Genomic DNA, 227373 nt, shown 5'->3' with positions numbered 1-227373 from the left:
CCCAAAGTGGACAGCCCGTACTGGCCGATGATGAAGGCCATCGCGCCGAACGCGCCCAGCGGCGCGACCCGCATGATCCAGCCCATCACCTTGAAGATGACCTTCTGCACCTGGTCGACGAAGTCCAGCACCAGCGGTGCCCGCTCCCGCCCGATCGCGGCCAGCGCCACGCCGAAGAACACCGCGAACACGAGCACCTGCAGCAGCTGGTTCTGCGCGAACGCGTTCACGACGCTGTCCGGGATGGTGTGCAGCAGGAAGTCGCCGGCCGACGGCAGCTGCCCGCCCTTCGTCTGGCCCGCCACGGCCTTCGGGTCGAGGGTCGCCGGGTTGATGTCCAGCCCGGCGCCGGGGCGGAAGACGTTCGCCACGACCAGGCCGAACAGCAACGCGAACGTCGTGACGACCTCGAAGTAGATGATCGCCTTGAGCCCGATTCGTCCGACCGCTTTGATGTCGCCGACGGCCGCGATCCCGGTCACCACGACACAGAAGATCAGCGGCGCGATGATCATCTTGATCAGCCGGATGAACCCGTCGCCGACCGGTTTGAGCTGCGCACCCAAGGACGGCCAGAAGTGCCCGACGAGCACCCCGGCCACGACCGCCACCAGCAGCTGCACGAACAGGGACGTCCACCAGCGCTTCTTGTTCTCCGCCATGGCGGGACCCTAGGCATCGGATGTTCCAGCGGTGTTAACGCTCGCAGTGACGTACCCGACGCCGGGAAAGGTCACTGCGGCAGACTGGTGCCGTGGGCAAGCGCAAGCAGGTTCGCGTCGGCCCGCCGCCGACGACGGTCGAAGGATTCGGCGACGCGCTGCTCGCCGCCACCCCGGGCGACGCCGACCGGCTGGCGCCCGGTTTCACGCTGCCGGCCGAACTCGCCGAAGCCGCGGACCGGACCGGCCGGCAGCTGATCGGCCGGGCGTGCCGGGGTGGCTGGCTGCCCGAAGATCTCCATCAAGCCGCGCGACGCCGCCTCGACGAGTTCGCCGGCTCCTACCTGCTCGACACGCTCGCCGCCTACGCCGGGCAGTTCACCGCCGTGCACCCGGACTGGCAAGAGCAGCTCGAAGCTGCGGGCGCCGTCCGCTGGTGGACGGAGACCGAGCCGCACCTGCCGCAGTGGGCGGCGAAGCACATCCTGACGCCGTCCGAAGCCGTCGCGGCGGTCATCGAAGCCTTCGGCCTGCTGAAGACACTGCCGCCGGTGACCGTCGTTCTGCCCGCTCCGGGGACCCCGCTGGAGCGTCCGGTGCGGCACCACGTCGACGAAAAGAAGCTGAGCCGGGTCCGTGCGCTGCTCGCCAAGGCCGAGTCGAGCTCGTTCCCGGAGGAGGCCGAGGCCCTTTCGGCGAAGGCGCAGGAGCTGATGACCCGCCACGCACTCGACCGCGTGCTGGTCGAGGCCGGCGAGGCCGCGCCCGACCGGCCCGCGGCCCGCCGGATCTGGCTCGACACGCCGTACACCGACGCCAAGTCGCTGCTGGTCCACGTGGTCGCGACGGCCAACCGCTGCCGCGCGGTCTTCGACCCGCGCTGGGAATTCGTCACCGTCATCGGCGACGAGGACGACCTGGACTCGGTCGCGCTGCTGACGACGTCGCTGCTCGTCCAGGCGACGCGGGCGATGATCACCGACCCGGCCGGCCGATCCCGGGATTTCCGGAAGTCCTTCCTCGTCTCCTACGCCGCCCGGATCGGCGAGCGGCTCGAGAAGGCGGCGGAAGCGACGATCGCCCAAGAGCCGGAATTGCTGCCGGTGCTGGCTTCGCACGAGAAGCAGGTGGCAGCGACGTTCACCGAGCTGTTCCCCGAAGTGGTGAGCAAATCGGTGACCGTGCGCAGCCACGAAGGCTGGGGCGCGGGCCGCGAGGCCGCCGACCGCGCCCGCCTCGGTGAGTGACCCTCACGCGAGCCGGAGCGCGTACTTCTCCAGCTCCGGACGGCCGAACGCCAGCTCACTCTCGTCCAGCGCCCCGCAGTCGAGACCACGCAGCAGGTACACCGCCAGCGCCTGCGCCGTCGCCGGTTCGTCCAGCACGCCTCCGGACGTCTTCTCCGCGTACGCGCGCAACCGGTCCACCGCTTCCGGGAACCCTGAGCGGTAGAACGTGTAGGTCGCCGCGAAGCGGGTCGGCAGCTGGTGCGGGTGGAGGTCCCAGCCCTGGTAGAAGCCGCGCTCCAGGGAGCGGCGCACCAGGCGCAGGTGTTCCGCCCACGCCGAGGGCAGCGCGTCGCCGATCGGGAGGCGGTTGGTCGAGCCGTCCGAGAGCCGGACGCCCGTGCCCGCCGCCGCGACCTGCATCAGTCCCTTGGCCAGGTCGGCTGCCGGGTGCTCCATGCTCTGGTACGCCGCCGCGATGCCGAGGCCCGCGCTGTAGTCGTAGGTTCCGTAGTGCAGTCCCGAACACCGGCCCGCGGCGGCCTGCACGATCCGCGCCACCGAGAGCGTCCCATCGACGTCCACAATGGACTGAGCCGTCTCGATCTGGACCTCGAAGCGCAGCGTGTTTCCGGGCAGGCCATACGCGGATTCCAAGCGCGCCAGGACTTCCGCGGCCACCGAGACCTGCTCGACCGCCGTCACCTTGGGCAGCGTGACGACGAACCCGGGCGGCAGCGGCCCGTTCTCCAGCAACCCGGTGAGGAACAGGTCCAGCGTGCGGATCCCCCGCCGGCGCGTCGCCGCTTCGAAGCTCTTGAAGCGGATGCCGCAGAACGGCGTCCCGCCGGTCGTCGCCAGGGTCTGCCCGGCGGCCAGGGCGGCGGCGTCCTCGACGTCGTCCGGCACCCGGCCGTAGCCGTCCTCGAAGTCGATCCGCAGGTCCTCGATCGGCTCGGTGAGCAGCTTGGCCCGCACGCGTTCGTAGACGTCCGCGTCGGCGCCGAGCAGATCGCCGTGCTCGATGAAGACCCGCATCGCCTGCTTGCCCCAGTCGGCGACCAGGCGCGTCTTGTACCGCGACGCCGGGACGTACACCGTGTGCACCGGCTGCCGTCCCGGGCGTTCCCCGGGGTACGACGCCGCGACGCGCGCGTCGGCCTCGGCCAGGCGCGCGTCGGCGGCGTCGTAGACGTCCTCGGGAAGCCGCACTACTTGATCCGCTCGTACGCGGGCAGCGTCAGGAAGTCGGGGAACTCGTCAGCCAGTGCGACCTGCTCGAACAGCTCCACGGCCGGCTCCAGCAGCTCCGGCTTGAGCTCGCCCGCCAGCTCGCCGCGGACGTCCGCCAGCACGCCGCGCACCAGCTCCGCCGTGACCGTGTCGCCACTGTCCAAAGTGGTCCCGTTCTTGACCCACTGCCAGATCTGCGAGCGCGAGATCTCGGCGGTGGCCGCGTCCTCCATCAGGTTGTGGATGGCCGCCGCGCCGTTGCCGCCCAGCCAGGACGCGATGTAGCGGACGCCGACGTCGACGGCGGCGCGCAGACCCGCCGCCGTCGCCCCACCCGGCGTCGAAGCGACGTCGAGCAGCTGGTCGGCGGTGACGCTGACCTCGTCGCGGGTGCGGTCGAGCTGGTTCGGCTTCTCGCCGAGGACCTGGTCGAACTCCTCCTTGCACAGCTCGACCATGCCCGGGTGCGCGACCCACGAGCCGTCGAAGCCGTCGCCGGCCTCGCGCGACTTGTCCGCGTGGACCTTCTCGAAAGCGCCCTTGTTGGTCTCGGGGTCCTTGCTCGGGATGAACGCGGCCATGCCGCCGATCGCGAACGCGCCGCGCTTGTGGCAGGTGCGCACCAGCAGCTCGGTGTAGGCGCGCATGAACGGCGCGGTCATGGTGACGGAGTTGCGGTCCGGCAGCACGAACTTCTCGCCCGCGTCACGGAAGTACTTGATGACGCTGAACAGGTAGTCCCAGCGGCCTGCGTTGAGGCCGGACGCGTGCTCGCGCAGCTCGTAGAGGATTTCCTCCATCTCGAACGCGGCCGGGATGGTCTCGATCAGCACGGTGGCGCGGACGGTGCCGTGCTCGATGCCGAGGGTCTTCTCGGCGTGGGTGAAGACGTCGTTCCAGAGCCGCGCTTCGAGGTGGCTCTCCATCTTCGGCAGGTAGTAGTACGGGCCCTTGCCGCGCTCGATCAGCTCGGCGGCGTTGTGGAAGAAGTGCAGGCCGAAGTCGACGAGCGCGCCGACGCCCTCGCGGCCGCCGAAGGTGAGGTGGCTCTCGGGCAGGTGCCAGCCGCGCGGGCGGACCACGATGGTGGCGTGCTCGACGCCGTCCTTGAGCGCGTAGCTCTTGCCGCCGCTTTCGAGGGTGATCGTCTCGCGCACGGCGTCGTACAGGTTGACCTGGCCGGACACGACGTTCGCCCAGTGCGGCGTGTTGGCGTCTTCGAGGTCGGCGAGCCAGACCTTCGCGCCGGAGTTGAGCGCGTTGATGGTCATCTTGCGGTCGGTCGGCCCGGTGATCTCGACGCGGCGGTCTCGCAAAGCTTCCGGAGCGCCGGCGACCTTCCAGTCGCCTTCGCGGATCTCCTTGGTCTCGGGCAGGAAGTCGAGCCTGCCGGTGGTCCGGGCCTCTTCGCGGCGCTTGCCGCGCGCCTGGAGCAGCTCGTCGCGGCGGCCGGCGAAGGCGTCGTGCAGGCCGGCGAGGAACTCGAGCGCCGCCGGCGTGAGGATCTCGTCGCCGCGCTCGACCGGGTCGCCCAGCACCTGGACTTCAGAAGACATGGGGAAACACCTCGAGGGTTCGGATCTTTGGATAACGGCCCTACGGTTTTCTACCAGCCGGACTATAGTTTCTGCATAGCGGAAGCTCAACGCCGACGTAAGGAGGGCCACCGTGCCGGCGGAGAAGAACGGTCGCGACGGCGGCGTCCAATCCCTGCAGCGTGCCTTCGAGCTGCTGGAACACCTCGCGGACACCGGCGGCGAAGCCAGCCTGTCCGAGCTGGCGACGCTGTCCGGGCTGCCGATGCCGACCATCCACCGGCTCATCCGCACCCTGGTCGACCTCGGGTACGTCCGCCAGAACACCAACCGCCGCTACGCGCTGGGAGCGCGCCTGATCAGGCTGGGCGAGAACGCCAGCATGCAGTTCGGCGCGTGGGCGCGGCCGTTGCTGGCGGAGCTGGTCGAGGAGGTCGGCGAGACGGCCAACCTGGCGGTCTTGGAGCGCGACGAAGTCGTGTACGTGGCCCAGGTGCCTTCGAAGCACTCGATGCGCATGTTCACCGAGGTCGGACGGCGCCTGCTGCCGCACGGCACCGGGGTGGGCAAGGCGATGCTGGCGCACCTGCCCGCCGCCGAGGTGCGCGAGCTGCTCGGCCGCACGGGGATGCCCGCGTACACCGAGCACACGTTCACCGACCCGGACGCGCTGGCCGTGGAACTCTCGCGAATCGCTTCGCAGGGGTATGCCCTGGATGAAGCGGAGCAGGAGCTGGGGGTCCGGTGCGTCGCGGTGGCGGTGCCGGGGGCGCCGGTGCCGGCCGCGGTGTCGGTGTCCGGGCCGTCGGGGCGGCTGACCGCCGAGGCGGTGGCGCACATCGCCCCGGCGGTGCGGCGGGTGGCGGACGCTCTGGGGACGAGCCTCTCCCGGGCGGCGTTATCAGTGTGACTCGGAGTGATATCCCACTACTTAAGGTGACCCACTGGTGCTGTCGGCTTGGCGGTCGCCGGTAGAGTACGCGGCATGGCAAGCCTCGAAGATCTCGAAGCCCGCGTGACCGCGTTGGAGGAACAGGTGCGTCAGTCCCGGCAGGACGCCACCGCGGCTCGCGTACTCGCCGGCGCGGCGGACCGGGACGTCTCCGAGTTCAAGCAGCTCTTGAACGCCCTGATCAGGACGACGGGCGCCCTGCGCGAGACCCAGGTCGAAGACCACCGGGACATCGCGACCCTCAAGACCGATGTCGCCGGCCTCAAGACCGAGGTCGGCAGCCTCAGGGCAGAGATGCAAAGCGGGTTCACCAAGGTGAACATCGGCATGGAGCAGATCAGCCGGTTGCTTCAGCAGGTCGTCGAAAAGGACTGACCTCACTTCAACTCCCCGGCCAGCAGGTCCATCAGCAGCCCGTCGTGCCAGGTGCCGTCCGCTCCTCGCTCGTAGTCGCGAAGCACGCCGACCGGCCGGAATCCCACCTTCGTGTACACCCGGATCGCGGTCTCGTTGGCCGCCGCCGGGTCGATCGTCAGGCGGTGATGGCCCTGCTCGAACAGGTGCCGGGCCAGCGCCCGGATCGCGTCCGTGCCGACGCCGCGGCCGTGGAAATCCGGGTGCACCGCGATGTCGATCCCCGCGTGGCGGTACTGCGGGTCCAGCTCCTCGCAACTCTGGATCAGCCCCACGACCACGCCGTCGTGTTCGATGACGTAGCAGCAGAAGCCGTCCTCGACGGCATACACGCCTTCGGTTTCCGTGTCCGGCGAACCCCACCAGCGGGCGACCCCCGGGGTGGCCAGGATTTCGTGCGCACGGACGCGATCCGCTGCGCCGATCGGACGCAGTCGCACCCGATCGCCGTGAATGACGGTCATTTTCGTTCCTCTCTCGTAGCGAATGACGGCTTCGGGGCGTCTGATACGAGGAGGGGCACGAGCGGACGTGCGTCAACCGGGCATGCCCGGATTCTGCGCCGGCCCGCGTCCGCTCGTCATCCGATTTTCGCCGGAGGGAAGGCCGATGGACTCCTACACCGGCGGTGCGCTGGCCTGGCTCGCCCAGGGCGCCGCCTCGAACCTCTTGGAACGGCTCGTCGACCGGGCACTCGACGGCCCGCCGCAGCTGCCCGCCTGGCCGCGGCCGGGCCGGACGCCCGCGGGGACGGCCGAGATCTCCGTGCGCCAGCACCTGACCACCAAGGTGCGCACGCCGGTGATCCTCACGCTCCAAGAGGCCGGCGGCCGCACCGGCACGGTGTTCTCCGTCATGCTGGGCCACACCACCCGCGTCGCCCTGCCGGGCGGCGACTACTTCGGTGCGGCGATGGTCGTCGACCCGCTGCGGCGCCGGGGCCCGACCTTGCAGGGCATCGGCTGGGCCCGGCTGACGGTCGCGGCACACCGGACGTCGCCGGTCGTCATCCCGGCCCAGCGGCCCACGGCACCGGTCCTGCTGGGCCTCGGCCTGCGCAAACCCGACGGGACACCGCTCTTCCGGCTCTAGCGGGAATTTCAGGCGAGACCGGCTGCGACTGGTCCACGAAGCGGCCGATCACTTAGCCGAGGAGGGCGTCCACGAAGGCACCCGGCTCGAACGGCGCCAGGTCGTCCGGGCCTTCGCCCAGCCCGACCAGCTTCACCGGCACCCCCAGCTCCTTCTGGACCTGGAACACGATGCCGCCCTTGGCGGTGCCGTCCAGCTTCGTCAGGACGATGCCCGTGACGTCGATGACCTCGGCGAACACGCGGGCCTGCATCAGCCCGTTCTGGCCCGTGGTCGCGTCGAGGACCAGCAGCACCTCGTCGACCTTCGCCTGCTTCTCGACGACGCGCTTGACCTTGCCCAGCTCGTCCATCAGGCCCGTCTTCGTGTGCAGCCGGCCCGCGGTGTCGATCAGGACCGCGTCGACGCCGGTGTCCACGCCGCGCTTGACCGCGTCGAACGCGACCGCCGCCGGGTCCGCGCCCTCCTTGCCGCGCACGACTTCGGCGCCGACGCGCTCGCCCCATGTCTGCAGCTGGTCGGCCGCCGCCGCGCGGAACGTGTCCGCCGCGCCCAGCACCACCGACTTGTCCTGGGCGACCAGGACCCGGGCGAGCTTGCCCGTGGTCGTCGTCTTGCCCGTGCCGTTGACACCCGCGATCAGCACCACCGCGGGCTGCTTCTTGCCGTCGACGATGTGCGGCAGCGCCCGCACCGCGCGCTCGCTATCGGTGGACAGCTGCGCCGTGAGCACCTCGTGCAGCACTACGCGCGCCTCGGCCGACGACCGCACCGCGCGCCGGGAAAGCTCGTCACGCAGCCGCTCGACGAGCTGGGTCGTGGTGGCCGCGCCCAGGTCGGCCATCAGCAGCGTGTCTTCGACGTCCTGCCAGGAGTCCTCGTCGAGGTCACCGGCGCCGAGGAGGCCGAGCAGGCTCGTCCCGAACACCGACCGCGACTTCGACAGCCGGCCGCGCAGCCGCTCGAGGCGGCCGGCCGCGGGGTCGATCTCCTCGGTGACGGGGGCGGCCGCGGGCTCTTCCGGCAGTTTGACGTCGCGCACCGTGCGCTGCGGTGAGTCGCGCGGCACGGCCGCGTCGTCGCCCACCGCGGGCTGGCCGTCGGTCTCCGGCCGGTCCTCGACGGGGTGCTCGGGAGCCTCGGTCGTGCCACCGGGCGCGAGCGCGATGCCCCCGCTGGCCGCGTACGAGCCGCCCTTCGGTTTCTCCTCGACCTCGCGCTGGGCGTCCAGGCTGATCCGCCGCCTGCGCGCGACCAGCAGGCCGGTCACCAGCAGGGCGACCAGGACGACGACGGCGACGACTACGAACAGGAACCAGGTGCTCGACACCGGCCCATCCTTTCATCCGCGTCCCCGCCCGCCGGACACCCCGTCCACCCAGGCAATTCGTCACGACGTAGGTCCCGATTGGGGCAAGACTTCACCACGTGGGTTGCGTCACACCGGGTGCTGCACTAAACCCCTCCGGATGGGGATACGCGCCGACCACGGCTACCGGGTGATCGGGCTGATCTCGGGCACGTCGGTCGACGGCATCGACGTGGCCGCGGCCGACCTGCACGCGGAGGACGGCACGGTCGTGCTGACGCCGCTCGGCGAGCTCGACGTCCCCTACCCCGAACCGCTGCGCGAAGCCCTGCTCGCCGCACTGCCGCCGAACCCGTGCACCGCGGGCGAGCTGACGCGGCTCGACACCGGCGTCGGCCAGGCGTTCGCCGACGCGGCCGTGCGGGGCGCCGGAGAACTGGCCGGCGGACGCGGGGACCTGGTCGCGTCGCTGGGGCAGACGGTCTTCCACTGGGTGGAGGACGGCCACGTCCGCGGCACCCTGCAGCTCGGCCAGCCCGCCTGGATCGCCGAGCGCACCGGGCTGCCGGTGTGCGCCGACCTGCGGGCCCGCGACGTCGCCGCGGGCGGCCACGGCGCTCCCCTGGCGAGCACACTCGACCAGCTGTGGCTGCGCGGCCTGGCCGAGGACACCGGCCACCCGGTCGCCGCGCTCAACCTCGGCGGCATCGCGAACATCACCGTCGTCACCGCGGGCGAGCCGGCGATCGCCTACGACACCGGGCCCGCCAACGCGCTGCTCGACCTCGCGGCCCACCGCGTCACCGGGCGGCGCACCGACGTCGACGGTCAGCTCGCCCTCGGCGGGTCGGTGCGCCCGGACCTGCTGGGCAGGCTGCTCGCCGACCCGTACTTCGCCGCCGCGCCCCCGAAGTCCACCGGCAAGGAGCACTTCAACGCGCCCTACCTCGACGCCGCCCTCGCCGGCGTCGGCCCGGTCGATCCCGCCGACCTGCTGGCGACGCTGACCGAGCTGACCGCGGTGACCGTCGCCGGCCAGTGCGTGCGCCACGGCGTCACCACGGTCATCGCTTCCGGCGGCGGCGTCGCGAACCCGGCGCTGATGTCGGCTCTGACCCGTGCCCTGCCCACAGTGCCCAATACGGTGCTCAAGACCAGCGACGACCTCGGCCTGCCCGGTGCCGGCAAGGAGGCGTACCTCACCGCGCTGCTCGGCTGGCTCACCTGGTGCGGCGTGCCCGGTACGGTGCCGTCGGCGACGGGCGCCCGCGGGCCGCGCCTGCTCGGCGCGCTGGTCCCGGGCGCCGGGCCCCTGATCCTTCCCGCCCCGCTGGGGGGCACCGTGACACGGTTGCGAGTCGCGGAGAAGGCCGGATAGGACGGTAGGAGAGATCCATGCGCGGTGTTGACCTCGCCATCATCGTGATCTACCTGGCGGCGATGCCGCTGATAGGCGTGCTCGTCGGCCGGAAGCAACGGTCGGCGGCCGACTACTTCGTCGGCGAGCGCAGCCTCCCGTGGGGCGCGGTGATGCTGTCGGTGGTGGCCACGGAGACCTCGACGCTGACCGTGATCAGCACGCCCGGGCTGGTCTTCGGCAACGCGTTCCTGTTCCTGCAGCTGGCCTTCGGCTACATCATCGGCCGGACCATCGCCGCGTTCGTGCTGCTGCCGCGCTACTTCCGGGGCAACCTCGTCAGCGCGTACGCCTTCCTCGGGAAGCGGTTCGGCTCCGGGCTGCAGGGCACCGCGTCGGTGACGTTCGTGATCACGCGGCTGCTCGCCGAGGGCGTGCGCCTCTTCGCCGGCGCGATCCCGATCAAGGTGATCCTGGGGCACTACAACATCCACCTGGACTACTGGGTGATCGTGGTGATCCTGACCGCGCTGACGCTGATCTACGCCTACATCGGCGGGATCAAGGCGGTCGTCTGGGTCGACGTCATCCAGCTGTCGCTGTACCTCGGCGGCGCCGCGGTGGCCGCGATCGTGCTGCTCAACAAGCTGCCCGCCGGCTGGGCGTCGCAGGCGTCCGCGGACGGCAAGTTCATGCTCGTCGACTTCACGAAGAACCTGCTGACCAGCCCGTACGCCTTCGTGACGGCGGTGCTCGGCGGCGCGGCGCTGTCGATGGCCTCGCACGGCGCCGACCAGCTGATCGCGCAGCGGCTGATGGCCACGCGCAGCCTGCGCGACGGCCAGAAGGCGCTCATCGGCAGCGGCATCATCGTCACCATCCAGTTCGCGCTGTTCCTGCTGGTCGGGGCGATGCTGTGGGTGTTCAACGGCCGCAAGACGGTCGCGCAGCTCGGCCTGCAGAGCCCGGACGACGTGTTCTCGCGGTTCATCATCGACGACCTGCCGGCCGGCGTCTCGGGCCTGCTCATCGCCGGTGTCCTCGCCTCGACCATGGGCGCTTTGGCCTCGGCGCTCAACGCGCTTTCGACGTCCACCGTGGCCGACCTCTACCAGCGGTTCACCAAACGTTCACCGGAAGACTCGAAGCTGCTGCGACACGGTCGCATGTGGACACTGATCTGGGCGGTCGTGTTCGCGGTGTTCGCGTCGCTGTTCTCCACCACGAAGAACTCGGTGATCGAGCTCGGCCTGGCCATCACCGGCTACACCTACGGCGCGCTGCTGGGCTCGTTCCTGCTGGGCCTGCTGATCAAGAAGGCGCGGCAGGCGGACGCGATCGTCGCGTTCGTCGTCACGGTCGTGGTGATGGCGTTCGTCATCCTCGGCGTGAAGTTCAGCGCGAAGACCGGTGGCCTGATCGGCGTCGACTTCAGCAAGGCGGGCGGGGATCGCGTGGCACTCGCCTACCCGTGGTACACGCTGCTCGGCGTGGTGATCACGCTGGTCGTCGGGGGTCTGCTGGCCCTGCGGCACCGGACGCCGGACCCGAAGGCCGCCGAGGCCGAAGCCGCGGGCGAAACGGAAGAGGTCGCCGCCGCCTGATCCTTCTGAACCGTTTCCGGCGGCCTCCCGTGTTGGATTGCGGGAGCCCGCCGGAAAGCGGCGGGAGGAAATCGAAGGTGGGAACATGAAACGGATGACGGTGGCGCTCGCGATCGGCGCCCTGCTGGTCGGCGGCGCGGCGACGGCTTCGGCCACCCCGGCGGCAGCGAAGGTCCCGGACACGATCAAGGTCCCCGACGGCAACCGCCCGCTGGCCACCTACTACGGCGAGGGCGTGCAGATCTACGGCTGCACGAACGGCGCGTGGACGCTGATCCAGCCCGCCGCGGTGCTGTCGAAACACGGCCACCCGGTGGCCATCCACAGCAAGGGCCCGGTGTGGACGTCCACTGTGGACGGCAGCACGGTCGGTGCGGCGGCCGTCGCCAACGCACCGAAGGACGGCGCGGTCCCGCAGCTGCTGCTCAAGGCGAACCTCAACACCGGAGACGGGGTCTTCGGCAAGGTGACGTACATCCAGCGCCTCAACACCCGCGGCGGCGTGGCCCCGGCGGGGGCGTGCACGGCCGGGGCGCAGACGGCGGTGAAGTATTCCGCGGACTACGCCTTCTGGGTCGCCGGATAAGCGGATGTGACACCCCTCCCGCTCCCGTAGCCTGGGTGCGGGAGGGATCACATGGGGTTTTTCATCGGCATCGGTGTGGTGCTCGCCGTGGTGCTCGTCATCGCGCTGATCTTGGACCGGTCCGACCGCAAACGCGGCGTCAAACGCGGCATGATCACCCCGCGCGGGCGCCGGGCACGGATCGACGACGCTCAGTGGATGGGCAGCGACCTCAGGACCTACGAGCCGCGGGCCCGGCCGGACGACCGGGCGCCGCGCGAAGACGAGATGTGAGCTCTCAGCCGACCGCGACCGGTTCGTCCTCGGCCGTGCGCAAGCGCTGCGAGATCACCTTCGTGATGCCGTCGCCCTGCATGCTCACGCCGTAGAGCGCGTCGGCGATCTCCATGGTCGGCTTCTGGTGGGTGATGATGATCAGCTGCGACGAGTCGCGCAGCTGCTCCAGCAGCCCGATCAGCCGGCGCATGTTGGTGTCGTCCAGCGCGGCCTCGACCTCGTCCATGACGTAGAAGGGGGACGGCCGGGCCCGGAAGATCGCGACCAGCATGCCCACCGCGACCAGCGACTTCTCGCCACCGGAGAGCAGGGACAGCCGCTTCACCTTCTTGCCCGGCGGCCGCGCTTCGACGTCGACGCCGGTGCTCAGCATGTCGTCCGGTTCGGTGAGGACCATCCGGCCCTCGCCGCCCGGGAAGAGCACGCTGAACACCGTTTCGAACTCGCGGGCCACGTCCTCGTACGCCGAGGCGAAGACCTCGAGGATCTTCTCGTCGACCTGCTTGATGACCGCTTCGAGGTCCTTGCGGGTGTCCTTGAGGTCTTCCAGCTGCGTGGAGAGGAACTTGTACCGCTCCTCCAGCGCCGCGAACTCCTCCAGCGCCAGCGGGTTCACCTTGCCCAGCAACGACAGGTCCTTCTCGGCGCGCTTGGCGCGGCGGGCCTGGGTGTCGCGGTCGTAGGGCATGGGCGGCGGCGGCGTGACGTCTTCGCCGCGGTCCTTGGCCGCCTCGTACTCGGCCATCTCGCCCGCGCTCGGCGGGACCGGGACGTCCGGGCCGTACTCGCGGACGAGGTCCGCCAGCCCCATGCCGAAGTCCTCGGCGATCTTGGCTTCCAGGGTCTCCAGCCGCAGCCGCTGTTCGGCGCGCAGCACCTCGTCGCGGTGGACGGCGTCGGTCAGCTTCTCCAGCTCGCCGGTGAGCTCGCGGACCTTGGCGCGGACGCCGGTCAATGCCTGCTCGCGGCTCTGCCGGCGAGCCTGGACCTGGTCGCGTTCGGTGGCCGCGCGCTGGACCGACTGCTCGATGCGCTCCAGCGCGATCTCGCCGCCGTCGACGACGGCGTTGGCGATCTCGGCACCGCGCTTGCGGGCCGTGGCGGCGCGTTCGGCGCGTTCGCGGGCCTGCTGCTCGGCGTGGGCGGCGCGGCGGAGGCCTTCGGCCTTGCCCGCGATGCTGCGTGCCCGCTCCTCGGCGGTGCGCTGCGCGAGCCGCGCTTCCATCTCTTCCTGCCGGACGACGGCCAGCTCTTCGACGGCCTGGTCGCGCTCGGCGGTGTCCGGGTCGTCCTCGACCGGCTGCTCGGCGACGGCGGCGAGCCGTTCCTCCAGCTCGGCGAGCTGGGCGAGGGCCTGGACGCGGCTCTGCTCGACCTTCGCGCGCTGCCCGCTGAACCGTTCGACCTCGGCCTGCGCCTGGCGGGCGGCCTGCTGCATCCGGTTGAGCCGCTCCGACGAGCGGGCCTTGCGGACCTTCGCCTCGCCCAGAGCGTCCTTGGCTTGCGACACCTCTTCGCGGCGCGCCTGCTGCTCGGCGCGGGCGCCTTCCAGCTCGGCCGCGTACCGCTCCAGCGACCGCTCGGCCAGGCGGAGCCGCTCCCCCGCCTCGTCGACGGCGGCCTGGACCTCGATCACGCTCTCGCGCTTGCCGGAGCCACCGATCGCCCAGCGGGCACCGAAGACGTCACCCTCGGCGGTGACCGCCCGGACTTCGGGGTGGACCGCGACGAGGTGGCGGGCGGCGTCCAGGTCGCGGACCAACGCCAGCTTGTCGAGGGCTTGCTCGACGGCGGGACGCAGCTGCGCGGGGGCCGTGACGACCTCACGCGCCCAGCGCGCGCCTTCCGGCAGCGACGGCCACGAATAGATGTCCACAGTGGACTCCGGACCGCCGAGCAGGATGCCCGCGCGACCGGAATCGGTGTCCTTCAAGTACTTCAGCGCACGAAGAGCGTCTTCGCCGCCGGTGACGGCGACCGCATCGGCCACCGGGCCGAGGGCAGCGGCCAGCGCGACCTCGTACCCCGGCTCGACGGTGAGGAGCGCGGCGACCGAGCCGAGCAGGCCCGGCAGCTCGTGGGACGCGCCGAGCAGCGCGCCCGCGCCGTCCTTGCGCTTGAGGCCCATGGACAGCGCCTCGACGCGCGCCTTCTCCGACGCGATCTCGCGCTCGGCGGCGCGTTCGGCCTTGACCAGCTCTTCGACGCGCGCCTTCGCGGCGTTGTTGGCCTCGACCGCGCGGTCGTGGTGGTCCATCAGGCCGGCGTCGTCGGACTCTTCGACCCCGCCCTCGGCCTTGGCCATCTCCAGTTCTTCGACGGCGATCTCGGCGCGCTCGGCGGCTTCTTCGAGCGAGACGCTGAGGCGGTCGATCTCGTCGGAGGTGGCGCCGTTCTTGCTGCGCAGGGCCTCGACCTGGCCGGTCAGCTTGGCCATGCCCTCGCGGCGGTCGGCGATGGCGCGGACGGCGGCCCAGTGCGCACGTTCGGCGGCCTGGACGCGTTGTTCGAGGTCTTCGCGCCGCAGCACGGTCTGGGCGAGCAGCTCCCGGGCCTCCATGACGGCCTCGTTGAGCTCTTCCTCCTGCTCGGCGACGCGCTCGGCCTCTTCGAGGAGCTCTTCGGGGTCGCGGCCGCCGGTGGTCGTCGAGACGTCGGCGGAGAGGTGCCGCTGGCGCTCGATCGCGAGGCGGACGGTGCCGCGCAGGCGCTCGGCCAGCGCGGACAGCTTGTACCAGGTCTCCTGGGCGGTCTGCAGCAGCGGCGCGTCCTCGGCGAGCGAGGCTTCCAGCTCGGCTTCTTCGGCGGAGACGATCTCGAGGTGCTGCTCGACCTCGGCGCGGCGCTGGCGGGCCGTCTTCTCGTCGGCCTCCTCACGCGCGAGCGCGTCGCGCTGGGTGACCAGGTCGTCGGCCAGCAGCCGCAGGCGGGAGTCGCGCAGCTCGGACTGGACCGACTGGGCCTTGCGGGCGATCTCGGCCTGCTTGCCCAGCGGCTTGAGCTGACGGCGCAGCTCGGTGGTGAGGTCGCCGAGACGGTCGAGGTTGCCCTGCATGTTGGCCAGCTTGCGCAGGGTCTGTTCCTTGCGCTTGCGGTGCTTGAGGACGCCGGCGGCCTCTTCGATGAAGGCGCGGCGCTCTTCGGGCTTGGACTCGAGGATCGCCGCCAGCTGGCCCTGCCCGACGATGACGTGCATCTCGCGGCCGATGCCGGAGTCGGACAGCAGTTCCTGGACGTCCATCAGGCGGCAGCGGTCGCCGTTGATCTCGTACTCGCTCGCGCCGTCGCGGAACATCCGGCGGGTGATCGACACCTCGGAGTACTCGATGGGGAGCGCGCCGTCGGCGTTGTCGATGGTGAGGGTGACCTCGGCGCGGCCGAGCGGGGCGCGGCCCGCGGTGCCGGCGAAGATGACGTCCTCCATCTTGCCGCCGCGCAGGTCCTTGGCGCCCTGGGTGCCCATGACCCAGCGCAGCGCGTCCAGCACGTTCGACTTGCCGGAGCCGTTCGGCCCGACCACGCAGGTGATCCCGGGCTCGAAGCGCAGCGTGGTGGCCGAAGCGAAGGACTTGAAGCCCTTGAGCGTCAGGCTTTTCAGGTGCACTTGGTGCTGACCCCTCTGGCCGCGATTACTGGCGAATCAATCGTCCCAGGCTACCTGGGGGTACCCGCCCCCCGCCGGACGCGCCCCCTCCTCGGCGCGCCTAGCACACCGGGACGCGCCTCAGCAACACCATGAACCCCACGGGCCCCGGACGGCCTACCGCTCGACGAAGCCGGAAAGTCCCCCTTTCGGGTCGGACCAGCGCTCGGCCACGTGCTCCACACTTCCGGGTGATTCTCCCGACCGTAACGCGGCCAACAGCCGCTGACAGTGGTCTCGACTACCCTCCGCTATCACTTCGACACGCCCGTCGGCCAGGTTGCTCGCGCTCCCGACCAGGCCGAGCTCCAGCGCGCGGCTGCGTGTCCACCAGCGGAAACCGACGCCCTGGACCCGGCCGCGCACCCACGCCGTCAGCCGGGTGTGGGTTTCTTCCTCACTCACGTCGTTCCTCCCTTCCGGGTCAACCGAGCGCGCACAGTAACGGATCAAGCCCACTACCTGGGCGAATACCCGCACGCCGGTGATAACCTCCCGCCGAGGTCGGTCCCCCGCCGTGGCTTTGCCCGATTCACGACCTCGCCCGCGCCTCCCCGTACTCCCCAAGGAGCCCTGTATGCCCCGCCCCGACGGAGCAGATTCGAGCTCGCGCGTCACCAGGATCGACACCGCGCCGCCCAAGAGCAGCAAACCGAACCGCGCCGGGTACGTCGTGCTCGGGGTGGCCGGGCTGGTCGTCGCGACCGCGTTCGCCGCCGTGGCCGAACTCGCCGGGCCCGCCCCCGCCACCACCGCGGGCGGCACCGGAGGCCCCGGTGGCCAGGGCACGGCCCCGGCCGGGGTGCAGACGCTGCCGGCGAGCCCGTCGTCCAGCGGCCCGTCGACCTCCAGCGGGGCGCCGACCACGTCGAGCCCCACGTCGTCGAGCGCCCCGACGACCGTCGTGTCGGTGAGCCCGGACGGCAAGACGACCACCACGGTCGTCACGCAGGCTTCGCCGCCGCCCCCGCCACCACGCAACGACACCGGCGACAACCCGCCGCCCGTGCACTCGTCGGTGACTCCTCCGCCCAGCAAGACGCCGACACCCACGCCCACGCCGACCCCGACCCCCACGTCGAGCGAGCCCACGCCGACGACCACGGCCGGCGGCGGCTCCAGCTCGGCGGGCGCCCCCTCGTCGAGCGCTACCGGGACCAGCACCACGGCGTAGGCCCAAACAGCGCCGATCAGGCCGGCTCGGCCGCCTTCTGGTGCTAGGGGCGGCGCCGCAGCCGGTGGGCGAACAACGCCCACAGGTAGACCGTCAGCAGGGCACCGGCGCCGGCCGCCGCCACGCGCAGCCACTTCGCCCACCCGGCGTCGCCCTCGAAAGCGGTCAAGAGCCAGCCGAACGCACCGAAGGTCGCACCCACCGCCAGCGTCAGCACGATCACCTGCGGGATGCGCTCACCGCCGAGCAGCCATGTTTTCGACCCGTCCATGTCCCTGAAGTACCCAGCCAGGGCACCGGCTAGACCTCGAAGCGGTACCCCATCCCCGGCTCGGTCAGCAGGTGCCGGGGCCGCGAGGGCTCCGGCTCCAGCTTGCGCCGCAGCTGGGCCAGGTACACCCGCAGGTAGTGCGACTCCGTCTCGTACGACGGGCCCCACACCTCGTGCAGGAGCTGCTTCTGCGCCACCAGCCGGCCGCGGTTGCGGACCAGCAGCTCCAGCACGCCCCACTCCGTCTTCGTCAGGTGGACTTCCTCGCCGTCGTGGCGGCGGACCCTCTTCGCCGCCAGATCCACGCTGAACGACGACGTGTCCACCACCGCGTCCGCGTCATCGGCGCCGGTCACCGCGGACCGGCGGACCGCCGCCCGGAGCCGGGCCAGCAGCTCGTCCATGCCGAACGGCTTCGTCACGTAGTCGTCGGCGCCCGCGTCGAGGGCCTCGACCTTGTCCGAGGAGTCGACGCGGGCCGACAGCACGATGATCGGGACCGTCGTCCAGCCGCGCAGGCCGGCGATCACCTCGGTGCCGTCGAGGTCGGGCAGGCCGAGGTCGAGCACGACGACGTCGGGCCTGGTCTCGGCGACCGCCTTGAGCGCGGCCGTGCCGTCGTGCGCGGTGATCACCTTGTAGCCGCGGGCGGTCAGGTTGATCCGCAGTGCCCGCACGATCTGCGGCTCGTCGTCCACCACCAGCACGGTGGCGCCCGGGTCGCTCATCGCACCCCCTCCTCGACTTCTTCGTGGCTGACACTGTGCTCGGGCAGGGAAACCACGATCGTGAGCCCTCCGCCCGGCGTGTCCTCGGCGCGGATCGTGCCGCCCATCGCCTCGGCGAACCCCTTCGCGACGGACAGCCCGAGCCCGACGCCGGGGGTCGTGTCCCGGTCGCCGCCGAGGCGCTGGAACGGTGCGAACGCCGAGTCCGCGGCCCCCTTGCGCAGCCCCTTGCCGTGGTCGACGATCCGCAGTTCGACCCGGCCGGAGTGCGCGCTGGCCCGCGCGGAAACCGGTGCCCCGCCGTGGCGCAGGGCGTTGTCCAGCACGTTCGCCACCACACGTTCCAGCAGGCCGGGGTCGGCGAGCACCGACGGCAGCTGGTCGTCGATCGCGACCTGCACCGCGTCCGAACCATCCACATTGGACAACGCGTGGGCGACGACCTCGTCGTACCCGACCGGGCGCAGGTGCGGCTTCACCGCGCCGGTGGCCAGCCGCGAGGAGTCCAGGAGGTTGTCGATGAGCCCGGCGAGCCGGTCGGCCGACAGCTCGATCGCCTCCATCAGCTCCGCCGTGTCGTCTTCGGACAGTTCGAGGTCGGCGGCGCGCAGGCTGCCGATCGACGCCTTGATCGACGTCAGCGGCGTGCGCAGGTCGTGCCCGACCGCGGAAAGCAGTGTCGTGCGCAGCTCGGTGGCTTCGGCCTTGCGCTCGGCGCGGGCCGCGGCGGCCGCCGCGCGCTGTTGCCGCAGGGCCAGCAGGGCCTGCCCGGCCACGGCTTCCAGCACCCGCCGGTCCGCGGCCGGGAGCGCCCGCCCGCGCAGGGTCAGGTGCACGTCGGCGGTGACGGCGATGTCGACGTCGGCCTCGTCCGGGTCGGCGCACGGGTGCTCCCCCGCGGTCGCCACGCACTGCCACTCCCCGTCCTGCTTTTCCAGCAGCGTCACCGACGTCAGCACGAAGTTCTCACGGACCTTCTGCAGCAGCCGCTCGATCGGGTTCGAGTGGGTCAGCACCGTCCGCGCGTAGGACGCCAGCAGCGCCGCCTCGGTCCGCGCCACCGCTGCCTGCGCGGCCCGGCGCGCGGCCTGGTCGACGACCAGCGCGACGAGCACCGCGACCACGACCATCGCGATCAGCGTCACGAGGTTCTGCGGGGTGTGCACGTTGAGCGTGTACAGCGGCGGGGTGAAGAAGAAGTTGAGCAGCCCGGCGCCGAGCACGGCCGCGACCAGCGCCGGGCCGAGGCCGCCGACCAGGGCGACGATCACCGTGGCCAGCACGTAGGAGATCACGTCGGTGGCGAAGTCGAGCCCGCTCGGTACGAAGACGCCGATCAGGGTGACCAGCACCGGCAGCGCGATGCCCAGCACCCAGCCCACGACCAGCCGTGAGAGGCCCAGCGGGCTCGCGGCCAACCCGGCCCGCAGGCGGCCGCCCGCTTGCGCGTGGGTGACCATGTGCACGTCGATCGGCCCCGATCGCCGGACCACCGAAGCGCCGATGCCCTCGTCGAACAGCCGGGCCACGCGGGAGCGGCGCGAGGTCCCGATCACCAGCTGGGTCGCGTTGACCCCGCGGGCGAAGTCCAGCAGGGCGGCCGGCACGTCGTCGCCGACGACCGTGTGGAACGTCGCCCCCACCTCCTCGGCGAGCTTGCGGCAGCGAGCCAGCCCGGATGGCCCGATCCCGGCCAGGCCGTCCCCGCGCAGGATGTGCACCACCTGCAGCTCGGCGCCGGCGCGGGTGGCGATCCGGCTGGCTCGGCGGATGAGCGTCTCGCTCTCCGGGCCGCCGGTGATCGAGACGACGACGCGTTCGCGGGCTTCCCACGTGTCGGTGATCCGCTGCTCGGCGCGGTAGCGCTGCAGGGCGACGTCGACCTGGTCGGCCACCCAGAGCAGCGCCAGTTCGCGCAGCGCGGTGAGGTTGCCGGGGCGGAAGTAGTTGCCGAGCGCGGCGTCGATCCGCTCGGCCGGGTAGACGTTGCCGTGGGCGAGCCGCCGCCGCAGGGCCTCCGGGGTGATGTCGACCAGCTCCAGCTGCTCGGCGCGGCGGACGACCTCGTCCGGCACGGTCTCGTGCTGGGTGACGCCGGTGATCCGCTCGACGACGTCGTTGAGGCTCTGCAGGTGCTGCACGTTGACCGTGGAGAGCACGTCGATGCCGGCCTCGAGCAGAGTGTCCACGTCCTGCCAGCGCTTGGCGTTGCGCGAACCCGGCACGTTGGTGTGCGCGAGCTCGTCGACGACCGCGACTTCGGGCGCGCGGGCCAGGACGGCGTCGAGGTCCATCTCCTCGAACTCGCGGCCGCGGTGCCCGGCGCGCCGCCGCGGGACGACCTCCAGGCCGTCGAGCAGCTCGGCGGTCCGGGTCCGGCCGTGCGTCTCCACCAGGCCGACGACGACGTCGGTGCCGCGGTCGAGGCGCCGCCGGGCTTCGCCGAGCATGGCGAAGGTCTTGCCGACGCCCGGAGCCGCGCCGAGGTAGATCCTCAGCTCCCCTCGGCGCGGCTTGGGCACGTTCTCGGTGGTCACGCTGTCAGTGTGCCCCTCCGGCCGCGGCGCGCACGGCCAAGTCGAGCGGGAGCAAGCCGGCCACAGGCACCTCTCAGGACAGGTCACCGGATCGGTGACCGGGACCCGTTCACTGTGCCGTCCTGGGAGCCGTCGCGGGGGCCGGCTGACGACGCCTTGATGCGTTCCTGACACCCGTTTACGCCGTCTTGACGGCCCGGTGGCAGCGGTCACGCAAGCGTTTGCCGGTTTCTCACCGCAGGTAGTTGGTCAGTGACTCATGCCACAACGAGTGACCGAACAAGTGCGGAACGTGCAATTCGGGCAGACAAGGTCTTCGGGTCGTGTTACACCTGGGTTACCAATAGTTGTATCGGCTAAGCAAATCTTTGGGAGAGGGGTTCCCCTATGTGCGGTATCGCCGGCTGGGTTTCCTACGACGCCGACCTCACCCGCCGCCAGGACGTCGTCGACGCCATGACGGGGACGATGGCCTGCCGGGGGCCGGACGACTCGGGGACCTGGGTGCGCCGCCACGTCGCGCTCGGTCACCGGCGGCTGGCCATCATCGACCTGCCCGGCGGCCGCCAGCCGATGGCGGTCCACACGCCGCGCGGCGACATCGCGATGGTCTACAGCGGTGAGACCTACAACTTCACCGAACTGAAGGCCGAACTGACGAAGCTGGGCCACACCTGGGAAACCGACAGCGACACCGAAGTGGTGCTGCACGGCTACCTGCAGTGGGGCGACGAGGTCGTCGACCACCTCAACGGCATGTACGCCTTCGCGATCTGGGACGAGCGCGACGACCGGCTCGTCATGATCCGCGACCGGATGGGCATCAAGCCGTTCTACTACTACCCCACGGCCGACGGCGTCCTGTTCGGCTCCGAGCCGAAGGCGATCCTCGCCAACCCGCTGGCGCGGAAGGTCGTCGACACCGACGGGCTGCGCGAGCTGATGGCGTTCACCAAGCAGCCCGGCTGGTCGCTGTGGAAGGGCATGGAAGAGGTCAGGCCGGGCACGATCGTCACCGTGTCCCGCGAAGGCGTCCGGACCCGCACGTACTGGAAGCTGGACGCGAAGCAGCACACCGACGACCAGGAGACGACGGTCGCCCGCGTGCGCGAGCTGATGACCGACATCGTGCACCGGCAGCTCGTCGCCGACGTCCCCCGCTGCGTGCTGCTCTCGGGTGGTTTGGACTCCAGCGCCGTCACGGGCCTGGCCGCGGCCCGGCTCGCTTCTCAGGGTGAGCAGCTGCGGACGTTCTCCGTCGACTTCTTCGGCCAGGAGGAGAACTTCAAGCCGGACGAGATGCGCGACACCGCGGACTCGCCGTTCGTGCGCGATGTCGCCTCACTGGTGGGATCCGCCCACCAGGACGTAGTGCTGAACCCGGCCGAGCTGACCGACCCCGAGGTGCGGCGCGCGGTGCTGCGGGCGCGGGACATCCCGGCCGGCCTCGGCGACATGGACACGTCGCTGTACCTGCTGTTCAAGGCGATCCGCGGCGAGTCGACGGTGGCGCTGTCGGGCGAGTCGGCCGACGAGGTGTTCGGCGGCTACCGCTGGTTCTTCGACGAGGCCGCGGTCAACGCGGACATGTTCCCCTGGATCGCCTTCCGCACCGCGATGATGACCGACCGGACGTCGATCTACACGCCCGAGCTGATGGCGAAGATGGACCTGGAGGCCTACCTGCGGGACGAGTACCGCTCCGCGGTCGCCTCCGTTGAACACCTGGACGGCGAGTCCGCGGTCGAGGCCCGGATGCGGACGATCTGCCACCTGCACCTGACCCGGTTCGTGCGGATGCTCCTGGACCGCAAGGACCGCGCGTCGATGGCGGTGGGCCTGGAGGTCCGCGTCCCGTTCTGCGACCACCGGCTGGTCGAGTACGTGTACAACACGCCGTGGTCGCTGAAGACGTTCGACGGCCGCGAGAAGAGCCTGCTGCGGCACGCCACTTCGCACGTCCTGCCGGAGTCGGTGGCCCAGCGGGTCAAGAGCCCGTACCCGTCGACGCAGGACCCGGGCTACGCGGCGGCGTTGCAGCAGCAGGCCAAGGAGGTCCTGGCCGAGCCCGGCCACGCGGTGTTCGACCTGGTCGACCGGTCGTGGGCGCACCGGGTGTCCGAAGCGGACCCGACGACCATGGACCCGGCGGCCCGGGTCGGCCTGGACCGCCTGCTGGACCTGTACCACTGGCTCGAGATGTACACCCCGGAGCTGCAGCTCGCCTGACGCGCCGGACTTGACCTCGAGCGCCCTCGAGGTTCCATGCTGAGCGGCATGAAGGTGCTGTTGTTCGGCCGCAACCCGGCCACGGTCTCGAGGGTGACGGCGGCGCTGGCCCGCCTGGGTGCGTACGAGGCCCTGGTACTGGGCGCGGGGGTGGTGGGTTCCCTCCGGGAACGGCTCACGGCCGCGACTGTGCGGCACGGGGTGGTTTGGGTGCAGGGGCCGCACATCCTCCCCGAGCGGGACGCGCTGGAGTACGTGCGAACCGAGATCCTGCCCAGACTGGGCCGACTCGCGTGACGGGAACCGGAACTCGCGTGATCAGGCCCGTAACTCGCGTGATCAGAGCCGTAACTCGCGAGTTCCGGCCTCAATCACGCGAGTTCCGGGCCGAATCACGCGAGTTCCGGCTAGCGGCGGACCTCTGCCAGCTGGACCGGACGGCGTTCCCGGCGTGACACTTCGCAAGCTTCGGCGATGTAGAACGCTTCGAGCGCGTTGGCCGCGACGCACGGCGAAGGTGCCCGGCCCGCGACGACGTCGAGGAACGCTCGCAGCTCCGTCGTGTACGCCGGGCGGAAGCGCTCCATGAACCCCGGGTACGCCGGGCCCGGCAGCGGCGCCACGCCCGGCTCCACCGACCGCAGCGGCGCCCGGTCGTCCAGGCCCACGACGACCCCCGAGACCGAGCCCAGCACGTCGAGACGCACGTCGTAGCCCGCGCCGTTGTAGCGGGTCAGCGACACCGTCGCCAGGGTGCCGTCGTCCAGGGTCAGCGTCGCCGCCGCCGTGTCGACGTCGCCCGCGTCGACGAAGAACCGCTCGCCGCGGTTGGCGCCGACCGCGTACACCTCGGTGACCTCGCGGCCGCTGACCCAGCGGACGATGTCGAAGTCGTGCACGCCGCAGTCGCGGAACAGCCCGCCCGAGTGCGCCACGTACTCCGCCGGCGGGGGCGCCGGGTCGAACGTCGTCGCGCGCAGCGTGTGCAGCCAGCCCAGCTCGCCCGACGCGACGGCCGCCCGCGCCGCCGCGTAGCCCGCGTCGAACCGGCGCTGGAAGCCGATCTGGACCGGGACGTCCGACGCGTCGATCCGGTCGATGACGGCCAGGGTGCCGGGGATGTCCGCGGCCACCGGCTTCTCGCAGAACACCGGGATGCCCGCGTCGACCGCGGCGATGATCAGGCCGGGGTGCGCGTCCGTGGCCGCCGTGACGACCAGGCCGTCCAGTCCCGCGGCGAACAGCTCGTCGAGGGACATCGATTCGACGCCGAGCTTCGCGGCCGCAGCCGCGGCTCGCGCGGTGTCGACGTCGGCCACGACGACCGACTCGACCTCCTCGAAGCCCTTCAGCGTCTCCGCGTGCGCGGTGCCGATCCGGCCGGTGCCCGCCAATCCCAACCTCATCGTGCAGCTCCTCCTGTCTGAGAAAACCCGGCAGTGGTCGCCCGGACCACCAGAGACGGGTGCAGCAGGTGCCGGACCGGCTCCGTGCGTTCCCCGCGGACGCGCTCGATCAGCGCTTCGAAGGCCAGCCGCGCCATGTCCTTGCGCGGCTGGTCGATCGTGGTCAGGGAAAGGTGCCGCAGCGCGGCGAGCGAGGTGTTGTCGTAGCCGACGACCGAAACGTCCTCGGGCACGCGCAGCCCGGCCTCCTCCAGCGCCGAGATCGCCCCCACGGCGTTGAAGTCGTTGCCGGAAACCAAGCCCGTCGGCAGCTCCGCACGCGAGTACGCGGCCAGCAGCTCCCGCACGGCCTTCTCGCCCCCGATGTCGGTGTGCTCGCTGCGCACGACGATCGGCTCGAGACCGTGCCGCCGCATCGCCGACTCGAAGCCGCGCCGCCGCTGCGCCGCTCCGGCCGCGCCGCCGCCGTCGAGGTGGGCGATGCGCCGGTGCCCGAGGCCGACCAGGTGGTCGACGGCCAGTGCGGACCCCGCCTCGCCGTCGTCGTTCACCGTGTCCACTGTGGACGCACGGGCCGTCCGGGAGACCAGGACGACCGGGCACTGCCGGGCCGCGACCTGGATCGCCGAGGCCGGGACGACCGGGGAGAGCAGGATGATCCCGGCCGGGCGGAAGGAAAGCAGGTTGTGCAGGGCGTTCCACTCACGCGTGGGACTGCGGCCACCGGTGTTGAGGATCAGGTCGAACCCCGCCGCCTGCGCGGCGGTGTCCAGCTCTTCGACGATGTCGGCGAAGAAGGCGTTGCGCAGGTCGTTGACCATCACGCCGAGCACCGTCGACGTGCGGCTGGCCAGCGACCGCGCCATCACGTGCGGCTGGTAGCCGAGTTCCTCGGCCGCGCGCAACACGGCCGCGCGGCGGGCGTCGGAGACCTTCGGTGAATTGTTCATCACCAGGGAGACCAGCGCGCGGGAAACTCCCGCCCGTTCGGCGACGTCCTCCATCGTCGGACGCACCATGCACACCTCCCCTGATCACCGGAAACTCGGCCTTGACTTTGCTGTGACGGACGCTACAAGATTAGAGCGCTCTAATCAATAGAGCGCTCCAACGGACCAACGGAGGCCCCTTGTGACAGCGACGATCCGCGTGGCCGCCGCCCCGATCTCCTGGGGCGTCTGCGAAGTCCCGGGCTGGGGCCGGGTGCTGGACGCGGCGACCGTGCTCGGCGAGATGGCGGCGCTCGGCGTCCAGGCCACCGAGCTGGGGCCACCCGGGTACCTCCCCCGCGACCCCGCCGAGCTGCGGGAGCTGCTGACCGGATACGACCTGACACTCGTCGGCGGCTTCCTCGCCGTCGTCCTCCACGAAAACCAGGAGAACGCGCTCAAGGAAGCGGAAGAATCCGCCGCGCTCTTCGCCGCCTGCGGGGGTGACGTCCTCGTGCTGGCCGCCGCGACCGGGCTCGACGGCTACGACGACCGCCCGAAGCTCGGCGATGCCGAATGGGCGACGCTCGTCGGCACCGCGGGCATGATCCGCGACATCGCCGCCGCCCACGGCCTGCGCACCGTGCTGCACCCGCACGTCGGGACGCACGTGGAGCAGCAGGCCGAGGTCGAGCGCTTCCTCGCCGATTCCGATCTCGGCTTGTGCCTCGACACCGGGCACCTGATGATCGGCGGGACGGATCCGGTCGAGCTGGCGAAGCGGTATCCCGAACGGGTAGGGCACGTGCATCTGAAGGACGTCCGAGAAGACCTGGCGGCCGAGGTCCGCGCGGGCAGGCTCGGCTACACCGACGCGGTCGGGCGGGGCATCTACACCCCGCTCGGCGAGGGGGATGTGGACGTGGCGTCGATGGTGCGCTCCGTCCAGGCGGCCGGCTACGACGGCTGGTACGTCCTCGAACAGGACACCGCCCTCGGCGAGGAGAGCCCCGACGACCTACCCCGGCGGGACACCGAACGCAGCCTGGCCCACCTCGCGAAGATCATCGACTCCCTCTGAACCCTGGTCCCAAAGGAGTGACTGTGTTCTCTTTCCGGAAACTGGCCGTGGCGGCCGCGATCACCGCCACCGGGCTGGTGCTCGCCGCCTGCAGCGGCCCCACCGCCGACAACTCGAAGAGCAGCAGCTCCGGTTCCCCGTCCGCGGCGGCCCCGAGTTCGGGCGGCCCGTTGAAGGTCGCCGTCGTCACGCACGGCAGCGCCGGTGACGCCTTCTGGAACGTCGTGAAGAACGGCGCCGAGCAGGCGGGCAAGGACCTGAACGTCGGCGTCGACTACTTCTCCGACGGCGACCCGAGCAACCAGGCCCGGCTGATCGACAACGCCGTCGCGCAGAAGGTCGGCGGCCTGGTCGTGTCGATGGCGAACCCGCAGGCCCTGCAGACGTCGATCCAGAACGCCGTCAAGGCCGGCATCCCGGTCATCACGATCAACTCCGGTGAGGACTTCAGCGCCCAGTTCGGCGCCATCGCCCACGTCGGCCAGAGCGAGGGCCTCGCCGGCCAGGGCGCCGGCCAGCGGCTCAAGGCGGCCGGCAAGACGAAGCTGCTGTGCGTCATCCACGAGGCCGGCAACATCGGCCAGAACCAGCGTTGCGACGGCGCGAAGCAGGCCTTCGGCAACGTCACCACGCTGCAGGTCGACATCTCCAACCCGACCGACGCGCAGTCGCGGATCCGCGGCGCGCTGCAGTCCGACCCGTCGATCGACGCGGTGCTGGCGCTGAACTCGCAGGTCGCGGCCCGCGCGGTGAGCGCGGCGAAGGAAGCGAGCTCGAAGGCCCAGGTCGCCACGTTCGACCTCAACGCCGACGTCGTCGCGGCCATCAAGGACGGCACCATCCTCTTCGCCGTCGACCAGCAGCAGTACGAGCAGGGCTACCTGCCGATCGTGTTCCTCAAGCTGTACAAGGAAAACGGCAACACCATCGGCGGCGGCCACCCGGTGCAGACCGGCCCCGGCTTCGTCGATAAGACCAACATCGACACGGTGGCCCCCTACGCGCAGCGCGGCACGCGATGACCGCAGCGTCTTCTGGGGCCGAGCCCCAGACCCCAGCCGGGGGGCAAGCCCCCCTGGACCCCCCAAAAGCGGGTGTAATCCAGGCACACCCCGACGAGCGCGTCGCCAAGAAAGGGCTGACCGACCGGCTGGTCGTCCGCCCCGAAATCGGCGCGCTCCTCGGCGCGGTGCTGGTCTTCGTCTTCTTCTCCGTGGTCACCGGCCAGTTCCTCAGCCCGCTGGGCGTGGCGACCTGGCTCGACGACTCGTCGACCCTGGGCATCATGGCCGTCGTGGTCGCGCTGCTCATGGTCGGCGGCGAGTTCGACCTGTCGGCCGGCGTGATGACGGCGTCGACGTCGCTGGTCACGGCGATCCTGGCGACGCAGGCGGGCTGGAACGTCTGGCTCGCGCTGTTCGCGTCGCTGGTCTTCGCGCTCGGCGTCGGCGCGTTCAACGGCTGGCTGGTGATGAAGACCGGGCTGCCCAGCTTCATCGTCACGCTGGGGTCGTTCCTGGCCCTGCAGGGACTCAACCTCGGCGTGACGCGGCTGGTCACCAACACCGTCCAGGTGTCGGGCATGCGCTCGACCAGCGGGTACGAGTCGGCCGGCGGGCTGTTCGCGTCCACGTTCGACATCGGCGGCACGGAGTTCCAGTCGTCGATCGTGTGGTGGATCGTCGTCACGGCGATCGCCGCGTGGCTGCTGGTGCGGACCCGGTTCGGCAACTGGATCTTCGCGGTCGGCGGGTCGCAGGTGTCGGCCCGCTCGGTCGGCGTGCCGGTGGTGCGCACGAAGATCCTGCTGTTCATGGGCACCGCGCTCGGCGCGTGGCTGGTCGGCTCGATCAACATCCTGCGGTTCGCCAGCGTGCAGGCGAACCAGGGCATCGGGCTGGAGTTCCAGTACATCATCGCGGCGGTGATCGGCGGCTGCCTGCTGACCGGCGGTTTCGGTTCGGCGGTGGGCGCGGCGATCGGCGCGCTGATCTTCGGCATGGCGCGCCAGGGCATCGTGTTCGCGCAGTGGAACAGCGACTGGTTCATGCTGTTCCTCGGCGTCATGCTGCTGGCCGCGGTCCTGGTCAACAATGCCTTCCGGCGCCGCGCGGAGAGGGTACGCCGATGAGGCTGTATCAATCTAAAGAGCTTCTCTCAGTCCGCTCCATCGGGAAGACGTACGGCAGCGTGATCGCGCTGCGCGATGTGTCCACTGTGGTCAACGCGGGCGAGGTGACCTGCGTGCTCGGCGACAACGGCGCCGGGAAGTCCACGCTGATCAAGATCCTGGCCGGCGTGCACCAGCACGACCGGGGCGAGTTCCTCGTGGAGGGCGAGCCGGTGCGGTTCGCCTCGCCCCGCGAGGCCCTGGACCGCGGCATCGCGACCGTGTACCAGGACCTCGCCGTGGTGCCGCTGATGAGTGTCTGGCGGAACTTCTTCCTCGGCTCGGAGCCGACGACCGGGTTCGGCCCGTTCAAGATGCTCGACCGGAAGAAGGGCCGCGAGACGACCAAGAAGGCGCTGTCCGACATGGGCATCGACCTGCGGGACGTCGAGCAGCCGGTCGGGACGCTCTCGGGCGGTGAACGCCAGTGCGTCGCGATCGCGCGGGCGGTGTACTTCGGCGCGAAGGTGCTGATCCTCGACGAGCCGACGGCTGCGTTGGGCGTCAAGCAGGCCGGGGTCGTGCTGAAGTACGTCGCTCAGGCGCGTGACCGCGGCCTCGGCGTCGTGCTCATCACGCACAACCCGCACCACGCCTACCCGGTCGCCGACCGGTTCCTGCTGCTCAAGCGGGGTGCCGCGCTCGGGCACTACGAGAAGTCCGACATCGACATCAACGAACTGACCCGGCAGATGGCGGGCGGTGCGGAACTGGAAGCCCTGGAACACGAGCTGCGGCAGGTGGAGAAGGCGTGACGCTCGAAGCACTGACGATCGGCCGGGTCGGGGTGGACCTCTACCCGGAGCAGAGCGGCGTCCCCTTGGCCGGCGTCAGCACGTTCGCGAAGTCGCTCGGCGGGACCGCGACCAACGTCGCGGTCGCCGCCGCGCGGCTCGGCCGGTCGACAGCGGTGCTGACCAAGGTCGGCCCGGACGGCTTCGGCGACTACGTCCGGCAGGCTCTCGACGGCTTCGGCGTCTCACCGGACTTCGTGGGCACCTCGCCGGACCTGCAGACACCGGTCGTGTTCTGCGAGCTGAACCCGCCCGCGGACCCGCCGCTGCTGTTCTACCGCTCCCCGATCGCCCCCGACCTCACGCTCACCGACGACGACGTGCCCTGGGACGTCGTCGGGTCGGTGCCGCTGCTGTGGGTCACCGGCACCGGCGTCTCCGCCGAACCCGCGCGGACGACCCAGCGCAAGATCCTCGAGGCCCGCGGGCGGCGGGAACACACCGTCCTGGACCTGGACTACCGGCCGATGTTCTGGCCTTCGGTCGACGAGGCCCGCGAAGAGATCGGCGGCATGCTCGACCACGTCACGGTCGCGGTCGGCAACCGGGCCGAGGTGGAGGTCGCCGTCGGCACCGCCGACCCGGACACGGCCGCGGACCGGATGCTCGAACGCGGGCTGCGCCTGGCGGTGATCAAGAAGGGCGCGGAAGGTGTCCTCGTGGCGACTCCGGACGGCCGCTGGACGGTGTCGCCGCAACGCGTCGAGGTCGTCTGCGGGCTCGGCGCCGGCGACGGTTTCGGCGGCGCCCTGATCCACGGGCTGCTGTCGGGCTGGGACCCGGTGCGCATCGCGGAGTACGCGAACGCGGCGGGCGCGCTCGTCGCGTCCCGGCTGGCCTGCGCCGACGCCATGCCGACGCCCGGGGAGATCGAGGAGCTGCTGTGATCCTCACCGACGAGCGCTGGCGGGAACTGCTCGAAACGCGCGCCACGAACCCGGGCGCGATCCGGCAGGCGTACGCGACCCGCAAACGCCGTTCGAAGCTGCTGTCCGACAACGGGACGCTGTTCCTGGTCGCGGCCGACCACCCGGCCCGGGGCGCCCTGTCCGTCGGCGAGGACCCCCTCGCCATGGCCGACCGGCGGACGCTGCTCGAACGGCTGCTCGTCGCGCTGGCCAACCCGGCCGTCGACGGCATCCTCGGCACGCCCGACGTCGTCGAGGAACTGCTGCTGCTCGGCGCGCTGCACGACAAGGTCGTCTTCGGCTCGATGAACCGCGGCGGTCTGGCCGGCGCGGACTGGGAGATCGACGACCGGTTCACCGGCTACGACGCCCGGACGCTGGTCGACTGCGGGCTCGACGGCGGCAAGATGCTGCTGCGGCTCGTCGGCTCCGACCCGGGCACGATCCCGACCTTGCAGGCCTGCGCGGACGCCGTCACCGAGCTGGCCGCCTACGGGCTGGTGGCGATGGTCGAGCCGCTGCCCTACCTCCGGGACAACGGGAAGCTCGTGCTGCAGAAGGACCCCGTGTCGCTGGCGCGGGCCGTCACGGTCGCGTCCGGCCTCGGGACGACGTCAGCGCACACCTGGCTGAAGCTGCCGTCCACCGACTCGCCCGAAGTCCTGGGCGCGACGACGCTGCCGGTGGTCGTGCTCGGCGGCATGCCGTCCGGCGACACCGCCGCCGACCTCGCGTCGTGGGGCCGGACGCTGCGCCACGACGTCGTACGCGGCCTGGTCGTCGGCCGCACCCTGCTCTACCCGCCCGGCGGCGACGTCGGCGCCGCCGTGGAAGCCGCCGCGAAGGTCTTGGAGGCCGCGAAGTGAGCACGAGGTACTCTTTCCCGCCGAGTGCGCGTGGACACAGCAAGCTGCACCGTCCACTCGGGACACTCTCCGACGACACGGACCCGGTCCGGCTGACTCCGGACAGCGCGGGCTGGACGTACACCGGGCTGCGCGTTCTCTCGCTGGCCCCGGGCGAGGTGCGGATCCTGCACACCGGCGAGTTCGAGGCGTTCGTACTGCCGCTCTCCGGCTCGGCGACCGTCCGGGTCGACGGGCAGGTCTTCGAGCTGGCCGGACGCTCGTCCGTCTTCGCCCGCGTGACGGACTTCGCGTACGTGCCCCGGGATGCCGAAGTCGAGTTGTCGACAGTGGACGGTCTTGAGGTCGCGTTGCCGATGGCCCGCTGCACGCGTCGTCTCGAGGCGCGGTACGGGCCGGCCGAAGGCGTCCCGGTCGAGGTGCGCGGTGCCGGGCAGGCGACGCGGCAGGTGACCAACTTCGGCGTGCCCGGGGTGTGGGACCACGCCGACAAGCTCAACGCGTGCGAGCTGATCACGCCGGGTGGCAACTGGTCGTCGTACCCGCCGCACAAGCACGACGAGGCGACCGAGTGCGAGGTCGTCAACGAGGAGATCTACTACTTCCGCATCGCCGGCCGGGACGGCGTGACGCCGTCCCGCGAAGGCTTCGGCCTGCACCGGACCTACACCGCGGACGGCGACCTGGACGAGGACGTCGCGGTGCGCGACCACGACGTCTTCCTGATCCCGCGCGGCTACCACGGCCCGTGCGTCGCCGCGCCGGGTTACCCGATGTACTACCTGAACGTCCTGGCCGGCCCGGCCGGCGAGCGGTCCATGGCGTTCTGCGACGACCCGGCACACGGCTGGGTCCGCGACACGTGGGCGACGCAGGACCTCGACCCGCGATGCCCGGTCACGAGTCACGAAGGGCGTGTTCTATGACCACCTTCAGGGGTCCGGGGGCAGAGCCCCCGGCCGGGGTGCGGGGGCTCGGCCCCCGCAAGACACAGCAGCTGACGACGGCTCAAGCGCTGGTCCGCTGGCTGCTGGCCCAGCGGTCGGAAACCCTCGACGGACGCGAAGTCCCGCTGTTTCCCGGGGTGTTCGCGATCTTCGGGCACGGCAACGTCCTCGGCCTCGGCACCGCGCTGGAGGAACACCGCGGGGACATCCCGGTCTGGCGCGGGCACACCGAGCAGGGCATGGCCCTGGCGGCGGTCGGCTACGCGAAGGCCACGCACCGGCGGCAGGTCGGCGTCGTGACGTCGTCGATCGGGCCGGGCGCGCTGAACATGGTCACCGCGGCCGGGGTCGCGCACGCGAACCGGCTGCCGGTGCTGCTGCTGCCCGGAGACACGTTCACCAGCCGGGCGCCGGACCCGGTGCTGCAGCAGGTGGAGAACTTCGGGGACGCGACCGCGACGGTGAACGACGCGTTCCGCGCGGTCTCGCGCTACTTCGACCGGATCACCCGGCCCGAGCAGCTGCTCTCGACGTTGCCGCAGGTCGCGCGGGTGCTCACCGATCCGGCCGACGCCGGCCCGGTGACCCTGGCCCTGCCGCAGGACGTCCAGGCGGAGACGTACGACTTCCCGGAGGCGTTGTTCGAGCCGGTGACGCACCGGCCGCCGCGCCCGCGGCCGGACCGGCGTTCGGTCACCGAAGCGGCCGGGATCCTGCGTGCCGCGAAACGGCCGCTGATGGTGCTCGGCGGCGGTGTCCGGTACTCGGGCGCCGGGCAGCGCGCGCTCGACTTCGCGGAGCGCCACGGGATTCCTCTGGTGGAGACGACCGCGGGCCGCACGCTGGTGCCGCACACGCATCCGCTGCACGCGGGGCCGCTGGGCGTCACCGGCTCGACGTCGGCGAACGCCGTCGCGGCCGCGGCGGACGTCGTGCTCGCGGTCGGGACGCGGCTGCAGGACTTCACGACGGCGTCGTGGACGGTGTTCTCCCCCGGCGTCCGCCTGGTGGCGCTCAACGCGGCCCGGTTCGACGCGGTCAAGCACGGTGCGCTGTCGGTCGCCGGAGACGCCGACGCGGGCCTGACGGACCTCGCCGCCCAGCTGGAAAGCTGGCGGGTCGACCCGGCGTGGACCGCGCGGCCGGCGGCCGAGCGTGCTTCCTGGGACGCGCACATCGACTCGCTGCGGTCGGCTGCCTCCGAGCTGCCGGCGTATGCGCAGGTCGTCGGGGTGGTGAACGACCTTTCCGCGCCGGACGACTACGTCATGACGGCGTCCGGCGGGCTGCCCGGCGAGCTGATCGGCGGCTGGCGCGGGTCCGGCTCGGTCTCGATGGACGTCGAGTACGGCTTTTCGTGCATGGGTTACGAGCTGGCGGGCGCGTGGGGCGCGGCGATCGCCCATCCGGGTCTCGTCACGACACTGCTGGGCGACGGCTCGTACCTGATGCTGAACTCGGAGCTGTTCTCGGCCGCGTTCGCGGGTCACCCGTTCGTCGCCGTCGTGTGCGACAACGACGGGTACGCGGTGATCGCGCGGCTCCAGGAGGGCCAGGGCGGCAAGCCGTTCAACAACTTCTACGCCGACTGCACGACGTCGCACGCTTCGCCACCGCGAGTGGATTTCGCCCGCCACGCGGAGTCGCTGGGCTGCCTGGTGTTCTCGGCGTCCACAGTGGACTCTCTCCGGGAGGCGTACGCCGAAGCCCGCAAGGCGGCGGTGGCCGAGCGTCGTCCGGCGGTGGTCGTGGTGAAGACGCAGCCGTCGACGTGGACCGAAGCCGGGGCCTGGTGGGAAGTCGGGGTGCCGGAGCACCTCGCGGGCCGGGACGGGTACGAGCGGGCCAAGTCAGGCCAGGTGCGCTACCTCGGGTCCTGACCCGCGGGGGCGCCCCCCGTTTTCCACGCTACCGCAGGGCACCGACATTTCCGGCCGGTGTCCGCACCCGCGGCCACAGCGTGAACCCGCTCGGCTTGAGCGTCAGCGATTCGACGATCTTCAGCTCGTACTGCGGATCGACGTCGAAGTCGTAGCGCTGCAGGACGGTCCCGAGGGCCAGTACCGCTTCGTGCAGCGCGAACTGGCGGCCGATGCAGGCGCGCTCGCCCGTCCCGAACGGCTTGTACGCCTGCGCCGGCCGCTTCTTCACCGCGGCGGGCTCGAACCGGTCCGGGTCGAACACCTCGGGATCGGCCCAGACCGCGGGATCGCGGTGGAGCAGCGGGAGCGGCACGACCACCCAGTCGCCCTTGCGCATCCGGTACTTCCCGCCCAGGACGACGTCTTCGCGCGCCTGGCGTGAATAACCCGGCGCCGTCGGCCAGAGCCGCATCGCCTCGTCGAGCACGCGGCGCACGTAACGCAGCTTCGCGACGTCGGAGAACGCCGGCTCGCGGCCGCCCCACACCGCGTCGACCTCGGCGCGGGCCTTCGCCAGCAGCTCGGGGTGGCGGGTCAGGTAGTACAGGGCGAACGACAGCGCGCCGGACGTCGTCTCGTGGCCGGCGACGACGAACGTGATCGCCTGGTTGCGGATGTTCACCGGGTCCAGCCGCTCGCCCGTCACCGGGTGGCCTTCGGTGAGCATCAGGCCGAGCAGGTCACGGCTCTCCTCGCCGCCGCGGCGGCGCCCGGCGATGACCTCGTCGACCAGGTTCGTCATGGTCGCGATGTCGGCCCGGTTCTGCGCGGCCGACCCGGCGAACGCGCGCCGGACGAACGGCAGCTTGGCGTTCTGCAGCTGCGCGTACCGCAGCGCGCGGATCATAGCCGTGACGAACGGGTGCGGCTCGGCGCGTTCGAAGGAGCCGAACCGGTAGCCGAACCCGGCCCGGCCGATCGTCTCCAGGGTCAGCCGGGTCATGTCGGCGGAGACGTCGACCGGCCCGCTCGCCGCGTCCCAGGCCGCCACGAGCTCGCGGGCGGCCTCCAGCATCACCGGGTGGTAGCGGCGCATCGCCTCCGCGGAGAAGGCCGGCTGCAGGACGTCGTGCGCGAGCCGCCAGTTCGGCTCGTGCGTGTGCGCGGTGAACAGGCCGTCGCCGCCGAGCGCGCGCAGGTTCTCGACGCCCATGCCGACGTGCTTGCCGAACTTCGTCTCGTCGTTCAGCTCGGTGACCAGGCCGACGCCGGAGACGAGGACGACCTCGATGTCGAAGAACTTGCGGCTGAAGATCGGCCCGAGCCGCTTGCCGAGGCGCACGGTGTCCTGCAGTGGCGTGCGGGGGTTCGCCCCGAGCAGGTCGCCGGCCACCGGCAGGCGGCCCGGGCGGTGCGGAATCCCGGTGGTGTCCACGGCAGCTCCCTATTGAACCCGAATCCAATAGGGTTACGATCCCGCGCTACTGAACCCGTGTCAAGTAAGCTCAGGAGATGCGGACGAGGCTGAGCACCGAGCGGCGGCGCGAGCAGCTCCTGGCCATCGGCGCCGGCTTGTTCGCGCAGCGGCCGTACGACGAGGTGTGGATCGACGAGGTCGCCGAGATCGCGCAGGTCTCTCGCGGCCTGCTGTACCACTACTTCCCGACCAAGAAGGACTTCTTCGCGGAGATCGTCCGCGGCCAGCGCGACCAGCTCCTGGAGATGAGCGCGCCCGACCCGGCGCTGCCCGTGGCCGAGCAGCTGCGGGCCGGGCTCGACGTCTACCTGGAGTTCGCGCGCACCCACCCCGACGGCTACCGGATCGTGCACCGTGCCGCCGGCGGCGCCGACGGGGAGATCCGGGAGATCCGCGAGGCGGGGATGACCGCTAACGCCGGCCGCATCCTGGCCGCGCTCGGCGAGCTGACCACCGTCACCGAGACGACGCGGGTGGCCGTCCGCGGCTGGCTGATGTTCGTCGCCACGGTGATCCTCGACTGGCTCGACCAGCCGAAGATCACCCAGGACGAGCTGCGAGACCTCTGTGTCCGGACGTTGTTCGCGGCGGTGGACGTCACCCCGTGACGGCCGGCGACACGGCGTCCCCGCGAAGTTTCCGCGGCGCGCCGGACCCGTCCGCCGGAACCGCCCAGACGGCGTTCTCCAGTCCGTAGAGGACGGTGTGGTCGTCCTGCCAGAGCGCCTGGTCGTCGACGCTGCGGGTCTCGGCCAGCGTGGTCTCCCGCAGGCTCGCCAGGTCCAGTACCGAGAGCCGCCAGACGCCTTCGCCGGCCTTCTTCTTGAAGGCGACGCGCTTGCCGTCCGGGGACAGCGACGGGCATTCGACGTTCTCCCTGACCGTCTTACCGCGATAACGCGCGTAGTCGGCTTCGACGAGGTACGTCCTGCCCTTGCTGCCCAGGGTGACGTAGAAGCGCTTGCCGTCGGAGGCGAAGGTGATGCCCCAGTAGTTGACGTCGGAGGCGAAGTAGCGGTCGCCGCCGACGAACACCGGCAGCTCCTCGATCGTCTTGACGAGCCGTCCGGATTCGAGGTCGTAGAGCCCCGCGCGGGTCGAGAAGCCGGTTTGCGCGTACGAATCACCGGTGACGAAGAGCGTCCAGTAGACGCGCTTGCCGTCCGGCGACACCCGCGCGCGGCTCGGCGTGCCCGGGAGCGTCTCGGTGTGGCGGACGCCGAGGTGCTCGTCGAGGACGAGGACGTCGGTCACCGCCGGGAGCGTGCCCGGCTTCACGGCCACGCACACCGCGGTCTGCTTCGCGACCGCGAACCGGTCGCACTTCAGGCCACTGAGCTGCGGTTTCGCCTGGGTGTCGGCCAGGGGGACGGCGCCGATGCGGCCGGTGGCGGTGTCGTGGAACAGCAACTGGCCGGGCGCGAGAGTCAGCTGCGCGGCGGGCTCGGCGTCCGCGGTGCCGTGGCGGGCGCTGACCGTGTACGTGACGGCGGCGATCAGGAGCGCCGTGCCGGTGAAGGCGAGGACGAGTTTCTTCACGGGCGCACCGGTTTCGCGAACGCGGCGGCCAGCGCGACGGCGGCCAGGCAGACCGCCGCGACGAGCACCGCGGGCCGCAGGTCCCACAGCGTCCACGCCAGTCCGAAGAGGACGGACGAGAACATCCGGGCCACGGCCTGCCCGGTCTGGACGACGGCCATCCCGGTGGCCCGGAGATCACGCGGGATGAGCGGACCGGCGGCGCCCATCAGGACGCCGTCGGTGGCCGCGTAGAACACGCCGTGCAGGCCGAGCGCGACGACGGCGAGCCAGAGCCCCGCCCGCGGACCGCAGAGCAGCACCAGCGCCACGACGAGCGCGGCGTGCCCGCCGAGGAACACCGGCCAGCGGCCGGCCCGGTCGGCGAGCCTGCCGAGCGGCACGGCCAGCAGCAGGTAGACCCCGGCGGTGCCCAGCGGCAGCAACGGGAAGAACGTCGCCGCGATCTCCCACCGGCGCTGGAGGACGAGGTAGACGAACGAGTCGCCGACGGTCACCAGGCCGAGCAGGGCCGCCCACAGCGTCACGCGCCGGAAGTCCTGGTGTTTCAGGAGACCGAACACAGCTCGCGCGGAGACGGCTGCGCGGTCGACCGCGCCGGGACGGTCGCGGACGAACAGGACCAGGAGGAGCACGGCGATCGCCGCGACGCAGAAGCTGGTGAAGAACACGCTCGGATAGCTGCCGAGGCTCAGGGCGAGGACCGCCATCGCCACCAGCGGGCCGAGGAACGCCCCGACCGTGTCGAGCGCGCGGTGCACGCCGAACGACCGGCCGAGCGCGTCCGGTTCGCTGCTGAGGGAGATCAGCGCGTCGCGCGGGGCGGTGCGCATCCCCTTCCCGGTGCGGTCGGCGGCGAGGACGACGCCGATCGCGGTGACCGACGAGCCGGCCGCGACCAGGCCGAGCTTGCACACCGCGGACAAGCCGTACCCGAACCCGGCGACCGCCTTGAGCCGCCGCCACCGGTCGGCGAGGTGCCCGCCGAGCACCCGCACGACCGCCGTGGCGCCCGCGTAGAGGCCGTCGAGCAGGCCGAACTGCAGCGGGTTCAGGCCGAGGCCGAGCACCAGGTAGAGCGGGAGGACGGCGGTGACCATCTCCGACGAGACGTCGGTGACCAGGCTGACCACGCCGAGGGCCACGACGTTGGCGGACACCCGTTTCAGCGCGGGTTTCCGGTCGGTCCCGGCCGCCAGGTCCGAGGTACGGCTTGCCGCGATGTACATGCCCGGGCCTACTGGTGGCAGGTGTAGGTCGGGCTGCTGTCGAGGACCTTGCCGTCGACCCCGATGAACTGCGTCTGGAACGACGTGTCCGTCATCGACAGCTTCAGGACGCCGAAGGTCTTCAGCAGCTTGGCGGTCGTCGGGTGGGCCGACTTCAGGTCGTACAGGCCGGCGCCGCCGGAACCGCCGACGATCTCGACGGGACCACTCGCGTCGGCCTTGCCGTCGGCGTTCTGCGGCACGAACCGCTCGTAGTCGTGGTCGTGACCGTTGAGGACGAGGTCGGCCTTGTTCGCCGTCAGGAGGTTCCACAGCTCGGTGCTGTCGGTGTTGTCACCGTGGTCGCCGGAGCTCCACCGCGGGTGGTGGTAGTACGCGGCGACGCAGCCCTTGGTGTTGTCGGCCAGGTCCTGCTTCAGCCAGGTGACCTGGGGCGGCTCGGCGAACTCGTCGTGGGTGACGAAGTCGTTGGAGTCGAGGGCGATGAAGTGCCAGTTGCCCATCTCCCAGCTGTAGTACCGCTGGCCATGGGGCTTGGCGATGGCGCCGAAGTACTGGTCGTAGCCCGTGAACCCGGAGTAGGACTCGTGGTTGCCCGGGATCGGGTGGGTGATGCTCTTGAACTTGCCCCAGGTCTTGTCGTAGTAGTTCTTGAAGTCGGCCAGGGTGGGCTCGTCGTACTGGTTGTCGCCCATGGTGATCACGCCCGCGGGGGCCATGTTTTCGACGAGCTTCGCGGTCTTGGGGTGGACGCAGCCGGAGCTGCTCGCGGTGCACTGTTCGGCGATGTCTCCGGCGGCGGCGAGGACGAAGCTCGTCCCGCTGCCCGCCTTGGTCTTCACGGTGATCGGCGTGCTTGCCGGCGACGTGTTGCCCGCGGCGTCGCGCGCGCGGACGGCGTAGGTGTAGGCGGTGTCCGGCGCGAGCCCGGTGTCGGTGTAGGACGGTGCCGTGCTGGTCGTGACGGCCGTGCCGTTGCGGAGGATGTCGTACCCGGCGACGCCGACGTTGTCGGTCGCGGCGTTCCAGGTCAGCGCGACACTCGTGGCAGTCGTCGTGCCCGCGGCGAAGCCGGTCGGCGTGGTCGGGGCCTGGGTGTCGCCCGAGGAGTCCGTGGTGCCGAAGACCTGCATCTCCCAGAAGGAGTAGCCGTAGCCGGTGCCGCGGGTGACGCCCACGAAACGGACGTACCGGCCGTGGGCGTTGAGGCCGCCGAGGTCGTCGAGCTTGCCGTCGCCGGTGTCGACGGTGGCGGCCGTGGTGAACGACGTGCCGTCGTCGGAGACCTCGATCCGGTACTTCTTGGCGTAAGCGGCTTCCCAGTTGAGGAGCACGCGGTGGATCGTGGCGGCCTGGCCGAGGTCGATCCGCAGCCACTGCGGGTCGGCGCCTTCGGCACTGGCCCAGCGGGTGGTGGTGCTGCCGTCGACGGCCTTGGCGCCGGCGTACGAGGAGCTCTCGACGGTCGACGTGGCAACGGGTTTTCCCTGCGACAGCAGGACATCGGCGGCCTGCGGGGTGGCGGCCGCGGCGATCGCCGAGGGCAGCAGCACCACGGCGGCGATCACCGGGGTGAGTCGGGCAAGAGGTCGTAGTCGTGTCGAAGGCACGTCGCGCTCCTTACGGGCCTGGCGGTGGCTGGTGGGCTGCGGCGTCGGGTCAACGTTCGACAAACAGTTAAGAAAGTTTCCTAACTATTCGGACTGTAACGACGTGCCGTTCCGGATGACAAGACTTGTCTTGCCCTTGAATCGGTCAAGAGGGTGAGTTTTTCACGATTTCCGCTGCTCAGCGCGTGTGCCGTTGAGCGGGCTACTGCCCCGCGGCGCGGGACTCAGCTCGAGCGGGGCGGCGCCTGCAGACCGGAGAAGATCGTGGCGATCAGGCGTCGCCCTTGCGCGGCGCCGTCGTCGTTGTTCGCGACGCGCCAGAGGAAGCTCATGAGCATGATGATGTCGGCGGGGTCGTGCCCGGCCGCGATGCTGCCTTCGGCCACGCACGCGTCGACGAGCTTCTTGACGGCCGCGGTGGTGGGCGCCCACGAGGCACTGATGAGCTCCTGGGCCGCGGCGCCGTGCAGCGCGTCGCCGAGCCCGTGCTTGATGCGGATGTAGGCCGACAGGATCTCGAACCACTCGACGAAGGCGGCCTTCGCGGACGAATGGCGGGCCAGCACGTCGTCGGCGGTGGTCGTCAGGCGTTCGATGTCGTGCTGGTAGGCCGCGAGGATCAGGTCTTCGCGCGTCGGGAAGTGGCGGTAGAGGGTGCCGGCTCCGACACCGGCGCGTTTGGCGACCTCGCTCAGCGGTACCAGGGGGTTCCGCGCGAACAGCTCGTGAGCGGCCTCGATGATCGCGACCCGGTTGCGCGCGGCGGCCTTGCGCTGGGTGCCGTACGTCCCGTCTGTCATGCCCCGATCATGCCTCATCTTTGACATGCGGAGAATCCTCCGCTAGTTTCGGTGTTACATCCGGAGCATCCTCCGCGAGTTACGGTCAGGAGACCCTGTCATGCGTTACGTGAAGCTCGGCACCACCGGCCTGGACGTCTCGCCCATCGCGATCGGCGCGATGACCTACGGCGAACCCGACCGCGGCCACCCCGTCTGGTCCCTCGGCGAAGAGCAGGCCCGCCCCCTGATCAAGCACGCCCTGGACGTGGGCATCAATTTCTTCGACACCGCGAACATGTACTCGAATGGGTCCAGCGAGGAGATCCTGGGCCGCGCGCTCAGGGACTTCGCCGACCGCGACGACGTCGTGATCGCCACGAAGCTGCGCCATCCGATGCGCCCCGGCCCCAACGGGAAAGGCTTGTCCCGCAAGGCGATCATGACCGAAGTCGACCATTCGCTGCGGCGGCTCGGCACGGACTACATCGACCTCTACCAGATCCACCGCAACGACCACGCGACGCCGCTGGAAGAGACCCTCGAGGCACTCAGCGACCTGGTCAAGGCCGGCAAGGTGCGCTACCTGGGCGCGTCGTCGATGTTCGCTTGGGAGTTCGCCAAGGCCCTGCACCTGCAGAAGCAGCACGGCTGGGCCCGGTTCGCGTCCATGCAGGACCACTACAACCTGCTCGCCCGCGAGGAAGAACGCGAGATGATCCCGCTGTGCCTGGACGAAGGCGTCGGCACGATCATCTGGAGTCCGCTGGCCCGCGGCCGCCTCGCTCGCGCCTGGGACGACGCGAAGTCGACCGCCCGCTCCGGCACCGACGGGGCTTACGCGGACATGCTGTACTCGCCCGCGGAAGAGGCGTCGAACCGCGCGATCGTCGACGCGGTCGGCAAGGTCGCGGCCGCGCACGGCGTGAGCCGCGCGTCCATCGCCCTGGCGTGGCTGCACCGCCAGCCGGTCGTCACCGCCCCGCTGGTCGGCGCCGGTTCGACCCGGCAGATCGACGACGCGGTCGCGTCGCTGGACGTCGAACTCACCGACTCGGACGTGCACGCGCTTAGCGCCCCCTACACGCCACGGTACGACTGGCAGGGCGTCTCGGACGAAGCGACCATGACGGCGATCCGTGCCCGCGTACCGGGAATGGCCCTGACGTGACGGTTTTTCCGGTGCGACACAAGGGAAACGGTCTCCCCCGGAAGATCACCCGATTCAGCGATGGTGTTCGCACAGATGTTCGGTAGCTTTGGTCGTATGCCTCTTGCCACTCTCGTCTTCGCCTTCCGGCGAAGACCCTCAGCGCTCCGAACGCAGCAGCTTCCGGATCTCCGTCACCGCGGCGCGGCCGGCCCGGTTGGCTCCGACCGTGCTCGCCGACGGCCCGTACCCGACCAGGTGCAGGCGCGGCTCGAGCACCACGAGCGTGCCGTCCATGCGGATCCCGCCACCGGGTCCGCGGACGTGCAGCGGCGCGAGGTGGTCGATCGCCGCGCGGAAGCCGGTGGCCCAGAGGATCACGTCGGCGTCGAACCGCTCACCGTCAGGCCAGACGACACCTTCGGGCGTGATGCGTTCGAACATCGGCCGCCGGTCGAGGATCCCGGCGGCGCGGGCGGCCCGCACTTCCGGCGTCACGGCCAGATCGGTCACGCTGACAACGCTTTCGGGCGGCAGCCCGGCCCGCACCCGCTCGTCGACCTTGGCGACGACATTGCGTCCCCAGTTCTCGCTGAAGGGCTCGTCACGCCACACGGGCGGCCGGCGCGTGACCCAGGCCGTCGCGCGGGCGAGCTGCGCGAACTCCATGAGCAGCTGAACGGCGGAGGCCCCACCTCCGACCACGACCACGCGCCTGCCGCGGAAGTCTTCGGGTCCGGTGTAGTCGGCGGTGTGCAGCTGACGCCCGGCGAAGGTCTCCTGGCCGGGGTAGCGCGGCCAGAAAGGACGGTCCCAGGTCCCGGTGGCGCTGATGACGGCACGCGCGGCCCAGGACTCGGCCGGGCTGGAGACGACCAGCCGCTCCCCCGCCCGCGTCACCGACTGGACGTCGACGGGCCGGAGCACCGGGAGGTCGTAAACGCTTTCGAAGCGCGCGAAGTATTCGGAAACGACTTCGGAGGCGGGACGCGTCGCATCCGGAGTGCCGAAAGCCATGCCGGGCAGGTCATGGATGCCATGAACCTTCCCGAGAACCAGCGACGGCCACCGGTACTGCCAGGCACCCCCGGCCCGCTTCCCGTGATCGAGCACGACGAACCCGCTCCGGTTGGCGAACCCGGCCCGCCGAAGGTGATAGGCGGCGGACAGCCCGGCCTGCCCGGCCCCGATCACCACCACATCCGTCTCGTGATCCGCGCCGCTCATACGAAGTGCAACGACCGGCGCGGCGGCGTATTTCGCGCCCTGCATCACAGCGGCACAGCTGCGGACGGTTGCCCCTCACCCCACACACCAGATCGACCTTCGATCGATCAGACCCGCGCTCCAACGCCTCACCCGCACAGCTACCGCGGCCCGATACAGCACCGCCCCGAACCGCCTCTCACACCGCAACCCGGTTGCGACCGGCTTCCTTGGCGCGATACAGCGCCGCGTCGGCCGCACGGAGGACGTCGTCGAGGGCCAGGCCCGCGTCCGGATGCCGCGCGACCCCGATCGACACCGAAAGGCCACTCACCCGGACCGTCCCGGTACCCGTCGAGATCACCACGTTCAGCTCGCCCACCGCCACCCGCACCCGCTCGGCGATGGCGAGCACGTCGGCGCGGCCGATGCCCGGCAGCAGCACCACGAACTCCTCACCGCCGAACCGGCCCACCGTGTCGCCCTGGCGCACCGAACCGGAGATCGCCACCGCGACGGCCGCCAGCACGTCGTCGCCGGTCAGGTGACCGTAGGTGTCGTTGATCCGCTTGAAGTGGTCCAGGTCGATCATCAGCACCGCGAAGCCCCCGTCGGTGCCGCGGCGCTGCGCGCGGGCGTGCTCGCGCACCGCGGATTCGTGCCAGCCCGCGGTGTTGAGCAACCCGGTCTTCTCGTCGGTGACGGCCGCCACCTGCAGCTGCTGCTTCAGCAGCAGGTAGCGGTGCAGAAGCAGCAAGGGCGCCACGACGAACAGCACGAGCACCGGCTGCTCGACCAGCGCGAGGGCGGCGAGCCCGCCGAGACAGAGGGTCGCCAGCTCGAACGCGTTGTCTTCCCACGTCCCGACGAGGTCGGCCACCGAACGCTGGCTGGTGTACAGGTAGATGCCGGCTGCCACGAGGCCGACGTTCACCAGCTCGAACACCGCGGCCGCCAGGCAGAGCGCGAACAACCCGCGCGGCGTCTGCAACGGCGTCCCGTGCAGACCCAAGACCGCGAGAACGGAGGAAGCAGCGAAGCAGGAGAGCATCGCCCAAGCGGTACTCGCGACGAAACGGTGAGCGGGCCGCGTACGGACCTGTCGCCACACTCGCACCCACAGGTGCGTGTAGAGCACGACGGCCAGCAGCGCCACCCAAGCCGGCGGCAGCAGGACGACCCCGGCGAGGTACCAGACGGAGGTGACGTTGATGTGCGTCTGCCCGCTCATCCACCGGCGCAACCGTTCGATGCGGCGCGACATCTCGGCCTGGGCCACCCCGAGGGCGACCAGCACGGCGAACCACACCGGACGCACCGATCCGCCGAACCCGGTGGCCAAGGCAGTCCCGGTCGCGACGACGGCGAGCAGTTCGCAGCCGAGGGCGTAAGGGATCCAGCGGGTCTTGGCACCGGCCCACATCGCCCACCGCACAGGCCAGCCCGGCCAGGCGGAAATCGCTTCCCGGCGCACGGCGGCCTGCGCTCTCAAGAGCCGAGGCCACAGACGTGACGAACCGGCATCGTGACGTACCCCTTGCGCGAAGTTCGGCCGACCAAGTGGCCCAGCGTAGCCGTTCCGGCGAGCTGCGTCGCCGGTCCGGGGGAATTGCCGGCAGCACACCTGCTCGAAGACCCGCACAGAGTAGATCAGCCCAGCTCAGCGGCCCACTGATAGCTCACCGAAGGAGGCACGCCAGATCGACCACCGGCGCGGATCAGCTCACTTGCGCAACGCGCGCGGATCAATTCACTTGCGCAACGCGCGAACGATCGCCACCAACCCGACCAACGCGGCGATCCCGATCAGCACCGGAGCCACCCGCTTGAGCACCGACTGGCCCGCGTAGTCGAGCAAGTCGATCGCTTCGGTCTCCGGGGGTGCCGGGACACTGTGCAGCGCCGGCCGGTCCGCGGCGGGCTTGGCCTTCGGCTCCGTGTTGATCTCCGCCGTGGTCGGGGCCTTCACCGCCGGCTCGGGCTTGGCGACCGGCTCGGCCGTGGCCGTCGGTTCGGTCGTCGGCGCGGCCGGATCCGGCACCGGCTTCGCGGCCACTCGCTTCTCCGAGACCGGCTTCTCCGAGACCTGCTGCTCCGAAACCTGCTGCTCCGGGGCCAGCTTGCCCGACAGGCACCCCGCGAACGTGTCCAGGATCTTGCCGCCCACCTCGCTGATCAGGCCGCGGCCGAACTGGGCCGGCTTGCCCGTGATCGCCAGGTCCGTCGCCACCGATCCGTGGGTTCCGCCGTCGGCCTCCGTCAACGTCAACGTCACCGTCGCAGCCGCCGTGCCCGATCCGCGGGAGTCCTTGCCCGAGGCCTTGATCGTGACCTTGTGCGCGGCTTCGTCCTTCTCCAGGAATTCGCCGTTTCCCTTGTACAGCAAGGAAATCGGCCCGAGCTTGACCTTCACCGTCCCGCTGAACTTGTCCCCTTCGACCTTGGTCAGCGTGGCGCCCGGCATGCACGGCGCGACACGCTCGGGGTCGACGACCGCCTGCCAGACCTCGCCGATCGGAGCCGGGACGGTGAATTCGTGGTCGAGCCGCACGGGCCGACCTCCTCTCTGCCAGTCCTGAGGTGTCCGGTGCCCACCCTAGCCGCCGCCGGGACGGCGGCCAGGGGGACGAACCGGCTCCTCAGGCCCCGGCTGCCGCGGCGATCGCGCGGCCGGTCAGCACACGGGCCAGGTGACGGCGGTATTCGACGTCGGCGTTGCTGTCGACCGGCGGATTCGTGCCCTCCGCCGCGTGCGAAGCCGCCGCCGCGATCGAGTCCGCCGAGGCCTGGACGCCGACCAGCGCCGCTTCGACGCCCGAGGCGCGGACCGGTGTCGAGCCCATGTTCGTCAGCGCGACCCGGGCCTCCTCGATGACACCCGCCTCGGTGCGGACGGTGACCGCTACCGCGACCATCGACCACGCCTGGGCGACCCGGTTGAACTTCTCGTAGTGCGCCCGCCACCCGGTGTGCTTGGGTACGCGGACCTCGACCAGCAGCTCGTCCGGGGCCAGCGCGGTGGTGAACAGGTCGCGGAAGAAGTCCGCGGCCGGCACCGTGCGGCGCCCCGACGGCCCGGCCACCACCAGCGAAGCGTCCAGCGCGAGCACCGGCGCCAGCAGGTCGCCTGCCGGGTCGGCGTGCGCGATCGCGCCGCCGAGGGTGCCGCGGTGGCGGATCTGCGGGTCGGCCACCGTGTCCGTCGCTTCTTTGAGCAACGCCGCGTGCGAAGCCACCAAGGCGTCCCGCTGGACGTCGTAGTGCGTCGTCATCGCGCCGATCACCAGCGTGTCGCCCTCCTCGCGGACGCCGCGCAGTTCGGCGACGCGCCCGAGGTCGACCAGCGTGGTCGGTGCGGCGAGCCGCATCCGGAGCACCGGCAGCAGGCTCTGCCCGCCGGCCAGGACCTTGGCGTCCTCGCCCGCCGACGCCAGCGCCTGTACCGCCTCGTCCACTGTGGACGGACGGACGTAGTCGAAGGAAGCCGGGATCACTGCGCACCTCCGGTCGCGTCGATCGAACCGAGGCCGCCACCGGCTTCGCCGCGGCCGGGGCCGCCCGCGTCGGTGGTGCCGTGCTGGATGGCGTGCCACACCCGCATCGGCGTCAACGGCATCTCGATGTCGTTGACGCCGAACTGCCGCACCGCGTCGACCACCGCGTTGACCACCGCCGGGGTGGACGCGATCGTGCCCGCTTCGCCGACGCCCTTGGCGCCGAGCGGGTTCGTCGTCGACGGCGTTTCCGTGCGGTCGGTGGTGAACGACGGCAGGTCGGCCGCCGAGGGCAGCAGGTAGTCGGCGAACGTGCCGGTAGTGAGCGTGCCGCTCTCGTCGTGCTCGGTGCCCTCGAACAGCGCTTGCGCGATGCCCTGCGCGAGTCCGCCGTGCACCTGGCCCTCGACGATCAGCGGGTTCACCGCGACGCCGACGTCGTCGACGCAGACGTACGAACGCAGCTTGATCCGGCCGGTCTCGGTGTCCACCTCGGCCGCGCACAGGTGCGTGCCGTGCGGGAACGAGAAGTTCTCCGGGTCGAACGTCGCGTCCGAGTCGAGCGACGGCTCGACCCCGTCGGGCAGGTTGTGCGCGAAGAACGTCGCGAGTGCGACGTCGCCCATGGTCGTCGACGTGTCGGTGCCCTTCACGGTGAACTTGCCGCCGGCGAACTCGAGGTCGTCCTCGGCGCACTCGAGCAGGTGCGCCGCGATCGGCTTGGCCTTCGCGACGACTTTCTCCGCGGCCTTGATGACGGCGATCCCGCCGACCACCAGCGACCGCGAACCGTAGGTGTCCAGGCCTTTGTGCGACGACTGGGTGTCGCCGTGCAGGATCTCGACGTCCTCGAAAGCGACACCCAGCTGGTCGGCGACGATCTGGCTCCACGCCGTCTCGTGGCCCTGGCCGTGCGCCGACGCGCCGGTCGTGACCTCGACCTTGCCGGTGGGCAGCATCCGGATCGACGCGTATTCCCAGCCGCCGGCGCCGTAGGCGAGCGAGCCGAGCACCCGAGACGGCGCGAGGCCGCACATCTCGGTGAACGTCGAAATGCCGATGCCGAGCTGGACCTTGTCCTTCGACGCGCGACGCTCCCGCTGCTCGGCGCGCAGGCCGTCGTAGTCGAAGAGCTGCTTGGCCTTCTCGGTGGCGGCCTCGTAGTTGCCGGAGTCGTAGGTCAGCCCGCACACCGTGGTGAACGGGAACTCCTCGTGCTTGATCCAGTTCTTCTCGCGCAGTTCCATCGGGTCGACGCCGAGCTCGGCGGCCAGCTCGTCCATGATCCGCTCGATCGCGAACGTCGCTTCCGGGCGCCCGGCGCCGCGGTAGGCGTCGGTCAGCGTCGTCGTCGTGTACACGTTGGTGCACGCGAAGTGGTACGCCGGGATCTTGTAGATCGCGTTGAACATGAACGCGCCGAGGATCGGCACGCCCGGGCCGACGAGGCCGTTGTACGCGCCGAGGTTGGCGAGCAGCTCGACCTTGAGGCCGGTGACCTGGCCGTCGCGGGTCGCCGAAATGGTGATGTCCTGGATCTGGTCGCGGCCGTGGTGCGCGGCGAGCATCGTCTCCGACCGCGTCTCGTTCCACTTGACCGGCTTGCCGAGCTTCCGCGCGATGAGCAGTGCCATCATCTCTTCGGGCAGGACGCCGATCTTGCCGCCGAAGCCGCCGCCGACATCCGGGGCGATCACGCGCAGCTTGTGCTCGGGGATGCCGAGCGTCAGCGCCGACATCACGCGCAGGATGTGCGGGATCTGCGTGGCCGACCACACGGTGATCTGGGCGCTGGTCGGGTCGACGACGCAGGCCCGCGGCTCCATGAAGGCCGGGACCAGCCGCTGCTGGCGGAAGCGCCGCTTGAGCACGACCTCCGACGAGCTGATCGCGTCCTCGACGTTCCCGCCGGTGCCCGCTTCGGCGGAGTCGAACTTCCAGACCGCGTTCGTGTTGGTGCCGAGGTCCTCGTGGACCAGCGCGGCGCCGTCGGCGATGGCGGCTTCCATGTCGAGGATGACCGGCAGCTCGTCGTATTCGACGTCGATTTCCTCGAGCGCGTCGTGCGCCTCGGCCGACGACCGCGCGACGACGACCGCGACGCCCTCACCGGCGAAGTTGACCGTGCCGGCGGCGAGCACCGGGCGGCGCGGCGCCTTCATGTCCGGCGTGATCGGCCACGCGCAGGGCATGCCGACCGAGCCGTCCGGGTCGAGGTCCTCGGCGGTGTAGACGGCGATGACGCCGGGCGCGCCCTTCGCCGCCGACGTGTCGATCGAGACGATCTTGGCGTGCGCGAACGGGCTGCGCAGCACCGCCAGGTGCAGCAGGCCAGGCAGCGTGATGTTGTCGGTCCAGCGGGTGCGGCCGGTGATCAGCCGCTCGTCCTCCTTGCGGCGGCGGGACTTCCCGACCTCCGGTTCGATCGTGGCGGTCATCAGTCACCACCCACGCCGACGTGCTTGTTCTCGGCGATCCGCTCGGCTTCGGGGCCGGCGCCGGGGCTCATCTGCTTCGCGGCGTCCCGGACCGCGCGGACGATGTTCTGGTAGCCGGTGCAGCGGCAGAGGTTGCCTTCGAGGCCCTCGCGGACGGCGTGCTCGTCCGGGTCGGGGTTGTCGGCCAGCAGGTCGATCGACTGCATGATCATCCCCGGCGTGCAGAACCCGCACTGCAGCGCGTGGTTGTCGTGGAAGGCCTGCTGCACCGGGTGCAGCTTGCCGTCGCGGGCGAGACCTTCGATGGTGGTGACCTCGCAGCCGTCGGCCTGCACGGCCAGCACGGAGCAGGACTTCACGCTGTGCCCGTCCAGGTGGACGGTGCACGCGCCACAGTTGCTGGTGTCGCAGCCGACGACGGTGCCGACCTTGCCGAGCCGCTCCCGCAGGTAGTGCACGAGCAGGGTGCGGGGTTCGACTTCGTCGGTGTACTTCGTCCCGTCGACGGTGACGGTGATGCGCATCAGGCCTCCAAAAGCCGGTTCGGGAACGGCCTGCCCGACAGTGATCGGGCTCACAATCCCCGAGCGTGCTACGCGACCTTCACGCCGACAAGCCCTGATGTCACACGTTCAACTATCGATTCCGCAGATACGCGGCAATCACCGCATCGACGCCGAATGTGCGGAGATCCAGATGGGTGAACTTTTGTGGCCCGTCGGGATGCTCAGCCGTGAATCCTCCCCGACAGCTCCGCGAGCCGTTGGCCGCCGCCTCCCCAGCGGAGCGCGATGATCTCCGCGGCGATCGACACCGCCGTCTCCTCCGGCGTGCGCGCGCCCAGGTCGAGGCCGATGGGCGAAGCCAGCTTTTCCAGCTCCGCCTCGGTGATCCCCGCCTCGCGCAGGCGCGCGAAGCGGTCGTCGTGGGTCTTGCGGGAGCCCATCGCGCCGACGTAGCCGACGTCCAGGCGCAGCGCGACCTCCAGCAGCGGCACGTCGAACTTGGGGTCGTGGGTGAGCACCGCGATCGCCGTGCGCCGGTCGATGCGGCCGGCGTCGGCCTCCGCCCGCAAGTAGCGGTGCGGCCAGTCGACGACGACGTCGTGCGCGTCCGGGAACCGGCTGGTGGTGGCGAACACCGGCCGCGCGTCGCAGACCGTGACCTGGTAACCGAGGTAGGCGCCCATGCGCGCCATCGCGGCGGCGAAGTCGATCGCGCCGAAGACCAGGAGCCGGGGCGGCGGCTCGAAGGAGTTGACGAACACCGCCATCCCCTCGCCGCGGCGCTGCCCGTCCGGGCCGTAGTGCAGCGTGCCGGTGCGGCCGCTGGCCAGCAGGCCGCGCGCGTCGTCGGCCACGGCGTCGTCCATCCGCGACGACCCCAGCGAGCCCGCCGTCCGGTCCGGCCACACGATCATGTGCTCGCCGACCAGGCCTTCGCGCTCGTGCTCGATGACCGTGACGACCGCGACCGGCTCGCCGCCGCGCACCGACGCGACAACGTCGCCGAGCTCCGGCATCGACTGGCGGTCGACCGCCTCGACGTAGATGTCGATGATCCCGCCGCAGGTCAAACCCACCGCGAAGGCGTCGTCGTCGGTGACGCCGTAGCGCTGCAGCACCGGTCTCCGTTCGGCGACGACCTCCTGCGCCAGCTCGTAGACCGCGCCTTCGACACAGCCGCCGGACACGCTGCCCGCGACGGTGCCGTCCCCGGCGACGACCATCGCGGCGCCGGGCGCGCGCGGCGCCGAGGAAAAGGTGGCGACCACGGTGCCGAGCCCGACGGTCTCCCCCGCCGACCAGCGCCGGAACACGTCGTCCAGTACGTCACGCATCGGAAATCTCCCCGAGCAGTCGTTCCAAAGTGGCCAGGGTGTGCCCGGCCAGCAGCCGGTCGATGTGGGGCAGCGCGGCCACGATGCCCGATTGGACCGGCGCGTACCCCGCGCGGCCGGCGTGCGGATTCACCCAGAATACGGCGTGTGCGAGCCGGCGCAGCCGGGCCAGCTGTTCGCCGAGCAGAGCGGTGTCGCCGCGTTCCCAGCCGTCGGAGAACACGGTGACCACAGCGCGGCGCGCCACGCCGCGCTGTCCCCAGCGGTCGAGGAAGGCCCGCAGCGTCTCGCCGAGCCGGGTGCCGCCGGCGAAGTCCGGCACCGCCGAGCCCGCGGCGAGCATCGCGCGTTCCGGGTCGCGCTGGCGCAGCTGGCGCGACACCCGGGTCAGCCGCGTGCCGAGCGTGAACACCTCGACGGCCTGCGGCGCGGACCGCGTGAGGACGTGCGCGAACCGCAGCAAAGCGTCGGCGTACGGGCTCATCGACCCCGAGACGTCGATGAGCAGCACGACCCGCCGGGGCCGCGAGCCGCGCCGGACGTGGGCGAGCCGGACCGGTTCGCCGCCGCCGGCCAGCATCGCGCGCAGCGTCCGCGACGGGTCGAGCTTGCCGCGCCGCGCCGGCGTCCGCCGGACCGCGGGACGGCTGGGAGGCGCCGGCCGGAGGGTGGCGAGCAGCTCGCGGAGGTGTTCGCGTTCGGCGGTGGTCAGCGCGGCGAGGTCGCGGTGGCGCAGCACCTCTTGGGCACTCGCGGCGACCTTCAGCTGCTCGTGACCGTCACCGCCCTCGGCGTCGCCGCCTTCCGCGGCGACCAGGGGCGCGATCCGGGCCTGCTTCGGAACTGCGGCCTTCGCGCGCCGCGGGGCCGGCGGCTCGAGGGAAAACCACTGGCTGAAGGCCTCTTCGTAGTACGGCAGGTCGTCCGGGCTCGAACACAACGTCAGCCGGCCGGCCCAGTACAGCTGCGTGGGCTCGGCGACGTCGATCTCGGCGACGGCCGCCAGGTACGCCTGCACGCGGCGTGCGTCGCAGGCGACACCGGCTTCGCGCAGCGCGGCGGCGAACCCGGCGTAGCCGGCGACGGGGTCGGCGGCGGTGGTCATGCCTCCATTGTGCGCGCATTCGTGCCGCGCTGTCGGTGTCACTGTCACTGTCGGTGTCCCGGCGAGGAGTCGAACCTCGGACCTCGGCGTTCGTGTCATCTGGGGTCAAACCCCAGACCCCAGCCGGGGGCAAGCCCCCTGGACCCCCGAAAGCGGGGGTAACGCCGCGCTCTGTCCTGCTGAGCTACCGGGACGGGGCGGTCCGCGCACACACCCCTCCCCGGGCGGGCGCGCAGACCGCGCTCTTCGCCGCAGCCGACCCAAGGTAGCGGCGGGTGGGCGCGAAGAGCCTTCGGAAAAGAAACGGAGTTTCAGCGAACGGCGCAGGAGATCGTGCCGCGGCGGTTCCGGTATCGGGTCACGATCTCCTCCTCTCGGTGGTCTCGTCGGCTGTGCTGGGAAAAGAATGCCCCAGCCCGTGAGGCGGGGCAACGCAATTAAAAGCGCCCGCCTCGGAAGTCCTTTGTGGACCTCCGTGGCGGGCGCTTTCGCGGCTCGGCCTCAGGCAGCGACCTTCATGCCCGGCTGGATGTTCGCGCAGCCACGCAGCCCGGCCGTCTTGTTCAGCTCCAGGATCGGCGGCAGCGTCTTCTGCGCGTACGCCTGGAGTTCCGCGAGCTTCGCGTCGTCGACCAGGTCGCGGCGGACGTGGTAGCTGACCCAGTTGCGGGAGTCCACGGTCATGTCGCCGATCCGCGGGTTCAGGAAGATCGTCGCGTAGTCGCGCTCGAACCGCGGGTCCTGGTTGAACTGCAGCGTGGTGATCCACGAGCCGATGAACGTGATCAGCTCGGGCTTGGCCTGGGTGAAGACGTAGTCGCGCAGGCCCTGCATGTCGGCGCGGTGCAGGTAGTCGGCGATCGGCTTGTCACCGAGGCCGGCCAGGTCGAGCACCCGGATCCGGCTGCCCAGCGACGTCCCGCCGAGGTCGATGAGGCCGACCTGGGCGGTATCGGGCAGCTTCAGGAGGTCCGCGAAGCCGTTGATGGCCTGGGCGTCGCGCTCGGCGACGATACAAAACGCCGTCTTGACGTTGGCGCGGTAGCTCTTGCCCTGGTCGTAGAGCCCGCTGACCGAGCTGACCAGCGCCACCACGAGCAGGCAGGCGAGCACGATCCGGCCACGCAACCGGGCCGCGGCCAGCGCCTCGACGACCACGATCGCGCCGCCGAACGCGCCGAGCGTCCAGACCGGGGTGGCGAACCGCAGCTGCCCCATCCAGTCGAACTCGAGCACGATGTAGGCGACCACGGTGAGCCCGAACGGCGCCAGCAACGCGATCAGGCCGGTGCGCAGCCGCGACGGCCGGACCAGCAGCATCACCAGGCACGCGACGGCGACCGCGACGACCAGCCAGCCCACGTAGGACACGATCTCGCCGGGCCGGGCGAGGTCGTCGAGGGTCGGCGGCTCCTGCCCCTTCGCGACGGCGGTGTTGGGCACCAGCCGGCCGAACTCGAACCACCGGAAGATCACGTACGCGCCGTATGGCACGGCGAACCCGGCGACGGAGACGACGACGGCGCGGATGCTGCGGCCGAGCAGCTCCCGCTTGAGGAACAACGTGACGACGATCGGGTAGGCGCCGGCGTAGATGATCCCGTCGGGCCTGGTCAGCGCGGCCAGCATGGCGATCAGCCCGGCGCCGACGGCGACCTGGTTGTCGAGGAGCCTGCCGCTCTGGACCGCCCGCAGGATCAGCACCGCGAGCGCGGCGACCGTGAGCGCGTAGAAGGAGTTCTCGAGGCCGGAAAAGCACCAGATGACGAACGACGGGATCGCGGCGAGCGAGGCACCGGCGACGAAGGTGATCAGGGCCGGGCGACGGCTGAGGGTCTTCGCGCCGAAGTAGAAGAGGACGAGGATGCCGGCGCAGCAGGCCAGCGCGAGCGCCTTCGGGAAGAGGATCTGGTCGTTGACGCCGAAGAGCGTGCCGTGGTCGAACAGGCCGACGAGCTTCCCGAGGGCGAGCAGGATCATCCAGGTCGGGTTGGAGTACCCCTCGACCGGCGCGGCGCCGGGCTGGAGCACCGGCCCGAAGCCGTCGGCGACGTTGCGCGAGTAGGCGAACGTGATGGCCGCGTCGTCGATCAGCCAGCGGCCGTAGAGCGACGCGTGCGCGGCGATCAGCGCGGTGCCGCCGAGCACCGCGGCCACGGCGGCTAGCTTGCCCCGCCACCCGCGCCGGGCGGTCGTCGTCCCGGCCGGTCCCGGCCGATCCGGCTCCGCCTCGGACGGCGGTCTCGTCTCCGTCGTCTCCGCCACGCTCATCCGCAGGTTCCTCCCCCGCTTCGCAACACCCGGCACCCCGACCGGGTGGTCAGGCGAACAGGGCATCGAGTTTGGCCCTGACCCGGTCGAGGTCTTCGCTGTATTTAAGGACGGCCCCGAGCGTCCGCGCCGCCGTTGCCGCGTCCAGCTCGTCACGCCGCAGAGTCAAGAGAGCCCTCGCCCAATCGAGTGACTCCGCTACTCCCGGTGGTTTCAGCAGGTCCATTTCGCGGAGCCGATGCACCGCTTCAGCGATCTGCCGAGCCAGAACTTCACCTATTTGCGGAATCCTACGGCGCAGGATCGTGATCTCCCGCACCAGGTCCGGGTGTTCGAGCCAATGGTAGAGGCACCGCCGTTTGAGGGCGTCATGCACCTCCCGGGTCCGGTTCGAGGTCAGTACCACCAACGGGGGGTGCTCGGCGCGGACCTCGCCGTATTCGGGGATGGTCACGGCGTGTTCGTCGAGCAGTTGCAGGAGGAAGGCTTCGAACTCGTCGTCGGCGCGGTCGATCTCGTCGACCAGCAGCACGCACGGCGCGGTGATCAGGGCCTGCAGCAGCGGCCGGGCCAGCAGGAAGCGCTCGGTGTAGAGCGAGCGCTCGGCGGTCTCGACGTCGACGTGCCCGTCACCGGCGGCCTCCAGCGCGCGCAGGTGCAGGAGCTGCCGCGGGAAGTCCCACTCGTAGAGGGCCTGGGCGGCGTCGATGCCCTCGTGGCACTGGAGGCGGATGAGCGGCCAGCCCAGCGCGGTGGCCAGCGCGAGGGCGAGTGACGTCTTGCCGGTGCCCGGTTCGCCCTCGCAGAACAGCGGCCGGCCCATCCGCAGGGCGAGGAACCCGGCGGTCGCGAGCCCGTCGTCGGCGAGGTAGCCGGTCACGTCGAGCGCGGCGGCGAGTTCTTCGGGCGAGTCCATCACGGTGTCGATCGTAGGCGGCGCGGAAGCCGGGGTGCGGGTCACCGGCCGGGCAGGTCGGCCCGCCGATCGACGTCCCGGCCGCTGCCGAGGTCACCGCACTCGACGAGCCGGAGGTCGGTGCGGGTGGCGAGCCAGTCGCGGGCGCCCCGGTCGCCGTGGGCGGTGTCGGCGATTTCGGCCCACCAGCGCCGGCCGAGCAGGACGGGGTGGCCGGGGACGCCGTCGTAGGCCGCGCGAGCGACGGTCTCGGTGGACGCGCCGGCGGCAACGCGGGCGAGGATGCCGGGGCCGACCCAGGGCAAGTCGACGAGGTGAACGAGCGCGGCGACAGGGCCTTCGGTGGTCTCGAGCGCGGCCAGGCCGGCTTTCAGGGAAGCGCCCATGCCGGTCTCCCAGTCCTCGGCTCGGACAGCTTGGGCGGGGTCGGGCAGGAGCGCGGCCACCTCGCCGGCGGCAGCACCGACGACGACGCGGATCGGGGCGCAGCCCGCCTCGGCGAGGGTGCGCAGGGCGCGGAGAACGAGAGGTTCCCCGTCGAGTTCGGCGAGGGCCTTCGGGCCCCCGAACCGGCGGCCCGCTCCGGCGGCGAGCAGGAGCCCGGCGACCGCCGGGGCGCCGGGGGTTGGCGGGGCGGTCATGGGCACGGGCCGACGGGTGTGGGGCTGAGGTCACCGGCCGCGGGTGGTTCCGGCCGGTCAGCCATGGGCGCGGCTCGGAGCGCCGACCGCCAGGTCCGCTTCGATCGCGCGGGCCGTCTCCAGCAGCGGGGGGACCAGGTTCTTCTCCACCGACTCCGCTGTCGTGCGGCTTGCGTGCGTCGAGAGGTTGACCGCCGCCACCACGCGGCCCTTGCGGTTGTGGATCGGGGCCGCCACCGAGCGGAGGCCTTCCTCCAGCTCCTGGTCGACCATCGCCCAGCCCTGGGTGGTGACCTTGGCCAGCTCCGCGCGCAGACGGCCCGGTGCGGTGACCGTGCGTTCGGTCAGGCGGTCGAGGCTCGCCACCACGAAGTACGCCTCCAGCTCCGCGTCGCTGAGCCCCGCCAGCAGCACGTGCCCCATCGATGTCGCGTACGCCGGGAAGCGGGTGCCCACGTTGATGCTGACCGTCATGATGCGGGACACCGCCACCCGCGCCACGTAGACGATGTCGGTGCCCTCCAGCACCGAGACCGAGCTCGACTCGTGCACGTCCGCGGACAGGCGCTCCAGGTGCGGCTGCGCCACCTCCGGCAGCGTCATGCTCGACAGGTACGAATACCCCAGCTCCAGCACCCGGGCCGTGAGCGAGAAGTACTTGCCGTCGGTGCGGACGTAGCCGAGGTCGGTCAGGGTCAGCAGGAACCGCCGCGCCGCCGCGCGGGTGAGGCCCGTCGCGCGGGCGACGTCGCTCAGGGTCAGCTCCGCCGCGCCCGCGTGGAACGCCTTGATCACGGCCAGCCCGCGCTCCAGCGACTGCACGTGGTGGGCACCGCGGTGCGCCGGCTCGCTGTCCAGCTCGGCTTCGATGGGCCTCCCCGAGTCCATGCCCGGCACCTTATCCGGCGTCGGCGGGCAGGGCGCTCGGCTCGCCGAGCTCGGCGAGGGTGCGCTGCGCGATGGCGAACGCCGCGTTCGCCGCCGGTGCCCCGGCGTAGACCGCCGTGTGCAGGAGGACCTCGCCGATCTCCGCCGCCGTCAGGCCGTTGCGGACCGCGGCCCGCACGTGCATCGCCAGCTCGTTGTGCGCGTGCAGCGCGGTGAGCGCCGCCAGCGTCACGCAGCTGCGCGTCCGGCGGTCGAGGCCGTCACGGGCCCACACCGAACCCCAGGCGCCCTCGGTGATGTAGTCCTGGAACGGGCGGCTGAACTCCGTGGTGCCCGCCACCGCGCCGTCGACGTGCTCGTCGCCGAGCACCTCGCGCCGCACCTTCATGCCGTCCTCGTGCCGGTTCGTCAAGTTCGCTCCAAGTGTTCGAGGATCAGCCGGGTGAACTCCGCGGGCTGCTCGTAGCTGCCCAGGTGCGAGGCGTTCGCCACCACTTCCAGCCGCGCGCCGGGGATGGCCTCGGCGATCGGGCGGGAGTGCTCCTCCGGCGACGTGGCCAGGTCGTCGGCGCCGGCGATGACCAGCGTCGGCGCGGTGATCTTCGGCAACGCGTCCAGCTGGTCCATCCGCCCGATGAGCTCGCAGCACGCCGCGTACCCCTCGGCCGGGACCGCGGCGATCATCGCCCGCAGGAACTCCGCGACGTCCGGGTGGCTCTTCGCGTACGGCTCCGTCAGCCACCGGCCGACCCCGGCTTCCGCGACCGACGCCGTGCCTTCCGCGCGAACCTTGCGGGCGCGCTCCACCCACATCGACTGCGGGCCCAGCTTCGCCGACGTGCAGCACAGCACCAGGCTCGCGATCCGGTCCGGAACGTGCACGCCGAGCCACATGACGGTCATCCCGCCGAGCGACAGCCCGGCCAGGTGGGCGCGCTCGACCTCCAGGTCGTCGAGCAGGGCCACGACGTCGGCGCCGAGGTCCTCCAGCCGGTACGGCGGGGGCGGCACCGGTGATCCGCCGTGGCCACGGGTGTCATAGCGCACCACCCGGTAGCCGCGTTCGACCAGCGGCGCGACCTGCGGCTCCCACATGCGCAGGTCGCTGCCCAGCGAGCCGGCCAAGACCACGACCGGGCCGTCCTCCGGGCCCTCGACCACGCGGTGCACGCGCACGGCGCCCACGCGTCCACCTCCGTTCACAGCGCGAAGAACACCGTCTCGCCGTCGCCCTGGAGGCGCACGTCGAAGCGGTAGCCGTCGTCGGTCTTCGTGGCGATCAGCGTGCCGCGCCGCTCCCCGGGAACCGTCGCCAGCACCGGGTCCCCGGAGTTGTCCTGGTCGTCGAAGTAGATCCGCGTGACGACCCGGTTCAGCAGGCCGCGCGCGAACACCGACACGTCGATGTGCCGCGCCTGCGGGGCACCACCCTCGCCGGGCACCACACCCGGCAGCAGGGTGAGGATCCCGTAGGTCCCGTCGGGATTCGTCGGGCAGCGGCCGAAGCCGCGGAACTCGCCGGCCGCCTCGCCGCGCGGGTCGTCGGGGTGGCGGAACCCGCCCTGGGGGTCGGCCTGCCAGGTCTCGATCATGGCGTCCGGGACCGGGTCGCCGTTGCCGTCGCGGACCGTGCCGCGGATCCAGAACGCGCCGGGGGTGCCTTCGGGCACGACGTGCGGGCCGTCGGGCCAGGGCAGCCCGATCGACAGGTACGGGCCGACGGTCTGCGAAGGGGTGGGCAGCAGCCTGGGCATCAGTCTTCGTCCTCTTCCTCTTCGAACACCGACGCGTCGCGCCCGCGCAGCACGATGTCGAACTGGTACCCGAGCGCCCACTCGGCCTGGGTGGTCTCGTGGTCGTAGCGCGAGACCATCCGCTGCCGGGCCTGCTCGTCCGGGATGGAGTTGAAGATCGGGTCCTGGGAGAACAGCGGGTCGTCCGGGAAGTACATCTGGGTGACCAGCCGCTGGGTGAACGCCGAGCCGAACACCGAGAAGTGGATGTGCGCGGGGCGCCAGGCGTTGTCGTGGTTCTTCCACGGGTACGCCCCGGGCTTGATGGTGGTGAAGGTGTAGCGGCCGTCGCTGTCGGTCAGGGTGCGCCCGACGCCGTCGAAGTTCAGGTCGAGCGGCGACGGCCAGCGGTCGCCGGTGTGCCGGTAGCGGCCGCCCGCGTTGGCCTGCCAGATCTCGACGAGCGAGTCGCGCACCGGCCGGCCGTCGCCGTCGAGCAGCCGTCCGGTGACGATGATCCGCTGTCCCTGCGGTTCACCCGCGTGCTGCCGGGTGAGGTCGTTGTCGTGTTCGCCGAGCCGGCCGGGCCCGAGCAGCGGGCCGGTGACCTCGGTGAGCATCTGCGGGAGCAGCACCAGTTCCTGCTTCGGGTGCCGAAGCGCCGTGGAGCCGTAGCCGCTGAAGTCGAGGGGCGGGTGCGTGCCTTCGGGGTCTTCCCCGTAGCGCGGCAGCTTGAATTCGGTCGGAGTGGCCACGGTTCTCTCCCTTATCGGCCTTCGAGGACGACGGCCAGCCCCTGGCCGACGCCGATGCAGATGGCGGCGAGTCCCCAGCCCCCGCCGCGGCGGTGCAGGTCGTGCGCCAGAGTGCCGAGGATCCGGCCGCCGGACGCGCCGAGCGGGTGCCCGATGGCGATCGCGCCGCCGTGGGTGTTCACGATCTCCGGGTCGAGCTTCTTCCAGTCGCGCAGGCAGGCCAGCGACTGCGCGGCGAAGGCTTCGTTGAGCTCCACCGCGGCCAGGTCGTCCCAGCCGATGCCGGCCCGCTCCAGCGCGATCTCCGCGGCGCGCACCGGGCCGATGCCGAAGACGTCCGGGTCGACGCCGGCCGCGCCGCGGCCGGCGATCCGGGCGAGCGGGGCCTTGCCCAGCCGGCTCGCGGCGGCTTCGTCACCGAGCAGGAGCGCCGAGGCGCCGTCGTTCAGCGGGGACGCGTTGCCGGCGGTGACGGTGCCGTTTTCCTTGCGGAAGACGGGCTTCAGCTTGGCCAGCTTCCCGGGGCTGGAATCGGGCCGGATGCCTTCGTCGCGGGCCAGGTCCACGCCGTCGACCGGCACCACCAGGTCGTCGTAGAAGCCCTCGTCCCACGCCTTCGCCGCGTTCACGTGGCTGCGCGCCGCGAAGGCGTCCTGCTCGTCGCGGCCGATGCCGTAACGCTCCGCGAGCTGCTCGGTGGACTCGCCCAGCGAGATCGTCCACTGCGACGGCATCGCCGGGTTCACCATGCGCCAGCCGAGCGCGGTGTTGTACAGGGTCTGGTTGCCGGTGGGAAACGCCTTCTCCGGCTTCGGCATGACCAGCGGCGAGCGGGTCATCGACTCGACGCCCCCGGCGACGACCAGCGACGCGTCGCCGACCTGGATCGCCCGGCTGGCCTGCATCACCGCGTCGAGACCGGAGCCGCAGAGGCGGTTCACGGTGCTGCCGGGGACGCTCGTGGGCCAGCCGGCCAGCAGGGCGGCCATGCGGGCCACGTTGCGGTTGTCCTCGCCCGCGCCGTTCGCGTCCCCGAGGGTGACCTCGTCCACTGTGGACGGATCGAGGTCGTTGCGGGACTGCAGGGCCTTGAGGACCCCGGCCGCGAGGTCGTCCGGACGGACGCCGGCCAGCGCGCCACCGTAGCGGCCGAACGGGGTGCGGATCGCGTCGAGGACGTAGACGTCGGTCATGCGCTCGCCTTCTCGAGGTCTCGCAGGAGCGTCAGTTCCTGCTCCGTGGGGGCCGGGGTGGCCTTCAGGTCGTCCGACACCTTCAGTTTCCACCCCGTCGCCTTGATCGCCCGCTCCAGCTCGACGCCCGGGTGCAGCTCGGTGAGCGTCAGCTCGGCCGTCTCCGGGTCGGGGCGCAGCAGGCCCAGGTCGGTCACCACCAGCGTCGGGCCCCGGCCCGGGAGGCCGAGGCGCTCGCGGTCGCCCTTGCCGGTGCCGTGACCGAACGACGTCACGAAGTCCACCTTCTCGACGAACGCCCGGGAACTCTGGCGCAGCACGACGAACACCTCACCACAGGAAGCCGCGATCTCCGGGGCACCGCCCGCGCCGGGCAGCCGGACCTTCGGGTCACGGTAGTCCGAACCGATCACCGTGGTGTTGATGTTGCCGAACTTGTCCAGCTGGGCGGCGCCGAGGAAGCCGACGTCGATGCGGCCGGGCTGGAGCCAGTAGTTGAACACCTCCGGCACGCTGATCACGGTGTCCGCGGTGTCGGCCAGTTCGCCGTCCCCGATCGACAGCGGCAGCCGCGACGGTTTCGCGCCCAGGCAGCCGGATTCGTAGATCAGCGTGAGGTTCGGGGCGTGCGCGCGGCGCGCGAGGTTGGCCGCCTTGCTCGGCAGCCCGATGCCGACGAAGCAGGACATGCCGTCACCGAGCGCGCGGGCCGCCGCGACGCTCATCATCTCGTCCGCGGTGTACTCCGCGCTCATGCCTTCACCCCGGTCAGGTCGTTCAGCCACTTCGTGAACTCGTCGCGGTCGCGGCCCACCTCGTCCCACGCCTGGTAGGCCGCGTTGTCACGCTCGTAGTAACCGGCCGCGTACGACGGCTTCGCGCCGCCCGGGACCTCGGCCACCGCCGTGACCACCCAGGCCGGGAGCACGACCGCGCCCGGGCGGGGTTCCAGCTCGTCGACGACTTCTTCGACCGTCACCAAAGACCGCTTCGCGGCCAGCACCGCTTCCTTCTGGACGCCGGTGATGCCCCACATCTGGACGTTGCCGCCGCGGTCCGCGCGCTGCGCGTGGACGATCGTGACGTCCGGGTTCAGCGCCGGCACCGCGGTGAGCCGTTCGCCGGTGAACGGGCAGGTGATCGGTTTGATCGTGTCGGTCTGCGCCGGGAGATCGGTGCCCGTGTAGCCGCGCAGCACCGCGAAGGGCAGGCCGGACGCGCCGGCGACGTACCGGTTGGCCATGCCCGCGTGGCTGTGTTCCTCGATCTCCAGCGGCACCGGCCAGTCGTGCTGGACCGCGTCGCGGAACCGGTGCAACGACCCGACACCGGGGTTGCCGCCCCACGAGAAGATCAGCTTGCGGGCGCAGCCCGCGCCGATCAGCTGGTCGTAGACGATGTCCGGGGTCATCCGCACGAGCGTGAGATCCCGGCGGCGTTGCCGGATGATCTCCTGCCCGGCCGCGACCGGGATGAGGTGCGTGAAGCCCTCGAGCGCGACGGTGTCCCCATCGCGCACCAGCCGGGCCACGGCCTCCTCCAGCGACAGCAGCTCCGCCATCACGCCCTCCGATTGTTCGCATCACGCACACTCGTTCTGAAACCGAACATAGCATGGTCGCCGGGGCGCCGACCAGACGTCTTCCACCCAATGGATGACGAGCGCAGGAAGAAGGGGACTTTTCCCGCCGTTCGCACGGAAAAGTCCCCTTCGAGGAAGGCTCAGCAGGCTGTCTCGGCGGCTCTTCGGAGGTGATCGTTGCGGAGCCGGATGAGCCGGGGCAGGTACCAGCCGAGCACGGTCCGCTCGGCGATCGTCCCGAGCGGACCGAACGGAGCGGCGAAGTCGATGACGTCACGCATGACCGTGCCGCCGTTGCCGTCCGGCTCGAAGTGGTGGGCGTGGTGCCAGCGTGCGAACGGCCCCGTGACCTGCTCGTCGACGAAGTAACCAGGCGGCTCGCAGGCGCTGATGCGGGAGGTCATCCGCCAGCGCACCCCGAAGTGCGTGGCCTCCCAGGTGACGGTGTCGCCGAGCCGCATCCGCCCGGAGGTGACACCGCCGATGACGCGCTCACCGGATCCGGCCATCGAAGCGGTGTGCACTTCGACCTCCAGGGAGAGGTCGAAGACTCGCCGCGGAAGCGCCGCCATGCCGGTGATGACCTCGAAGCGCGTCATGCGGCGACCTTACGGCGCGACCGGACCGAGACAGGACGATCAGCCGCTGCCGGACACGAACAGGCTCTGGACGGCGACCGCGGCGGCACCCCGCGCCCACTCCTCGAACGGCAGCGGCCGGATGACCAGGCCGCACCGGGCGGCGCTCCCGAACGCCTGGGCCGCGAAGGTCCGGCGGATCCGCTCCTCGAACAGGTCGTAGGTGGCGACACCTTCGCCGGAGACCACCACGCGCTCCGGGCCGAACAGGTTGACCAGCGCGGCCAGCCCCAGGCCGATCGCGTGGCCCGCGGCGGCGAAGACCTCCCGCAGCGGCTCGTCACCACCACGAGCGCGGGTGACGGCATCGTCCATGGACAGTGAGGCTTCGCCGGTGACGAGCCGGGCACGCGTCAGGATCGCTTCGGTGGACGCGATCGCCTCGACGCAGCCTCGCCCGCCGCAGTGGCACGACGGCCCGCCGTCAAGAACCGGGACGTGCCCGATCTCGCCCGCGACGCCGTGGGCGCCGCGGACCAGCGCGCCGTTCACCACGAGCGCGCTGCCGATGCCCGTCCCCACCGTGACCAGCGCGAACGACGACGCGCCGACGCCTTCGCCGAACCACTGCTCGGCGACGGCGAGGGCCTTGACGTCGTTCTCCAACGTCGTCGTCAGGCCGGTGGCGTCGTCGAGCAGTTCGGCCAGCGGAACGTCTCGCCAGCCGAGGAACGGCGAGTACCGGACCACCCCCGAAGCGCGGTCGACGTCGCCGGACACCGCGACGCCGAGGCAGTGAGCACGCTCGCGGAGGTTGCCGGCGTCCAGGAGCTCACCGACCAGATCGGCCAGCGCCCGCACGACGTGATCGACGTCATGGCCGGTCAGCGCGTGGCGGGCACTGGCGCGGACGTCGGCGCGCAGGTCGGTGACCACGCCGATCAGGTCGTCGCCGGTGATCTTGACGCCGGCGAAGTACTCGCGGTCCGGGCGGATGGCCAGGGGATTCGCGGGACGGCCGGCGCCGGGGGCGGTCCGGCCGCCGGAAGCGAGTTCTTCGAGGTAGCCGGCTTCGATGAACGGCCGGGCGGCCTTGGTGACCGCGGCCGAGGAAAGCCCGGTGCGGCGGGCGACGTCGACGCGGGAGACCGGGCCTTCGGTCAGGACCGTGGTGAACACGGTCGCTGCCGCCGGGCTGGTGATCGGTGCCCTTGCCGGTGCACTGCGACGCATGGCCCGAAGGGTAGGGGTCATTAATTAACTTCGTCAAGAATTTATTTTTCGCGCGCCGGTCTCTACGCTCACGGGCATGTCGCTCGTGGATCACGACCCCGAACACCGGCTCTGGCTGCTGCGCACCCCCGAGAGCTCGTACGCCTTCCGGCTGGACGCCGACGACCGCCCGCGGCACGTGCACTGGGGCCCGCCGCTGACCCTGGCCCAGGCCACGCAGGTCGCCGCGCGCCGCAACCCGGCCGACAGCAGCTTCGACGAACCCGGCGACGAGCGGCAGGAACTGCCGGCCGAGGGCGGCGCGTTCTTCGGCGCCGCGGCATTGGCCGTGCGGTACGAGGACGGGACGTCGGCGCTGGAGTGGCATTACGAGGACTTCACGGTCGAAGACGACGCGCTCGTCGTCCGGCTCACGGACCGGCACTACCCCCTCGAACTCTCGCTGCACTACCGCGTCCGCGGCGACGTCGTCGAACGCCGGACGACCCTGCGCAACACCGGCGAAGTCCCGGTTTCCCTGCTCCGCACGGATTCGGCGGCGTGGACGCTCCCCCGGCGCGACAGCGCGCGGCTGAGCCGGACGTCCGGCGCGTGGAGTGCCGAGTACGGCGTGCTGCGCGAACCGCTCCCGGTCGGCGAGACCACGCTCACCAGCCGCCGCGGCACCTCCAGTCACCAAGTCAACCCCTGGGTGATGCTCGACGCGGGCGACGCGACGGAAACCGCGGGCGAGGTGTGGTCCACCGCGCTGGCCTGGAGCGGCAGCTGGCGGATCACCGTCGAGCACACCCACACCGGCCGCGTCACGTGGACCGGCGGGTTCGGGCACGAGCACGTCGGCTGGCGGCTGCGGCCCGGTGAGACGTGGGAGACGCCGGTGTTCGCCGGGCTCTACGCGGCCGACGGCTTCGGCGGCACCAGCCGGCGCTGGCACGCCTACGTCCGGGAGTTCGTCCAGCCGCATCCCGGCGAGCTGCGGCCGATCGTCTACAACTCCTGGGAAGCGACCGGCTGGGACGTCGACGAGCGGACCGAGACCGAACTCGCGGCGGCGGCCGCGGAACTGGGCGCCGAGCTGTTCGTCATGGACGACGGCTGGTTCGGCGCCCGCACCGGCGACGCCGCCGGGCTCGGCGACTGGACCCCCAACGAACAGCGCTTCCCGGCCGGGCTGCGGCCGCTGGCCGACGCCGTCCACGCGCACGGCATGCGGTTCGGGCTGTGGGTCGAACCCGAAATGGTCAACCCCGACAGCGACCTCTACCGCGCGCACCCCGACTGGGTGCTGCACATGGCGAACCGCGAGCGGACGACGCTGCGGAACCAGCTCGTGCTGAACTTCGCGCGGCCCGACGTCGCGGACTGGGCGCACAAGTGGCTCGACCGGCTGATCGGCGACCACGGCGTCGACTACCTCAAGTGGGACATGAACCGCGCGTTCACCGAGGCGGGCTGGCCCGCGGCGGGTTCCGAGGCGTCGCGGTTGTGGGTCGACCACGTGCACGCGGTGTACCGGATCCTCGACCGGCTGCGGGCGGACCATCCGAACCTGCGGATCCAGGGCTGTGCGGGCGGCGGCGGGCGCACCGACCTCGGCATCCTCGCGCGCACCGACGAGATCTGGGCGTCCGACAACACCGACGCCGCCGACCGGATCTCCATCCAGCACGGCTACGGCCAGTTCTACCCGGCGGGCACGATGTCGGCCTGGGTGACCGACAGCCCGAACCCCGCCACGCGCCGGGAGACGCCGCTGGGCTTCCGCTTCCACGTGGCGATGGCCGGGGTGCTCGGCCTGGGCGGCGACCTGCCGCGCTGGAGCGCCGGGGAACTCGCCGAGGCGGCGGCGCTGGTGGCGCTGTACAAGGAGATCCGGCCCGTGGTGCAGCACGGCGCGTTGTACCGGCTGGCGGATCCGGCGGTTTCGGCGCTGACCGCGGTGCAGTACGTGCTGGACGGCGAAGCCGTCGTCTTCTTCTGGCGGCGGCCCACGGAGTTCGCGCGCCCGTTCACGCCGCCGCGCCTGCAGGGCCTCGAGCCGGCGGGCCGGTACCGCGACCAGGACGGCGTCGTGCACGACGGCGCGGTGCTGATGAGCCACGGCCTCACCGTGGACTTCCCGGGCAGCGGGTACGCGAGCGCGGTGGTGCGGCTGACGCGAGTGGGCTGAATTGTCGGTGCCGTGACCTAGGCTGTCGGAGTGGCCAAGATCGTGGTGACCCGCTGGATTCCCGACGACGCGGTGAAGCTGCTCGCGGAGGTGGGCGATGTCGAAGTGTCGCCCGCCGACCGCCCGTTGACGCGCGCGGAACTGCACGAGTTCGTGGCCGGTGCGGACGCCGTGGTCGGCATGCTGCACGACCGGCTCGACGGCGCGCTGGCCGACGCCGCCGGCCCGGGGCTCAAGGTCGTCGCGAACGTCGCGGTCGGGTACGACAACGTCGACGTCCCGGCCCTCGCCGGACGCGGGATCGTCGTCACGAACACGCCGGGCGTCCTCACCGACGCCACCGCCGACCTGGCCTTCGGCCTGCTGCTCGCCGTCACGCGGCGCCTCGGCGAAGGGGAACGGCTGCTGCGCTCGCGCACGCCGTGGTCGTTCCACCTGGGCTTCCTGCTCGGTGCCGGGCTGCAGGGCAAGACGCTCGGCATCGTCGGGTTCGGGCAGATCGGGCGGGCGATGGCGAAACGGGCCGAAGCGTTCGGCATGTCGATCGTCTACACAGGACGGTCGAAACAGGACACCGGCGCGGAGTTCGTGTCGTTCGAGGAGCTGCTGGCCCGGGCGGACGTCGTTTCGCTGCACTGCCCGCTGACGCCCGAGACGCGGCACCTCGTCGACGCCGCCGCGTTGCGGGCCATGAAACCCGGCGCCTACCTGGTGAACACGACACGCGGCCCGGTCGTCGACGAAGCCGCGCTGGCCGACGCGCTCGAAGCCGGGGAGATCGCCGGTGCCGCACTCGACGTGTTCGAAAAGGAACCCGAGGTCGAACCGCGCCTGCTCGCCCGCGACGACGTCGTGCTCAGCCCGCACCTCGGGTCCGCGACGGTCGAGACCCGCACCGCGATGGCCGTGCTGGCCGCCCGCAACGTCGTGGCGGTGCTCGCCGGGCGTCCCCCGCTGACGGAGGTGAAGCCGTGACCCGTGTCGTCATCGCGCCCGACAAGTTCAAGGGCAGTCTCACCGCGGTCGAGGCCGCGGAGGCGATCGCGCTCGGCGTGCGGGATGCCTTGCCGGACGCGGAAATCGTCACCTGCCCGGTCGCCGACGGCGGCGAAGGCACGTTGGACGTGCTGGAAGCCGCGGGCGCCCGGATCGTCCGGCTGACGGTCCGCGGCCCGCTCGAGGAAGCGGTCACCGCGCGGTACGCCGTGCTGGACGGCACCGCGTACATCGAATCAGCGCGCGCGTGCGGCATCGAATTCGTCGAGCCGAGCCCCGCGACGGCACTGGCCGCGCACACCTGGGGTGTCGGCGAACTGCTCTCGGACGCGCTGATCCACGGCGCGAACCGTCTTGTCCTGACGGTCGGCGGCACCGCCAGCACCGATGGCGGCGCCGGGATGCTGGGCGCGCTCGGCGGGGGTGTCCTGGACGCGTTCGGCGCGCCGGTAGGGCTCGGCGGCGGCACGCTCACGCGGGTCGCTTCGGCCGAGCTGACGCCGGTGCGGGACCGGCTGGACGGCGTGCCCGTCGCCGTCGCGACCGACGTCACGAACCCGCTGCTGGGCCCTTCGGGGGCGGCGGCGGTGTTCGGGCCGCAGAAGGGCGCGGGGCCTTCCGAGGTGGCGTTGCTCGACGAAGCACTGGGCCGGTGGGCGCACGCGTTGCAGGTGGGCGGAGCACCGGACGTCAGCCGGGTGCCGGGCGCCGGAGCCGGCGGCGGGGTCGCGGCCGCCGCGATCGCCCTCGGCGCGACGGTCGAATCCGGGTTCGACCTCATCGCCGGGCTGACCGGGGTCGACGCGGCCTTGGCGGGCGCCGACCTCGTCATCACCGGCGAGGGATCGCTGGACGAGCAGAGCCTGAACGGCAAGGCCCCGGCCGGGATCGCGGACCGGGCGCGGCTCCGCGGGATCCCGCTGCTGGCTTTGGCGGGCCGGATCCAGCTCGGCGAAGCCGGGTTGGCCCGGCTCGGCGTGGTGGGGAGCAGCGCGTTGATCGACCACGCGCCCTCACTCGACCACGCGCGGGCCCACGCGGCGGAACTGCTGCGGGCGCGGGCCGCGGAACTCGTCCGGGAATGGCGGTCCCGCCAGCGGCCTCGAAGGTCGTGAACGACTCGTTCCTGTCGTCGGACGAGGTGAACGAGTCTTTCACGACGCGCGGCCGCCCGGTCCCGCGAGCGAACGGACCTTCCACCCCCCGAGGAGCGAAAGGCCCGTCCGCCGCGGTCAGCTCGTGTGCTGCGGCAGCACGGCGAAGGCGACTCCGCCGGCTTCGTCCTCTTGGACGTCGAGCACCTTGTCGTCGAGCAGCGCCGCCGCCTGGGGTTCGAGGAACACCTTCGGCCCTTCCTCGGCACCCAGCACGCTGTCACCCTCCGCCGGTTCGGGGGCGACCGACAGCGCCAGCTGGGCGCTTTCGCCGTCGGCGTTCTGGACGGCCAGGCGGAGCCCGGCGTCCCCTTCCCCCTGGCTGGTCAGTGCGGTGATCGCCTCGGCGGCGGCTTCGGTCACGGTCAGCATCTACGGCCTTCCCTTCGTCGCGGTCCGATGCACGCCCCACGCTAGGGGCGCCCGAACGGACGCGCAGTGTGAGCGGATCAGCCGCGCCGGGCCGCGCGAATGGCGTCGGCCACCGATCCGCCGGCGTAGTCCGCCCGCTCGCCCGGATCCGGGTCCGCGTGCCGGTGCGGCACGTCGTCGTCCGGGACTACCTGCTCGAAATCCGGCGGCGCGTCCTCGATCGTCTCGTCGAGCTCGGCCGCCGGCGTCGCCGCGAGCGGGCGTTCCGGCACCGGCTCCGGCTCGGTGTCGGGCTCCTCTTCGGCCAGGCGCTGCCGGAGCGGCTCGCCTTCGCGGACCTCGCTGGGTGTGGTGCCGAACCGGTTCGCGGCACTCCAGTGCTCGGGCGGCTCGATGCCCTCTTCCAGCGGATCCACGCGCAGGTCGTCCTCGTCCAGCGCCTCGCTGGGGCTCAGGCTTTGCGATTCGGCCGAGTCTCGGTCACTCACGGGCTGTCTCCTGGCGCGTCGGAAGTGTCATCCCCGGTGAGCTACCCGCGGGGTCGGGGCACCGAAACCCCACGGTGTCGCGGGAATCACATTTCTTCAACCGATTTAACACATTCACAAGTTTGTGAACGCAAGGTAGGTTGGGATCATGGCCACCACCAGGTGCGCACCGGACCACCCGCTGCTCGCCACCGACCCGGACCGGCACCACGAGCTCGGCACGCACGCCGCGTGGTACGTCGTCGCCGGCGTGGTGACGACCGGCGTCCAGGCCGTCCTGTTCCTCCTCCTGCGCGACGACCTCGGCTCCCAGGTGGCGAACCTGGTCGCGATCGCGGTCACCACGGCCGGCAACACCGAGTTCCACCGCCGCGTCACCTTCGCCGGACGGCCCAGCAACGCCGGGAAGCGCCACCTCCAGGACGTGCTCACCTTTGCCTTCTACGCCGGGTACGGCTCGGCCGTGCTGGCCCTCCTCGACGCCGTCGTCGACCGGCCGACGTCGTGGGAGGAGACCGGCACGCTGCTGCTGGCCAGCCTGGTCGGCGGGTTCGTGCGGTTCGCCGTGCTGCGGTGGTGGGTGTTCGCGCACCGCGCCGAACCGGCCACGGCCGCCCACACCGGCTAGCGTCTGCGGGCGTGGCCTCGCACGACTCCGAACCGGACGACTCCCCACCGCACGACATCAAGCCCCACGCGGGCGGCAGCGAACCGGACTACCGCTTCACGCTGGCGAACGAACGCACCTTCCTCGCCTGGCTGCGGACCGCGCTGGGTCTGCTCGCGGGCGGCGTGGCGGTGCACCAGCTGGTGCCGTCGCCGGCCGTGGCGAGCGCCGTGCTCGCCGCGTTGTGCGTCGTGCTGGCCGCGGTCCTGGCCGCGACCGCGTACCCCCGGTGGCGGCGGGTGCAGATCGCGATGCGGGCCGGCGAGCCCCTGCCGCGCAGCCTGATGATCCTGGTGCTGACCGGCGGGCTGCTGGTCCTGATCGTCGCCGCGGCCGTGCTGCTGGTGGTCTCGTGAGCGAGCCGGGCGGGCGATCCTCGCCCGGATGGCTACGGACCGCACACACCGTGGCACCGGCCGGGCACGCCTCCCCGGGCCGCCCACAGCCCGGCCCAGGCCATCGCGCCCGGCCCGCTCGTCGTCGACGAATACCGCGCGTTCGCGATTATCGCGACGTCAGAAGTACCGTCATCGACTCTCGGATCCGGCTGTGACCGCGCCCGCGGGGGCCCAGGCCGAGCGCACCGGGCTCGCCTGGCGGCGGACCGCCCTCGCCTCCGCCGCCTGCACCGTACTTCTTCTGCACTCCGCCGCCCAGCGCCATTGGGGTGCTGCTTTCGTCCCCGTCCTGCTGTCCGCGAGCACATCGGCCCTGCTCGCGGCGGTTGCGGTGCGCCGCGAACGAGCCTTGCGGACCGGCCGCCCGGTGGCCATGAGCCCGACACTGCCCGCAATCACGTCGCTGGCAGTGACCGTGACCGCCGCTTCCGTGGCCATCTTCCACTGACGAGTGAAGTCGGCACATCCTGAAAGCGATTAATCGCAATGTGCACGGCAGGGTCGCGGTAGCATCACGGTCGCTCCTGCTAACGGGGTATTGGTCGTTGAAATCTGGACTGACCCACCCAGAGGTGCTTACGATTACCCAGCGTCGCACGGACCGCAGATCAGCCCGGGACTCCCGGAGTATCTGCGATGGAACAGTTACGGAGTGTTGAACCCCCGGCAGCGACGGTCGAGGGTCGGCCGGGGAGACGACTCATGACAGCACCGCCGAGGACCACCGAAGAATCCACTTCCGTCGATCGCGATTATCGCACTCCGGAGTCATTGCCCCGGCCCAGCGGGCGGCTCACCAAGGAGGACCTGGACCCCCTCGTCAAGGATGCGGGCGAGGGCAACCCGGCCGCCATCCACTCCCTGCTCCAGATGATCGAGCCGGTGGTGGTCCGCTACTGCCGGGCCCGGATGGGCGGCCGTGACCTGTCGTACCTGTCGGCCGACGACGTCGCCCAGGAAGTCTGCCTCGCCGTGCTCAAGGCCCTCCCCGACTACCAGGACCGCGGCGGCTCCTTCCTCTACCTCGTCCACGCGATCGCCGCGAACAAGGTCGCCGACGCCTACCGCGCCGTCGCCCGCGACCGCTCCGAGCCCGTCCCCGAGCTCCCGGAGCGCCCGCTGGTCGCCGGCAACGAGCCGGAGACCCACGCGCTGCACCTCGACCTCGGCGCCCGCCTCGGCAAGCTGCTCGCGTCGCTGCCGCGCGTGCAGCAGGAGATCCTCACCCTGCGCATCGCGGTCGGCTTTTCGGCCACCGAGACCGCCGAGGCGCTCGGGATCTCCCCGGGCAACGTGCGCGTGACGCAGCACCGGGCGCTGACCCGGCTGCGCGGCATGATCCACGACGACGAGTTCTGAGAGGCCACCCCAGCGGCGGGCGGGGACCCCTCTTTTACCCCCTGGGAGAGGGGTTCCCGCCCGCATCCAAGCCGTAGGTCCGGGCGGCGTTGTGCTCGAAGACGGCCAGCCGTTCGGCGTCCGACAGCGAGCCGGTCAGCGCCACCGCCGCGTCGAGCACCACCTCGTAGGACGCGGCCAGCTCGCACACCGGCCAGTCCGAGCCGAACAGCAGGCGATCCGGGCCGAACACCTCCAGCACGTGGTCGGTGTACCGGCGCAGGTGCCCGACCTCCCACGCCGTCCAGTCCGCCTCCGTGACCAGCCCGGACAGCTTGCACACGACGTTCTCGCGCGCGGCCAGCGCGGCCACCCCGGACGCCCACGGCTCCCAGCCGCCCGCCGCGATCGGGGGCTTCGCCGCGTGGTCCAGGACCAGCCGCAGCTCCGGCAGCCGCAGCGCCACTTCGGTCGCCGCGGGCAGCTGTGCCGGGCGAACCAGCAGGTCGTACGCCAGCCCCGCCGACGCCACCGTGCTCAGCCCGGCCATGATCTCCGGACGCAGCAGCCAGTCGTCGTCCGGCTCGTTCTCCACCTGGTGCCGGATCCCGGCCAGCGGGCCCCGCGAAGCCAGCTCGGCCAGGCGGCCGGCGACGTCGGGGGCCGCCAGGTCCACCCAGCCGACCACGCCCGCGATCACCGGCTCCGCCACCGCCGTCGCGAGGAACTCCGCCGTCTCCTCCTCCGACGACACCGTCTGCACCAGGACGGTCGCGTGCACGCCGGCCGCCGTCGTCACCGCGCGCAGGTCGTCCACCGTGTACGGGCGGCGCACCGGGTCGAGGGCCTTCCCCGCCATCCACGGGTACTCCCGCCGCGACGGGTCCCACAGGTGGTGGTGCGCGTCGATCACGACGTTCCTCCGGCGATGACGACGTCGGCACGCAGCAACCCCGCGTCGATCAGTTCCTTCCAGAGCTGGAGCGGCACCACGGCCCGCGCCCGCCGCGCGTTGACGCTCACCTGGTCCGGATCGTGCGCGCCGACGACCACCGACGCCACCGCGGGGTGCGCGATCGGCAGGGCCAGCGCCGCTTCCGGCAGCTCGACGCCGTGCCGCGCGCAGATCGCCGCGATCCGCCCGGCCCGCTCGACCAGCTCCGACGGCGCTTCGGCGTAGTCGTAGACGCGGCCCGGCTCGGCCGTGGCGAGGATGCCGCCGTTGAACGCGCCGCCGGCCACCACCGTCACGCCGCGCTCGGCACACAGGGGGAACAGCTCGTCCAGCGCCGGCTGGTCGAGCAGCGTGTACCGGCCGGCCACCAGCAGGACGTCCAGGTCGGTACGACGGACGAACTCGGCGAGCATCGGCGTCTGGTTCATCCCGGCCCCGAAGGCGCCGATCACGCCCTCCTCCCGCAGCCGGTGCAGAGCCGGGAAGGCGCCGCTCAGCGCCTCTTCGAAGTGTTCGTCGGGATCGTGGACGTACACGACGTCGACGCGGTCGAGTCCCAGCCTCGTCAGGCTGTCGTCCAGGGACCGCAGGACGCCGTCGCGGGTGAAGTCCCAGCGGCGCTTGTACGCGGCGGGGACCGCGAACCCCTGGTCGTCCCGCTCGCCGGCGCCGCCCGGGTTCGGCTCCAGCACGCGCCCGACCTTCGTCGAGAGCACGAACTCGTCCCGCGGGTACGAGCGCAGCGCAGCGCCGAGCCGGGTCTCCGACAGGCCGAGGCCGTAGTGCGGCGCGGTGTCGAAGTAGCGGACGCCCTCGTCCCACGCGCGCCGCACGGTCGCCGCGGCGGTCTCGTCGCTGATCGCGTGGTAGAGGTTGCCCAGCTGCGCACAGCCGAGCCCCAGGGGGGACAGGGAGAGTTCCAACGCCGTCACTCCTTCACCGGAAGTTCCCAGACCAGTCCGATGCCGGTGTCGTCGCCGGAGTAGTCGTCCTCGACAGCCAGCAGCTCAGCCATTCTGGCCTGCCACGGCACGTTGGCGGAATGGTCCCGCAGTGCCGCGCGCATCGCCGCGTAGTCGTCGACTTCGAGGACGTGGAAGAGGTCGAGACCGTTACGCCAGATCCGCCAGGTGTGGACGCCGGCTTCGCGCAGCGCGGCGTCCAGCTCGGGCGGGATGACCGCGTGGACGGCCTCGTACTCGGCCTCCTTGCCGGGCTTCAGTTTGGTGTGCAGAGCCACCACTCTTTTGGAGACACTGTGTGGTGTGCGCGGGTGGGTCATGGCCCCTCCTTTGCCGGGACATGGCACGCTGGGGACTAACACCGAAACATCCGAGGTCTGCTGCAGGGAGGGCGCACTCGATGCCCGTCACCGATGTCGCGATCGACAAGATCAAGGACATGATCATCTCCGGCGAGCTGGCACCGGGCGACCGGCTGCCGAAGGAGGCCGAGCTGGCCCAGCGGCTCGGGCTCTCGCGCAGTTCCCTGCGGGAGGCCGTGAAGGCGTTGTGCCTGATCCGCGTGCTGGACGTCCGCCAGGGCGACGGCACGTACGTCACCAGCCTCGAGCCGAACCTGCTGCTCGACGCGATGACGTTCGTGGTCGACTTCCACCGCGACGACACCGTGCTGGACTTCCTGGCCGTGCGGCGGATCCTCGAGCCCGCGGCGACCGCGCTGGCCGCGTTGCACATGAGCGACGACGACATCGCCGAGCTGGGCACGCTGCTCGGTGAGCTGGAGGATTCGCCGACCGTCGAGGCGCTGGTGGCCAACGACCTGCAGTTCCACCGCAAGATCGCCGACGGCTCCGGCAACCCCGTGCTCTGCTCGCTGCTGGACAGCCTGTCCGGGCCGACCGCCCGCGCCCGGATCTGGCGCGGCCTCACACAGGAGGGCGCGGTCGCGAAGACCCGCGAACAGCACACGGCGATCTACGAGGCCATCGCCGCGCGCGAGCCGGAGCTGGCGCGCTCGTGGGCGACCGTGCACGTCGCGGGCGTGGAGCAGTGGCTGCGCAACGCCCTCGGCACCGCGGACGACCCCACGGCCCCCGACGAACCCGCTGCCGAAGCCTCCTGACACCACACCTCCCTCGCGTAGTCCGTGAATGGCACATTGAGGGACTCTAAGTCCCTCAATGTGCCATTCACGGACCTTCGAACGTCGGATGATCACGGGGTGGGCGGGGATCAGGTTTGGGGTTTGCCGCCCGCGTAGCGGGCGATGATCAGCGCGACCAGGATGATGGCGCCGTAGATCGCCCCCTGCCACTCCGCCGTGACGTGCGCGTAGTTGAGCAGGCTCGACACCGACGACAGCAGCAGGACGCCGGTGAGGGCGCCGACCAGCGTGCCCTTGCCGCCGTCGAGCGAGACGCCACCGATCACCGCTGCCGCGAACACCTGAAGGATCATGCCGGATCCCTGGTTCGCGCCCAAGGCCCCGACGTAACCGGTGTACGCGAGCCCGCCGATAGCGGCGAGGATCCCCGCGACGACGAACACCGCCCACGCGATCCGGTCGACACGCACACCCGCCGCCCGGGCGGCTTCGCGGTTGCCGCCGATCGCGTACAGCGCGCGGCCGACGCGGTGGTAGCGCAGCACCCAGCCGGCGACCGCGAACAGCGCCGCGGCCAGCCACACCGACATCGGCAGCCCGAGGAACGTCGTCGTCGCCAGGTCGGTGAAGGAGTCCGGCAGGTTGAACAGCGTCTTGCCCTTGGTCGAACCCACCTGGACACCGCGGAGCACGGTGAGCATGGCGAGGGTGACGATGAAGGCGTTCAGCTTCAGCTTCACGATCAGGAAGCCGTTGACGAACCCGACGAGCGCGCCGCACAGCGGGATGACCAGCAGGCCGATCGCCGCCGGCAGTTCGACGCCGAAGCCCGCCGACGCCACCGGGATGACGACCATCGCGCCGAGTGCCGGCGCCAGGCCCATCGTCGATTCCAGCGACAGGTCGAACTTCCCGGTGATCAGCACCAGCGATTCGCCCAGCACGACCAGCGAGAGCGCGGCCGACGCGGTCAGGATGCTGACGATGTTGCTCCAGCCGACGAAGGTGTCGTCGACCAGACCGCCGATGAGGAACACCACGACCAGCGCGGGCAGCAGCGCCAGTTCACGCAGCCAGACGGCTTTGCGGCGCCGGGGTGGGGCGGGCAGCTCCGTCTGCGGAGAGGTCATCACGTCGGTCACGAAAGCTCGACTCCTTCGATGTCGGCCACGAGGTCGCCGTCGGACCACCCGGCCTGGTGCTCGGCGACCACGGCCCCGGCGCGCAGCACCAGGACCCGGTCGCTCAGGCGCAGGTCGTCCAGCTCGTCGCTGACGATCAGCACCGCCTTGCCTTCCGCGCGCACCCGGTCCACGACCGCGAGCAGCGCCTCCTTCGACTTCACGTCCACGCCGGCGGTCGGGTTGATCAGCACGACCACCCGCGGGTCGCCGATCAGCGCCCGGGCCAGCACGACCTTCTGCTGGTTGCCGCCGGACAGGTCCGACACCGGCTGCTCGGCGCCGGCGGCCACGATGTCGTAGTCCTTCAGCGCCTGCGACGCACGCGCGTGCCGCTTCCCCGGCGAAGCGATCCCGCCGCGGCCCAGCTTGTCCAAAATGGACATCGTGGTGTTGTCCGCGATCGAGTGCGCCAGTATCAGGCCTTCGTGGTGCCGGTCGCGCGGCACGCAGCCGATCCCGGCCCGCAACGCCGCCGGGATGTCGCCCGGCGGCAGCGGCGAGCCGTCGACGCGGATCGTGCCCGCGGACGGCGTCCGCAGGCCGTAGACCGTCTCGGCGACCTGGTGCTTCCCGCTGGCGTTGCTGCCCGCGAGCCCGACGACCTCCCCGCGGCGCAGGCGGAAGGAGACGTCACGGAAGCTGTCGCCGGACAGCCCGTCGACCGCGAGGATCTCCGCGGCATCGTCGTCGAGGGCCTCGCGGGAAGCGGCGTCACGGACCGACAGACCACCCGGCTCGCCGGTCATCGCGTCGACCAGCTGGGCTCGGCCGACCTCGGACACCGGCGCGGTGAGGATGTGCTTCGCGTCGCGAAGGACCGTGACGGCCTGGCACACCTCGTACACCTCGTGCAGGTGGTGCGAGATGAACAGGAACGTCACCCCGCCCGCCTGCATCTGGCGCATCCGCTCGAAGAGCCGCTCGATGGCCTGGCTGTCCAGCTGCGCGGTCGGCTCGTCGAGGACGATGAACCGGGCGCCGTAGGACAGCGCGCGGGCGATCTCGACGAACTGCCGGTCCTCGACCGAGAGGTCCCCGGCCGCGGTGTCGACGTCGACGTGGACGTCCCACGAGTCGAGCAGCTCGCGGGCCTTGCGCCGCAGCGTCTTCCAGCCGATCGCGAACCCGCCGCCCGCCTGCCGGTTGAGGAACAGGTTCTCGGCGACGGTGAGCTGCGGGACGACCATCGCGTGCTGGTACACGCAGGCGACGCGCGCCTTCCAGTCGTCCTGCTTGGACAAGGGCGGGGCCGGCTCGCCGCCGAACTCGACGTGCCCGGTGTCCGTGGTGGACAGGCCGGTGAGGATGGAGACGAGCGTCGACTTGCCGGCCCCGTTGCGCCCGACGAGCGCGTGTGACTCGCCGGGGTGCACGGTGAGGCTGACGTCGTGCAGCGCCACGGTCGGGCCGTAGCGCTTTCCGACACCTACGGCGCTGACCACCGGGACGGCGGATTCGCCGGCGGGCAGCGCGGTCACAGGTTGTTCCCCCACAGGGCCTTGTCGTCCACGTTGGCCTTGGTGATGACGGGCGCGGGCAGCTGGTCCTCGAGGATGCCGGGGCTGATCTCGACGATGGTGCTGTCGTGGTCGGTCGGGCCCGGCTTGAACGTCTCGCCCGCCATGGCCTTCTTCAGCCAGTACAGGCCGTACTTCGCGTACGCGTCGGCCGGCTGGGACACCGTGGCGTCCAGTTCGCCGGCGCGGATCGCGGCCAGCTCCTGCGGGATGCCGTCGTTGGACACGAGCACGATGTGCTTCGGGTCCCCGACCGGGAAGAACAGGTTCTTGCGCTTGAGCGCCTGCTCGGTCGGGGCCAGGTAGACGCCGCCGGCCTGCATGTAGACGCCCTTGATGTCCGGGTTCGCGGTCAGCATGCTGTCCAGGCCGGAGGACGCCTTGTCGGCCTTCCACTCGGCCGGGATCTCCAGCACCTGGATGCCGGGGTACTTGGACTTCATGCAGTCGCGGAAGGCTTCCGAGCGATCGCGGCCGTTGACCGACGCGAGGTCACCCATGATCTGCACGACCTTGCCGGACTTGACCTTCTCGCCGATCGCTTCGCACGCCTTGGTGCCGTAGGCCTTGTTGTCGGCCCGCACGACCATGGCGACCTTGCCGCTCTCGGGGGCGACGTCGACCGCGACCACCGGCACGCCCTTGTTCTCCGCCTGCTTGAGCCCGGCGACGATGGCGGCCGAGTCCAGCGGCGTCACGACCAGGCCCTTGACGCCCTGGTTGAGGAACGTCCCGATGTCGGTGATCAGCTTCGCGGGGTCGCTGTCGGCGTTGACCGTCGGGAGGACGTCGACGCCCTCTTCCGTGGCCATCTTCGGCACGTAGTTGTTGTAGGCCTGCCAGAACGGCGAGGTCAGCAGCGGCAGCGTCGCGCCGACCTTGCCGCCCGCGTTGCCACCGCCCGCGGCGGGCGCCGACGCGTTGTCCTTTGTGGACCCACAGGCGGCCAGTACCAGGCCGCAGACGGTGGCCGTGACGGCCACCTGGATCACCCTGTTTTCGAATAACGCAGCGCGCACAGCATCCTCCTTGATGACGGCGGGGAATCAAGTCTTCTAGTCGTGGTGAACCGGGCCGCGAGGACGCAGGCCGTACATGCCGCCGTCGACCGCGAGCGCGGTGCCGGTGGTCGAGGCGGAGAGGGGACTGGCGAGGTAGACGATGGCGTTCGCGACCTCGTCGGCGGTGACCAGCCGGCCCATCGGCTGGCGCGCCGCGAGGGCCGCGCGTTCGGCCGCCGGGTCATCGGCGGCGTCGAGCAGCCGGCCCACCCAGGGGGTGTCCGCCGTTCCGGGGCACACGCAGTTGACGCGGATCCGGTCGGGCAGGTGGTCGGTCGCCATGGCCAGGGTCAGCGAGAGCACCGCACCCTTGGTGGCCGAGTAGAGCGCGCGGTTGGGCAGGCCGGCCCAGGCCGCGATGGAGCACGTGTTGACGATCGCCGCGGACGGCGAGTTCCTGAGGTGCGGCACCGCGGCGCGGGCGAGCCGGACCATGCCGACGACGTTGACGTCGAACACGCGGTGCCATTCGTCGTCGCCGTTGGCCGTGACATCGCCCTGCGCGCCGATCCCGGCGTTGTTGACCAGGATGTCGAGGCGCCCGAAGCGTTCCACGACGGCGTCGATTGCTTCTCGGACTTCGTCATCGGAAGAGACGTCGCAGCGGAAGCCGTCATCGCCCGGCTTCAGGTCGAGGACTGCCACCTGTGCGCCGCGTTCGGCCAGCAATGTCGCAGCCGCCTTGCCGATCCCCGAGGCGCCTCCGGTGACGGCGGCCACCAGGCCCTCGAATTCACTCACTTGCGGTCTCCGTCCACTCGGGACCGTCCGGGAACCGGAAGCGGCGCAGCGTCGCGTCGTGCATGCGCGCGGAGAACCCGGGGGCGGTCGGGGCGAGGTACCGGCCGTGCTCGACGACGGCCGGGTCGGTGAAGTGCTCGTGCAGGTGGTCGACCCACTCGATGGACCGGTCCGCGTCGGTGCCGGACACCGCCACGAAGTCGAACATCGACAGGTGACGCACGAGCTCGCAGAGGCCGACGCCGCCGGCGTGCGGGCACACCGGCACGCCGAACTTCGCCGCCAGCAGCAGGATCGCCAGGTTCTCGTTGAACCCGCCGACGCGGGCCGCGTCCAGCTGCAGCACCGAAATCGCGTTCGCCTGCAGCAGCTGCTTGAAGACCACGCGGTTCTGGACGTGCTCGCCGGTGGCGATCTTGATCGGCGCGAGGGCCTTCGCGATCGCCGCGTGCCCGAGGATGTCGTCCGGCGAGGTCGGCTCTTCGATCCAGTACGGGTCGAACGGCGCCAGCGCGGTCATCCAGGTGACCGCGGCCGAGACGTCCCAGCGCTGGTTGGCGTCGACGGCGATCCGGACGTCCGGGCCGACGGTCTCGCGGGCGAGCTTCATCCGCCGGACGTCGTCCTCGAGGTTGCCGCCGACCTTGAGCTTGATCATCTCGAAGCCGTCGGCGACGGCTTGTTCGGCCAGCCGGACGAGCTTCGCGTCCGCGTACCCGAGCCAGCCGGGTGACGTGCTGTAGGCGCGGTAGCCGTTCGCTTCGAGCTGCTTTGTGCGTTCGGCGCGGCCGGGTTCCGCCCGGCGGAGGATCTCCAGGGCTTCAGTCTCGGTGAGGGCGTCCGAGAGGTAGCGGAAGTCGACCAGGCTGACGAGTTCTTCGGGGGTCATGCGGGCCGCGAACTGCCAGACCGGAAGGCCGGCGCAGCGCGCGGCGAGGTCCCAGGCGGCGTTGACGACCGCGCCGACCGCCATGTGCGCCACGCCCTTTTCCGGGCCCAGCCAGCGGAACTGCGAGTCGCCGACGAGGGTGCGCGAAAGGTCGCCAAGCGCGGCCGCGTCCTCCGGGATCTCCCGGCCGACGACGTGCGGCGCGAGCGCGCGGATGGCGGCGGCCTGGACGTCGTTGCCGCGGCCGATGGTGAACGCGAGCCCGTAGCCGTCCGGGCCGCCGTCGGCGTGCAGCACGACGTAGGCGGCGGAGTAGTCCGGGTCCGGGTTCATGGCGTCCGAGCCGTCCAGCTCCCGGGAGGTGGGGAACCGGACGTCCAGCACCTCCATGCCGATGATCTTCGCCATGGTCAGGCCTGCCTCGCGGTCTGGCGCTGCCGTCCGAGGCCGTCGATCTCCAGCTCGATGACGTCGCCGTCGCGCAGGTAGGGCTTGGGGTCGGGCTGCCCGAGGGCGACGCCTTCGGGAGTGCCGGTGTTGATGAGGTCGCCGGGCCGCAGCACCATCACCTGGCTCAGGTGGTGGATGATCTCGGCGACGGTGAAGATCATGTCCTTGGTGGTCGAGTCCTGCTTCTTCTCGCCGTTGATCCACAGCCGCAGGCCGAGGTCCTGCGGGTCGGGCACCTCGCTCGCCGGGACCAGGGCCGGGCCGAGCGGGTTGAAGTTCTCGCAGGACTTGCCCTTGTCCCACTGGGCGGTGCGGAACTGCAGCTCACGCTCGGAGACGTCGTTCGAGACGACGTACCCGGCGACGTACCCGAGAGCTTCGTCGACGCTGTCGAGGTAGCGGGCGGTCTTGCCGATGACGACGCCGAGCTCGACCTCCCAGTCGGTGCTGACCGACCCGCGCGGGATGAGGACGTCGTCGCCGGGGCCGACCACGACGTCCGGCGCCTTCATGAAGACGACGGGTTCGGTGGGCGGCGTCGCGCCGGTCTCCTCGGCGTGGCGGCGGTAGTTCATGCCGATGCAGACGACCTTGCCGGGCTGGGTGATGGGCGCGCCGACGCGCAGGCCGGTTTCCGACGACTTCGGCAGCTCCCCGGCAGCGAGCGCGGCGGCCGCGCGCGCGACCCCGTCCGCGGCGAGGAAGCCACCGTCGATGTCGGCGGTCAGCCCGCCCAGCTCGTAGGTCGTGCCGTCGTCGGCACGCGCGAACGGACGCTCACTTCCCGGCTCCCCGAGGCGCACTAGCTGCACTGATATTCCCTTCGCCCACACCGACCAGACATCCGATGTATATCGCAGTCGTGACCGCCAATCCAGAGTCTTCGCCGAATCGGGCGTAAATTGATCGGATCAGTACCGGTTCACCGCGCGGGTGACCACGGGGTGTCACCGATCACAGCCGGAATAGCCCCGGCTACTCCGTCGCTGGTCCGGATCAGGGACAGGAGGACGCGGGTGACCACCACGGCGGAACGTACCGCGCCGGGCAGGCGGGCGCGGCTGAAGTTCGTCCTGGTCCTGGGTGGGCTCACGGCCTTCGGGCCGCTGTCGATCGACATGTACCTGCCCGCGCTGCCGCGGATGGCGCAGGACCTGCACGCCGCGGACGCCACGGTCCAGCTGACACTCAGCGCGTTCATCGTGGGACTGGCGCTGGGCCAGCTCGTGCTGGGTCCGCTGTCGGACTCGCTGGGACGCCGCCGGCCGTTGCTGGCGGGGCTCGCGTTGTACGTCGTGGGTTCGGTGCTGTGCGCGGTCAGCCCCGACGCCTGGTTGCTGGTCGCCGCACGGCTCGTGCAGTCCCTGGGCGCGGCCGCGGGCATCGTGATCGCCCGGGCGACGGTGCGCGACCTGTTCTCCGGCACGGCGATGACGAAGTTCTTCTCGACGTTGATGCTGGTCAGCGGCCTGGCCCCGATCCTGGCCCCGCTGCTCGGCGGCCAGCTGCTGAACTGGACGTCCTGGCGCGGGGTGTTCGTCGTGCTGACGGCGTTCGGGGCGTTGCTGCTGGCCGTGGTGGCCTTCTTCCTGCCGGAGCCTTCTCCGGTTCGCTCACCCCTGCGGCTCGGCCAGGTGATGCGCACGTACGCGCGCCTGGCGCTGGACCGGTCGTTCGCGGGCTACGCGCTGGCGTCGGGACTGCTGTTCGCGTCGATGTTCGCCTACATCTCGGGGTCGTCGTTCGCGCTGCAGGGCGTGTACGGGCTCAGCCCGCAGGCGTACAGCGTGGTGTTCGGGGTCAACGGCGTCGGCATCGTGCTGGCGGGCCAGCTCAACGGCCGTCTGGCCGGCCGGGTGCCCGAGCGCGTTCTGCTGCTTTCCGGCCTGCTGCTGGGTGTGTTCGGCGGGGCTTCGGTCTTGGTTTCGGTGTTGTTCCGGGCTCCGTTGGTCGTGCTGCTGGTGTCGTTGTTCCTGCTGGTGTCGAGCATCGGCCTGGTGATGCCGAACGCGAGCTCCCTGGCGCTGGCGTCGCACGCGCGGTCCGCCGGGGCGGCATCGGCGTTGCTGGGAGTGCTGCAGTTCGTGGTGGGCGCGGTGGCAACGCCGTTGGTCGGCCTCGGCGGCCCGGGAACGGCGCTGCCGATGGCGGCGACCATGGCGGGGTTCGCGGTGTTGGCGTTGGCGGCTTTCCTGGTCCTGGCGCGGGAAGTCACGCCAGCGACGCCAGATCCGCCGTCTTGAGCTGTTCCGCGGTCACCGTCGCGCGACCGTCCACCAAGGCCCCGAGGGCATCCCCGTCGTCCCACATGTTCACGTTCATCGCCGCCGCCACCCGGCCTTCGCGCAGCCAGAACGCCGTGAACTCCCGGGACGCCAGGTCGCCGCGGACGACCAGCTCGTCCGATGCCGGGTCCGCCAGGCCGCGGTATTCGCAGCCCAGCTCGTACTGGTCGGTGAAGAAGTACGGCGAGGCGAGGAACGGTTCGTTCTCCCCCAGCAGGTTCCGCGCCACGTGCGCGCCCTGGTCCTTCGCGTTCGCCCAGTGCTCCACGCGGATACGCCGTCCGTAGCGCGGGTGGAAGTGGGCCGCGATGTCGCCGACCGCGTATACGTCCGGGGCCGCCGTGCGCAGGCTCGCGTCCACCGCCACCCCGCCGTCGTCCGACAGCTCCAGGCCCGCCGCGTGGGCCAGCTCCACCCGGGGTGCCGCGCCGACCGCGACCAGGACCACGTCCGCCGTCAGCTCCTCTCCCCCGGCGAGACGGACTCCGCGGACGCCGTCCGGGCCGCCCGTGATCTCCGCGACCTGCTCGCCCAGGCGCCAGTGGACGCCCTTTTCCGCGTGCAGGTCCCGGAACACCCCGCCGACCGTCTCGCCGACGACGTTGGCCAGCGGCACCCGCACCGGGTCGACGACCGTCACGTCCGCGTCGTGCGTCCGTGCCGCCGCGGCCGCTTCGGAGCCGATCCAGCCCGCGCCGACGATCACCACCCGCTCCGCCGCGGTGAACGCCGACCGCAGCTTGAGCGCGTCGTCGAGAGTGCGCAGCGTGTAGAGCCCGGGGAGGTCGCCGCCGGGGACCGGCAACGTCCGCGGCCGGGAACCGGTCGCCAGCACCAGCCGGTCGAACCGGTGCTCGCCGCCCGCGTCGTCGAGCACCAGCCGCGCGCCCAGTTCGATCCGGGTGGCCGTGACGCCCGGGGTGAACCGGATGTTGTGCTCGCCGTAGTACTTCTCCTCGTGGACCCAGTCGGGCTCGTCGGTGTTGCCCAGCAGCACGCCCTTCGACAGCGGTGGCAGCTCGTACGGGCGGCGCGGATCGGAGCCCATCAGCAGGACTTCGCCGGGGTAGCCGCGTTCGCGCAGAGCGGCGGCGGCGGACGCCCCGCCCAGGCCCGCACCGACGACGACGATCTTCCGCGGCTCCGCCATCCCAGACGACATCCCAAACCTCCCACGACGACGAGTCGGTGCGGACGGTACTCCCGAACCGGCCGCGCCACGACCGGGAGATACGCCGGAAATCCGCGAAGCGCAAGAGAAAACCCGCGAGTAGGCAGATCGGGTGAACGCGCGTCATAGCGCCGCCGGGCGCCGCTCCCACCCTCGCACGAAGCACGACCACGACAAGGGAATCGGAGGGCGGCGACCATGAGTCGGGGCGAGTGGTCGATCGGCTGCCGGGATCTGGCCGGCAGGCGCAGGGACGTGACGGTGTTCGTCAGCAACGACAAGGTGGTGCTGGTCGCGCCGCCGGGCGAAGCGGCCGTGCTGGGCCCGCTCGACGTCGGACGGCTGCGGGCCGCCCTGCGGGACGCCGTCGTCGCGACGGCCGATGAAGAAGAAAGCTGACAACTACCGTTCCTACTTTTCAGTAGGTTGGAGTCGGGCCCGACGGAAGGGACCGGCCATGACGACCTACTTCGTGACGGGCGCGACGGGATTCGTCGGGAAACGCCTGGTCGCCCGCCTGTTGCGGCGGCCGGAGACGTCCGCGGTGTCACCACCCAGGGCCTGCAGACCGACACCCCGCGCTTCTCCGCGTATCTGGCTTCGAAGGCGGCGCTGGAGGAGTTCGGGCTGACGGCCGGACGCGAGACGCTCTCGGACGGCGTCACGTTCACCTCGGTGCGGATGCCGCGGCTCGCCCGCTTCGCCGCGCACCTCGCCTACCGGGCGGTGCAGGAGTCCGCCCCGGAGACCCGCGGCCTGCCCCGCCCGCCCGCGCCGGCGCCGGTCGCGGCGGCGGTGACCCGCCTGTTCTGGCGCCGTCGTGCTTGATCGCCGCGAATTCCGCCGAAACACTGGCACTGGGCCAACGGTACTTCTACCCTCGCGCGAGTCCCGTACACCGCGTACGGGCGTGAACTGGGGAGTTCGGAATGCCGGAAACCACCACTGGGGAACAACGCGCCGTGGCCGAGGAAACGGCCGAGATCGGCACCGCCCGGCACACCTCCGGGTGACGACAAGTCCGTGAAGGCCACCTTCCGGAACTCTATGTTCCTCAAGGTGGCCTTCACGAACTTCGGGCGGGGCCGGTGGTGCGGTTCGCGCCGGTGACCGGTCCGGCCGCTACCATCGCTTCCCGGGTGTGATCGAGAGCGGAAAGGCGGACGGGGCGTGGACGTGGCGAGTCCTGCGCAGACCGCCACCGCGCCGGACCCGGCTCCCGCGAAACCGGTGAGGCCGCTGCTGCGCTGGAGCATGCACGCCTGCTGGGTGCTGCTGCTCGCGCTGGCCACCGAACTGCGCGTCGGCCGCTTCGGCTTCCACCCCTCCGACCAGGGGTTCATCCTCGCTCAGGCGTGGCGCGTGCTGCACGGCGAAGTCCCGCACGCCGACATCATCTCCGCCCGCCCGCTCGGGTCCGCCGTCCTGCACATCGCCGACTACGCGCTGCCGATGCCGCTGTTCTTCGGGTCGAGCTTCCTGGCCATGATCGAGATCATCGTGGCGACGATCGCGTTCGCCACGCTCGTCACGCGCCGCCGGGTGCTGGACTGGGGCCCGGGCATGACGGCGATGGTCGCGGCGGCGTCGCTCATCAACCTCAACGCCTTCCCGCTGATGGCCTGGCACACCATCGACGGCATCGCGCTGACCGCGTGCGGTGCCTGGGCGCTGGACGCCGGTTTGAGCGGCAGGTGCAGCGGCCACGCGCTCGCCCGCCGCGGCGGGCTGGTGCTGCTCGGCTGCGCGGTGCTCGTCAAGCAGAGCTTCGCGCCGGCCGCGGTGATCGGCGTCGTCTGGCTGCTGCTCCACCCGGCGACACGGGCGGGCACGCGACGCGCGCTGCGGCTGGTCCTCGACCTCCTCGCGCTGGCCGCGCCCGGGCTGGCGTACGTGACGTGGGTGAGCCTGGGCGGCGGCTTCGCCGAGATGGTCGAGCAGCTCACCGGCGGGTTGCCCGCCTACGGCGAACGGCTGCTCGGGCTGTGGCTCGACGATCCGGAGGCGCTGACCAGGCCGCCGGTGCGCGGACTGGGCTTCTTCGCCGCGATCGCCGTGGTGCTGCTGGCCGTCCGGCTGCCCGGTGACCGGCTCGGCGCGGCCGGGCGGGCGGCGTCGTGGGTGCTGGTGCTCGCCGGCGCGGCCGCGATCGTCTGGACCGTCGTCGACGGTGGGTTCACCGGCTCCACGCGCTGGGCGGACGTGCTGTGGTGGATCGTCGTGGTGAGCGTGCCGGTGAACGCGGCCGTGCGGCGGAAAGTGCCGTGGGCCGGGCTGCTGGTGCTCGCCACCGGCTTCATGATCAGCCTGTCGTGGGGCAACGACACGCCGACGCTGCTCACCGGCACGCTCGCGCTGACGTCGTTGCTGCTGCTCGGCCAGGTGGTGCCGCCGCGGCCCCGGCCGCCGCGGCGCTGGGTGACCGCGACGGCCGGACTGACCTTGGTGGCAGTCTGCGGCTGGGCCGTCGTGGCCCGCCACGACCAGGCGGCCTACCTCGACGTCGGCCACGACCGGCTGACCGAGGATCTCGGCGCGGTCACCCCGGCGATGTCCGGCATCCGCACGAACCCGTCGACGTTCACCTTCGTCCGGCAGATCCGCGACTGCCTGGACCGCTTCCCGGCCGCACGGACGGCGATCCTGCCGGACAGCCCGTTCGCCTACCCCGCGTTCGGCCTGCGCAACCCGTTCCCCCTCGAATGGCCGCTGCCGCTGGAGATCGTCGGCGACGCGCCCGAGCGCATGCTCGCGACGGCGGACGAGCTGAACCGCGAAGGCGGCTACCTGGTCCTGTTCCAGACGGACTCGTACCGGATGCTCGCGACGGGCGGCCCGGTCCCGGAGTCGATCCCGGCCGACACACCGGTGTTCGACTTCTTGGGCCTGGAGAAGGCGATCCAGGCCCGGCTGACGGGCCGCGTCGTCACCTGCGGCAGCTTCGTCGGCAAGTACGCCCCCTGACTCAGGAAGCGCGTCCTGCCTCGGTGAGCGCGGCGAACGCCTCGATCAGGACCCGCGGGACGTCCTCGTCGGCCACGCCGGCGAGGAGCTCGCCGAACTCGGCGCCCTCGGCCCCCACCTCGGCGCTGCGGGGGAACATGGCCTCCTCGTACCCTGCGAGCGCGGCTTCGACGTCGCCGCGGTGCGCGGCGAGGGCCAGGCCGAGTTCGGCGCCGTCGAGCATGGCCAGGTTGGCGCCTTCGCCGTTGGCCGGCATGACATGGGCCGCGTCGCCGATCAGCGTCACCCCCGGCACCCGCTCCCACCGGTGCCCGATCGGCAAGGTGTAGAGCGGTCGCAGGACGGGCGCGGTGTCGCCCTCGGTGATGAGCGCGGTGAGTTCCGGGGCCCAGCCGTCGAACTCCGCCGCGACCCGGGCGGTGGCCGCGGCGGGATCGGTGAAGTCGATGGCGGCGAACCAGTCGAGCGACCGGGTGAGCGACACGTAGACGTGCAGCATGTCCCCGCTCTCCCGGTGGGCGTGGATTTCCTTGCCCGAGGCCGGCGCCATGAGCGAGCCGCCCCCGACCGTCTTGCCGGCCACGGGGTGGCGGGTGCCGGCGTCGAACAGGTAGATCTCGACGAAGGCTTCGCCGACGTATTCGGGTTTCGCCGCCGTCAGCAGGGGCCGGACCCGCGACCACGCGCCGTCCGCACCGACCAGCAGGCCGGTGACGACGGTGCCGCCGTCGGCGAAGGTCACCTCGTGCCGGCCGTCGCCGAGGGTCCGGGCACCGGTCACCTTGTGTCCCCAGTGGACAGTGCCGTCCGGGAGCGCGTCGAGCAGCATCCGCCGCAGGTCGCCGCGCTGCACCTCCGGGCGCCCGCCCGTGCCGTCGTCGGCTTTCTCGGCCAGCACGGTCCCGTCCCGGCCGAGGACCCGCATCGCCTGCCTGCCCTCCAGGACCAGGCCGCGGAACTCGTCCAACAGGCCGGCCGCCTCGACGGCGAGCTGGCCGTTGTAGTCGTGGATGTCGAGCATCCCGCCCTGCGTCCGCGCCTTCGGGGACGGCTCGGCTTCGTAGACCGTGGCCGGAATCCCGTGGACGTGCAGGACGCGGGCGAGGGTGAGGCCGCCGAGACCGGCGCCGATGATCGTGACTGGGGTGTGCATCCGTTGCTCCTTCGATCGCGTGACAACCGAAGGGTGGCGGCGGCTCCTGCCGCGAGCCGCACACGGCGCTGGTAGAGCGCCGGCGGCGGCTGTCAGTCGGCCACCAGGTCGTCCGGGCTTCCGCTCGCCAGCCCGGCCAGGACGTCGAGCGCCGCGGAGAGCGTTTCCACCGGCGGGGCCGACACCGCGATCCGCACGGCGTTCGGCGCGTGCCCCGGCAGCACCGCGAACGCCGCCGCCGGGGACAGGGCGATCCCGCGGCGCGCCGCGGCCGCGACGAACGTCTCCGCCCGCCACCGCTCCGGCAGCTCCCACCAGCGGTGGTACGACGCCGCGTCGCCGCGCAGTCCCGGCAGCTTCTCCGCGACCACCGACGCCCGCGCGGCCGCGTCACGGCGTTTGGCGGCTTCGACCTCCGCGAGGGTGCCGGTCACGATCCACTGCGTCGCCGCTTCGACGGCGAAACGCGACGCGGCCCAGCCGCCCGAACGCACCGACGACGCGAGCCGCGCGGTCCAAGCCGGTGGCGGCACGAGGAACCCCGCCGTCAGCCCGGGGGCGACCCGCTTGGACAGGCTGTCGACGAAGACTGTCCGCTCCGGCGCGTACGCGGCGAAGGGGCGGACGTCGTCCCGCAGGAACGTGTAGATGCCGTCCTCGATCACCGGCAGGTCCAGGCGGGCGACGACCTCGGCGAGCGCGGCGCGGCGTGCCGGGGGCATCGTCGTGCCGAGCGGGTTGTGCAGGGTCGGCTGGACGTACAGCGCGCGCACCGGCCCGGCCGCGGCCAGCGCCTCGGGCACCAGGCCGGACTCGTCCGTCTCGATCGGCACGAGTTCCACGGCGAGCCGCGCGGCCAGGGCCTTCACCACCGGGTACGTCAGCGACTCCACCGCGAGCCGCTCCCCCACCGGCACGAACGCGGCGATCGCGGCCGCGATGGCCTGCCTGCCGTTGCCGGTGAACAGGATCGCCGCCGGGTCCGGCCGCCAGCCGCCGCGGGCGAGCAGCGCGGCCACCGCCGTCCGGGCCACCGGGGTGCCCGCGGCGCCGATCGGGTGCAGGGCCGCGGTGAGGACGTCCTCGCGCAGCAACGGTTCCAGCGCGCGGGCCAGCCGCGCGGATTCCCCCGGCAGGACGGCGAAGTTGAGTTCGAGGTCGACGCGCGCGTCGCCGGGCTCGGCGAGAGCCGGTTCGGGCGGCCGCTTCGCGGCGCGGACGAACGTGCCGCGGCCGACTTCCCCGACGGCCAGACCGCGCCGGACGAGTTCGCCGTAGACGCGGGCGGCGGTGGAGTTCGCGACGCCGCGCTCCCGCGCGAACCGGCGCTGCGGCGGCAGCCGGTCGCCGGGCCGGAGACGGCCGGCCTCGATGTCGGCGGCAAGGGCGTCCGCGACGACGCGGTAGTCGTCCATGTCCACCTTCCGCCTTCGGTTCCGGTGAGCATGATCGCACCTCAGCGGGGTCGGCCTCATGCGCCCCGATGTGGCATTGGGTGCGTTTGGGCCGAGCCTCAAGCCGGGCGGGAAAGCCGGGCCGGGTCCAGGGCCGCCGCCAGCTCCGGGTCCGGCGCGCCTGTCACGAAGTCCGTCACCAGGCGCCCGGTCGCCGGGCCCGGCTAGATTGGGTTCGGAGGTGCCATGACCGACAAGACCTGGGCCGAAATCGACGACTACCTCAACAGCGCGTTGCTCGCCCCCGATCCGGTGCTCGACGACGCGCTCGCCGACTCGGCCGCCGCCGGGCTGCCGTCGATCGCCGTCGCGCCCAACCAGGGCAAGCTGCTGCACCTGCTGGCCCGCATGGCGGGCGCGCGGACGATCCTCGAGATCGGCACGCTCGGCGGGTACAGCACGATCTGGCTTGCTCGCGCGCTCCCGCCCGGCGGCAAGCTGGTGACCTGCGAATACGATCCGAAGCACGCCGAAGTCGCGAAGGCGAACCTGGCGCGGGCGGGGTTCGGCGATGACGTCGCCGACATCCGCGTCGGCGCCGCACTGGACACGCTCCCGGCGCTGTCCGGGCCGTTCGACTTCGTGTTCATCGACGCCGACAAGGTCAACCTCGCGAACTACGTGCGCGCCGCGCTGGAGCTGGCGCGGCCGGGCACGACGATCGTGGTCGACAACGTCGTCCGCCAAGGCCACGTGACGGACGCCGGCAGCACCGACCCGAACGTCCGGGGCGCGCGGGAGATGTTCGACCTGCTCGCCGCCGAGCCGCGGCTGGACGCGACGGCCGTGCAGACCGTGGGCGCCAAGGGGCACGACGGGTTCGTGCTGGCCCTGGTGCGCTGACCGCTCACCGCCGCCCCACCGGTGGGCGGCCGGCGGCCAGTGGCCGGACCGGCAGCCCCCGGTGGGCGGCGACCATGAACCCGCGCCAGATGTCGGCCGGGACGACGTCGCCGGTCAGCTTCGCGCCGCCTGCGTCCTTCAGCAGCCGGTCGTCGTCGGAGCCGGCCCAGACCGCCGTGACCAGCTGCGGGGTGTAGCCGACGGCCCAGGCGTCCTGGTTGTCCGGGCCGATGCCGTGCTCGGCCTCGCCGGTGCGCAGCGCCGCCGGGCGGCCGTCCGGGAGGACGCTGTCCAGCGTGCCGGTGACGTCGGCGGCGACGCGGCGGCTCAGGTCGCCGTCTTCGCCGAACGCCGGCTGCGCGGTGTCCGGGTGTTCCCAGACGACCTCGCCGCTCTGGTTCCGCACCTTCGCCACCAGATGCGGGGTGGCGCGGCGGCCGTCCGCGGCGAAGGTCCCGTACGCGCCCATCACGTCCAGCGGCCGCAGCGCGTACCGGCCGGCCGCGATGCCCGCACCGATCAGGAAGCCGTCCTTCTCCCGCAGGGTCGGCACGCCGTCCACGGTTTCCGGGATGCCGGCCTGCCGCGCGGTTTCGCTCAGCGCGTCCGGGCCGACCTTTTTCGCCATCGCGATGAACGGGGTGATCGCGTGCGACACCATCGCCTTGCGCGGGGTGCACTTCGGGCCGCAGACGTCCGGGTACTGGAAGTTCTCGCCGAGGAACTCCACCTTCGCCGGGGACGGGATCGGCTGGTCCGGGCCGTAGCCCTGGCGCAGGGCCGCGGCGAGGGTGAACGGGGAGAACGCCGAGCCGAGCGCGTGCGGCGTGCCCGCGTAGTCGCGGACGCCCTGGTCACCGCCGTAGTAGGCGCGGACGGCGCCGGTCTTCGGGTCGGCCGCGACGAGAGCGCCGCGGAACTCCTTCGGCTCGCGCTTCAGCCTGTCCAGCAACGCCTTCCTCGCGACGTCCTGCATCCCGCGGTCCAGGGTCGTCTCGACCGTCATGGTGCCCTGCTGGAGCCGGGCGAGCGGGAAGCCGTCCTGGTCGAGCTCGGCCAGGACCTGCTGCTTGACGTGGAATTCGTCGTAGGTGACGCGGCCCGCGCGGGTCTCCGACGGCGGCTGGATCTCGGTGCCGGGGTAGGCCATCGGTTCGCCGCCCTTCACGTATCCGCGGACGGCGAGCTTGTCGCGGACGTACTGCCAGCGCCGCGAAGCGTGGATGTCGCCGGAGGCGGCCGGGTCGTGCACCGACGGCGACTGGATCATCCCGGCGAGGAAGGCGGCTTCGCTCCAGGTGATCGAATCGTCGAGCTTCTTGCCGAAATACGCGTTCATCGCCGCGGGCCCGAACGTGCCGCGGCCGAAGGAGATGATGTTGACGTAGCTTTCGAAGATCTGTTCCTTGCTTTGTTCCTGGGTGATCTTCGTGGCCAGCACCAGCTCGGCGAATTTGCGCCCGAGCGTCGCGTCGGCGTCTCCGGTGGACTTCTTGATGTACTGCTGGGTGATCCCCGAGCCGCCGCCGACCCCGGTGAGGAACGCGCGGCCGATGCCGGTGGGGTCGAAGCCCTGGTTGTCCCAGAACGTGGGGTCCTCGGTGGCGATGATCGCGTCCCGCAGCTTCGCGGGCACCTTCGAGTAGGGCACGAACAGCCGGTCGCCGTCCGCGGGAAGCACCTTGAGCAGCTCGGATCCGTCCGAGTACTGCAGGATGACGGTCTTGTCGAGCCCGGCCAGGACGTCCTGCGGGCTGCGGACGTCGAGCACGAGGTAGGCGACCCAGAAAGCGATCAGCGGAACGCCGACGAGCGTGCCGGCCGTCCAGCCCGCGACGCGGCGAAAGCGCCGCCGACGGCGGCGGCGCGAGGTGTCCGGCTTTCGGTCTTCTTCCTCCGGCGCAATGGTCACGAATGAGTGACGGCCGGACGGGTGAAAAGGTTCTGTGGAGAATTGACGAGGTTGTTCGAATCCTGTGAAGAGGCCGGCGCGCCGTCGTCAGGCCAGGAACGCGCGCAGCAGCGAGGCCGTGCCTTCGATGTGCTCCGCCATCGCCTGCCGGGCGGCGGGCGCGTCGCCGGCGAGGATCGCGTCGACGATCGCCTCGTGCTGGGTGTTCGAATGGCCGAGGTTGGGCGGGAGCAGCGGGATCCGGTCGAGCAGCTGGTTGACGCGCGAGCGGGCGTCGGCCATCGCCGTGGTCAGCGAGCCGGACGCGGTCACCTCGGCGATGGCCAGGTGCAGCCGGGAGTCCTTGCGGCGGTAGTCGTCGAGGTCGGCGCTCGCGGCCTCGGCGAGCGTGCCGGTGAGGTGCTGCCGGTCGGCCGGGCTGAGCGATCGCGCGGCGGCCATCTCCGCGGCGCCCGTCTCGAGGACGTAGCGCAGGCTCAGCGCGTCCTCCAGCGCGACGGAGTCGACCTTGCCGCCGGGTGACCGCTCGGGCCCGGGCAGGCTTTCGTTCACGAACGTGCCGCCGTACCGACCCCGCCGTGACTCCACGTAACCGGCATCGGAGAGCGCGCGAATGGCTTCGCGCAACGTGACCCGGCTGACGCCGAGCCGCTCGGCGAGCTCGCGCTCCGAGGGCAGCCGCTCCCCCGCGCCGACCACGCCGAGCCGGATCGCCTGCAGCAGCCGCTCGACGGTTTCCTCGAAGGCGTTGCCCGTCCGGACCGGCCGGAACAGCGCTTCACCGGCATTCACCACCGAGGTCGACTCCATCCCGCGAGTCTAGGCCGAGTTCCGGGGGTGCCGGTCACCCTGTGTTCGCCGCACGGAAAACCAGTGGCAGACAACGACCACACTCGGCGACGATGGGACCACGACACCGAACATCGACGCAGGGGGCGATCCGGTGCACTTCTTGATGGCCGAGGACCTGGTCCACGAGCGCGAGACCGAACTCCACCACGGCGTGCGCAACCGGCCGCCGGGCCGGGCGAATCCTCGCCGCCGCACGGGCAGCAGACGGCAACAGCTGGGCTGGACCCTGGTGGAGGTCGGCCTGAGGCTGGCGACCGAACCGGAGGAGCCCGGCGTCAGCACTCGATGACGTTCACCGCCAGGCCGCCGCGGGCGGTCTCCTTGTACTTCACGCTCATGTCCGCGCCCGTCTCGCGCATCGTCTTGATCGCCTTGTCCAGGGTCACCACGTGGCTCCCGTCGCCGCGCATGGCCATCCTTGCCGCGTGGATGGCCTTCGACGCGCCGACCGCGTTGCGCTCGATGCACGGGATCTGGACCAGGCCGCCGACCGGGTCGCACGTCAGGCCGAGGTGGTGTTCCACGCCGATCTCCGCCGCGTTCTCCACCTGGGCCGGGGTGCCGCCGAGGACTTCGGTCAGGGCCGCCGCCGCCATCGCCGAGGCCGAGCCGACCTCGCCCTGGCAGCCGACCTCGGCGCCGGAGATCGAGCCCGTCTGCTTGAGGATCGAGCCGATCGCGCCCGCGGTGAGCAGGAACGTCACGATGCCGTCGTCCGACGAGTGCCGGATGAACCGCTGGTAGTAGTGCAGCACGGCGGGGATGATGCCGGCGGCGCCGTTGGTCGGGGCCGTCACCACTCGGCCGCCCGCGGCGTTCTCCTCGTTGACCGCCAGCGCGTACAGGCTGACCCAGTCCATCGCGTACAGCGGGTCGTCCGCGCCGTCCTCGGCCAGGAGCTTCTCGTGCAGCGCCTTCGCGCGTCGCGGCACCTTCAGGCCGCCCGGCAGGACTCCTTCGTGCGAGCAGCCGTTGCGGACACACTCGGCCATGACCGCCCAGATCGCCAGGAGCCCGTCGCGGACCTCCTCACGCGAACGCCACGACAGCTCGTTCGCCATCATGATCTCGCTGATCGGCAGCCCCGTCGACGCGCAGTGCCCGAGCAGGTCGGCGCCCGTGCGGAACGGGTACGGCACCGGCGTCGCGTCCTCGACGAACACCGCGTCCGTCTCGTACGACTCGTCGCGGACGAAACCGCCGCCGACCGAGTAGTACGTCCGCTCCCGCAGCAGTCCACCGGCCGCGTCGAACGCGCGGAAGATCATGCCGTTCGGGTGTGCCGGCAACGACTTGCGCCGGTGCATCGTGAGGTCGGTGTCCTCGGTGAACGCGATCTCGTTTGTGCCGGCCAGAAGCAGTCGCCCGGACTCACGGATCTGGGCGATGCGCACCGGCACGGTGTCGGTGTCGATCTCTTCGGGACGCGAACCCGAAAGTCCGAGCAGGACGGCTTTGTCGCTGCCGTGGCCGAAGCCGGTCGCGCCGAGTGAACCGAACAGTTCGGCCTGGACCCGGGCGGTCGCGGCGAGATCGTCGCCGAGTCCGTCCACAAAGGTCCGTGCCGCCCGCATCGGCCCGACGGTGTGGGAGCTCGACGGGCCGATGCCGATGGAAAACAGGTCGAAGACGCTGATCGCCATTGATCCGCCCCTTCCTATCGCGCCAGCAGGGAGCTGGCTTCTTGCGCGGCCGGGCCCTGGTCGGCGAGGTGCTGCAGGTTCTCCGGCAGCTCCTCCCCACGGTAGCCCTTGGTCTGCGCGTAGAGCCGTCCCGCGCGGTACGACGACCGCACCAGCGGCCCCGCCATCACGCCCGCGAAGCCCATCGCCTCAGCAGCCTGAGAATGCACGACGAACTCCTCCGGCTTCACCCAGCGGTCCACCGGGTGGTGCCGCGGTGACGGTCGCAGGTACTGCGTGATCGTCAAGATCTCGCACCCCGCATCCACCAGATCCTGCATCGCCGGCGCCACCTCGTCGGGCGTCTCACCCATACCCAGAATGAGGTTCGACTTCGTGACCAGGCCGAACTCACGCGCCTTGGTGATGACCTCGAGCGACCGCGCGTAGCGGAAGCCGGGACGGATCCGCTTGAAGATCCGCGGCACCGTTTCCACGTTGTGGGCAAGGACTTCCGGCCGCGACCCGAAGACCTCGGCCAGCTGCGCCGGGTCCGCGTTGAAGTCCGGAATCAGCAGTTCCACGCCGGTACCGGGGTTCAAGTCGTGGATCTGCCGGACGGTCTCGGCGTACAGCCACGCGCCACCATCAGCCAAGTCATCCCGAGCCACGCCCGTGACCGTCGAATACCGCAGCCCCATGGCCTGAACGGACTCCGCGACCTTCCGCGGCTCCGAAGTGTCCAACGCAGCGGGCTTACCCGTATCGATCTGGCAGAAATCGCACCGGCGGGTGCACTGGTCACCGCCGATCAGGAACGTGGCCTCACGGTCTTCCCAGCATTCGTAAATGTTGGGACAACCGGCTTCTTCGCACACCGTGTGGAGTCCTTCGCGGCGCACGAGACCCTTGAGCTCGGTGAACTCCGGCCCCATCCGCACCCGCGTCTTGATCCACGACGGCTTCTTCTCGATCGGCGTCTCACTGTTGCGAACCTCGAGACGCAACAGCTTCCGGCCCTCGGGCTGCGCGCTCATCGCGACAGGCCCGCGTACAACGGGTGCTTCGCCGCGAGGGTCTCGACGCGGTCGCGGAGCTTGGAACGCACCGCGTCGTCGAAGCCCGGCTTCAGGGCTTCCGCGATGATGTCGGCGACCTCGGCGAAGTCGTCCGCGCCGAAGCCGCGGGTCGCCAGCGCCGGGGTGCCGATCCGCAGGCCGGAGGTGACCATCGGCGGGCGCGGGTCGAACGGGACGGCGTTGCGGTTGACCGTGATGCCGACCTCGTGCAGCCGGTCCTCGGCCTGCTGACCGTCCAGAGTGGACTGAACGAGGTCGACCAGGACGAGGTGGACGTCGGTGCCGCCGGTCAGCACGCGCACCCCCGCCGCGGCACAGTCCGCCTGCGACAGCCGCGCGGCGATGATCCGCGAGCCCTCCAGGGTGCGCTGCTGGCGCTCGCGGAACTCGTCGCTCGCGGCGATCTTCAGCGCGACGGCCTTGGCCGCGATGACGTGCTCCAGCGGCCCGCCCTGCTGGCCGGGGAACACCGCCGAGTTGATCTTCTTCGCGAGTTCCTCGCGGCAGAGAATGAGTCCGCCGCGCGGGCCGCCGAGGGTCTTGTGCGTGGTCGTGGTGACGATGTCGGCGTGCGGCACCGGCGACGGGTGCAGCCCGGCCGCGACCAGCCCGGCGAAGTGCGCCATGTCCACCATCAGGCGGGCGTCGACGAGGTCCGCGATGCGGCGGAACTCGGCGAAGTCCAGCTGACGCGGGTACGCCGACCAGCCGGCGATGATCAGCTTCGGCCGGTGCTCGACCGCCAGCCGCTCGATCTCGGCCAGGTCGACGATCCCGGTCTCTTTGTCGACGTGGTAGGCGACGACGTTGTACAGCTTGCCCGAGAAATTGATCTTCATCCCGTGCGTCAGGTGGCCGCCGTGCGCCAGGTCGAGGCCGAGGATCGTGTCGCCCGGCTTGAGCACCGCGAACATCGCGGCCGCGTTGGCCTGCGCGCCCGAGTGCGGCTGGACGTTGGCGTGCTCGGCGCCGAACAGGGCCTTCGCGCGGTCGATGGCGAGCTGCTCGACGACGTCGACGTGCTCGCAGCCGCCGTAGTAGCGGCGGCCCGGGTAGCCCTCGGCGTACTTGTTGGTCAGCACCGAGCCCTGCGCCTCGAGCACGCCCACCGGGGCGAAGTTCTCGGACGCGATCATCTCCAGGGTGGACTGCTGGCGGGTCAGCTCGTCGGCGACGGCCGCGGCGACCTCGGGGTCGACTTCGGACAGAGGCGAGTCGAAGGTCGTCATCAGTTCTCCTGGGTGAGCGCGGCGTACGCGGCGGCGTGGAGCAGTTCGGGCACGTCGCCGGTCAGACGCACCTTCAGGAGCCATCCTTCGGTGTACGGGTCGGAGTTGATGACCTCGGGGGTGTCCGATGTGGTGCCGTTCACCTCGACGACCTCGCCGGAGACCGGCGCGTACAGCTCGCTGACCGACTTGGTCGACTCGACCTCGCCGAACACCTCGCCCGCGGTGATGGTCGAGCCGGCCTCGGGCAGCTGGACGAACACGATGTCACCGAGCGACTCCGCGGCGAACGCCGTGATGCCGACGGTGGCGATGCCGTCCTCGACCTTCAGCCACTCGTGTTCCTTCGTGTACTGCAGGTTCTCGGGGATGCTCACAGGGGAAGTCCTTTACGCGCGGGAGTAGAAGGGCAGGGCGACGACCTCGACGGGCTCGATCCGGCCGCGGATGTCGACGGACAGCTCGGTACCGGGCTCGGCGTACGCCCGATCGACGTACGCCATGGCGATCGGGTAACCCAGCGTGGGCGACAGCGCGCCGCTGGTGACCTCGCCGATCTCCTTGCCGTCCGCCAGGACGGTGTAGCCGTGCCGGGGAGCGCGACGGCCCGCGCCCCGCAAGCCGACCCGCACCCGCTGGACGTCTTCCTTGGACCGCTCTTCCAGCGCCGCACGGCCGACGAAGTCGCCCGGCTTCTCGAACTTGACGACCCGCCCGAGCCCCGCCTCGAACGGGCTCTGGTCAAGCGTGAGTTCGTTGCCGTACAACGGCATCCCGGCTTCCAGCCGCAGCGTGTCGCGGCAGGCGAGACCCGCCGCGACAAAGCCGTGCGGCTCGCCCGCTTCCATGAGCAGACGCCACAACGCCGGCGCCGCGTCGGCGTCGACGAACAGCTCGAAGCCGTCCTCGCCGGTGTAGCCGGTGCGGGCGAGCAGGACGTCGTGGCCCTTCACGGACGCCGGGACGCTGGCGTAGTACTTCAGGGCCGCCAGATCGGCGTCGGTGACGGCAGCGAGGATCGCCGCGGCGTTCGGGCCCTGGACGGCGATCAGCGCGGTGGTCTCGGACCGGTCGTCCACGACGGCGTCGAAGCCCGCGACGCGCTCGGCGAGGGCGTCCGCGACGACCTTCGCGTTGCCCGCGTTCGCCACCACCAGGTAGTGCTCGTCGGCCAGGCGGTAGACGACCAGGTCGTCCAGGACACCGCCGTCGGCGTCGCAGATCATCGTGTAGCGCGCCCGGCCCGGCTTGACCCCGGTGAGGTTGCCGACCAGCGCGAAGTCCAGGACGTCGGCCGCCTGCTTGCCGGTGACGTGGATCTCGGCCATGTGCGAGAGGTCGAACAGCCCGGCCGCCTCGCGGACGGCCTTGTGCTCGGCCAGCTCGCTGGCGTAGCGGACCGGCATCGACCAGCCGGCGAAGTCGGTGAACAGCGCACCGAGTCCCTTGTGGACTCCGTGCAGGGAGGTTTCCTTGGACATCTCAGCCTTCGTACGCGTTCAGGGGCGGGCAGGAGCACACGAGGTTACGGTCGCCGCGGGCGCCGTCGATGCGACGCACCGGGGGCCAGTATTTGTTCTTCCGCGAAACACCCGCCGGGTACACGGCCAGCTCGCGGTCGTAGCGCTTGTCCCACTCCCCGACCAGCGTCTCCGCGGTGTGCGGGGCGCCCCGCAACGGCGACTCCTCCGCGCTCCAATGGTTCGCTGCAACATGGTCGATCTCGGCGCGAATCGCGATCATCGCGGCGATGAACCGGTCGATCTCGCCCAGGTCTTCCGACTCGGTCGGCTCGACCATCAGCGTGCCCGCGACCGGGAACGACATCGTCGGCGCGTGGAAGCCGTAGTCGATGAGCCGCTTGGCGACGTCGTCGACCGTCACGCCGGTCTCCTTGGTGATCTGCCGCAGGTCGAGGATGCACTCGTGCGCCACCAGGCCGTCCTGGCCCGTGTAGAGCACCGGGTAGTGCGGGGCCAGCCGCGAGGCGACGTAGTTCGCGGCCAGCACGGCGACCTTCGTGGCCGCGGTCAGGCCGGGCGCGCCCATCATCCGGACGTAGGCCCAGGAGATCGGCAGGATCGACGCCGAGCCGTAGGGCGCGCCGCTGATCGGGCCGACGCCGGTCTCGGGCCCGGCCGCGGCCAGCAGCGGGTGGTTCGGCAGGTAGGGCGCGAGGTGCGCGCGCACCGCGACCGGGCCGACACCGGGACCGCCGCCGCCGTGCGGGATGCAGAACGTCTTGTGCAGGTTCAGGTGCGAGACGTCGCCGCCGAACTCGCCCGGCTTGGCCAGGCCGAGCAGGGCGTTGAGGTTCGCGCCGTCGACGTACACCTGGCCGCCGCCGTCGTGGACGATCTTGGCCAGCTCGTCGATGTCGTGCTCGTACACGCCGTGCGTGGACGGGTACGTCACCATGATCGCCGCCAGCGTGTCGCGGTGGTCGTCCACTTTGGACTTCAGGTCGTCGAGGTCGACGTTGCCTTCGCCGGTGCACTTGACCACGACGACGCGCATCCCGGCGAGCACCGCGGACGCGGCGTTCGTGCCGTGCGCGGACGACGGGATCAGGCAGACGTCCCGGCCCTCGTCGCCGTTGGCGCGGTGATACGCGCGGATGGCCAGGAGCCCGGCGAGTTCGCCCTGGCTGCCCGCGTTGGGCTGCAGCGACACCTTGTCGTAACCGGTGACCTCGGCCAGCCACTCCGCGAGCTGCCCCACGAGCGTGTGGTAGCCCGAAGCGTCTTCGGCCGGCGCGAACGGGTGGATGCCGGCGAACTCGCGCCAGCTGATCGGCTCCATCTCGGTGGTGGCGTTGAGCTTCATCGTGCAGGAGCCGAGCGGGATCATGCCGCGGTCGAGCGCGTAGTCCTGGTCGGACAGACGGCGCAGGTAGCGCAGCATCGCCGTCTCGGAGCGGTGGGTACCGAAGACCTCGTGGCCCATGAAGCCGCTCTCGCGGGCCAGGCCGTTCGGCAGCGCGACGCCGTCGGTGACCTCGTCCTCGACACCGAACGCGCGCAGGACCTTCGCGGTGATCGCCGGGGTGCTGACCTCGTCGAAGGCGACGCGCACGTGGTCGGCGTCGACGTGACCGAGGTTGATCCCGGCTTCGCGGGCGGCCGCGTGGACCTCGGCGGCCTGGCCGGGCACGTGCGCGACGACGGTGTCGAAGAAGGACTCGTGGACGACCTCGACGCCGGTCTTGCGCAGCGCGTCGGCGAAGCCCGCGGCGAGGCCGTGGACGCGCTGGGCGATCTTCTTCAGGCCGTCGGGACCGTGGTAGACCGCGTACATCGCGGCGAGCACGGCCGGGAGGACCTGCGCGGTGCAGATGTTGGACGTCGCCTTCTCGCGGCGGATGTGCTGCTCACGCGTCTGCAGCGCCAGCCGATAGGCCGGGTTGCCGTCGGCGTCGACCGAAACGCCGACCAGGCGCCCGGGCAGCGACCGCTCGAGCCCGGCCCGGACGGCCATGTACCCGGCGTGCGGACCGCCGTAGCCGAGCGGGACGCCGAAGCGCTGGGTGGACCCCGCGGCGACGTCGGCGCCGAACTCGCCGGGCGAGGTGATCAGCGTCAGCGCGAGGAGGTCGGCGGCGACGGTGTACAACGCGCCCGCGGCCTTCGCCGACTCCGAAATCGCCTGGTAGAAACCGCGGCCACGCAGCACACCGGACGCGCCGGGGTACTGGACGACGACGCCGAAGAACTCGTCCGGCAGGCCGGTCAGCAGGTCGCGGACCTCGACCTCGATGCCCAGGGCTTCGACGCGCGTCCGCACCACGGCGATGGTCTGCGGCAGGCACTCGGCGTCGAGCACGACCTTGTTCGACTTCGACTTGGACGCGCGGCGCATCAGCGTGACGGCCTCGGCGACGGCGGTCGACTCGTCGAGCAGGGACGCGTTCGCGGTGGCCAGGCCGGTCAGGTCGGCGACCATGGTCTGGAAGTTGAGGAGCGCTTCGAGCCGTCCCTGGGAGATTTCCGGCTGGTAGGGCGTGTACGCCGTGTACCAGGCCGGGTTCTCGAGGACGTTGCGGCGGATGACGCCGGGCGTCACGGTGTCGGAGTAGCCGAGGCCGATCATCTGCGTCATCGGGCGGTTGCGCGCGGCGAGGGCACGCAGCTCCGCGGTGGCCTCCTCTTCGGACGCGGCGGGCGGGAGCCGCAGGTCACGGGTGGCGCGGATGGCGCTCGGCACGGCGGCGCCGACGAGGGCGTCCAGGCTGCCGTAACCGCACTCGGCCAGCATCTTCGCGCGTTCGGCCTCGGACGGGCCGATGTGGCGGGCGTCGAACTGCGTAGAAGTGATCGGGAGCTCCTCGGGCCGGGCACCGGGCACAACGGTGCGCTGGGAACTCCCCCTCTGTCATGGCACCTGAGAGTTTCACCGCGCTGCTGGGAGAAGACACAGTGCGGCTTTCACCTTGGGTGAGACGCGGGTGCGCCTGCTTTCCAGAGTGGCCTCGCGCGAAGCGGTAGCGGGTACCTGAGAGATTCCGGGGAGTTTGCTCCTTCGGTGCCCCACCACGTTCGTGAGGGCTCTCCCGCCTCGGCTCGACGGCCCGATCTGCAGTTGTGCGGGCTACGGTACCCGCCGCTTCCGAGGTCCGTCCACCTCACCCGGCCAACACCACACCCCCCTCGACCGGCTCTCGACCCTGCTCCGGACGTCATGAACGACTCGTTCATGACGCCGGACGACAGGAAAGGGTCGTTCATGACGTTCCGGCGACCCGGCGGACGACCTGGCCGGCCAGCGGCGGTGGGCGGCGGACCCGGCCGGAGGGCAGGACCAGGCGTTTCAACGGGCCGCCCAGAGGCACCGGCGGGTGCCCCGCGCCCAGCAGGACCTGCTCGACGATCTGCTCCGCGTGCCACGCCACCGAGTCGTTGAGCCGGTCCAGCGAAGGACGGTCGCCGTCGAAGACGTCCTCGTCGGCGAGCGTCACTTCGTAGTACGCGCAGCCTGGCGGGAGCCCGGCCGAGACCGCCTCCTCGATCGCGCGTGCGCCGGCCAAGGCGTCGGCGAACCCCGCTTCGAGCAGCGCCTCGCGGTAGATCCGCGCCGCGCGGGCGCGCATGCGGGGCCCGTAGCGGACCACGACCGGGAGCCGCCCGGTCAGGTCGGGCACGGCCAGGCCGTGCAGCAGCATGATCGGCGGGACCGAGTGCACCAGCCGCGGCGCGGGCTCGGCCAGCTCCCGCGCGGTGATCCGGACCCGGTCGGCCATCGCGTCGGGGAGGCCGAAGTAGCGGAAGTCGACGTTGCCGAACCCGAGGCCGTCGGCGACCAGCGACGCCAGCAGCTCGCCGTATCCCCAGATCGGCGACAGCACCACCACCGGCGGTGCGGCAACGATCGGCGAAGGCGACGGCGGCCGCGTCGCCTCCTGCTCGGGCACCTGGATCACCAGCCGGGGCGGCTCGTGCCAGTCGTGCACCTCGGCGACCCGCCAGTACAGCCCCAGCGGCCGCCACAGCTCGCCGAGGACATCGTGCTCGATGATGCGGCGCACCTCGGCGTCGTCGTAGGGCAGGTCCCGCGGCGCCACGATCCCGACGTAGTGGTGGTAGGTGATGCGGATCTCGTCGCCGCGGGTGGCCGACCGGATCCGGATCTCCCAGTCGATCGGCGACGCGGCGATGGCGTTCGCCACCTGCGTGCCGGGCGAGGAGTAGACCAGCACGGTGGCCTGGCGGAGGAACTGCCCGGCCTGGTCGATGCCCTCCCGCAGCGCCTTCGCCGCCTGCGCGACGTGCACCGGTGACGCCAGCGAGCCGGGCAGCACCCCGGCGACGCGCAGCAGCTCGGCCTCGCCGAGGCCGGTCACCTCGGCGAGCTGGGCCCAGTGGTCGAAGACGGTCACCTTCGGCGCGTGCCGGTGCTCGATCCAGCTGCGCAGCGTCGACGTCGGCACGCCGATGCGGCGCGCGGCCTCGTCGAGGGACAGCCCCCGCGCCCGGATGCCGGCCCGGACCGCTTCCGCCCACTCGTCGGCGCGCCAGTGCGTCACCTCACAAAGCTAACGAAACCGGCTAGCTTTGCGCAGGGACGAATCGCCCACGAGCGCCCGACGCTGTGACCATGACCACCACCATCGTCGCCCTGACCCTGATCGTCGGCGTGCTGACCTTCGCCGCCGGCGCCTTCCTGGCCTCCGAAGTCGCCACCCGGGTGCTCCGCCGCCGTGAAGCGCTCCTCTCGGAAGAACGCAAGCGGCTCAACGCCGCCTGGAAGTTCCTGAGGGAGGTCTACGGCGTCAAGACGCGCCGTTAGAGCGGGGTGACGTACGCGCCGGAGATACCGCCGTCGACGAGGAACTGCGACGCCGTGATGAAGCTGGCGTCGTCGCTGGCCAGGAAGGCGACCGCGGCCGCGATCTCCGCCGGCTCGGCGAACCGGCCGACCGGCACGTGCACCAGCCGCCGCGCGGCGCGTTCCGGGTCCTTGGCGAACAGCTCCTTGAGCAGCGGGGTGTTCACCGGTCCCGGGCACAGCGCGTTGACGCGGATGTTCTCCCGCGCGAACTGCACGCCGAGCTCGCGGCTCATCGCGAGCACGCCGCCTTTGGACGCGGTGTAGGAGATCTGCGACGTCGCCGCGCCCATCACCGCGACGAACGACGCCGTGTTGATGATCGAGCCCCGGCCCTGGCGCTGCATGTGCGGCAGGACGGCCTTGCAGCACAGGTAGACCGAGGTCAGGTTGACCCGCTGGACCTTCTCCCAGGCCTCGATGCCGGTGGTGAGGATGGAGTCGTCTTCGGGCGGGGAGATTCCGGCGTTGTTGAACGCGACGTCGACCGAGCCGAACTGCTCGACCGTGGTGTGGAACAGGTTCTCCACCTGCTCGGCGTCGGTGACGTCGGTCTGGACGAACGCGCCGCCGATCTCGTCGGCGACCGCCTTGCCCTCGACCGGCGACAGGTCGGCGATGACGACCTTCGCGCCTTCGCTCGCCAGGCGGCGGGCCGAGGCGAGCCCGATGCCGCTCGCGCCGCCGGTGATGACCGCGACGCGGCCTTCGAAACGCTGGACCATTACTCCTCCGTGCTCAGAAAGACGTTCTTGGTTTCGGTGAACGCCGCCGCGGCGTCGGGGCCCAGCTCGCGGCCGAGGCCGGACTGCTTGAAGCCGCCGAACGGCGTCCAGTAGCGCACCGAAGAGTGCGAGTTCACCGAGAGGTTGCCGGCTTCGACGCCACGCGCGACCCGGAACGCGCGGCCGGCGTCGCGAGTCCAGATCGACCCGGACAGGCCGTACTCGGTCGCGTTGGCCATCCGGATCGCGTCGGCCTCGTCCGTGAACGGCACGACGGCGACGACCGGGCCGAAGACCTCCTCCGCCGCGGCGGGGTGCCGCAGGTCGGGCGGGGTGAGGACGGTCGGCGGGAACCAGTAGCCCGGCCCGGCGGGTGCGCTGCCGCGGAACGCGACCGGCGCGTCGTCCGGCACGTAGCTCGCGACCTTCTCGCGGTGCGCGGCCGAGATCAGCGGGCCCATCTCGGTCTTCTCGTCGGCGGGGTCGCCGACGACCACGCCGTGCACCGCGGGCTCCAGGAGCTCCATGAACCGCTCGTACGCGCTCGCCTGCACCAGGATCAGCGACCGCGCGCAGCAGTCCTGGCCGGCGTTGTCGAAGACGCCGTAGGGTGCGGTCGCCGCGGCTTTCTCCAGGTCGGAGTCGGCGAAGACGATGTTCGCGTTCTTGCCGCCGAGCTCCAGCGTCACGCGCTTCACCCGCGCCGCGCAGCCCGCCATGATCTGCTTGCCGACCTCGGTGGAGCCGGTGAAGACGACCTTCCGCACGGCCGGGTGGCCGACGAACCGCTGCCCGACCACGGATCCCTTGCCGGGCAGCACCTGGAAGACGTCTTCCGGGATGCCGGCTTCGCGCGCCAGTTCGGCCAGCCTGATGGCGGTCAACGGCGTCAGCTCGGCGGGCTTGAGGACGACGGTGTTCCCGGCGGCGAGCGCGGGCGCGAAGCCCCAGCCGGCGATCGGCATCGGGAAGTTCCACGGCACGATCACGCCGACTACCCCCAGGGGCTCCTGGAAGGTGACGTTGATCCCGCCCGGCACCGGGATCTGCTTGCCGATCAGGCGTTCCGGCGCCGCGGAGTAGTAGTTGAGCACGTCGCGGACGTTGCCCGCTTCCCAGCGAGCGTTGCCGATGGTGTGCCCGGAGTTCTCGACCTCGAGCCGCGCGAGGTGCTCGATGTCGGCCTCGACGGCGTCGGCGAAGCGCCGCAGCAGGCGCGCGCGGTCGCCGGGGGTGACGTCGCGCCACGCCGGGAACGCCGCCTGGGCGCGGGCGATGGCCGCGTCGGTCTCCTCGGCGCTCGTCAGCGGAACCGTCCGCACCACCTCCTCGGTGGCGGGGTTCCGGACGTCGAACGTGGTCATCACTTCTCCTTGCTCGCTTCGACGAGAGCCTGGAACAGCCGGACGTCGTCGCTGTCCTGCTCGGGGTGCCACTGGACGCCCAGCGTGAACTCGCCGGGCACTTCCGCGGCTTCGACGGTGCCGTCGGCGGCCCAGCCGACTGCTTCCAGGCCGGCGCCGAGCCGATCGATCGCCTGGTGGTGGTAGCACAGGGTCTTGGTTTCGGGGCCGAGGATCGACGCCGCCCGGCTGCCGTCGGCGAGCGTGACCGTGCCCCGGCCGAACGTCGCGGGGGCGGGCTGGTGCTCGGTGGTGCCCGCGGACTCGGGCAGGTGCTGGGCGAGCGTGCCGCCGAGGGCGACGCTCATCACCTGCAGGCCGCGGCACACGCCGAGGACCGGCTTGCCCGCCTTGCGCGCGGCTTCGAACAGGCCGAACTCGAAGGCGTCGCGCTCCGGCCGGGTGTAGGTGGCCGGGTGGGGTTCCTCGCCGTAGCGCGCGGGCTCGACGTCGGCGCCGCCCGTGAGCACCAGCGCGTCCACAGTGGACATCAGCCGGCCGTACCCGTCGGACACCGGCGGGAGCAGCACCGGGATGCCGCCCGCCGCGACGACGCAGTCGACGTAGACCCGGTGCAGCAGCACGGCTTCGGTGTCCCAGACGCCGAACCTGGCGGGCTCCAGGTAGCTCGTGAGGCCGATGACGGGCCGGTCGTCAGAGTCGTTCGAAGCCACGGATCAGCTCCCAGTCGGTGACGGCGGCGTTGTACGCGTCCACCTCGATCTTCGCCGCGTTCAGGTAGTGCTCGACGACGTCTTCGCCGAACGCCGAACGCGCCAGCTCGCTGCCGACCAGGGCCGCGGCGGCCTCGGGCAGGGTGGTCGGCACGGTGCCGCGGTCGGAGTTGTAGGCGTTGCCCGTGAAGGGTTCCTCCAGCTCCAGCTCGTTCTCGATGCCGTGGAGGCCGGCCGCGATCAGCGCGGCGACGGCGAGGTACGGGTTGACGTCGCCCCCGGGCACGCGGTTTTCGACGCGCAGCGACTCGCCGTGGCCGACGACGCGCAGCGCGCAGGTGCGGTTGTCGGTGCCCCAGGCGATCGCGGTCGGCGCGAAGCTGCCGGGCACGAACCGCTTGTAGGAGTTGATGTTCGGGGCGAAGAAGTACGTCAGCTCGTGCAGCCCGGCGAGCTGGCCGGCGAGGAAGTGCTCCATCAGCTTCGAGAAGCCGTGCTCGCTGTCCCCCGCCAGGACGGCGCGGCCCTCGGCCGAGCGCAGGCTGATGTGGATGTGGCAGGAGTTGCCCTCGCGCTCGTTGTACTTCGCCATGAAGGTGAGGCTCTTGCCCTCCTGCGCGGCGATCTCCTTGGCACCGTTCTTGTAGACGCCGTGGTTGTCGCACGTGCTCAGCGCGTCCGTGTAGCGGAAGGCGATCTCCTGCTGGCCGGGGTTGCACTCGCCCTTGGCGGACTCCGGGTAGAGCCCGGCGCCGGCCATCTCGTTGCGGATGCGGCGCAGCAGCGGCTCCAGCCGGGCGGTGCCGAGCATCGAGTAGTCGACGTTGTACTGGTTGGCGGGCTTGAGGCCGTGGTAGCGCTTGTCCCAGGCGGCTTCGTAGGTGTCGTCGAAGACGATGAACTCGAGCTCGGTGCCGACGAAGGCGGCGAGCCCGCGTTCGGCGAGGCGGTCGAGCTGGCGGCGCAGGATCTGCCGCGGCGACACCGAGACCGGGCCGCCCTGCACGCGCTCGACGTCGGCCAGGACCAGCGCGGTGCCCTCCTGCCAGGGGATCTCCCGCAGCGTCTCGAGGTCGGGGCGCAGCACGAAGTCGCCGTAGCCGCTGTCCCACGAAGAGAGCGCGTAGCCGTCGACGGTGTTCATGTCGACGTCGACGGCCAGGAGGTAGTTGCAGGCTTCGGTGGCGTGGCTGACGACCTCGTCCAGGAAGAACTCCGCCGAGCAGCGTTTGCCCTGCAGCCTGCCCTGCATGTCCGTCAGCGCGACGAGCACGGTGTCGATCGTGCCCGCGTCCACGCGCGCCCGGAGTTCGTCGAGCGTGAGCATGCCTCGCCTGCGTGCCATCCGTCGCCCCAAAGGTTTGGTATGAATCCTTTGCGGGTCCTTCCTACCCGGTGAGGTAGGCTAGGTCAACCCGAGAAAAGGTATTTTTCTGAGCCATTGCGATCGTGGCTGAATTGTCCGGGTTGCCCGGCTGAGAAGAGTCTGTGAATTCGCCCGCGCGGGAGGAAACCAGGGCGCTCGCACGTTGAAGGGGGCAAGAGAGGTGAGATCGATGACCACAGCATTCACGCAGCAGACCACGATCGGACAGCAGCAGGCCCGGCCCCAGCTGCCGACCCTGCCCACCGGCTGGCCGATCGGTTCGTACGAGTCCTACGAGCAGGCACAGCGCGCGGTCGACCACCTCGCGGGCACCGACTTCCCCGTCACCGACGTCACGATCGTGGGCGTGGAGCCGCTGCTCGTCGAGCGGATCGCGGGCAAGATGTCCTGGGGCAAGGTCCTCGGCAGCGCGGCGACGTCCGGCGCCATGTTCGGCCTGTTCCTCGGTCTGGTGCTCAGCCTGCTGAACCCGGGCGCCGGACTGGTCCCGATCGCGATCGGCCTCGTCGCCGGCCTCGGGTTCAACCTGCTCTTCGGCGCGCTGGGCTACGCGGTGAACCGCAACAAGCGCGGGTTCATCTCGCAGAGCCAGCTGGTCGCCCGCCGCTACGACGTCCTGTCCCAGCCCCGCAACGCCGAGAAGGGCCGCGCGCTGCTGGCGGACCTGGCGGCGCGCAGCGCTTTCGGCCACTGACGCTGTCGCTCGGAAGGCCGCCTTGGGAGTCCCCGGGGCGGCCTTCGCCATGTCCGGGGGTTGCGAGCAGGCCCCCGATTCCACGCTACCGATGAGGACCGACAGTTCCCGGGCCCTGTGGACAACCCGGGGCACCCGCCCGAGGCCCCAGGGCCCCGGCAAGGTCGTTTCTGCAGTTCAGAGGCTGATGTGCGTGGCGACCACTGCTGCTGCGGTGTCTTGAATGACTCATTCAGGTCTTCGGAGGTCTTGAATGAGTCATTCGGGACGTGCGAGGTCCCCAATGACTCATTCAAGACCTTCGGAACCACGGCCCCGCCCGGCTGACGGCGGTGAAGCGGCCGAATCGGCGACTCGCCAGACCACTTGAACGACCCTTTCACCTCGTCCGACGAGGTGAAAGGGTCGTTCACGACATCGCCGCGGCGACCGCCACGCACTCCGGCAAGGGGCCGAGTCCGGGCTCGACCAAGACAACCCAGGCGCACCCGCCGAGGACCCGGGAAACCGTCGGTGCCTGCCGGTAGCGTGGAAATCGGGGGCTGCTCAGGTGCCGGAGGAGACCGCCGGCGCGTCCGGGATCTCCGCCGGGTCCGGTGCTTGCGGCGGGCGGCCCGAACGCAGCACCTCACCCCACCGGGCCCGGTCGTAGCGCGCCGGCGGCGTCGAATCCAGGAACTCGCGCAGGATCTCCAGGAACCGCGCCGGATCCGAGCGGTGCGGGAAGTGGCCCGCCCCCTCGAACAGCACCAGCCGGCTGCCCGGCATCGCCCGGTGCGCGCGCTGCGCGTGGCCGCTCGGCACCACCCGGTCGTCCGTCCCCCACACCAGCAGCGTCGGGATTCCCTCGGTCAGGTAGCACCGGTCGAGCATGTTCACGACCTGCCCGCGCCAGTCGACCACCGAGCGCAACGTGCGCAGGAACGCCGACCGCGTGCTCGGCTCGAGCAGCCGGACATAACGGGTGAGCACGTAGTCGAGGTCCGGGCCCAGCCCCAGCCCTTCGGACACCCGCAGCAGCTCGGCGAAGCCGCGCAGGACCGTCAGCGCCGGCCGCGTCCCGAGCAAGGGCAGCATCAGGCCCGCGCCCGGCGCGGCGGCCAGCCGCAGCAGCGGGTGCACGCTCGCCCCGACCCCGCCCGAGCCGACCAGGACCAGCCGTTCGCAGCGTTCCGGGAACTGGTAGGCGAACTGCATCGCGACGCCGCCGCCGAGCGAATGCCCGACCACGGTGACCCGGTCGACGTCGAGCGTGGTCAGCAGGTCCCGCATGCCGCACGCGTAGGCGGCGACCGAGTAGTCCGCGCGCGGCTTGGCCGATGCGCCGTGGCCGAGCAGGTCGGGCGCGATCACCGTGAAGTCGGCCGCCAGCGACGCCAGCAGATCCAGCCACGTCGACGAGTCGTCGCCGATGCCGTGCAGGAACAGCAGAGCCGGTCCGCGCCCGGCCATCCGGTAGGCGCGCTCGTACCCGTGGACGACCCGTGTGCGCGGGGCGAAGACGTCCGCCCCGACCTCCGTGAGTGACGGCACCCACACAGCTCAACACGCCCGCGTTCGCGCGACGTTTCGCGGACGTTCGGATCGGGTGAACGCCAGGAGCGGCCCCAGGCCTCCACTCCTGGCGTCCGTTCCCCTCGCTTACCTCGTCGGCGTCGGCGAGGCCGGTGCCGGCGTGGACGACGGCACCGTCACCTTCGGGATCGCGGCGCTGAACGGCACACCCGCGTCCTCACGGCACGCCGCGCGGTAGCCGTTGTAGCCGTTGTAGTTGCCCTGGTCGTCGGTGACGCCCTGCTCGATCTTCGGCCGGGGGAACCGGTTGTCCGCGCCGATCTTCTGCCAGCTGCCGCTCGCGCGCTCACAGCCGTAGCGGGTCAGCGTGATCGGCCTGCCCTCTTCGTCGTAGAGGTAGACCTCGGTCAGCGGCTTGCCTTCACCGTCGAAGGCGTAGACGTTCTCGATCGAGCGGCCGCCGTAGTTCAGCTGGTCGTTGCCGTAGTGGTCTTCCGCCGGGTAATAGGACGGCGAGCCGACGTAGGTCCGGTCGCGGGGGAGGAGGTCCGCCACGGCACCGAACCCGCCGAGCACGCTCCCGACGGCGAACGCCGAAACCGGCACGGCCAGCCACAGCAGCCGCCGGTCGCGGCGCACCCGCGGACCGGCCCACACGATCGCGGCCCCCACCAGGAGCAGGAACGGCACCAGCAGCACCGCGCTCCGCTGCCGCACCATGAGCAGCAGCCCGAACGCGATCAGCGCCAACGCGCACAGCACCCACCACGCCGGCTTCAGCGAAGCGAGGTAGCGCAGCAGCTTGCCGGCCTCGTCCTGCTCGCGCCCCTTGGCCAGCGCAGCACGCAGCCACGCCACCTCCGGCAGCGCCAGCACCGGCGCGACACCGCCACGCAGCATCAGCACCAGGCTGACGGCGAACACCGGCGCCACCAGCAGCAGGCCCGCCAGGACCTCGACCCGGCCGGCGGCCGCGACGCCGAACGCGAGCAGCGCGAGAGCCAGCGCGCTCACCAAAAGGCCCCACAACGCGATCCGCGGTTTCGCCAGGCCGGGCGCGGTCGCCGCGATCACCTGCGTCGTGCCCTCCCCTTCCGGCGGGTACCCGCCGGACGCGCGCAGCTCGGCGGCGTAGCTTTCGGGCGTGCCGAGCCGTTCGATCAGGGCCTCGACGCGGGCGCCCTCCCCCAGCTCGGCCTCCAGCTCCGCCAGATGCGGGCGGACGTCCTCGAGGATCTCCTCGACCTCGCTCGCGGGCAGGTCGGCGAGCGCGGTGCGGACCCGCGCCAGATAAACCCGCACGGCGGTCGGCTTGTCGCTCATGCTGCCTCTCCCAAAAGCACGTTCATCGTCGAAGCGAAGCTCTGCCAGGTTTTGCCGGACTCCGCCAGGCGCGCGCGGCCCGGCTCGTTCAGGCTGTAGTACTTGCGGTGGGGCCCCTCCTCGCTGGGCACCACGTACGAGGTGAGCAAGCCGGCCTTGTACAGCCTGCGCAACGTCCCGTACACCGACGCGTCCCCCACCTCGTCCAGGCCGGCGCTCCTGAGTCTTCGCAGGACGTCGTACCCGTAGCCGTCCTCCTCGCGGAGCACCGCGAGGACGGCGAGATCGAGCACACCCTTGAGCAGCTGACTGATCTCCACTGCACCCTCCAGTCTTACGCATGGGACGGTACCACGCATTGCACAGTAGTGCGCACGGCAGAGGGCCGTTCATCAGGCATGCTCTGCACAGAATCTGGTTGAGGAGTGGGCGATGGATCTGGTGAAGACGGACTTTCAGGTGCTCGACGAGCGCTTCGCACGCGTCAACGGCGACGAGTGGATGCAGCGCCTGCACACCGGCTGCCGCTGGACCGAGGGACCGGTGTACTTCCCGGCCGGCCGGTACCTGGTGTTCAGCGACATCCCGAACGACCGCACGCTGCGCTGGGACGAGACGACCGGCCGGGTCGGGGTGTTCCGGCAGCCGTCGAACTACGCGAACGGCCACACAGCTGACCGCCGGGGACGCCTGGTCAGCTGCGAGCAGGGCCTCCGCCGGGTGACGCGCACCGAGCACGACGGCTCGATCACGGTGCTGGCCGACGCGTATCAGGGAAAGCGGTTGAACAGCCCGAACGACGTCGTCGAGCACTCGGACGGGTCGATCTGGTTCACCGACCCGAGCTACGGCATCGACAGCGACTACGAGGGCTACCGCGCGGAGAGCGAGATCGGCGGGTGTCACGTGTACCGCGTCGACCCGTCGGGCGAGGTGCGGATCGTCGCCGACGACTTCTCGCGCCCGAACGGGCTGGCGTTTTCGGCCGACGAGTCACTGCTGTACATCGCCGACACCCGGCAGGACCCGAGCCACCTCCGCGTGTTCGGCGTCCGCGAAAACGGCACGCTGACGGGCGGCGAGATCTTCGCGACGAGCGACAAGGGCGGCTTCGACGGAGTCCGCGTCGACAGCGAAGGCCAGGTCTGGGCCGCGGCCCACGACGGCCTGCACTGCTTCGCCCCCGACGGAACCCGGATCGGCAAGCTCCTGATCCCGGAGATCTGCTCGAACTTCACGTTCGGCGGCGCACGGGGGAACGAGCTGTTCATCACGGCGTCGAGTTCGCTGTACACGCTGAGGGTGACGGTCAACGGCGCCCGCTACCCACGCTGACGGCACCGCGCCGGCTTGAAGTGCCGTGAATGGCACATTGAGGGACTCTACGTCCCTCAATGTGCCATTCACGGACTTGAGACCTGGGGAGCTGCGGAGGCGGCGGCCCGCACCCTCTCGACCACCGTCTCGCGCCGCCAGGCCCGGCTGACCCGGACCAGCCAGGCCGCTTCCGTCTCGACGTCCGCGTCCGGCAACGGGTCCGGGGGCGGCTCCCCCGGCTCGAACCGCCGTCCCGCCCGGCCCGCTTCGATCGCCGCCGCCAGGGTCACGGCTTCCACCGTGGCCGCCACGTCGGCTTCGCGAACCCCCGCGCCGCGCGCCGCGGCCGCCGCGCGAGCGGGGAGGCCGGGGTCGAAGTGGGCTCGCAGGGCGAGGTGGCCGTCGCGGATTTCGATGACCCGGCGGTACAGCGCGAACTCCGCGCCACCCGCCAGCTCGCGGCCCGGATCGAGCGCGATGCCCGGCACCGCCGCGCGCAATGCCGTCCACAGTGGCTCGATGCGGCGGTAGGCGCGGTACGCGCGGACCCGGCCGAGCACCGACGAGACCGCCGGCGACCACGCGCTGAGCGTCGCCCCGGTGGCGACGAAACCGATCGTCGCCGCGGCGAGCACGGACGACGGCAGGTCCTCACGGGCGCCGATGCGGGCGGTCGCGGCAAGCTGCCGGACGTCGTCGACGTCCCAGAACGTCCACACGAAAGCCGTGCCCACCCCGGCGACCAGCAGCCACAGCCCGGCGCGCAGCGGCCCCGGCTCCGCGTGCCACGCGCTGCGGACGAACACCGCGAACAGCAGGCCGAGGCTGACCAGGCTGTAGAGCAGGAACAGGACCTTGTCGGCGAGGGCGAACGGCACCGTGCCGGGCGAGAACAGCGTGTCGTCGCCGACGCGCTTCGGTTCGGACAGCGCGAAAAACACCGCGAGCAGCACCATCGTCGCTCCGGTGAACAACGCGTGCGGCACCGGCCTCGCGCGTTCGCCCCGCCACATCGACTGCGTGAAAGCGACGGCGAAGCCGATCGCCGCCAGCTTCAGCTCGTCACCGGCCAGGGTCAGCACCCACTCGGCCACCGGGCCCGGGCCGGCCAGGGCCGCCATCGCCGGCGTCAACACCAGGATGCCGGTGGCGATGCAGATGCCGAACCCGGCCAGGAGCCACATCGTGCGCGCGGGCTGACTGTGCCGGGCCTCGATCAGCTTGTACCCGAACCCGGCGAAGCCCACCACGCACAGGTGGTAGGCCAGCGTCTCGATCACGGCGAACGACGGCGAGTCCGGCCGCCGAACACCGAGTCGAAGCGCCGTACGCCGTCCGGGACGCCGGGCCCGGGTTCGCGCGGTTCTTCGGGCCGTACGACGCGTTGCGCGAGCAGGCTCGCGACCAGCTCGGCTTCGCGTTCCTCGACCTCGGTGTAGGTGGTGCGGCCGAGCACCCGCCGGACGAGCTCGGGCGAAAGGTGCGGCATCAGCTGCCGCCCGGCCGCGGCGTCGATGGCCACACCGTCGGCGCCGGCGTCGGCGCCGGTGTGGCCGCAGAGCAGGTGCCCGACCTCGTGCAGCAGGATGTGCCGCCGGTGCAGCGCGGTCGTGTTCGCCGGGTAGAGGATGTAGTCGGCGCGTTCGGTGCTCATCAGCAACCCGCACGGCGCGCCCTCGGGAGCGCTGACAGGCATCAGTTCGATGGGGCGGCCGCGTTCGGCGGCCAGGCCGGCGACGAACGCCTCGGCATCGAAGGGTTCGGGCAGGCTGACGCCGTCGGCGACCTGACGCGCCCGCTCCCACAGCGTGCGGCTCGATCGCCGCCGCCACGATGGTCGCGCCACTTCAGAACTCCCTCACCACGCGTCGGCCGAACGGCCCCGGCCGGTTCAACGCGGCGGGCGCCGCGGGGATACGCGGCGGGGCCGAGAAAAGCCGCACGGAGGTAGCGCGCGGACTCGCCGCGCTTGGTCCCCTGCCCGCCGCGGGATCGGCCCGGTTCCGCCCCACTGCCGCGAAAGGCCGGGGCGTTGTTCGCCGGCAGCGTGCCGCCACCTCAGTTCTCCTTCTTCGCCCCGCCGCGACCGGCCTCCCTCCGGGCGATGGCGTCGATCATGTCGCTGATCGTGTCGAGACCGTCGGCCGACAGGGTCACCGCGCGCAAGGCGAGGTCCCGGACGCCGGCGTCGCGCAGCGCGCCCAGCAAGGCCAGTTCTTCGGCGATCTTCGTGCTCTGCTCGTCGTCGAAGAAGTATGCCGGAGGCACTCCGAAGAACTGCGCCAGTGCTTCGAGGTGGCGCTTGGTCGGGTTGTCCCGGCGGCCCGTGCGCAGCTGCCACAGGTAGGTCGTCGAAAAGCTTTCGCCGGTGGCCTCACGGCAGGCCTTCGCGACCTCTTCGTTGCTGTACGGCTCCCGATCGGGCCTGCGGACCACGTGGAACAGCCGGTCGATCTTGTCGGCCAGCGTCGACTTGCCGGGCTCCTTGACCACGATGCACTCCCTCAGCTACCAGGCGTATTCATCCTAGCTGAAAGGCGAACACCATTTATCAACGCGAGTTCGCCCTCGGCCGCGGCTGGCAGCGTGGACACGAGAACGACGAACGGTTCATGAACGGCTCCCGCCGGATCGCCGTGCCGCACCGGGAGCACGGCATGCCCTCCTGGCCGTACGCGTCCAAGGACCGGTCGAAGTACCCCGACTGCCCGTTGACGTTGACGTACAACGCGTCGAACGACGTGCCGCCCGCGCCCAGTGCCGCGTTCATCACGTCCGACGCCGCCGACAGCAGCTCGCGCCCCTTCGCCGTGGTCAGCTTTTCGGTCGGCCGGGACCAGTGCAGGCGAGCGCGCCACAGCGCTTCGTCGGCGTAGATGTTGCCGATGCCCGAAACCAGCGTCTGGTCCAGCAGCGCCCGCTTGACCTCGGTGCGCCGGGAGCGCAGCGCGCGCACGGCCGCGTCGAGGTCGAACGCCGGGTCCATCGGGTCACGCGCGATGTGCGCGATCGTGTCCGGCAGCAGCACGTCGTCGCCGACGTCGTGCAGGTCGTCGAGCGCCAGGCCGCCGAACGTCCGCTGGTCGACGAAGCGCAGCTCCGGCCCGTCGTCGTCGAAGCGCAGCCGCACCCGCAGGTGCTTCTCGTCCGGCGCGTCCTCCGGCTGGACGAGCATCTGCCCGCTCATGCCGAGGTGGGCCAGCAGCGCCTCCTTGTCGGACAGCTCGAGCCACAGGTACTTGCCGCGGCGCCGCGCCGCCTCGACGCGGGTGCCGGTGAGCCGCTGCGTGAAGTCCTCCGCGCCGAGCGCGTGCCGGCGGATGGCGCGCGGGTGCAGGACCTCCGCCTCGCGGATGGTCCGGCCCGCGATGTGCACCTGCAGGCCCAGGCGGACGACTTCGACCTCGGGGAGTTCGGGCATACCGCCATTGTGCCCGCCGGGTACGACACTTCTCGAAAAGGCGCTGCTACGGGGCAGAGGGGCCGACGTCCGCCTTCGTCAGCGGGACCCGCGTCGCGCCGGAAGCGAAGTACTCGTCCGCGCCGACGTCGAAGGTGCCGGTGCGGGCCTGCAGGTCGAAGTCCTTCGCGGCGTACGAGTACGACCCGGCACCCGCGTCGATCGCCGGGCTGCCGGACGCCAGCCGGTAGAGCCCGGCGGCGTCCTCGACCAGCTTGGGGTCGACGTTCCGCGACGGAATCCCCGCCGTGCCGCCGAAGGTGATGTTGCCCTCGTACTTGACCGTCGACCCGCTCGGCATCGTCACGAGCGTGCCGGAGGTGCCCTTCACGATGTTGTTCGCGACCACGCAGTCCTTCGGCTTGAAGTCGCCGCCGTCGCCGTCGATGACGCTGTGGGAACCCAGCACCGTGTTGTAGGCGACCGTCACGCGGTCCGGCCGGTCGTGCAGCTTGCTCGTCGGCCCGCTGTCGGCTTCGTTGCCGGAGCCGAACACGATCGCGCGGTCGCCGCTGTTGGCCACGTAATTGTTGACGATCTTGTGGTCGTTCCCGTGGAAGCGGATGCCCGAACCGAACAGCAGATTGCCCTCGACCACGCTGCGGTTGCCGTGGCGCAGCACGATGTAGCCCCGGCTGTCGCGGATCGTGTTGTAGCGCACCACGTTGTCCGACGACTTGACGGAGATCGCCTCGCTGTCGCCGTCGGCCTTCTCGAAGAGGTTGTACTCCAGCACGGCGTGCGCCGCGTACGACTGGTGGTTGCTCAGCCCGAGCCGGATCGACTCGCCGCCGTTCGACCCCGAGAACTGGTGGTTGTAGAAGTAGTTGTGGTGCACGTGGACGCGCTGCGCCATGGCGTCGGACGGCCCGAGGACCTGCAGGAACACGCCCTGGCTGGTGCGGTTCTGGAAGACGTTGCGGTCGACCTCGGTGTCGTCGCCGTTCACCGTGACCCAGTTGCCGTCGCTCGTGAGCTGGAAGTCGTTGCGGGACAAGCGGTTGTGCGACGCACCGGCGGGAACGCTCAGCGACGCGCCGTTGCGGAACTTGAAGCCCTGCAGCACGACGTTCGAGACGCCGCTCGCGAAGGCGAACGTCTTCGAGCCGGTGATCGTCGCCTTGCCGACGTGCTCGGCGGTGACCGTGACCGGCGCCGACGTGGCGCCGGACCGCTTGATCGTCAGCGTCGAGCCCGCGGAGTAGGAGCCGTCGGCCAAGGCGATCGTGTCACCCGGGTTCGCCTTGTCCAGCGCGGACTGCAGCGCCGAAAGCGAAGTCACCCGGATCTGCGCGGCCGACGCCGGCGGTCCGGGCACGACGACGAGCGCCGCCGCGATCAGGGGAACGAAGAACAGACGCATCCGCCAAACCTCTCAGTGAGCACCGGGCGGCGGATGTCCACACGCTACTGAGCGGTCCGGCGAAACGTCAACGGAGGTTCCCGCTGATCAGGACTCGGGATCGGCCTTCTTCTTCGCGTCGAGTTCGGCGGACAGCGAGCGCCAGGCCGTCTCGGCGGCCTTCTGCTCCGCTTCCTTCTTCGTCGACCCGGTGCCGTCGCCGAGCGGACGGCCGGCGACGAGCACCGTGGCCGTGAACTCCTTGCGGTGGTCCGGCCCGGTGTCCTCGACCTTGTACTCGGGCACGCCGAGACCGGCCGACGCGGTCAGCTCCTGCAGGCTCGTCTTCCAGTCGAGCCCGGCCCCGCGCAGCGGCGCTTCGGCGAGCAGGCCGTCGAAGAGGTGGTGCACGAGCTTGCGCGCGATCTCGATGCCGTGCGCGAGATAGACGGCACCGATCACCGCTTCCAGGCCGTCGGCGAGGATGCTCGCCTTGTCCCGGCCGCCGGTGAGCTCTTCGCCCTTGCCCAGCAGCAGGTGTGCCCCGAGACCGCCGTCGCCGAGCCCGCGCGCCACCCGCGCCAGTGCGTGCATGTTGACGACACTGGCGCGAAGCTTCGCGAGCTGACCTTCGGGCAGATCGGGATGCGTGGTGTACAGGTGATCGGTGACGACGAGGCCGAGCACGGCGTCACCGAGGAACTCCAGCCGCTCGTTCGGCGGCAGACCCCCGTTTTCGTACGCGTACGAACGGTGCGTCAGCGAAAGCCGGAGCAGCTCGGGGTCGAGTGTGACCCCGAGCGCTTCGAGCAACGGCGCCGGATCGGCTGGTGGTCCCCCGGGCGTCTTGCCCCCCATGTCGGCTACCCGATCAGGCGGGCTCGACGACCTGGCGGCCGTTGTGCTGGCCGCACGACGGGCACGCGATGTGCTGGAGCTTCGGCTGCTTGCAGGCGCGGTTGGAGCAGGGCACCAGCTGCACCGGAGCCGCCTTCCACTGACTGCGGCGGGAGCGCGTGTTGGATCGCGACATCTTCCGCTTCGGGACGGCCACGAGTAGATCTCCTTATGACGGTCTGCTCGCGGTGCGAGCGAACTTTCTCACCGGATCGAGCTGGACGCTCGTCAGGCTTGCTCTTTTCAGCTGGGCCCTTGCGCAGGCGTTTCGCCCGCGTTCTCGTCGAAGCGCTCGACCAGTGCGGCCCACCGAGGGTCTATCTTCTCATGCCCGTGTCCGGGCTCGAGATCGGCCCACTTGACGCCGCACTCGATGCAGAGGCCGGCGCAGTCTTCGGTGCACAGCGGGGCCAGCGGCAGGGCCAGCACGACGGCGTCGCGGACAATGGGTTCGAGGTCGATCCGGTCGTCGACCAGCCGGGGGATCTCGTCCTCGTCGGTGGTCTCCTCGGTGGCCGACCCCGGGTAGGCGAACAGCTCCTGGACCTCGACCTCGACCTTCTCGGTGAGCGGGTCGAGGCAACGCGCGCAGGCACCCTTCGCGATGGCCTTCGCGGTGCCGCTGACCAGCACGCCTTCGACGACGGACTCGAGCAGCAGGTCGAGTTCCAGCTCGGAGCCGGCTTCGATGGTGATGACATCGGGGACGCCTAGGGGCGTCTCCACCGGCACGCTGCGCTGGACGGCGCGGCTCAGGCCGGCGTGACGGCCGAGCTCACGGGTGTCGATCACCCAGGGGCTGCGGTCGTCGAGCTGGGGGGTCTTGTTCTCGGACATCCAGTCCAGGGTACGCACTGGTCGCCACCCCTTTTGAGCTGGACCCTCGCAGCCTCGGTGCCGGCGGGCGCGGGGGTGGTGCCGCCGCGGTGTCTTGAATGACTCATTCAGGTCTTCGGAGGTCCTGAATGAGTCATTCAAGACCTCCGGCGAGCCGAGGGAGAGCCGGCCAAGCCGGCGAGATTCGTGTCACACCTGGTAGTCGTACAGGGTCGGGCGGCCGCCTGAGCTGGGCAGGTTTGCCGGGGAGCGCAGGTGGTTGCGGCCCGAATCGACCGTTCGCAGTGTGGTCGCCAGCAGCTCCGAGAACTCCGCCAGCTTGCCGTCGACGTAGGCGTCGCAGTCCGCACGCTGGCGGTCGGCCTCCGCGTGGGCCTCGTCGACGATGCGGGCCGACTCGGCGTGGGCCGCCTGGACGACCTCCGTCTGCGCCACCAGGCGGGCCTGCTCCGCGCGGCCTTCGTCGATCGCGCGGTCGTACGCGTCGCGGCCGGCCTGGATCATGCGCTCGGACTCCCCGCGTGAGCGGTCGGTCAGGTTCTGGTACTCGGCCTGGCCCGCCGCGACCGTGCGGTCGGCCTGGTCGTGCGCGTCGGCGAGCATCTGCTCAGCGCGGGCGCGCGCGTCGGCGAGGATGCGCTCGGCTTCGTCGGTGGCGTCGGCGATCGCGCGCTCGGCCTCGGCGTTCGCGCCGACGACCGTCTCGCTCGCCTCCTTGCGGGCGGCGTGGATCAGGTCGTCGCGCTTGTCGAGGACGTCCTGGGCGTCGTCGATCTCCGCCGGCAGCGCGTCGCGCACGTCGTCGAGGAGTTCGAGCACGTCGCCGCGGGGCACCACGCAGCTGGACGTCATCGGGACGCCGCGCGCCTCCTCGACGATGGTGACGAGCTCGTCGAGCGCCTCGAAAACCCGGTACACGGCCACTCCAATCCCCTGTCGCTGGGAACCAGTCTGCCCTCATCCGGCGCCGAAGCGGTGAACGCGACCGGCGCCGGGCGTGTCCCTCCGGCGGAAGCGCCCGGGGCCGGTCGCAAGATCAGGAATTCAGGTCGATCCGCTTGAAGGTCGCGTAGTGGTCGGGCGTGTAGGCCAGCTCGCCCGCCTTGCCGGAGATGACGCGGTCGTTCGTGCCGACGGCGAACAGCTGATAGTACCCGGACGCGCAGGACGGCAGCACGCCTTCCCGGTTCTCGTACGTCGTGCCGGTCGAAGCGCCGCTCCGGACGTTGTCGACGACTGTGCGAGCCGCCGACGACAGCTGGGAGTAGCCGATCTTCGCCAGGCCCGACAGGTCGCCACAGGTGTGCGTCGAACCGCCGCCGACGTCGATGACCTTGAACGTCGCGTAGTGGTCGCCGGTGTAGAAGTACTCGCCGGCGCTGCCCGTCACGATGCGGCGCGTGCCGCGGGTGCTCGAGCCCGGCGTCGGCACCGTGTACTCGTGGTAGTAGCCCGACGCGCAGGCCGGGAGGACGCCTTCCCGGTTGTCGAAGACGACGCCGTCGTTCTTCGGGTACGGGAACGGGCCGCCCTTCTGGATCAGGTTGTACGTCGTCGTCGCTTCGGCCGGGAGCGCCGAAAGCGTCGTGTGCGAGAAGCCCGAGAGGTTCCCGCAGGCGTTCTGGGCGGCGACAGCGGGTGCCGCCGTCACCGCTTCGGCGGCGGTGACACCGGCGAACAGCGTGGCCAGGAGCGCGAAGAGGACAGCGACCAGGCGTGATCGGTAGTTGGTCATTTTCGGACCGTAACCCGATCGGATGATCATCGGGGGACGGGAACGTGAACTCCGGCCCGGCCGGACGCAAGTCCCGACGAAGGAAGGGGGCCGAACGACGGGAACCGGACAACCCGGCGTCCCGTGTGGAGGGTCAGCGCCCGAGCTTCGGGAACTTCGCCGAGAGCCGCTCGTAGACGATCGGCGGCACGAGGTGCTCGATGTCGCCGCCGAGCGCGGCGACCTCCTTGACCAGCGAGCTGGACACGAACCCGTACGCCGGGTTGTTCGCCATCAGCAGCGTTTCGACGCCGGTGAGCTCGCGGTTCATCTGCGCCATCTGCAGCTCGTAGTCGAAGTCGCTGACCGAGCGCAGGCCCTTGGCGACCGCCACGATGCCGTGGTCGCGGCAGTAGTCGACCAGCAGGCCCTCCCACGAGTCGACCCGCACGTTCGGCAGCTTCCCGGTGATCTCGCGCAGCATCTCCAGGCGCTCCTCGATCTCGAAGAGGCCCTTCTTGCTCTTGTTCACCCCCACCGCGACGACGACCTCGTCGAACAGGCGGCTCGCCCGCTCGATGATGTCGAGGTGCCCGTTGGTGGCCGGATCGTAGGAACCGGGACAGACCGCACGCCGCATGGCGCGGACGCTACCGTGCCGAACCCGGTCCCCGCCGCGTGGCTCACGCCACAGGCGCGTATTCGGCCCAGAAAACGGCCGTGTCGCCGTACTTCTTTTCGCGCGAGGGCTCGAAGCCCGGCGGCCACTCGGGCGAGCCGTCGCGGGCCGCCCGCTCGATCACCACCAGCGCGCTCCCGCCCAGCCAGCCGCCCGCCGCCAGCGCGGCGAGCACCGAGCCGAGCGCGGCCGCGCCGACGGCGTACGGCGGGTCGGCGAGGACGAGGTCGAACGGAGCGGGCGCGGGCGCGGCGACCACCGCCTCGACCTGCCCGGCCCGGACCGTGCCGCCCAGCCCCAGCGCCGCGACGTTGCCGCGCAGGACGTCCACCGCGCGCCGGTCGGACTCCACGAACAGGGCGTCCGCCGCGCCGCGGGACAGCGCTTCGAGACCGAGGGCGCCGGACCCGGCGTAGAGGTCGAGGACGTGCGCGCCGGCCAGCTCGCCCGCCGTCTCCAGGGCGTTGAACAGGGCTTCCCGCACGCGTTCCGACGTCGGCCGGGTGCCCTTCGGCGGCACCTTGAGCCGCCGCCCGCCCGCCGTCCCGGCCACGATCCTCGTCACCCCCCGATTGTGGGGGGACGGCGCGCGCCACACATGACCGGGACATTGGTGTCCCCGCCGGAGCCAACGCGTAGAGTCGTTCTTCGCCCTCGGAGGCGATCCAGAAGCTGTCAAGGAGCCATGCGTGTCGGAACCTCGGGTCAGACGGGCCGAGATCGCCATCGAACAAGCCCACGTCGATCGCGTGTACACCCGTCTGGACGAACTGCGTGCCCAAGCCGAGGCCATGCGCACCAAGGGCTACGAAATCGGCCAAGGGGCGCAGCGCGAGGCGATCTTCGAGCAGGCGTCGATGCTGTTCGAGCGCGACATGATGGTCTACCACGCCAACCAGACGCTCCAGTCGCTCGACGCCGAGTACGAGGGGCTCGTCTTCGGCAGGCTCGACGACCGCGAGGGAGAACGCACCTACGTCGGCAGGCTGGGCATCCGCGACGCCGAGTTCGACAACCTCGTCACGGACTGGCGCGCGCCGGCCGCGGCGGCGTTCTACCAGGCCACCGCCGAAGAACCGATGGACGTCGTGCGGCGGCGCGTGATCCGCTGCTCGGGCCAGAACGTCCTGGACGTCGACGACGACGTCCTGATCGCCGACGCCGTGCCCGAGGACATGCAGATCGTCGGCGAAGGCGCGCTGATGGCCGCGCTGGGGCGCTCGCGCGGCGAGAAGATGCGCGACATCGTCGCGACCATCCAGAAGGAGCAGGACGAGGTGATCCGGGCGCCGTGGCGCGGGGTCACCGAGATCACCGGCGGGCCAGGCACCGGCAAGACGGCCGTCGCGCTGCACCGCGCCGCCTACCTGCTGTACCGCTACCGCCGCCAGCTCGGCGGGGCCGGCGTGCTCGTGATCGGGCCGTCGGGCGTGTTCACCAGCTACATCTCGCGCGTTCTCCCCTCGATGGGGGAAACGAACGTCGAGCTGCGGGCGCTCGGCGAGGTCCTCGACGGCCTGGAGGCGACGCGCCAGGACGCGGCGCCGCTCGCCGCCGTCAAGGGGTCACTGCGGATGCGGAAGGTGCTGCTGCGGGCGCTGCGCGACACGCCGCCGGGCGCGCCGGAAGAGATGCGGATCGTCTACCGCGGCGAAGTGCTGAAGCTGTCGGCGCGCGACCTGGAGAAGGTGCGCCGCAAGGCCCACACGCAGGGCGCGCCGCCGAACCGGTCGCGGATCCGGGCGGCCGAGCTGCTGCTCGACGCGCTGGCGGCGAAGGCCGAGGAGTACGCGAAGGCCGACGGCAAGCAGCTCGACCGCGCCGAGCTGATCACCGACCTCGGCGAGCGGATCGACTTCCACCGGTTCCTGGTGGTGTGGTGGCCGGTGCTGTACCCGGCGCAGATCCTGAAGTGGCTGGGCGAAGAGAAGCGGCTGGCTTCGGTGGCGAAGGGCGTGCTGAACCGGCAGGAGATCTCGATGCTGGCCGCGGACTTCGCGGACCGGTCGCGGGGCTGGTCGATCGCGGACGTGGCGTTGCTGGACGAGCTGCGGGTGCTGATCGGGCCGCCGCCGAAGCGCAAGCGGCGCCAGATGATCGAGGTCGAACCGGAGCGGTCCGGCGGCACGCCGACGCGGCCGGAGCACTACGACGAGTACTCGCACGTGGTCGTCGACGAGTCGCAGGACCTTTCGCCGATGCAGTGGCGGATGGTGGGCCGGCGCGGGAAGTACGCGAGCTGGACGGTGGTCGGCGACCCGGTGCAGAGCTCCTGGCCGGACCCGGCGGAGGCGGCTTCGGCGCGCGACCAGGCGTTCGGGGTGAAGACGGCCCGGCGGCGGTTCACGCTGCGGACGAACTACCGGAACTCGGCGGAGATCTTCGACCTGGCGGCGAAGGTGGTGGCCGGGCACGCCGAAGCCGGCGATCTGCCGGTGGCGGTCCGTCGCACCGGGGTGGCGCCGGAGGTCCGCCCGGTGGAGGCAACCGGCCTGGCGGCGGCGACGCAGGCGGCGGTGAAGGAGCTGCTGGGCGCGGTCGAAGGCACGGTCGGCGTGATCACGGCGATGGACCGGGTGCCGGAGGTCGGGGGCTGGCTGTCGGGCCAGGCGGACGAGCGGCTGAAGGTCGTGGGCAGCCTGGATTCGAAAGGCCTGGAGTACGACGCGGTGGTGCTGGTGGAGCCGGTGGATCTGATCAGCGAGTCGACGACGGGCCGCCGGGTGCTGTACGTGGCGCTGACCCGGGCTACGCAGCAGCTGACGGTCCTGGCCTCGGACCCGGACTGGATCCCGACGGCTTGAGGTGGGTTGTCCACAGGCCGGCCGTGTTGTGGACAACTCCGGCCTCGGCCGCGGTTTTCCGGCTTTTCGTCAGGCGCGCCCGATACGCTGGAAGCGGGGCCGCCCCCCAGGGAGGGCGGGGGATGTTTTCCGCCGGAGTGCCGATCGCGGAACCACGAAATGCTGAAGGGCTCCTTCGAGGGGCGGGGGGCGGGTTCCCGTGCCCTGGAAGGAGCCCTTCAGACCCCCGGCGAAGTGAACGTCTGACCGCATGTCTAGTGGACAAACGTTGTTCGGTGTCCGCGCGGCGGCACCGAACAACAACGCCGAACAACTTCAGGGGCAGGGTGGGGTGTAGCCGAGGCCGGGGAGGCTCGCCGTCCACTCGGCTTCCGTGATCTCGGGTGACGTCACCGCGCAGATTCGTTCGGCCGCCCGGTCAGGATCGGTTTCCGACAACCGTACCGTCCCGTCCGCGACCGCGCTCACCAACGTGTGGCCGTCCGGGGCGTACCGGACGTCGTAGACGCGGTCCATTTCCTCGAGCAGGACCGCGTACGGCTCGAAGCGGGTGGCGTCCCACAGCCGGACCGTGCGGTCGTAGCTGCCGGACGCCAGGGTCCGGCCGTCGCCGCTGAAGGACACTCCCATGACGTTGTCCGTGTGCCCCGTCAGCACCGCCACCGCGTGCGCCGCGGCGGGGGCGGTGACGTCCCAGACGCGGACCGTGCGGTCGGCGCTTCCGGTGGCGACCTTCCCGCCGTCGGGGCTGAAGGCGATCGAGAAGATCGTGTCGGTGTGCCCTTCGAGTTTCGCGAGCGGCCGCGGGGCCCGGGGCGCCGAGACGTCCCAGAGCCGGGCGGTGTGGTCCCAGCTCGCGCTGGCGAGGGTGCGGCCGTCGGGGCTGAAGGCGAGCGCGTGGACGTCGTCGGCGTGGCCCTCGAGCTTGGCGATCTCGACCGGCCGGGTGCGGTCGGCGAGGTCCCAGAGCCGGACCGTGTGCCCGTCGCCCGCGGTCGCGAGGATCCGGCCGTCCGGGCTGAACGCGACCGCGTCGATGTCGTCGTGGGACCGGTTGAACACCACCGGCGGCCCCGGGTGGGCCGGGTCGGTGATGTCCCGCAGCGTCATCGTGTGGTCCCAGCTGCCGGTGGCCAGCGTCCGGCCGTCCGGGCTGATCGCGACGCCGCAGACCGGGTCGTCGAAGCCGCCGATCGTGGCGAGGGGGCGCGGCGAGCCCGCTACGGCCAGGTCGCGCAGCCGCACGACCTGGTCGTAGCCGCCGGTGGCGAGCAGCTTGCCGTCCGGGCGGAAGGCGGCGTGGCACGTCTTGGCCGTGTGCACGGGGACCGCCGGCCCCGGCAGGTCCCACAGCCGGGCGGTCTGGTCGTCGCTCGCCGTGGCGAGGGTGCGGCCGTCGTGGGTGAACACCGCCGAGACGACCGCGCCGGTCTGCCCGGCCAGTGACGCCAGCTGGCGCGGTTTCCGCGGATCGGCGACGTCCCAGAGCCGGGCGGTGCGGTCGAAACCGGTGGTGGCGAGGGTGTGCCCGTCGGCGGTGAACGCGACCGAGCGCACGATCGCCTTGTGCGCGGTGAGCACGGAAAGCTGCGCCGGGTGGGCCGGGTCGGTGATGTCCCACAGCCGCGCGGTCTGGTCCTGGCTCGCCGTCGCGAGGGTGTTCCCGCCGGGGTTGAACGCGACCGAGTGCACGACGTCGGTGTGCCCGGCCGCGATACCGAGCTGACGCCGCGAAGCGACGTCCCAGACGCGCGCGGTCTTGTCGGCCGACGCGGAGGCGAGCAGCCGGCCGTCGGCGCTGAAGGCGAGGTTGTTGACGTACGAGGTGTGCCCCGTCAGCTCCCCCACCGGCCGCGGGCGGGCGGCGTCGGCGGTGTCGTACAGCCGGATCGTGCCGGCGACGTCGGCGGTCGCCAGCAGCGGCCCGGCCGGGCTGAAGGCGACGGCGTAGGACTTGCCCGAGTGGCGTTCGACGACCACGCCCGGACCCGGCCGGGCCGGGTCGGAGACGTCCCAGACGCGGACGGTGCCGTCGAAGCCCGCGGTGGCGACCGTCCGGCCGTCGGCCGAGAAGGCGACGTTGTTGACGTTGCCGGCGTGCCCGGCGAGAACACCCAGCGGCACCGGGTGGTGCTGGTCGTGGACGTCCCAGAGCCGGGCCGTGCCGTCCCAGCTGGCCGTGGCGAGGACCTGCCCGTCCGGGCGGAGCGCGACCGTGTTGACCCGGCCGGTGTGCCCGGTGAGCCGCGTCGCGTACGGCGTCGCGAACATGATGAGCACGCTGCTGCGGGCTTCGGGGCTCGGATCCAGGCGGTACGCGGCGAGCGCGAGCTGGGCCGCCAGCGCGGGGTTGGTGCCGCGCATCTCCTGCGCCTGGCCGGCCAGCTTCTGGGCGAGCGCGCTGTTGCGCTGGTCGGTGGCCGTGGTCTGGGCGCGCACGGCGTAGACGGTGGCCGTCACGGCGAAGACCAGCAGCACCGCGAGCAACGCGACCAGCTGCCGCAGGCGCCGGGAGCGGCGGCGGTCGCGCTCCTGTTCGGCGTGCTCGACGCCGAGGCTGGCGTCGAGGAACCGCCGTTCCCGCCGCGACAGCGCGGAGTCCTGCCGCGCGGCCCACTCCCGTGCGATGGCCAGCCGGGTGCCGCGGTAGAGCCAGCCGGGATCTTCCTCGACGGACTCCCACGCGTCGGTCGCTTCGGTGAGCTGGCGGTGCACGCGCAGCCCTTCGCGGTCCTCGGTGAGCCACTCGCGCAGCCGGGGCCAGCCACGGATGAGGGCTTCGTGGGTGATCTCGATGCCGGTGTCGTCGAGGGTGACCAGCCGGGCCGCGGCCAGCTCGCCGAGCACGACGGCGGTGTCTTCTTCCTCGGTGTCGATCTCGGAACGGCTGATCCGGCGCTTGGTGTCTTCGGTGCCTTCGCCGAGCGCGGTCATCCGGAGGAAGATCTGCCGCGCGAGCCGCTGCTGACGCACCGACAGCTTCGCGAAGGTGGCTTCGGACGTCTGCGCGATGGCCCGCTCGATGCCGCCGGTCGACTCGTACGCGGTCAGGGTGAGCGTGGTGCCGCGGCGCCGCCGCCACGTCTCCAGCAGCGCGTGTGAGAGCAGCGGCAGCACGCCGGGCTGGCCGGTGGCGTCCGCGACGAGCCGGGAGACCAGGGCGTTCTCGACGCGGTACCCGGCGTCGACGGCCGGTCGCGAGATCGCCTGCCGCAGCTCCTCGGTGGTCATCGGGCCGACGAGGACCTGGGCGTCCTGCAGGACGTCGGCAAGGTCCGCGTGGCGCGCGCAGTGGGTGTAGAAGTCGGTGCGGATGCCGAGCACCACCCGGGTCCGGCTGCCCGGTTCGGCGGCCGCGGTGACGAGCGCGTCGAGGAACTGCGCGCGCTCCGGGTCGTCCTGGCAGAGCGTGAACACCTCCTCGAACTGGTCCACGACCAGCACGAGGTCCTCGTCGCCGCCGTCGGCCAGCCGGCGGGCGGCGAGCCCGAGGTTGCGCGGGTGCGCGGCGAAGTCGTCGAGCAGGGCGCCGGGCGCGACGCCGAGCGCGGCGGCGAACTTGACCGCGCACTCCTCCAGCGGCCGGGCGCCCGGGGTGAGCAGCACGGCGGGCCCCTTGACCGACGGCAGCAGGCCGGCCCGCAGCAAGGACGACTTGCCCGAGCCGGACGCGCCCAGAACGGCGAGAAAGCGTTGTCTTCCCAACCGCCCGACGAGCTTTTCGACCAGCCGTTCCCGCCCGAAGAACCGGCCCGCGTCGGCCGGGGTGAAAGCGGCCAGGCCGGCATAGGGCGGAATTTCCCCGGGTTGTGGTTCGGGCGGTGAATCGGCACCGTCCCCGCGCGATTCGTCGGCGACGGCGTGCCAGCGCTCTTCCCATTCCCCCGGCTCCCCGCCGCAGGCCCGGACGTAGGCCAGGGTGACGGCCAAGCTGGGGAGTTTCCGCCCGCCGGCGGCTTCGGAGAGCGTGCCCGCCGAGTAGTGCGCGCGCCGCCCGAGCTCCCGGTAGGTCGGATTCCCGGCGCTCTCGCGCAAACGCCGGAGATCGGCGGCGAATTCGGTAAGCAGATCGTCCCTGGGATCCAAGGGTCGCTCCGGACGCGGCACCCGTCCTCCTGTTTCTCTTTTCCCGGCTCGCCCACCGTAGCCAATGACGAGCGATCAGGTGGCCGAATCCAGCCGTCGGCGAACCGCTTCCCGGTCGACACCCAGTTCCGCGAGCAGATCGGCCGCCGGGTCGGGCGGCGTCAGCTCGACCAGCACCCGCAGCAACCGCGCCGGATCACGCGGCCGCGGCGTCCCGCGGATCGCCTCGTTGACGACCGCGCGCGCACTGGACGTGAACGCCCCCAGCGTCAGCTTCCCGCGCCGCGACGGAACTTCGGCCGGGCGGAGACCTTCCACATCGATGCCGAGCGCTGTCAGGGCCGCCCGGTCCAGGCGGTCCAGTGCCGCGCGGGCGTCGGCCAAGCCGGTGCCGAGCGCGAGTGCGCTGCCCGGGTCGTGCAGCAGGCCCAGCAGCAGGTGTTCCGTGCCGAGCCGCCGGTCGCCGCGGCGGCGTGACTCTTCCAGGGCCGCGGTCAGCACCGCGGCGAACGGGCTCTTCGCGATCAGCCGGTCGAGCACCGTGGCCTCACTTCCCGTACTTCGCGTGCACGGACTGCCGGGCGACACCGAGCGCGTCGCCGATCTGCTCCCACGACCAGCCACGCTCGCGTGCGTGCGCGACGGCCGCCGCTTCGACCTGCTCGGCGAGCCGGTGCAGGGCGCCCACCGCCCGCAGCGCCACGGCCGGGTCCGTTTCCGAGACGCGTCCCGAAAGCTCTTCCGCTTCCATGGTGTGTCAGTCTAGCCTGACACTCTCGTCAGTTTGAACTGACACGAAGGAGGGACGTCATGGAGGTCGCGGTGATCGGAGCGGGCCCGGTGGGCCTGATGCTGGCGGCGGAGCTGCGGCTCGGCGGCGCGAAGGTGGTGGTCCTGGACCGGCGGACCGAACCGGACCGGCGGCCGCGGGCGAACGGGCTCGGCGGCCGGATCGTCGAGCAGCTGGACCACCGGGGACTCCTCGACCGGTTCCGGGCCGAGGCGACGTTCGCCGGCCCCTTCCCCGGCTTCCCGTTCGGGCCGGTCCCCCTCGGCTTCTCCGGGTTGGACGCGCCGCCGCGCGGGCTCATGCTGCAGCAGCCGCGGATGGAGGCCCTCCTGGCCGAGCGCGCGACCGAGCTCGGCGCCGAAATCCGGCGCGGTCACGAACTGGTGGACCTCGGCACCGTCCGCGGCCCGGACGGCGAGTACCGCATCGAGCCGCGGTACGTCGCCGGCTGCGACGGCGCCCACAGCCGCGTCCGCGAGCTGGCCGGCATCGGCTTCCCCGGCACCACCGGCGACGAGCTGATGCGCCTCGGGCACTTCCGGGCGGACGTGGACCTCTTCGCCACGGTGGCGGGACTGGAGCGCGGCTGGAACCGCCGTCCCGGCGGCCGGGTGCTGGTGACTTCGCTGACGCCGGGCATCGTGATCGCCGGCGTCCGGGAGGTGACGCCGGAGCCACCCGGCGAGCCGACGCTCGAGGAGTTCCGCGACGCCGTCCGGCGGGTCCTCGGCACCGATCTCCCGCTCGGCGAGCCGCTCTGGCTGTCGCGGACGGCGAGTTCGGCGAGGCTCGCCGAGCGGTACCGGACCGGAGGCGTGCTGCTGGCAGGCGACGCCGCGCATCTCTTCCCCGCCGGTGGGTCTTCGCTCAACGTCGGGCTGCTCGACGCGGTCAACCTCGGCTGGAAGCTCGCCGCCGTCGTCCGCGGGCGCTCACCGGAGTCCCTGCTCGACAGCTACCACGCCGAGCGGCACCCGGTCGCGGCGCGGACGTTGACGCAGACCCGTGTCCAGGCCCTCCTCGACCGCCTGACCGGCGAGGACGGCGACGCCCTGCGGACGCTCTTCGGCGAGCTGGCCGCGCTTCCGGAGGCGACCCGGCACCTGGCCGGGCTGCTGCGGGACACCGACGAGCTGCCGTACGTCCCCGACCTGCCGCTGACCGTCGGCGGCCGGGCCACGCGCGTGGCCGAGGTCATGCGCGCGGCGCGGCCCGTCCTGTTCGACTTCGCCGACCGCGCGGACCTGCGCGAGTGTGCGGGCGCGGACGTGAAGATCGTCACGGCGGAGTGCCCGGAAGCGTCGGCCGACGCGCTTTTCGTGCGCCCGGACGGCGTCGTGACGTGGTGCGGCGGTGATCCGGCGTCGCTGCGGGAAGCAATCGCGGCACCGGGGCGTTGACCCCGGTTGTGAGCTCACTGCCTGACGTGCCGCTGTCCGTGCTCGACCTGTCCCCCGTTTCGGAGGGGAACACCGTCGGCGAGACACTGCGCAACACCCTGGACCTCGCCCGCGCCGCGGAACGGCTGGGCTACCACCGCTACTGGCTGGCCGAGCACCACAACATGCCCGGCATCGCCAGCTCCGCCACCGCCGTGCTGATCGGGCACGTCGCCGACGCCACCGAGCGGATCCGCGTCGGGTCGGGCGGGATCATGCTGCCCAACCACGCGCCGCTGGTCGTCGCCGAGCAGTTCGGCACCCTGGAGGCGTTCCACCCGGGCCGGATCGACCTCGGCATCGGCCGCGCGCCCGGCACCGACCAGCGCACCGCGCTGGCGCTGCGGGGTCCGGGCGGGCTGTCCGCGGAGAACTTCCCGGAGCACCTGCAGGAGCTGATCGGCTACTTCACCCATTCGGAGGCACGTGGGGTCAACGCCGTGGTGGCCGAGGGCAACCAGCCGCCGGTGTGGCTGCTCGGCTCGAGCGGCTTCAGCGCCCAGCTCGCCGGGCGGCTCGGGCTGCCGTTCTCCTTCGCGCACCACTTCGCCGCCGACAACACCATCCCGGCCGTGCAGCTGTACCGGGAGAACTTCCGGCCGGGGGTGCTCGACGAGCCGTACGTGATGCTCGGCGTGTCCGTGGTCGCCGCCGAAACGGACGAGCGCGCCCGCTTCCTGGCCGGGCCCAGCGGCCTGACGTTCCTCAGCCTCCGCCGCGGCCGCCCGATCGCGCTGCCGACGCCGGAAGAGGCCGCGGAGTACCCGTACACCGAGATGGACCGCGCGTTCCTGGCCGAGCGCTTCGGCTCCAGCATCGTCGGCTCGCCGGAAACCGTCCAAAAGGGACTCGAACAGCTCCTGGCCGACACCGGCGCGAACGAGCTGATGGTCACGACGATGGTCCACGGCCACGCCGACCGCGTCCGCTCCTACGAACTCCTCGCCGCCCTCAAGTCCTGACCGTGCCCGAAGGGTCGACACTCGTGATTGAGAGGTCGACACTCGTGATTGAGGGGTCGACACGGCGCCGCCCAAGCTCTCGCGGCGTGTCGTCCTCCTGATCACGTGTGTCGGCTCTCTGATCACGCGTGTCGACCCTCCTGGCACGCTTGCCGGGTGGGGGAATTGACACGGGGGTGGAGATTGTCAACGAGCTGTTCGGCCGGGAGGGGAGTTTCTCCTCCTCCGCTGACAACAAGATCGGGTCCGTTTGTCAGCAACGCACAAGAAATGGGGGGTTACCAGCCCGTGACCCCGTGATCCTGCTCAAGTTCTTGTCTCCCGCCAAGGCCGTCGTTAGCGTACCGACCAGTAGGAAACGGCACGGTGTTTCCCCGAGACCGTGAATGGCCGATAATTGTTACCCCATTCGGACCATTTCCCTTTAGTCAACTCGGGTGAATTCGGCCTGCCGCCGAAACCGCTGGAGGCACACGAATGGCCGAACGGACGACGACGTCGTCGTTCCCGGGGGCGGCCGCACTGCGGCAGACCGGCCGGCTCTACGGGCTGGGCCTCGACGTCGTCCGGCTGACCTTCCGGCGCCCGTTCCAGGTGCGCGAGCTGATCCAGCAGTTCTGGTTCATCGCGAGCGTGTCCATCCTGCCGACGGCGCTGGTCTCGATCCCGTTCGGCGCGGTGATCGCGCTGCACATCGGCTCGCTGACGACGCAGATCGGCGCGCAGTCGTTCACCGGCGCGGCGAGCGTGCTCGCGATCATCCAGCAGGCCAGCCCGATCGTCACGGCGTTGCTCATCGCCGGCGCGGGCGGCAGCGCGATGTGCGCGGACCTCGGCTCCCGCACCATCCGCGAAGAGATCGACGCCATGGAGGTCCTCGGCGTCTCGCCGGTCCAGCGGCTGATCGTGCCGCGGGTGCTCGCCGCGATGGGCGTCGCGGTCTTCCTCAACGGCATGGTGAGCGTCGTCGGCGTGCTCGGCGGCTACTTCTTCAACGTGGTCATGCAGCACGGCACCCCGGGCGCCTACCTGGCCAGCTTCTCCGCGCTGGCCCAGCTGCCCGACCTCTGGATCAGCGAGATCAAGGCCCTCATCTTCGGTTTCGTCGCCGGGGTCGTCGCCTCCTACCGCGGGCTCAACCCCAAGGGCGGCCCGAAGGGCGTGGGCGACGCGGTCAACCAGTCCGTGGTCATCACGTTCCTGCTGCTGTTCGTGCTGAACCTGATCCTGACCACCGTCTACCTGCAACTCGTGCCGCCCAAGGGGAGCTGAAGTGACGACGACGGAAGTGCCCACCCGCGGCACCCGCGTGCGCGAGGCCGTCGACCGCCGGTTCGGCTTCCTCGACACCCTCGGCGACCAGATCCTGTTCTTCCTGCGCGCGATCGCCTGGACGCCGCGGGCCCTGCGCCGCTACCTGCGCGAGGTCGTCCGCCTGCTGGCCGAAGTCAGCTTCGGCAGCGGCGCGCTCGCCGTCATCGGCGGCACGATCGGCGTGATGATCGGGATGACCGTCGCCACCGGGACGGTCGTCGGCCTGCAGGGCTACTCGGCGCTCAACCAGGTCGGCACGGCGGCGTTCGCCGGGTTCGTCTCCGCCTACTTCAACACGCGCGAGATCGCGCCGCTGGTGAGTGGCCTCGCGCTGTCCGCCACCGTCGGCTGCGGCTTCACCGCGCAGCTCGGCGCGATGCGGATCTCCGAGGAGATCGACGCGCTGGAGGTCATGGGCATCCCCAGCGTCCCGTACCTGGTGACGACGCGGGTGATCGCCGGCTTCCTCGCCGTCATCCCGCTCTACGCCATCGGGCTGCTGTCGAGCTACCTCGCCTCGCGGGAAGTCACCGTGTTGTTCTTCGGCCAGTCCGCGGGCACCTACGACCACTACTTCCTGCTGTTCCTGCCACCCGGCGACGTGCTGTGGTCGTTCGGGAAGGTCCTGGTGTTCAGCGTCGTGGTGGTCCTGGCGCACTGCTACTACGGCTTCCGCGCAAGCGGCGGCCCGGCCGGCGTCGGTGTCGCGGTGGGCCGCGCGGTCCGCACCGCGATCGTCGCGATCAGTGTCCTCGACTTCTTCCTGTCCCTGGCGATCTGGGGCGCGACGACGACCGTGCAGGTGGCCGGATGAGACGCGAAACCCGCCACAAGGCCGGGGTCCGCACCGCGGGCGTGCTGTTCCTGGTCGTGATGGGCGTCCTCGTGACGCTGTCCATCAAGGTGTACGACAAGGACTTCGTCAGCACGGTCCCGGTGACGCTCAAGGCGAGCCGCATCGGCAACCAGCTCTCCCCCGGCGGCCAGGTCAAGGCCCGAGGTGTGCTCGTCGGGGAGATCCGGGGCGTCCGGGCGACACCGCAGGGCGCCGAGATAGCGCTTGCGCTCGAGCCGGACAAGGTGGACATGCTCCCCCGCGACGTCTCCGCGCTGCTCGTGCCGAAGACGCTGTTCGGCGAACGCTACGTCCAGCTGTCCATCCCGGACGGAACGCGGGGCCCGCATCTCGCGGCCGGTGACACGATCGAGCAGGACCGGTCGGCGAACGCGGTCGAGCTGGAACGCGTCTTCGACAATCTGCTGCCGATCCTGAAAGCGGTCCAGCCGCAGAAGCTGGCGACGACGCTGACCGCGGTTTCGACGGCCCTTCAGGGACGCGGCGAGCAGCTCGGGAAGACGATCGACACGGCCGCGGCCTACCTGAAGGACTTCAACCCGAATGTCCCGCAGCTGACCTCGGACCTGCGTGACCTCGCCAAGGTTTCCCGCCTGTACGGCGACATCGCCCCCGACCTCCTGGACGCGCTCACCGCCTCCGCCGTCACACTCGGCACGGTCAAGGAGAAGCAGGCGGACCTGGCCGGGGTGTACCAGCAGGTGACGTCGTCGTCCCAGGAGGTCACCACCTTCCTGGCCAACAACCGGAACAACCTGATCTCCCTGGCCGCCGACAGCCGCGCGCCGCTGGAGATCGCGGCCAAGTACTCCCCGAGCTTCGCCTGCACCCTGGGCGCGCTCAACGCTTTGAAGGGCGCCATGGACAAGGTCCTCGGGGCGGGCACGAACGAACCGGGCGTGCACGCCGACGTCGCGGTGACCACCAACAGCGGCAAGTACCTGCCCGGCAAGGACGACCCGCGGTTCACCGGCGGCGGCGAGCCGCGCTGCTACCCCTCCGGCGTCGCCCCCACCACGGGCACCGCCGCGGTGGCACCCGGCAACGCCGGGCACCCCCTGCTCACCGGCGGCCAGGGCGACCTCGGCGTCGCGAACTCGCCGCAGGAACAACAGCTGCTGGCCACGCTGGTCGCCCCGTCGATCGGGGTGCCGACGGCCCAGGTCCCGGACTGGAGCAGCGTGCTCGTCGGCCCGCTCTACCGCGGCACGGAGGTGAAGCTCAAGTGAGGAATGTCGCCGGCCCGCTGATCAAGAGCATCATCTTCATCGCCGTCACCGCACTCGCCACGGTCCTGCTGGCCATTTCCATCACGAACTCCAGCGTCGGCGCGGGTGAGCCGTACTCGGCGAAGTTCCTGGACGCCACTTCGCTCAACGTCGGCGACGACGTGCGCATCTCCGGCGTCCGCGTCGGCCAGGTGGAGTCGCTGGAGATCAGCGACCACAACCGCGCGCTCGTCCGGTTCTCCCTCGACTCCGGACGGCGGCTGCCCGCCGACGTCCACGCGGTCATCAAGTACCGCAACCTGGTCGGCCAGCGCTACATCGCCCTCGAACGCGGCGCCGCCGGCACCCGGGACCAGCTGCCCGAAGGCGGGGAAATCCCCATGGACCGCACGACGCCCGCCCTGGACCTCACCGACCTGTTCAACGGCTTCAAGCCGCTGTTCCAGGCGCTGTCGCCGAACGACGTCAACGAGCTCTCCGGCGAAATCGTCCAGGTGCTGCAGGGCGAGGGCGGCACCGTCGAAAGCCTGCTGCAGCACACCGGTTCGCTGACCACCACCCTCGCCGGGCGCGACAAGGTGATCGGCGAGGTGATCGGGAACCTCAACTCGGTGCTCAAGACCGTCAACGGCAAGGGCGACGCGCTGGCGAACCTCGTGTCGACCCTGCGGCAGCTGGTGTCCGGCCTGGCCGGCGACCGCGCCGCGATCGGCGACGCGATCAGCGGGATCGGCACCCTCACGCAGTCCACCGCCGGGCTGTTCGAGCAGGCCCGCCCGCCGCTGAAGGACAGCATCGCCGGGCTGCGGGGCGTCGCCGGCAACCTGGCCCAGAACCAGTCCGATGTAGACAGTTTCCTGACCAACCTCCCGGTCAAGTTCAACGAGATCGGCCGGACCGCCTCCTACGGATCGTGGATGAACTTCTTCCTCTGCCGCGCGGTGCTGGAAACCTCACCGCCCCGCGGTGTGATCGTCCCGACGCCGAGGTGTGAGTCGTGAAGTCCTTCAAGGAACGCAACCCGGTCGTCCTGGGCGTGATCGGCAGCGTCGCGCTGGCCGCGCTGCTGACCGTCACGCTCAACTACGACAACCTGCCGATCGTCGGCGGCGGCACCACGTACGAGGCCGAGTTCTCCGAGGGCGCCGGCCTGCAGCCGGAAGACGAGGTCCGGATCGCCGGCATCAAGGTCGGCGAGATCCGCGACGTCGCGCTGGCCGACGACCACGTCCTGGTCACCTTCCGCGTGAAGAACGCCTGGATCGGCGACCGCACGTCCGCCGAGATCAAGATCAAGACGTTGCTGGGCCGGAAGTTCCTCGCGCTGAACCCGACCGGTGACGGCGTCCAGAACCCGGACCAGCCGATCCCGCGCACCCGGACCGTCACGCCCTACGACGTCACCGACGCCTTCAACGGCCTGGCCGACACGGTCGGCGCCATCGACACGAAACAGCTCGCGGACAGCTTCACCACGCTGTCCGACACCTTCCGGAACTCCCCCGAGCACGTCCGCACCGCGCTCGACGGGCTCAGCCAGTTGTCCAAGACGGTGTCCAGCCGGGACAGCCAGATCGCCGAGCTGCTGGCCAACGCGCGGAAGCTGACCACGACGCTGGCGAACTCGAACGACGACTTCGAGAAGCTGATCGACGACGGGAACCTGTTGCTGACCGAACTGAACCGCCGTCGCGACGCGATCCACGACCTGCTGACCGGGTCCGCCCGGCTGGCCGGCCAGCTCCGCGGCCTGGTCGCGGACAACTCGGCCCAGCTCAAGCCCGCGCTCGAGTCCCTGAACCAGGTCACCGACCTGCTGAAACGGCAGAACGACAACCTGGCCAAGGGCCTGCAGCTGGCCGGGCCGTACTTCCGGGTGCTCACCAACTCGACCGGCAACGGCCACTGGATCGACGCCTACCTCTGCGGGCTGCTGCCCGAGAACCACGACCCCTGCACCCCGCCGAAGAACCCGGGAGGCGCCAAGTGAGCGCGCTGACCACGACCCGCACCGGCGTTCTGGTGAGCCGGTTCGTCGCCGCCGCGATCCTGCTCGCCCTCGTCGCCACGGCGGCGCTGTGGTGGGTGTTCTCCGGCTCCGGCCAGCACCACGTCACGGCGTTCTTCACCCGCGCGGTCGGCGTCTACCCCGGCTCGGACGTCCGCGTGCTCGGCGTCCGGATCGGCCAGGTCGACGCGGTCACCCCGCGCGGCGAGCAGGTGCAGGTCGACATGTCCGTCGACGGCTCGGTCGGGATCGCCGAAGACACGACGCTGCTGGTGATCGCGCCCAGCGTCGTCGCCGACCGCTACCTCCAGTTCGCGAAGCCGGCCCGCGGCGGGCCGCGGCTGCCCGACGGCGCGTTGATCCCGGTCCAGCGCACCGCCACCCCGGTGGAGCTCGACCAGCTCTACGCCAGCTTGGACACACTGACGAAGGCGCTCGGCCCGAACGGCGCCAACTCCCAGGGCGCGCTGTCCGACCTGCTGAAGACCGGGGCGCAGAACCTGCAGGGCAACGGCCACGCGTTCAACGACAGCGTGCGCAACTTCGCGCAGCTGGCGCGGACGCTGGCCGGGAACTCGGGCGACCTGTTCGGCACCGTCGACCAGCTCCAGCAGTTCACGACCATGCTGGCCACCAACGACCAGCAGGTCTCCAACGTCAACCAGCAGCTCTCGCAGATCTCGGGCACGTTGGCCGCCAACAGCGGGGAGCTCGCGCAGGCCCTCGACGGCCTCGGCCGCGCGCTCGCCGACGTCCAGGCGTTCATCCGGGACAACCGCGGCGCGCTCAAGGCCAATGTGGACAACCTGGTGACGACCACGCGGACGCTCGTCGAGCAGCGCGAGTCGCTGGCGAACACGCTCGACTCCGTGCCGCTGGCGGTGACGAACGTGCTCCAGTCCGTCGACCCGGCCACCGGGCGGCTGCTCGGCCGCGGTGACCTCGACTACTACCTTCAGCAGTCGCTGCCGTTGCCAGTCACCGGTGACGTCTACACCAACGGGGGGCAGTGATGAAGCGCGTGCTGACCCTCGTGGCCGTCGGGTGCCTGATCGCGGGCTGCTCGGGCGAGTTCAAGGGCGTCTACGACCTGCCCCTGCCCGGCGGCGCCGACGTCGGCGACCACCCGTACTCGGTGACCGTGCAGTTCGCCGACGTGCTCGACCTCGTGCCGCAGGCCGCGGTGAAGGTCGGCGACGTCCCGGTGGGCCGGGTGCGGGAGGTCCGGCTGGGCGGGGACGGCTGGACGGCCGAAACGGTCCTGGAAGTCAACGGCGACGTCGTGCTGCCGGCGAACGCCGTCGCGCGGCTGCGGCAGTCCAGCCTGCTCGGCGAGAAGTTCGTCGAGCTGGCCCCGCCGGACGATCAAGCGCAGAACGCCGGCAACGGGCGGCTGGCGAACGGCTCCACGATCACCCTGGCCCGGACCAACCGCAACCCCGAATTCGAAGAGATCTTCGGCGCGCTTTCGCTGCTGCTCAACGGCGGCGGCATCGGCCAGCTGCAGACCATCAACCGCGAGCTGTCGAAGGTGATGGACGGCAACGAGGCGCAGATCCGCTCGTTCCTGTCCGGCGTCGACACCCTGATGACCGACCTGGACGCCCACCGCTCGGACATCACCGAAGCGCTCGACGGCCTGAACCGGCTCTCGGCGACCCTCGCCAACCGCCACGAGCAGGTCTCCGGCGCGCTCACCGACCTCACCCCCGGCCTGCAGGCGCTGTCCGACCAGCGCACCCAGCTCGTCACCATGCTGCAGGCACTGGACAACCTTTCGACGGTCGCCACCGACGTCGTCGACCGCAGCCGCGACGACATGGTCGCCGACCTGCGCGCGCTGGCCCCGATCCTCGGCCAGCTCGCCAAGGCCGGCGCCGACCTGCCGAAGTCGCTGCAGATGCTGCCGACCTTCCCGTTCCCCGACTCGGTGCTGGCGGCGGTGAAGGGTGACTACATCAACGCGTACGTGTCGATGATCCCGGCGCCCGGCGTGCCGCTGCCCAAGCCCGGCGAAGGTGTTCCGCCGGGGCTGCCGCCCCTTCCGCTGCCGAGCAGCGCCGCCCGCGCCTCCGGAGGCAGCTGATGCTGACGAACAGAGTACGGATCCAGGTCGTCCTGTTCGTCGTGATCGCGCTGGCCACGACGGCGTTCGTCGGCGCGAGCTACGCCGGGCTGGGCCGGCTGCTGGGCTCCGGCAGCTACACGGTGAAGCTGGAGCTAGCCGAAGGCGGCGGCCTGTTCACCAACGGCGAGGTGACCTACCGGGGCGTGGCCGTCGGCCGGGTCGGCGAGCTGCGGCTCACCGTCACCGGCATGGAGGCGGACCTGCTGATCAACGACGGCGCCCCGCCGATCCCGGCGAACTCCCGGGCGGTGGTGGCGAACCGGTCCGCGGTCGGCGAGCAGTACGTCGACCTGCAGCCGCGCACGGCCGACGCGCCCTACCTGGCCGGTGGCTCGGTCATCCAGCGCGAGTCGACCACGCTGCCGCTGCCGGTGAACAGCCTGCTGACCGACCTCGACTCGTTCACCGCGTCCGTGCCGACCCAGGACCTGCGCACGGTGGTGAACGAGCTCGACGACGCGTTGCGCGGCGCGGGCCCGGACCTGCAGACGCTGATGGACACGGCGACGACGTTCACGCAGGAGGCGAGCAGCCACCTGCCGCAGACGTCGAAGCTGATCGGCGACGGCGCGACGGTGCTGCGCACCCAGGTCGACTCCTCGGCGGAGTGGCGCTCGTTCAGCAGCAACGCTCGCGTCTTCGCCCAGCAGCTGGCGAAGTCGGACGGCGACCTGCGCCGGCTGATCACCTCCGCGCCGCCCGCGGCGACGGAGCTGAGCAGCCTGCTGAAGGAGAACGACCCCGGCCTGCCGATCCTGCTGGCCAACCTGCTGACGACGTCCCGGGTGTTCGCCACCCGCACGGCCGCGGAGGAGCAGCTGCTGTCCGACGCGCCGCGCGCGGTGGCCGCCGTCGACTCGGCGCTGGACCACCAGAACAACCGGCTGCGGATGGGGCTGGTGCTGAACTTCAACGACCCGCCGCCGTGCCTGCAGGGCTACGAAGGCACCCCGCACCGGCCGAGCACGGACCTGACGCCGTTGCCGTTCAACACGGACGCGGCCTGCACGCTGCCGTACGGGAACGAAAGCTCGGTGCGCGGCACGCAGAACGGGCCTCACCCGCCGGTGCCGGCGCCGGCCCTGCCGGGCGGCCTGACCGGACCGCTCGGGATCGGCGAGCAGGCGACGTCGACGAGCCTCGAGGAGATGCTGTGGCTGCGGTGAAGCTGAAGCACGGGGCGGTGGCGCTCGCGGCGGCGGCCGCGGTGTTCGCGGGCTGGTCGGGCTACTCGTGGTACGCGGCCGCCAACGCTTCTTCGGTGACGTACGGGGTGGCCCGCGACGACGCGCTGACCAGCGGCCGCACGCTGGTGGCGGAGCTGAGCAGCCTGGACTACCACGACGTGAACGGCGGCCTGGGCCGCTGGCTGTCGGCGTCGACGGGCCCGCTGCACGACCAGCTGGCCCGAACGGACGAAACGACGAAGAAGACCCTGGCGGCGAACGCGACGGTGGCGACGGGCCGCGTCCTGGACGCGGCACTGAGTGAACTGGACGAGCACGCGGGGACGGCGAAGATGCTGGCCTCGGTGGAGATCACGATGGCGAAGCAGGGAACGGCCCCGGCGGTCAAGCGCAACCGCTTCGCGGCGGCGTTGAGCAGGACGCCGGACGGGTGGAAGCTCAGCGCGCTGGACCAGCTGCCGGTGGGTGCCCGATGAGCCGCGCGGACATCGTTTCGGAAGAGAGCACCGCCATCCCCGTGGAAGCAGCCGCCAACGGCGACGAGGCCGGGACCGAAGGCCTGACCGGGCCCGCTTCGGCCGAAGCCGAGACCAGCGGCGAGGCTGCCGAAACCGAGTCCGGCGAAGTCACCCCGGACCCCGGCGAGACCGAGACCGAGGCCGAAGCTGCCCAGCCCACCCGGCCCCGACCCGCCTGGCGCAGCCTTCCTGCGCTCCTCCTGGCCGCCGCCGTGCTGCTGACCGGCGCAGGCGTCTGGTTCACCCTCGAAGCCCGGTCCGCCGCGTCGACCCCCGCCGCCGCCAACCTCGCGCTCACCGACGTCGGGGCGACCGCCGACGTCACCTCCGCCGTCACCATCGCGATGAACCAGATCTTCTCCTATTCCTATGACCGGACCGACGTCACCGAAAAGGCCGCCGCGGCGGTGCTGCGCGGGACCGCCAAGGACTCCTACGACAAGCTCTTCGCCGAAGTGCGGCAGAAGGCACCGGAGCAGAAACTCGTCCTCACTTCCCGCGTTTCGGCAATCGCCGTGCAAGAACTCCGGAATGGTCACGCGCGGTTACTCGTCTTTCTCGACCAATCAGCCGTCCGAGCCGACAACAATGCGACCGACAGTGCCGCGGCACAGCTTTCGGTGACCGCGGAGCACACCGACGGCCACTGGGTCGTCACCGCACTCGAACCACGCTGAACCGTCCGCACGAATCGCACACTTCACCGTTTCCGGGAAAACCCGGAAGCGGCCGAGAAAACGCAAAAGGAGGACACCCATGTCCGTGGCAACGCAGCTGAAGAGACTGGCCGTGCTCACGTCGGCGGCGGCCGTCGTACTCGGCGGGGTCGCCGTGACGCCGGCTTCGGCCGACGTCATCGAAATCCCCGTGTCCTACAGCGTCAACGGCACCACCACGGTGAAGAAGACCGGCAGCAGCATGAAGCTCGGCCCCGGCACGCTCCAGGGCAACCTGATCATCGACGACCAGACCGGCTCCGTCGGCCTCAGCGCGAACCTGACGCTGCCGCCGTCGCAGGCCGACTTTTCGCTGGTCTCCGGCCTGTTCCGGGTCAAGGCGACGGTTAAGGTCGTCCCGCTCGGACCGGCCACCGGCACCATCGCCGACGGCACCCTGACCACGCATGCCAAGGCGAACATGGAGATCTCCGACATCTACTTCGGCATCCTCAGCCCGCCGACCATCCCGCTGCCGACCCTGCCCGGCGCCTGCCGGACGAAGACCCCGGTCGAGCTGAACCTGGTCGCCCCGAACATCGACATCACCTCGCCGACCATCACCATCGGCGCCACGTACACGATTCCGGAGTTCAACAACTGCTTCATCGCCGACCTCGCGCTCGGCGCCCTGGTTTCCGGACCGGGCAACACGATTTCGCTCGATCTGACCGCCCCGCAGAGCTGACCCACCGGGTGGCGGGCGCACTGCCCGCCACCCGTCCGCTCAGCAGAGCGCGCCGGGATCCTCTTTCAGCCCGAAGCTGTCGTTGTCCCCGGCCGAGACCGCGAGCACCGGCCCGCAGACGCCGTCCAACGTCGACTCGCCGACGAAGTTGGCGCCCCAGGCGATGATGTCGCCGTTGGTCTTGAAGGCCAGGTTGTGGTTGAACCCGGCGTCGATGCCGGCGACGTCGGACAGGGCCGCGTCCGGGACGGTTGTCTGCTGGTTGTTGTTCTGGCCCCACGCGTAGACACGGCCGTCCTTGAGCGCCAGGCTGTGGTTGAACCCGGCGGAGATCGCCGTGACCCCCGAGGACAGTCCAGCCGGGACGGTCGTCTGGCCGTAGGCGTTGCTGCCCCAGGCCAGCACCCCGCCGTTCTTGAGGACGAGGTTGTGGTCGCCCCCGGCGGAAATCGCAGTCACCCCGGACTGCGCGGCCGCGGGCACGTCGGTCCGCGTCCCCCAGCTCACCACCTGCCCGCCCTGCTTCAGGGCCAGGCTGTGCATGTTGGACGTCGAGATCGCGATGACGCCACTGCTCACCGAGGCCGGCAGAGTCGTTTGGCCGTACCAGTTGTTGCCCCAGGCGATGACCTTGCCGTTCTTGAGGGCGAGCTCGTGCCCCCAGCCGGAGGAGATCTGACTGACCCCGGACTTCGCGTCGGCGGGGACCACGTTGGCGCTCCAGTTGTTCGCGCCCCAGGCGAAGACCACGCCGCTCTGCAGGGCCAGCACGGTCGTGCTGCCCGCCGACACGGCGGAGACCCCGGACAGCACGTTCGACGGTGGGACCGTAATGGCGTAGTCCTGCTTCCCCCACCCGATCACACCGCCGATGGTGGCCGCGGACGCGGGTGATGCGCACAGTGACAGGGCCAGCGCCGCCGAGACCGTCAATGCGGCTCCCCTGAGCGATACCCGTTCACATCGTGAAGTAAGCGGCACGGTAGCCTCCTTTCTCCAGTTTCGTTATCCACGATTGCTTCGGCAAGATCGTGAATGGTAGACCGTTCCCGGCACCGTTCGGCCGCGCGGTGGTTCTTTGTCAAGATCCGACAAGGCTTCCGCCGGACCTGCGCGCGCCGGGACAAGAAACCCGAGCCGTCCCGATGCGGCGGACTGACGATGCCACAAAGTCTTGTTCCGTACTGAACCCGCGAGTAGCCTCATTCTCGGCAGATGGACCTCCACCTCGCACGTCGGTGAATTCACGTCCCGCCGCTCGGGGCAATGGGGGCGGGCGAACGTGATCGGAGAGCAACGACGGCGAGCAATCGATCAGCCAAAGCCGAGACTGTACTGAATCAAAGGAGATGGGTATGTCCCGACTCAGCAGGCTGTCCGCCGGAATCGCGACCACCGCTACCGCCGTCGGCGCCATCGCGGTGCTCACCGCCGGCACCGCGGCCGCCGCCACGGTCACCTATACCGCCGGTGGCACCACGCCCCTGACCTACACCTGCTCGTTCCCGGGCATCACGCCGCAGCCGGTCCTCGTCACCTCGCACCTGGACGCCGAGGACAGCGTCGCGGCGGGCGGCACCCTCACCCCGGCCAACGTGGGCGGCTCCGCGACGATCAGCGCCGGTGTCCACGCGCTGCTCACCGCGGTCGGCTACGACGGCATCCGCGGCGTCGCCAGCGTGCCGGTGACGGCGGCGTCGGGCACGCTGTCGCAGCCGGCGGCCACCGGGCTCAGCATCCCGGAGACCATCTACCCGGCGGGTGGCCCGATCACGGTGAACATCTCGCAGGTCGCGACGTCCTCCGTGCCGACCTACACCGCGCCGGCGACGGCGGGCACCGACACGCTGTCGATGGGCACTCCGGTGGCGGCGAGCGTCGAGTTCCACAAGAAGGCCACCAACACCTGGTCGCCGTGGGCGATGAACTGCAACCTGAAGGTCACCAACCCGGCGCAGAACACCGCGTTCAGCCCGAGCATCACCGTCTCCTGACGCCGGTTCCCGGTGCGGGTCCCCTCGCGAGAGGGGCCCGCGCCGGGTTCAGTCTTTCCGCACCACCGAACACACAGGGAAACCGATGTCACGTCGAGTCCGGCCCCGCTCCGTCACGGTGACCGCGCTGGCGGCCGCCGGCCTGCTGTCCGCGGCGAACGGCGCACTGACGGGGGTCGGTTCGGCCGCTCCCGGTCCCGCCGTCCCGCCGGACACCCAGGCGAGCACGTCGGTTTCGGTGCACTGCCCGTTCGCCGACCCGCTCGGCCCGCGTGCGCTCACCGTCGAGACGACGGCGACGCTGCCCGCGCAGGCGAAGGCCGGCACGTCGGCGACGATCGGCGCCTACGCCGTCAAGCTGAGCCTCCCCCGCGAAGTCGCGCTCTCGTTCCTGCCCGCCGGCGCCACCACCGGTGCGCTGCGCGGAACGGTGCAGCTCGACCTCGCCGTCCACCAGGACGACCGCTCGGACAAGGTCCCGGTCTCCCTCGTCGTGGCCCCGACCCCGCTGCCGGAGACCGGTGACGTCGTCCTGACCGCGACCGGCACCGTGCCGGAGATCGCGATCAACACCATCGGCGCCGTCACGTTCGACGTCACCGCGCCGACCCTCACGCTCGAAGCCGTCCCGGCTTCCGACGCGCCCCCGGCCACCACGGCGCCGCCGAAGGTCGCGTGCACGCTCGACGAGGGCCAGCAGGCCACGCTGGGCAAGATCATGGTGCTGCCGAAGGTGACACCGGGCACCGAGCAGAAGCAGCCGGCCGCCCTCGGCGGCATGAAGACCATGGACGAAGAGCCGCCCCCCAACGTGTACACCCAGCCGCTCGGCCTGGTCAGCGTGATCTCGAACTCGACGGTCAAGAAGCTGGGCGCCACCGTCGTCTCCACCCCGTCCTTCATCGTCAACGGGTTCATCAACGTGAACGTCGACACCGCCGACGCGTGGATCACCGGCGCGACCGCGTTCAGCCCGGTCACCGTGTCGTTCCTCGGCTTCGGGTTCGTACCGGTGAGCGCGACGGTCGAGTTCCTTCCGGTCGACTACCAGAACTCCAGGATGATCGCGGTGACCGGCGCCCTGTACACCGACGAGGTCACCCAGCTCGCTTCCATGCGCGCGACGGTGCAAGTCAAGGCCCGGATGAGCCACGCGGAGATCAACGGCGTCCCGCTCGACCTCGGTCCCGACTGCGTGACGAAGGACCCGGTGCAGCTCAAGGTGAGCGGGCCGTACGACCCGTTCGAGCCGGGCGGCAGAGGCCACGTCGACACCAGGGAGGCAGGTGGCTTCACGTTGCCGGGCTTCTCGGGCTGCAGCACCGGCGGACAGGACCTGAACCCGCTGCTCGAGGGAATGAGCTCGGGCCCGGGCAACCAGGCCGACATCTACCTCTACAACCTCCTGGGCTGCGAGACACCCGACCCCGCCGACTGTCCGCCCCTCACCAACCCGCCGGGTTCGGGGCCTTCCGCCGCGGCCGCGGCAGCGCAGAAGGCGGCGACAAAGCCGAGGTAGAACGAGGCGCACCTGGAGGGCACATGAACATCCGCCGTTTCCTGACGACGGCCGCCGTGACGATCCTCGTCCTCGCCGGAACCGCCGGACCGGCCCGGGCGGACACGACGTTCAGCTCGCTTCCCGGTGTGCTCTACCTCTGTTCGTTCCCGGGTGTTCCGCCCCAGCAGGTGACCGCGGTGGAAGAGTTCACCGGCCCGGGCTCCGTCCCGGCCGGCGAAAGCTTCTCGATCACCACTATCTCCGGGACGATCTTCCTCGGCAATGGCACGCGCAGCCTGATGCGGGCCGTCGGCTACGACGGCGTCCGCGGCAGCGGGATGATCCCGGTGACCGCGTCGAACGCCTCCCCGAACTCGAGCGACAGCGGCTTCGTCTGGGAGCAGATCTGGCCCCCGCTCACCGGGACGATCGAGTTCTACGCCGGCTCCCAGTCGTTCGTGGCAGGCGCCCCCGGCACGATCGTGTTCAAGATGGGCACGCCATTCTCCCTGGCGCTGCAGTTCCACAAGGCTTCCAACAACACCTGGACGTCGTGGATCATGAACTGCAACCTCAAGGTGACCAGCCCTGCGCAGAACACCGCGTTCACACCGGCCCTGCCGGTGACCTGACCGGAGCAGCGACCCAAGCTCCGACGGCAGCCAGCAGGCCGCGGGCGAACGGGTCCGGGAGCCGGTCGCCGTCCTGCTCGAAATCGGCGGATGCCTTCCGCGCGGCCGCCACGGCAGTCCCGAGGGCGTGCGGCGGAAGTGCCCCGGCCGTCAGGCCCGGCACCGCGAGCAGCTCGGGCAACGCCGAGACCCGGCCGTCGAGCAGATCGGGCAGCGTGGTGTCGAGCCGGGTCCGGTCGCCCCGCAGGGCCAGGACGTCTTCGATGCGGAGGAACAGCCTGCCCAAGGTCGCGCCGCAGGCCCGGAACGCCTCGGCGTCCGCGCCGCCGAGGGCCGCGCCGATGCGCAGCGGGAACTCGAACAGCGAGGCGAAGACCGCTTCCGCGCCTGCCCCGGTCGTCACGACGGCGGCCCGCAGCGAGGTCAGCTCGCCCAGCCAGTCCGAAAAGGACCAGGCGAGTCCTGGCGCCGCCGCCGCGATCAGCCGCGACGCCTGGCCCAGCAGGTAGTCACCGGCGAGCACGGTCGTCGCGGACTCCCAGTCGACACCGCGCACCTCCCGCGGGGTGGCGGCGGGACCGACGAAAGCCAGCGTGCCGAGCGTCGCGAGCTCGATGGCCGCGGCGACGGACGCGGCCCCGCGCGCCGGGCCGTCGCGACCGGCCACGAGGGCCGCGAAGAACCCGATCGCGGGCCGCAGCAGCAGTCTTTCCGCCCGGTCGACGGTGAACATCCGGGCCAGGAACGGCCAGTCACCCCGGACGACCGACAGGCACACTTCGTCGCAGGCCGCGAGGAAGGGCAGTACCCGGGCCCGGGTGGCGGCCGGCAGCTCCAGGGGTTCGGCTCCGGCGAGTGCGGACACGCCTTCGGGCAGCACCACGGCCCGGCGTCCCTTCGCGTAGAAGGAGTGCTCACTGCCCGCGCCGGCCGCGAGCACGCGCCAGGTGAGGTGGTACCGGCGGGCCGTGTGCCGCGCCGTCTCGAAGTAGCCGACGAACGCGGCCGCCAGCGACCGCTCGTATTCCCGGCGAGCGGCCGCCGGGTCGTCCCGCGCGCCCAGGATGGCCCGCGCGGCCAGCCGTCCCGATTGGACGGCCCCGCTCAGCCCCTCGCCGGTGAACGGGTTGGCCAGGCCCGCGGCGTCGCCCACCCGCAGCCCGCCGGGGCCGGCCACCGAACCGGGACTGAACCCGCACGACAGCGGCCCGGACGCCATCGGGCCGTCCGGGACGCAGTCCCGCACGCGGGGGTCGAGTTCGGCCAGGGCCTCGACCGCCTCGGCCATCAGCTCACCGGCCGGCACGGCGTCCAGTGCCGACGCGCCGATCGTGCACCCGCCCGGCACCGGGGCGAGCCAGGCACAGCGGGGACGCCCTCGCGGGTCGTCCGCGGGCGGAGCGAGCAACCTGAGCACGACCCGGTCTCCGGCAACGGGTCCGGTGAACCTCCGCGCACAGCTCACCCCGGTACCGGCGGTGTGTCCCGCGCCGCCGGCCAGCACGACGTGCGAGGCGTCCGGCACCGTCGGCCGGTAGTCGGCGCCGCACCGGACGGCGTGTTCTCGCAGGGTTTCCCGGAGGACCGAACTGTCCACGACGGCGTACCCGGCTTCGGGAACGGCGTGCGAGGTGCCGGCGTCGAAGGCGATCGTCACCGGGTGGACCGGCCAGTCGTCGACGGCCACCCCGATCGAGCGCAGGATGTCCCGCGCCGGGCTGCTGAGCAGGACGTCGTATCCCGGCCCGGGGTCTTCACGCCCGGCCAGCACGACGGGCATCCCGCCGCGCGCCAGCACCGCGGCGGTCACCGCACCGGCCGGTCCGGCACCGACGACGACGGCGTGGCTCAAGAGCGGCTCGCTTCGAGCATCCCGGCCAGCGCGCGGCGCGCGTGACCGTCCGGTGTGCGGCTCAGCGCGGTCGTGGCGTGTCCGAAGTGGACACCGGCGAGGGTGCGCGCGGCGCGCAGCCCGCCGTGGGCGGTGACCAGCTCCCGCACCCGCGGCAGGTCGCTGCCCGAGAACGACGGCGCGAGCAGGAACCGGCCCAGTTCTCCCGTGGTGTCCGCGCGCAGGGCGGCCAGCGTCGGCGCGCCGAACAGGCCGAGCAGGTGGTCGGTGCCGGCCGGCTTGTCGTCGCCCGCGGCTTCGAGGTCGAGGCAGTCGTCGAGCACCTGGAAGGCGATTCCCCATTCCGCGCCGAACTCGGCGAGCGCCGCGACGACCGCGCTGTCCACTCCGGACTCCACGGCGCCGAGCAGGCAGCACAGCCGGAACAGCACACCGGTCTTGCGCCGCACGAGGTCCACGTAGTCCGGCAAGGACAACGCCGTGTCGAAGCCGCGTTCGACGTCGAGCAGCTCGCCGTGGGCCAGTTCGGCCACCGTCCGGTTCACCGCCGTGGCGACGCCCTCGCCGAGGTCGGCCGCCTCGGTCCCGGCGGCCGAGAGGCAGGCCAGGCCGGCGAGCACGGCCAGTTCCGGCCCCGCGGCCCGGTGTACCGCGGGCCCGCCGCGCCGGACCGTCGCCCGGTCGATCACGTCGTCGTGCACCAGCGAAGCCAGGTGCACCAGTTCGACGACCGCACCGAGCCGCGCCACCCGCCCGGCGTCGCCCCGGCCGAACCCGGCGCAGGCGGTGAGCAGCCGCGACCGCAGGAGCTTGCCGGGCCGGTCGACAAGCCCGCCGACGGCGTCGCGCAGCGGTGCGGAAAGCCCGCCGACGAGCCGGGCGAGGTGGTATCGGACCGGATCCGCGGCCGTGGTCACCGGGAAGAGAACCCGAAGGTCTCGTCGACCTCGAGCCCCGGGATCTGCCGCAGCGCCGCCACCACTCGCTGGTACACCGCCAAATCGTTCATGGAGTCCAGCAGCTGAGTGCGCGTGAAGCCGGCCGAGGGCGCGATCACGTCGTCGAAGATCACCCACATCGCCTGCTTTTCGGCCACGGTGACCAGTTCGGGCGACAGCCCCGCGAAGACCGCGCGGATGTCGTCCACGTTCTCCTGCGTGAGCTGGACGGTCGAGCCAGGGTCGCCGAGCAGGCCGATGACGAGGCCGCGGTACTTGTCGTAATATCGCCGCGCCTCGGCCTTCTCCTCCGGGCTGACGGTCGCCACGGTGAGCCGGTTCACGGCGACGTCGAGGTTCTGGTACACGAGCCGGACGACGAGGTTGCCGACGAGGCTCTGCCCGAAGAACTCGTCCCTGGCCTGGTCGACATAGCCGTTGTCGTTCGCCAGCGGCAGGTCGTACAACGCCCCGGCCGCGCCGAGCATCCGGCACGCGATCGCCGGCATCGGCGTGTAGGTCCTGCCGTTGCCGCCTTCGCACACGACTGCCCCGGAGTCGCCGACGAGCGAAAACCGCTGCGCGTAGATCAGATCGGTGAACTGGTAGCCGTCGACGAACACGGTCGCGGTCGTGTCCAGCACGACGCTCGACGTGTAGCCCGAACTGCGGCCGACTTTCTCGATCCGGCGGCCCTCGACCGCGGCCGCGGTCGAACCCGGGGTGAGCAGTTCGACGTCCAGCTGCGCCAGCACGGTGTCGATCTTGGCCATGAAGGTGCCGCCGTGCGCGCTGGCGAGGAAGGCGAGCCCGACCGCCGGGTGGGTCGGGGAAATCGGCGCCATCAGGTTGCGCGCCACCGTCGAGCTGACGCCGATGCCGGGCTCCAGCTGGGCGATCGCGGCGTCGGCGCTGTTCGGCACCCCCCTGACGAGCGGGATGGCCCGCTTGAACCGGGCGACGGTGTTGCCGGCGTCCGCGCCGCCGTCGAGCGGCGCGGGCTGCACGATCGCGGCGCCCGGCGCGGCGGCGCTGTACTTCTCGAGTGCGGCGAAGTTCGCCAGGACGTGGTTGGCCGAAAGAACGCAGATCGAACCATCGGTGCGGTCGCGGACCAGGCAGCCGAGGGTGCCCAGGGTGCCGTCCGCGAGCGAGCCGACGCTGCCGCCCTGCAGCGGGGGCCGGAGCCGTTCCGCGATCGGCGCCGGCGCGGCTGCCCTGGCGGTGGCGCCGGAGAACCGGAACTCCCCCGTCTCGACGACGTCCACGCCGTGCCCGCCGACCGTCGACGGCAACAGCCGACTCCGGGACACCAAGGCGGCACGGCGTTTCTTGCGAACGAGGGCGATCACGACCGGTTCCCCGGTGAGCTCACCCCCGCGAGTGCGGAATCCTTTGGCGACGCCCACGACGTTCGGGTCGGCGAGGTACCCGTCGGCCAGCCGGGCCTTCGCTTCGTCGAGCGCGGCCGCCGTTCTCGTGTCCATGTGCACGGTCAGCGCACCTCGATCGTCGCGACCGGGGGAACCGGGGTGTTGGGGGTGAGCGTGATCAGGCTGGTGATCGATGTGCTCGCCCCGCTGTCCTTGAACAACGTGACGGCTCCCTGCACGGGAGTCTCCGCTTCGATCTTCATCGTGCCGGGGTTGCGGACCGCGGGCAGCTGGGGCGTTCCGGTCACGGTGGCAGTTCCGGTGAGGACGGTCTCGACCCCGGTGGTGGGCACCGTGACGCGCGGGAAGACGATCGTCACCGGCACCCGGCCGGAAAGGCCCCTGGCGTCGGTCACCACCGCCGTACCGGTGACCGTCGCGGTCACCGAGCTGTATCCAGCGCTCCGGACGATCAGGGGGAAGCTCGGGTGGCTGATCGCCTGCACGATGACCGGGCCGAGAGTCACGGACGTTCCGTAGCCGACGACCGCGGGAATCCCGGAGACTATCCTCGTCCGGAACGGCTGTGGGCTGATTCCGGGCGCAGAGGCCCGCCAGACGAGTTCGGCGAAATCGCCGGCGGCTGCGACGCCGACCGGCGCGGCGGCACCGGCCGCGAGCACGGCCGCGCCACGCAGCGCGGTGCGTCTTTTGAACGCGGGTTCCATCGTGACTCCCCCTCGGAATCGTCCTTTTCGGAGGTTAACCACAAAATCGAAAGGCAGACAAGGAAGTTCTCCGACTTCATCGGATCACGACAAATCCCGGTGGGCCGAACGGCCGATTGATCACCACTTCACCGCGATGTTACGTTGGTACGGATCGGGTGTTTTGCCCGCCCGATCGCCATGAGGGGGAGGCAATGATGTCGCGGCTTCGCGTCCTGTTGTGCGGTGCGCTGGCTGCCGTGGCCTTCTTCGGCGCAAACGAGATTCCGCTTGCTTCAGCGTCCACATTGGACTTTTCGACGCTCGCCGCCACGGCCGATCCCGCCACCACCGCGCGGAAACTCGTGCGACGGCTGGCCGGCAAGGACCCGCGAGCGGCGGTGCGGGCCGACGCCTGGGTGGCGTGGGCCGACGAGGACGACGACGTCGTCTTCGAGTTCCTCGACCACGGGCTGGCCGCGGCCGAACAACGCGCGGCGGAGACCGCCGCGGTCAACACGGACTTCTGCCGCCGGGTAATCCTCACCTACACCGCGACCTACGCACCCGAGGTCAACGCGGCCGCGCAGCGTGCCCTGCTGGGCACCGACCCGGATCGGGAGCTGTTCGTCCGCCAGGGATTCGCCGCCGCGGAGCAGCGTGACCGGCTCGCCAGGGAGGCGGACGGCAGCCAGCAGGAAGCCCTCGCCGAAGCGGACCGCCACTACGTCCGCACGCTGGCCACGCACGATCCCGGGGCACAGGTCCGCGCCGCTGCCGCCTGGGCCACCCGGCCCGGTGCCACCGACGCGGACGTCGTCGAGTTCTTCGCCTACGGCTGGGCGACCGGCGCGGAACTCGACCTGGAGGCACACCGCCTGCGTGACGCCGAGCAGGAGGCCCGCTGGCTTGCCACGGTCCGGCAGCTGCTCGTCGACGCGCGGGAGGCGGAGCAGGCCGCGCTCGACGCCGCCGGGGAAATCGCGGTCCAGTTGCGGGAAGCCGCGGCTCGGGCTTGGCAACGGGTCGGCGAGCGGACTTCGGCGCCCCGCGTCGCGTGGGCGGATGCCGAGCAGGTCGCCCGCGACCAGGCCGCGAACTGGGCGGCCGTGGCCGCTGCCGCGCAGGCCGCGACCGGGCCGAACTGGCGGGCCGTGCGCGATGCGGCCGATCCCACGCGGGCCGCGTGGGCGGCCGAACAGGACTGGGCGGCCGAGCAGTCCCGGTTCTGGGCCGGCGTGCTGGGCCAAGCCGTCGACGGGGAAACGCGGATGCGGAATTCACTCCCCTGATAAGCGCTTTCTTCTTTTTTCGTCCCACCCCTCACGGAGGACGCGGAAATGCCGCACAGATTCGTCACGAAGGTGTTCGCGCTCTTGCTGGCGTTCACCGTGTTCACCACGACCGACGTCGAAGCGGTCACCCCGGCGCCCGCCGCGGTCACCGCCGACGAACCGCCACCCACCGGGGCGCGTCCGATTCCGCACACCGAATACCCGGGCTGGGACGGCGAGACCGGGACGGGCGAGCCGCTCGACCCGCGGCTGTGGAAGCTGGTCTCCGACATCGCCCAGCTCTCCGAAGAACCCGAGGTCCGCGCGGCGGCGCAGGCCGCGCTGGACGCCGGGACCGAGGACGCGATCTGGGAGTTCCTCGACACCGGTGAGGTCGAAGCGCAGCAACGCGCGCAGGCCCGTCGCAACGAGACGGCCCGGCTGAACCGCGAAGCCGTCCTGAACCTCCGCGGCACCGGCGGCCCGATCTTCAACGCCGAGGTCGAGCGGGTGCTGGCCGGATCGGACGCCGACCGCGCCGCCTTCCTCGACTACGGCCGGGGCATCGCCACCGAACGGGACGAGCGCACCCGGCGCAACGCCCAGGCCCGCGCCGACGAGCTGCGGGCGCGGGTGACCGCCCTGTCCGGCTCGGCCGGCCCGGAGGTCAAGCTCGCCGCACAGCAGGCCCTGGCGGCCGGGGACGCGGCGATCGTGGCGTTCTTCAACGGCGGCTACCTCGCGGCCGCGCAACGGGACGCCGCGGCACGTGAGCAGTACCTGAAGGACCTCGAAGAACGGAACAAGGCCGCCGAGGCGGCGAGCGACCTCGCCCAGCGCGCGGCCCGCGCGTCGCGAGCCCGGCAGAACCTGCTGGTCGCGAACGGCCGGGGCATCCGGTCGTTGCAGCGCGCGGCGAACGCGATGGTCTCGGCGGGCACCGCGGCCCGCCAGGCCGCTCAGATCCTGGCGGCGAACACCGCGGGCGGCCACCACTCCCCCGGGTCGTTCAGCCTGGTCCGCCAGGAGGTCCAGCGGCAGCTGGACTTCGCCGGGCAGGCGGCGTCCGAGGCACAGAGCGCCTCCGTCGCGGCAACTGCCGAAGCGAACATCCTGATCGAGGTGGGCCTGCCCTACGGCGCCGACTGGGCCCGCTTGGCCCAGGGCATGTCCTCGGCCGCGCAGGCGGCGGTGCTCGCGAGCCAGACCGCGCAGCACGCCGTCGAGGCGACGACGGCCACGGACGCGGCCATCGGCCACCAGGACGAAGCCTCCGCCCGGGCGGAGGAAGCCCGGCAGTGGCGGCTGCACGCCGACGAGCACGCCCGCCAGGCCGCGGCCTTGGCCGCGGCGGCCGCCGACCAGGCCAAGGCGGCCAAGGACGCCGCCGAGCGCGCGAACCAGGCCCGGTTGGCCGCCCAGGCGGCCCGTGACCAAGCCTGGCAGGACCTGCAACGCACCTACGACTCCCTCCACGCGGCGGAGCAGGAAGCGGACAAGGCCCGGACGGCCCGCATGGAGGCGGAACGCCGACGCGACGAGGCGGCCCGCTACCGCGCGCAGGCCGACCAGGCCGCGGCCGAGGCGCGCAAAGCGCGGGGCGAGGCGGAGGCGAAGAAGCGTGAAGCCGCCGCCTACCTGGCGCGCGCCCGAGCTCAGGAGGACATCGCCGCCGGCTGCGAAGACACCGCCCGGCGGGAGGAGTCGAACGCCGAGACCGCGCGTGACCTGGCGTGGAAGGCACAGCGCGAGGGGGACGCCGCCGAGGCCCGCGCCCAGGCGCTCGAAGCGTCCGCGGCCGCGGCGCGGGGAACCGAGCAGGAAGCACCCGCCTGGGCCGCGGCCCGGGAAGCTCGCGCCGACGCGGGCGCCGCGGCAAGCGCCGCCGTCGCCGCGCGGGACGCCGCCAACCGGGCGACCGGCGCCGCCGCGCGGGCCCGTGAAGCGGCGACCAAGGCCACCGCGGCCGCCGCCGCGTCCCGTGCCGCGGCGCAAGAAGCGGAGAACGCCGCGGCGAACGCGGATCTTGCCGCGGACAACACCGAATCCGCCGCGGCCGCCACCCACGTGTCCGCCACCCGCGCGAACGCCGCGGCCGCCACCGCGACGGCGGAAGAGGTCAAGGCCGCGGCCAACGCCCGCAACGCCGCCGCGCTCGCCGAGCAGGCGACGGAGCAAGCGCGGCTGGCGACGGTCGCCGCCACCAGAGCCGGGCAGAACGCCGGCGAGTCGTTCCGCGAAGCCGTCTCCGCCACGACCCAGGCCGGTCTCGCCGGCCGCGCCGCGCTGGCCGCACGAACGTCGTCGGCCGCCATCACGGCACCGGCGAACACGGCGATCGTCGTGGTCGCCCCCTTCACCGGAGCCGACCTCGACGCCGACTTCGTCGCCGAAGTGGCGGCCCAGGCGCAAGCCGCGGGAGACGAGCAGGCACAGGCCGCGCAGACCCGGGCGGACGAGGCCAAGTCGGCCGCCACCCAAGCCCAGCAGGCGGCCGACAACGCCGCCGCCGACACGAAGGCGGCGTTCCAAGCGGCGGCCAACGCGGCGAAGTCGGCATCGCAGGCCGCGCAGTCGGTGGCGGAGGCGGCGCGAGCCGCAGCCAACGCGGCGTCGGTGGCGGACCTCGCCCGGGGCGCGGCGGACATGGCCAACGGCTACGACGCCCAAGCGCACCAGAACGCGGTGAAGGCCCGGCAAAAGGCGAACGAAGCGAGTGCCGACGCGGCGATCGCGGGTCTGGCCGCGGACGCCGCCGAAGGCCAGGCCGCCGCGGCGCGCGGCGCGGCCACCCAGGCGGAAACGGACGCGGCGGCGGCTCACGCAGCGGCTGCGCAGGCCGAGACTTACGCAGCCGAAGCCGCCGCGGCGGCGGAACGGGCGAGGGCCCACGCCCAGGAGACGTCGAACGCGGCCCAGCGGGCCCGCGACGCCGCGGCCGACGCGCAGCGTGCGGCCGACCAAGCCGAGAAGGACCAACGGCAACGGGACGCCGAGATCCAGCAGGCCAAGGCGATGGTGCTGGCCGGCTGCCTGCCCGGCCTTTCGGTCGAGGACATCGACGAGCTCGTCGCCGAACCGGACAGCGAAGCAGCCCTGACGGAGTACCGCACTGCCCAGCAGGGCTGCATGAACGGCGAGGACGTCGTCAGCTTCCTCGCCGAGGTCGGTGGCGAGGTGCTCCTCGAGTACATCGGGATCCCCGACTTCAAGCGATGTCTCGGCTCCGGGAACATCGAGGCCTGCCTCTGGAGTGTCGTCAACGTCGTCGGGCTGGTTCTGCCGTTCGTCAAGGGCAAAGCGATCGTCAAGGCGATCACGGCCGTGATCGTGAACTTCGGCAAGTACCTCGCCAAGTCCGAGAAGATCGCGCGGCTGGCCGAAAAGATGACCGTTCTGCTCGACCAGCTGCGGCGGGTCTGCCGGGTCGGCGGCCGGCTCGCGGCGAGCCGGGCTTCCACCAGCCAGGTTGCCGCGGAGTTCTTCATCTGCCTCCCGTTGCGGAACAGGCTGCCGGAGCGATTGGCGGACGAGCTGCAGCAGGCGCGGGAGCTCGGTGTCGGGCCGATCGAACTCGGCACCCCGAAGTTCCGGGATCTGATCGGGGCTGGCGCGATCACAGTGAAGTGGGCGGTGCTGCTGGACGGTCGGCTTGTCGTGATACCCAAGTACGTGGGTACGGTCGAGCTCAAGCATCCGGTGCTCAGCGGCGGCGCGGACGTCCTCTCCGCCGGCGAAGCGACCATCAGCGGAGGCGGGCCCGGCGTGTTCGGGCTCGACATCAACCCGACCAGCGGCCACTACAGGACACCGCGAAGCGGCTCACGGGGACGGGGATACATGAAGATCGCCAGAGATGCCTTCGAAGCCTTCGGGGTGTACTTCCCGTGATCCCCTCCCTGAACGAACTCAAGGTGATGAGCTTCCGGGACCTGGTGGACCGGCTGTCCCGGATCCACGTCGAGGAGCTGACCGCGACCGACCCGGAGGTGCTCGCCGACGCGGAGTGGACGTTGGCCGGCGAGCTGTTCCGCGAGGGGCTCGTCGCGCACTGCCGGGAACTCGGCGAAGCCGACTGGGCCCGCTGCGACGAGGTCGCCGCAAACCTGTTTGCGTGGACGGAAACCTTCGGCGGGCTGTCCCACGCGAGTGTCACCGCCGACCGGTTCCACCTTTCCGCGAGTCTCCTGCTCGAGGTCGGGCCGCGCCCGGGGCTCGCGCTGCTGTCGCCCGGACGGCTGGTGGCCGATTTCGTCGCCGAACTCCCCTGGCCCCCCGCGGAAGCCCGGCGCACGGTCGCGAGGTGGCACGGCGAACCCGACCTCGGCGAGCTCCGGCGGCTCGCCGCGCCGATGGTCCTTGTCAGCCAGCTGGACCGGATCGCACACCTGCTGCCGCCGTCCCCGGACCGGGACAGCTACCGGGAATGGAAAGACCTCTGGCAGAGCCTGTCCTGAACCCGGCCACACCACCACCACGAGCAACCCGGCTGGTCCGGCTGGGAAGTCCGCGATCCGGCCGAGGAACAGGAGACACCGTGAGAGCACTTGCCGTCCTGGCCGTCGCCGTCGTGACGGCGTCGGCGTTCACCGTTCCGGTCACCGCCACGGCCGCTTCCGCGGCGCCCGCGGCCACGGCAGCCGCCGAAGTCCCACCCGTCGCCAGCGAGTCCGAGAAACTCCGCGCGGCGAGGACCCTCGGCATCGTGCCGACCGACGCCATGATGCTCCTGCGGGACAAGGAGTTCGTCATCGCGCTCTGGCGGCAGGCCACCGGCCCCGAAGTCCGGGCCTCGGCGCAACTCGCCTTCGCCGGCCCCGAGCTCGCCTGTACCGAGTGGATCAAGTCCGGAATCCTCTCGGCGAACGAACGGGACCAGGCTCAGCAGATGCGGGACGCCGAAGCCGCGCGGGTCGCCCGGGAGGCCAAGGAGCAGGCCGCCATCGTCGTCGGGATCGCTCCCGAATCCGAGCTGGTGATCCAGAGCGACCGGGACTTCATCTACCAGATCACCCAACGGGCGGCCGGGGCCCGGGTCAAGGCCGCCGCGCTCGTCGCGTTCGGGGCGCCCGCCGCCGCGCAGAAGGAGTTCATCGCCAACGGTGCCCGCGCCGCGCACGCACAGGACCAGCAGGACGCCATCGACGCCAAGACACAGGCCACCGAAGCCGAGAAAGCCCGCGAAGCCGCCGAAGGCGCCCGCGGCCGGGCCGTCACCGTGGTGCGGGTGGTCCCCACGCCGGAGATCGTGAGCCTGCCCGACGACGACATCCTCCGCGTCATCGCCGACGGTGCGCGGCCGGGCAGCGAAATCGAAAAAGCCGCCGTCACGGCGTTGCGCAGCCGCGTCCGGGCGGACTGGAAGCGCTTCATCGACACCGGCGTCTACGAGGCCAACTGGCGGGACGTCGCTGCCGTGCTGGCTCAGAAGGCCGAGACGGACCGGGCGCTGGTCGACGAGATCCGGCACAAGGCCGTCGTGGGCGGCATCCAGCCGCGGCTGGCGCGCGCCGCCGAGCGGGCTCTCGCCGAAGGGGTCGCCGCTGTCCAAGCTTTCCTCGACCAAGGGCAGTACGAGACGCTGACGCAGTCGTTCAGCCGCAACGCCATCAACGGCAACATCGCCGGGCAGTACCTGCGCGAGACCGCCGACGGCGTGGTCGTCAAGCCCGGGTCCGCGGAGCCCGCGCCGGGTGAGGGGCTCGACGCGACCTGGCGGGTCGTCGCCGGGCAAGCCGGCGAGGGCTGCTTCTCGCTGGAGTCGCCCGCGAAACCGAACCACTACCTCGCGCGGTACTACGACGGCAAGAAGACACAGGTCGCCGTGCTGCCCACCGACGGGACCGTCGACTTCGGCTGGAACGCCACCTGGTGCGTCGACAACATCCTGCCCGGGGCCGGGGTGACCCTCAGGGGCGGCGCCGACTTTCTGACCCGGCAGGCCGACGGCCGGGCCGGGCTCGGCGTCGAGTTCTACTGGTGGGTCACCGAACCGCTGCCGGACTCCACCGAGATCACGGTCAACTGGCTGAACAAGTACCTGCCCGACTACGACCCCTACACCGACCTGCTGGTCTCGCCGCTGCGCCCGGAGCAGATCGACGGAGCCGTGCGGTACCGGGACTTCCAGCGCCGGAGCGCACCCGGGCAGGTCGCCTTCCGCAGTTACTGGAGCCGCGGCGGCGCGGTGCACCCGCTCACGACCGGACGCGGCACCGCGTGCGCGTCGCCGGAGATCCTGGCCGTGTACCTGCGCCTCGGCGGGCATCCCGTACTCGGGGTGCCGGTCACCGACGAGGCCTGCACATCCGACAAGGCGGGCCGGTTCGTGAACTTCGCGGGCGGCGGCTCGATCTATTCGGTCGACCGCGCCGGCGCGCACGCCGTCTTCGGCGCGATCCGCACCAAATGGCTCTCCCTCGGCGGGGAGAAATCCACGCTCGGCTACCCGACCTCCGACGAGGTCGCCATCCCCGGCGGCCGCCGCAGCACGTTCGAACGCGGCCGCATCGACTACGACACCGCCACCGGCGTGGCGACCGTGTACCCGGCGAGCTGAAGGAGCCGACGATGACAGGCAGAACCCGGCTGGGACTGGCGGCGGGCGCCGCGGCCCTCGCGCTGCTCGGGACCGTGGCCCCGGCCCTCGCGCCGCGGGCGGAAGCCGCGGTCACGGCGGACACGCCGCGCAGCGCCACCCAGGACGACAAAGTCCAGGCCGCACAGGAGATCGGCGTGGTCGCGAGCCCCGACCTGCTGATCCTGACCGACCGGAACTTCGTGTTCGCGTTGTGGCAGCGGGCGACCGGCACCGAGGTGCGGGCGTCGGCCGAACTCGCCTACGCCGGCACCCAGCCGGAATGGACGCAGTGGATCAAGACCGGGGTCCGCGACGCCAACGCCCGTGACCAAGCCCGGATCCTGCGCGACGACGCGGCGGCGCGGGCCGCCCGCGAGGCCAAGCAGCGGGCGGCGCTGGTCAACAAGATCGAGCCGTCGCAGGTCCTGCTCATCCAGAGCGACCAGGAGTTCGCCTTCGCCATGTGGGAGCACGCTTCCGGGCCGAAGCTGAAGGCCGCGGCACTGGCCGCCTACCAGGGCGACGCCGCCGCCCAAAAGAACTTCATCCTCACCGGGATCTTCACCGCCCGCGCGGCCGACCTGCAGGACCTGATCGACGCCGACACCACGAAGAGTGCCGAGCAGAAGGCGGCCGACGCGGCACGGGACGCCCGGATCCTGGCCGCCGCGGTGGTCGCCATCGAGCCCACCGCGGGCCAGCTGGTGGAGCCGGACGTGAACTTCGTGCTGGACCTCTGGCAGGCGGCGAAGGCGGGCACCGAGGTGCGGGCCGCGGCCGAACGGGCGCTGCGGACGATGGACACCGCACAGCTGCGGGCCTACATCGGCACCGGCATCCACAGCGCGAACCTGCAGGACTGGTTCACCTGGATCCGGAAGAAGGGCGAAGCGGACCGGCGGCTGCTGTTCGAGCTGCGGACGCGTGCCGAGCAGAGCCGGGTGCACCCCGCGCTCGTCGCCGGGGCGAACGCCGCCATGGCCGGCACCGACAACGACGTCGAACAGTTCCTGCGCCTGGGCCAGTACGAGGACGCGGCCCTCGTCCAGTCCCTCCGCTCGCAGAGCCCCGGTGCGCCGGGCTGGTACCTGCGCGGCCTGACCGACGCCGTCGTCGGCGCGGGCGCCGGAACCGACACGGCTTGGCGGGTCGTTCCCGGCAAGGCCGACGCGAGCTGTCACTCCTTCGAATCGGTGGCCCACCCCGAGTACTACCTGCGGCAGCAGGGCCTGCGGGTCGTGCTCGCCGCGTCCGACGGCACCGACGGGTTCCACGCGGACGCGACCTGGTGCTCGAAGGCCGGGTTGTCGGGCACCGGCGTCACGCTGGAGTCCTACAGCGCCCGGGGAAGGTTCCTGCGCCAGTACACCACCCAGGTCTGGGCGGCGGACACCGGCGGCAGCCACCCCTACGACAGCCCGAACGGCTACGCCGCGGACGCTTCCTGGCAGGCCGACGTCCCGTGACCGCCCGCGGTGGCCGGGGCCCGCGTGGTCCCGGCTACCGCGGCGTCCACTGTGGATGGCTGCCACCCGACCGCGGTGACGGCAGCAGTTCGCTGACCGGGTACCGCAGCGGCAGTGGCGCTGCCCCCGCGCGCAACGCCAGCTCCATCTCGAACCGCGCCGCCGGGTCGCGGAGGCTGTCGCCGAACGTGGCCTGCAGCTGGCGCATGCGGTAGCGGACCGTCTGGGGGTGGACGCTCAGGCGCTCCGCGATCTCCACCACGTTGCCCTGGCTGTCCAGCCACGCCCGCAGCGTCTCCAGCAGCCGCTCCTGCTGCTTGCCCGTCATGTCCGCCAGCGGGGCGAACAGGCGGTGGCGCAGCGTGCCGACCAGGCCCGTGTCGGAGTTGACCAGCAGTGTCGCCAGGTGCTCCTCGGCCCGCAGCACCGGGCGCGGCGTCAGCACGCCCCGCTCGGCCAGCTGCAGCGCGTTCCGGGCCCAGCGCAAGGAATCCGCGACCGACGCCAGCGCGACGCACGGGCCGATCGAGAGCCGGCAGTCCGGCAGCGCCACCTGCAGCGACGCCAGCCGCGCGCCGCTCAGTTCGCCGGGGACGACCAGCTTCGGGTCGGCCGTGTCGAGCTCGGCGAGGACGTCCGCGTCCAGTCCGGCGTGCCGGCGGGCCGGGGCGACGCCGCCCGCCGGGTGGACCGCCACCGGCGTCGCGTCCACCGGCACCGGCCAGCCGATCAGCTGGGCCAGCTCGGCGATCGCCTTGGGTGACGCGGGCGGCGTCTCGAGGATCAGGTGCAGCAGCTTGCGGCGCCAGGTGTCCAGCGCTCCCGCCGTGCGCGCCTTCGCTTCCAGGTAGCCGTCGAGCGCGACGGACGCGAGCTCGTCCATGAACGCCAGCATCGCGTCGGCCAGCTGGGACATCACCGCCGACGAGAGCCCGCTGCGCCGGCCGACGCGCATGATCCGCCGCCACGACACCCGCGCGCCGACCCGGTACGCCGACTGCAGCGTGTCGAGGCTGCGGCCTTCGCGCATTTCGTTCTGTCCCAGGCGGTGGTGCACCTCGTGGGACTGCTCCTTGGACACCGTCGGGTCGGCGATCTGCGCGACGAACAGCGTGATCGCGTATTCGACGCCGGCCCGGATCGACTTGCCGTAGGGGCCGTCGAGCGGGCGGGCGTAGGCGGGGATGGTCGCGCGGATCTCGTCGACGATCTCGGCCGCGAGGCTGGCCAGCTCGGGACGCAGGATGTCGGCGAGCTTCCGAGGCAGTGCGGCGGGTGGCGGCGCAGCGTGATCGAATCCGCGCTCCACCGACATCGCAGCTCCTTCGCTCCGCCCCGGGATTCCGGCCGCTCGCACGCGAGCGGCACCCCGCGCCTGGTGCGGGGTGGCTCCGGACACATCGAAAAAGTAGCGCCGAACGTGTCACCCTTTCGGAGGGAAACCGCTTTCTTGTCATCTTCTTGACAATTTTTCACGGGCCGGACTGCCGAAGGGTGACAAGGAGGCCGCCGACTGCACCTGATCATGCGTACGAACGGACGAACCTCCAACGACCCGCCCGCGGTGCGGTTACGGCCGGCTTCTTGTATCGTGTGGTTGATACAAGCGAGGAGGTCCGGCATGCCGTGGGACAACGTGCTCGGCGTCGCCCTGATCATGGGCCTGGTCGGCCTGGCGATCCTGATCGTGCTCTGGCCGGGCGAGAAACAAGGCAGGCGACTGCTGAAGCGGTGGGGCGTGCCCGACCCGGACGACGCCGAGGTCGCGCTCGCCGTCCGGTACCTGAAGCGGCGCCGGTTCTGGTACCCGTGGCTGTTCCTGGCGATCCCGCCGCTGCTCGACCGGACAGCCGGCTCGCTGTTCACCACGCTGATGCTCGGCGGCCTGATCGCCGAACTGCTGGCGCAGCGGCCGTCGCGCGGCCCGCGCCGCGAAGCCGTGCTGGTCCGGCGCACGCTGCTGGACCTGGTCCCGGGGTGGGCGCTGGGGCTGAGCGTGCTCGCCGCCACCGGCTCGATCGTCACCCTCGCCGTCGCCGGACGCTGGACGTCGCTCGCGGTCGCGGCGGGCGCGTTCGTGGTCGCGTGGGCGATCGCCCTGCTCGCGCTGCGCCGCCCCGCCGTCGGCGGCCGGGCCGACCTGGCGCTGCGCTGCCGCAGCGCCCGCGTGGCCATCGGGCTGGGCATCGCCACCTGCGCGGCGGCCGCCGGGCCGGTCCAGACCTTCGGTGCCTTCCTGACCGTGGTGCTCGGGTTGGTGGTGTTCCTGGCCGTGGTGGCCCCGGTGAAACGGCTGCCGACGCCCGCGTGAAGATCGTCGTCGACACCGAGAACGGGCTGGCGCCCTGGCGGCAGGTGCACGACCAGGTGGTCCACGCGATCACGACGGGCGCGCTGCCCGAGGGGACGCGGCTGCCGCCGATCCGCCAGCTGGCGCGGGACCTCGGGCTGGCGTCGGGAACGGTGGCGCGGGCGTACCGCGAACTGGAGGCGGCGGGCTGGGTGGCGACGGCCCGTGCGCGCGGCACGGTGGTGACGATCCCGTCCGGCCGCCCGGACCGCGCGGCCCTGCTGCGCACCGCGGCCGCGGACTTCGCGGCCCAGGCCCACGACCTCGGCGCCGGCCTCGACGACGCCCTGGACGCGGTCCGCGCCGCCTACCCGGTGCACGAAAGTCCGTGATGGCCACCTTGAGGAACTTCAAGTTCCTCAAGGTGGCCATCACGGACTTGGGGCGACGGGCCGGCGGGGGGAGAGGAGGCGGCCGATCGCGGCGATCACCGGTTCCAGGACCTCGACCTCGCGGGGCGTGCCCACGCACTCCGTGATCCCCGCGCCGACGACGGCGTATCCGGAAAGGGCGTCGAGGGCCGCCACCAGCTGAGGGATCGTCCAGCCGCCGGGCTCCGGGTAGTTGAGTCCCGGGAACTCCGACGGGTCCAGGACGTCCAGGTCCACGTGCACGTACAGCTTCTCCACGCCCGTCAAGGCTTCGACCGGCGTGACCACCAGGCCGCCATCGACCGCCGCCTGTTCCGCTGGGTCGAACACGCGGGCTCCGGCCAGCGCCACGTTCCCCGGCGTCAGTGCCGGATCCGCCGCGAACTCCGGGTCGCCTTCGCCGAACAGGGACCGCAGCACCATGCCGTGGAACGCCCCCGACGGCGACGAATCCGGCGTGTTCAGGTCCGGGTGAGCGTCGAACCACACGACGCCCAGCCCGGGTCCGTACCGGTAGCGGGCCACGCCGATCGGCACCAGCTCGACGCCGCAGTCGCCGCCGATCGTCAGCACCGGGCCGCCCGGGGCCTCCAGGGCCGCCAGCTGCGCCACCCGGTTCGGCCCGGTCAGCACCGCACGGGACGCGATGCCACGGTCCACTTCGGACACCGCGTGCGTCTGCCGGACGTAGTGCACCGGCCGGCTGAGCACGTGCCCGGCCAGCTCCGCGAGCGCCACACAGCCGTCCGGCAGCTCCGTCGCGCGCGGCCCCACCGCGCCCTGCCGTTGCGGTACCGCGTTGATCAGCATCCGCCGAGCGTATCGCGGGACAGCGACGTCATGAACGACTCTTTCATGACGTCGGACGTCATGAAAGAGTCGTTCATGGCATCCGGGCTACTCCAGGACCAGCAGAAGGTCGCCGCCTTCGACCTGCTGGACGGCGGTGATCGCCCGCCGCCCGACCGTGCCGCCGGTGGACGCCGTGATCGACGCCTCCATCTTCATCGCCTCGATCGTCGCGACCGTCGCCCCGGCTTCGACCGTGTCGCCCTCGGCGACCTGCAGCGTCACCACACCCGCGAACGGCGCCGCGACCTGCTTCGGGTTGCCCTTCTCGGCCTTCTCCGTCGCCGGGATGTCCGAGGCGATCGAGCGGTCGCGGATCTGGATCGGCCGCAGCTGGCCGTTCAGCGTCGACATCACCGTGCGCACGCCACGCTCGTCGGCCTCGCCGATCGCCTCCAGCTCGATGAGCAGCCGCACGCCCGGCTCGAGATCGACCGGGTACTCCTCCCCCGGCCGCAGCCCGTAGAAGAAGTCCTTGCTGGGCAGCACCGACGTGTCGCCGTAGGCCTCGCGGTGTGCCTCGAACTCCTTGGTCGGGCCGGGGAACAGCAGCCGGTTGAGCGTCCGGCGCGGTTCCGCGGCGAGCGCGGAACGGTCCTCTTCGGACAGTTCGACGACCGGCTTGGCGGCTGCGCGGCCCTCGAGGGCCTTGGTGCGGAACGGCTCCGGCCAGCCGCCCGGCGGGTCGCCGAGCTCGCCGCGCAGGAAGCCGATCACCGAGTCGGGGATGTCGAACTTGTTCGGCTCGGCCTCGAAGTCGGCCGGCGAGACGCCCGCGCCGACCAGGTGCAGCGCGAGGTCGCCGACGACCTTGGACGACGGCGTCACCTTCACCAGGTGGCCGAGGATCTTGTCGGCCGCGGCGTACATCGCCTCGATGTCCTCGAACCGGTCGCCCAGGCCCAGCGCGATGGCCTGGGTACGCAGGTTCGACAGCTGCCCGCCGGGGATTTCGTGGTGGTAGACGCGCCCGGTCGGCGACGCGAGCCCGGCCTCGAACGGCGCGTAGATCTTGCGCACGCTCTCCCAGTACGGCTCCAGGTCGCCGATCGCGTCCAGGCTCAGCCCGGTCGTGCGGTCGGAGTGGTCGGTGGCCGCCACGATCGACGACAGCGACGGCTGCGACGTCGTGCCCGCCATCGACGACACCGCGCCGTCGACGGCGTCCGCGCCCGCGTTGATCGCCGCGAGGTAGGTGGCCAGCTGGCCGCCCGCGGTGTCGTGGGTGTGGATGTGCACCGGCAGGTCGAACTCCTTGCGCAGCGCGGTGACCAGCTTCGTCGCCGCGGGCGCGCGCAGCAGCCCGGCCATGTCCTTGATCGCCAGGACGTGCGCCCCGGCGCCGACGATCTGCTCGGCCAGCTTGAGGTAGTAGTCGAGCGTGTAGAGCTTCTCGGCCGGGTCCGACAGGTCCGAGGTGTAGCAGAGCGCCACCTCGGCGACGGCGGTTCCGGTCTCGCGCACGGCTTCGATGGCCGGGCGCATCTGCTCGACGTCGTTGAGCGCGTCGAAGATCCGGAAGATGTCGATGCCGGTCTTCGTCGCCTCCTGGACGAAGGCGGTGGTCACCTCGGTCGGGTACGGCGTGTACCCGACGGTGTTGCGCCCGCGCAGCAGCATCTGGAGGCAGATGTTCGGCACGGCCTGGCGCAGCGCGGCCAGCCGCTCCCACGGGTCCTCGGCGAGGAACCGCAGCGCGACGTCGTAGGTCGCGCCGCCCCAGCACTCCAGGGACAGCAGCTGCGGCAGGGTGTTCGCGACGACCGGCGCCGCGGCGAGGAGGTCCTTCGACCGGACGCGCGTGGCGAGCAGCGACTGGTGCGCGTCGCGGAACGTCGTGTCGGTGACGCCGATGTGCGGCGACTTCCGCAACCACTCCGCGAACCCGGCCGGGCCGAGTTCGACGAGCTTCTGCTTCGAGCCCGGCGCCGGCTGGGCGTCCTTGGGCAGCTTCGGCAGCTTGAGCGTGGCGTCCGGCGTCTTCGGGCGCTCGCCGTGCGGCTTGTTGACCGTCTGGTCGGCGAGGTAGGTCAGCAGCCGCGTGCCGCGGTCGGCGGAGTGCCGCGCGGTGAGCAGGTGCGGGCGCTCCTCGATGAACGACGTCGTGACGCGGCCGGCGCGGAAGTCCGGGTCGTCGAGAACCGCCTGCAGGAACGGGATGTTCGTCGCGACGCCGCGGATCCGGAACTCGGCGACGGCGCGGCGCGCGCGGCCGACGGCGGTCTTGAAGTCGCGGCCGCGGCAGGTGAGCTTGACCAGCAGCGAGTCGAAGTGGGCGCTGATCTCGGTACCGGAGAAGGCGGTGCCGCCGTCGAGCCGGATGCCCGAGCCGCCCGGCGAGCGGTAGGCGGAGATCATCCCGATGTCCGGGCGGAAGCCGTTGGCCGGGTCCTCGGTGGTGATGCGGCACTGCAGCGCGAAGCCGCGCAGGTAGATCCGGTCCTGGCTCAGGCCGAGGTCGTCGAGGGTCTCGCCGGAGGCGATCCGCAGCTGCGACTGCACGAGGTCGACGTCGGTGACCTCTTCGGTGACCGTGTGCTCGACCTGGATGCGCGGGTTCATCTCGATGAAGACGTGCCTGCCCTGCTTGTCGAGCAGGAACTCGACGGTGCCCGCGTTGCGGTAGCCGATCTGCCGGGCGAACTTGACCGCGTCCGCGCAGATGCGGTCGCGCAGCTCGGGGTCGAGGTTCGGCGCCGGGGCCAGCTCGACGACCTTCTGGTGGCGCCGCTGCACCGAGCAGTCGCGCTCGAAGAGGTGGATGACGTTGCCCGCGCCGTCGGCGAGGATCTGCACTTCGATGTGCCGCGGCTCGACGACGGCCTTCTCGAGGAAGACGGTCGGGTCGCCGAAGGCGGACTCGGCCTCGCGCGCGGCGGCCTCGATGGACTCGCGCAGCAGGGCGGGGTCTTCGACGCGGCGCATGCCGCGCCCGCCACCACCGGCGACGGCCTTGACGAAGATGGGAAAGCCCAGGTCCTCGGCCGCCGCGACGAGCGCGTCGACGTCGCTGGAGGGTTCGGACGACCCGAGCACGGGCACGCCGGCTTCGCGCGCGGCCTTGACCGCGCGGGCCTTGTTCCCGGTGAGCTCGAGGATGTCGGCGCTCGGCCCGACGAAGGTGATGCCCGCTTCTTCGCACGCGCGCGCGAGGTCGGGGTTCTCCGAAAGGAAGCCGTAACCGGGGTAGACGGCGTCGGCCCCGGCCTTCTTCGCCGCCGCGACGATCTCGTCGACCGAGAGGTAGGCGCGCACGGGGTGACCGGGTTCGCCGATCTCGTACGCCTCGTCGGCCTTCAGCCGGTGCAGCGAGTTGCGGTCTTCGTGCGGAAACACGGCGACCGTCCCCGCACCGAGTTCGTAGCCGGCGCGGAACGCCCGGATCGCGATCTCCCCGCGGTTGGCCACCAGAACCTTGCGGAACATGCCCGGTCCTTCCCTCTTGGATCGGTAAGTCAACGCACGTTACCCGGTTCTTCCCGCTCTCCGGGAGTTCAGTACCAGGTGATGGACATCATGCGCCGCGGCGGGGTTCGCCCGGGACTCGGCTGGGCAGCTTTTCAGGATCCCGCCGTCAGGTAGAGCAGCCGGTTGGCGGTGCCGTCCGGGACACCCTTGAGCACGTCCGGGGTCGCCGCTCGCACCAGGGCCTCGTCGACCTGGGCGGGCGTCGCGTCGGGATGCTGGGCGCGGTACAGCGCGGCCGCGCCGGCCGCGAACGCCGCCGCCATCGAGGTGCCGGACTCCGGGCTCGCGCCGGTGCCGCCGGCGACCGGGCCGGGGACGTCGACGCCGGGGGCGTACAGGTCGACGTCCTCACCGAAGTTCGACGCCTTGTCCGGCCGGTCCTGGTCGTCGGTGGCCCCGACGGTCAGCGCCTCGGCCACCCGCCCCGGCGAGTACCCGCTCGCGTCGGCCGTCTCACTGCCGGCGGGCACGGCGACGGGCACCACGGTGGCGAGCCGCCGCACGGCCGCGTCGAGCCGGTCGTTCGGCACCCCGCCGATGCCGAGGACGGCGACCGCGGGCTGCTGGGCGTTCTGCGCGACCCAGTCGATCCCGGCGATGATCTGGTCGGTGGCGCCACCGCCGTCCTTGTCGAGAACGCGCACGGGCACGATCTGCGCGCCCTTCGCGACGCCGTAGTCCTTGCCCGCGGCGAGGCCGGCGAGGCGGGTGCCGTGGCCGTTGGTGTCGGCGGTGTCGGAGCCGCCGTTCAGGAAGTCCCGCCCGGGCGCGACCCGGCCCTGGAAGTCGGGGTGCCTGGCGTCGACGCCGCTGTCGATCACGTAGATGGTGACGCCCGAGGCGTCGGTGGCGTAGTGGTAGGCGTGGTCGAGGCCGGTGCGCTGGTCGATCCGGTCCAGCCCCCAGCTCGGCGGATCGGGCTGCACCCCGCCGGCCGCGACGGCCGGGGTCTGCCCGGCGAGCACGAGCGCCACTGCCGCTGTCACGGGAAGCATCCTCATGATCGTCGTGGTACCCCGGGAGTGACGGGGTGACAACTCAGGGCTGTCGCCCGATCGGCTGATTCCGGGCCTGAACGGCCAGAACGACGGTGTCGGCCGCCAGCAGCACGAGGGCCACCGTGGCAATCGCCTGCCCGGTCAGGGACAGGGAAGCCTCCTCCCAGCAGGCGGTGAACGTCGGCGCCAGCACACCCAGCAGGCCGGCGGTCCCCGTGGCCAGCACGGCACAGCCGACCGCGCGCGGCCGGAGCACCACGGCGACGACGGGCACGGACACGGCCAGCAAAGCACCGAGCAGGAAGTAGACCGTCGCCCGGCCACCGTCGCTGGAGTCGTAGGTGGTCAGGTCGCCGAGCTGGACGACCCAGCCGGTAGCGGCCGTCACGCCGAGCAGGATCGCCGCCCACGCCGGCCGGCCGCGCACCCACCCGGCGCCCAGCGCGACCGCGGGGCTCCGCCAGAGCGCCGCCAGCGCGCACACCGCCGCGACCAGCCAGGCGACGTGCGCGAGCAGTTCGAAGGTGTAGCCGGCTTTCAGCTCGGTGTCGCCGTGCTGCGAGAGCGCGATCGCCTCGCCGAGGAAGCGCAGCAGCCCGAAAAGCGCGGCGAGACCGGTCCCGAACAGCAGCGCGGGACCGGTGCGCGACCTCGTCCCCGGCGCCAGTGTCAGGATCCCGGCGAGCAGGGCGCACGCGGCCATGACCAGGACGAAGACGTCCATGCCGGGCCGGTACTGGCCCAAGGAGTACCCGTAACGGTAGGTCAGCGGCAGCCCGGCCAACGCGAGCACCGCGCCGGCGACCGCGAGCAGGCCGGCGAACCCGCCGACCGGATCCACCTGTCCGGCGGCGGATTCCCGCGTCCCGGGTCCCGCGGCGGCTGGTCCGGGGTCCGGCGCGGGCCCACGCTCCGCTCCGGCGACCACGGGCCCGGTGGAGCGCCCCAATGTGGCATTGGGTGCGTCCAGCGCACCCAATGCCACATTGGGGCGTTTGGGCACCTCCTCAGCCGCCGCCGGCTTCGCCACAGGTTCAGAGGGAGGCGCAGAGCCGGGTTCCGGTCCGGCCACCACGATCGGCGCGGTCCCGGCTTCCGCAGCCGGCACGGGCTCGGCTTCCGGGGCGGCCACCGGCTCCGGGACCGGGAGTGCCTCGATCTCCACCGCGACCACCACGTCCCCGGTCGGGCCGGTCACCACGACGTTGCCGCGCCGCGTTCCCGGCTCCCCGGCCGTGGCCGCCAGGTCCGCTCCCGAATCCGTCGCCGTCACCCGGATCCACGAGTGCGAAGCCTCGAACCGCACTTCCCGCGCCACCGGGGGCCCCAGCGTGCGGAGCGGAGCCGAAGCGCGCGAACCAGCCGGTGCCGAGAGCCGCAGCGCCGCGGCATCGACCCGCACCACCGCGAAGCCCAGTGCGTCCGAGGCCGCCGCCGCGACGTGCTCGATGTCCGTCGAGGCCATCAGCTTCAACGCTTCGAACGCGCCCAACGCCACCGGCAGGTTGTCGCTCGCCAAGCGGCGGCGCAGTTCCGCCACCGCGCCCAGGCGCGTGAACGGGTTCTCCGCCGCGATCGCCGCCGACAGGTCGGCCGGGATCGGGGACGGCTTGATCCGGCGCCGCCCGCTCTTCGCCAGGTACAGCTCGCCCTGCATCTCGATGTCGCGGCTCGGTGTCTGCTTCGGGTTGCGCTCGCGAACCCGGTCGAACAGGTACTCGTACAGCTCGCCCAGCGCGATCCAGCCGTCCTCGTCGCGGTCGGCCTCGCCCGTGCGCAGGCCCTCCACCAGCGCCGACGTGAACACCGACGGCTGGGCCGGCTCGTCCGAGGCCAGCTTCGCGCCCTCGAAGGCGTACTCGATCGAGTTCGACGCCGTGATGACCGCCCGGCCGCGGCCGCCGCGGAAACTGTCCAGCACGTTCGCGTCGCCCGACGACCGCACCGCCACGCCCTGCCCGAACGCCCCGCCGTAGCAGCAGTCCAGCAGCAGGACGATGCTGCGCGAGCGGCTCTGCCGGATGCACTGCTGCACGAAGTCCGCGGGCACGGCCGTCGACCGGAGCCGGTCGGGCCGGGTGTTGCGGGCGGCGAAGTACAGCCCGCCCGAGTCGTCCTTGAGGCCGTGGCACGAGAAGTGCAGCAGCAGGACGTCGTCGGGCCTGCCCTCGGCGCAGAGGTCCTCGATCTCCGCCTCCACGACGTGGGCGGTCTCGTTGCGGACGACCCGGACGTCGAAGTCGCTGATGGTCCGGTCGGCCAGGACGCCGGCCAGGGCGTCGGCGTCCGCCGCGGGCGAGCCCAGCCGCTGGAGTCCCGCGTTGTCGTACTCGCCGTTGGCGACGATCAGCGCCCGCCTCCGCCCGGCCATACCGGTAGGAAACGCCCACGCCGGGCACTACGGCAATCGGCCGAACGGGCGCACCTACCCGGCAACGCCCTGGTAAATCGTTTCCTGCTTCTCCAGGCAGACGACGGCGTCGAAGGCGGCGGCCACGTCCACCGCGGGCGTCAGGTGCGCGTGCCGGATGCCCGCCGCCGCGGGGCGCGTGACCAGGCACGGCGCCTGATCCGCGACGGCTGCCTCGACGCTGCCTTCCGCCGGTTCCCCGAGGGCCTGCTCGAACATCCGGAACCCGAGCGGCGAAGCCGGGTCGGGCTCCAGGCCGGTCGTCGTCCCGGAAACCGCCGTGAGCGCCAGCGCGAAATAGCGATCACCCAGTTCCGCGGCCAGGTGCGTCCCCGCCGACGGCACCGTCATGCCGGGCATCGGCGAGAACGGCACGCGCTGGAGGTGTCCGTTGTGGAGCATCAGGACGATCTTCTCGCCGGGGAACTGCCGCCGCAGCAGCCGCACGGTGGCCGCCATGTACGTGTCCCGCGACGAGCTCTGCGGCTCGGGCGCGCGCCCCGCCATCAGCGCGTCGAGCTCCCGCAGGTACAGGTCGACGCGCAGGGCACCCTCCGCGTGGTGCGCGGCGACTTCGCCGTACACGGGCGCCAGCGACTCCACGTGTCCTTTGAGGACGGTCAAGGCCGTCGTCGCCGCGTCCCGCGCTTCGACGCTCATCGCCCCATAGCGCCCCGGCGCGATCGCACTGCTGACCGAGGCGTAGGGCTCGCACACGGAAAGAGCATTGTCCACAAGAGACGCGTTGGCCGGATCCACGCGCAGGATCTCCGAACGCAGCGCTTGCAACGCGGGCACCGGCGAACCCGCCGAACTCGGCACGTCGAGCCCGGAGAACCGGACGCCGCGGCCGCGCAGCCAGGTCAGCATCTCGTGCACCTCGGCCGAGTCGCCCAGGCCGAAGGTGAAGCCGTCCCGGGCGATGTCGGCGACGTCGCCGTCGCCACCCCGCAGCCAGTCGTCGACCAGGTGCCCCTCGGGAAACCCGCCTTCGAACCCGAGGACGGTGAACCCGCACTCGGTGACGAGGTGGCGCAGAAGGCGGTCGCGCAGCACGCCGAACTCGCGGATGTGATGGTTGTTCTCGCCGATGGCGACGACCTCGGCGTCGCCGATCAGGTCCGCGATCGCGGTGACGGAGATCGGGTCGGGTTCTGGCATACTGAGCACACTAACGCAACAGGAGTAGCAGTTGGCAACCGAGATTTCCGGGACGCAGCGCCCGGGCGGCCGCACCGAGCGGACCCGCCTCGCCGCGCTCGACGCCACCCTCGAGCTGCTCGGCGAACGCGGGTACGCGGAGCTGACCGTCGAGGCGGTCGCCGAACGCTCGGGTGTGCACAAGACGACGCTGTACCGCCGCTGGGAGTCCGCCGAAGGCCTGGTCGCGGCGGCCCTGCTGATGGGCGCCGAGCAGGAGTGGGCCGTGCCGGACACCGGCTCCCTCGAAGGCGACCTGCGCGCCGTCAACCTGGAACTGGTGCGCTACTTCACCACCCCGGGCGAGCGCGAGCTGCCCACGGCGTCCATCTCGGCCGCGTTCCTCTCCCCGCGCGCGGCCGAGGCCCTGCGCGAGTTCTACGTCGACCGCCACGCCCGTTCGGCGGCCGCCGTCGTCCGGGCGGTCGAGCGCGGCGAAGTCCCACCCGGCACCGATCCGGTGGAAGCGGTGCGCGTGGCCTGCGGGCCGATCTTCTACCGCCTGTTCGTGTCCCGGGAAGGCGTGACGACGGCGGACGCGGGAGTCGCCGCCGCCGCGGCCGCCGCGGCCGCGAAAGCCGGCGTGTTCACGGCAACGAACGGCGGTACCGCATCTCCTCCAGCGTGACGCGCCCGTCGTCGATCGTCTCGGTCTGGCAGGCGCCGTCGTCCACCCAGCCTTGCCGGACGTAGAAGGCCTTCGCCCGCTCGTTCGTCGCCAGCACCCACAGGACGGCGCTGTCGCCGGGGAGCTCTTCGACGACCCGGTCGTGCAGCAGCCGGCCGAGTCCCCGTCCCCAGTACTCCGGCCGCAGGTAGAGCGCGTAGAGCTGCCCGGGGCCGAAGGCCGCGAACCCGGCGATGTCGCCGCCGTCCTCGACGACCAGGACCCGGCCCGGGATGGCGGGATCCCCGATGCGCCGGGCCCATGACGCCGCGCGCGACTCGGCCGAGAGACGGGCCAGGAACTCCTCGGGCAGCAGCCCCGCGTACGCCGCCTGCCAAGAAGCCACGTGGATCTCGCCGATCGCCGGGGCGTCGGCCACCGTGGCGGCGCGGATGGCGTTCAACTCTTCTCCAGATACTCCGCGCGGTCGACGTCGACGACGTCGGCGACCATGAGCGCCAGGCCGCGGTACTTCTTCAGCTCCGGGTCCTGTTCGACGATCTCCTGCGCGCTGGTCCGCGACGCGGCGATGACGTCCTCGTCGCGCAGCAGCGACAGCAGCTTGAGCGTGGACCGCTTCCCGGACTGCGCGGCGCCGAGAATGTCGCCTTCACGCCGCAGTTCGAGGTCCAACCGGGACAGTTCGAAGCCGTCGGTGGTCGATTCGACCGCCGCCAGCCGCTCGCGCGTCGCCGTGCCGTCGAGGGTCTCGGTGACGAGCAGGCACAGCCCCGGCACGCTGCCGCGGCCGACGCGGCCGCGCAGCTGGTGCAGCTGGCTGACGCCGAACCGGTCGGCGTCCATGATCACCATCGCGGTCGCGTTCGGCACGTTGACGCCGACTTCGATCACCGTGGTGGCCACGAGGACGTCGAGCTTTCCCGCCGAAAACGCCCGCATCACGGCGTCCTTGTCGTCGGGCGGCATCCGGCCGTGCAGCACGCCGATCTTCAGGCCCTGCAGCGGTCCGTTTTCCAGATCGGGCGCGACCTCCAGGACGGCAAGGGGCGGCCGCTTGTCGCTCTTGTCCGACGGCGGCTCGTCGCCGATCCGCGGGCACACGACGTAGGCCTGGTGGCCCTTGCCGACCTCTTCCCGGACCCGCTGCCAGATCCGCTCGAACCAGGCGGGTTTTTCGGCGACCGGCACCACGGTCGTCTTGATCGGCGACCGTCCGACCGGCATCTCGCGCAGCGCGGACACCTCCAGGTCGCCGTACACGGTCATCGCGACCGTGCGCGGGATCGGCGTCGCGGTCATGACGAGCACGTGCGGGCTGGTGTCGCCCGCCCCGCGGGTGCGCAGCGCGTCCCGCTGCTCGACGCCGAAGCGGTGCTGCTCGTCGACGACGGCGAGGCCGAGGTCGGCGAACTCGACGTGGTCCTGGATCAGCGCGTGCGTGCCGACGACGATGCCGGCTTCCCCGCTGACGATCTCCAGCAGCGACTTCTTGCGTTCCTTCGCGCCCATCGACCCGGTGAGCAGCGTGACCTTGGTGGCGTTCTCCGCCGCGCCGAGCTCCCCCGCCTGGCCGAGGTCGCCGAGCATTTCGCGCAGCGACCGCGCGTGCTGCGCGGCGAGGACCTCGGTCGGCGCGAGCATCGCGGCCTGCCGCCCGTTGTCGACGACCTGCAGCATCGCCCGCAGCGCGACGACCGTCTTGCCGGACCCGACCTCGCCCTGCAGCAGCCGGTTCATCGGGTGCTCCGAGGCCAGGTCGGCGGCGATCTCGTCGCCGATCCCGCGCTGGCCCGCGGTGAGGTCGAAGGGCAGCCGCTTGTCGAAGGCGTCCATCAGGCCGCCGCTGACGTGCGGGTTCGCCTTCGCCGGACGTGAGATGGCCGAGTACCGCCGCTGCGCGAAGATCAGCTGGACGGCCAAGGCCTCGTCCCACTTGAGCCGTTTCTTCGAGGCCTCCAGGTGCGCCCAGTTCTCCGGGCGGTGGATGCCGCGCAGGGCGGTGTCGAGGTCGGAGAGGCGGTGCAGGCGCCGCAGGTCCGCGGGCATCGGGTCCTCGTCGACCTCGAGGACGTCGAGCACCTGGCGCACGCACTTGCCGATCGACCACGACGGCATGCCCTGCGCCGCCGGGTAGACCGGGATGATCGCAGCGAGGAAGTCGTCCATCGCCTCGTCCGCGTTCTCCGCGTCCAGGAGCTCGTACTCGGGGTTGGTCAGCTGCAGGGTGTCGCGGAAGGCGGAGACCTTGCCGGCGAACAGCCCGGTCTTGCCGGGGACCAGGTCCTTCTCGCGCCACGCCTGGTTGAAGAAGGCGCAGGTGAGCCGGCGTTTCCCGTCGGTGATCACCATGTCGAGGATGGTCCCGTTGCGGGACTTCATCCGGCGCTTGCTCACCTTCTCGATCCGCGCCATCACCGTGGCGTGCTCGCCCAGTTCGAGGCCCGCGATGTCGGTGAGCTCGCCGCGCTCGGCGTAGCGGCGCGGGTAGTGGCGCAGCAGGTCGCTGACCGTCTCGATGTCCAACGCCGTGGCGAGCGCCTTCGCCGTCTTGGCGCCCAGCAGCAACGGCAGCTTGTCGCGCAACCCGGCCATTCGCTATTCGACTCCCATCAGCAGCACGGCGTCGGCCTGGCCACTGGCGTAGCCGGCCAGCTCCACCTCCGGGTGCTCCACCCGCAGCTGCTCCGCGAGCTCTTCGGCGACCCCGGGCGGGGCGTCGGCGCCGCTCAGCACCGTCACCAGCTCCCCGCCGAGCGCCAGCATCCGGTTCAGCACCTTCATCGCGGCCGCGACCAGGTTCGTCTCCGACGCGGGCGCCGGCTCGATCAGCACCACCTCGTCGTCGACCAGGCCGACCACGTCGCCGGATTGGGCCCGGCCCACCCAGGTTAGCGACTCCTCCTGCGCGATCCGCAGTTCGCCACGCCTGGTCGCGGCGGCCGCTTCGGCCATCGCGACGACGTCGTCGTTGGTGCGGCGGCCGGCGTCGTGCACCGCGAGGGCGGCCATGACCTGCACCGGCGACGCGCACGGGATGACGACGACGTCCCGGTCGGCGGCCATCGCGTGCCCGGCCGCGGTGTCGGCCGCGGCGGTCAGCGCGACACTGCCCGGCAGCACGGTGACGTGCCGCCCCGCGGCCTCGTTGAGCAGGCCGATCATGTCCTCGACACTCGGCGTCCCGCCTTCGGGCACGGCCAGCACCGGGATGCTCTCGGCCCGCAGCAGCTCGGCCAGCGCGCCGCCGTGGACGACGGCGACGACCGTGCGGTCGATCCCGCCGCCAGGCTCGATCGGCGTCGGCGTGAGCAGCGGTTCGACCCGGATCCGGCGCGGACGGCCCAGCGCGAGCCCCGCCTCGATGGCGGCGCCGATGTCGGCGCAGTGGACGTGCACGGCGTGGCTGCCGGAGCCGTCGCCGGCCACGGTGACGCTGTCGCCGAGGCCGCTCAGCTCCTTGCGCAGGGTCGGCAGGCTCACCTCGTCGACGCCGTCGAGGAGGTACATGACCTCCCAGGCGTAGGCCTCGGTTTGGGGAGCGGCGTGGACTTCGAGGGGGTGTTCCTGCTCGATGGGGGCGCCGGTGAGCACGCCGACCAGCGCGTCGAGCACGGCGACGAGACCGCGTGCCCCGGCGTCGACGACCCCGGCCCTGGCCAGCGCGGGCAGTTGCTCGGGCGTCTTCTCGAGGGCGTGCGCGGCTTCCTTCGCGGCCTTCCTCGCGACTTCGCCGAGCGGCTCGATATCCCCGCGGACGGCGGTGGCGACGGCGTGCAGGACGGTCAGGATGGTCCCGGCGACCGGGCGGCTGACGGCGCCGGTGGCGACCTCGTCGGCGCGGCCGAGCGCCCTGGCCAGCCACGGGCCGTCGAGCTGGTCGGTGTCGGCGGCGTCGGCCAGCCCGCGCACCACCTGGGAGAGGATCACGCCGGAGTTGCCCTTGGCCGAGGCGACCGCGCCCCGCGCGAGGATCTTCAGTGCGTCGGCGGCGTTCTCCGGGCTCGTTTTCCCCAGTTCCGCGGCCGCGCCGGTCATCGTGAAAAGCATGTTGGAGCCGGTGTCGGAGTCGGCGACGGGGTAGACGTTGATCTCGTCGATGGCCGGCCGCAGGCTCGCGAGGCTGTGCACACAGCCCTTCGCCCACGCCGAAACCGCCGCCGCGTCCAGCACCCGCACCCCGTAACCTCCTGACCCGGTCCTCCGGCAGCGTATCGACCCGGTGCGGAACCGCGCGAAGCCAGTAGTTACTATGGTCGAGTTGCCCAGTCCGTCTGGGCTCATCTCTATGACCCAGATCCAAAGGAGTTCGACGTGGCTGCCGTGTGCGACGTCTGTGGCAAGGGACCCGGCTTCGGCAAGTCGGTCTCGCACTCCCACCGCCGTACCAACCGCCGGTGGAACCCGAACATCCAGACCGTCCACGCCAAGGTGGGTGTGTCCCAGCGCAAGCGCCTGAACGTGTGCACCTCGTGCATCAAGGCGGGCAAGGTCGTTCGCGGCTGAGACGAAATTTCGGGGTGGCGAGTGCTCGTGGAGAGCACTCGCCATTTTTTCGTCCCGGCCAAAGTTCGTGATGGCCACCTTGAGGAACTTTAAGTTCCTCAAGGTGGCCATCACGAACTTGCCTACTTGAGGAAGTCGGTCAGCAGTCCGCGGAGGGTTTCCGGGAACTGCAGGACGCCGTGGTCCTGGCCGGCGAGGGTCTCGTGGCGGGCGCCCGGGATCGCGGCCGTCACCGCCCGGGCCGTCGCGGCGAACCAGGACGGGCTCTCGCTGCCGTCGATGACCAGCGCCGGCGTCGAGATCCGGGCCAGGCGGTCCGCCGGGAGACGGCCGCCCGGGCCGACGATCGTCAGGTCGTACGGCAGCGTGTGCGCCAGCGCCGTGAACCAGCCCCAGACCGGGTCCGCCTTCATCCCGTCGATCAGCTCCGCCGGGGTGTCCGCGCCCTCGACCAGGAAGAGCCGGACGGCCTCGTCGCGGTCGCCCGCCTCGATCGCGGCGCGCACGCGGTCCACGAGATCGTCCGCGGACGACGTGCGGTCCGCCACGGTGTACGGCGGCTCGTACGCCACCAGCTTGTCGATCCCCAGACCGGCCGCGCCCGCCTCCAGGGCCAGGATCGCGCCCGACGAGTGGCCGAACACCGACGCCGTCCCGCCCACCTGCGCGATCAGCGCCGCGATGTCCTCGATCTCACGCTCGACCGCGTACGGCGAAGTGTCACCCGAGTCCCCACGCCCGCGGCGGTCGTAAACGATCGTCGTGAAGTCGCCTGCCAGCACCTCGGCCAGACCCACCACGGTCGTCCGGTCGTTGAACGCGCCGCCGATCAGGATCACCGGCGGGCCGTCGCCGCGCTGCTCGAAGAAGATGGACGTGCCGTCGACCGATGTGACGTTCATGGTTTCCTCCAAAGGTTCACCCCTCAGTCGGAGCCGTCACGCCGATCCGGACACCGATCGTCAGGGAAGTTTCCAGTCGACGGGCTGGGCCCCCTGGTCGGCGAGCAGCTGGTTGGCCCGGCTGAACGGCCGCGACCCGAAGAAGCCGTTGTGCGCCGAGAGCGGGCTGGGGTGTGCCGACTCGATGCACGGGACATCGCCCAGCATCGGCCGCAGGTTGCGCGCGTTGCGGCCCCACAGGATCGCCACCATCGGCTCGGACCGCGCCGCGAGGGCCTTGATCGCCTGCTCGGTGACGTCTTCCCAGCCCTTGCCCTGGTGCGAGTTCGACTTGCCGGGCTGGACCGTCAGCGCCCTGTTGAGCAGCAGCACGCCCTGGTCGGCCCACGGCGTCAGGTCGCCGTTCGACGGCAGCGGGTGGCCGAGGTCCTCGGTGTACTCCTTGTAGATGTTGACCAGGCTCTTCGGGATCGGCCGGACGTCCGGCGCCACCGAAAAGCTCAGGCCCACCGCGTGCCCGGGCGTCGGGTACGGGTCCTGCCCGACGATCAGCACGCGCACGTCGTGGAACGGCTGCTGGAACGCCCGCAGCACGTGTTCACCCGCCGGCAGGTAGGTCCGGCCCGCGGCGATCTCCGCGCGGAGGAACTCCCCCATCGCGGCGACCTGCGGCGCCACCGGTTCGAGGGCTTTCGCCCAGCCTGCCTCGACGATGTCCTGCAGCGGTCGTGCGGTCACGGCGCGCAAGCCTACCGGGCGTGGCCGACGTCACCCGAGCGGGTCGAGCCGCCGCAGCTCGGTCCGGAACCGGCGCGCCCGCTCGACGTAGGAATCCACCACGAGCGCGATGTCCTCCGGGCCGAACGACGTGTTCTCCCGCGTCTTCCCCGGCACGCCCAGCGCGATTTCCCCGGTCTTGACGTGTGAGCCGTACGACAGGACCGCGCCCGCGCCGACCATGCCGCCGTCCTCGATCACCGAGCCGTTCAGCACCACCGAACCGGACGCGATCAGGCAGCCCGTGCCGATCGTCGCGCCCTCGATGTGCACGGCGTGGCCGACCGCCGACGACGGGCCGAGGATCGTCGGGTGGCGTTTCGTGCAGTGCACGACACAGCCGTCCTGGATGTTCGAGCGCTCGCCGATCTCGATGTACCCGTGGTCGCCGCGCAGTACCGTCTGCGGCCACACCGACGCGTGGGCGCCGATCCGGACGTCGCCGATCACCGTCGCATCGGGGTGGACGTAGGCGTCGGGGTGGATCGTCGGCTCGAGGGAGCCGAGTGCGTAGATCGGCATGCCGCCTCCGGGGTGACTGCGGTTTCACGTGCCGTGCGATTGGATCACGGCATCGCCGCGAACCGGAACGCCAGTACCGGGAGCACGGGCCTCGTGCTCCTGCTCGTCGTGCTGACCTGGCTGCTCAGCCTGCCGGTGGTCTCGCCTGCGCTGGCGAACGGCCTGGCCGGGACCCCGCCGATGGGCTGGAACAGCTGGAACCAGGTCCGCTGCTACGACCTCACCGAAGACGTCGTCAAGAAGGCCGCCGACGCGCTCGCCGACACCGGCCTGCGTGACGCGGGTTACCACTACGTCGTCGTCGACGACTGCTGGCAAGCGCCGCGGCGCGCCGCCGACGGCTCGCTGCAGGGGGACCCGAAGCGGTTCCCGCACGGCATCGCCGACCTCGCCGACTACGTCCACTCGCGCGGCCTGCTCTTCGGCATCTACGCCGTGCCCGGCAGCCGGACCTGCGCCATGGCGAACGACGCCTACCCCGCGTCCGGCATCGGCTCGCTCGGCCACGAGCGCCAGGACGCCGAGACGTTCGACCGCTGGGGCGTCGACTACCTCAAGTACGACTGGTGCGACGCCGACACCGTCGACGGCCTCGACCGGAAAGCGGCGTTCGAGAAGATGCGCGACGAGCTCGCCGCGCTGCCCCGCCCGATGGTCTACGCCATTTCCGAATACGGCGTCTCGAGCCCGTGGACCTGGGCGCGGCCGGTGGCGAACCTGTGGCGGACCACCTACGACCTGACCCCGACCTGGGACTCCGTGCTCGCCACGATCGACCGGCAGGCCGCCGTCGCCGTCCACAGTGGCTCGCCCGGTGGCTGGAACGACCCGGACATGCTGCAGGTCGGCAACGGCACGCTGACCGCCGACGAGGCCCGCGCGCACTTCAGCGTCTGGGCCGTGCTCAACGCACCGCTGTTCGCCGGCACCGATCCGGCGAAGCTGAGCGACGCCGATCTGGCGACGCTGGGCAACGGGGAAGCGATCGCCGTCGACCAGGACTTCGCGGGCGGCCAGGGGCGGCAGCTCGACGCGGGCCCCGGCTACCAGGTGTGGGGAAAACCCTTGAGCGACGGGGGTTTCGCGGTGGTGCTGCTCAACACCGGCGGCACCACCGCGACCGTCTCCGCGGCGATCCCGGGCGCGTGGCACGTCCGGGACCTGTGGGCACACCGGGACGCCGGAACCGCGGTGTCGGCGGCTCTGCGCCCGCATCAGGCGGCCCTGCTGAAGCTCACCCCTCGGTGAGGTCCTTGCCGAAGCAGCGGCTTTCCGGCTCGTTCCGGTAGACGCCGAACTTCGGGATCTCGACGTAGCCCGAAGACGTGTAGAGCGCGATCGCCTCCGGCTGCTTCGTCCCGGTCTCCAGGACCGCGCGCTTGCGGCCGGAAAGCGCCGCGGTGCGTTCCAGTTCGAACAGGATCATCCGCGCGAACCCGCGGCCGCGCGCCGAATCGGAGACGTACATCCGCTTGAATTCGGCGTCGCCCGGCTGGAAGGCCGGCTCGGGGCCGTCGTGGGCGCGCCACGCCCCGCAGGCGACCGCTTCCTCGCCCTGGTAGCCGACGAGGAACAGGCCCTGCGGCGGATCGAAGTCCGCCGGGCTCATCGGGGTGGCGTCCTCGCCGCCGTAGCGCTCGACGTAGACCTGCTGCACCGCGGCCACGAGCTTGGCCGCGTCGGGGTGGTCGTAGGGGACCGGAACGATTCTCACGCTTCCCGAGCCTAGATCAGCGCCAGTGCGTCCATCCGCCTTCTCGGGAAAATGGCTTGCCGTCCACGGTGATCCCGGAGTCGGCCATCGTGGCGACGCCGATCGTGCGCCAGCCGTCGGGGAGTTCGGTGAACGGCGGGAAGGTGGCGACCAGGGCGTGGTCTTCGCCGCCGGTGAGCACCCAGCCCAGGGGGTCGGCGCCGAGGGCGGCGCCGACCTCGGTGAGCCGGGCGGGGATGTCGAGGTCGGCGGTGCGGACGTCGATGCCGACGCCGGACGCTTCGCCGATGTGGCCGAGGTCGGCGAGCAGGCCGTCGGAGACGTCGATCATCGCCGTGGCCCCGGCGAGCGCTGCGCGTGGGCCGGCTTCGTACGGCGGTTCCGGGCAGCGCTGCGCGTTGACGACGCCGACCGGGGACCGGAAGCCGCGGCCGAGCACGGCCAGCCCGGCGGCCGCCCAGCCGAGCCGTCCGTTCACCGCGAGGACGTCACCCGGCCGGGCGCCCGAACGCGTCACCGGCTCGCGGTCGCCGAGGTCGCCCAGCGCCGTGACACTGATCACGAGCTGGTCGGCGCGCACCATGTCGCCACCGGAGACGCCGATGCCGGCGCGTTCGGCCTCGGCCCACATGCCGTCGGCGAGTCCGGTGACGACTTCCCGCGGGGTGTCGGGCGGGCAGGCGAGGCCGACCAGGACGGTGGTCGGGGTGGCGCCCATGGCGGCGATGTCGGCCAGGTTGACCGCGACGGCCTTGCGCCCGACGTGCTCGGGCGTGGACCAGTCGAGCCGGAAGTGGACGCCCTGGACGAGCACGTCGGTGGTGGCGACCACGCGGCCGTCGGGAGCGGCGACGACGGCGGCGTCGTCGCCCGGGCCGAGCAGCGTGCCCGGCGGCTGGCGCCGTCCTTCGGTGACGGCGCGGATGAGCGCGAACTCGCCGGTCTCGGCGACCGTTCCGTCGTTCGGTGACACCGGTCACCTCTGCTTTCTCTACCGGGACAAAGATCGATCACCGATAGTCGGATGCCCTATGTTTTTCCCTGAGCTGGCGATACGTTGCTGATGACGTTCCTACCTTGAGAGACAAGATCCCGACGAAAGGGCGCGCCGTGGTCCACGCATACATCCTCATCCAGACCGAGGTCGGCAAGGCGGCCGCGGTGGCTGCCGAGATCTCCAGCATCCCGGGTGTGACCAGCTCGGAGGATGTCACCGGACCGTACGACGTCATCGTCCGCGCGGCCGCCGACAACGTCGACCAGCTCGGACAGCTCGTGGTCGCGAAGGTGCAGAACGTGGAAGGCATCACACGGACGCTGACCTGCCCGGTCGTCCACCTCTGAGCTTCAGTAGGTTCCGGGAGTGCCCGACTCCGACACCGGCGCCCCGCCCAGGGTGGTGCTCGTCACCGCCGCGGCGCTCGCCGTGGCTCTCGCGGTCGCCGTCGTCGTGTTCGCCCTGACCAAGGGTTCCGAGCCACCGGAGACGGGGCCGCTGGCGCTCGTCCCCGTCCCGGCGCCCGCCGCGGGTTCGCCCGCGTGCACGGCGTTGCTGGGCGCGGCGCCCACCGAACTGACGTCGAACGGCACCCGGCTGAAACTCCGCGAGCTGGCCACCCCGGCCCCGCCCGCGACGATGGCGTGGGGCGAACCGGACTCGCTGGTGCTGCGCTGCGGCCTGAACCGGCCGCCGGAGCTGACGCCGTCGGCCCAGCTGCGCCTGGTGAACAAGGTCCAGTGGCTGCAGGTCCCCGGCGAAGGCGCGTCGACGTGGTACGTCGTGGACCGTGAGGTGTACGCGGCGCTCACCGTGCCGGACAGCGCGGGGACCGGCCCGCTGCAGGAAATCTCGGACGCGGTGGCCGCGAACCTCCCCGCCCGCCCGTTGCGATTCTCCTGAAGGTCCGTGAATGGCACATTGAGGGACTTGAAGTCCTTCAATGTGCCATTCACGGACCAAGCACCGCATGGTCCACATTGGACGTTGTCAGCGCAGCAGTGAGACCAGTGCCGGCAGCGCCGCCACCAAGGCCTCCCGCGAACACCCGGCGTACCCGATCGCCACTCCGTGCGCCGACGGCGTTCCCGCGAAGTGCCGCGCCAGCCCGTCCAGCCGGATGCCGCGCCGTTCCGCCGCCTCGATCACCGCGACCTCGACCGCGGCCGACGGGAACGGCACCACCAGGTGCGCGCCCGCGTCGTCGCCGCGGACCGGGATGCCCGCCCCCGAGAGCGCACCCGCCAGCAGGGTCCGCCGCTCCGCCATTTCCCGGCGCAGCTTCCGCAGGTGGCGGCCCAGATCGCCGTTCCGCGCGAATTCGTACAGCACGCGCTGCCCGGCCGGCGACGGCCGCGTTCCGGTCAGGTCGCGGTAGGCCAGCACCGCCGACGTGATCGCCTCCGGTGCCACCATCCAGCCCGCGCCCAGCGTCGGCGTGAGGATCTTGCTCGTGGTCCCCAGGTGCGCCACGACGTCCGGGGCCAGCGCGGCCAGCATCGGCAGCGGTGCGACGTCGAAGCGGAGCTCGCCGTCGTAGTCGTCCTCGATGACGAGCATCCCGTCGGACCGCGCGCGCTCCACCAGCTCGACGCGGCGGGCCGCGCTCAGCCTGCTGCCCATCGGGTACTGGTGCGCCGGCGAGCAGTACACCGCCCGCGCGCCGGCCGGGATCTCCCCCGGCCGCAGCCCTTCCTCGTCGACCGGCACGCCGACGACCCGCATCCCCGCCCGCAGGAACGCCTGCACCGCGCGCTGGTAGCCGGGCTCTTCGACAGCGACGACGTCGCCGCGTCGCAGCACCGCGGCGGCCAGCTCCACGACCGCGGCCGTCGTCCCGCCGGTGGCCAGGACCGACCCGGCGGCCAGCCCGCGGTGGCGTAGCAGGTGCTCCGACACCGCCGCGCGGTACTCCGGCAGCCCCGCGCGGTGGGCGCGGACCAGCGGATCCGGGTCGGCCGCCGCACGCCAGGCGCGCCGCCAGGCCGCGCGGTCCAGCCCGGCGGCCCACGGCGTGCCGGGCCCCAGGTCGAGCAGCGGTGAGATCTCGGCCTCCGCGCCCGGCACCGGACCGGGCACGGGGACTTCCGAGGCCGACAGCGTCGGCGGGGTGGTGACGTAGGTGCCGGAGCCGTGCCGCCCGGCGATCCAGCCCTCGGCGTGGAGCTGCTCGTAAGCCGCCGACGTCACCGTGCGGCTGACGCCGAGCCGACCGGCCAGGGCCCGCGTCGACGGGAGCCGGTCGCCGCCGCGCAGGTGCCCGGACGCCGCGGCCTCGCGCAGCGCATCGGCCAGCTGGACGGCCAGGGGCGTGACGGCCTCGCGGTCGAGGCTGACCGGGAGCGCGGTGTCGGCGTGGGACACGGGACCTCCTCAAGTGGACTTCCCGAGTGTACGAGAAGTGGCCGTTTTCCGAGGCCACTGCCGCGGGAGACGCTGGTCGCATGCTCTCCCCCACGCCCCGCACGACGCTCGGCCGCAAGAAGCACCGCGCGGTGACCGACCGCTCAGCCCTCCACGCCGTCCTGGACGAAGGCCTGATCTGCCACCTCGGGATCGTCCGCGACGGCGTGCCGCTGGTCCTGCCGACCGGCTACGGCCGCGACGGCGACACGCTCTACCTGCACGGCTCGACCGGCGCGGCCAGCCTCCGCGCGGCGACCCAGGACGTCGACGTCTGCGTGACGGTGACGCTCCTCGACGGCATCGTCTACTCGCGCTCGGTGAACAACCACTCGATGAACTACCGCAGCGCCGTGGTCTTCGGCACCGCGAAGCCGGTCGTCGAACCCGAAGCGAAGCTGCACGGCCTGAAGGTGCTCACCGACCACCTCGCGCCCGGCTCGTGGGAGCACGCGCGCGAGGTCAACGCGAAGGAGTTCGCCGCGGTCAGCGTCCTCGCGCTGGACCTGGCGGAGGCGTCGGTGAAGATGCGTGCCGAGGGCCCGGACGACGAACCGGACGACGTCGGCGCGGACACCGCCTGGGCCGGCGTGCTGCCGGTGCGGACGGTCTTCGGCGCACCCGAGCCGTCAGCGGACCTCTCCCCCGGCTGGACGCCGCCGCCGCACGTCACGGGACGAGCGGCAACCGCACGGTGAAGACGGTCCGGCCCGGCCGCGAATCGACGCCGACCGTGCCGCCGTGGGCCGTCACCAAGGACTGGACCACCGACAGCCCGAGCCCGGTGCCGCCGTTGCCGCGCGTGCGCGAATCGTCGACGCGGAAGAAGCGGTCGAAGATCCGCTCCTGAACGGACGGCGCGATGCCGGGCCCGGTGTCGGCGACCCGGACGACGGCTTCGGCGCCCTCGACCGTCACGGCGACGTGCACCGAGGTCCCGGGCGGGGTGTGCACGGCCGCGTTGGCCAGCAGGTTGTCCAGGACCTGCCGCAGCCGCACCGGGTCGGCGTCCACCGGCGCCGCCGCCAGGTCCGACGTCAGGGGATGGTCGGGCCGGCCGGCGGCGAACGCGTCGGCCGCGTCGCCGGCCAGCTCGGCCAGGTCGGTGCGCTCGGGCCGCAACGGCGTTTCGGCGGCCCGCGCGTCGAGCCGGGCCAGCAGGAGGAGGTCGTCGACGAGCACGCTCATCCGCGCCGTCTCCTCGCGGATCTTCGCCAGGTGCGCTTCCCGCTCCTCGGGCTCGTTCGCCGCCGCGTAGCGGAAGAGGTCGGCGTACCCGCGGATCGACGTCAGCGGGGTCCGCAGCTCGTGCGAGGCGTCCGCGACGAACCGGCGCAGCCGCTCGTTCGCCTCGGTCTTCGCGGCCAGCGACGTGTCGATGTGGGCCAGCATCACGTTGAACGCCGTCCGCAGCTCTTCGACCTCGGCGCCGCCACCGGTGCCGGCCGCGCGCACCGGCAGGTCCGGGTTCGCCGTGAGGTCGTGGGAGGCGATGTCGTGCGCTGTCCCCGCCATGTCCGCCAGCGGTCGCAGGCCACGGCGCAGCACCAGCCGTCCGACAACCAGGAGCACGGCCAGCGCGAGCGCGAACGCGCCAGCCTCGACCCCGACCAGCTGCTGGACGGTGTTGTCGAGATCCCGCTGCGGCGCGGCGCTCACGAGCACCGAATCCGTGTCGACCGGGCACGCCCGCACCCGGTACGGCTCGCCGCCGCGCAGGTACAGGGTGCGGGTGACGTCGCCGTTCAGCCCCTCCGCGGCGATCTTCGCCAGCTGCTGGGCGTCTTCGGGCGGCTTGCCGCCCGAAGACGGCGTCGCGACGCCGTCCTGCACCTTGTACAGCTCCGAGTACCAGGAGTAGACCGACTGCGGCGAGCCGTGCGTCTCGCGCAACATCGGCAGCTGCGTGTTCTGGCTCTTGGACAGCTGCTCGTCGAGCCGCCGGTCGAGGTAGCCGTGCATGATCCCGACCGTCGTGACGCCGACGGCCGCGAACACCACGAGCGCGAGCGCGCCGAGGCCGAGCGTGATCCGGGTGCCCAGCCGCGTGCGCTGCCAGGCCCCGTACCACCGGGTGAAGAAGCCCTTCACCGGTGGGCCGGGCGCACGACGTAGCCGACGCCGCGCACGGTGTGGATCAGCGGTTCGCCGTCACCCGCGTCGACCTTGCGGCGCAAGTGCGAGATGACCAGTTCGACCACATTGGACCGGCCGCCGAAGTCGTACTCCCAGACGTGGTCCAGGATCTGCGCCTTGGTCAGCACCGCGGGCGAGCGGCGCATCAGGTAGCGCAGCAGCTCGTACTCGGTCGGGGTCAGCTCGGCGAGCCGCTCGCCGCGGCGGACCTCGCGGGTGTCCTCGTCCAGGGTCAGGTCGCCGACCCGCAGCACGGCCCCGCGCGCTTCGGGCTGGTGCGCGACGCCCGAACTGCGCCGTAGCACCGCCCGCAGCCGCGCCATCAGCTCCTCGACGGAAAACGGTTTCACGAGGTAGTCGTCACCCCCGCGGGTGAGCCCGGCGATCCGGTCGGCCGTCGCGTCCTTCGCCGTGAGGAAGACCACGGGCACCGCGTTCCCGTTCTCCCGCAGGCGATCGAGCACGGTGAAGCCGTCGAGGTCGGGCAGCATCAGGTCGAGCACGACGATGTCCGGCCCGAACTCCGCGGCCCGGCTCAGCGCGGCCTGCCCGGACCCGGCCGTGACCGCCTGCCAGCCTTCGTACCGGGCGACGGTCGCGACGAGATCGGCGATGTGCGGCTCGTCGTCGACGACGAGCAGGCGCACGGGTTCGGAGGTCGGCACCCCGTCATCTTCTCCCGCGGCGGGCCACCGGGCGAGGCGGTGGGGCGGGCCGACAGGAATCCGACAGCGGGCACCCAGCCTCGCCACAGGCTGCGCGGTGAGGCTGGCCTTCGTGAACCGAACCGAAGGGGAATCCGTGTGAGCAGCATGACGCAGACCGCCGAGGCCGCGCGCCCGGCGATCCGCCCCCGGATCGCCGCGAAATCCGGCCTCTTCCTCTTCCTCGGCGCCAACGTGGCCGCCGTCACCGTCCTGTTCGTGCAGGCCGGAGTCTCGCAGAACGTGCTGATCACGATCGGCAGGCTCGCCGGGCTGTACGGCGCCCTGTCGATGGCGTTCCAGCTGCTGCTGGTGGCCCGGCTGCCCTGGCTGGACCGCCGGCTCGGGATGGACCGGCTGACCACGTGGCACCGCTGGACCGGCTTCACGATCCTCTGGACCCTGCTGGCGCACCTGGTGTTCATCACCATGGGCTACGCGGAGGTCTCGAACAAGGGGGTCGTCGACGAACTGGTCGAGATGGCGAACACCCTCGAAGGGATCCTGCGGGCGCTGGTCGCCTTCGCCGTGATCCTCATCGTCGGTGCTGCCTCGGCGAAGTTCGCACGCAAGCGGCTCGCCTACGAGACGTGGCACTTCATCCACCTCTACACCTACGCCGCGATCGTGCTGGCGTTCACGCACCAGATCGCGCTGGGCCAGTCGTTCGCCGGCTCGGAGCAGGCGAAGGCGTACTGGTGGACGCTCTGGCTCGGGGCGGGCGCCACCGTGCTCGCCGGGCGCGTCGTCCTGCCGATGTGGCGGAACCTGCGTCACCAGCTGCGCGTCACGGCGGTGGTTTCCGAGTCCCCGGACGTCGTTTCGGTCTACATGACCGGCAAGCACCTGGACAAGATGCCGGTCAAGGCGGGCCAGTTCTTCCTGTGGCGGTTCCTCACGAAGGACCGCTGGTGGCAGGCCAACCCCTTCTCGATCTCGGCCGCGCCGGACGGCCGCACCCTGCGGCTGACCGCGAAGGCCCTCGGCGACTCCAGCGCCGGGCTGCGCAACCTCCGGGTCGGCACCCGGGTGTTCGCCGAAGGCCCGTACGGCGCCTTCACGACGATCCACCAGCGGCGGCCCAACGCGCTGCTCGTGGCGGGCGGCGTCGGCATCACCCCGATCCGCGCGCTGCTGGAGGACATCGACGGCCACGTCGTCGTGCTGTACCGGGTGCGTTCCCAGGCCGACGCGGTACTGCTGCCCGAGCTGAACGGGCTGGCCAAGGCCCGCGGCGCCGTCGTGAGTGTCCTCACCGGACCGGACCAGGCAGTGGGCCCGCGCGGTGTGATGCTCGGCCCGGCCAACCTGCACATGATGGTGCCGGACGTGCACGAGCGGGACGTGTTCGTCTGCGGTCCACCGGGGATGACGTCGGCGGTGCTGCGCAGCCTGCGCGAGCTGAAGGTGCCGAACGCCCAGGTCCACGCCGAACGCTTCAGCCTTGCGGCTTAGGGGGATCGCTGTGAAGAAGACCATTTTCGTCGTCGCGCTGTCGATCGCCGGGTTCATCGCGGTCTGGCGGTTCGAGCCCGGCCCAGTGCACAACACCGCCGCCGTCGCCCAGGCGCCACCCCCGGTCGTCACCGCACCGGTCACCTCGGCCGCTCCGACAACCACACCGGCCGCTCCGTCCACTTCGGCCGGTCAGCCTGCTCCCTCTACTTCGGACAGTCCGTCCGCACGGGACACTCCTGACGAGACGGTGACCACGCAGGGCAGCGCCGAGTCCAGCCAGTACGGCACCGTGCAGGTGCAGGTGACGTTCACCGGCTCGCGGATCGCCGTCATCACGCTGCTGCAGGCCCCGGACGGCGGGCGGTCGCTCACCGCTCTCCCGAAGCTGCAGCAAGAAGCGATCAAGGCGCAGAGCGCGAACATCGACACAGTGACCGGCGCGACCGAGACGAGCGAGTCGTACAAGACATCCCTGCAAGCCGCGATCGATGCGAAAGGCAAACGATGACCAACCGCGTCGAACAGGTGATGGGCCTGCCGATCTCCCTCGACCTGCGTGACGAAGGTGACTTCGCCGAGGTCGTCGACGACGTCTTCGCGTGGTTCCGCGACGTCGACGCCCGGTTCAGCCCGTTCAAAGAGGACAGTGAGGTCAGCCGCTACGACCGCGGCGAGCTGACGGCCGCCGAGCTGAGCGAGGACCTCCTGGAGGTGCTGGAGCTCTGCGCGTACTACGAGCAGCTCTCCGGCGGCGCGTTCCGCGCGCGGCTGCCCGGACGCGGCCTCGACCCGTGCGCGGTCGTGAAGGGCTGGGCGGTGCAGCGCGCCGCCGACATGCTGAAGGCCGAAGGCGCGACGACGTTCTGCCTCAACGCCGGCGGCGACGTCGTCACGGCGGGCGAGCCGGAGCCCGGCCGCCCGTGGCGGGTCGGGGTGCGCCACCCCGAACAGCCCCTCGCCGTGTGCGCGGTGCTGGAGTCGCGCAACGGCGCCATCGCGACGTCGGCGGCGTACGAGCGCGGCTCGCACATCCTCGACGGCCGGTCCGGCGCCCCGGCGACCGGGCTGATGAGCGTCACCGTCGTGGCCAGGGACCTGGTCACCGCGGACGCGCTGGCCACCGCGGCGTTCGCCATGGGCCCGGAGGGCATCACGTGGGCGGCCGACCGGCCGGACTGCGAGATCCTCGTCGTCGACGACAGCCGCCGGGTGCACCGGACGGCGGGGCTGGCGCTGGCGTCGTAAATCGGTTCGCCCTTATCGGGTGGCTCGGCCAGACTCGGCGGCACCCGTCCTTGAGGAGTGCCATGCCGTCGTCCGTCCTGCACGTTTCCGTCGACTGCGCCGACCCGTACAAGCTGTGCCAGTTCTGGAGCCAGGTCACCGGGAAGCCGATCCCGGAGGAGGACCAGCCGGGCGACGACGAGACCGGCATCCAGCTCGAAGGCGGGATCGACATGCTGTTCCTGCGCGTACCGGAGCCGAAGACGGTGAAGAACCGGCTCCACGTGTGCCTGCAGCCGGACATCCCGCGCGACGAGGAGGTCGAGCGGATCCTCGGCCTCGGCGCGACGCTGGTGAACGACCAGCGCAAACCCGACGGCACCGGCTGGGCCGTGCTCGCCGACCCCGAAGGCAACGAGTTCTGCGTGCTGCGCAGCGCGGCCGAACGTGCGGCGACGTCGTGACGGACTCGTTCGCCGTCGGCTTCGCCGTCAACAAGGCCAACTGGGACGAACGCGCGGTGCTGCACGCGGCATCGCCGGACTACGACTTCGCCCGGTACGCCGCGGACCCGGCCCACCTGAGCGGCGTCGTGCGGTTCGACCGGCCACGCCTGGGCGACCTCACCGGGCTGCGCGCGGTGCACCTGCAGTGCCACATCGGCACGGACACGGTGTCGCTGTCCCGGCTCGGCGCGTCCGTGACGGGCTTGGACTTCTCGGGCGCGGCGCTGGCCGAAGCCCGGCGCTTCGCGGCGGCGGCGGGCGCTTCGATCGACTTCCACGAGGCGAACGTCCACGACGCCGTCGAGGTGCTGGGCGCCGAGCGGTTCGACCTGGTCTACACCGGGATCGGCGCCCTGTGCTGGCTCCCGTCCGCCGCGCGCTGGGCGTCGGTCGTCGCCGGCCTGCTGAAGCCGGGCGGACGGCTCTTCATCCGCGAAGGCCATCCGATGCTGGGGACGCTCGACGAAAACGATCCGCCGGTGCCGCGGTACTCGTACTTCGAGCACGCCGAGCCGCTGGTCTTCGACGACCCCGGGACGTACGTCACCGTCGACCGGCCGCTGGAGCACAGCGTCACCCACTCCTGGAACCACTCGCTGGGCGAGATCATCACGGCCCTGCTGGACCACGGGCTGGCCGTAACCGGTTTCACCGAGCACGACAGCGTGCCGTGGAACGCGCTGCCCGGGCAGATGGTGCTCGACGAGGCCACCGGCGAATGGCGGCTGAAGGACACGCCGTCGCGGCTCGCGGCGAGCTACACGCTCCAGGCGGTCAAGGCCGGCTGAATAGGGTGGCCGCATGCCTTTGATCGCGGTGGCCACCCTCGGCGGCACCATTTCGATGGCCCCGGCCGACGCCGGCGGCGGTGCTGTCCCCCGGCTCGGCGCGGCCGACCTGCTCGGCGGGCTCGGCGACCTGCCGATGGACGTCCTGGCGGAGACGCTGGCCGGGATCGGCAGCGCGTCGCTGGACTTCGCGACGCTCCTGCGCTGCCTCGAGTGGGGCCTGCGGCAGGACGCCGACGGGTTCGTCGTCGTCCAGGGCACGGACACCCTCGAGGAGACAGCGTACTTCCTCGACCTGGGCTGGCCGTCGGAGATCCCGGTGGTGGTCACCGGGGCGATGCGCAACGCCGGCCTGTTCAGCCCGGACGGCCCGGCGAATCTGCGCAACGCCCTCACGGTGGCGGCCGATCCGCGCAGCCGCGGCCGCGGTGTGCTGGTGACGCTCAACGACGACGTCCACGCGGCGCGCTGGGTGCGGAAGGCGCACTCGAGCCGGCTCGACGCGTTCTCGTCGGCGCCCTCGGGACCGCTGGGCATGGTCGTCGAGAACGCCGTGCACTACTTCCACCCGTCGCCGCCTCGCCTGCCGGGGCTCACGGGTGTGGACTTCGGCGGCCTGGTCCCGGTGGTCGAAGCCGGCCTGGACGACTCGGGCGCGATGCTCTCGCACGTCGCTTCGCAGCCGGACGTGCGCGGGGTCGTGATCGCGGCCACCGGTGCGGGGCACGTGTCGTCAGGCACGGCCGACGTGATCGGGCGGCTGGCGCCGTCGTTGCCGGTCGTGGTCGCTTCGCGGACGGGAGCGGGCCCGACGCTGCGCTCGACGTACGGCTTCCACGGCTCGGAGTCGAGCTTGATCGCGATGGGCGCGACGATGGCGGGCTGGCTGGACGCGCGCAAGGCCCGCATCCTGCTCCACACCCTGCTGGCGACCGGCGCGACCCGCGCCGACATCGAACGCGAGTTCCGTCTGCGCGGCGACCTGGACTGACCTCGCCGAAGTCCGTGAATGGCACATCGAGGGACTTGAATTGACGCTGCGGCGCGTCAGCGCCTCCGTTGAGGGTGGTGGTGGGGGCATGGATGGACCGTGAATGTGCCATTCACGGACTTGCGCCGGTCAGTCCAGGACCGGGCCGCCCAGGGCGTCCAGGTGGTAGGGACGCATCGCGCGGCCCGCGTCGCGGTAGACGTGGACCGAGACCGCCGGGTCCGGGCCCTCGTTGCGCACCTCGTGCACGTACCCCGGCCCGAAGACCCGCGACTGCCCCGCGGAGAGCGCGTGCAGTTCGGTGACCGCGCGGCCGCCCGGCGCCCGGCGCGCGACGGCCTCGGTGAGGTGCCCGCTGACCACGGTGAACGCGCCGCTGGCGAACGCGTGGTCGTGCAGGTCGGTGCGCTGGCCGGGCAGCCAGCCCATCAGCCACACCTCCTGCTGCTCGTCCTTCGACACGAGCGTCGCGAAGCGCTCTTCGGGGTCGTAACGCAGCAGGTGGCGCCAGCGGTCGCGGTCGGCGGCGACCTCCAGCGCGACGCGCACGGGGTGGCGCAGCGCGGGGTTCTCGGGACGCAGCAGGGTGTTGTCCGGAACGGCGAACATGAGGGTCCTCACGGAAGAAAAGGGGTGTCGAGCTGGGCCGGGGCGGGGTTCACCGACAACAGCGACACGCGCGCACGCTCGCGCCGAGGCCCATGGGGACCCTCGACCCGGACATGACGTACGCGAACATGCGAATAGAGTCCCAGCCGCATCCCGCCCGGTCAAGACGTCCCACCTGCCGGGAGATCAGGACCACTCGTGTTTCTGCGACCGTCCCAGCAGCTCGGCCCCGGCCTGCCGCGGGTCGACGCCCTCGTGGCAGACGCGGTGCATGGCGTCGGTGATCGGCATGTCGACACCGAGGCTCTGGGCGAGGGCCCGGATCGACGAGCACGACATGACGCCCTCGGCGACCTGCCCGCCGGCCGCCGCCTGCGCCTGCGCCAGCGTCTCGCCCCGGCCGAGCCGCTCCCCGAAGGTGCGGTTGCGCGAAAGCGGCGACGAGCAGGTCGCGACCAGGTCGCCGACCCCGGCGAGCCCGGCGAAGGTGAGCGGGTCGGCACCCAGTTTCGCGCCGAGCCGGGCCATCTCGGCCAGGCCGCGGGTGATGAGCGTCGCCATGGTGTTCGTGCCGAGCCCGAGGCCGGCGGCCATCCCGGTGCTGAGCGCGATGACGTTCTTGCACGCGCCGCCGAGCTCGCAGCCGACGACGTCGGTGTTCGTGTACGGGCGGAAGTAGGAGTTGGCGCAGGCACGCTGGATCGCGACGGCGCGTTCGTGGTCGGCGCAGGCCAGCACGGAAGCGGACGGCTGGCCGGCGGCGATCTCCTTGGCCAGGTTCGGGCCGGTGACGACGACGACCTCGCCGGAGTCGATCCCGACGATCTCGCCGATCACCTCGCTCATCCGCTTGAGCGTGCCGAGCTCCACGCCCTTGGCCAGGCTGACGAGGATCGCGTCGGGCGGCAGCAGGCCGCGCCACGCCGTCAGGTTCGCCCGCAGGCTCTGGCTGGGCACGGCCAGGACCACGGCTTCGGCCTTGTCCAGGGCCTTCGCGGCGTCGCTGGTGGCGGTGATGTTCTCCGGCAGCGCGATGCCGGGCAGGTACGCGCTGTTGGTGTGCCGCTCCCGGATGTCCTCGGCGACCTGCTCGCGGCGCGCCCACATCGTGACGTCACGGCCGGCGTCGCCGAGCACCTTGGCGAAGGCGGTGCCCCACGAACCGGCACCGAGCACGGTGACCCGTTGCACATCGGCGCGCATCAGACGGGGTCCCCCGGCTTCGCCGACGGCGGTTCCTCGTGCCGGATCTCGCCGAGCAGCCGGGTCACGTCGTCCATCATGATCTTGGTGACTTCCCGCAGCTTCGACGCGCTGCGCGTGTTGCCGCCGCGGTAGGCGGACAGGTCGAGCGGGTCACCGACGGAGTGGGTGATCGTCTTGCGCGGGAAGGGGGTGAACTTCTTCGCGTAGCCGTCGAAGATCTGGCTGGTGCCCCAGCGGGCGACCGGGATGATCGGGACGTCGTTCTGCAGCGCGAGCCGGGCGGCGCCGGTGAAGGACTCCTTCGGCCAGCCCGCCGGGTCCCTGGTGATGGTGCCTTCGGGGTAGATGACGACGATCTTGCCGTCCTGCAGCGCCTGGTGAGCGGCCTTGAGACTGTCCCCGGCGGCGGTCGACCCGCGCGAAACGGGGATCTGCCCGGACCCGGAGACGATCGGGCCGAGGATCGGCGCGCGATTCAGGCTCTCCTTGTAGAGAAACCGCGGGACGCGCTTCTGCCGGTGCACGAAGACTGCATCGACGGCAGGGTCGAGGTGCGAGATGTGGTTCATGACGAGCAGCGCGGGCCCCTGCCGGGGGATCTTCTCGGCCCCGACGTACACCCGCCGGGCGACGATCGCCGTCAGCGGATAGAACAGTACGGCGGCGAGCCCCACCCAAAAGCCGCCCTTTTCACGCCGGGCCACGATCTCCTCCTCCACAGCTGACGTCCGCCCCAGATCCTGCCGCGCCGGGGTCAGCGCGGTCCAGGGAGGGTCGGTTGAGCCTGGCCAGGAGCAGTTCGGGCCCACCTCCGACGACCTCGCGGGGCACTTCCGCCCGGTCGAGAAGCCCACCGCCCGCTCTCCCAAGGCAGGGCCAGGACTCGGCCGCCGCGGCGATGTCATGAACGACCCTTTCACCTCGTCGGACGAGGTGAAAGGGTCGTTCAAGTGGTCGGGCGAGTCGCCGGCTCGACCGCTTCACCGCCGTCAGCCGGGCGGGGCCGTGGTTCCGAAGGTCTTGAATGACTCATTCAGGACCTCCGAAGACCTGAATGAGTCATTCAAGACACCGCGGCAGCAGCGGCAGATCGCCAGAGCCGGACGACTTGCCACACAGCCCGCCCCACACAGCCCGCCCCACACAGCCCACACACACAACCCGCCCTCCCAAGGGGGCCGCCATCCCCCAACGGGGCACCCCCGAATTCGACGCTAGCGCCCGGACCCGACAAAACCCCGCCCCGGACCCCACCGGCCCCGCAGTTGTCCACAACACCCGTCGCCTGTGGACAACTCCGTCCGGCCGGCCGCACCCGCCGCGCCTTTCCGGTAAAGATGGACGGGTGGACGTGGATCTGGTCGTGCCGATGAAACACCCCCGCGACGGCAAGTCGCGGCTGCGTGGTGCCGTCGAGACGGGCCGGCACGCCGGGCTGGTCCTGGCGCTCGCCGCCGACACGCTCGCCGCCGTCGTCTCGGCCGGGCGCGTCCGGCGGGTGCTGCTCGTCGCGGCCGATCCGCTGGCCGTCGCCGAACTGGGCGAACTCGGGGTCGAGATCGTCGCCGAGTCCGGCGAAAGGACCCTCAACGCCGCCTTCCGCCACGGCGAAGCCCTGCTGAAAGCCGACGATCCGGCCGCCGTCGTGGGCGCGCTCCAGGGCGATCTTCCCGCCCTGCGCGCCAGCGACCTGACGGCTGCCCTGACCGAAGCAGCCGGGCGGAGAGCCTTCGTCGCCGATCGCCAGGGCACCGGCACCACCCTGCTGCTGTCCGCGCCCGGCGCGCCCCTCTCCCCGGAATTCGGGCCCGGCTCGGCCCGGAAGCACGCGGCGTCGGGGGCGATTCCCCTCGGCCAGGCCCTGCCGACCCTGCGCAGTGACGTCGACACTCCGGATGATCTCGCCCACGTCCGTGTGCTCGGTGTCGGAAAACACACCGCCGCCCACCTCGGCGAACAGCCCGGGGTATCGCGTTGAGCTGTTCATCTGACCTTCACCACGGCCTGCGCAATCCGGCGTGCCTTAGTGAAGAATGGGGGCCGTGAGCACAGACGACGGCAGCACACCCGCACCGCGGAGGCGACGGAACCCGGCGAACGGATCTTCGGAGACGGCGAAGAAGACGGCCGCCCGATCGAGCACGGCCAAACCGGCCACCGCCAAACCGGCCGCGGCCAAGAAGGTCCCGTCGAAGTCGACCGCGCGCGACACCGCCGCCCGTGCCACCGCCGGCAAGGCCAGAACCCGCAAGACCACCTCGGCGGCCACCACCCCGGCGACGACGCGGCGCCGCAGCGCCACCCACGGCAACCCGCGCGGCGCCGAGGAGTTCCGTGCCGTGCCGTCGGCGCCACCCGCTGTCACCGCCGCGCCGACCGCCGTCGAGACGCTGCCGGACGACCGGTACTTCAACCGCGAGCTCTCGTGGCAGGACTTCAACGCCCGCGTGCTCGCGCTGGCCGAGGACGAGTCGCAGCCGCTGCTGGAGCGGACCAAGTTCCTCGCCATCTTCGCGTCCAATCTGGACGAGTTCTACATGGTCCGGGTCGCCGGCCTGAAGCGCCGCGACGAGACCGGCCTGCTGGTGCGCAGCGCGGACGGGCTCACCCCGCGTGAGCAGCTGGACTACATCTCCAAGCGCAACCAGGACCTGGTCGAGCGGCAGACCGGCGCGTTCGAGAAGCACCTGCGCCCGCAGCTGGCCGAGCACGACATCCGGATCGTCGGCTGGACCGACCTGTCCGGCGCCGACCAGCTGCGGCTGTCGAGCTACTTCTCCGAGCAGATCTTCCCGGTGCTGACGCCGCTGGCCGTCGACCCCGCGCACCCGTTCCCCTACATCTCCGGCCTTTCGCTCAACCTGGCCGTCACGGTCCGCGACCCGGAGGGCGGCACCGAGCGCTTCGCCAGGGTGAAGGTGCCGAGCAACGTGCCGCGGCTGATGCGCGTCGAGAACGAGCGCACGAGCCGCACAGCGACGTTCCTGCCGCTCGAAGAACTCATCTCGGCGCATCTCGGCGAGCTGTTCACCGGGATGGACGTCACCGAGCACCACGTCTTCCGCGTCACCCGCAACGCCGACTTCGAGGTCGACGAGGACCGCGACGAGGACCTCCTGCAGGCGCTCGAGCGCGAGCTGGCGCAGCGCCGGTTCGGCCCGCCGGTGCGCCTCGAGGTCGCGCAGGACATGAGCGAGCACATGCTCGAGCTGCTGCTGCGCGAGCTGGACGTCGACCCGGCCGACGTCGTCGAGGTGCCCGGGCTGCTCGACCTGACCTGCCTGCACCAGCTGTCCGGTGTGGACCGCAAAGAGCTCAAGGACCGGCCGTTCGTCCCGGCGACGCACCCGGCGTTCGGCGAGCGCGAGACGCCGAAGAGCGTCTTCGCGACACTGCGCGAGGGTGACGTGCTGGTGCACCACCCGTACGACTCGTTCTCGACCAGCGTGCAGCGGTTCATCGAGCAGGCGGCGGCCGACTCGAAGGTCCTCGCGATCAAGCAGACGCTGTACCGGACGTCGGGCGACTCCCCGATCGTCGACGCGCTGATCGACGCCGCCGAGGCGGGCAAGCAGGTCGTCGCGCTGGTCGAGATCAAGGCGCGGTTCGACGAGCAGGCCAACATCACCTGGGCGCGGACGCTGGAGCGCGCGGGCGTGCACGTCGTGTACGGCCTCGTCGGGCTGAAGACGCACTGCAAGGTGTCGATGATCGTGCGCCAGGAGGGCTCGACCATCCGCCGGTACTGCCACATCGGCACCGGCAACTACAACCCGAAGACCGCGCGGCTCTACGAGGACATCGGCCTGTTCACCGCCGACCCGAGCATCGGCGCGGACGTCACGGACCTGTTCAACGTGCTGACCGGCTACTCGCGGCAGGACACCTACCGGACGATCCTGACCTCGCCGCACGGGATCCGCCGCGGCATCGTGCGCGCGATCGGCGAGGAGATCGAGCTGGCCAGGGCCGGGCAGCAGGCCGGGATCCGGATCAAGTGCAACTCGCTCGTCGACGAGCAGATCATCGACGCGCTCTACCACGCGTCGCAGGCCGGCGTGCCGGTCGAGATCGTCGTGCGCGGAATCTGCACGCTGAAGCCCGGCGTCGAAGGGCTTTCCGAGAACATCCACGTCCGGTCGATCCTCGGCCGGTTCCTGGAGCACTCGCGCGTCTTCCACTTCCGCGCCGGCGGCACGCACTGGATCGGCAGCGCGGACATGATGCACCGGAACCTGGACCGGCGGATCGAGGCGCTGGTGCGGGTGAAGGACCCGAAGCTCACGGCGCAGCTCGACAACATCTTCGATTCGGCGCTGGATCCGGAGACGCGGTGCTGGGTGCTGACCGCGAGCGGCGAATGGACGCCGTTCCCGGCGGGCGGTTCGCGCGTGCGGGACCACCAGGCCGAACTGGCGAAGCTGCACGGGGCCGCCGGATGACCCATGAGGTACGGGCGGCCGGCGCGGTGCTGTGGCGTCGCGCCGGGCGGGCGACGGAGGTCGCCCTGGTGCACCGCCCGCGCTACGACGACTGGTCGTTGCCGAAGGGAAAGCTCGATCCGGGCGAGACGATCGCCGAGGCCGCGGTGCGCGAGGTGCGGGAAGAGACCGGGTTCACCGCGATCCTCGGCCGGTACCTGGCCCGGACGGCGTACCCGGTGCCGTCGCGGCACGGCTCCGGGACGGTGCCGAAAACGGTCGACTACTTCACCGCGGAAGCGGTGTCCGGCAAGTTCGAGGCGAACGACGAGGTCGACGAGCTGCGCTGGCTGGAGCCCACGGCGGCGGAGAAAGCGCTGACGCGGCCGGACGACGTGCGGGTGCTGCGGGCCTTCTGCGAGCTGCCGGTGGGCCTGACGACGGTGCTGCTGGTGCGGCACGCGAAGGCGGGCAAGCGGGACGCGTGGACGGGCGACGACGATCTGCGGCCGTTGTCGGAGGCGGGGCTGCGGCAGGCGGCGGCGTTGCGGCGGGTGCTGGCGTTGTTCGGGCCGGACCGGGTGTTGTCGGCGCCGCGGCTGCGGTGCGTGCAGACGGTGCACGGCGTCGCGGAGGACGCCGGCGGCGAGGTGCGGCACGAGCCGTTGTTGTCGGAAGAAGGCTACTGGCCCGATCCGGTGCTGGGCTTGGCGCGCTTGCTGGCGCTGGCAGGCGACGGCGGGACGCCGGTGGTGTGCAGCCAGGGCGGCGTGATCCCGGACCTCGTGAGCGCGCTGGCGGACCGCGACGGCGTCGAGCTTTCGGCGGCGCGCGGCGGCGTGGTGCCGAGCAAGAAGGGCTCGTTCTGGGTCCTGTCGTTCCGCCCGCCGACGGCCGAGGAAGGCCCCCTGCTCCTGGCGGCGGACTACCACCCGAGCGCGCTCCCGGCCCCCTCCCCCAGCCGCCACTGAGCCGGCCGTCCACACCCCGCCGTCACGAGACAGCGTCCTGACAGTCGATCTTGGTGTACTTGTCCCGGGTCCCGCTGGGCTGCGCCGGGCTAGGGGTACGGCGCATCCCCGGGCGAGGGCCCTTCTGTCGGCACTGTGGCCAGCAGGGCTTGGATCTCCGTCACGCGGGGGTCTCCGAGGCGCTGGCTGACCGTCAGTGCCTCGGCCCAGTGTCCACCTGCCTCGGCAGTGCGTCCGGTGCGGTGTTTGAGGCGGCCGAGGGTGATGCGGACGTCGATGGTGCCGTAGTCGGCGTCGAGTTCCTTCAGTTCGGCGAGCGCCTCGACGCCCGCCCTCTCCGCTTCGTCGTGCCTGCCGGCTCCGGCGAGGGCTTCGGCGACGTTTCCGAGGGCCAGTGCCGCGTGGTAGCGGTCGCCGAGTTCGGCGAACTCCTTGTGGGCCGCTTGGGCGGCTTCGGCCGCGTGGTCGTAGTCGTGGAGGCCGATGCGGCTGGCGCTGACGTTGAGGAGTGCGTGGGGGACGAACGTGCGCTGGCCGTGGTCGCGGGCGAGGCGGACGGCTTGGAGCGCGTGACGTTCGGCTTCGGCGTATTCGGCTCGGACGTAGTAGGCGCCGGCGAGGTTGGAGAGGATCGCCACCGTCAGCGCGGTGCCCTCGCCGGTCTCGGAGGCGGCGCGGGCTTCCTCGAGCGCTTCGAGTGCCTTGTCGGGCTGGAGGGTGCGCAGGTAGGCGGAGCCGAGGTTGTTGGCGCTGTACTGGAGGCCGGTGCTGTCGCCGGCGTCGCGGGTGGCGGTGACGGCCGTGCTCGCGGTGGTGATCCAGTCGTCGCGGTCGTGGCGTTCGGCGAAGAAACCACGCAGGAGCCACGCGAGTTTCCAGGCGTGCGCGGTCCAGCCGCGGCCGGCGGCGATGCCGACGAGCGCGGTGAGGGCCGGGCGTTCGGTGGTGTACCAGGTGGTCGTCTGTTCGTGCTGGGTGAAACGGACGGCGGGCAGCGGCGCCGGGTCGAGGGTGATGTCTTCGGTGAGCAGGTCGGGGCGGACCAGCTTGTTCGCTTCGGCGACGGTGGCGAGGTACCAGTCGAGGAGCCGCCGCAGGGCCGCGGCGCGTTCGGCCGGCGTCGTTTCGGTTTCGACGAGTTCGGCGGCGTAGACGCGCAGCAGGTCGTGGAACTGGTAGCGGTCGGTGCCGGGCTGGTTGAGCAGGTGCGCGGCGGCGAGCTGGTCGGCGAGTTCACGGCCCTCGCGCACCTCGACGCCGGCGAGCGCGGCGGCCGAAGACAGGCTGAAGCCGTGCCCCGGATGAAGGCCGAGCAGACGGAAGAAGCGGGCGGCGGCCGGGCGCAGCGCCTTGTAGGACCACGAGAACGCGGCGCGCAGGTCGGTGCCGGCGTCCTCCGGATCGCGCAGGGTGTCGAGCCGCAGCCGCTGGTCGCGCAGTTCTTCGACGATTCCGGCGAGCGAGACACCGGAAAACCGGGAGGCGCGTTCCCCGGCGAGGGCCAGCGCCAGCGGCAGCCGGCCGCAGAGCTGGACGAGCTCGGCGACCGCACCGGGCTCGGCGGCGAGACGCTGCGGGCCGACGCTGCCGGCGAGCAACGCGGTGGCGTCGCGGTCGTCGAAGGAGCGCAAGGCGATGCGGCGGGCGCCATCGCGGGCGACGAGACCGCGCAGCTGGTTGCGGCTGGTCACGACGACGAGGTTGCCGGTCCCGGGCAGCAGCGGGCGAACCTGGTCGGCGTCGCGGGCGTTGTCGAGCAGCATGAGGGTGCGGCTGCCGGCCAGCCTGCTGCGCAGCAGCGCCGAGCGTTCCTCCACTGTGGAAGGCAGGGCCTCGGCCAGGACGCCGAGGGCGCGCAGGAAGCCGGCCAGCGCGACGTCCGGTGTGACGGGGGTGTCCGCGGAGTGGCCGCGCAGGTCGAGGAACAGCTGGCCGCCGGGGAAGCGGTCGCGGACGCGGTGGGACCAGTGCACGGCCAGCGACGTCTTCCCGATACCGGCCGTCCCTTCGATGACGACGATGCCGGAGGCCCCGCCCGGCGGCAGCCGGTCCAGTTCGGCGAGTTCCGGGCCGCGGCCGGTGAACCCGGCGACGTCGAAGGGAAGCTGCCGCGGAACGGTGTGGACGGCGGGCCCGGCGTCCACGGCGAGCAGTTCGGCGTGCAGGCGGCGTAACCCTTCGCCTGGTTCGACGCCCAGTTCGTCGGCCAGCAACGCGCGAAGCCCGGCGTAGCGGGCCAGCGCTTCGGCGCGGCGTCCGGAGCGGGCGAGGGCTCGGACCAGCCGTTCCCACAACGACTCCCGCAGCGGGTGCTGGGCGACGAGGTCGGTCAGCTCGGCGATGAGCCGCGCGTCGGGGACGAGCCCGGCATCGAGGTCGATGCGCTGTTCCACGGCGAAGAGGTAGCGCTCGGTCAGCAGCGGCCCCCATTCCGCGGTGAGGGCGGGCGATCCCACGCCTTCGAGCGGAGCGCCGCCCCAGGTGGCGAGCGCGGTGGTGAGCAGTTCCCGGCGGCGGGCGGCGTCCGTCGTGGCCGCGGCCTGGTCGAGGGTGCGGAGGAACCGCAGGGCGTCCACCCGGGACGGGTCGACGACCAGCCGGTAGCCGTCCGGTTCGGTGACGACGGTTTCCTCGCCGCAGAGCCGGCGCAGCCGCATGACGTAGGTCTGGAGGCTGCCCCGGATGTGCGCGGGCGGCGTTTCGCCCCACACCCCGCGGGCGAGGACGTCGATCGACACCAGGCGGCCGGCGGCCAGCGCGAGGGTCGCGAGCAGCGCGCGCTGGCGGGAACTGGTCAGCACGACCGGCGAACCGTCGACGAGCACCTGGAACGGGCCGAGTAGCCGGATGTCGATGGTGGTCGCCCCCAGGTTCGCCTCGCGCACCGCCGGCCCCGCCGGACGCGGGCCCCGAGGAAGGCAGCGTGGCATCACTCGGCCGGGCGCTCAAGCGAGTTCGGTAAATTCGGCGGAACCGCTTTCGGGCGCGGGGGTTCCGCCGTGCGGGTGGTATACGGGTCTCCTCCGGGCGGCGGTCCTCGGCTTTGGGTGACTTCTCCGCGCCCATCACTTCACGCCCCGGACGGCCGGTTCGCGTATCCGGATAGTCGGCTCGCGCACCGGGATGGTCGGTTCGCGGACCGGGACGATCGTTCGCGGGCCAACCACCTCGGCACGCGAGCAGACCGTCTGGGCACGCGAGCCGACCGCGTGGTTACGCCGACAACCGTCTCGGTGCGGCTGATCAGGTACGCGGGGCGCGAGAACAACTCTTCCGGGTCTGCGGATCGCTTCCGGCCCGGAGACGCGGCAGGGCCCCGCGCAAACTCCGCGGGGGCCCCTGCCGAAAAACTACTCGCCTAGCGGCGGGTCGCCCGCCAGGGGGACCCCCGGATTTCACGTTACCGCAGGGGTCCGACAGTTTTGGGCGAGTCAGTTTGGGCGAGTCAGTCCTTCTTCGCCGCCGTCGAGGTCCGCCTGGCCGGGGTCTTCGCGGCCGTGGTGGTCTTGGCCGCCGTGGTCCTCCGGGCCGTGGTCGTCTTCGCAGCCGTCGTCTTGGCCGCAGTCGACTTCGCAGCCGTCGTGGTCTTCGCGGCCGTCGGCTTCGCCGCAGTCGTGGACTTCGCCGCTGTCGCCCTCGGAGCCGCCTTCGACCGCGTCGTGGTGGACTTCGCCGCCGTCGCCTTCGGGGCCGGCTTGGCCGCCGTCGCCCTCGTGGTCGCCGGCTTCGCCGCGGTCGCCCTGGTCGCCGGCTTCGCCGCCGTCGTCCTCGTGGTCGCCGGCTTCGCCGCCGTCGCGCGGGTGCGCGTCGTCGTCGAGCGCGTGGTCGCGGGCTTCGCCGCGGCCGTGCGGGATGCCGTCGCCGTCGCCGCCGTGCGGGTGCCCGTCGTGGCGCGCTTGACCGGCGTCGCCTTGGGCAGCTTCTTCGCGCCGGAGATCACGTCCTTGAAGGTGGTCCCGGCGCGGAAAGCCGGCACGTTGGTCTTCTTGACCCGCACCGCCTCGCCGGTCCGCGGGTTCCGGGCCGTCCGCGCGGCGCGGGCGCGCTTCTCGAACACCCCGAAGCCGGTGATGTTGACCTTTTCACCCTTGTTGACCGTCCGGATGATGATGTCGACCAGACCGTCGACCGCCTCGGAAGCGGCCTTCTTGTCGCCCAGGCGCTCCGTCAGCGCCTCGATCAGCTGGGCCTTGTTGGCCATTCCAGTCCTCCAAGAAGGAAGTACCCGTCCACGGCCGTGACGGCCGACACTGCACACGGTATTACCAAGGCAGCACAAATTCCAAACGGCATGCGGAACTTTCCCTTGTACCGGGAAGGGTTCCGCCTCGCGCAACGCCCCGGGTAAAAGGGGCCGCGGAGGGCCGTCCGGTCTCTGTCGGAGCAACCCGAAAGGGGCGGGAATCCCTTGCCACGCAAGCGATCCCGCCCCGGAGTCGGGTCAGCCGGCGGCCACCGGCGTGGTGGTCGGCTTCCAGGACGGACGGCCCGCCTCGAACGCGTCGATCTCACTGGCATGGCGCAACGTGAGCGCGATGTCGTCGAGACCTTCCAGGAGCCGCCAGCGGACGTAGTCGTCGATCTGGAACGGCGCGGTGAAGTCCTTGGCCCGCACGGTCTTGGTCTCGAGGTCGACCGTGACCTCGGTGCCCGGCTCGTTCTCGAGCAGCTTCCAGAGCAGCTCGACGTCGTGCTGCTCGCACTGGGCGGCCACCAGGCCGCCCTTGCCGGAGTTACCGCGGAAGATGTCGGCGAACCGGGCGGAGATGACGGCCTTGAAGCCGTAGTCCATCAGCGCCCAGACGGCGTGCTCGCGGGAGGAACCGGTTCCGAAGTCCGGGCCCGCGACGAGCACGCTCCCGTTCTTGAACGGTTCCTGGTTGAGGATGAAGTCCTCGTCACCGCGCCAGGCGGCGAACAGGCCGTCCTCGAAGCCCGTCCGGGTCACCCGCTTGAGGTAGACCGCCGGGATGATCTGGTCGGTGTCCACGTTGGACCGGCGCAGCGGGACGCCGACGCCGGTGTGCTGGGTGAACGGTTCCATGGCTGTAGCTCCTCGGGTGGGTCAGCGGGCGACGGTCAGCAGGTCTTCCGGCGACGAAAGCGTGCCGCGGACGGCCGTCGCGGCGGCCACGAGCGGCGAGACCAGGTGCGTCCGGCCCCCCTTGCCCTGCCGTCCCTCGAAGTTGCGGTTCGACGTCGACGCGCTGCGCTCGCCCGGCTTCAGCTGGTCCGGGTTCATGCCGAGGCACATCGAGCAGCCGGCCTGGCGCCATTCCGCGCCCGCCTCGGTGAAGACCTGGTCGAGACCCTCGGCTTCGGCGGCCTTGCGGACCCGCATCGAGCCGGGAACCACCAGCATCCGGACCGAGTCCGCCACTTTCCGACCACGCAGCACCTCGGCGGCGGCCCGCAGGTCCTCGATCCGGCCGTTGGTGCAGGAGCCGAGGAAGACGGTGTCGACCGCGATCTCCCGCAGCGGCGTGCCCGGCTTCAGGTCCATGTAGGACAGGGCTTTTTCAGCGGCGATGCGGTCGTTCTCGTCCGGGATGAGCTCCGGGTCGGGCACCTCGGCGCCCAGCGGGAGGCCCTGGCCGGGGTTGGTGCCCCAGGTGACGAACGGCGTCAGCGCGCCCGCGTCGAGGTGCACTTCGGCGTCGAACTCGGCGCCGTCGTCGGTGCGCAGCTGCCGCCAGTTTTCGACCGCCGCGTCCCAGTCGGCGCCCTGCGGAGCGTGCGGGCGGCCCTTCAGGTACTCGAACGTCGTCTCGTCGGGGGCGATCATCCCGGCGCGGGCGCCGGCCTCGATCGACATGTTGCAGACAGTCATCCGGGCCTCCATCGAGAGGGCCTCGATGGCCGAGCCGCGGTACTCCAGGATGTAGCCCTGGCCGCCGCCGGTGCCGATCTTGGCGATCACGGCGAGGATGACGTCCTTCGCCGTGACGCCGGAGCGCAGCTCACCATCGACGGTGATCGCCATCGTCTTGAATGGACGCAGCGGCAGCGTCTGGGTGGCCATGACGTGCTCGACCTCGGACGTGCCGATGCCGAAGGCGATGGCGCCGAACGCGCCGTGCGTGGAGGTGTGGCTGTCGCCGCAGACCACGGTCATGCCGGGCTGGGTCAGGCCGAGCTGCGGGCCGATGACGTGCACGATGCCCTGCTCGGCGTCCCCCATCGGGTGCAGCCGGACACCGAACTCCTTGCAGTTGCGGCGAAGGGTGTCGACCTGGGTGCGCGAGACCGGATCGGCGATGGGGAGCTCGATGTCGACGGTCGGGACGTTGTGGTCCTCGGTCGCGATGGTGAGGTCGGGGCGGCGCAACGGCCGCCCGGCCAGCCGGAGGCCGTCGAAGGCCTGCGGGCTGGTCACTTCGTGCACCAGGTGGAGGTCGATGTAGAGCAGGTCCGGTTCGGCGCCTTCGCCTCGGCGCACGAGGTGGCTTTCCCACACCTTCTCCGCCAGCGTGCGGGCCTTGCCGGTCGGGCTGGTCATCTCCGGCTCCTTCCACGGTTCGACGTCGGAACTCGGGCGCGCACCTGCGGAACGGGATGCGAGCCGCGAAGGGAAGGCGCAGCTCGAGTTCGGGGTTTCCCAGATGCTGGACTTCCCAAAGTGCGGGACGCTAGTATCGGGTCGTGGGACAGCATAGCGGTATCGGAGTACTGGACAAAGCAGTGGCCGTCCTGCAGGCGGTCGCGGACGACCCCTGCGGCCTCGCGGAACTGTGCACGCGGACCGGCCTGCCCCGGGCCACCGCGCATCGGCTCGCGGTCGGCCTGGAGGTGCATCGGCTGCTGCGCCGCGGTCCGGACGGGCGCTGGCGCCCCGGTACCGCGCTGGCCGAGCTGGCCGGCGGCTCGACGGACCCCCTGCTCGACGCGGCCGGGGTCGTGCTGCCCAAGCTGCGGGACGTCACCGGCGAAAGCGTGCAGCTGTACCGGCGTGACGGCGTCCAGCGCGTGTGCGTCGCGACGGCGGAGCCGCCGAGCGGGCTGCGTGACACGGTGCCCGTCGGCTCGCGGCTGCCCATGACGGCCGGTTCGGGCGCGAAGGTGCTCGCGGCGTGGGCCGATCCGCACACGCAGCGCACGATCCTGGCGGACGCCGTCTTCGGCGAGCGGACGCTCCTGGAAGTGCGCCGGCGGGGCTGGGCGCAGAGCGTCGCCGAGCGCGAGCCGGGCGTGGCGAGCATCTCGGCGCCGGTGCGGGACTCCGCGGGCACGGTGGTGGCGGCGGTGTCGGTGTCGGGCCCGATCGAGCGCATCGGCCGCAAGCCGGGCGCCCGCTGGGCGGCGGACCTCCTCGCCGCGGCGGACGCCCTGCAGGAACGGCTGTGACACCCGCTTCGTGACCTCGCCGACGCCGGGGTGCCCCCGTTCGGGGGAACCTCGCGAAAGTCGCGTATTCGGTGACGCCGGTCACGTCTCCTAGAGGTCAGCACCAAACCGAGGGGGACGACCATGGTGAACAGAAGGGCATTGGCGATGCTGCGGGCGGTCGGCGCCGGGCGGGCCGAGCTGACCTGCAGCTGCGAGCCGGACCTGCGGGTCGACGGCCTGCCGTGCTGCGACCAGGCGACGGCGCACGACCTGGCGCGGGCCGGGCTGATCCGGCCGGTACAGGGCGCGATCGTGGCCGTCGGGCAATGGACGCGCGCGGAGCTGACCGACGAAGGCCTGCGCGAACTGGGCGGGACGCTCGCCGCGGCTTGAAGACCGGAAAGTTCGTGAAGGCCACCTTGCGGAACTTGAAGTTCCTCAAGGTGGCCTTCACGAACATCGGGCAGCGGGTCAGCGCCGGGTGAGGGGCGCCTGGAGTGGCAGGGAGCGTGACGAGTCGCCGACCTGCAGCGTGAACCCGCCGCGCACCGGCTTCCACGCGTGGCTCGCCGTGTCCCAGACCGAGAAGTCGCGGGTGTCGAGCCGGATCGTCACCCGCTGGGACTGCCCCGGCGCCAGCGAAACCCGCTCGAAGCCCTTGAGCTGCCGCGGCGGCTCCCCCGCGGCCGCCGGGAAACCCAGGTAGAGCTGGGCGACCTCGGCCCCGGCCCGGTGGCCGGTGTTGCGCACCGTGAACGTCGCCGTCGCGCCGTCGCCGGTGTTCCGCACCGACAGCCCCGAGAACGCGAACGTCGTGTACGACAGGCCGTGGCCGAACGGGAACAGCGGCGCGCGGCCCTGCGCGTCGAACCACCGGTAGCCGATCTGCAGGCCCTCCGAATACGTGGCGACGCCGTCGACGCCGGGGAACTGCGCCGGCGTGTTCGCCGGGGTGTCCGCGTCCGCCGCCGGGAACGTGATCGGCAGCTTCGCCGACGGGTTGACGTCGCCGAAGAGCACCGCCGCCACCGCCGCGCCGTCCTGCTGGCCGGGGTACCACGCCTGGAGGATCGCGGGCACGCGGGACGCCCACGGCATCAGCACCGGCCCGCCGCTCTTCACCACGACCACGGTGCGCGGGTTGGCTGCGGCGACGGCCGTCACCAAGGCGTCCTGGTTGCCGTCCAGGGCGAGGCTCGGCCGGTCCTTGCCCTCGGCCTCGTTGTCCCCGACCATCACGACGCTGACGTCCGCACCCCGCGCCAGCTCGGCGGCCCGCGCCGGGTCACTGCCGTCGTCGAGGGTCACCGAAGCACCGGGAACGCGCTGCCGGAGCCCCGGCAAAGGGTCCACTGTGGACGTCGGGATGACCGCGGAGCTGCCCCCGCCGCCGGTCTTGGCCTTGGTGGCGAACGGCCCGATGAGGGCGATCGACCGCACCGCGGGATCGAGCGGGAGCTGGGCGTGTTCGTTGCGCAGCAGCACCATGCCCCGTTCGGCGAACTGCTTCGCGGCGGCGTCGTGCTCCGCGGTGGGTAGCGGGGTGAGCACCGGCGGGTGGTCGAACTGCCCGAAGGCGAAGATCGTGCGGAAGCGCGGCAGCAGCAGCTCGTCGACGCGCTGTTCGGTCACCTGCCCGGCGAGCACGGCCTGCTTCAGCTTCTCGCCGTACCAGGTGCCGTCGATCATCTCGAGGTTCATGCCCGCGTTCGCCGACCCGATGGTGCTGTGGGCGGCACCCCAGTCGGACTGGACGAACCCCTGGAAGCCCCAGTCGGCACGCAGCTTGTCCTGCAGCAACGCGGGGTTCTCGCACGTGAAGACGCCGTTGATCTTCGGGTAGGCGCACATCACCGAGCCCGCGCGGCCTTCGGTGACCGCCTGCTCGAAGTGCGGCAGGTAGATCTCGTTGAGCGTCCGCTCGTCGATGCGCTCGTCGACGTTGTGGCGGCTCGTCTCCTGGTTGTTCGCCGCGTAGTGCTTGACCTCGGCGATCGTGCCGTTTTCCTGGATGCCGCGGATGTCGGCGGCGGCCAGCGCCCCGGCGAGCACCGGGTCCTCGCCCATCCCCTCGAACGTCCGGCCGTTGCGCGGGACGCGGGCCATGTTGATGTCGGGCCCTTCGGAGACGTTGTGCGCGAGCGCGCGGGTCTCGTCGCCGATCAGGCGGCCGTACCGGCGCGCGAGGCCGGTGTCGAACGTCGACGCCAGCGCCATGGTCGCCGGCAGCGCGGTCGCCGGTTTCTGCGGTTTGTCGTCGGCCGGGCCCATGCCGGCCGGGCCGTTGGCGATCCGGAAGCCGGGCACGCCCAGCCGCGGGATGGGCGGCACGAACCGCTGGTGCTCGGCGTCGGGCTGCAGGTGCAGCTGGGAGATCTTCTCGTCGAGGGTCATCGCCGCGATGAGCTCGGCGGCCCGGCGGCCGGGTGACTCGCGGGCGTCGCGCCAGGGTTGCGCCTCCGCCACCGCCGGTGCCGCCAGCGACAAACCCAAGACCACGACGAGAACCAGGGGGCTGTTGCGCATCGAGTCTCCCTCGTCAAAACGGGAGCCCAAGCTAACGCATACGTGACTGGCAATCATAGATTCGACATTTGTTCACGTACATGAATTTCCCGGCGAGTCCAACCATTTCCCCGGCTCAGGCGTGGAGTGGGTACCGAACGGGAGGGGACGAACAATGGTCAAGAAAACCCTGATCGGCCTAATGGTCGCGGGTGCGGCCACGCTGGGGGTGGCCGCACCGGCGAGCGCGGCCGAAGTCAGCTGGGGGCTGACCCAGCACGTGGAGCCGGGCGGCCAGGTCGACGCGGAGACCCACGCGGCACTCAGCGGCTGCAGCCCGGCGACGCCGGTGACGTCGGCGGGGTTCACGACTCCGCTGAAGTGGACCGAAGGCGGCAACTGGGGCCGCGCCGGCGGCCACACCACGGCGATCAAGAACCCCGGCCGCTACACCGCGAAGTTCACGTGCTCGGACGGGCGCGTGGCCACCGGCTCGTTCGTCATCCTGGGCACTCCACTGCCGTCCAGGACGGCCAAGCCGAAGCCGCCGGCCACCTCGAAGCCCGCGAAGCCGCAGGTCGCGGTCAAGCCGGCGGGGGCGCCGCAGACCGGTGACGGCTCAGTGGACTGACCATCCACAAAGGACAGCTCGCCCCAGCCTGGCGTCTTGAATGACTCATTCAGGGCCTCGGAGGTCCTGAATGAGTCATTCAAGACGGCTCAGCGCGCCGCGGCCAGGCGCAGTGCCCGGTACACGAACTGCTGGTCCCCCAGCCGGTGCCGCAGGTCGCGCTCCAGGCCGGCGATCGGGTAGAGGTTCTGCGGCGCCCGCGAGTCCTTGTACGGCACCGACGCGAACCGGCCCAGCACGGACTGCGTGAGGTTCGCCAGCGCGGCGACCTCGGGCCGGCCGAGGTGCGGTGCCGCCTCCACCCGGACGACCCCCGACCACGGCGGGCCGCCGGCCGACGGCAGGCGCAGGTACCACGAGTGCCGGACCCACGTCGTGCCCATCAGGAACACCGGCGTGCGCTGGTGCGGGCCGAGCCTGCCGACCATCGCGTTGAGCTCGCCGGGCAGGTACGTCGTCTGGTGGCTCTTGATGAACCCGACGGCCCGCGGCAGGTGCGTGCGGCCGCTCAGCGGGCCGTCCACCACCAGCAGGTCGTCGCCGACGTGCCCGGCGATCGCCTTCCGGGCTTCGGTCGCCGTGTCCAGCTCGGATTCGGCCAGCTGCTCCTGCAACGCCGACGACAGCACCACCGCCAGCGGCTTGTCCTCCTTGGCCGTCGCGCGGAACGCCCGGTAGACGCCCGCCGGGGTCACGATGTCGTCGGCCTCGGGAGCGACCGTGAACAGCCCGCGCCGCACGTCGGTGCCGACGACGTGCGCCCGGCCCGCGCAGCAGCAGACCACCCCGGCGGCGTAGGACGCGCAGATCCCGATGGACGCGGAGTTCGCCGCGCCCGGGTCGTCGATCCAGACGCGGGCGTCGATCCGGCGGACGCCGTCGACGAACAACACGGCCTCGGGCGGCGAAACCGGCGAAGGGTCGATCGGGGCCCATTCGGCCGCCGGGACCTCGACGTCGAGCTCGACCTCGGCGCCCGACCGGGCCAGCTCCTCGGCCTCCATCGAGCTGCCGTAGCCCGGGTCCCAGGCGTCGATGCTGAAGTGCATCCCGGCGACCGCGGTCACGCGCCCTCCCTGGCGATGTGCGAGCCGGTGCCGTCGCGGGTGACCAGGAACCGCACCGGGACGCGCTCGGCGAGCGCGGGCACGTGCGTGATCACCCCGACCATCCGCGAGCCGGTGGCGGCGAGGTTCTCCAAAGTGGACGCCACGACGTCGAGGGTAGCTTCGTCGAGCGTCCCGAAGCCCTCGTCGAGGAAGATCGACTCCAAGCGTGTCGCGCCCTCTGCGGCCATTGCGCCCAGCTGCGACGACAACGCGAGGGCCAGGGCGAGCGACGCCTGGAACGTCTCGCCGCCGGACAGGGTCTTCACCGGGCGCCGGGCGTCGGCCTCGTTGTGGTCCACCACCAGGAAGTCGCCCTTGTCGTGGGTCAGCTCGAACTGGCCGCCCGAGAGTTCCAGCAGCGACGCCGACGCTTCGGCGACCAGCGTGTCGAGGGCCCCGGCGATGAGCCAGCGCGGGAACTTGTCCGAGCGCAGGAGATCCGCGAGCAGCCGCGCGACCTGCGCTTCGGACTCCGCGGCCGCGATGTCGCCGCGCAGGCCGGCCACGCGCGCGACGCGGCGCTTCATCTCCGTGTGGTCGGCTTCCGCGCGGGCCCGTGCGGTGGCGACGGCCACCGGAACCCGGTCTCGCACGGGGCCCGGCTCCAGGGGGACTTCGAGCGCGGTGACGTCGTCGGCGACGGCGCGTTCGGCGGCCAGCAACGCTTCGGCGGCTTCGCTCTCCGCGGTCTTCGCGACGGCCAGGCTCTCCCGGTGAGTGTTCGCCTGCGCGGCCGCCCAGTCCGTCAACGCGGCCCAGGCGCCAAGGAGGCTTTCGCCGTCGATGGGCGGGGCACCGAGGCCGACCAGCGGGTCGCGCGCCCGGAACAGCTTCTGCCGTTCGGCGTCGACCTGTTCGGTCATGCGCTCCTGGGCTTCCACGGCCTGTTTCGCGGCCGCGCGCGCGGTGCGCAGGTCCGCGTCCGCCTTCTTCGCGGCTTCTTCCAGAGAAGCGACCTCCGCGAGCTGTCCGGCGACCACGTCGGCGGAAGGCGCGTCGGCGAGCACCGTGGCCAGTTCGCCGTGGCGGCGCCGGGACGTCGTCAACGTTGTGTCCGCCGACTGCTCGGCCAGGCCCGCGTCGACCGCGCGAGCCCGCCGCTGCTCGGCGTTCCGCTCGGCGGCCGCCAGGTCGTCCGCCGCGACGACGGCTTCTTTACCCGCGGCTTCGGCGGCCGCTTCGAGCGCGGCCAGCGTCGTCCGCCACTTCTCGAGCGCGGAAGCCGCCCAGGCGGTGAGCCGCTGCCAGCCCGCCGGGACGTCGTCGCCGTCGATCGCCGGTGCGCCCAGCTCCACCAGCGGATCGCGCGCCGCGCGCAGCGCTTCCCGGGCCGCCGCGAACGACTTCTCGACGACGTCGGCCTCGTGCTGGGCCGCCACGCGTTCGGCGCGGACCGCCGCCAGTTCCTTGTCGGCGGCGTTCGCGGTCTCGGCGACGCGGGTGCGGCCGTCGATCGTCGCGGACAGCCACTCGCCCCGCTCGCGCACGGCGGTGACGAGTTCCGCGTAGTCCTGTTCGGAGAAGGAAGCCTCGACCGGCCGCCGCAGCACCGCCGACTCCGGCGGGCCGTCGACCTCGGCGAGCACCGCACGCAGTTCCTCCGCCTGGGCGGCCGCCGACGCGGCCGAGTCGGCGTCACGGTCCACGGCCCGTTCCAGCTTGCGCAGCGCGGACTCGGCCCCGGCGCGGTCGCGTTCGGCGCGGTCGAGGCGTTCGCGGGCCTCGGCCAGGTGGGCGTGCCCGCCCGCGTCGGGCAGCGCCGGGACTTCCTGCTCGCACACCGGGCACGGGTGGCCGACGGCGAGCCCGGCCCGCAGGCTCAATGCCTGCCCGGCTCGTTCGGCTTCGGTCACAGCCGTCTTCGCGGCGGTGACTTCGGCGTCAGCGCGGGCGAAGGCGCTTCGCGCCGCTTCGACTTCCTTTCGGTGCGCGGCCTGCTCGGGCGCGGCCTTCCGCTGCGCTTCGCACAAAGCGTAGAGCGTGCGGGCGTCGGAGCGCGCGGCCGCGAGCGGAGCGACGTCCGGTTGTGCCGCCAACGCAGCCCGTGCCTCGGCATCGGCGGCTTCGGCCGCGCTGAGGCGGGCAGCCGCGTCCGCCGTGCGCTTCGCCACCCGCGCCGCTTCCGCGGTCAGGTCCCCGAGATCCGACGGCGGCCGCAACCCGGCCAGCCGGTCGCGATCCTGACGGGCGCGCGCCGCTTCGGCGGTCGCCTCCTCGGCGGCGCGGGCCGTCTTGTCCCGGGTCGCCCGGGCCGTTTCGGCGACGGAAACGGCTTCGGTCACGGCCGCGGCGGCGGCCGCCTTCTCGGCCGACGCCGTCTTCGCGGCCTCTTCCAGCCCCGGGAGGGCCTTCTCGATTTCGACGAGTTCCGCGCGCGCGGACCTGATCCGTTCCAGCTCGGCGCGGCCGGGCGCGGCGGCCAGCGCGGCACGAGCCGTTTCGTCCGCCGTTTCGGCTTTTTCCCGCCCGGCCCGCGCGGCCGTCGCCGCGTCCGCCGCGGCCCGGCGCCGGGTTTCGAGATCTTCGACGCCGTCCGGGCGCTCCAGCGCGTCGAGGACGCTCAGCTCTTTCGTCAGCGTGGCGAAGCGTTGCCGCGCGTCGTCGTGCGCGCGGATCGCGTCGTTCAGCCCTGGCAGGGCCGCGTTCACCCGCGCGTCCAGGTCCGCGAGCGCCGTCATCCGCGCGGCCAGTTCTTCGACGGCTTTCCCGGTGGCGTCGGCGTAGCTGCCGAGCTGTTCGGTGAGGACGGCGGCACGCTGCTTCTGCTGCTCCGCCGTCACGCCGGCGCGACGGCCGACGCGCTCGTAGACCTCCAGGCCCAGCAGCTTGATGAGGATCTTCTGCCGGTCGGCGGCCTTCGCGTGCAGGAACTCCGCGAAGTCGCCCTGGGGCAGCGCCACGCAGGTGCAGAAGTGCTTGAACGTCAACCCGAGCAGGCGTTCGACCGCCGGGGTGACCTCGGAGTCCGCGGCGACCGCCTCGGCGTCGTCCTCGGGGCCGCCGGGCGCGGTGGGGTCGGCGAGCCGTTCCAGGCGCACGTTCTTGACGCTGACCGTGGGTTTCTTCCCGCCGCCGCGCCGGACTTCCCGCACGACGTGGTACCGCGCGCCGCCGGCGTCGAAGACCAGCCGCACGGTGGCGCGGTTGGTCGTCGGGGCGAGCGCGGGCGCGACAAGGCCTTCGTGGTCCCAGCGCGCGACAGAACCGTACAGAGCGAAGGTGAGCGCGTCGATCACGGTGCTCTTCCCCGCGCCGGTCGGCCCGACGAGCGCGAAGTAGTCCGTTTCCTCGAAGCTGACTTCGGTCTTCTCGCGGAAGGACGCGAAGCCGGTCATCTCCAGCAGCACTGGCCGCATGTCACACCCCGCTCGTCTCTTCGTCGTGCAGCCGCGCGAAGAGCGCCTGCACGCGCTTGTCCTCGACGGTTCGCTCCGCGCAGTAGCTCGCGAACAGCTCCCCCGGCGAACGGTCCGCGACCGCGCGGTCGCCGCCCGACGTCGTCACCGGCGCGGCGAACTCCGGGTCGATGCGGATTTCCAGGGCGTTCGGCAGGGCTTCCTGGATCTCCTCCCGCAGCCCCGCCCTGGTCGCTTCGCGGACGTAGACGCGGAGGTAGTCCTCGCCGAACTCGTCGGCCCGGCCGACGAGTTCGGCCACCGTGCCGTGGACCGTCCGCAGCTTCCGCCCCGCGGTCAGCGGGAGGTCGGTGATCTTCGCCGGCGTCGTCGGCGTCACTTCCACCGACAGCACGACGCTGGTGTTGTCCTGCTCGCCGAAGTCGACGGCGAACGGCGAACCGCTGTAGTGCACCGGGCACGCGGCGGGCAGCGACTGGCGCCGGTGCAGGTGGCCCAGCGCCACGTAGTGCGGTTCGGCGCCGAACGCCGTGGCGGGCACGTGGTACTCGAAGATGGACTGCGCCGCGCGTTCCCCGCCGCCCATCGCCCCACCGGTCACCGTCAGGTGGGCCATGACGAGGTTCACCGCGCCATCGGTGAACCCGGACTTGAGGTGGTCCAGGATGTCCCGCACACGCTGGTCGTACTGGCCGACGTTGTCCGCCGGCGTCCCGGCGAGCAGCTCGGCGGCGCGGACCGCGTAGCGCTGGGAAAGGAACGGCAGCACGGCGACGTTGACGCGTTCCCCCGTCGAACGGGCGTCGAACGAGTGGACGCCGCCGTCGTGCACCGGCCGCGGATCGCCGGTGAGCTGGATGCCCGCGGCCTTGAGCAGCGGCCGGTACGCCTCGAACGTCGCGGCGTGGTCGTGGTTCCCGGCGATCGCGATCACCTCGGCACCGGTTTCGCGGAGCGCCATCAGGGCCCGCACCACGAGTTCCTGCGCGGCCGCGGACGGCGCCGACGTCTCGTACAGGTCACCCGCGACGAGGATCGCGTCGAACTGCTCGTCCCGCGCGATCCGGACGATCTCGCCGAGCACGGCCCGCTGCTCGTCGAGGCGGTTGCGGCCCTTGAGCGTCTTGCCGATGTGCCAGTCGGAGGTGTGCAGGAACTTCACGCGGCTTCCTTCCGTTTCGGTAGCGGGCGAAGACGGGCTCAGAACGGAGGCGGGTCGTCGTCGAACGGGTCGGCGCCGCGCGTGGGCAGGCCGGCGAAGGGATCGCTTTTCTTCGATGTGGCCGTGGCCGACGGGATCTGGCCGGCCTCGGAAAGACGCGTGGCCCAGGCGGGAAAGGGGAAGCCGACGGCGATCGGCACCGGGATCTCCGGCTGGCTCACGAACATCGTGCCCGGCGTCGCGAGCGTCGCGCGGACCCGCTGGCTGGCCGGGAGGAAGCCGTACTCGGGGCGCGAAGCCTCCGCGGCGTCGAGGCGGCCGACGATGCGGACCGAGCTGTTGCTGACGATCCGGCGCTCGACCTCGCTGGCGGTCTGCTGCGCACCGATGAGGATGACGCCGAGGGAACGGCCGCGCTCGGCGATGTCCAGCAGCACCTCCTTGATGGGGCTGCTGCCTTCGCGCGGCGCGTACTTGTTGAGCTCGTCCAGCATGGTGAACAGCAGCCCGCCGGGGCCGGCCGCTTCCTTGCGCGCGGTCTCCGCGGAGAGCGTCACGCCGACGACGAACCGCTGCGCACGCTCGACGAGGTTGTGGATGTCCACCACGGTCACCTGCTGGTTCTCCGTGGACAGGCTGCGCGCGGGGTGGTCGGCGAGATCGCCGCGGATCAGGCCGTTGAGCGCGCGCTGGCTCGACCGCAGGCGCCGGATGAACGCGTTGACCGTGCCCGCGCCGGTGACCGCACCCGCCCAGCTCGCCCGGGTTTCCTCGTCGGTGACCCGCTCGCAGATGACGTCGACGAGCTCGGCGTAGGTGCGGCACAGGACGCCGTCGACGTTGGCGGCGCCGTCCTTGCCCGCCGGGGTGCTGTCCAGCCGCAGGCGGTTCGCGACCTGGTGGATGACCATCGTGTACTGGTTGCGCTCGTCCTCGGCGTCGGCGAAGACGTACGGCAGCAGGTCCTTGGCGCAGAACTCGGCGATGGTCCACCAGAACGCGCCGACGCCCGAGGTCCGCCCGGTGACGTAAGGCTTCCCCGTGGTGTCCGACGGCGTCGGCGGCGCGTAGAAGCCGACGGACGCGAACGGCTCCGCGGGCAGGCCCAGCTTGGCGTACTCGGCCTTGAGCTTTTCGTCGAGGTGGACGTTCGGGGTGTCGAGGAACAGCAGGTCCTCGCCCTTGACCGAGAAGACGAGGGCCTTGGCGTTGTGGGCGTTCGGCAGGGCGCCGCCGCGGAAGATCGAGTGCAGCAGGAACAACGCGAACGACGTCTTGGTGGCCACGCCGGAGACGCCGCTGATGCTGACGTGCGCGCCGCGGGTGCCGTCGAGGAAGTCCATGTTGAGGTAGACGGGTTCGCCGTCCCGGCCCAGGCCGACCGCCACCTGGCGGGTCATGTTGTCGAAGTACAGCGCCTGCGCGCGATCCTCTCCCACGGCGCGCTGGACGACGGCCCCCGGCCGCGGCGGCACATAGCATTCGGGCTCGACGCGGGTGGTGGCGATCTCGGCGATCTCCTGCACCTGCGCGGGCAGGACGCCGTCGGAGATCAGGAAGACGTCGCTGCCGAAGCTGGCTCCCTCGTGCCGCGCGCTCACCTGCGTCACGACGCCGTAGGAGGTGACTTCGCCGAGCCCTGGCAGTTCCCGCCGGGTCACGACGACGTCGTCGAGCTGCAGATAGGCTTCCGGGTCGATGGCCACGCAGAACTGCAGCGGCGTCGAATCCTCGGTGCCTGCCACCCGTCCGACCACGGTGGTGAGCGTCTCCTGGTCCACAGTTCTCCCTGTCCGCCCGGCGCTTCCTCCGGCCGCAGACTAGCTCGCCGGACCGACAGTCCCGCGCCCAACACGGCCGTTGTGGCTGCTGTGACGCCCGGGGCCGCGGCGGGCCCCGGCTGCGCCGAACGAGTGAGTTCACCCTTCGGGGAAGATCTTTCGCCTCCCGCAGGCATTCCGGGGGACCCTCGCGGCGGGCGGCACCGGTTGCGCCGCAACGCCGGTCCGGCCGCGCCCGGCTCACCGCGTCCCGCTTCCGCCTGGCTCCACGGCGAAGCGGCGCCGGCGGGTGCCCTCCGGGCGGGCCGCGATCCGCCGCCGCTGCGCGGGATCGGGCCCGGTGTGGGCTCGGACACCGCTCCGACACCCCGGATCGGCGTGTCGGCCGAAAAGTTCTCCGGAGGGGCCTCGGGTCCTATATGGACGACCACTGTGGACGGCGCGGTCAGTGCGTTTTGCCTGCTCAGGGCGGTGCCGAGGATCTGGTTTGCGTTCCCGCGGGCGTCCGGCAAGGGCCTCTCAGGGGGCGGAACCCGCCCCCGTACAAGGAAATATTTCGACCCCCAGTTGGATTTTGTGCGGTATTGGTAATACCGTGTGCAGTGTCGGCCGAGATGGGCCGTGACTAGTAGTTCCACTATGGAGGACTGGAATGACGAACAAGGCCCAGCTGATCGAGGCGCTGTCGGAGCGCCTGGGCGACAAGAAGGTGGCTTCGCAGGCCGTTGACGGTCTGGTGGACATCATCATCCGGACGGTCAACAAGGGCGAAAAGGTCAACATCACCGGCTTCGGGGTGTTCGAGAAGCGCGCCCGCGCCGCTCGCACCGCGCGCAACCCGCGCACCGGTGAGGCCGTGCGCGTGAAGAAGACCAACGTGCCCGCCTTCCGTGCCGGCACCACGTTCAAGGACGTCATCTCCGGCACCAAGAAGCTGCCCAAGGCGACACCGGTCAAGCGCGCCACCGCGGCCACCACCAGCACGCGGGCGACGGCCACCAAGACCGCCGCCGCGGCCGCTCCGGCCAAGGCCACGACTTCGCGGGCGACCACCACGCGGGCCGCGGCCGCCAAGCCGGCCACCACGCGGGCGACGACCACGCGGACCCGCGCCACCGCGGCGAAGCCGGCCGCCAAGGCCCCCGCGACCAAGGCGACCGCCACGAAGGCGGCCCCGAAGACCACGGCGGCCAAGGCCACCACGGCGAAGGCGACCACCACGCGGGCCAAGACCGCCGCCGCCAAGCCGGCCGCGACCAAGACCGCCGCGGCCAAGAAGCCGGCCGCCGCCAAGGCCCCGGCCAAGCGCACGTCGGCTGCCAAGAAGAAGTAGCACCAGTTCCATCTCCCAGAAGGGCCCCGCACCAGCCTGGTGCGGGGCCCTTCGGCATTCCGGGGCCGGTGGCCGCTGCCGGACTCCCTGCGCACGACCAACAGTTCAGCCGGGCACCCAGCGTCCGCTCGACGCCGGGCACGAGCGCCCCAATGTGGCGTTGGTTGCGTCCGGCGCACCGAACGCCACATTGGGTGCTGGACGCACCGAACGCCACATCGGGGCGCTTCTCCGGGCCGCCGGTTCCCCGGGCCGCGGCTTCCCCAGGACACGGCCTCATCGGCGCCATACGGCCGTTCCCTCCCCAGCCCGGCCCGGGAACCACGCTTGAACGCCGTTCTCCGCTCCTCGACCGGCAGAGCGCCCGGAACCGGTCCCGGCCCAGGTTCCCCCGCGGAAGAATTCCCCGGCGGCTCCTCAATGGCTCATTCACGGCGCCCACTCATTGGGGTGAACACCGGCCGGGCTGTTTCCGCCGGGAATCACCGGCGCCCTCGCCACCGGCACCGGGAGGCCGACGGTTGCGTTCCCGCCTTCCGGGGTAGCCGTTCCTGTGAGAAAGCTGTGTGACGACCTCGGCAAGGAGTGGCGATGACCGCGAACGAAAACTCCCCGGAAGACCCCGAAGCGGATCTCGCCCGGAGCCGGCAGCAGATCAAGGAGGCGAAAGAGGCCGCGAAGGAGGTCGAGCTGGCCGATGCCGCCGACGAGGCGCCGGCCACGGATCCGCCCTACCACCACGGTGAGCAGGGCTCCACGCCCTCGGGGACCTGAGCCGCGTTTACTCCTTTTAGCCCGCCCGGCCGGTCCTTTCCGGACCGGCCGGGCCACCCGCCGTTCCGCGAGAGCGGTGGGAAATTGCCGTACCTATCCTCGGGTGGATACACTCCACCGAAGAACGCCGACCATTGTGCAACTTGTCACACGTCGCGTTCCCCGGACGCACATCCAACTGAGGAGCATTCACGTGGCCCAGAAAGTCCTCGTCGAGATCCTGGACGACATCGACGGCAGCACCGCCGCGCAGACCGTTCAGTTCGGTCTCGACGGCGTCACCTACGAAATCGACCTGTCGGACGAGAACGCCGCCGCCCTGCGCGACGAACTGGCCCGCTTCATCGCGGCCGGCCGTCGCATCGGTGGCCGGAAGGTCCGGGTCGCCACCGGCCAGTCCACCACGACCAGCACGACCGACCGCGAGCGCAACCAGCAGATCCGCGCCTGGGCCAACTCGAACGGCTACGAGGTCTCCGAGCGGGGACGCCTTTCCTCCGAGGTGATCGCCGCCTACGAGCAGGCCCAGGTCGAGGAAGCCGAAGCGCCCATCGCGCCGCGCAAGCGTGCCCCGCGCAAGAAGGTCGCCGCCGCGAAGAAGTAACGCGGTGGCCGGAAGATCGCTGGGGGAAGATCACGGCAGCCGGTCCGTTGGCGGCCAGGGCTGAAACCCTCGCCGCCAACGGAGGCCGGTGCCTTCGTGCCCGACATCACAACCGTCGTCCGCCTCCGCGAAGTTCGTGAAGATTTCCGCGGATTTCCCCGCGCGGCGGAATCACCCGCGCAGGGCCGGCCCGATCCACCGGCGGACGAGGGCCCGCAGCCCGTCGTCGGTGAGCGCCGGCGCCGACGGGTACTGCAGGAACGACATGAAGAGCCGCATCAGGACTTCGGCGAGGCCCCGCAGGTCGTCTTCGGTCGTGATGCCGGCGCCCGCCCAGTCGACCGGCACGTTGCGGAGGATCCGCGCGCCGAACGAAAAGGCCAAGGGTGAAATGACCCCGTCGGTGAAGAAGTCGGCTTCGCCCGCCTGCAGCAGAAGACCCAGGTGGGGCTCACCGGGGACCGTCCGGACGGCGTAGACCACCGACTCGACCGCGGCTTCGGCGGCGCTGCCGAACGTGGCCAGGTGACGTTCCATCCGCCCGGCGAACTCTTCGACGCCGGCCAGGGCGACGGCGCGGAGGATGTCTTTCAGGCTGGGGAAGTAGCGGTAGACGGTCTGCCGGGTCACGCCGGCCTCGGCGGCGACGTCGGACAGGCTGGTCTTGGCCAGCCCGACGCGGTCGAGGCACGCCGTCGCCGCGTCGACGATCCGGCGGCGTGCCTCGTCTTCCGTGCCGGGCGGGTTGCCCTGCCATCCGTGGTGCCCCATGCGCTCCATCTTCCCCGAGCACGGCCGTTCAGGCCGGGGCAGGGGCCTTGGCGTGGGCCTCGCGGTACAGCGCGACCAGCAGCAGGCCGGCCCCTGCGAAGCAGGCGAGCGCGTAGAGCCCGCTGCCGATCGGGGTGCCGTCACCGGTGACGCCGTCGTGGGCGGCGAAGTACGCCGGGAGGGCGCCGATCCAGCACACCGCCATCCCGCCGAGGTACAGGGCCGGGTAGAACCGGGCGAAGGCGGACAACGGCTCGGCCGGCCCGTGGTCCGGGGATCGCAGGTGCGAGACGACGATCCCGGCGCCGGCCAGCCAGACCAGAGCCAGCTCGACGCCGAGGATCCACGCCCGCGCGGAGGTGCTCGTGCCGGCCAGGCTCGACGGGATGCCGGCGAGCGCCATGGCCGGCGGGGTGAGGACGCCGGCCGCCAAGGTGCGCCACACCAGCGGCCACCCGCGTCGCGGACCGCCGTCCGCCGCCGGGCCGCCGGTCAGGCGCACGACCAGGTACGTCATCGCCGCCATCGAAACGGAAGCGAACAGCAGCATGCTGGTCATCGGCACCGACGCCAGCGCGGGATGGTTGACGACGTCGTTGCCCGGGTTCCAGGCCCACCACTTCAGCTGCGGGCCGAGCTGGTCGAAGACCTCGTAGAACACCTGGCAGGCGAAGGCGACGGCGACCGAGCCGGTCAGCGCGCCGCGCCGCCGGAAGATCCCGAACGACCGCACGAGCTCGTAGGCGAGCTGGCTGAACGCCGGGTAGAACGCCACGATGTAGAGCGGCAGCCGGTCCGCCATGAACTGCACGGTGAACCGGTTGTGGGCGAAGATGAAGCCGTAGATCCGGTCGAGGCCGAACCACTCCGGGAAGTACAGCGGCGGTTCGGTGACGAAGAGGTAGACCAGCGAGGCGAACCACAGCGCCAGGTTGACCGGGTCGCCCGCGCGGTACCGGCGAACGGCGTGCACCAGCGCGAAAACCGCGCCGCCGACGACGAGCACCTCCAGCAGGGGCATCGTCCAGCCGGCGAGCGCCCACGGCGGACGGACGGACACCACCGGCGCGACGTCGTGGCAGTCGAAGCCGAGGCCGCGGGTGACGGCGTCGGCCTGCGGTCCGCATCCGGCGCTCACCGCGCGGCCGCCGTCGTCTCGGTGCTTTCGCGAGCGCCGGGTGAGTAGTCCGTGGCCGGCGGTTCGGCCTGCGGGTCGAACCCGAAGGGGACGCGGTGCTTGCCCAGTGCCGCCCGGACGCGGTAGCGCACGAGCCCGGCGAGCACGCGCGGGTTGCGCATCATGTCCCCCAGCGACTCGTCGAGGTTGAACACCTTGGCGAAGTGCTCGTCGACCACGTCGTACTCCCGGGCGGCCCCCACGACGAGACTGAACGCCGGGCCGGACACGGCTTCGACGAGGCGGCGCCGCCACTCCGGCAGCCGCTCGGTGCCCACCGCGCACGCGTAACCCTGGTCCCTCGCCATCGCCAAGCGCCACGGCACGCGGAGCAGCTTGCGCTGCGCGGCGAAGAATCGCGCGGAGAACTTCGCGTCGAGCCGTCCGGCGCGGGCGAGGTGGTCGCGCAGCAACAGGGCCGAAGCCGCCGCCGAGCTGATCCCCTGTGCGTAGAAGGGGTTGAACGCGCAGATCGAGTCGCCGACGAACACCAGGCCGGCCGGCGGGGTGCGGAGACGGTCGTAGCGCCGCCACTTGTTGCCGGTCGACCGGGTCAGGTGGACTTCCGAGACGGGCGCGCACCGGTCCATCGCGGCGGCGAACAACGGCGTCCGCACCCGGCGTGCCGTCTCGACGAACGCTTCGGTGTTACGGGGCATTTCGAGACCCCACGAGCCCATGCACGCGATGGCGCGGTTGCCTTCGATCGGGAAGAAGTTGACCAGGAACTCGTGTTCGGCGGGGTGTTCGCCCTTGTCCGGGGTCGGCATGATCACCAGGTGCCGCCACCACCAGGACGCGGGCCGCCGCGCCGGCGCGGGCAGGTCGTACCAGCGCGAGGTGTAGGTCACCTTCGCGTCGAGCGTCTGGATTTCGGGCCGGGGCCAGCCCGCCGCCGCCAGCCAGTCGCCCACCGAGGACCCACGGCCCAGCGCGTCCACGACGAAGTCGGCTTCGATGTGCTCGTCGCCGGTCGAAGCGGTGAAATCGACCCCGGTGACGCCGCCGCCCGCCGTGCCGCCGCCCCGCGTGGACAGGCCGGTGACCGTGACCCCTTCGCGGACGACCACGTTGGCCAGTCCCCGCACCTTGTCCCGCAGCACGCGCTCGATGAGGATCCGCGAGCCGTAGACCATGGTCATCGACCCGCGCTTGCGGGCCGACCACCCCTCGCCGTCGAGGTAGGCGGCGTCCATGGACGGCATCAGGTGCAGCCCGCCGGCGGCGATGAGGTCGTCCTCGAACCCGGGGAAGAGCGCCCCGATCGCGCGCCGTCCCGAGTTCAGCAGGAAGTGCGGGTGCTTGCTCTGCGGCACGCCGCGGCGGTGCTCGGCGCCGGCCGGGAGCTCGTCGCGTTCCAGGACCAGCACCCGGTCGAAGTGCCCGGCGAGCGCCCCGGCGGCGCACAGACCGGCGGCACTGCCCCCGAGGACGACGGCGGTCTTGCCGAGCCGCATGCGGACCAACTCCCCACGTCATTCATACAAAGAGACATCGAATGTATGAATGACAGGACCCGCGTGTCAAGGGACCGGCCGCGCCCGGCGGCGGCACTGTCCACAGTGGATGATCGTCAGGGAGCCCCGGCGCCCGCCGCCCGCGGCACCGAGGCCAGACATCGGACACACGGCATTCCCGCGATGGAGTCGAGCAGATCCGTCGCCTCCCGGGCCAGCGGATCACCGCACAGGGTTCTCAGCACCAGCGGAACCGGCTTGCCCGCGGGCAGGGCGACGAAATGGACCTGCCGGTCGCGTTCCCCCACCCGGCGGCCGTCGGCGCGGGGAACGCCGAGCCGGATCCGGGCGGCGACGACGCGGCAGTTTCGGGCGCGGTGTTCGGCGGACATGACGTTTCTCATTCCTCGATAGGGCAAGCGAGCCTGGTCGGCGAGGGCGGTCAGCGGAAAGAGCACCAGCTTGCGTTCGTCGGGCGTAAGCGGGGACTCCTTCTCGGCGGTGTCGAACACCGCGCATGGTGGTTCACCTTTTGCTTCTGCGTCCGCGTGGTCCGCTCACCCCTGACGGCGAGTTTCGCGGCTTTTCGCCGGCCGGTCAGCCCCGCGGCTTCCCGGCACCGATCCGGGCGAGACCCGGCGGAAGAATGAATCGCATGTCGTGCACTCCATGAAAGGGGACGTGGGCGGACGACCGGCCCGCGTGAAATCCCAACTTAGCGGTTCGATCAGCAGGGTGCGCACGGCTGCGGCCGAGCGATCCGGCACCGCCGGACCGGCCGGTACCCCACCCGAAAGCACCAAGGTGTCACACTTTCGCGACAGTGGCCTGCACCTTTGGCGTACCGCGCCACACCATCGGTGCCATCCGGCGGACACGCCGCTCACCGCAACGGCGTAGCGACCACTCCTCCCTCGGCAGCACTCGGCCGAAAACGGGAAATATTCCGTTCCGCGACGGAATATGCAGACCACGACGGCACACCTGTCGGCATCTGCACACGCACGTGCAGCTTCGCGCGCAACACGCCATTCGGGTGAAAACTTCCCACGTATCGGCAGCAATTCGTCCCGCTCGCTTGCCATCGGAATATTCAGGATCTAAGGCTGAATAAGTCACATATTCGAACCTTTCGCTTCCGCTTGACACAGGGGGAGACATGGACATCCGCAGCTACGACCCGATGGCCGCCGGGGACGCGTTCGACACGACCGGCTGGCAGCGGAGCGCACTGTGCGGCCCCGACCAGGGCGACTGCGTCGAGCTCAACTTCAGCCGGCCCGGCCTGGTCGCGCTCAGGGACACGAAGCTGGCCGACGGCCCGGTCCTCGTGTTCACCACGGCCGAGTGGGACTCCTTCACCGGCGGCCTGGACCGGGGCGGCTTCCGGCGGGGGTGATCCCGGCCGGGTCGCACCCGGTGGGGTGGATTTCCGGCGCCCGGCCAGGGGAAGCGCGGCCGCGCGGCCAACTCACCGTGCTTCTCCGGCTGCCCTTCCTACTATCATCGGGCACCATCCCTCCCGATTGGACGACCTGAAGTGGCGCGGGCGCCCTCCTCCTCACCGGACGACAACGAGCTGCGCAAGCAGCTCGGCCTCCGGGTCCGCGACCTGCGCCGCCGAGCCGGGTTGACCCAGACGGCACTGGCCGAACGGGTCACGTACCACCAGAGCGTGATCTCCCGGCTGGAGAAGGGGTACAAAGGCAGCTCGAGCGTCCTCGAAAAGGTCATCACGGCCCTCGAGGCCACGCCCGCGGAGGAAGCCGAACTCCGCCGGATGAACGCCGTCAACGAGCGCGGGCGGGAGGAACGCGACCGGCACCTGATCGACTCCGGCGCGCCGTGGTTCCGCCGGATCCTGCGGTGCGAACCGTCCGCGACCACGATCCTGAGCTGGACCGGCGAGCGCCTGAAGGGCCTCCTGCAGGCCGAGAGCTACATGATCGCGCAGTTCTCCGAACACGACGTCGACGACATCGCCAACGCGGTCACCGAGCGGGCGGCCCGCACGATCAGGGCCTTCACGGAGAATCCCGGGTGCCGGTACGAATTCCTGATCAGCGAAAGCGCGGTCGAACGGCTCGTCCAGTGCGAAACCGTGAACAAGTACGTCGCCGTCGACCAGCTCAAGCATCTGCTCGCCCTTTCCGACCGGAATCCGAACATCGACATCCGCGTGGTCCCGTACGCCCGCCGCCTGCACGTCAATCCCGATTTCACGATCATGGAGTTCGCGGAACCGGAACCGCCGCTCGGCTACAGCGATCTCCTGGGCACCCTGGTGACGACCGATCCCGGCGGATTGGACATCGATCACCTCTACGAATCCTGGAACCGCCTGCGCGAATCCGCGCTCGGCACCGGACAGGCACGCGAAGTCCTCGAAAAAGCACTCGACCGGTGCCAGGGGTCACCCTGATGCCGCCTGCACCGGGCAAACGGCCCGAATAAGATGATCCGACCACACACGCCACGGGGAGCGGAACAGTGACGACTGCGGACAGCGAACCATTTCCCCCGGCCGGCGTCGACCTCAGCCAGCCCAGCGTCGCCCGGATCTACGACTACTTCCTCGGCGGCGACACCAACTGGGAAATCGATCGCCAATTCGCCGAACAACTGCTCGGCAAGTTCCCGATCCTGCGCCCGATCGCCCGGTCCAACCGGCTGTTCCTCCACCGGCTCGTCCGGCACCTCACGAAACTGGGGATCCGGCAGTTCGTCGACCTCGGGTCCGGCGTGCCGACAATGGGGCACGCCCACGAGGTCGCGGACCAGGTGGCTCCCGGCGAGGTGCGCGTCGCCTACGTCGACCACGAACCGGTCGCCGTCGCGCACTCCCGCAGCCTGCTGCGCCAGTACGGCGACGAAGACCGGCACACCGCCATCCACGGGGACCTGCGCGATCCCGGGCGGCTGTGGGAAAGGATCGCGGAAACCGGCGTCATCGACCTGGACCGGCCGGTCGCGCTCCTGATGATCGCGGTGCTCCACATCCAGCAGCTGCCGTCCCCGGACAGCCCCGAATCCGCCGATCTCGGGCCCCGGCTCGTCGCGACCTACCGCGACCTGCTGGCCCCCGGTTCGTACCTGGGCATTTCGCACGTCACGAGCGAAGGAATACCGGACGAGTTCGCCGGGATGCTGGAGAACATCAAGACCATGTACGACGGGGCGGGCAACCCGGTCATCTGGCGGACGCGGCAGCAGATCCGCGAACTGTTCGGCGACTTCCGGATGATCGAGCCCGGCCTGACCTGGACACCGCTGTGGCACCCCGAAGAAGCGACGGTCACCGACGAGACACCGGATCTCGGCGAGGCGAGCGAAGCCATCGTCCTCGCCGGGGCGGCGAAGAAGGAGTAGCGGCTGCCGCTCGGGGCCGGCCCCGAGCGGCAGGTCGCCTCACGCGACGGCGGTGCCCTCGAGCTCGACCAGCTGACCGGGGATCGCCAGCCGGGTCACCCCGAGCATCGTGGTGGCCGGGGCCACCCCGGCGGCGCCCAGCCGCGCCGCCAGCACGCCGTAGTGCGGGAACAGCAGGTCGACGTCGGTGGTGTAGACGTTCAGCCGGACGAGGTTCGCCAGTGACATGCCGGCCTCGCCGAGCACGGCCTCCAGGTTGGCGAGGCTCAGCGCCAGCTGTGCCGCCATGTCGCCGTCGTGCTCGGGCTTGCCGTCGCCGTTCATCGCGGTCTGCCCGGAGCAGTACAGGGTCCGGGTGGGCCCGGAGACGAGCTCGCCCTGGTTGAACCCCATCTCCAGCGACCACGTCACCGGGTTGACCGCGGTTCGTTCCACTGCCACTTCAGCTCCATTCGGTTCATCGGGTACCTGCGGGGAGCCTCTCGGCGAATCACGACATCCTGTGTCGGGTATTCGCTAGGGTTTCGCCATGCGCGCCGACCGGCTGGTCTCGCTGGTGCTCCTGCTGCGTCAGCGTGGCCGGCTGACCGCGGACGCCCTGGCCCGCGAGCTGGAGGTCTCCACCCGGACCGTGCTTCGCGACATCGAGGCGCTGTCCGCGGCCGGCGTCCCGGTCTACGCCGAACGCGGCAGGCACGGCGGTTTCGCGTTGCTGCCCGGGTTCCGGACCGAGCTCACCGGGCTGAACCACGACGAGGCGCTGGCCTTGCTGACCGCCGGATCCGGACGTGGCGAGCAGGTGTTCGGCCTCGGCTCGGCGCTCGCGTCGGCCATGCGCAAGGTGCTCGACGCGCTGCCCGAAGGGCACCGGGCCACCGCGAACGACGCGGCCCAGCGGTTCCTCGTCGAACCGGAGACCGACCTGCTTTCCCGCCGCGCGGTCACCGAAGAGCTGCCCGGCACGACGATGCTCGCGGTCCGGCGCGCGGTGCTCGCCGGGCACAAGCTCCGCATCCACTACGCCGCAACGGACCAGGAACCCCGCTGGCGCACGGTGGACCCGATCGGCCTGGTCACCGTCCGCGAACGGACGTACCTGCTGGCGACGAGATCCGGCGAGGAC

209 protein-coding genes, 1 tRNA gene, 1 pseudogene and 1 riboswitch (2 of these 212 cut by a window edge) are annotated in these 227373 nt (G+C 71.4%); of the genes and pseudogenes, 88 read left to right on the top strand and 123 right to left on the bottom strand.

Translation table 11 applies throughout. The annotated features are described in order from the left end of the window. Window positions 1-662, bottom strand: the 5' portion of a protein-coding gene (dctA, locus tag A3CE_RS0133210) for a C4-dicarboxylate transporter DctA (protein WP_020644418.1). The gene continues 619 nt to the left of window position 1, outside the view; the window shows 662 of its 1281 coding nt (coding positions 1-662); it begins with the start codon at window positions 660-662; its stop codon lies beyond the left edge, outside the window. Window positions 663-754: 92 nt separating this feature from the next. Between dctA and A3CE_RS0133205 the strand changes: the two genes are divergently transcribed. Beyond that, window positions 755-1909, top strand: a complete 1155-nt coding sequence (locus tag A3CE_RS0133205) for a DUF2786 domain-containing protein (protein ID WP_020644417.1) — start codon at window positions 755-757, stop codon at window positions 1907-1909. A gap of 3 nt (window positions 1910-1912) precedes the next feature. Here A3CE_RS0133205 and A3CE_RS0133200 read toward each other — a convergent pair whose 3' ends face one another. Together A3CE_RS0133200 and aceB are read right to left on the bottom strand one after the other, a co-directional pair. Beyond that, window positions 1913-3100, bottom strand: coding sequence for a DUF6986 family protein (locus tag A3CE_RS0133200; protein WP_020644416.1), 1188 nt, complete (start codon window positions 3098-3100; stop codon window positions 1913-1915). Further along, on the bottom strand, window positions 3100-4677 hold the full coding sequence (aceB, locus tag A3CE_RS0133195; RefSeq protein ID WP_020644415.1) for a malate synthase A: 1578 nt from the start codon (window positions 4675-4677) through the stop codon (window positions 3100-3102). The genes A3CE_RS0133200 and aceB overlap by 1 nt, the downstream gene beginning before the upstream one ends. A 112-nt stretch (window positions 4678-4789) precedes the next feature. Between aceB and A3CE_RS0133190 the strand changes: the two genes are divergently transcribed. After that, the gene (locus A3CE_RS0133190; protein WP_020644414.1) at window positions 4790-5566 is read left to right on the top strand and encodes an IclR family transcriptional regulator; all 777 of its coding nucleotides are present in this window, start codon (window positions 4790-4792) and stop codon (window positions 5564-5566) included. Window positions 5567-5641: 75 nt separating this feature from the next. Then, on the top strand, window positions 5642-5983 hold the full coding sequence (locus tag A3CE_RS0133185) for a hypothetical protein (RefSeq protein WP_020644413.1): 342 nt from the start codon (window positions 5642-5644) through the stop codon (window positions 5981-5983). Between the two features lie 2 nt (window positions 5984-5985). On the opposite strand, the gene A3CE_RS0133180 is transcribed toward A3CE_RS0133185, so the two are convergent. Further along, complete coding sequence (locus tag A3CE_RS0133180) at window positions 5986-6486, bottom strand: GNAT family N-acetyltransferase (protein WP_020644412.1); 501 nt, start codon at window positions 6484-6486, stop codon at window positions 5986-5988. A gap of 145 nt (window positions 6487-6631) precedes the next feature. On the opposite strand from A3CE_RS0133180, the gene A3CE_RS0133175 reads away from it, so the two are divergent. Continuing rightward, complete coding sequence (locus tag A3CE_RS0133175) at window positions 6632-7114, top strand: hypothetical protein (protein WP_020644411.1); 483 nt, start codon at window positions 6632-6634, stop codon at window positions 7112-7114. A gap of 52 nt (window positions 7115-7166) precedes the next feature. On the opposite strand, the gene ftsY is transcribed toward A3CE_RS0133175, so the two are convergent. Then, window positions 7167-8444 (bottom strand): signal recognition particle-docking protein FtsY, encoded by a 1278-nt coding sequence (gene ftsY, locus A3CE_RS0133170; RefSeq protein ID WP_020644410.1) that lies wholly within the window; start codon window positions 8442-8444, stop codon window positions 7167-7169. Window positions 8445-8583: 139 nt separating this feature from the next. Between ftsY and A3CE_RS0133165 the strand changes: the two genes are divergently transcribed. From A3CE_RS0133165 to A3CE_RS0133150, 4 genes are all read left to right on the top strand, one after another. Beyond that, window positions 8584-9801 carry an anhydro-N-acetylmuramic acid kinase gene (locus tag A3CE_RS0133165; RefSeq protein ID WP_020644409.1) on the top strand — a complete coding sequence of 406 codons (1218 nt, stop codon included), beginning with the start codon at window positions 8584-8586 and terminating at the stop codon, window positions 9799-9801. Window positions 9802-9818: 17 nt separating this feature from the next. Next, complete coding sequence (locus A3CE_RS0133160) at window positions 9819-11384, top strand: sodium:solute symporter (RefSeq protein WP_020644408.1); 1566 nt, start codon at window positions 9819-9821, stop codon at window positions 11382-11384. Between the two features lie 85 nt (window positions 11385-11469). Further along, on the top strand, window positions 11470-11970 hold the full coding sequence (locus A3CE_RS0133155; protein ID WP_020644407.1) for a DUF3455 domain-containing protein: 501 nt from the start codon (window positions 11470-11472) through the stop codon (window positions 11968-11970). 51 nt (window positions 11971-12021) lie between these two features. Then, window positions 12022-12243 carry a hypothetical protein gene (locus A3CE_RS0133150; protein WP_020644406.1) on the top strand — a complete coding sequence of 74 codons (222 nt, stop codon included), beginning with the start codon at window positions 12022-12024 and terminating at the stop codon, window positions 12241-12243. A 4-nt stretch (window positions 12244-12247) separates the two neighbouring features. On the opposite strand, the gene smc is transcribed toward A3CE_RS0133150, so the two are convergent. Together smc and A3CE_RS0133140 are read right to left on the bottom strand one after the other, a co-directional pair. Next, the gene (smc, locus tag A3CE_RS0133145) at window positions 12248-15850 is read right to left on the bottom strand and encodes a chromosome segregation protein SMC (RefSeq protein WP_020644405.1); all 3603 of its coding nucleotides are present in this window, start codon (window positions 15848-15850) and stop codon (window positions 12248-12250) included. Between the two features lie 156 nt (window positions 15851-16006). Further along, on the bottom strand, window positions 16007-16294 hold the full coding sequence (locus A3CE_RS0133140) for an acylphosphatase (RefSeq protein ID WP_026469645.1): 288 nt from the start codon (window positions 16292-16294) through the stop codon (window positions 16007-16009). A gap of 172 nt (window positions 16295-16466) precedes the next feature. Between A3CE_RS0133140 and A3CE_RS57500 the strand changes: the two genes are divergently transcribed. Further along, window positions 16467-17063: a hypothetical protein gene (locus A3CE_RS57500; protein WP_169524032.1), complete on the top strand. Its 597-nt coding sequence runs from the start codon at window positions 16467-16469 to the stop codon at window positions 17061-17063. A gap of 43 nt (window positions 17064-17106) precedes the next feature. Here A3CE_RS57500 and A3CE_RS0133130 read toward each other — a convergent pair whose 3' ends face one another. From A3CE_RS0133130 to A3CE_RS51995, 3 genes are read right to left on the bottom strand one after another with little or no spacing between them, the layout of a single operon-like run. After that, on the bottom strand, window positions 17107-17334 hold the full coding sequence (locus A3CE_RS0133130; RefSeq protein ID WP_020644403.1) for a hypothetical protein: 228 nt from the start codon (window positions 17332-17334) through the stop codon (window positions 17107-17109). Between the two features lie 29 nt (window positions 17335-17363). Next, a complete protein-coding gene (locus A3CE_RS0133125; protein ID WP_020644402.1) occupies window positions 17364-18062 on the bottom strand; it encodes a response regulator in 699 nt (232 codons plus the stop codon). Then, window positions 18059-20599: a sensor histidine kinase gene (locus A3CE_RS51995; RefSeq protein WP_020644401.1), complete on the bottom strand. Its 2541-nt coding sequence runs from the start codon at window positions 20597-20599 to the stop codon at window positions 18059-18061. The genes A3CE_RS0133125 and A3CE_RS51995 overlap by 4 nt, the downstream gene beginning before the upstream one ends. Window positions 20600-20986: 387 nt before the next feature. On the opposite strand from A3CE_RS51995, the gene asnB reads away from it, so the two are divergent. Further along, window positions 20987-22828: an asparagine synthase (glutamine-hydrolyzing) gene (asnB, locus tag A3CE_RS0133115; protein WP_020644400.1), complete on the top strand. Its 1842-nt coding sequence runs from the start codon at window positions 20987-20989 to the stop codon at window positions 22826-22828. Between the two features lie 48 nt (window positions 22829-22876). After that, on the top strand, window positions 22877-23125 hold the full coding sequence (locus A3CE_RS0133110) for a hypothetical protein (RefSeq protein WP_125591772.1): 249 nt from the start codon (window positions 22877-22879) through the stop codon (window positions 23123-23125). Window positions 23126-23235: 110 nt separating this feature from the next. On the opposite strand, the gene A3CE_RS0133105 is transcribed toward A3CE_RS0133110, so the two are convergent. Both A3CE_RS0133105 and A3CE_RS0133100 read right to left on the bottom strand, forming a co-directional pair. Continuing rightward, window positions 23236-24234, bottom strand: a complete 999-nt coding sequence (locus A3CE_RS0133105) for a Gfo/Idh/MocA family protein (RefSeq protein ID WP_026469112.1) — start codon at window positions 24232-24234, stop codon at window positions 23236-23238. After that, window positions 24231-25253 carry a LacI family DNA-binding transcriptional regulator gene (locus A3CE_RS0133100; protein ID WP_020644397.1) on the bottom strand — a complete coding sequence of 341 codons (1023 nt, stop codon included), beginning with the start codon at window positions 25251-25253 and terminating at the stop codon, window positions 24231-24233. Before A3CE_RS0133100 ends, A3CE_RS0133105 begins: the two co-directional genes overlap by 4 nt. Before the next feature lie 112 nt (window positions 25254-25365). Here A3CE_RS0133100 and A3CE_RS0133095 point away from each other — a divergent pair, with 112 nt between their 5' ends. The 8 genes from A3CE_RS0133095 (at window position 25366) to iolD (ending at window position 33809) form a co-directional block, all read left to right on the top strand. Then, window positions 25366-26244, top strand: coding sequence for a TIM barrel protein (locus A3CE_RS0133095; protein ID WP_020644396.1), 879 nt, complete (start codon window positions 25366-25368; stop codon window positions 26242-26244). Window positions 26245-26267: 23 nt separating this feature from the next. Continuing rightward, window positions 26268-27266 (top strand): sugar ABC transporter substrate-binding protein, encoded by a 999-nt coding sequence (locus A3CE_RS0133090; protein WP_020644395.1) that lies wholly within the window; start codon window positions 26268-26270, stop codon window positions 27264-27266. Window positions 27267-27433: 167 nt separating this feature from the next. Next, a complete protein-coding gene (locus A3CE_RS0133085; protein WP_020644394.1) occupies window positions 27434-28375 on the top strand; it encodes an ABC transporter permease in 942 nt (313 codons plus the stop codon). Continuing rightward, window positions 28372-29169, top strand: coding sequence for an ATP-binding cassette domain-containing protein (locus A3CE_RS0133080; protein WP_026469110.1), 798 nt, complete (start codon window positions 28372-28374; stop codon window positions 29167-29169). Before A3CE_RS0133085 ends, A3CE_RS0133080 begins: the two co-directional genes overlap by 4 nt. Further along, window positions 29166-30095, top strand: a complete 930-nt coding sequence (gene iolC / locus A3CE_RS0133075) for a 5-dehydro-2-deoxygluconokinase (protein WP_020644392.1) — start codon at window positions 29166-29168, stop codon at window positions 30093-30095. The genes A3CE_RS0133080 and iolC overlap by 4 nt, the downstream gene beginning before the upstream one ends. Further along, the gene (locus tag A3CE_RS0133070) at window positions 30092-30982 is read left to right on the top strand and encodes a Cgl0159 family (beta/alpha)8-fold protein (RefSeq protein WP_020644391.1); all 891 of its coding nucleotides are present in this window, start codon (window positions 30092-30094) and stop codon (window positions 30980-30982) included. The genes iolC and A3CE_RS0133070 overlap by 4 nt, the downstream gene beginning before the upstream one ends. Continuing rightward, window positions 30979-31908 (top strand): 5-deoxy-glucuronate isomerase, encoded by a 930-nt coding sequence (iolB, locus tag A3CE_RS0133065; protein ID WP_020644390.1) that lies wholly within the window; start codon window positions 30979-30981, stop codon window positions 31906-31908. Before A3CE_RS0133070 ends, iolB begins: the two co-directional genes overlap by 4 nt. Then, window positions 31905-33809 carry a 3D-(3,5/4)-trihydroxycyclohexane-1,2-dione acylhydrolase (decyclizing) gene (gene iolD, locus A3CE_RS0133060; protein WP_020644389.1) on the top strand — a complete coding sequence of 635 codons (1905 nt, stop codon included), beginning with the start codon at window positions 31905-31907 and terminating at the stop codon, window positions 33807-33809. The genes iolB and iolD overlap by 4 nt, the downstream gene beginning before the upstream one ends. Before the next feature lie 28 nt (window positions 33810-33837). On the opposite strand, the gene A3CE_RS0133055 is transcribed toward iolD, so the two are convergent. Then, window positions 33838-35226 (bottom strand): cytochrome P450, encoded by a 1389-nt coding sequence (locus A3CE_RS0133055; RefSeq protein ID WP_020644388.1) that lies wholly within the window; start codon window positions 35224-35226, stop codon window positions 33838-33840. Between the two features lie 77 nt (window positions 35227-35303). Here A3CE_RS0133055 and A3CE_RS0133050 point away from each other — a divergent pair, with 77 nt between their 5' ends. Beyond that, complete coding sequence (locus A3CE_RS0133050) at window positions 35304-35876, top strand: TetR/AcrR family transcriptional regulator (protein ID WP_020644387.1); 573 nt, start codon at window positions 35304-35306, stop codon at window positions 35874-35876. On the opposite strand, the gene A3CE_RS0133045 is transcribed toward A3CE_RS0133050, so the two are convergent. The 4 genes from A3CE_RS0133045 to A3CE_RS0133030 all read right to left on the bottom strand — a co-directional run bounded on the left by A3CE_RS0133045 (window position 35866) and on the right by A3CE_RS0133030 (window position 40446). Beyond that, window positions 35866-36807: a TolB family protein gene (locus A3CE_RS0133045; RefSeq protein WP_020644386.1), complete on the bottom strand. Its 942-nt coding sequence runs from the start codon at window positions 36805-36807 to the stop codon at window positions 35866-35868. The two genes, A3CE_RS0133050 and A3CE_RS0133045, sit on opposite strands and share 11 nt — an antisense overlap. Beyond that, a complete protein-coding gene (locus A3CE_RS0133040; protein WP_020644385.1) occupies window positions 36804-38036 on the bottom strand; it encodes an MFS transporter in 1233 nt (410 codons plus the stop codon). Before A3CE_RS0133040 ends, A3CE_RS0133045 begins: the two co-directional genes overlap by 4 nt. Before the next feature lie 8 nt (window positions 38037-38044). Beyond that, a complete protein-coding gene (locus tag A3CE_RS0133035; protein WP_020644384.1) occupies window positions 38045-39604 on the bottom strand; it encodes a discoidin domain-containing protein in 1560 nt (519 codons plus the stop codon). Window positions 39605-39870: 266 nt separating this feature from the next. Next, window positions 39871-40446: a TetR/AcrR family transcriptional regulator gene (locus A3CE_RS0133030; protein WP_020644383.1), complete on the bottom strand. Its 576-nt coding sequence runs from the start codon at window positions 40444-40446 to the stop codon at window positions 39871-39873. Between the two features lie 100 nt (window positions 40447-40546). Here A3CE_RS0133030 and A3CE_RS0133025 point away from each other — a divergent pair, with 100 nt between their 5' ends. Further along, the gene (locus A3CE_RS0133025; RefSeq protein WP_020644382.1) at window positions 40547-41596 is read left to right on the top strand and encodes an aldo/keto reductase; all 1050 of its coding nucleotides are present in this window, start codon (window positions 40547-40549) and stop codon (window positions 41594-41596) included. Between the two features lie 138 nt (window positions 41597-41734). On the opposite strand, the gene A3CE_RS0133020 is transcribed toward A3CE_RS0133025, so the two are convergent. The 22 genes from A3CE_RS0133020 to A3CE_RS0132920 all read right to left on the bottom strand — a co-directional run bounded on the left by A3CE_RS0133020 (window position 41735) and on the right by A3CE_RS0132920 (window position 63448). Next, complete coding sequence (locus A3CE_RS0133020) at window positions 41735-42802, bottom strand: NAD(P)-binding domain-containing protein (RefSeq protein ID WP_020644381.1); 1068 nt, start codon at window positions 42800-42802, stop codon at window positions 41735-41737. 178 nt (window positions 42803-42980) lie between these two features. After that, window positions 42981-44204, bottom strand: a complete 1224-nt coding sequence (locus tag A3CE_RS0133015) for a GGDEF domain-containing protein (protein ID WP_026469107.1) — start codon at window positions 44202-44204, stop codon at window positions 42981-42983. Window positions 44205-44531: 327 nt separating this feature from the next. After that, a complete protein-coding gene (locus A3CE_RS0133010; protein WP_020644379.1) occupies window positions 44532-45332 on the bottom strand; it encodes an SRPBCC family protein in 801 nt (266 codons plus the stop codon). 88 nt (window positions 45333-45420) lie between these two features. Continuing rightward, entirely contained in the window at window positions 45421-46275 is an 855-nt protein-coding gene (locus A3CE_RS0133005) for an FAD binding domain-containing protein (RefSeq protein ID WP_020644378.1), read from the bottom strand. Then, the gene (locus tag A3CE_RS0133000; RefSeq protein WP_020644377.1) at window positions 46272-48713 is read right to left on the bottom strand and encodes a xanthine dehydrogenase family protein molybdopterin-binding subunit; all 2442 of its coding nucleotides are present in this window, start codon (window positions 48711-48713) and stop codon (window positions 46272-46274) included. The genes A3CE_RS0133005 and A3CE_RS0133000 overlap by 4 nt, the downstream gene beginning before the upstream one ends. Further along, window positions 48713-49237 carry a (2Fe-2S)-binding protein gene (locus A3CE_RS0132995; protein ID WP_020644376.1) on the bottom strand — a complete coding sequence of 175 codons (525 nt, stop codon included), beginning with the start codon at window positions 49235-49237 and terminating at the stop codon, window positions 48713-48715. The genes A3CE_RS0133000 and A3CE_RS0132995 overlap by 1 nt, the downstream gene beginning before the upstream one ends. A 203-nt stretch (window positions 49238-49440) precedes the next feature. Further along, window positions 49441-50553 (bottom strand): XdhC family protein, encoded by a 1113-nt coding sequence (locus tag A3CE_RS0132990; protein ID WP_020644375.1) that lies wholly within the window; start codon window positions 50551-50553, stop codon window positions 49441-49443. Continuing rightward, entirely contained in the window at window positions 50546-51658 is a 1113-nt protein-coding gene (locus tag A3CE_RS0132985; RefSeq protein ID WP_020644374.1) for a vWA domain-containing protein, read from the bottom strand. Before A3CE_RS0132985 ends, A3CE_RS0132990 begins: the two co-directional genes overlap by 8 nt. Before the next feature lie 54 nt (window positions 51659-51712). Continuing rightward, window positions 51713-51852: transfer RNA gene (locus A3CE_RS56820), tRNA-OTHER, on the bottom strand. A gap of 307 nt (window positions 51853-52159) precedes the next feature. Further along, window positions 52160-53929 (bottom strand): hypothetical protein, encoded by a 1770-nt coding sequence (locus tag A3CE_RS0132980; protein WP_020644373.1) that lies wholly within the window; start codon window positions 53927-53929, stop codon window positions 52160-52162. 49 nt (window positions 53930-53978) lie between these two features. Beyond that, entirely contained in the window at window positions 53979-54845 is an 867-nt protein-coding gene (locus A3CE_RS0132975; RefSeq protein ID WP_043792788.1) for an AAA family ATPase, read from the bottom strand. A gap of 41 nt (window positions 54846-54886) precedes the next feature. Beyond that, window positions 54887-55486 carry a nucleotidyltransferase family protein gene (locus tag A3CE_RS0132970; protein WP_020644371.1) on the bottom strand — a complete coding sequence of 200 codons (600 nt, stop codon included), beginning with the start codon at window positions 55484-55486 and terminating at the stop codon, window positions 54887-54889. Window positions 55487-55543: 57 nt separating this feature from the next. Continuing rightward, window positions 55544-56374: an IclR family transcriptional regulator domain-containing protein gene (locus A3CE_RS0132965; protein ID WP_020644370.1), complete on the bottom strand. Its 831-nt coding sequence runs from the start codon at window positions 56372-56374 to the stop codon at window positions 55544-55546. 10 nt (window positions 56375-56384) lie between these two features. Further along, window positions 56385-56786, bottom strand: coding sequence for a 4-carboxymuconolactone decarboxylase (gene pcaC, locus A3CE_RS0132960; RefSeq protein ID WP_020644369.1), 402 nt, complete (start codon window positions 56784-56786; stop codon window positions 56385-56387). Continuing rightward, a complete protein-coding gene (gene pcaD / locus A3CE_RS0132955) occupies window positions 56783-57559 on the bottom strand; it encodes a 3-oxoadipate enol-lactonase (RefSeq protein WP_020644368.1) in 777 nt (258 codons plus the stop codon). Before pcaD ends, pcaC begins: the two co-directional genes overlap by 4 nt. 14 nt (window positions 57560-57573) lie before the next feature. Next, complete coding sequence (gene pcaG, locus A3CE_RS0132950) at window positions 57574-58128, bottom strand: protocatechuate 3,4-dioxygenase subunit alpha (RefSeq protein WP_020644367.1); 555 nt, start codon at window positions 58126-58128, stop codon at window positions 57574-57576. Then, entirely contained in the window at window positions 58128-58862 is a 735-nt protein-coding gene (gene pcaH / locus A3CE_RS0132945) for a protocatechuate 3,4-dioxygenase subunit beta (protein WP_020644366.1), read from the bottom strand. The genes pcaG and pcaH overlap by 1 nt, the downstream gene beginning before the upstream one ends. Window positions 58863-58873: 11 nt before the next feature. Then, window positions 58874-60055: a thiolase family protein gene (locus A3CE_RS0132940; protein WP_020644365.1), complete on the bottom strand. Its 1182-nt coding sequence runs from the start codon at window positions 60053-60055 to the stop codon at window positions 58874-58876. Beyond that, entirely contained in the window at window positions 60052-60810 is a 759-nt protein-coding gene (locus tag A3CE_RS0132935; RefSeq protein WP_020644364.1) for a CoA-transferase subunit beta, read from the bottom strand. Before A3CE_RS0132935 ends, A3CE_RS0132940 begins: the two co-directional genes overlap by 4 nt. Then, window positions 60807-61616 carry a CoA transferase subunit A gene (locus A3CE_RS0132930; protein WP_020644363.1) on the bottom strand — a complete coding sequence of 270 codons (810 nt, stop codon included), beginning with the start codon at window positions 61614-61616 and terminating at the stop codon, window positions 60807-60809. Before A3CE_RS0132930 ends, A3CE_RS0132935 begins: the two co-directional genes overlap by 4 nt. Before the next feature lie 161 nt (window positions 61617-61777). Then, the gene (locus A3CE_RS0132925) at window positions 61778-62236 is read right to left on the bottom strand and encodes an SRPBCC family protein (protein WP_020644362.1); all 459 of its coding nucleotides are present in this window, start codon (window positions 62234-62236) and stop codon (window positions 61778-61780) included. 39 nt (window positions 62237-62275) lie between these two features. Next, window positions 62276-63448 (bottom strand): ROK family protein, encoded by a 1173-nt coding sequence (locus A3CE_RS0132920; protein WP_245589626.1) that lies wholly within the window; start codon window positions 63446-63448, stop codon window positions 62276-62278. Between the two features lie 76 nt (window positions 63449-63524). On the opposite strand from A3CE_RS0132920, the gene A3CE_RS0132915 reads away from it, so the two are divergent. The 3 genes from A3CE_RS0132915 to A3CE_RS0132905 are packed head-to-tail and all read left to right on the top strand — an operon-like array spanning window position 63525 to window position 67729. Further along, a complete protein-coding gene (locus A3CE_RS0132915) occupies window positions 63525-65618 on the top strand; it encodes an alpha-galactosidase (RefSeq protein WP_020644360.1) in 2094 nt (697 codons plus the stop codon). A gap of 30 nt (window positions 65619-65648) precedes the next feature. Continuing rightward, on the top strand, window positions 65649-66593 hold the full coding sequence (locus A3CE_RS0132910) for a 2-hydroxyacid dehydrogenase (protein WP_020644359.1): 945 nt from the start codon (window positions 65649-65651) through the stop codon (window positions 66591-66593). Further along, window positions 66590-67729: a glycerate kinase gene (locus A3CE_RS0132905; RefSeq protein WP_020644358.1), complete on the top strand. Its 1140-nt coding sequence runs from the start codon at window positions 66590-66592 to the stop codon at window positions 67727-67729. Before A3CE_RS0132910 ends, A3CE_RS0132905 begins: the two co-directional genes overlap by 4 nt. A gap of 117 nt (window positions 67730-67846) precedes the next feature. Here the strand turns inward: A3CE_RS0132905 and A3CE_RS0132900 are convergent, their stop codons facing one another. Together A3CE_RS0132900 and A3CE_RS0132895 are read right to left on the bottom strand one after the other, a co-directional pair. Beyond that, window positions 67847-68140, bottom strand: coding sequence for an iron-sulfur cluster biosynthesis family protein (locus tag A3CE_RS0132900; RefSeq protein ID WP_020644357.1), 294 nt, complete (start codon window positions 68138-68140; stop codon window positions 67847-67849). A 77-nt stretch (window positions 68141-68217) separates the two neighbouring features. After that, window positions 68218-68628, bottom strand: coding sequence for a hypothetical protein (locus A3CE_RS0132895; RefSeq protein WP_020644356.1), 411 nt, complete (start codon window positions 68626-68628; stop codon window positions 68218-68220). Between the two features lie 148 nt (window positions 68629-68776). On the opposite strand from A3CE_RS0132895, the gene A3CE_RS0132890 reads away from it, so the two are divergent. The 4 genes from A3CE_RS0132890 to shbA all read left to right on the top strand — a co-directional run bounded on the left by A3CE_RS0132890 (window position 68777) and on the right by shbA (window position 71052). Beyond that, the gene (locus tag A3CE_RS0132890; RefSeq protein ID WP_020644355.1) at window positions 68777-69256 is read left to right on the top strand and encodes a GtrA family protein; all 480 of its coding nucleotides are present in this window, start codon (window positions 68777-68779) and stop codon (window positions 69254-69256) included. Window positions 69257-69267: 11 nt separating this feature from the next. Next, a complete protein-coding gene (locus tag A3CE_RS0132885) occupies window positions 69268-69651 on the top strand; it encodes a YidH family protein (RefSeq protein WP_020644354.1) in 384 nt (127 codons plus the stop codon). Between the two features lie 193 nt (window positions 69652-69844). After that, the gene (locus A3CE_RS0132880) at window positions 69845-70141 is read left to right on the top strand and encodes a DUF202 domain-containing protein (protein WP_020644353.1); all 297 of its coding nucleotides are present in this window, start codon (window positions 69845-69847) and stop codon (window positions 70139-70141) included. Window positions 70142-70395: 254 nt separating this feature from the next. After that, on the top strand, window positions 70396-71052 hold the full coding sequence (gene shbA / locus A3CE_RS0132875; protein WP_026469103.1) for an RNA polymerase sigma factor ShbA: 657 nt from the start codon (window positions 70396-70398) through the stop codon (window positions 71050-71052). Window positions 71053-71086: 34 nt separating this feature from the next. Here shbA and A3CE_RS0132870 read toward each other — a convergent pair whose 3' ends face one another. From A3CE_RS0132870 to A3CE_RS0132860, 3 genes are read right to left on the bottom strand one after another with little or no spacing between them, the layout of a single operon-like run. Next, window positions 71087-71944, bottom strand: coding sequence for an amidohydrolase family protein (locus A3CE_RS0132870; protein WP_020644351.1), 858 nt, complete (start codon window positions 71942-71944; stop codon window positions 71087-71089). After that, window positions 71941-72909, bottom strand: coding sequence for an aldo/keto reductase (locus tag A3CE_RS0132865; protein WP_020644350.1), 969 nt, complete (start codon window positions 72907-72909; stop codon window positions 71941-71943). The genes A3CE_RS0132870 and A3CE_RS0132865 overlap by 4 nt, the downstream gene beginning before the upstream one ends. Window positions 72910-72914: 5 nt before the next feature. After that, window positions 72915-73268, bottom strand: a complete 354-nt coding sequence (locus A3CE_RS0132860; protein WP_051183804.1) for an L-rhamnose mutarotase — start codon at window positions 73266-73268, stop codon at window positions 72915-72917. A gap of 80 nt (window positions 73269-73348) precedes the next feature. Here A3CE_RS0132860 and A3CE_RS0132855 point away from each other — a divergent pair, with 80 nt between their 5' ends. After that, window positions 73349-74071, top strand: a complete 723-nt coding sequence (locus A3CE_RS0132855; RefSeq protein WP_020644348.1) for a FadR/GntR family transcriptional regulator — start codon at window positions 73349-73351, stop codon at window positions 74069-74071. A gap of 110 nt (window positions 74072-74181) precedes the next feature. On the opposite strand, the gene A3CE_RS0132850 is transcribed toward A3CE_RS0132855, so the two are convergent. The 6 genes from A3CE_RS0132850 to A3CE_RS0132825 form a co-directional block, all read right to left on the bottom strand. Beyond that, window positions 74182-75195: an ABC transporter permease gene (locus A3CE_RS0132850; protein ID WP_020644347.1), complete on the bottom strand. Its 1014-nt coding sequence runs from the start codon at window positions 75193-75195 to the stop codon at window positions 74182-74184. Then, a complete protein-coding gene (locus tag A3CE_RS0132845) occupies window positions 75192-76715 on the bottom strand; it encodes a sugar ABC transporter ATP-binding protein (RefSeq protein ID WP_020644346.1) in 1524 nt (507 codons plus the stop codon). The genes A3CE_RS0132850 and A3CE_RS0132845 overlap by 4 nt, the downstream gene beginning before the upstream one ends. Then, window positions 76712-77746, bottom strand: a complete 1035-nt coding sequence (locus A3CE_RS0132840; protein ID WP_020644345.1) for a sugar ABC transporter substrate-binding protein — start codon at window positions 77744-77746, stop codon at window positions 76712-76714. The genes A3CE_RS0132845 and A3CE_RS0132840 overlap by 4 nt, the downstream gene beginning before the upstream one ends. A 63-nt stretch (window positions 77747-77809) precedes the next feature. Next, window positions 77810-78556: an SDR family NAD(P)-dependent oxidoreductase gene (locus A3CE_RS0132835; protein ID WP_020644344.1), complete on the bottom strand. Its 747-nt coding sequence runs from the start codon at window positions 78554-78556 to the stop codon at window positions 77810-77812. After that, window positions 78549-79853 (bottom strand): enolase C-terminal domain-like protein, encoded by a 1305-nt coding sequence (locus tag A3CE_RS0132830; RefSeq protein WP_020644343.1) that lies wholly within the window; start codon window positions 79851-79853, stop codon window positions 78549-78551. Before A3CE_RS0132830 ends, A3CE_RS0132835 begins: the two co-directional genes overlap by 8 nt. Before the next feature lie 2 nt (window positions 79854-79855). Beyond that, complete coding sequence (locus A3CE_RS0132825; protein WP_026469101.1) at window positions 79856-80707, bottom strand: fumarylacetoacetate hydrolase family protein; 852 nt, start codon at window positions 80705-80707, stop codon at window positions 79856-79858. A 204-nt stretch (window positions 80708-80911) separates the two neighbouring features. Here A3CE_RS0132825 and A3CE_RS51990 point away from each other — a divergent pair, with 204 nt between their 5' ends. Then, window positions 80912-82138 (top strand): multidrug effflux MFS transporter, encoded by a 1227-nt coding sequence (locus A3CE_RS51990; RefSeq protein ID WP_020644341.1) that lies wholly within the window; start codon window positions 80912-80914, stop codon window positions 82136-82138. Here A3CE_RS51990 and A3CE_RS0132815 read toward each other — a convergent pair. Continuing rightward, window positions 82107-83330, bottom strand: a complete 1224-nt coding sequence (locus tag A3CE_RS0132815) for an NAD(P)/FAD-dependent oxidoreductase (RefSeq protein ID WP_020644340.1) — start codon at window positions 83328-83330, stop codon at window positions 82107-82109. The two genes, A3CE_RS51990 and A3CE_RS0132815, sit on opposite strands and share 32 nt — an antisense overlap. 219 nt (window positions 83331-83549) lie before the next feature. Here A3CE_RS0132815 and A3CE_RS0132810 point away from each other — a divergent pair, with 219 nt between their 5' ends. The 4 genes and pseudogenes from A3CE_RS0132810 to A3CE_RS0132795 all read left to right on the top strand — a co-directional run bounded on the left by A3CE_RS0132810 (window position 83550) and on the right by A3CE_RS0132795 (window position 86315). Then, entirely contained in the window at window positions 83550-83750 is a 201-nt protein-coding gene (locus A3CE_RS0132810) for a hypothetical protein (RefSeq protein ID WP_013223722.1), read from the top strand. Next, entirely contained in the window at window positions 83734-83982 is a 249-nt protein-coding gene (locus A3CE_RS59960) for an SDR family oxidoreductase (protein ID WP_125591773.1), read from the top strand. Before A3CE_RS0132810 ends, A3CE_RS59960 begins: the two co-directional genes overlap by 17 nt. Continuing rightward, window positions 83883-84179: pseudogene (locus A3CE_RS0132805) on the top strand (SDR family oxidoreductase); the annotation flags it as partial. The gene A3CE_RS59960 and the pseudogene A3CE_RS0132805, both read left to right, overlap by 100 nt. Before the next feature lie 342 nt (window positions 84180-84521). Then, complete coding sequence (locus tag A3CE_RS0132795; protein WP_020644339.1) at window positions 84522-86315, top strand: hypothetical protein; 1794 nt, start codon at window positions 84522-84524, stop codon at window positions 86313-86315. A 1-nt stretch (window position 86316) separates the two neighbouring features. Here A3CE_RS0132795 and A3CE_RS55515 read toward each other — a convergent pair whose 3' ends face one another. Together A3CE_RS55515 and A3CE_RS0132785 are read right to left on the bottom strand one after the other, a co-directional pair. Next, complete coding sequence (locus A3CE_RS55515) at window positions 86317-87468, bottom strand: FAD-dependent oxidoreductase (protein WP_020644338.1); 1152 nt, start codon at window positions 87466-87468, stop codon at window positions 86317-86319. A gap of 92 nt (window positions 87469-87560) precedes the next feature. Then, window positions 87561-88883: an aminotransferase-like domain-containing protein gene (locus tag A3CE_RS0132785; protein ID WP_020644337.1), complete on the bottom strand. Its 1323-nt coding sequence runs from the start codon at window positions 88881-88883 to the stop codon at window positions 87561-87563. A gap of 225 nt (window positions 88884-89108) precedes the next feature. Between A3CE_RS0132785 and A3CE_RS0132780 the strand changes: the two genes are divergently transcribed. Continuing rightward, window positions 89109-89765 (top strand): O-methyltransferase, encoded by a 657-nt coding sequence (locus A3CE_RS0132780; protein ID WP_020644336.1) that lies wholly within the window; start codon window positions 89109-89111, stop codon window positions 89763-89765. Window positions 89766-89769: 4 nt separating this feature from the next. On the opposite strand, the gene A3CE_RS55510 is transcribed toward A3CE_RS0132780, so the two are convergent. Together A3CE_RS55510 and A3CE_RS0132770 are read right to left on the bottom strand one after the other, a co-directional pair. After that, window positions 89770-91677, bottom strand: a complete 1908-nt coding sequence (locus tag A3CE_RS55510; RefSeq protein ID WP_020644335.1) for a transglycosylase domain-containing protein — start codon at window positions 91675-91677, stop codon at window positions 89770-89772. An 87-nt stretch (window positions 91678-91764) separates the two neighbouring features. Then, window positions 91765-92487, bottom strand: a complete 723-nt coding sequence (locus tag A3CE_RS0132770) for a FadR/GntR family transcriptional regulator (RefSeq protein WP_020644334.1) — start codon at window positions 92485-92487, stop codon at window positions 91765-91767. A gap of 133 nt (window positions 92488-92620) precedes the next feature. On the opposite strand from A3CE_RS0132770, the gene A3CE_RS0132765 reads away from it, so the two are divergent. Beyond that, complete coding sequence (locus A3CE_RS0132765) at window positions 92621-92818, top strand: hypothetical protein (protein ID WP_245589625.1); 198 nt, start codon at window positions 92621-92623, stop codon at window positions 92816-92818. Here A3CE_RS0132765 and A3CE_RS0132760 read toward each other — a convergent pair. The 7 genes from A3CE_RS0132760 to A3CE_RS0132730 form a co-directional block, all read right to left on the bottom strand. After that, entirely contained in the window at window positions 92805-94172 is a 1368-nt protein-coding gene (locus A3CE_RS0132760) for an L-serine ammonia-lyase (RefSeq protein ID WP_020644332.1), read from the bottom strand. The genes A3CE_RS0132765 and A3CE_RS0132760 overlap by 14 nt on opposite strands. Before the next feature lie 14 nt (window positions 94173-94186). Continuing rightward, complete coding sequence (gene lipA / locus A3CE_RS0132755) at window positions 94187-95188, bottom strand: lipoyl synthase (RefSeq protein ID WP_020644331.1); 1002 nt, start codon at window positions 95186-95188, stop codon at window positions 94187-94189. Beyond that, window positions 95185-96459 (bottom strand): serine hydroxymethyltransferase, encoded by a 1275-nt coding sequence (locus A3CE_RS0132750; protein ID WP_020644330.1) that lies wholly within the window; start codon window positions 96457-96459, stop codon window positions 95185-95187. Before A3CE_RS0132750 ends, lipA begins: the two co-directional genes overlap by 4 nt. Then, on the bottom strand, window positions 96459-96836 hold the full coding sequence (gcvH, locus tag A3CE_RS0132745; RefSeq protein ID WP_020644329.1) for a glycine cleavage system protein GcvH: 378 nt from the start codon (window positions 96834-96836) through the stop codon (window positions 96459-96461). The genes A3CE_RS0132750 and gcvH overlap by 1 nt, the downstream gene beginning before the upstream one ends. A gap of 12 nt (window positions 96837-96848) precedes the next feature. Beyond that, on the bottom strand, window positions 96849-97940 hold the full coding sequence (gene gcvT, locus A3CE_RS0132740; protein ID WP_020644328.1) for a glycine cleavage system aminomethyltransferase GcvT: 1092 nt from the start codon (window positions 97938-97940) through the stop codon (window positions 96849-96851). A gap of 1 nt (window position 97941) precedes the next feature. After that, the gene (gcvP, locus tag A3CE_RS0132735) at window positions 97942-100773 is read right to left on the bottom strand and encodes an aminomethyl-transferring glycine dehydrogenase (protein ID WP_026469098.1); all 2832 of its coding nucleotides are present in this window, start codon (window positions 100771-100773) and stop codon (window positions 97942-97944) included. A 154-nt stretch (window positions 100774-100927) separates the two neighbouring features. Continuing rightward, window positions 100928-101021: riboswitch (glycine riboswitch) on the bottom strand. A 158-nt stretch (window positions 101022-101179) separates the two neighbouring features. Further along, complete coding sequence (locus A3CE_RS0132730; protein WP_020644326.1) at window positions 101180-102478, bottom strand: helix-turn-helix domain-containing protein; 1299 nt, start codon at window positions 102476-102478, stop codon at window positions 101180-101182. Between the two features lie 71 nt (window positions 102479-102549). Between A3CE_RS0132730 and A3CE_RS0132725 the strand changes: the two genes are divergently transcribed. Then, window positions 102550-102741 carry a hypothetical protein gene (locus A3CE_RS0132725; protein WP_020644325.1) on the top strand — a complete coding sequence of 64 codons (192 nt, stop codon included), beginning with the start codon at window positions 102550-102552 and terminating at the stop codon, window positions 102739-102741. Here A3CE_RS0132725 and A3CE_RS0132720 read toward each other — a convergent pair. From A3CE_RS0132720 to A3CE_RS0132705, 4 genes are read right to left on the bottom strand one after another with little or no spacing between them, the layout of a single operon-like run. Then, the gene (locus tag A3CE_RS0132720; protein ID WP_020644324.1) at window positions 102738-103505 is read right to left on the bottom strand and encodes a 3-oxoacyl-ACP reductase; all 768 of its coding nucleotides are present in this window, start codon (window positions 103503-103505) and stop codon (window positions 102738-102740) included. The two genes, A3CE_RS0132725 and A3CE_RS0132720, sit on opposite strands and share 4 nt — an antisense overlap. Beyond that, on the bottom strand, window positions 103505-104869 hold the full coding sequence (locus A3CE_RS0132715; RefSeq protein ID WP_020644323.1) for an aldehyde dehydrogenase family protein: 1365 nt from the start codon (window positions 104867-104869) through the stop codon (window positions 103505-103507). Before A3CE_RS0132715 ends, A3CE_RS0132720 begins: the two co-directional genes overlap by 1 nt. Beyond that, window positions 104869-105582: a gamma-glutamyl-gamma-aminobutyrate hydrolase family protein gene (locus A3CE_RS0132710; protein WP_020644322.1), complete on the bottom strand. Its 714-nt coding sequence runs from the start codon at window positions 105580-105582 to the stop codon at window positions 104869-104871. Before A3CE_RS0132710 ends, A3CE_RS0132715 begins: the two co-directional genes overlap by 1 nt. After that, on the bottom strand, window positions 105563-106927 hold the full coding sequence (locus tag A3CE_RS0132705; protein WP_211231863.1) for a glutamine synthetase family protein: 1365 nt from the start codon (window positions 106925-106927) through the stop codon (window positions 105563-105565). The genes A3CE_RS0132710 and A3CE_RS0132705 overlap by 20 nt, the downstream gene beginning before the upstream one ends. Window positions 106928-107138: 211 nt before the next feature. Between A3CE_RS0132705 and A3CE_RS0132700 the strand changes: the two genes are divergently transcribed. After that, the gene (locus A3CE_RS0132700) at window positions 107139-107663 is read left to right on the top strand and encodes a YflT domain-containing protein (protein WP_020644320.1); all 525 of its coding nucleotides are present in this window, start codon (window positions 107139-107141) and stop codon (window positions 107661-107663) included. 546 nt (window positions 107664-108209) lie between these two features. Here the strand turns inward: A3CE_RS0132700 and A3CE_RS0132695 are convergent. The 3 genes from A3CE_RS0132695 to A3CE_RS0132685 form a co-directional block, all read right to left on the bottom strand. Then, complete coding sequence (locus A3CE_RS0132695; protein WP_020644319.1) at window positions 108210-109202, bottom strand: alpha/beta fold hydrolase; 993 nt, start codon at window positions 109200-109202, stop codon at window positions 108210-108212. Window positions 109203-109304: 102 nt separating this feature from the next. Beyond that, entirely contained in the window at window positions 109305-110501 is a 1197-nt protein-coding gene (locus A3CE_RS0132690) for a DUF1700 domain-containing protein (RefSeq protein WP_020644318.1), read from the bottom strand. After that, complete coding sequence (locus A3CE_RS0132685) at window positions 110498-110821, bottom strand: PadR family transcriptional regulator (protein WP_020644317.1); 324 nt, start codon at window positions 110819-110821, stop codon at window positions 110498-110500. The genes A3CE_RS0132690 and A3CE_RS0132685 overlap by 4 nt, the downstream gene beginning before the upstream one ends. 112 nt (window positions 110822-110933) lie before the next feature. On the opposite strand from A3CE_RS0132685, the gene A3CE_RS0132680 reads away from it, so the two are divergent. Continuing rightward, a complete protein-coding gene (locus A3CE_RS0132680) occupies window positions 110934-111836 on the top strand; it encodes an SMP-30/gluconolactonase/LRE family protein (protein WP_020644316.1) in 903 nt (300 codons plus the stop codon). 68 nt (window positions 111837-111904) lie between these two features. Here the strand turns inward: A3CE_RS0132680 and A3CE_RS0132675 are convergent, their stop codons facing one another. From A3CE_RS0132675 to rsmD, 12 genes are all read right to left on the bottom strand, one after another. Then, window positions 111905-113098, bottom strand: coding sequence for an MAB_1171c family putative transporter (locus A3CE_RS0132675; RefSeq protein ID WP_020644315.1), 1194 nt, complete (start codon window positions 113096-113098; stop codon window positions 111905-111907). Next, complete coding sequence (locus tag A3CE_RS0132670; protein WP_020644314.1) at window positions 113095-113664, bottom strand: hypothetical protein; 570 nt, start codon at window positions 113662-113664, stop codon at window positions 113095-113097. The genes A3CE_RS0132675 and A3CE_RS0132670 overlap by 4 nt, the downstream gene beginning before the upstream one ends. 212 nt (window positions 113665-113876) lie before the next feature. Then, window positions 113877-114311 (bottom strand): helix-turn-helix domain-containing protein, encoded by a 435-nt coding sequence (locus tag A3CE_RS0132665; RefSeq protein WP_020644313.1) that lies wholly within the window; start codon window positions 114309-114311, stop codon window positions 113877-113879. Window positions 114312-114369: 58 nt separating this feature from the next. Next, window positions 114370-115239: a bifunctional DNA-formamidopyrimidine glycosylase/DNA-(apurinic or apyrimidinic site) lyase gene (gene mutM, locus A3CE_RS0132660; RefSeq protein WP_020644312.1), complete on the bottom strand. Its 870-nt coding sequence runs from the start codon at window positions 115237-115239 to the stop codon at window positions 114370-114372. 46 nt (window positions 115240-115285) lie between these two features. After that, a complete protein-coding gene (locus A3CE_RS0132655) occupies window positions 115286-116641 on the bottom strand; it encodes a polysaccharide lyase 6 family protein (protein ID WP_020644311.1) in 1356 nt (451 codons plus the stop codon). Between the two features lie 87 nt (window positions 116642-116728). Further along, window positions 116729-117478, bottom strand: a complete 750-nt coding sequence (rnc, locus tag A3CE_RS0132650) for a ribonuclease III (RefSeq protein WP_185839806.1) — start codon at window positions 117476-117478, stop codon at window positions 116729-116731. Window positions 117479-117491: 13 nt separating this feature from the next. Further along, window positions 117492-117674, bottom strand: a complete 183-nt coding sequence (gene rpmF, locus A3CE_RS0132645) for a 50S ribosomal protein L32 (RefSeq protein WP_013223689.1) — start codon at window positions 117672-117674, stop codon at window positions 117492-117494. An 86-nt stretch (window positions 117675-117760) separates the two neighbouring features. Continuing rightward, entirely contained in the window at window positions 117761-118354 is a 594-nt protein-coding gene (locus tag A3CE_RS0132640; protein WP_020644309.1) for a YceD family protein, read from the bottom strand. A 189-nt stretch (window positions 118355-118543) separates the two neighbouring features. Next, on the bottom strand, window positions 118544-119272 hold the full coding sequence (locus tag A3CE_RS0132635) for a DivIVA domain-containing protein (protein ID WP_026469097.1): 729 nt from the start codon (window positions 119270-119272) through the stop codon (window positions 118544-118546). 118 nt (window positions 119273-119390) lie between these two features. After that, a complete protein-coding gene (locus A3CE_RS0132630) occupies window positions 119391-120089 on the bottom strand; it encodes a ribonuclease domain-containing protein (RefSeq protein ID WP_026469096.1) in 699 nt (232 codons plus the stop codon). A 133-nt stretch (window positions 120090-120222) separates the two neighbouring features. Next, a complete protein-coding gene (gene coaD, locus A3CE_RS0132625; RefSeq protein WP_020644306.1) occupies window positions 120223-120708 on the bottom strand; it encodes a pantetheine-phosphate adenylyltransferase in 486 nt (161 codons plus the stop codon). A 43-nt stretch (window positions 120709-120751) separates the two neighbouring features. Continuing rightward, a complete protein-coding gene (gene rsmD / locus A3CE_RS0132620; protein ID WP_026469095.1) occupies window positions 120752-121312 on the bottom strand; it encodes a 16S rRNA (guanine(966)-N(2))-methyltransferase RsmD in 561 nt (186 codons plus the stop codon). A 124-nt stretch (window positions 121313-121436) separates the two neighbouring features. Here rsmD and A3CE_RS0132615 point away from each other — a divergent pair, with 124 nt between their 5' ends. Then, window positions 121437-123551, top strand: a complete 2115-nt coding sequence (locus tag A3CE_RS0132615) for a HelD family protein (protein ID WP_020644304.1) — start codon at window positions 121437-121439, stop codon at window positions 123549-123551. 315 nt (window positions 123552-123866) lie between these two features. Here A3CE_RS0132615 and A3CE_RS0132610 read toward each other — a convergent pair whose 3' ends face one another. From A3CE_RS0132610 to A3CE_RS0132600, 3 genes are all read right to left on the bottom strand, one after another. Then, a complete protein-coding gene (locus tag A3CE_RS0132610) occupies window positions 123867-127637 on the bottom strand; it encodes an nSTAND1 domain-containing NTPase (protein WP_026469094.1) in 3771 nt (1256 codons plus the stop codon). Between the two features lie 75 nt (window positions 127638-127712). Continuing rightward, window positions 127713-128177 (bottom strand): Clp protease N-terminal domain-containing protein, encoded by a 465-nt coding sequence (locus A3CE_RS0132605; protein WP_020644302.1) that lies wholly within the window; start codon window positions 128175-128177, stop codon window positions 127713-127715. Window positions 128178-128184: 7 nt separating this feature from the next. Next, window positions 128185-128388, bottom strand: coding sequence for a helix-turn-helix domain-containing protein (locus tag A3CE_RS0132600; RefSeq protein ID WP_013223678.1), 204 nt, complete (start codon window positions 128386-128388; stop codon window positions 128185-128187). A gap of 59 nt (window positions 128389-128447) precedes the next feature. Between A3CE_RS0132600 and A3CE_RS0132595 the strand changes: the two genes are divergently transcribed. The 13 genes from A3CE_RS0132595 to A3CE_RS0132535 all read left to right on the top strand — a co-directional run bounded on the left by A3CE_RS0132595 (window position 128448) and on the right by A3CE_RS0132535 (window position 141472). Continuing rightward, the gene (locus tag A3CE_RS0132595; protein WP_020644301.1) at window positions 128448-129827 is read left to right on the top strand and encodes an FAD-dependent monooxygenase; all 1380 of its coding nucleotides are present in this window, start codon (window positions 128448-128450) and stop codon (window positions 129825-129827) included. Window positions 129828-129835: 8 nt separating this feature from the next. Next, window positions 129836-130828, top strand: coding sequence for an LLM class flavin-dependent oxidoreductase (locus A3CE_RS0132590; RefSeq protein ID WP_020644300.1), 993 nt, complete (start codon window positions 129836-129838; stop codon window positions 130826-130828). 477 nt (window positions 130829-131305) lie between these two features. Then, window positions 131306-132100, top strand: a complete 795-nt coding sequence (locus A3CE_RS0132585; protein WP_020644299.1) for an MlaE family ABC transporter permease — start codon at window positions 131306-131308, stop codon at window positions 132098-132100. A 1-nt stretch (window position 132101) separates the two neighbouring features. Continuing rightward, a complete protein-coding gene (locus A3CE_RS0132580; RefSeq protein WP_020644298.1) occupies window positions 132102-132956 on the top strand; it encodes an MlaE family ABC transporter permease in 855 nt (284 codons plus the stop codon). Further along, window positions 132953-134227 (top strand): MCE family protein, encoded by a 1275-nt coding sequence (locus tag A3CE_RS0132575; protein WP_020644297.1) that lies wholly within the window; start codon window positions 132953-132955, stop codon window positions 134225-134227. The genes A3CE_RS0132580 and A3CE_RS0132575 overlap by 4 nt, the downstream gene beginning before the upstream one ends. Beyond that, window positions 134224-135228: an MCE family protein gene (locus A3CE_RS0132570; protein WP_020644296.1), complete on the top strand. Its 1005-nt coding sequence runs from the start codon at window positions 134224-134226 to the stop codon at window positions 135226-135228. Before A3CE_RS0132575 ends, A3CE_RS0132570 begins: the two co-directional genes overlap by 4 nt. Further along, on the top strand, window positions 135225-136217 hold the full coding sequence (locus tag A3CE_RS0132565) for an MCE family protein (RefSeq protein ID WP_020644295.1): 993 nt from the start codon (window positions 135225-135227) through the stop codon (window positions 136215-136217). The genes A3CE_RS0132570 and A3CE_RS0132565 overlap by 4 nt, the downstream gene beginning before the upstream one ends. Then, window positions 136214-137248, top strand: a complete 1035-nt coding sequence (locus A3CE_RS0132560) for an MCE family protein (protein ID WP_020644294.1) — start codon at window positions 136214-136216, stop codon at window positions 137246-137248. The genes A3CE_RS0132565 and A3CE_RS0132560 overlap by 4 nt, the downstream gene beginning before the upstream one ends. Next, the gene (locus A3CE_RS0132555) at window positions 137248-138321 is read left to right on the top strand and encodes an MCE family protein (RefSeq protein ID WP_020644293.1); all 1074 of its coding nucleotides are present in this window, start codon (window positions 137248-137250) and stop codon (window positions 138319-138321) included. The genes A3CE_RS0132560 and A3CE_RS0132555 overlap by 1 nt, the downstream gene beginning before the upstream one ends. After that, window positions 138321-139529 (top strand): MlaD family protein, encoded by a 1209-nt coding sequence (locus tag A3CE_RS0132550; RefSeq protein WP_020644292.1) that lies wholly within the window; start codon window positions 138321-138323, stop codon window positions 139527-139529. Before A3CE_RS0132555 ends, A3CE_RS0132550 begins: the two co-directional genes overlap by 1 nt. Next, window positions 139517-140026, top strand: coding sequence for a hypothetical protein (locus tag A3CE_RS0132545; RefSeq protein WP_020644291.1), 510 nt, complete (start codon window positions 139517-139519; stop codon window positions 140024-140026). Before A3CE_RS0132550 ends, A3CE_RS0132545 begins: the two co-directional genes overlap by 13 nt. Further along, window positions 140023-140745: a hypothetical protein gene (locus A3CE_RS0132540; protein ID WP_020644290.1), complete on the top strand. Its 723-nt coding sequence runs from the start codon at window positions 140023-140025 to the stop codon at window positions 140743-140745. Before A3CE_RS0132545 ends, A3CE_RS0132540 begins: the two co-directional genes overlap by 4 nt. Before the next feature lie 79 nt (window positions 140746-140824). Then, window positions 140825-141472 carry a hypothetical protein gene (locus A3CE_RS0132535; RefSeq protein ID WP_020644289.1) on the top strand — a complete coding sequence of 216 codons (648 nt, stop codon included), beginning with the start codon at window positions 140825-140827 and terminating at the stop codon, window positions 141470-141472. A 39-nt stretch (window positions 141473-141511) separates the two neighbouring features. Here the strand turns inward: A3CE_RS0132535 and A3CE_RS0132530 are convergent, their stop codons facing one another. Then, a complete protein-coding gene (locus A3CE_RS0132530) occupies window positions 141512-142405 on the bottom strand; it encodes an RCC1 domain-containing protein (RefSeq protein ID WP_020644288.1) in 894 nt (297 codons plus the stop codon). A gap of 422 nt (window positions 142406-142827) precedes the next feature. On the opposite strand from A3CE_RS0132530, the gene A3CE_RS0132525 reads away from it, so the two are divergent. The 3 genes from A3CE_RS0132525 to A3CE_RS0132515 all read left to right on the top strand — a co-directional run bounded on the left by A3CE_RS0132525 (window position 142828) and on the right by A3CE_RS0132515 (window position 145599). Next, on the top strand, window positions 142828-143466 hold the full coding sequence (locus A3CE_RS0132525) for a DUF6801 domain-containing protein (RefSeq protein ID WP_020644287.1): 639 nt from the start codon (window positions 142828-142830) through the stop codon (window positions 143464-143466). An 85-nt stretch (window positions 143467-143551) separates the two neighbouring features. After that, window positions 143552-144985, top strand: a complete 1434-nt coding sequence (locus tag A3CE_RS0132520; protein WP_245589623.1) for a DUF6801 domain-containing protein — start codon at window positions 143552-143554, stop codon at window positions 144983-144985. 23 nt (window positions 144986-145008) lie between these two features. After that, complete coding sequence (locus tag A3CE_RS0132515; protein ID WP_020644285.1) at window positions 145009-145599, top strand: DUF6801 domain-containing protein; 591 nt, start codon at window positions 145009-145011, stop codon at window positions 145597-145599. Here A3CE_RS0132515 and A3CE_RS0132510 read toward each other — a convergent pair. From A3CE_RS0132510 to A3CE_RS0132495, 4 genes are read right to left on the bottom strand one after another with little or no spacing between them, the layout of a single operon-like run. Further along, window positions 145574-147451 carry an NAD(P)/FAD-dependent oxidoreductase gene (locus tag A3CE_RS0132510; protein WP_020644284.1) on the bottom strand — a complete coding sequence of 626 codons (1878 nt, stop codon included), beginning with the start codon at window positions 147449-147451 and terminating at the stop codon, window positions 145574-145576. The two genes, A3CE_RS0132515 and A3CE_RS0132510, sit on opposite strands and share 26 nt — an antisense overlap. Then, window positions 147448-148368 (bottom strand): polyprenyl synthetase family protein, encoded by a 921-nt coding sequence (locus tag A3CE_RS0132505; protein ID WP_020644283.1) that lies wholly within the window; start codon window positions 148366-148368, stop codon window positions 147448-147450. Before A3CE_RS0132505 ends, A3CE_RS0132510 begins: the two co-directional genes overlap by 4 nt. Then, the gene (locus tag A3CE_RS0132500) at window positions 148365-149876 is read right to left on the bottom strand and encodes a chymotrypsin family serine protease (protein WP_020644282.1); all 1512 of its coding nucleotides are present in this window, start codon (window positions 149874-149876) and stop codon (window positions 148365-148367) included. Before A3CE_RS0132500 ends, A3CE_RS0132505 begins: the two co-directional genes overlap by 4 nt. A gap of 8 nt (window positions 149877-149884) precedes the next feature. After that, window positions 149885-150490, bottom strand: coding sequence for a hypothetical protein (locus tag A3CE_RS0132495; RefSeq protein WP_020644281.1), 606 nt, complete (start codon window positions 150488-150490; stop codon window positions 149885-149887). 197 nt (window positions 150491-150687) lie between these two features. Between A3CE_RS0132495 and A3CE_RS0132490 the strand changes: the two genes are divergently transcribed. The 5 genes from A3CE_RS0132490 (at window position 150688) to A3CE_RS0132470 (ending at window position 159789) form a co-directional block, all read left to right on the top strand. Beyond that, on the top strand, window positions 150688-151761 hold the full coding sequence (locus tag A3CE_RS0132490) for a hypothetical protein (RefSeq protein ID WP_245589622.1): 1074 nt from the start codon (window positions 150688-150690) through the stop codon (window positions 151759-151761). Between the two features lie 48 nt (window positions 151762-151809). Continuing rightward, the gene (locus A3CE_RS51980; protein ID WP_051183803.1) at window positions 151810-155634 is read left to right on the top strand and encodes a hypothetical protein; all 3825 of its coding nucleotides are present in this window, start codon (window positions 151810-151812) and stop codon (window positions 155632-155634) included. Next, window positions 155631-156200: a hypothetical protein gene (locus A3CE_RS56810; protein ID WP_020644279.1), complete on the top strand. Its 570-nt coding sequence runs from the start codon at window positions 155631-155633 to the stop codon at window positions 156198-156200. The genes A3CE_RS51980 and A3CE_RS56810 overlap by 4 nt, the downstream gene beginning before the upstream one ends. 80 nt (window positions 156201-156280) lie before the next feature. Beyond that, entirely contained in the window at window positions 156281-158302 is a 2022-nt protein-coding gene (locus A3CE_RS0132475) for an AbfB domain-containing protein (RefSeq protein WP_020644278.1), read from the top strand. Window positions 158303-158313: 11 nt separating this feature from the next. Next, the gene (locus tag A3CE_RS0132470; RefSeq protein ID WP_020644277.1) at window positions 158314-159789 is read left to right on the top strand and encodes an AbfB domain-containing protein; all 1476 of its coding nucleotides are present in this window, start codon (window positions 158314-158316) and stop codon (window positions 159787-159789) included. A gap of 34 nt (window positions 159790-159823) precedes the next feature. On the opposite strand, the gene A3CE_RS0132465 is transcribed toward A3CE_RS0132470, so the two are convergent. Continuing rightward, a complete protein-coding gene (locus tag A3CE_RS0132465; RefSeq protein ID WP_020644276.1) occupies window positions 159824-161104 on the bottom strand; it encodes a PucR family transcriptional regulator in 1281 nt (426 codons plus the stop codon). A gap of 306 nt (window positions 161105-161410) precedes the next feature. On the opposite strand from A3CE_RS0132465, the gene A3CE_RS0132460 reads away from it, so the two are divergent. Together A3CE_RS0132460 and A3CE_RS0132455 are read left to right on the top strand one after the other, a co-directional pair. Then, window positions 161411-162100 (top strand): hypothetical protein, encoded by a 690-nt coding sequence (locus tag A3CE_RS0132460; protein ID WP_020644275.1) that lies wholly within the window; start codon window positions 161411-161413, stop codon window positions 162098-162100. Continuing rightward, a complete protein-coding gene (locus A3CE_RS0132455) occupies window positions 162097-162471 on the top strand; it encodes a GntR family transcriptional regulator (protein WP_020644274.1) in 375 nt (124 codons plus the stop codon). Before A3CE_RS0132460 ends, A3CE_RS0132455 begins: the two co-directional genes overlap by 4 nt. 39 nt (window positions 162472-162510) lie before the next feature. Here A3CE_RS0132455 and A3CE_RS0132450 read toward each other — a convergent pair whose 3' ends face one another. From A3CE_RS0132450 to A3CE_RS0132425, 5 genes are all read right to left on the bottom strand, one after another. Next, complete coding sequence (locus A3CE_RS0132450; RefSeq protein WP_020644273.1) at window positions 162511-163320, bottom strand: arginase family protein; 810 nt, start codon at window positions 163318-163320, stop codon at window positions 162511-162513. Between the two features lie 87 nt (window positions 163321-163407). Continuing rightward, window positions 163408-166785 carry a pyruvate carboxylase gene (locus A3CE_RS0132440; protein ID WP_020644272.1) on the bottom strand — a complete coding sequence of 1126 codons (3378 nt, stop codon included), beginning with the start codon at window positions 166783-166785 and terminating at the stop codon, window positions 163408-163410. Window positions 166786-166919: 134 nt separating this feature from the next. Continuing rightward, on the bottom strand, window positions 166920-167822 hold the full coding sequence (locus A3CE_RS0132435; RefSeq protein WP_043791201.1) for a S8 family peptidase: 903 nt from the start codon (window positions 167820-167822) through the stop codon (window positions 166920-166922). Window positions 167823-167865: 43 nt separating this feature from the next. Continuing rightward, window positions 167866-170196, bottom strand: a complete 2331-nt coding sequence (locus A3CE_RS0132430; RefSeq protein ID WP_020644270.1) for a caspase, EACC1-associated type — start codon at window positions 170194-170196, stop codon at window positions 167866-167868. Between the two features lie 54 nt (window positions 170197-170250). Then, window positions 170251-171396 (bottom strand): erythromycin esterase family protein, encoded by a 1146-nt coding sequence (locus A3CE_RS0132425; protein ID WP_020644269.1) that lies wholly within the window; start codon window positions 171394-171396, stop codon window positions 170251-170253. A gap of 31 nt (window positions 171397-171427) precedes the next feature. On the opposite strand from A3CE_RS0132425, the gene A3CE_RS0132420 reads away from it, so the two are divergent. Beyond that, window positions 171428-172063: a TetR/AcrR family transcriptional regulator gene (locus A3CE_RS0132420; RefSeq protein WP_020644268.1), complete on the top strand. Its 636-nt coding sequence runs from the start codon at window positions 171428-171430 to the stop codon at window positions 172061-172063. Here the strand turns inward: A3CE_RS0132420 and A3CE_RS0132415 are convergent. From A3CE_RS0132415 to A3CE_RS0132405, 3 genes are read right to left on the bottom strand one after another with little or no spacing between them, the layout of a single operon-like run. Next, complete coding sequence (locus A3CE_RS0132415; protein WP_020644267.1) at window positions 172023-172505, bottom strand: GNAT family N-acetyltransferase; 483 nt, start codon at window positions 172503-172505, stop codon at window positions 172023-172025. The two genes, A3CE_RS0132420 and A3CE_RS0132415, sit on opposite strands and share 41 nt — an antisense overlap. Beyond that, entirely contained in the window at window positions 172502-174655 is a 2154-nt protein-coding gene (gene recG / locus A3CE_RS0132410) for an ATP-dependent DNA helicase RecG (RefSeq protein WP_020644266.1), read from the bottom strand. Before recG ends, A3CE_RS0132415 begins: the two co-directional genes overlap by 4 nt. A gap of 3 nt (window positions 174656-174658) precedes the next feature. Next, complete coding sequence (locus A3CE_RS0132405; protein ID WP_020644265.1) at window positions 174659-176239, bottom strand: DAK2 domain-containing protein; 1581 nt, start codon at window positions 176237-176239, stop codon at window positions 174659-174661. Between the two features lie 135 nt (window positions 176240-176374). On the opposite strand from A3CE_RS0132405, the gene rpmB reads away from it, so the two are divergent. Beyond that, the gene (gene rpmB, locus A3CE_RS0132400) at window positions 176375-176566 is read left to right on the top strand and encodes a 50S ribosomal protein L28 (RefSeq protein ID WP_003091970.1); all 192 of its coding nucleotides are present in this window, start codon (window positions 176375-176377) and stop codon (window positions 176564-176566) included. A gap of 122 nt (window positions 176567-176688) precedes the next feature. Here rpmB and A3CE_RS0132395 read toward each other — a convergent pair whose 3' ends face one another. The 3 genes from A3CE_RS0132395 to A3CE_RS0132385 are packed head-to-tail and all read right to left on the bottom strand — an operon-like array spanning window position 176689 to window position 178767. Continuing rightward, window positions 176689-177468 carry an alpha/beta fold hydrolase gene (locus A3CE_RS0132395; protein ID WP_020644264.1) on the bottom strand — a complete coding sequence of 260 codons (780 nt, stop codon included), beginning with the start codon at window positions 177466-177468 and terminating at the stop codon, window positions 176689-176691. A 60-nt stretch (window positions 177469-177528) separates the two neighbouring features. Then, window positions 177529-178206, bottom strand: a complete 678-nt coding sequence (locus tag A3CE_RS0132390; RefSeq protein ID WP_020644263.1) for a uracil-DNA glycosylase — start codon at window positions 178204-178206, stop codon at window positions 177529-177531. Window positions 178207-178236: 30 nt separating this feature from the next. Next, complete coding sequence (locus A3CE_RS0132385) at window positions 178237-178767, bottom strand: gamma carbonic anhydrase family protein (RefSeq protein WP_020644262.1); 531 nt, start codon at window positions 178765-178767, stop codon at window positions 178237-178239. A 33-nt stretch (window positions 178768-178800) separates the two neighbouring features. Here A3CE_RS0132385 and A3CE_RS0132380 point away from each other — a divergent pair, with 33 nt between their 5' ends. After that, on the top strand, window positions 178801-180015 hold the full coding sequence (locus tag A3CE_RS0132380; protein ID WP_245589621.1) for a glycoside hydrolase family 27 protein: 1215 nt from the start codon (window positions 178801-178803) through the stop codon (window positions 180013-180015). Here the strand turns inward: A3CE_RS0132380 and A3CE_RS0132375 are convergent. Beyond that, on the bottom strand, window positions 180002-180481 hold the full coding sequence (locus tag A3CE_RS0132375; RefSeq protein ID WP_020644260.1) for a GNAT family N-acetyltransferase: 480 nt from the start codon (window positions 180479-180481) through the stop codon (window positions 180002-180004). The two genes, A3CE_RS0132380 and A3CE_RS0132375, sit on opposite strands and share 14 nt — an antisense overlap. Window positions 180482-180497: 16 nt before the next feature. Next, window positions 180498-181454, bottom strand: coding sequence for a thiamine-phosphate kinase (locus A3CE_RS0132370; protein WP_020644259.1), 957 nt, complete (start codon window positions 181452-181454; stop codon window positions 180498-180500). Window positions 181455-181591: 137 nt separating this feature from the next. On the opposite strand from A3CE_RS0132370, the gene A3CE_RS0132365 reads away from it, so the two are divergent. Beyond that, window positions 181592-181825: an Lrp/AsnC family transcriptional regulator gene (locus A3CE_RS0132365; protein WP_003091994.1), complete on the top strand. Its 234-nt coding sequence runs from the start codon at window positions 181592-181594 to the stop codon at window positions 181823-181825. 19 nt (window positions 181826-181844) lie between these two features. Further along, window positions 181845-182381 carry a DUF3515 domain-containing protein gene (locus A3CE_RS0132360; protein ID WP_020644258.1) on the top strand — a complete coding sequence of 179 codons (537 nt, stop codon included), beginning with the start codon at window positions 181845-181847 and terminating at the stop codon, window positions 182379-182381. A gap of 87 nt (window positions 182382-182468) precedes the next feature. On the opposite strand, the gene pdxR is transcribed toward A3CE_RS0132360, so the two are convergent. Further along, a complete protein-coding gene (gene pdxR, locus A3CE_RS0132355; protein WP_020644257.1) occupies window positions 182469-183842 on the bottom strand; it encodes a MocR-like pyridoxine biosynthesis transcription factor PdxR in 1374 nt (457 codons plus the stop codon). A gap of 80 nt (window positions 183843-183922) precedes the next feature. On the opposite strand from pdxR, the gene A3CE_RS0132350 reads away from it, so the two are divergent. Beyond that, on the top strand, window positions 183923-184579 hold the full coding sequence (locus A3CE_RS0132350) for a pyridoxamine 5'-phosphate oxidase family protein (RefSeq protein ID WP_020644256.1): 657 nt from the start codon (window positions 183923-183925) through the stop codon (window positions 184577-184579). Here the strand turns inward: A3CE_RS0132350 and A3CE_RS0132345 are convergent. Both A3CE_RS0132345 and A3CE_RS0132340 read right to left on the bottom strand, forming a co-directional pair. Then, complete coding sequence (locus A3CE_RS0132345; RefSeq protein WP_020644255.1) at window positions 184551-185972, bottom strand: sensor histidine kinase; 1422 nt, start codon at window positions 185970-185972, stop codon at window positions 184551-184553. The genes A3CE_RS0132350 and A3CE_RS0132345 overlap by 29 nt on opposite strands. Then, a complete protein-coding gene (locus A3CE_RS0132340) occupies window positions 185969-186682 on the bottom strand; it encodes a response regulator transcription factor (RefSeq protein ID WP_020644254.1) in 714 nt (237 codons plus the stop codon). The genes A3CE_RS0132345 and A3CE_RS0132340 overlap by 4 nt, the downstream gene beginning before the upstream one ends. Before the next feature lie 147 nt (window positions 186683-186829). Here A3CE_RS0132340 and A3CE_RS0132335 point away from each other — a divergent pair, with 147 nt between their 5' ends. From A3CE_RS0132335 to A3CE_RS0132310, 6 genes are all read left to right on the top strand, one after another. After that, window positions 186830-188176 (top strand): ferredoxin reductase family protein, encoded by a 1347-nt coding sequence (locus A3CE_RS0132335; RefSeq protein WP_020644253.1) that lies wholly within the window; start codon window positions 186830-186832, stop codon window positions 188174-188176. 10 nt (window positions 188177-188186) lie between these two features. Beyond that, window positions 188187-188687 (top strand): FMN-binding protein, encoded by a 501-nt coding sequence (locus tag A3CE_RS0132330; protein ID WP_020644252.1) that lies wholly within the window; start codon window positions 188187-188189, stop codon window positions 188685-188687. Beyond that, complete coding sequence (locus A3CE_RS0132325) at window positions 188684-189424, top strand: FAD:protein FMN transferase (protein ID WP_020644251.1); 741 nt, start codon at window positions 188684-188686, stop codon at window positions 189422-189424. The genes A3CE_RS0132330 and A3CE_RS0132325 overlap by 4 nt, the downstream gene beginning before the upstream one ends. 62 nt (window positions 189425-189486) lie before the next feature. Beyond that, entirely contained in the window at window positions 189487-189867 is a 381-nt protein-coding gene (locus tag A3CE_RS0132320) for a VOC family protein (RefSeq protein ID WP_020644250.1), read from the top strand. Continuing rightward, complete coding sequence (locus A3CE_RS0132315) at window positions 189864-190697, top strand: class I SAM-dependent methyltransferase (RefSeq protein WP_020644249.1); 834 nt, start codon at window positions 189864-189866, stop codon at window positions 190695-190697. Before A3CE_RS0132320 ends, A3CE_RS0132315 begins: the two co-directional genes overlap by 4 nt. 13 nt (window positions 190698-190710) lie before the next feature. Then, complete coding sequence (locus A3CE_RS0132310; RefSeq protein ID WP_020644248.1) at window positions 190711-191688, top strand: asparaginase; 978 nt, start codon at window positions 190711-190713, stop codon at window positions 191686-191688. A gap of 129 nt (window positions 191689-191817) precedes the next feature. Here A3CE_RS0132310 and A3CE_RS0132305 read toward each other — a convergent pair whose 3' ends face one another. From A3CE_RS0132305 to A3CE_RS0132295, 3 genes are all read right to left on the bottom strand, one after another. Continuing rightward, window positions 191818-192297: a cysteine dioxygenase gene (locus tag A3CE_RS0132305; protein WP_020644247.1), complete on the bottom strand. Its 480-nt coding sequence runs from the start codon at window positions 192295-192297 to the stop codon at window positions 191818-191820. 186 nt (window positions 192298-192483) lie between these two features. After that, window positions 192484-193500 carry an NAD(P)H-dependent glycerol-3-phosphate dehydrogenase gene (locus tag A3CE_RS0132300; RefSeq protein ID WP_020644246.1) on the bottom strand — a complete coding sequence of 339 codons (1017 nt, stop codon included), beginning with the start codon at window positions 193498-193500 and terminating at the stop codon, window positions 192484-192486. Then, entirely contained in the window at window positions 193500-194222 is a 723-nt protein-coding gene (locus A3CE_RS0132295; RefSeq protein WP_020644245.1) for a lysophospholipid acyltransferase family protein, read from the bottom strand. The genes A3CE_RS0132300 and A3CE_RS0132295 overlap by 1 nt, the downstream gene beginning before the upstream one ends. Before the next feature lie 626 nt (window positions 194223-194848). Between A3CE_RS0132295 and cofC the strand changes: the two genes are divergently transcribed. Genes cofC through A3CE_RS0132280 form a run of 3 tightly spaced genes read left to right on the top strand, consistent with a single transcriptional unit; the run spans window position 194849 to window position 198895 of the window. Next, window positions 194849-195481: a 2-phospho-L-lactate guanylyltransferase gene (cofC, locus tag A3CE_RS0132290; protein ID WP_020644244.1), complete on the top strand. Its 633-nt coding sequence runs from the start codon at window positions 194849-194851 to the stop codon at window positions 195479-195481. A gap of 55 nt (window positions 195482-195536) precedes the next feature. Beyond that, complete coding sequence (locus tag A3CE_RS0132285) at window positions 195537-197945, top strand: RNA degradosome polyphosphate kinase (protein WP_026469090.1); 2409 nt, start codon at window positions 195537-195539, stop codon at window positions 197943-197945. After that, complete coding sequence (locus tag A3CE_RS0132280; RefSeq protein WP_020644241.1) at window positions 197942-198895, top strand: NUDIX hydrolase; 954 nt, start codon at window positions 197942-197944, stop codon at window positions 198893-198895. The genes A3CE_RS0132285 and A3CE_RS0132280 overlap by 4 nt, the downstream gene beginning before the upstream one ends. An 89-nt stretch (window positions 198896-198984) precedes the next feature. Here A3CE_RS0132280 and A3CE_RS0132275 read toward each other — a convergent pair whose 3' ends face one another. From A3CE_RS0132275 to leuC, 4 genes are all read right to left on the bottom strand, one after another. Next, window positions 198985-201780, bottom strand: a complete 2796-nt coding sequence (locus A3CE_RS0132275; protein ID WP_020644240.1) for an AfsR/SARP family transcriptional regulator — start codon at window positions 201778-201780, stop codon at window positions 198985-198987. A gap of 560 nt (window positions 201781-202340) precedes the next feature. Then, window positions 202341-203096 (bottom strand): HU family DNA-binding protein, encoded by a 756-nt coding sequence (locus A3CE_RS0132270; RefSeq protein ID WP_020644239.1) that lies wholly within the window; start codon window positions 203094-203096, stop codon window positions 202341-202343. A gap of 240 nt (window positions 203097-203336) precedes the next feature. Continuing rightward, window positions 203337-203939: a 3-isopropylmalate dehydratase small subunit gene (gene leuD, locus A3CE_RS0132265; RefSeq protein WP_020644238.1), complete on the bottom strand. Its 603-nt coding sequence runs from the start codon at window positions 203937-203939 to the stop codon at window positions 203337-203339. A gap of 21 nt (window positions 203940-203960) precedes the next feature. Next, entirely contained in the window at window positions 203961-205394 is a 1434-nt protein-coding gene (gene leuC, locus A3CE_RS0132260) for a 3-isopropylmalate dehydratase large subunit (RefSeq protein ID WP_020644237.1), read from the bottom strand. Between the two features lie 143 nt (window positions 205395-205537). Between leuC and A3CE_RS0132255 the strand changes: the two genes are divergently transcribed. Continuing rightward, window positions 205538-206239 (top strand): IclR family transcriptional regulator, encoded by a 702-nt coding sequence (locus tag A3CE_RS0132255; RefSeq protein WP_051183801.1) that lies wholly within the window; start codon window positions 205538-205540, stop codon window positions 206237-206239. Between the two features lie 123 nt (window positions 206240-206362). Further along, window positions 206363-206614, top strand: coding sequence for a hypothetical protein (locus tag A3CE_RS0132250; protein WP_026469089.1), 252 nt, complete (start codon window positions 206363-206365; stop codon window positions 206612-206614). Window positions 206615-206692: 78 nt separating this feature from the next. Here the strand turns inward: A3CE_RS0132250 and A3CE_RS0132240 are convergent, their stop codons facing one another. Then, window positions 206693-208747 carry a glycoside hydrolase family 3 C-terminal domain-containing protein gene (locus A3CE_RS0132240; RefSeq protein ID WP_020644233.1) on the bottom strand — a complete coding sequence of 685 codons (2055 nt, stop codon included), beginning with the start codon at window positions 208745-208747 and terminating at the stop codon, window positions 206693-206695. A gap of 154 nt (window positions 208748-208901) precedes the next feature. On the opposite strand from A3CE_RS0132240, the gene A3CE_RS0132235 reads away from it, so the two are divergent. Beyond that, window positions 208902-209357, top strand: a complete 456-nt coding sequence (locus tag A3CE_RS0132235) for a hypothetical protein (RefSeq protein WP_020644232.1) — start codon at window positions 208902-208904, stop codon at window positions 209355-209357. Window positions 209358-209446: 89 nt separating this feature from the next. On the opposite strand, the gene A3CE_RS0132230 is transcribed toward A3CE_RS0132235, so the two are convergent. The 4 genes from A3CE_RS0132230 to A3CE_RS0132215 are packed head-to-tail and all read right to left on the bottom strand — an operon-like array spanning window position 209447 to window position 216765. Next, window positions 209447-210424, bottom strand: coding sequence for a hypothetical protein (locus tag A3CE_RS0132230; RefSeq protein ID WP_020644231.1), 978 nt, complete (start codon window positions 210422-210424; stop codon window positions 209447-209449). Next, window positions 210421-213822: an AAA family ATPase gene (locus tag A3CE_RS53670; RefSeq protein ID WP_026469088.1), complete on the bottom strand. Its 3402-nt coding sequence runs from the start codon at window positions 213820-213822 to the stop codon at window positions 210421-210423. The genes A3CE_RS0132230 and A3CE_RS53670 overlap by 4 nt, the downstream gene beginning before the upstream one ends. Before the next feature lies 1 nt (window position 213823). Continuing rightward, window positions 213824-214984, bottom strand: a complete 1161-nt coding sequence (locus A3CE_RS0132220) for an exonuclease SbcCD subunit D (protein WP_020644229.1) — start codon at window positions 214982-214984, stop codon at window positions 213824-213826. A 38-nt stretch (window positions 214985-215022) separates the two neighbouring features. Further along, complete coding sequence (locus A3CE_RS0132215) at window positions 215023-216765, bottom strand: ATP-binding protein (RefSeq protein WP_020644228.1); 1743 nt, start codon at window positions 216763-216765, stop codon at window positions 215023-215025. A gap of 652 nt (window positions 216766-217417) precedes the next feature. Between A3CE_RS0132215 and A3CE_RS0132210 the strand changes: the two genes are divergently transcribed. The 3 genes from A3CE_RS0132210 to A3CE_RS0132200 all read left to right on the top strand — a co-directional run bounded on the left by A3CE_RS0132210 (window position 217418) and on the right by A3CE_RS0132200 (window position 219476). Continuing rightward, window positions 217418-218098, top strand: a complete 681-nt coding sequence (locus tag A3CE_RS0132210; protein ID WP_020644227.1) for an HU family DNA-binding protein — start codon at window positions 217418-217420, stop codon at window positions 218096-218098. A 591-nt stretch (window positions 218099-218689) separates the two neighbouring features. Next, window positions 218690-218872, top strand: a complete 183-nt coding sequence (locus A3CE_RS0132205; protein WP_020644226.1) for a hypothetical protein — start codon at window positions 218690-218692, stop codon at window positions 218870-218872. Between the two features lie 193 nt (window positions 218873-219065). Further along, window positions 219066-219476, top strand: coding sequence for a histone-like nucleoid-structuring protein Lsr2 (locus A3CE_RS0132200; protein WP_020644225.1), 411 nt, complete (start codon window positions 219066-219068; stop codon window positions 219474-219476). Between the two features lie 171 nt (window positions 219477-219647). On the opposite strand, the gene A3CE_RS0132195 is transcribed toward A3CE_RS0132200, so the two are convergent. From A3CE_RS0132195 to A3CE_RS56805, 4 genes are all read right to left on the bottom strand, one after another. Further along, a complete protein-coding gene (locus A3CE_RS0132195; protein WP_020644224.1) occupies window positions 219648-220247 on the bottom strand; it encodes a TetR/AcrR family transcriptional regulator in 600 nt (199 codons plus the stop codon). Window positions 220248-220275: 28 nt separating this feature from the next. Then, complete coding sequence (locus tag A3CE_RS0132190) at window positions 220276-221385, bottom strand: hypothetical protein (protein ID WP_020644223.1); 1110 nt, start codon at window positions 221383-221385, stop codon at window positions 220276-220278. Further along, a complete protein-coding gene (locus A3CE_RS0132185; RefSeq protein ID WP_020644222.1) occupies window positions 221382-222881 on the bottom strand; it encodes a hypothetical protein in 1500 nt (499 codons plus the stop codon). The genes A3CE_RS0132190 and A3CE_RS0132185 overlap by 4 nt, the downstream gene beginning before the upstream one ends. 116 nt (window positions 222882-222997) lie before the next feature. Further along, complete coding sequence (locus A3CE_RS56805; RefSeq protein WP_020644221.1) at window positions 222998-223393, bottom strand: hypothetical protein; 396 nt, start codon at window positions 223391-223393, stop codon at window positions 222998-223000. Window positions 223394-224040: 647 nt separating this feature from the next. Between A3CE_RS56805 and A3CE_RS0132175 the strand changes: the two genes are divergently transcribed. The 3 genes from A3CE_RS0132175 to A3CE_RS0132165 all read left to right on the top strand — a co-directional run bounded on the left by A3CE_RS0132175 (window position 224041) and on the right by A3CE_RS0132165 (window position 226250). After that, window positions 224041-224280 (top strand): DUF397 domain-containing protein, encoded by a 240-nt coding sequence (locus A3CE_RS0132175; protein WP_020644220.1) that lies wholly within the window; start codon window positions 224041-224043, stop codon window positions 224278-224280. Window positions 224281-224421: 141 nt separating this feature from the next. Further along, complete coding sequence (locus A3CE_RS51960; RefSeq protein WP_020644219.1) at window positions 224422-225303, top strand: helix-turn-helix domain-containing protein; 882 nt, start codon at window positions 224422-224424, stop codon at window positions 225301-225303. Window positions 225304-225371: 68 nt separating this feature from the next. Continuing rightward, window positions 225372-226250 carry an SAM-dependent methyltransferase gene (locus A3CE_RS0132165; RefSeq protein WP_020644218.1) on the top strand — a complete coding sequence of 293 codons (879 nt, stop codon included), beginning with the start codon at window positions 225372-225374 and terminating at the stop codon, window positions 226248-226250. A 39-nt stretch (window positions 226251-226289) separates the two neighbouring features. Here A3CE_RS0132165 and A3CE_RS0132160 read toward each other — a convergent pair whose 3' ends face one another. After that, the gene (locus A3CE_RS0132160; protein WP_020644217.1) at window positions 226290-226685 is read right to left on the bottom strand and encodes a RidA family protein; all 396 of its coding nucleotides are present in this window, start codon (window positions 226683-226685) and stop codon (window positions 226290-226292) included. Window positions 226686-226779: 94 nt separating this feature from the next. Between A3CE_RS0132160 and A3CE_RS0132155 the strand changes: the two genes are divergently transcribed. Further along, on the top strand, window positions 226780-227373 hold the 5' portion of the coding sequence (locus A3CE_RS0132155; protein ID WP_020644216.1) for a helix-turn-helix transcriptional regulator. 405 nt of this gene lie beyond the right edge of the window; 594 of the gene's 999 nt are visible here — the first part of the coding sequence; the start codon lies at window positions 226780-226782; its stop codon lies off the right edge, out of view.

Source organism: Amycolatopsis balhimycina FH 1894, from assembly GCF_000384295.1.
GTDB lineage: Bacteria > Actinomycetota > Actinomycetes > Mycobacteriales > Pseudonocardiaceae > Amycolatopsis > Amycolatopsis balhimycina.
Note: the sequence above shows the minus strand (reverse complement) of the source record. Positions and strands in the feature narration are given on the sequence as shown.

Excerpts from the sequence above, each read along its gene's own strand:
- asnB (WP_020644400.1), top strand. The coding sequence starts at position 20,987 with ATGTGCGGTATCGCCGGCTGGGTTTCCTACGACGCCGACCTCACCCGC.
- A3CE_RS0132575 (WP_020644297.1), top strand. The coding sequence starts at position 132,953 with ATGAGACGCGAAACCCGCCACAAGGCCGGGGTCCGCACCGCGGGCGTG.
- A3CE_RS0132540 (WP_020644290.1), top strand. The coding sequence starts at position 140,023 with ATGAGCCGCGCGGACATCGTTTCGGAAGAGAGCACCGCCATCCCCGTG.
- mutM (WP_020644312.1), bottom strand. The coding sequence starts at position 115,239 with ATGCCCGAACTCCCCGAGGTCGAAGTCGTCCGCCTGGGCCTGCAGGTG.
- A3CE_RS0132460 (WP_020644275.1), top strand. The coding sequence starts at position 161,411 with ATGCCGTGGGACAACGTGCTCGGCGTCGCCCTGATCATGGGCCTGGTC.
- A3CE_RS59960 (WP_125591773.1), top strand. The coding sequence starts at position 83,734 with ATGAAGAAGAAAGCTGACAACTACCGTTCCTACTTTTCAGTAGGTTGG.
- A3CE_RS0132750 (WP_020644330.1), bottom strand. The coding sequence starts at position 96,459 with ATGACGACCTTCGACTCGCCTCTGTCCGAAGTCGACCCCGAGGTCGCC.
- A3CE_RS0133040 (WP_020644385.1), bottom strand. The coding sequence starts at position 38,036 with ATGTACATCGCGGCAAGCCGTACCTCGGACCTGGCGGCCGGGACCGAC.
- A3CE_RS0132705 (WP_211231863.1), bottom strand. The coding sequence starts at position 106,927 with ATGGCACGCAGGCGAGGCATGCTCACGCTCGACGAACTCCGGGCGCGC.
- A3CE_RS0133110 (WP_125591772.1), top strand. The coding sequence starts at position 22,877 with ATGAAGGTGCTGTTGTTCGGCCGCAACCCGGCCACGGTCTCGAGGGTG.
- A3CE_RS0132310 (WP_020644248.1), top strand. The coding sequence starts at position 190,711 with ATGCCTTTGATCGCGGTGGCCACCCTCGGCGGCACCATTTCGATGGCC.
- leuD (WP_020644238.1), bottom strand. The coding sequence starts at position 203,939 with ATGGAACCGTTCACCCAGCACACCGGCGTCGGCGTCCCGCTGCGCCGG.
- coaD (WP_020644306.1), bottom strand. The coding sequence starts at position 120,708 with ATGCGGCGTGCGGTCTGTCCCGGTTCCTACGATCCGGCCACCAACGGG.
- A3CE_RS0132175 (WP_020644220.1), top strand. The coding sequence starts at position 224,041 with ATGGACATCCGCAGCTACGACCCGATGGCCGCCGGGGACGCGTTCGAC.
- A3CE_RS0132470 (WP_020644277.1), top strand. The coding sequence starts at position 158,314 with ATGACAGGCAGAACCCGGCTGGGACTGGCGGCGGGCGCCGCGGCCCTC.
- A3CE_RS0132515 (WP_020644285.1), top strand. The coding sequence starts at position 145,009 with ATGAACATCCGCCGTTTCCTGACGACGGCCGCCGTGACGATCCTCGTC.
- A3CE_RS0132235 (WP_020644232.1), top strand. The coding sequence starts at position 208,902 with ATGGTCAAGAAAACCCTGATCGGCCTAATGGTCGCGGGTGCGGCCACG.
- A3CE_RS0132970 (WP_020644371.1), bottom strand. The coding sequence starts at position 55,486 with ATGACCGCCCCGCCAACCCCCGGCGCCCCGGCGGTCGCCGGGCTCCTG.
- A3CE_RS0132185 (WP_020644222.1), bottom strand. The coding sequence starts at position 222,881 with ATGCGGCTCGGCAAGACCGCCGTCGTCCTCGGGGGCAGTGCCGCCGGT.
- A3CE_RS0132350 (WP_020644256.1), top strand. The coding sequence starts at position 183,923 with ATGCTCTCCCCCACGCCCCGCACGACGCTCGGCCGCAAGAAGCACCGC.
- A3CE_RS0132205 (WP_020644226.1), top strand. The coding sequence starts at position 218,690 with ATGACCGCGAACGAAAACTCCCCGGAAGACCCCGAAGCGGATCTCGCC.
- A3CE_RS0133105 (WP_026469112.1), bottom strand. The coding sequence starts at position 24,234 with ATGAGGTTGGGATTGGCGGGCACCGGCCGGATCGGCACCGCGCACGCG.
- A3CE_RS0132490 (WP_245589622.1), top strand. The coding sequence starts at position 150,688 with ATGTCGCGGCTTCGCGTCCTGTTGTGCGGTGCGCTGGCTGCCGTGGCC.
- recG (WP_020644266.1), bottom strand. The coding sequence starts at position 174,655 with ATGGCCGGGTTGCGCGACAAGCTGCCGTTGCTGCTGGGCGCCAAGACG.
- A3CE_RS0132500 (WP_020644282.1), bottom strand. The coding sequence starts at position 149,876 with ATGGACACGAGAACGGCGGCCGCGCTCGACGAAGCGAAGGCCCGGCTG.
- A3CE_RS0132715 (WP_020644323.1), bottom strand. The coding sequence starts at position 104,869 with ATGACCACGTTCGACGTCCGGAACCCCGCCACCGAGGAGGTGGTGCGG.
- A3CE_RS0132785 (WP_020644337.1), bottom strand. The coding sequence starts at position 88,883 with ATGGACGACTACCGCGTCGTCGCGGACGCCCTTGCCGCCGACATCGAG.
- A3CE_RS53670 (WP_026469088.1), bottom strand. The coding sequence starts at position 213,822 with ATGCGGCCAGTGCTGCTGGAGATGACCGGCTTCGCGTCCTTCCGCGAG.
- A3CE_RS0133175 (WP_020644411.1), top strand. The coding sequence starts at position 6,632 with ATGGACTCCTACACCGGCGGTGCGCTGGCCTGGCTCGCCCAGGGCGCC.
- A3CE_RS0133180 (WP_020644412.1), bottom strand. The coding sequence starts at position 6,486 with ATGACCGTCATTCACGGCGATCGGGTGCGACTGCGTCCGATCGGCGCA.
- A3CE_RS0133130 (WP_020644403.1), bottom strand. The coding sequence starts at position 17,334 with ATGGACGGGTCGAAAACATGGCTGCTCGGCGGTGAGCGCATCCCGCAG.
- A3CE_RS0133020 (WP_020644381.1), bottom strand. The coding sequence starts at position 42,802 with ATGAGCGGCGCGGATCACGAGACGGATGTGGTGGTGATCGGGGCCGGG.
- A3CE_RS0132450 (WP_020644273.1), bottom strand. The coding sequence starts at position 163,320 with ATGCTGATCAACGCGGTACCGCAACGGCAGGGCGCGGTGGGGCCGCGC.
- A3CE_RS0132935 (WP_020644364.1), bottom strand. The coding sequence starts at position 60,810 with ATGAGCGCGGAGTACACCGCGGACGAGATGATGAGCGTCGCGGCGGCC.
- A3CE_RS0133150 (WP_020644406.1), top strand. The coding sequence starts at position 12,022 with ATGGGGTTTTTCATCGGCATCGGTGTGGTGCTCGCCGTGGTGCTCGTC.
- A3CE_RS0132700 (WP_020644320.1), top strand. The coding sequence starts at position 107,139 with ATGACCACAGCATTCACGCAGCAGACCACGATCGGACAGCAGCAGGCC.
- A3CE_RS0132975 (WP_043792788.1), bottom strand. The coding sequence starts at position 54,845 with ATGGACTCGCCCGAAGAACTCGCCGCCGCGCTCGACGTGACCGGCTAC.
- A3CE_RS0133015 (WP_026469107.1), bottom strand. The coding sequence starts at position 44,204 with ATGTGGGCCGGTGCCAAGACCCGCTGGATCCCTTACGCCCTCGGCTGC.
- A3CE_RS0132535 (WP_020644289.1), top strand. The coding sequence starts at position 140,825 with ATGTCCGTGGCAACGCAGCTGAAGAGACTGGCCGTGCTCACGTCGGCG.
- A3CE_RS0132210 (WP_020644227.1), top strand. The coding sequence starts at position 217,418 with ATGACGAACAAGGCCCAGCTGATCGAGGCGCTGTCGGAGCGCCTGGGC.
- A3CE_RS0132915 (WP_020644360.1), top strand. The coding sequence starts at position 63,525 with ATGTCGCTCGTGGATCACGACCCCGAACACCGGCTCTGGCTGCTGCGC.
- A3CE_RS0132465 (WP_020644276.1), bottom strand. The coding sequence starts at position 161,104 with ATGTCGGTGGAGCGCGGATTCGATCACGCTGCGCCGCCACCCGCCGCA.
- A3CE_RS55515 (WP_020644338.1), bottom strand. The coding sequence starts at position 87,468 with ATGCACACCCCAGTCACGATCATCGGCGCCGGTCTCGGCGGCCTCACC.
- A3CE_RS0132965 (WP_020644370.1), bottom strand. The coding sequence starts at position 56,374 with ATGGACTCGGGGAGGCCCATCGAAGCCGAGCTGGACAGCGAGCCGGCG.
- A3CE_RS0133100 (WP_020644397.1), bottom strand. The coding sequence starts at position 25,253 with ATGGTGCGTCCGACGATGGAGGACGTCGCCGAACGGGCGGGAGTTTCC.
- A3CE_RS0133000 (WP_020644377.1), bottom strand. The coding sequence starts at position 48,713 with ATGACCGCCACGATCGAACCGGAGGTCGGGAAGTCCCGCCGCCGCAAG.
- iolD (WP_020644389.1), top strand. The coding sequence starts at position 31,905 with ATGACCACCTTCAGGGGTCCGGGGGCAGAGCCCCCGGCCGGGGTGCGG.
- rnc (WP_185839806.1), bottom strand. The coding sequence starts at position 117,478 with ATGGGGGGCAAGACGCCCGGGGGACCACCAGCCGATCCGGCGCCGTTG.
- A3CE_RS0133160 (WP_020644408.1), top strand. The coding sequence starts at position 9,819 with ATGCGCGGTGTTGACCTCGCCATCATCGTGATCTACCTGGCGGCGATG.
- A3CE_RS0132250 (WP_026469089.1), top strand. The coding sequence starts at position 206,363 with ATGGTGAACAGAAGGGCATTGGCGATGCTGCGGGCGGTCGGCGCCGGG.
- A3CE_RS0132385 (WP_020644262.1), bottom strand. The coding sequence starts at position 178,767 with ATGCCGATCTACGCACTCGGCTCCCTCGAGCCGACGATCCACCCCGAC.
- A3CE_RS0133025 (WP_020644382.1), top strand. The coding sequence starts at position 40,547 with ATGCGTTACGTGAAGCTCGGCACCACCGGCCTGGACGTCTCGCCCATC.
- A3CE_RS0132320 (WP_020644250.1), top strand. The coding sequence starts at position 189,487 with ATGCCGTCGTCCGTCCTGCACGTTTCCGTCGACTGCGCCGACCCGTAC.
- A3CE_RS0132980 (WP_020644373.1), bottom strand. The coding sequence starts at position 53,929 with ATGAGCGTGGCGGAGACGACGGAGACGAGACCGCCGTCCGAGGCGGAG.
- A3CE_RS0132270 (WP_020644239.1), bottom strand. The coding sequence starts at position 203,096 with ATGGCCAACAAGGCCCAGCTGATCGAGGCGCTGACGGAGCGCCTGGGC.
- A3CE_RS0132690 (WP_020644318.1), bottom strand. The coding sequence starts at position 110,501 with ATGAGCGACAAGCCGACCGCCGTGCGGGTTTATCTGGCGCGGGTCCGC.
- A3CE_RS0132985 (WP_020644374.1), bottom strand. The coding sequence starts at position 51,658 with ATGACCACCGCCGCCGACCCCGTCGCCGGCTACGCCGGGTTCGCCGCC.
- lipA (WP_020644331.1), bottom strand. The coding sequence starts at position 95,188 with ATGAGCGCGCAGCCCGAGGGCCGGAAGCTGTTGCGTCTCGAGGTTCGC.
- A3CE_RS0132890 (WP_020644355.1), top strand. The coding sequence starts at position 68,777 with ATGGCCACCACCAGGTGCGCACCGGACCACCCGCTGCTCGCCACCGAC.
- A3CE_RS0132995 (WP_020644376.1), bottom strand. The coding sequence starts at position 49,237 with ATGCGCATCACCGTCACCGTCGACGGGACGAAGTACACCGACGAAGTC.
- A3CE_RS0132280 (WP_020644241.1), top strand. The coding sequence starts at position 197,942 with ATGACCCATGAGGTACGGGCGGCCGGCGCGGTGCTGTGGCGTCGCGCC.
- A3CE_RS0132760 (WP_020644332.1), bottom strand. The coding sequence starts at position 94,172 with ATGGCGATCAGCGTCTTCGACCTGTTTTCCATCGGCATCGGCCCGTCG.
- A3CE_RS0132585 (WP_020644299.1), top strand. The coding sequence starts at position 131,306 with ATGGCCGAACGGACGACGACGTCGTCGTTCCCGGGGGCGGCCGCACTG.
- A3CE_RS0132925 (WP_020644362.1), bottom strand. The coding sequence starts at position 62,236 with ATGACGCGCTTCGAGGTCATCACCGGCATGGCGGCGCTTCCGCGGCGA.
- A3CE_RS0133185 (WP_020644413.1), top strand. The coding sequence starts at position 5,642 with ATGGCAAGCCTCGAAGATCTCGAAGCCCGCGTGACCGCGTTGGAGGAA.
- A3CE_RS0132325 (WP_020644251.1), top strand. The coding sequence starts at position 188,684 with ATGACCAACCGCGTCGAACAGGTGATGGGCCTGCCGATCTCCCTCGAC.
- A3CE_RS0132550 (WP_020644292.1), top strand. The coding sequence starts at position 138,321 with ATGCTGACGAACAGAGTACGGATCCAGGTCGTCCTGTTCGTCGTGATC.
- A3CE_RS0132725 (WP_020644325.1), top strand. The coding sequence starts at position 102,550 with ATGACCACCACCATCGTCGCCCTGACCCTGATCGTCGGCGTGCTGACC.
- A3CE_RS0132240 (WP_020644233.1), bottom strand. The coding sequence starts at position 208,747 with ATGCGCAACAGCCCCCTGGTTCTCGTCGTGGTCTTGGGTTTGTCGCTG.
- A3CE_RS0132900 (WP_020644357.1), bottom strand. The coding sequence starts at position 68,140 with ATGCTGACCGTGACCGAAGCCGCCGCCGAGGCGATCACCGCACTGACC.
- A3CE_RS0132780 (WP_020644336.1), top strand. The coding sequence starts at position 89,109 with ATGACCGACAAGACCTGGGCCGAAATCGACGACTACCTCAACAGCGCG.
- A3CE_RS0132830 (WP_020644343.1), bottom strand. The coding sequence starts at position 79,853 with ATGGCGAAGATCATCGGCATGGAGGTGCTGGACGTCCGGTTCCCCACC.
- pcaG (WP_020644367.1), bottom strand. The coding sequence starts at position 58,128 with ATGCCCAGGCTGCTGCCCACCCCTTCGCAGACCGTCGGCCCGTACCTG.
- A3CE_RS51980 (WP_051183803.1), top strand. The coding sequence starts at position 151,810 with ATGCCGCACAGATTCGTCACGAAGGTGTTCGCGCTCTTGCTGGCGTTC.
- A3CE_RS0133165 (WP_020644409.1), top strand. The coding sequence starts at position 8,584 with ATGGGGATACGCGCCGACCACGGCTACCGGGTGATCGGGCTGATCTCG.
- A3CE_RS0132425 (WP_020644269.1), bottom strand. The coding sequence starts at position 171,396 with ATGCCAGAACCCGACCCGATCTCCGTCACCGCGATCGCGGACCTGATC.
- A3CE_RS0133050 (WP_020644387.1), top strand. The coding sequence starts at position 35,304 with ATGCGGACGAGGCTGAGCACCGAGCGGCGGCGCGAGCAGCTCCTGGCC.
- A3CE_RS0132630 (WP_026469096.1), bottom strand. The coding sequence starts at position 120,089 with ATGACCAACTACCGATCACGCCTGGTCGCTGTCCTCTTCGCGCTCCTG.
- A3CE_RS0132770 (WP_020644334.1), bottom strand. The coding sequence starts at position 92,487 with ATGGAGTCGACCTCGGTGGTGAATGCCGGTGAAGCGCTGTTCCGGCCG.
- A3CE_RS0132430 (WP_020644270.1), bottom strand. The coding sequence starts at position 170,196 with ATGGCCGGGCGGAGGCGGGCGCTGATCGTCGCCAACGGCGAGTACGAC.
- A3CE_RS57500 (WP_169524032.1), top strand. The coding sequence starts at position 16,467 with ATGCCCCGCCCCGACGGAGCAGATTCGAGCTCGCGCGTCACCAGGATC.
- A3CE_RS0132860 (WP_051183804.1), bottom strand. The coding sequence starts at position 73,268 with ATGACCCACCCGCGCACACCACACAGTGTCTCCAAAAGAGTGGTGGCT.
- leuC (WP_020644237.1), bottom strand. The coding sequence starts at position 205,394 with ATGACCAGCCCGACCGGCAAGGCCCGCACGCTGGCGGAGAAGGTGTGG.
- A3CE_RS0132720 (WP_020644324.1), bottom strand. The coding sequence starts at position 103,505 with ATGGTCCAGCGTTTCGAAGGCCGCGTCGCGGTCATCACCGGCGGCGCG.
- A3CE_RS0132300 (WP_020644246.1), bottom strand. The coding sequence starts at position 193,500 with ATGCGCGCCGATGTGCAACGGGTCACCGTGCTCGGTGCCGGTTCGTGG.
- A3CE_RS0132525 (WP_020644287.1), top strand. The coding sequence starts at position 142,828 with ATGTCCCGACTCAGCAGGCTGTCCGCCGGAATCGCGACCACCGCTACC.
- A3CE_RS0133155 (WP_020644407.1), top strand. The coding sequence starts at position 11,470 with ATGAAACGGATGACGGTGGCGCTCGCGATCGGCGCCCTGCTGGTCGGC.
- A3CE_RS0132990 (WP_020644375.1), bottom strand. The coding sequence starts at position 50,553 with ATGCGTGACGTACTGGACGACGTGTTCCGGCGCTGGTCGGCGGGGGAG.
- A3CE_RS0132335 (WP_020644253.1), top strand. The coding sequence starts at position 186,830 with ATGACGCAGACCGCCGAGGCCGCGCGCCCGGCGATCCGCCCCCGGATC.
- shbA (WP_026469103.1), top strand. The coding sequence starts at position 70,396 with ATGACAGCACCGCCGAGGACCACCGAAGAATCCACTTCCGTCGATCGC.
- A3CE_RS0132600 (WP_013223678.1), bottom strand. The coding sequence starts at position 128,388 with ATGGAAGCGGAAGAGCTTTCGGGACGCGTCTCGGAAACGGACCCGGCC.
- A3CE_RS0133030 (WP_020644383.1), bottom strand. The coding sequence starts at position 40,446 with ATGACAGACGGGACGTACGGCACCCAGCGCAAGGCCGCCGCGCGCAAC.
- A3CE_RS0132435 (WP_043791201.1), bottom strand. The coding sequence starts at position 167,822 with ATGCTTCCCGTGACAGCGGCAGTGGCGCTCGTGCTCGCCGGGCAGACC.
- A3CE_RS0132855 (WP_020644348.1), top strand. The coding sequence starts at position 73,349 with ATGCCCGTCACCGATGTCGCGATCGACAAGATCAAGGACATGATCATC.
- A3CE_RS0132520 (WP_245589623.1), top strand. The coding sequence starts at position 143,552 with ATGTCACGTCGAGTCCGGCCCCGCTCCGTCACGGTGACCGCGCTGGCG.
- A3CE_RS0132940 (WP_020644365.1), bottom strand. The coding sequence starts at position 60,055 with ATGACCGACGTCTACGTCCTCGACGCGATCCGCACCCCGTTCGGCCGC.
- A3CE_RS0132595 (WP_020644301.1), top strand. The coding sequence starts at position 128,448 with ATGGAGGTCGCGGTGATCGGAGCGGGCCCGGTGGGCCTGATGCTGGCG.
- A3CE_RS0132655 (WP_020644311.1), bottom strand. The coding sequence starts at position 116,641 with ATGCGTCTGTTCTTCGTTCCCCTGATCGCGGCGGCGCTCGTCGTCGTG.
- aceB (WP_020644415.1), bottom strand. The coding sequence starts at position 4,677 with ATGTCTTCTGAAGTCCAGGTGCTGGGCGACCCGGTCGAGCGCGGCGAC.
- A3CE_RS0133125 (WP_020644402.1), bottom strand. The coding sequence starts at position 18,062 with ATGAGCGACCCGGGCGCCACCGTGCTGGTGGTGGACGACGAGCCGCAG.
- A3CE_RS0132815 (WP_020644340.1), bottom strand. The coding sequence starts at position 83,330 with ATGGCGGAGCCGCGGAAGATCGTCGTCGTCGGTGCGGGCCTGGGCGGG.
- A3CE_RS0132680 (WP_020644316.1), top strand. The coding sequence starts at position 110,934 with ATGGATCTGGTGAAGACGGACTTTCAGGTGCTCGACGAGCGCTTCGCA.
- A3CE_RS0132920 (WP_245589626.1), bottom strand. The coding sequence starts at position 63,448 with ATGCGTCGCAGTGCACCGGCAAGGGCACCGATCACCAGCCCGGCGGCA.
- A3CE_RS0132305 (WP_020644247.1), bottom strand. The coding sequence starts at position 192,297 with ATGTTCGCCGTTCCGGACAACACCCTGCTGCGTCCCGAGAACCCCGCG.
- A3CE_RS0132930 (WP_020644363.1), bottom strand. The coding sequence starts at position 61,616 with ATGGCGGAGCTGCTGTCGCTGGAGGAGGCCGTGGCCCGGCTGGTGCGC.
- A3CE_RS0132195 (WP_020644224.1), bottom strand. The coding sequence starts at position 220,247 with ATGGGGCACCACGGATGGCAGGGCAACCCGCCCGGCACGGAAGACGAG.
- A3CE_RS0132495 (WP_020644281.1), bottom strand. The coding sequence starts at position 150,490 with ATGGAACCCGCGTTCAAAAGACGCACCGCGCTGCGTGGCGCGGCCGTG.
- gcvT (WP_020644328.1), bottom strand. The coding sequence starts at position 97,940 with ATGTCCAAGGAAACCTCCCTGCACGGAGTCCACAAGGGACTCGGTGCG.
- A3CE_RS0133080 (WP_026469110.1), top strand. The coding sequence starts at position 28,372 with ATGAGGCTGTATCAATCTAAAGAGCTTCTCTCAGTCCGCTCCATCGGG.
- A3CE_RS0132640 (WP_020644309.1), bottom strand. The coding sequence starts at position 118,354 with ATGTCCGAGAACAAGACCCCCCAGCTCGACGACCGCAGCCCCTGGGTG.
- A3CE_RS0132555 (WP_020644293.1), top strand. The coding sequence starts at position 137,248 with ATGAAGCGCGTGCTGACCCTCGTGGCCGTCGGGTGCCTGATCGCGGGC.
- A3CE_RS0132285 (WP_026469090.1), top strand. The coding sequence starts at position 195,537 with ATGGGGGCCGTGAGCACAGACGACGGCAGCACACCCGCACCGCGGAGG.
- A3CE_RS0132440 (WP_020644272.1), bottom strand. The coding sequence starts at position 166,785 with ATGTTCCGCAAGGTTCTGGTGGCCAACCGCGGGGAGATCGCGATCCGG.
- A3CE_RS0132810 (WP_013223722.1), top strand. The coding sequence starts at position 83,550 with ATGAGTCGGGGCGAGTGGTCGATCGGCTGCCGGGATCTGGCCGGCAGG.
- A3CE_RS0132395 (WP_020644264.1), bottom strand. The coding sequence starts at position 177,468 with ATGAACGTCACATCGGTCGACGGCACGTCCATCTTCTTCGAGCAGCGC.